The organism is Sphingobium limneticum (assembly GCF_008710165.1).
In the GTDB taxonomy this organism is placed as follows: Bacteria; Pseudomonadota; Alphaproteobacteria; order Sphingomonadales; family Sphingomonadaceae; genus Sphingobium; species Sphingobium limneticum.
The window spans coordinates 1-230686 of the sequence record NZ_VYQA01000005.1; the positions used below are offsets into that span (position 1 = coordinate 1).

Below are 230686 nucleotides of genomic sequence, written 5' to 3' on the forward strand. Positions count from 1 at the left end.
TCATCACCGTCCGTGGCACCGCTTTCGAGAAGGCGGCGAGCGAAGGCGGTTCGGGCGTGGTGGAAGCCGTGGCCTCGACCGGCGACAAGGGGCTGTCGTCCTTCGTCGGCGCCGAGATCGTCAAGCTGGAACGGCCCGAACTGACCAGCGCCAAGATCATCGTGTCGGGCGGCCGGGCGTTGAAGGATGGCGAGACGTTCGAAGCGACCATCTTTCCGCTGGCCGACAAGCTGGGCGCTGCGGTGGGTGCGAGCCGTGCGGCGGTCGATGCGGGCTATGTGCCCAACGACTATCAGGTCGGGCAGACCGGCAAGATCGTGGCGCCCGAAGTCTATATCGCGGTCGGCATTTCCGGCGCGATCCAGCATCTGGCGGGCATGAAGGACAGCAAGACCATCATCGCCATCAACAAGGATGAGGATGCGCCGATCTTCCAGGTCGCCGATATCGGCCTCGTCGGCGATCTGTTCAAGATCGTGCCTGAGCTTACCGAAAAACTGTAACGGCCAAAACCTATCCAATCCTGTGGGGCAGTAGCGTCCCACAGGTCATGGCCTATACGTGCATGGTCAAAACAGGCGCAGGACGATGATCCATGCGGGCAGGACCGCCAGCGCCAGAAAGCTGCCAAGCGGCACGCGAGCCGTGCGCTGTTTCGCGCGGCCGGTGATCAGCATGACCGCAAGCCCCAATATGGACGCGATCAGCAGGATGAACGGCAATGCCTGCCAGCCGAACCAGGCGCCAAGAGCGCCCAGCAATTTCGCATCGCCCAGCCCCAACCCGTCCCGCCCGCGCAGCGCCCGATAGCTGAGCGCGATGGCCAGCAACGCGCCATAACCGATCGCCGCGCCGATGACCCGATCGGGCAAGCTGACATCCGTCGCCCAAATTCCTACGGTTAGGCCCAGAAAGGCGAGTGGCAGGGTCAGCGCATCGGGCAACCAGAAATGACGCCAATCCAATATCGCCAGCGTCAGCAGCAACCAGCCAAGCAAGGCCCAGGTGACACCGCCCAGCTCGGGCAAGCCACCGATCGCCAGCGCGCCGATGATCGCGCAAGCCGCCTCCATTCGGCCATGCAGCGGGTCGATCCGCGCGCCACAGGTGCGACACCGGCCGCGTTGGACAACCGCGCTCAGCAATGGCACCAGATCGCGGGCACCTAAATTGCGGCCGCACCCATCACAGGCCGAACGACCACGCAGGACGCTGCGCCCCTGGGGCCAGCGCAATATGATCGTGCTCAGAAAACTGCCGGCGATCGCACCGGCCAACGCACCGATAAGGGCTGCACCGATCAGCGCCGCGACCGGCTGCATCACAATGTGCCTTCGACCTTCAGCACCTGCCCGCCGCCGATCGACGCGAACCCGGCCTGTCCCAACGTCGCCGACAGCGCAGGATCGGCGGTTTCTACCCGCATTTCCGCCGTATAGCGACCAGACCGCCAGATGCGCAGGCTGATCTTTTCCATGCCCGACTGGCTGACCAATGGCAGCAGCAGCGCATCGCCATCGCAGGTCACGACGCCCGAAAGCCCTTGGCTGAGGTTCAGGCCCGGCATCTGCCCGGCCATCCGTGCCCGCACCCGCCCTTCGGCATGGCCGCAGCGATCGCCGCTATAATAAGCGCTGACATCCTCCAGCATCAGACTGCCCACCGGCAGCGGCGCGAAGGTGCGACCCAGCGGCACCGCGCCAGTCACATCGTCCACGCCGATCCGACCGAAACCGACCGTCAGCGCACCACGGATATCGTCCGCCAGCCCCTTGGTCCGGGCAATATCGAAACGGGCACGACCCATGAGCAGCGACACCGGGGACAATCCCGCCCGCACGCTGCCCAGCGGCATGTTGCCCAACATCAGCTGGTCGATCCGCCCGCTCCACACGCTGCCGCGCACCTCGCGAGCGGCGACGCCCAGACGCTCCAACCCCGCCACGCCCAGCGCCACGCGCATCGGCAGAAACAGCAACAGGCCAAAGAGCAGCGCCAGGAGCAGGACGATGCGCATCCGCCGCGACAGGATAAGGCCCATCATTGCCCTGCCCCCCGCACCAGCACGGCCTGCACCGATATGCTGCCCGCCGTGGCGGATGGGCGCGCGCTCATCGTGTCGATCCGCACGTCCTGCGCCTCCAGCGTCGCCAGCCAGGAGAAGAGCACGACCGGCCGGACCGAGGCGATGGCGATGTCCATCCGGTCGCTACCCTGCGCCTGCGCCCGTTCCAGCGTCAGCCCCGCTTCGCCCGCGCTCTGGCCGACAAACTGGTCGATCGGCGTGGCAGGACCGGTAGTGGCGGCTTCGCGGGGAAGCGTCTTCAACTGCTTCACCGCCACTCGCACCGCCGCATTACGGTCGGTCGCCGCCAGCAAAGTCTCGCGCGCGGATCGCTGCGCCCGATCGAGCGGCATCGCCACCCCGAACCAGAGCAGCACGATAGCCAGCAGCGCGAACATCACGCCCAGCATCCATTGTTCGCGGGGCGACCGCTCCGACCAATATGTCGCTATCCGTTCCATCATGACCGCACCGTGATATCTGCCAGCGTCCGTCCGCCCGGCTCCTGCGAGGGCGTCGCCGTGATCGTGAAGCCGGACGCCTGCAACGCCAGCAGCACGACATTGATGTCGTCCGCCTTGGCCGCCGCCAGCGTGGCGCGCACCATGCCATCCGGGTCACGCGACAGGCTGGTCAACGCCACGCCCGGCGCATCCTGCATCGCGCTCAGCAAAGCGGCGACCGGCGCAGTGAAGGCCCGTCCGCCCGCCCCGCGCGCCGCCAGCTTGCCCTCCATCTCGGCCAAGGCCTGCGTCGCGTCGGTCGCGCCCGGCAACACCTGCTGCGCCTGCGCCAGACTTTCATCGTCCAGTCGATTGGCTTCCATATGCTGTTTGGCGACACCGATCAGCGCGATCATCAGGCTGGCGACCAGGATCAGTGCGCTCCACAGCATGATGCGGCCCAACGTCTGGCCATCCATCGCGCGCCGTACCCGCTTGGCAAAATCGCCCTGCCGCAAGTCGAGCGGCGGCGTATCGAGCGCCGCGATCGCCCGTCCTTCGATCAGCCCCGGCGTCCCATCGACGATGGGCGCTTCCGCGATCAGTTCAGGCATCGCCATATCGCCGGTCAACGCCATGTCGATACCGCGCAATACCGTCTCACCACCGATCAAGCCGCGCGTGAAGCCCTGCTCCGGTTCGGGCAGCAGTAGCGCGGCCGGCACGATGATGTCCGGGTCCAGCCCGTGATGCTGCGCCCAGAGCACCCAATGCAGCATGTCGGCGCGGCTCGCCACGGCAATGATATGCGGCCGGGCCGGATCTTCATTCGCGTCGGCAACGGCAAACAACTGGTCGGCCGGCAGCAGCCCGCCCGCCAGCGCCGCCAGTCGCGCCGCCGCCCGCCCCTGCCGCGCCGGCAGGTCGGGATGGGCCGTCCAATGCAGCGTCACCAGCGCAGCGGGCGGCACCAGCAGCACGCGCGCCTGATCCGGCAGCGCGGCAAGACCGCAGGCCGCCAGCCAGTTGGCGCCTTCACCTGACTGGGTCAGCACACCATCGACGACCCGCATCCAGCGCGGCGCAGCCTCTGCCGCCTCGGACAGAAAGACGATCAGCGCATCGCGACTGCTCATGCCCCAGCGCCCCAGCTGCGCCGCACCAGCCGCGCGGGGCTTTCCCGCGCGTCGATCAGCGCCCGCTCCACCACCTGCGTTCCCCCGACATCCACCGAAACGTCCACTCCGAAAAATCCAGTCGTCAATTTAACCTGCGCGCCCACCTCCGCGTCCGGCGACAAGCCAGCCAGCGAAGGCATCGCCCAGAACTGCACCGTGCTGCCGTAGCCGTCCGCCGGCCGCTGCGCCAGCAGTTGCCGCGCCTGTGCCACGCTCAATTGCCCCGGCAGCAACATGGCGAACAAGGGTGCCTGCTGCGGCAGCAGCGTATTGATGTTGATCTGCGACAGAGTCGTGACCGGCAGCGCGCAAATCCACGGTTTCGCCAGATCATAGATGGCCGGGCTGATGCCACTGACCGCCCGCAATTCGCTGGCGTCCACCATCATGCGGTTGGCGGCGCGATAGGGCCGCTCCATCGCCGCATAAGTCTCGTCTTCCGCACCGCCGGGCTGCGGCACGCTGTCCGTGTCGATCCAGTCGGCCAGGCTGGCGGCGGCGACCTGCGCCTGTCGCGCGTCCACGCCCAATGCCTCCAGCAGGCCCTGAAACTGCAAGACGCCGATCGGGCGGACCTTCAGGTTTGCCTCCGTCTCGCCGCTGACGACGCTGTTGAGGTTGAAGCAATTGCCGCCATCGGTCACCCGCGCGATCGCCACGCCACCGGGCACCGGGATGGATTGCGGCGTGCCCATCCAACCGCCCGCCAGCGTGATCTTCGCCGGATTGGATGCGGTCAGATCGGCGATGCGCAGTCGTGCCATCTCCATGCCGGCATCGGCATAGGCCCGCCCCTGATCCACCGCGCCGCCATTGCCGGTCATGCGGGTCGCCAGCGCCAGCCGCTCCAGCGCGGTCGCGGCCACCACGGCCATCACCGCCACCAGCAGCAGGACCGTCAGCAACGCCGCGCCTCGTTCGCTATCCTTGCTGGGATCAGGCACCGGCCGCCCCCTCCAGCTTCTCCGCCGGACCGGGCGCGACCAGGAAGCGCAGCATGATCGGCGGCTCGCCAGAGCGCGTCACGATCATCTCGACCGCGCGGGGCATCAGGTCCGGCTGGCTTGGGGTCCAGGCCTCCTGCCATTTGCCCTGTGCGTCACGAAAGCGCAGCACGACCGTTTCGACATTGTCGAGCAAGGCCGCCGGTTCGTCGCCCGCTGCGCCGTCCAGTTGCGCATAGGTGCGCCGTTCCAACCGCCCCTGCCGCACCCAATATTCGACTTTCTGAAGCGAAGGCCGCGGCAGATCGCCCAGATTGTCCCACCCACCCCGCACGAACTGCATGACCGGCGTGGCTTCTCCGCCATCATGTGCCCAGAATGCGGGGGCGAGCGTGCCGGCCTCCGTCCGGGTGATGCGCGGCACCGCCTGCCCCAGATCGCCGGCCAGCGCGCCGCCGGCCCGCTGCACCGCCGCCATATCGTCCAGCCGCGCCTTCACCTGCGCCTGCGCGGACACGCTGTTGCCCAGCAGCAACACGCCGGCACTGGCGAGCATCGCGAAGATCATGAGGGCCACAAGCAGCTCGATCAGCGTGAAGCCCTGTTGGGCGGAGCGCTCAAGAGATGTGAAGCCGTGTTCACCCCCATCGCCGTTCGGTTCGAGCCTGTCGAGAACGGGTGAGCGCGCAACGGTTCTCGACAAGCTCGAACCGAACGGATGTTGGGAATGCGCCATCATTCGACCACCCGCACGAAACTCAGCACAACCGGTGAAGCGCCGGGCTGGCCATCCACGGTCAGGTCGACCTGCAACAGCCGTTGATCGTTGGTCGGCTTGACGGTGCGGCTCCAGTGCCAGCGACGACCGCCATTATCGACATCGCCATCCTCGTCACCGATGGAAGGCGGCACGGGATCGCTCTGCACCTCCGCCATCAGGTTGCGCGCCACGATCTGGCCCAGCGCCTTGCTGTCGAGGTCGGCGGCGGTGCGCAGCGTCACCCCCTGCAACCGCACCAGCGCCAGCGCGGCCAGGCTGAACACCGCCAGCGCCACGAGCATTTCCAGCAGCGTGAAGCCTCGCTCCGTTTCCCGACCCTTACCCACCGACCAAGACCTTCCCCGCCATATCGACGGTCACGGATACGCGCTCGCCTTCGCGGGCGAGCGTCACGGTCAGGGGATCGGTGGGCAGGCCGGTACCGTCGAAGGCGATTTGCTGGCGCCCATCCTTGCCCACTAGCGCGCGGGTGCCGCCCTTCCAGTTGGCGGTGGCGAAGGGCTTGTCCTCCAGCGGTGTCCACTGGCCACCTTCGCGGCGCTGAAAGCCGTAGCCGGACGCCGACACCCACAGACCCATGGGGCGCGCGGTCACGACCGCTTCGTCGCGCGCGGCGGCAACGCGCGCGGCAAAGCGGTCGGCATCTTCGATCACGCGCCCGCGCGGATCGGGAATGGCCAGCACGACGGCAGCTGAAATGAAGCCGATGATCGTCAGCACGACCATCAGCTCGACCAACGTGAAGCCGTTTTCGGCGGAACGCCTCAAGGGCGTGAAGCCGCGCTCGTCGGCACGCGAGCGCGCCCCGGCGTAGGCCGGGGCCCAGTGGATCAGACGCCGCGCACGCCTCTCTGGACCCCGGCCTTCGCCGGGGAACAGTTTGTCAAAGCTCGCTGGAATAGATATCCGCATTTTCGCTCTCGCCGCCAGGCTGGCCGTCCGCGCCCAGCGAACTGATGTCGAACGCGCCCTTGCGGCCCGGCACGGTGTAGAGATAGGCGCGACCCCACGGATCGTCGGGCAGCTTCTTGATATAACCGCCGCGACGATAACGCTGCGGCTGTGCCAGCGACGCCGGCGGGTTCAGCAATGCCTGCAACCCGTCCGACCCGGCCGGATAGGTCAGATTGTCTAGCCGATATTGCTCCAGCGCCTGCTCGATCGTCGCGATGTCCGCCTTCGCCTTCTCGACCCGCGCCGTGTCGGTTGCCGGGATCACGTTGATCGCCACGATCGTCGCCAGCAGGCCTATGATGACGATCACGACCATCAGTTCGACCAGCGTAAAGCCGTTTTCGGCGGAACGCCTCAAGGGCGTAAATCCGCGCTCATCAGATGATGAGCGCGCCCCGGCGCAGGCCGGGGCCCAAGGGCCTTGACGCTGTTCTGCGTCATCTGAACCCCGGCCTTCGCCGGGGAACAGGGTGCGGATAGAAAATTGCTTCATATTCAACTCCTTCAAGCCCCGGTGAGGCTTTGCAGCTGCAAGATCGGCAGCAGGATGGACAGGATGATGACGGCGACGATGCCGCCCATCAATATGATGATGATCGGCTCCAGCATCGCCAGCGCGGCGGAGGTGAAGCTGTCGAATTCGCGTTCCAGATAGTCGGCGGCGCGCTCCAGCATCGTGTCGAGACGCCCGGCACTTTCGCCACTGGCCGCCAGATAGACCAGCAGCGGCGGAAACACGCCAGCCCGCCGCAGCGCGGCCGACAGGCTGCCACCGCCCCGGATCGCTTCGACAATCTCGTCCGACGCCTTGCGCAGCACCCGGTTGTGGACGGTGTTGGCGGTCAGCGACAGGCCCTCCATCAGCGGCAGGCGGCTGGCGATCATGGTCGACAGGGTCCGCGCCATCCGTGCCGCATGCAGATCCCGGATCAGCCGGCCCAGCAAGGGCAAGCCAAGCAGCATGGCGTCGAAGCGATAGCGAAAGCGATCCACCTTCATCGCGCGCCAGAAGCCCACGCCTCCCAGCGCCATCAGGATCAGCAGAAGCCACCAATAAGCGGCCAGGAAGGCGGAAACGCCCATCACTATGCGGGTGAGCAGCGGCAATTCCTGCCCCACCGTGTCGAACTGCTCCACCACCTTGGGCACGACGAAGATCATCAGCGCCGCGACCACGAATATGGCGAAGGTCGCCAGCACGGACGGATAGGCGATCGCCGTCAGCACCTTGGACCGCATCACCGCCTGCCGTTCCATCAGGTCGGAAAGCCGTTCCATGATGGTGGGCAGGCTGCCTGAGCTTTCGCCGGCCGAAATCATCGCGCGAAAGAGCGGCGGGAAGCTTTTGGGTTCGGCGCCCAGCGCGTCGGCCAGCCGCCGCCCTTCCAGGACGCCGCCATGCACCTTGCCCACGATCGCGCGGACATGATCCTGCTCGCTCTGCTTGCCGATGGTACGCAGCGATTCTTCGAGCGGACTGACCTGGATCAGCGTGGACAACTGGCGGGTGAAAAGCGTCAATTCCTTGGCCGACAGGCGCGGCGTGCGGAGTGACAGGCCCGCCCGCTTGCGCGCCGTTTCGACCGCACCCGGCTCGATCCGCACGATGAACAGCTTGCGCGCATCCAGTTTGGCGCGCGCGTCCTCAATCGTGGCGGCCTTCATGCTGCCGCTGCGTTCCCGACCTGCGGGGTCGATGACGCTATAGTCGAAATCAGCCATCGGCGATGGTTTCCGCCTCGACCGAATCGCGGCGCGACACGCGGATCGCTTCTTCCGCCGTAGTCTGCCCATCGCGCACCAGCGCCCGCGCGGCGGACCCCAGGTTCGGTGCATTCAGGAAGGCGTGACGCGCGATCAGCGATTCGTCGCCGCCGTCGTTGATGAGGCGGCGGATGGTATCGTCCACCCGGATCGCCTCGAACACGCCGATCCGGCCCTTATAGCCGGAGCCGTTACACGCGTCGCAGCCGCGGGCCCGATAGATGATGGTGCCCGGATCGAAGCCCAGCAGCGCGCTGGCCGACTTGTCCGCCTGCACCGGCTCACGGCAGCTCTGGCAAAGGCGCCGGACGAGGCGCTGGGCGATGACCGCGCGCAGCGTGGAGGCGAGCAGGAAGGGTTCGACCCGCATGTCGCGCATACGGGTGATCGCGCCGACCGCATCATTGGTGTGGACCGTGGACAGGACGAGATGCCCGGTCAGCGATGCCTGCACCGCTATCTCCGCCGTCTCGCGATCGCGGATTTCGCCGACCATGACGACGTCGGGATCTTGCCGCAGGATCGCGCGCAGGCCCGCCGCGAAGGTCAGTCCGACCTTGGCATTGACCTGCGTCTGGCCCACGCCCTCCATCGCATATTCGACCGGATCTTCGACGGTCAGGATATTGCGCGACCCATCGTTCAACTGGCGTAGGCCCGCATACAGCGTCGTCGTCTTTCCCGACCCGGTCGGCCCGGTGACCAGGATGATGCCATTCGGTTCGCTCAGCCCTTCGCGGAAGATGCGATCGGGGGTACCGGTCATGCCCAGCAGGTCGAGCGTGATACCGGCATTTTCCTTGTCCAATATGCGCAGCACCACCCGCTCGCCTGCCCGGCTCGGCAGGGTCGACACACGCACGTCGAGCAGTTTGCCGCCCAGCGTCAGGCCGATGCGCCCATCCTGCGGCACGCGCCGTTCGGCGATGTCCAGCCGCGCCATCACCTTGATGCGGCTGACAACCACCGGCGCGACGTGGGGCGGCATGCGCAGCGTTTCGCGCAAGACGCCATCCACGCGCATGCGCACGATCAGGCCGGTTTCATAAGGTTCGATATGAATGTCCGACACGCCCTGCCGCGCGGCTTCGGCAATGATGCCGTTGATCAGGCGGATCGCCGGCGCGTCGTCCGCGCTGTCGAGCAGATCGTCGGCGGTCGGAATGTCGGCGGCCAGAATATCCAGCTCGTCCGCGCCGACCTCCAGCGATCCGGCCATGGCTGCCGCGCTGCCTTCCATCGCATAATGGTTGGACAGATGCCGATCGAACTCGCCCGGCGCGACGAAGATGACGTCGAAGCTGCGCGCCAGATGGCGTCGTACTTCCAGCAGGATGCGCGGATCACTGCCCTCGCGCACGGCGATGGTCAGCCGATCGCCCTCCACCGGCAGCATGACCACGCCATGTTTGCGCGCGAAGACATAGGGAATGTCGATCGGCCGCGATGGCGCCGAAGGAAATTCAACAGCTTGCGACTGATCGCTCACTTCTTCTCTCCGCTTGCCGGTATCTCGACAGGTCGCACCACGCCTCTCGACTGGCGGACGCTGGGTTCGATAACCTGTGACGGCGCGGCGCCCGCATCGGGCTGAACCACGGCATCGCCCGGCTGCGCCGCGACCGGCGGGGTCGCGCCCATATAGTCGCGCACCAGTTCGTCGATGGTCGGCTCCATGTCGGGATTGCGCTGCAACTGCATGCCGCGCACATAGCCATAGCGCTGTTGCGTCAGCCGCTGCGCGTCTTCCTTGGTGCGCAGGATGGTCGGGCGGATGAAGACCATCAAATTGGTCTTGGACCGGCTGCGGCTGCGCGATTTGAATAGCTCGCCCAGCCCCGGAATGTCGGACAGCAGCGGAATGCGCTCGATCGTCTTGCGCTCATTATCGTCCAGCAAACCGCCCAGCGCGAGGATCTCGCCATCGTCCACGGTGACGGTCGTCTCGATCTCACGCTTGTTGATGATGAGGTCGCTGCTGGAATTGCTGACCGGCCCGGCAACGCTCGACACTTCCTGTTTCAGGAACAGCTTGATCGCGCCGCCGGTATTGATCTGCGGCTTCACCTCCAGCTTTATGCCGACATCCTGCCGCTGGACGGTGCGGAACTGATTGTCAAAATTCTGGCTCAGCGCCTCGCCGGTGGTGACGGGCACCTGCTGCCCGACCAGGATCGACGCCTTCTGATTGTCCAGCGTCATCACCGATGGCGTGGACAGCAGATTGCTTTCCGTGTCGGACTTCACCGCATTGATGATCGCGCCGAAGATACCGTTCTTGCCGATCTGCGTGCCAAGGCCACCGATGATCCCGGTCGCGCTTTGCAGGCTGCTAATCGCCGCTTCCTGCAAGCTGCTGGCCAGATCGCCGTTCTCGCGCGTTTCGGTGGTCGTGATCGTCCCGTCCGCCGCCACCACCGTCGTCTTGGTGGTCCCCAGCTGGTTTGCGCCATAGGCACCGGCCAGCGTTAGCAGATTGGGCGAAGCATTGCTGTAATTGGTCGCTGCAAAGCCCGTCTTCGTGCTGCCGATCAGGAATTGCACGCCCAGCTTCTTGGCCGCCGCATCGCTGATCTCCACAATGATGGCTTCGACCAGCACCTGTTCGCGGCGGGTATCGACCTGACGGATGGTTTCGCCCAGCATCCGCTGCACGTCGCTATTGGCCGCCACGATGATGGCGTTGGCGCCTTCATAGCGGGTGACGATCGCCGGGCCGCGCGTGGATATCCCGCCGCCGCTGGACGACGAAGAGGAGGACGCTGCCGCCACCGGCGCCGCCGCCTGGGACGCAGGCGCCGCGCCGCTAGCCGCCGGGGTGGAGGCCGTCACCGGCTGGCTGGTCGATTGGCCCACAAGCTGCTGCAACACCGGCAACAGCTTTTCGGCATCGGCATGTTCCAGCCAGTAGACGCGGATTTCCGTGCCGCTTGCCGCCTGCTGGTCCAACTGTCGCGCCATCGCCACCAGCCGGGCGACGGTATTGGCGTCACCCCGGATCGCGACCGCATTGCTGCTGTCGATCGGCACTACGGTGGCGGCCGAAGGCGCGGCATTCTCGCCGCCGCCGCTGGCCACCAACGCCTGCAACGACGTCGCGATTTCGCGCGCGCCGGCATTTTTCAGCATCACCATCTGCGTCGCAGCCGTATCGCGGTCGATGCGGGCGATCACCTGACGGATGCGGGCGATATTGTCGGCATAGTCGGCCACGACCACGCTGTTGCCGGCGCGGTTGGCGGTGACGGAGCCTTCCTTGCTGACCAGCGGGCGCAGCGTTTCCAGCGCGCTTGCCGCATCGATCGAACGCAGGCGGAAGACTTCGGTGACGAAGCTGTTGCGATTGGCCGCACGGCCGACGCTGCTGGGCTGGCCGGCCGCGCCATCGGCCGGCTGGATGCGATAGGCGCCGCCCGGTGCCGGCACCGCGACCAGACCATTGGCGCGCAGGGTCGACAGCACGATCTCGAAATATTCGGATCGGCTGAGCGGCCGGTCGGTCACGACCGACACTTTCCCCTGCACCTTATTGTCGATGATGAAGGTGCGGCCGGTTACCCGCGCTGCATCTTGAATGAAGGCGCGGATATCGGCATCGCGCACGTTCAGCGTCTGCTGCGCCATGACAGGTGCAGCGATCGGCGTGGCAAGGGCGAGCGCGGTGGCTGCGGAGAGGAGGAGTTTGCGGGTCATTGGCCTTGCACTATGATGTTGACCGATGCGACGGCGGCGCCGCGCTCGACGGTCAGGGAGAGGCGCGCGCCGGGCGCGATCTGGTTCTGAAGGGTCTGAAGATCGCCGGCCGATCCGATCGGCTGACCATTGATCTGGCTGACGATATCGCCAGGCTTGAAGCCCACGCCGGCAAAGCCCGGCCCCTTGGACAGCACGGCAAGGCCGGTGACGCGGCCATTCTGCAAACGCGGGGCAAAGCCGATGTCGCGCTTCAGGCTGTCGACGGTAGGGCCGGCACCGGGCGGCGCGGGCGGCGGTGGCGCGGCGCTCTGCCAACCCTCGCCGCTCGCCGGAGCAGGTTCCGCTTCGGGCGCCGGGGTCGACTGGTCGAGGAAAATCTGCTCTTCCGCCCCGCCCCGGTCGATCGTGACATGGTCGAAGGCCACGGCTTTCAAAACCACGCCCGGCATGACCTCATCCCCCACGGCGAAGCTGTTCTGCACCCCGTCGGGCGAAGCGATGATGGCCGAGCCCAGCCCTGACCCTTCATTCAGCCGTATGCCGTAAAGGGTCAGCGCCAGCGAGGTGACGACACCGCTGCCGGCCTGTTGCGGCGCACCGCTGCGAAAAAAGGGGTCGAAGCTGGCGAAGAGCGCCTGACGTGCGGCGAGAGACAGCGTCTGCGCCTGCCGCCCTTCCCACGGGCCAAAGCTGCCGACCGGCACCACCACGGCCCAGACAAGGCGCACAAGTTGCAGCGCCAGCACCACCAGCAGCAGCTTTTCGAGCAGCGCCAGCCAGTCGATCGCCGGAAGCGATACCGACCGTTCGCGCCTGAAACCGCGCATCCTATCGCCAAATGGCACACGCATGATGGTGAAGCACGCCCCCGTTTATTCCCTAGGGGCCAGCTAGGCGGGTGATCTTACTCCAGAATGACAGTTATATGACTGATATATGACATGACGTAATAGCGGTGTCCCGCGACTTGCATTTTCAACAACGGAAGATAGGCGTGGCGACGTCTTTCCATCATCTTCGCCTTTTCGGATCGCCCATGACGAACCAGATCGACGCCCCTTTGAATATCGATGCTGACCCCGCCTGGATTGCGTCCCACCCCCGCATCCAGCGCGTGCCGAGCAAGGAATTGACGCTGTTCATCCAGCGCGATTTCCTGAATGCGCAGGATTGTGCCGCGCTGGTCGAGCGGATCGACGCCAGCCGCCGCCCTTCGACCATCGCGGACGCCAATGGCGACGGCTATTTCCGCACCAGCGAAACCTGCGACCTCGACCATGCCAACCCCTTCGTCGCCGCAATCAATGCGCGGCTGGACGCCTTTGCCGGCATCGCCACGGCCCATGGCGAACCGATCCAGGGGCAGCGTTATGATGTCGGGCAGGAATTCAAGGCGCATACCGATTATTTCGACCCCAAGGGCGCGGATTATGCGCGCTATTGCTCGGTCGCTGGCAACCGCACCTGGACGCTGATGATCTATCTGAACGAACCGGCCGCCGGCGGCGCCACCCGCTTCACGAAGATCGGCAAGACGGTCCAACCCGAAACGGGCAAATTGCTGATATGGAATAATCGCCTGAGTTCAGGCGAACCCAATCCCGCCAGCATCCATCATGGCATGAAGGTGCGAACCGGCGTGAAACACGTCATCACCAAATGGTATCGGGAACGCCCCTGGGGGTAATCAAGACCAGAAAGGCTGAGCCTCCACCAACTTGCCATGCGCCTTCGCCGCAGCGCGGAGCAGTTTCGGCTTGTCCGCCATGTCCGCCTCCCTCGCCAGCCCGATCCGCGCCAGCGTGGCGGGGGCCGTCACCAGATCGTTGAGCTTGCCGAGCCTGTCCTGCATCGCTTCCAGCTTACCGATGAAGCGCTTGTACCGCCGCGCCGTCTTGGCGGGAAAAAGATCGCCAAAATATTCAGAAGCATAGCGCAGTTTCTTCGCATCCTTTCGCACGGCATGCCGCGCCTCGTCGCTCAACCGCTTCATATGCTTACCGCCTTTGGCGACGCGCTTGCGGCGTTTGCGCAGCCGATCCGCCGCAAAGGGTGCGATAGGCTGCGCGGCTTCGTCGCCCAGACCCGCGCCATCCGCCAGCCATTGAGTCAGGTCGAGCATCAACATCCGCACCCGCGCGGCGCCCAGCCATTGAAGCACGCGTGCATGCGCCTGCGTCCTCGCCGCTTCCAACACCGCATACCCGGCCGCATCATCGACCGACAGAACGTCCAGATCGCGCGCCTCGCCCAGCACATGCGCCAGCCAGCGCAACTCGCCCTGGAACCCCGCCACCTCCTCCGCTCGCAGGAGCGGCCCGAACAGGCTCAACGCCGTGCGCAACCGGCGGATCGCCACCCGCGCCTGATGCAGCGCAGCGGGCACATAGCCCTCCAGCAACAGCCCCTCGTTCAACCGATAATGGCGCAGGCACAGCGCCACGATCCGCCCAAAGGCATCGCCGGTCGTCATATCGGGATCGAGCCGCACCGGTTCCGCCTTGTGCGCCTTGGGCAAGGCCTTGGTCAGTCGATAGCCACGCTCCGACTTGCTCAGCACCCCGGTCCGCACCGGCACATCCGCGTCGATCCGCCGCGCCAGCGCGAACAAGGCCGCCGGCGCACCATTTTTCAACTCCAGTTCGATTTCGCAGATCGGCTCCTCCCGATCGCCAGCCCGCACCACGCCACGGTCCAGAACCAGTTCGATCAGCGCGCCATCCTGCGGCACCAGCCAGGTCCGCCGCTCCACGATCACTGCAAAGACCGGCACGACATCGGCCACCGCATCGCCCAGCAGCGCCGCCACCGGATTGCCGTCATCCAGCACCGGCGTATCGCCACGCACGGGCCTTTCCCACTCGTCCCGCGCGAACAGCCCCGCCCCGCCACGTCCATTCGCCTTAACCGTCTGGATGCGCCGCCGCCCCGATCGGCGAATGCGCAGGCTCACGCCCTGATGGGCCAACTGATGATCGGGCGTGTCGAAATAGGTGGCATGCAATGTCGCCGTCTCACCGTCCAACGTCAGCAAGGGCGGCCATTGCGCAAAGATTTCAGCCGCTTGCGCAGACAGTTCCAGCTTGAGTTCGATTTCCGCTTGCAAATCCAGCTTCCTCTCGACGCCCCCGCGATGAACATGCCCTTTATCATGGCCGCACCGTTCATGGAAATGCCACGAGAGTCCCTGAATTGTCACATGACAGTCCCTCCATTGTCACAGAACCAGCATCACCATGTCATCTGGCGCGCCTAACTGCCCGATCCGAGGGCGACAGGGGGCGTTGTCCGAATCGAAATTCCCCTGCGCTCCGCACTTCAACCATCCCGGCAAGACCGGAGCGGAGACGACATGGCCAAGATTAACCGTATCCAAACGATCCTGATGGCGAGCTGCGCCTGCGTGGGCCTGAGCGCCTGCGGCGCCGACGACATCGCTTCGCCCGGCGAAGGCACGATCGTCATTCCGGCTCCGACGCCGACGCCAACCCCCACGCCGACGCCCACCCCGACACCGACCCCCACGGCCGTGACGCCGGCAGCCAACTGCCCGACCATCGCAGGTTCGGTCCAGCTGACCGACGCCGGCACGATCACGGATGGCACCAACACCTGGCGCAACTGCGCCTTCCCGGCGCGCTTCACCGCATCGACGGCCATTTCGAAGCAGACCGGCGTCATCTACTCGATGCCTGGCCGCGTCGATGTCGGCACCGATCAGGGCGCGACCAGCACCGGCAACAACGTCACGCTGACGATCGATCCGGGCGTCACCATCTTCGCCGGCACCGGCAACACCTTCCTGGCCGTCAACCGCGGCAACCGCATCAACGCCGTCGGCACCGCGACCCAGCCGATCGTGTTCACCAGCCGTGAAAACGTCCTGGGCACCAGCACCGACCAGTCGTCGGGCCAGTGGGGCGGCGTCGTGCTGCTCGGCCGTGCGAAGATCACCGACTGTCTTGCCCCGGCCGCCGCACCCGGCACCACGGCGTGCGAACGCGACACCGAAGGCGCCAGCGGCGCGCTGTACGGCGGCGCTGACGACACCGACAATTCGGGTCGCATGTCCTACGTCCAGATCCGCTATTCGGGCTTCGTCCTGTCGGGTTCGAGCGAATTGCAGGGCCTGACCCCCTCGGGCGTCGGCACCGGCACCGTGCTTGACCATATCCAGGTCCACAACAGCTCGGACGACGGCATCGAAATCTTCGGTGGTTCGGTTCACCCGCGCTATCTGGTCCTGACCGGCAACGAAGACGATAACCTCGACACCGACATGGGCTATCGCGGCACCGTCCAGTTCCTGCTGAGCATCCAGCGCGCGAACAACGACATCGGCGACGGTTTCCTCGAAACCGACTCGAACGGCGGCACCAACAGCAACGCCAGCGAAGACGCCCTGCCGCGTCAGTACCTCAAGGTTGCCAACTTCACCGCCATCAACCGTGCGACCACCGGTTCGAACGGTGCGGCCATGCTGCTGCGCGGCGGCGCCGACCTGGCGCTGGTGAACGGCATCATCGTCAGCCCGACCCAGAGCTGCCTGCGCATCGACAGCACGCCGACCGTCCGCGACGCCGACACGGCGCTTCAGGACGCCGGCAAGCCGCGCTACATCTCGGTCGTGATGCAGTGCAACAGCACGCCGTACAAGGGCAGCCGCGGCGTCGATGCCGCGACCGTACAGTCGATCTTCGAAGCCGGCGCGAACAGCACCATCAGCTACACCCCGTCGCTGACCAGCCTGTTCATCAACGGCCCGACCGAAACCGCTCGTACCGCCATCGACCCCAAGACCATCGACACCAACTTCGCCACCACCAACTATATCGGTGCGGTGAAGGACAGCGCCGATACCTGGTATGCTGGCTGGACCTGCAACTCGGCGACCGCCAGCTTCGGTTCGACCAGCGGCAATTGCACCGTCATCCCGCGCTGATCGGCACCTGACCTCAACAGGGGCGGGGGAGCGTAACCTACGCTTCCCCGCCTTCTTTTGCCCGCATCCTTTTGCACCGAATTTTCCCAAGGGGGACGAATAGCATGTCGAAGCCGCTCAGCCTGGCGCGCCTGCTCCTGATTTCCACCGCGCTGGTCGCCCCGATGGCGATGGCGCAGACCAACCCGACTCAAGCTGGTGACGCCGGCATGACGACCACGCCCAGCGCCGCCGATGAGGCCGACGCGCAAGAGGGCAATGTCGACGTATCGATCCCGGGCGCCGACATCGTCGTCACCGGCCGCCGCACCGCCAATATTTCGCAGGCCGCGCCGCAGGTCGTCAACGTCCTGTCCGCCGCCGACATCAAGCGTACGGGCGAAGGCGACATCGCCGGATCGCTCCAGCGCGTAACCGGCCTGTCGGTGGTGTCGGGCGGCTATGTCTATGTCCGCGGCCTTGGCGATCGCTATTCGCTCGCCCTCTTGAACGGCTCGCCCCTGCCCAGCCCGGAACCGCTCAAGCGCGTCGTTCCGCTGGACATCTTCCCGACCAGCGTCATCGCATCGACCTTGGTGCAAAAGAGCTTCTCGGCCAATTTCCCCGGTGAATTCGGCGGCGGCGTCATCAACCTGACGACCAAGGCGATCCCGACCGAATCCTATCTGGAACTCGGCGTCGGCAGCTCGGCCAACACCGAAACCTCCGGCCAGATGGGCTATACCCATTATGGCGCCAAGTCCGACTGGACCGGCTTCGACGACAGCTCGCGCGACGTTCCGCCGCTGCTGCAGGAAGCGATCAAGAGCGGCAAGCCCTTCCCGAACATGCCGCGCGCCGACCTGCGCAACATCGCGATGCAGTTCCTGAACGCAGACACCACCCTGCTTCAGCGCACCAACAGCCTGCCCTTCAACTTCTCCGGATCGATCAATGCCGGCACGGCGGTCGATGTCGGCAGCGACGGTCGCCTGGGCATCATCGCGACCGGTTCCTACAGCAACAAGTGGCGCACGCGCGACACGTTGCAGCAGGCGTCGCTCAACCCGGCCGAAGGCGCTGGCAAGAATACGCAGCAGATCAGCACCGACAATGAAGTCACGGTCAACGCCCTGCTGGGCATCGGGCTGGAATTTGGACAGCAGAAGCTGCGCTGGACCAACCTCTACATCCGCGACACATTGAAGCGCAGCGCATTGTCGGTCGGCCAGAATGACGGCCAGATCCAGGGCGCCGATTATATGACGCAAAATACCGCCTGGTATGAGCGCCAGTTGATCGACACCCATCTGGTGGGCGAATTCAAGCTGAGCGACGCGCTCAGCCTGGACGTGCGTGGTGGCTTCTCTAACTCGCAGCGTGAAGCGCCCTATGAACGCGAATTCGTCTATGTGCGCACCAATCGCGCCCTGGCCGAAGATCCGGTCGGCAATCGCTTCATCAACGCCTTGAACCGCCAGCGCGGCGACGCCTCGGTCACTTTCAGCGATCTCAACGAAGATCTCTGGTCGGCCGGCGCGGATCTCAGCTACAAATTCTCGCCCGACTTCACCGTCACGGCGGGCTATGCCTTCACCGACACGAAGCGCACCTCGTCGCGCTACGAACTACATTATGACGCCACCAACCTGCCGCTCGCCGTGCAGCAGTTGCGCCCCGACTATCTGACGTCGGATGCCACGATCCAGCTGTACGATATCAGCCTGCTGGAATTTTCGGGCAATTATCCGGTCTATGACGCCGCCATGCGCGTCCATGCCGGCTATGCGCAGGTGCAGGCGCAGATCATTCCGGGCCTCAGCTTCAATGCGGGCGTCCGTTATGAAAAGGGCGACCAGTCGGTGACCGGCGTGGACGTCTATAATACCGGCGTCACCCCGTTCAATCAGATCAAGAAGGACTATTGGCTCCCCGCCCTGACCGTGACGGTCGAAGCGGCCAAGGGTGTGCAGTTCCGGGCCAGCGCATCCAAGACCATCGCTCGCCCGCAGTTCCGTGAGTTGATCGCTCAGCCCTATCTCGACACCGAATCCAACCGTTTCTTCCGCGGCAACCCCTTCCTGAAGGACAGCCAGCTGTGGAACGCGGACATTCGCGCCGAATGGTATATGGGGCGTGACGAACGACTGATCGCGGCGGCCTTCTACAAGAAGATCGACAATCCGATCGAAACCTTCACCACGATCAACGATACCTATGCGGTGACGACCAGCTTCGCCAATGCACCGGAAGCGTCGCTCTACGGTTTCGAACTGGAAGCGCAGAAATATGTCCCGCTCGACGGCCTGTCGGACGGCGACTTCTTCGCCAACCGTCGCGTCGCGCTGATCGGCAACTATACCTACACCCAGTCGAAGCTGAAGGTGAAGGATGGGGACACGACCATCCCCTATACCTACACCACCGGCGACCTGCCTGCCGCGTCGGACTATTTCCTGAACGGCGTGCCGCTGACGGGTCAGTCGGACCATCTGGTCAACCTGCAACTGGGCCTGGAAGATACGGAAAAGCTGTCGCAGCAGACGTTGTTGCTGACCTATGCCAGCCCGCGCGTCACCAGCCGCGGTCCGAACCTTCAGCCCGACATCAAGGAAAAGCCGGGTATCCAGCTGGACTTCGTCGCGCGTCAGGGCGTGAAGCTGCCCGGCGGGATCAACAGCGAATTCAAGCTGGAGGCCCGCAACATCCTGGGCCGCAAGTTCCAGGAGTTCCAACAGGCCGGCGACAACAAGGTCTATTATAACCGGTACAAGATCGGCACCACCATCGCCGCATCGATGACCGTGGCCTTCTGAAGCATCGTGCGGAAAAGTGGAAACCGGTTTTCCGCTCAAAACGATGCGAGAATAAAAATTCAGAGCGCGCGACCAGCGTCAATCCAACGCGGCGCGCTCTGATCGTCACCACATCGCAGACAAGCGAACGGCCGGAAACCCGGCCGTTTTGCTTTCCAGTCAAAGTGCCGTCATCCCAGCATGAGCGAAGAGACGCCCTCCTTGCCGGACGACGCCCCTGCTCCCTGCCCCTTGTTCCGGCTCGCCCAGATTAGTTCATCGCATAGCTGGGGTTGAGGCGGCTCAACGCCCGCACCGCCACATCGCGCGACGATTCTTCGTTACCGTTGGCCAGCACCAGCGTCACTTCCGGCGCGAAACGGGCGGAGCGATAGGCTTCGCGTGCCTGTGCCATCTTGCCAAGGCCGGCATAGGCATTGCCGAGGTTGATGAGGCGGGCGGGATCATTTTCGCCATAGACCGGCATCGACGCGAGCTTGCGTTGCGCATCCACGAAGCGACCGGCCTGGAGCGCAGTCGCCGCCAGCGTGCCATCCGGCGCGCCGACCACGACCATCTCCTCGGGCGCCGCCTGGGCCATGCCAGGCGTCATAGCCGCCAGCGCCAGACCCATCATGATAGCGGCCTTCTTCATGTCCCGATCTCCTCGAAAAAACTTCCTAATATAGCCAGAAGTATTTCATTTAGATGACATCGGAACAAGATAGCATGATCTATAGGGAAACAAGTTTCTTTGCTTTAAAATCAGTGCGATATGAATTTTACTTCATATTGTCATAAAAGCGTAATTGAAAAAACAGGTTAGTCGCGCCCGATTCGAATCAAACGAATCATGAGACAAGCGCCATCATCGCCCGGTCGGACGACATCGATCATGACGATGAAAGGAAGGTCCAGGGACTTCTGTTGCCCGGCGCCCTGGAAACCGCTGAATTCCCTTCTGTTGCCCGGTGGGTTCAACCGCGCTATTTTAGAGTAATGTCAGGCCGTGAGGCCCTCAATTACGCTGCAATGGCGAGTGCTTCGTTATCGTTGGCACTTGTGAGTTTTGCACAGTTTAACGGCTTACACGGGCCGGGTAAAAATATCGCCTTTGAACACACGTCGATCCTAGTTCGGCCCCATCAGACACCCCGTTCCGGCTGGGCCGTCACGGGACATGTGGTGGAACCGCCGGGTACTGCCCCCGGGTCCGCTGCGTCTATTATACGACACACTTTATCACCATAGCCGGGCGAACCCGGCCCGACCCATATGGGCGTAATCGAACGCTTTTTCAAGCCATGGACTTGGCAAGCAGGACAAAGCCTCTGCTGCGGATGACAGCGGGCAAGGCAGATAATGGCCCAACCGCTCTCTATCGCTGCCCACTTCCCCCCGCGCGCATCCCGCGCTAAGGCTCTGCGCATGATCCTCGTCATCGACAATTATGACAGCTTCACCTGGAACCTGGTCCATTATCTGATGGAGTTGGGCGCTGAGGTAGAGGTCGTCCGCAACGACGCCATTTCGGCGGGCCAGGCCCTGTCCAGCGGCGCGAAAGCGTTCCTGCTTTCGCCCGGTCCCTGCACCCCCAATGAAGCGGGCGTCAGCCTGGACCTCGTCGCGGCCTGCGCCGATGCCGGTGCGCCGCTGCTGGGCGTGTGCCTGGGCCATCAGTCCATCGGTCAGCATTTCGGTGGCAAGGTGGTGCGTGGCGGCCTGATGCACGGCAAGACATCGCCCGTCACCCATGACGGCACCGGTCTGTTCTCAGGACTTCCCTCACCCTTCACCGCAACCCGTTATCACTCGCTGATCGTGGAAGATATTCCGGCCGATCTGGTCGTCAACGCAACCAGCGCCGACGGCTCCGTCATGGGCTTCCGCCACGCGACCCTGCCCATCCATTCGGTGCAGTTCCATCCGGAAAGCATCGCCACCGAATATGGCCACGACATGCTGGCCAATTTTATGGCGATCGCCGGCCTGCCGGTGCGGGAACGCGAAGCGGCCTGATCATGGCCATGGGTGGGCGAACCGGATGTATGATCCTGTTCGCCGCCTTGGTTGCATGGGCGCCGGCCGCGCCAGCCCGATCCGAACAGCGCTGCACGACTGCGAACGCCACCGCCACCGCCACCGCCACCAGCATAGAGGCCATACAGGCCGACTATCCAACATGGGCGGGCAGATGCGTGCGCGTGCGGGGATTGGGCATCGACAGCCAACTCTATGCCGACCGGCAGGCACTGACGGACGACGACACGCCCCTTGGAGAGGATGCTCGCCGATCCATCATCATGCTGCCTGACGGCAAGGCGCCACGCCTGCCCCGCAATCGCCCGATGATGGTGGATGTGATTGGCCGCGTTGGCAGTTGCCGGGCCGCGCATGATGTGGTGGCGGAAATGTCGGCGGACCAACCCAACCGGATCATCATGGTATCGGGCTACTGCCACACCTCGCTCGCCACCTATATCGCGCCGTCCGCTATACGCCCGGTCGACCGAACACGGCCGGTCCGCCTGACGGAAGCCGAAGTCCCTGCGGAACGGCGCGGCATCGTCGAAGCCCCCGTTCATTCGAACAAGCTGCCCGCCATGCGCAGTGCGGCGCACACCCTGTTCGCAGCCCTGGCTACGCGCGACAAGGCCGCTTTCCTCCGTCTCAGCGAACCCGACGGCATCGCACCCCGTCAGCAGAAAGACGCCCGACGCAAATTCACCCGCCTGATCGCCCCGCGATCCGCTTTCGCAAAGATACCGGCAGCACATCATCCGGAGCGGATGTTCGTCGAACGGCTGGATGCAGCCGAGGCCGATCCGTCGCAAGCCATAGTCTGCCGATGCCGAACGTCCGATTGCGCCGGCAAATGGCCGGTCGTAATGCGCGATGCGGACAATCTGCCGGACCGTCCCTATGTCTGCGTTCACGCCAACGACTATCTGCTCGGCCCCGGCCGCGATACCGTGATCCAGGTCACGGCCGAACAGGCGCTTGATGGTTTCGCCGAACCTCTGTCCTATCCAGCACGAAAGGACTAAACTGCGCATAGCCGCTTTGCGAATATGTCCGGAATAGGAAACGCAATGTCAAAATCAGCGGGAAAAGTGCGAAGTTAAGGATCGACGCCCCCTCGACTCATCGCCCCCGTGCCGACTAAGGCGGATGCGATGACCAGCCTGCCCGATCCTTCTACGCCGCTGTCGGCCGATACCGCCGCTCAGGCTTTCGACCTGCTGTTCGATGCCGACCTGAGCGACGAAGCCATTGCCGATTTCCTCGTCACCATGGCCCGGCGCGGCGAGACGGCGACCGAAATCGCCGCCGCCGCCCGCGCCATGCGCGCCCGCATGATCCCGGTCAGCGCTCCCACCGGCGCGATCGACGTGTGCGGCACCGGGGGCGACGGGCATCATACGCTCAACGTCTCCACCGCTGTCTCACTCGTTGTCGCAGCCGCCGGCGTGCCGGTCGCCAAACATGGCAACCGCGCCGCCTCCTCCAAGGCCGGCGCCGCCGACACGCTGGAGGCGCTGGGCCTGAACCTGGACAAGGCCGCCACCACCGCAGAGGCCACCCTGGCCGACCTCGGCATCTGCTTCCTCTTCGCGCAAAATTACCACCCGGCGCTCAAACGGCTGGGTCCGATCCGCAAGGCGATCGGCGAACGGACCATCTTCAACCTGATGGGCCCGCTCGCCAATCCGGCCAATGTCCGCCGCCAACTGGTCGGCATCGCCCGCCCCGCCTATGTTCCGATCTATGCCGAGGCGCTGGCGGAACTGGGCGCGGACCGGGCGATGATCGTGTCGGGCGACGAAGGGCTGGACGAACTGTCCTTGGCCGGCGGCAACGATATCGCCGAAGTCACCGGCAACGGGCTGGTCGCCATGCGCCGCCTGACCGCTGCGGAACTCGGCCTGTCCACCCACCCGGTCGATGCGATCCGGGGCGGCGACGCCACCCACAATGCCGCAGCTCTCCGCGCCCTGCTGCAAGGCGAAGAGGGGCCGTATCGCGACGCGGTGCTGCTCAATGCCGCCGCAGCCCTTGTCGTCGCCGACGCCGCAACCGATCTGCGCGAAGGCGTGGAGGAAGCGGCCGAAACCATCGACCGCGGCCTTGCCAACGCCCTGCTCAATTGCTGGATTGCCTACAAATGACCAACAAGCTGATCGAAATCTGCGATTTCAAGCGCGAGGATGTCGCCCGCCGCCGGGCCGCGACCAGCATCGCTGCATTGCATGCCCGCGCCAGCGAACAAACCCCGCCACGCGGTTTCCGCAAGGCACTGGACGATGCAGCACGCGCCGGCTTCGGCCTGATCGCCGAAATCAAGAAAGCCAGTCCGTCCAAGGGCCTGATCCGCGCCGATTTCGATCCGCCCGCCCATGCGCAGGCCTATGCGGCCGGCGGCGCGGCCTGCCTGTCGGTCCTGACGGACGAGCCCTATTTTCAGGGCCATGACGATTATCTGATGGCCGCTCGGTCGGCCTGCGCCATCCCCGTATTGCGCAAGGATTTCCTGGTCGATCCCTGGCAGGTGCTGGAAAGCCGGTCGTTGGGTGCAGACGCCATCCTCATCATCGTCGCCGCGCTGGATGACGGCCAGATGCAGGAAATCGAGGACGCCGCCCTTGGCCTGGGCATGGACGCCCTGATCGAAGTACATGACGAAGCGGAACTGGAGCGCGCGCTGAAGCTGCGCTCGCGTCTGATCGGTGTCAATAATCGCGACCTGCGCGATTTCTCGGTCGACTTCGCCCGCACCTATGAGCTGGTGGGCAAGGCGCCAGAAGGCTGCACCTTCGTCGCCGAAAGCGGTCTTGGCAGCCATCCCGACCTCCTTGCCATGGCCGACCACGGCGTGCGCTGCTTCCTGGTCGGCGAAACGCTGATGCGGCAGGCCGATGTGGAGGCCGCGACCCATAATCTGCTCACCGGGGCATGACCGGCCTCACCCATCTGGACGATGATGGCGCGGCGCGCATGGTCGATGTCGGGGCAAAAGCGGTGACGGCACGCGAAGCCGTCGCCTCCGGCCGCATCGATATGAGCGCGAACGCTGCCAAGGCCATCGCCGACGGGCTGGTCAAGAAAGGCGACGTCCTTGCCGTGGCGCGGGTTGCCGGCATCATGGCGGCGAAGAAGACGGCCGACCTCATCCCGCTCTGCCACCCGATCGCGCTCAGCGCCGTGACGGTCGATTTCTTGCCTGACGATAGCGGCGTCACCGTGACCGCCACCGCCCGCACCGCCGGCCAGACCGGCGTGGAGATGGAAGCGCTGACCGCTGCCTCGGTGGCGCTGCTTACCATCTACGACATGGCCAAGGCGCTGGACAAGGCGATGGTCATCGGCGCGGTCCAGCTTGAATCCAAGACCGGCGGCAAGTCCGGCGACTGGCGCCGCGTCCCATGAGCCTGTTGCCGGTCGAAGAAGCGCAGGCTCGCCTGTTCGCGCTGGCCGACCGGCTGCCGGTGGAAACCGTTCCGATTGCGCAAGCCGTCGGCCGCTGGCTGGTGCAGGATATTGCCGCCCTGCGTGACCAGCCCTGGGCCGATCTGTCGGCGATGGATGGCTATGCGGTCCGCGCCACCGAAATGCCCGGCCCTTGGCGCGTCACCGCCGAAAGCGCGGCAGGAACTGGCTTCCAACCCACGTTGGCACCAGGGGAAGCCAGCCGCATCTTCACCGGCGCGCCGCTGCCGCCCGGTGCCGACGCGATATTGATCCAGGAAAATGCGACCCGCGACGGCGATCGCCTGACCGCCAGCGCCGACCCGCTGACGCCCGGCCGCCATGTCCGCCCGACCGCCTCCGACTTCGCACAAAATGCGATCCTGCTGGATGCCGGCAGCCGCCTCGGCCCGGCGCAGATAGCCCTCGCTGTGCTGGGTGGCCATGGCACCGTGCCCGTCACCCGCCGTCCCCGGATCGCCATCCTGTCCACCGGCAACGAACTGGTGCCGCCCGGCGCGCCGACGCCCGCTGGCCTGCTGCCCTCCTCCAACGCGCCGATGCTGGCGGCCCTGCTCGCCGCCCTGCCCTGCGACGTCATCGACTTTGGCATCGTCCCGGACGATCTCGATGCGATGGTCGCCGCGCTGGGTCGCGCCAGGAGTGCCGACATCATCGTGTCGACCGGCGGCGCGTCGGTGGGCGATCATGACCTCGTCCGCCCTGCCTTCGTCCAGGCTGGCGGCACGCTCGACTTCTGGAAGATCCGCATGCGCCCCGGCAAGCCACTGATGGCCGGGCGGCTTGGCAACGCACTGTTCCTCGGCCTGCCTGGCAATCCCGTTTCCGCTTTCGTTACGGCGACGCTCTTTCTGCTCCCGCTCGCCCGTCATATCAGCGGCGCGCGCGATCCGCTGCCATTGACGAGCGATGCCATGCTCGCCTCCGCCCTGCCGCAAACCGGCGATCGCGACGATTATCTGCGTGCCTGGCGCGCGCCCGACGGCATCGTCTCCGTCACGTCGCAGGACAGCGCCGCGACCGCCGCCATGGCCAAGGCCGACTGTCTGATCCTGCGCCCGGCCGGATCGCCCCCTGCCACGCCCGGAACACGCGTGACCATCCTGCCACTTTGATGCGCGGAACGCTTGACTAACCTTCATCTGTTTCCTATGCGTTCCTCATACGTTCCACGGAGGACCGCAATGTTGACGCCCAAGCAGCAGGAATTGCTGAGCTTCATTCAGACCCGATTGGACGAAGGCGGCGTGTCGCCATCGTTCGAGGAAATGAAGGACGCGCTGGACCTGCGATCCAAGTCCGGCATCCATCGTCTGATCAATGCGCTGGAGGAGCGCGGCTTCATCCGCCGCCTGCCCAACCGCGCCCGCGCATTGGAAGTGTTGAAGCTCCCCGACGCGATGCACCGCGCGCCCACGCCGATCGTGCCGCCCAAGCCCAAGCTGGTGACGCCGCCGCCCCTCCTGCCGATCGCGGCCAATGACGTGATCGAAATCCCGATGCACGGCCGGATCGCGGCGGGTGTTCCGATCGAGGCGATGGAGGGGCAGGCCATGCTCTCCGTCCCTGCCGCTCTGCTAGGCGCTGGCGATCATTATGCGCTGGAAGTCTCAGGCGACTCGATGATGGAAGCCGGCATTCTCGACGGCGACTTCGCGCTGATCCAGCGCACCGATGTCGCCCGCGAAGGCCAGATCGTCGTCGCCCTGATCGACGAAGCGGAAGCGACGCTCAAATATTTCCGTCGCGACGGCGGCCGCGTGCGCCTCGACCCGGCGAACAGCGCCTATGAGCCGCAAATCTACGATTCACGGCAGGTCCGCATCCAGGGCAAGCTGGCGGGGCTGTTGCGCCGCTATAATTAAGGGGCCGCGGCTCTTGGTCGCGGCCTTGGGCGACTGATCCAGGGATGGGCATCGCCCGGCCGATGGACGGTGTGAACTTCGCCCTTTTCCAGACCGATCGACAGACCGCCGGTGCGCGCCAGCAACCGGCGGTCTATCTTCATCCAGCGCGGACGACACCAGCGCGGCAGCCCGCGATCGCTGACGACGATATCCGCCGCGGCGCAATCTCGCGCGAAATCTTGGCGGGCAATCAGCACATCGCTGCGCGTGAACAGCAGCCTCCAAGTCCGCCCCTTGCCGTGCTTTAGGCGGACAGCGCAAAGATCGACGGAACAACGCGCCTCCGGCAAGTCGGCGATCGCCGCCAGTTCGCCATCATAACCAGCGCTTTCGGACAGGACGTCACGCACATAATCCCCCGCCCGATCGCGCAATATCGCCATGCCCTTTCCGGTCCGCACCGCCACATGGCGACCGTCGCCGGTCACCAGAATATCCGGTGGCGTTGCGGCAAAGGTCACTGCCACAGCGATAAGGACCGGCGGAAGCCCCAGCCAGCGCCAGCGCGTTCGCCAGAGCAGGCACCAGAGCAGGCCGATCATGGCGATACCGAACAATCCCATGCCCATGGTCGGCGCCAGCAGGCTCGCCATCGGGCTGGCCGCAACGCCATGGGCCAGCAGCAGCAACAGGTTCAATGACTGCTCGGTCAGCCACCAGGCCGGCGCCCCCAGTCCAGCGACATCCAGCAGCAGCGCCAACGCCTCCAACGGCATGACGACGAAGGTGGTGAGCGGAATGGCGATCAGATTGGCGAAGGCGCCCAGCAATCCCGCCTTGTGGAAATGAAACAGCGCGATCGGCATCAGGGTCAATTCGACCGCGATCCCCGTCGCCAGCATCACGGCCAGATTTCGCCCCAGCTTGCGCAATCGCCCTTCATCCCGCGCGGCGGCAAAGGCTCGGAAACGGGGATGCTCCGCCAACGCCACCAACGCCGTCACCGCCGCAAAGCTCATCTGGAAACTCGGCCCGGCCAACGCCTCCGGCCACAAAAGCTGCACGATCAGTGCGCCGGTCGCCACCAGCCGCAGCGTCACCGCATCCCGCCCCATCGCCAGTCCGCCCAACACCAGCAGCGCCGCGACGCAGGAGCGCACCGTCGGCACCTCTGCCCCGGTCAGCAATGTATAGCCGATCCCCGCCAGCGCGCCGCCCGCCGCCGCGATCAGCATCAATGGCCAGCCCAGCGCCGCCCGCTGGCTAAGCGCCATCACCCGCATCAGCAGGAAAATCACCGCGCCGATCAGCGCCGTGACATGTAGCCCGCTGATCGACAACAGGTGCGCCAGCCCGCTGCGCCGCATTGCTTCCGCATCCGCCTCTGGAATGGCGCCCTGATCCCCGGTGGCGAGCGCTACCGCAATCCCCTCCGCCGGCCCATCGACCCGTTCCAATATATGCCCGAACAGACGTGCCCGCAGCGGCGGGGCCGCAGTCGACGGGGTCAACACCTCAACAGGCTTCAGCGCCTTGCCCGTCGCGCCGATCCCCTGAAAATAGGCCCGCGCAGCAAAATCATAGCCTCCCGGCACGCTCGGCGGCGCAGGGGGCATCAACCGCACGCGAAAGCGAATCCGAGCGCCCTCCCCCAATCCCGCCGGCACATCGGCATCGGCGATATTGACCCGCACCACAGCCGGCAGGTCCGGCGTATCGACTGGCCGGATCATCACTCGCACCATCGCCTGCGCAGGCACCGGCCGCACCGCCGCCACATCGCCCGTCATCTGCACGAAGCGCGCCCGCGTCAGGGGCGGCTGCCCCAGCAACGTCGCCTTGCCCCACACCAGCAGGCAGCCCATGCAAGCCAATATTGCGCCGGCGACAAGCATGCGCCGCAATCGCCCGCCATCCGGCAGCATCATGCCGATGCAGGCCAGCGCCAACGCACCGCAACAAAAGGCCAGCCAGGCCATGGCATGAGGCAGGATGAACCAAGCCGCGATGCCGCTGCCCAGCGCGATCGGCACCCACAGGCCGATCTGTTCTCGCTCCTGTTCCAGCCAGCTTTCCATCGCTTCCAGCCCGCTTCGGGACAGTGCCGCCGCCCTCCGACCAAGGGAGGTTTGTCGTGGCTCAAAAGCCATGCTAGGGGGCGTCGCATCCATGGATCAGCTAAGGCGAATGTCGAAGAATATGACGGTAAGTGCAACGGGAATGAACAAGCAGGTGGTGACCCGTTTCGCCCCGTCCCCAACGGGGTTCCTCCACATTGGCGGCGCCCGCACCGCCCTCTTCAACTGGCTGTTCGCGCGCCACCATGGCGGCAAGTTCCTGCTCCGTGTCGAGGATACCGATCGCGCCCGTTCCACAGAGGAAGCCGTGGCCGCCATTTTCGACGGCCTGGAATGGCTGGGCCTGGGCGGTGACGAGCCGGCCGTGTTCCAGTTCGAACGCACCCCGCGCCATGCCGAAGTCGCCGATCAACTGCTCGCAGCCGGCCATGCCTATCGCTGCTACGCCACGCCCGAGGAACTGGCGGAACTGCGCGAACAGCAGCGCGCCGCCAAGCAGCCGATGCGCTATGACGGCCGCTGGCGCGACCGCTCGCCCGAAGAAGCGCCGGAAGGCGCACCCTTCGTCATCCGCATCAAGGCGCCCCGGACCGGCGAAACCGTGATCGAGGATGCCGTGCAGGGCCGCGTCGCCGTGCAGAATGCCGAGCTGGACGACATGATCCTGCTGCGTTCGGACGGCACGCCCACCTATATGCTGGCCGTCGTGGTCGACGATCATGACATGGGCGTCACCCATGTCATTCGCGGCGACGATCATCTCAACAACGCCTTCCGCCAGCTCAGCATCATCAAGGCGATGGGCTGGGAAGAGCCGATCTACGCCCATATCCCGCTGATTCACGGGTCGGACGGCGCGAAACTGTCGAAGCGCCACGGTGCTCTTGGCGTCGATGCCTATCGCGACGAGATGGGGATGCTGCCCGAAGCGGTGCTGAACTATCTGCTGCGCCTGGGCTGGGGCCATGGCGATGAGGAAATCATCACGATCGCCCGCGCGATCGAACTGTTCGATATCGATGGCGTCGGTCGTTCGCCCTCACGCTTCGACATCAAGAAGCTGGAAAATCTGAACGGCCATTATATCCGCGAAGCCGACGATGCGCGCCTGGCAAAACTCGTCGCGCCGCGGGTCGAACAGCGCCTTGAAATCGCTATATCGGATACCAATCTAGCGCTTCTGACCCAGGCGATGGCATCGCTGAAGCCCCGGGCCAAGAACCTTAACGAAATTGCCGAGGGAGCAGAATTCCTGTTCAAAAGTTGCCCGCTCGATTTTGACGAGAAGGCCACTGCTCTGCTAGACGACTCCGCGCGCGCGCTGCTCGACAAGACAGCCGACGCTCTCCAGCCCGTCCAGTCCTGGACGGTCGAAGCGATCGAAGACGTGATACGCCGCGTGGCAGAGGATGCCGGCCTGGGATTGGGCAAGGTGGCGCAACCGCTTCGTGCGGCGCTCACCGGCCGCACGACCTCGCCAGGCATTTTTGATGTCCTCTTCCTTCTGGGGAAAGAGGCGAGCTTGGAACGACTGGCCGCCGCAGGGCACGCAGCGGCCGGTTGATGACGTACAAGGAGAAAAATATGTCGGATAACACAGCCAACCTGACCGTTGGGGGAGACGCCAAGGACTACGCCATCATGGATGGCACCGTTGGTCCGCAGGTCATCGACGTTCGCAAGCTCTACGCCAATACCGGCATGTTCACCTACGATCCTGGTTTCACCTCGACCGCCAGCTGTGAATCGGGCCTCACCTATATCGACGGCGACCAGGGCATCCTGCTCCACCGTGGTTATCCGATCGGCCAGCTCGCCGAAGAATCCAGCTTCATGGAAGTCTGCTACCTGCTGCTGAACGGCGAATTGCCGTCTAAGGCGGAACTGGACGACTTTACCAACACCATCACGCGCCACACCATGGTGCATGAGCAGTTGAGCGCGTTCTTCCGCGGTTTCCGCCGCGATGCGCATCCGATGGCCATCATGGTCGGCGTCGTCGGCGCCCTGTCGGCCTTCTATCACGACTCGACCGAGATCAACGATCCGGAACAGCGCCGCATCGCCAGCCATCGCCTGATCGCCAAGATGCCGACGATCGCGGCCATGGCTTACAAGTACAGCGTCGGTCAGCCCTTCGTCTATCCGCGCAACGACCTGTCCTACACCGCCAACTTCCTGCGCATGACCTTCTCGGTCCCGGCGGAAGACTATGTCCCCGATCCGGTGATCGTGGACGCGATGGACAAGATCTTCATCCTCCACGCCGATCATGAGCAGAACGCATCGACTTCGACCGTGCGTCTGGCCGGTTCGTCGGGCGCCAACCCGTTCGCCTGCATCGCGGCCGGCATCGCCTGCCTCTGGGGTCCGGCACATGGCGGCGCGAACGAAGCCGCGCTCAACATGCTGCGCGAAATCGGCACCGTCGATCGCATCCCGGAATATATCGCCCGCGCCAAGAACAAGGACGATCCGTTCCGCCTGATGGGCTTTGGCCATCGCGTGTACAAGAATTACGATCCGCGCGCGACCGTGATGCAGAAGACCGCGAAGGATGTTCTGGAAAAGCTGGGCGTCAACGACCCGGTCTTCGACGTCGCTAAGGAACTGGAGCAGATCGCGCTCAACGATCCCTATTTCGTCGAGAAGAAGCTGTACCCGAACGTCGATTTCTACTCGGGCGTCATTCTGTCGGCCATCGGCTTCCCGACCGAAATGTTCACCGTGCTCTTCGCCCTCGCCCGCACCGTGGGCTGGGTCGCGCAGTGGAACGAAATGATTTCGGACCCAGCGCAGAAGATCGGCCGCCCGCGTCAGCTGTACACCGGCCCGACGCAGCGCGACTATGTATCGGTCGACAAGCGCTAAGAGCGCCAGACCATCGCAAAAAAGAACGGCGCCCCGATCGGGCGCCGTTCTTTTTATATCAATTGCCGACCGGCAGGGAGAGGATGAAGCGGGCGCCTTCGCCTGGTGCGCCGCCGATGCGGATGTCGCCCTTCATCGCGCGCGCGAGGCGACGGGAAATATAGAGGCCAAGGCCACTGCCACTGGCGTCGTCCCGGCCCAGTCGCTCGAACTTCTCGAAAATGCGTTCCCGGTCCGTCTGCGCTACGCCCGCCCCTTGGTCGATCACCGCAATTCGCGCCTGTCCGCTTTCCCATTCGGTCGCCACACGCACTTCGGTGCCTTCGGGCGAATAGCGGACGGCATTGCCGATCAAATTGACCAATATCTGCAAAATGCGCCGAAACTCTCCGATCGCAAGCAAGCTTGCGTCAGCGGGCGGCGCGACGATGGTGATCCGCCGGTCCAGCGCCTTCACCGTCAACAGGCCCGCCGCGCGACGCCCCAGATCGGCCAGGTCCACCTCTTCGGAAATCACACTGAAATCCGGTCGATCGATCGCCTGCAAATCGGCCAGATCGTCCACCAATGCCATCAGATGCCGCCCCGCCGCCGCGATATCATTGGCATAGCCGGCATAGTCCGGTCGCAATGGCCCTTCCAATTGCGCGCTGATCGTGTCCGCATTGGCGATGATCCGGCCCAAGGGCTGGCGCAGCGAACGATCAAGCCGGCGCCCGAACTCCGCCGGATAGATGGACAATGGCGCTTCGTCCGGCAACGGTGCCACCACCGCCTTTTCCAATGGGAAGGCCGTGCCGCGATACCCCGTCAACTGGCCGGCATGGTCGAACATGGGGAAGGCCGAAAGGCGAAAGCGCTGCTCGCCATCGCTGGCCAATATCGCCTGCTGGTCACGAAAAGCGCGGCGTTGGGCAAAGCCGCGCAGCATCGCCATATCGCCATCGCTATCGGCCTCCAGTTGGAAGTAGCTGGAAAAACGCGCGCCCGGCACCGGCGGGTTGGCCGGCAACGCACCACTGTCGCCGCCTCCCGCCAGCACCATCTGGAACCGCAATTGCGTGTCGATCTGCCAGGTCCAACCATCCGCCAACGCCGCGATATCCGCGTCGCGCCGGCCGTCATCGGGCAGGGTCGGCGCCGATGGCCGCTCGCGCCAGTCCACGATCGACAGGCTGACGCCCTGATCGTCCGGCTTGGCCCGCACCCACATGTCGATATCGCCGCGCTGCGCCGCCGCGACCACGGGACGCGACACCAGGACGCCAAGGCGCGCCGCCAACCGGGCGATCGCCACCAGTTGCGGCACCGCAAAGGCCTCCCCCAGATCCGCGCCCGCCTCCTGTTGCAGCGTCAGCAACAAGGCATCCGCGCTCAGCAGGCGGCCATCGGCAGACAGGGTGGCTCGGACGATCGCCGGCGACGGCATAGTCATGTGCCTGCCACCGCGCGTAGATGATCAAGCTTGGCGCGCAATATGGATGAGGTGCGCAAGGCGCCGATCGCGCCATCCGCCTGTTCCTCGCTCACACCCTGATAGCGCTCCGCCTCAGCCACGATCGCGGCGTCCGAAAGCAACGGCCGCACGGGACGCAACGCCAGCAGCAGGATACGATAGTCCGCGGCCGATCCGCCAAGCGCGCGGCACAGATTGGCCAATTGCGCCACCGGTCCCATGACCAGAATGGCGACCAATTGCCGACTGCCCATCCGCAACCGCCGTGCAGCGACCGCTGCAAACAGCAAGAATCGCCGCTGTCCCAACAGGGCACCAAGCAATGCAGGTGCATCCGCGCGTTCGCCCATGCCGCGCACCAACCTATCGGCCTGGGCAATCGGGCAAGCCGCTTCATCATGATCGCGCAGCAGCGCCCAGCCCGATCGATCGAAAGCCGCCAACGACCGATCGCCCCCGTCCACCATGGTTCGCTGCGAAACGACATGAAGGCAGGCGGCCACCGTCCAAAGCAGATCGGCAAAATGTTCGGCCGGCAGGTCCGGCTTCATCGGCGCATCCTCGCCGGCCAGAGCCAGCCAGCGCCCTTCGGCCAGAGCCAATGCCGACACCGCCCTACCCAGTTCTGGATCGTCCGTCGCGGGGATGAGGTCGCCCTGCCCCTCGTCGAACTGTTCGACATCGGCTTGTCCGAATTGGCGCAGCATCAACGTCACGCCAGCCCGCATCTGCATATGCGCCAGAAGATCGGGACCAATCAATGTGGGCTGCGCCCTTATCATCGACCAGGCGAGCGGGGCCGGCCAATGATCGAGCGCGGCGGCGATGTCCGGCGCATGGTCCAGCGACAGGCGCAGGGCCATTTCGATCGCAGCGATGCAGCCGCCCAGATGGCGCCGCGTCTCCACGATCAACGCGTCCGGTCTGGACTGCACCTCGTCAGGGAAGAAGAATGCCAGATCAATGGCATGACCGACCGGAACGGCGGATAATCCTGCCATGGCGCGCGCCATCGGCCGGTCGTTGATCATGCCGGTAGGGGACGAATGGACGCTCATGCCGGTCAGAATAATCGCACGTCGTTAAAATGCACTAAACCCTGCCGGGCAAAATCGTCATTCCGGCCGACGTAGCAACATGGCGGCGATAGAGGCGATCGCCAGCAATATGGCGGTGCGGAAACCCTGTACCATCAATCCCAGAAAGCCGGTCAGGATCAGCAGAAGCAGCGCCGTGCCGGGCGTGAAGATCATCCACGGCCGCGCCGTGCCGGTCCTGCCCCAACGATCGGCCACCATCACTATGCCCAGCAGCAACGCCAGGTCGGCCGCCATCGTCGTACCACCGGCAAAGACCATGCCCGCCAGCACGATGGCCGGCACGCAGAAAGCCAGCCAGTTCATCAATGGCGCGCGTAGGGCCAAGTCGGCCAGTCGATCGCTGATTTCGGACAGGAGCAAGGCCACCAACAGCAGAAAGAAGCCGGTCAGCGGCCAGCCCAGTTCGATCGGCACCAGCGCGACGGCGCCCAGCGCGATCGCCGCGATCCGGACCTGCATGGCCGGAACCTGCATCCGCATCAGCGATGGGCTGACGATGCGCGCCACCGGCGCCAGCAGATAATGTTCGATCCCACCCCGCGCCTGCGCCTGTACCGCTCCCACGGCCGTCACTGCCTGCGCCACCAGATCGGCCTGCGCCTGCGTTTCGACCAGCGCCACGCGCCCTTCCAGCAGGTCGTCCTGAGGCACGGTGATCCGCCGCGCGCCTTTCTGCACGGCCGTCCGCACCAGCGTCAGCGCCAGATCCCAATCGCCGATCATGTCGAGCGTGCCGAACAGCAGGTCCGGACTGATTCGTGCCAGCCCCGCCCAACGCTGTCCCGCGTCGATCCGCTCGAACGGCGTGCTGGCGCGACTGTCATCAGTCACCAGCATGACATTACCATCGGCTGCGCCCATTGCATCGAAATGCGCCTGCGACACGATCGCGCCGTCCGCGACCAGGAGCACGTCGCTATCACGGGGCGCATCGCGCACCATCGACACCATGTCGCGCACCAGCGCGACGGCGATGCCGTCCGCGCTCAGCCGATCCACAGCCTGCGACAGCGCGGGCGTGATGACGCTCACCACTATCATGATGCGATCGGCGCCGGCCTGGGCCGCCTGTCGCGCCTGATACTCCACAAGGGTCTGACCGGCAAAATAAAGGCTCGCACGCAAGCCCGGCGGCGAATCGCCTGATGCGCGGCTGGCGCTGAGAATAGCGGCGAAGCTCATATTGTTACGCTTGTGACCCGATTGTTGTGCGGCGACCTTGTCGCAAGCGCGCGCGTTTCGCGCAAGCGGTGCGATAAGCCGAAACGATCAGGCCTGATCCAGGGCCTGCAACGCCGCCCGCAACTTTCGCAAAACGCGAGGATCGCCCGGCGCCGCTGCTGCCGCTTCATCGGCCAATATGATCAGCGCGGTCAGGCCAAAGCTGGCCGCCAGCCCCTTCAAACGCCAGGCTGCCAATTCCCAATTGGCGTCGCAACGCGCCCGCCCCAGCAAATCGACCTGCCGGTTGGCGCTTTCCAGAAAGGCCACGCGCAGATCTGCGATCAACGCGCTATCATCGCCGACGGCGGCTGCCAGAGCGGTATGGAGGGCGCCAGGATCATAGGACATGGGACAAACGCTATCGGGCTTGCGTTAAGTTTTGGTAACAAGGCATTTCCGCGGCCGGAAAAGATGCTAGGATGAGGACATGACAGGGGGCAGCACCATCGTCGAGTTCTGGCGAGACGAACAAACCGCGACCGGCAACGAGTCGCAGATGGACGATATTTTGCTTTTGAAACAGGCCGTTCTCGACATAGACGAGGGCGAAGCGCCAGAAGGTGCCAACGAAACCACGGTCAAGCGGCTCCGCTGGGCCTTGCTGGTGATGGCAACTGGCTGGGTCGGCTTTGCCGGTTGGGCCATCGCCACGTCCGGCAATCTGGCCGCAGGGCCCTTCGCCTGGGCCAATGCCATCGTCACCATAGCCATTCCCCTCATTCTGCTGGCCGTCGCCTATCTGCTGATGGTCCGCAACAGCCGTACCGAATCGCGCCGCTATCTCGACACCGCCCGCGCCCTGCGGACGGAGGCCGACCTGCTGGAATTGCGGCTTGGTCGGATCAGCAGCCAGTTGGAAAATGCGCGACAAGCGATGCAGGATCAGGCCGAACTGCTCGACAGCTATGGCGCGGCTGCCAGCAGCAATATGGAAGCATCCGCCGAACTCATCGCCGGCCGCGCCCAGACGACCGCCGACAAGGCCGAAACCGCCGAGCGGGCCGCCTTGGCGCTGGTATCGCGCATGGATCAGTTGATCGGATCGATCCCCGAACTGGAAGATCGCACCGGTCGCATGACCGCGCAGATGATGGACAATGGCCATGCGCTGGCCGAACGGATCGACACGCTGGAAGCGCGACTACATGCATTGGGCGAACTGTCCGACGACGCGCGCGCCCGCACGCTGGCCGCGACCAAGAGCCTGGCGAGCCAGTTGACGCAATTGCAGGAAGCCACGCGGTCGGCCTCCGAAGAAGTGACCGGCATGGCCGATATCGCATCGAGCCGCATTGATGCCACCGCGCAAGTTGCGCGGCAGGCGATGGATCGCAGCCGCGGCGATATCGAAGCCCATGCCAGCGCACTCACCGCTCTGATCGACGCGGCGCAGACTGGGGTTGCGGACACGAGCGCGCAGGTGCGCCAGACCCTGACGCAGGATCTGGATGCGGCCGAAGCAGAGCTGCGCACCCGCTTGGACAATGCCCAGCGCACGATACAGGCGGGCCTGGCCACGACCGATGAAGCGCTGACCCGGCGCGCCCTTGCGCTCGAAACGCTGGTATCCGCTGCCGAAAAGGGCATCGGCCAAGCCAGCGAGGACGCACTGGCGGTGCTGGAGCGCGACATGGAAGCGATGGAGACGGACCTGCGTCGTCGCCTCGACGCCGCGCTGCAACGGGCGCAGGAGACGCTGGCCGTCACCGACGGCGGCCTCAGCAGCCAGGCAGCATCGCTCGACGCGCTCGTCAACCGCTCACGCGAGAGCCTGACGGCGATTGGCGACGACACCGTCGCCGGCCTCAGCGACACGATCGGGGACGTCGAAAGCCGATTGCACCAGATCAACGAGATGATCGAAGGCCAGCGCAGCCTGATGGCGAGCCTGCACAACAGCCTGAACGATACGATCGCCAGCACGGATGGCCGCTTCGCCGCACTGGAAGACAGCGCCCTGGCGCGCGGCGAACGGCTCACCGGCGCATTGACCCGCATGGCGGAGGAAACGCAGCGCATCGACAAGGCGCTGGCGGCTGGCGGCATGACGGCCGAAAAGCTGATCGGGTGCGCCGAAACCCTGCTGGTCGCCCTCGATTCGAGCGTGCGGGAACTGGACGAAACCTATCCGGCGGCGTTGGAGCGGTTCGACGCGCGCCTGCAACAGAGCCGTACCCTGCTCGGCAACACGACACCGGAAATGGAAAGGCTGGAAGCCATTTCGGAGGCGCTGGTCGGGCGCACCGAAGAAGCGGAGGAAATGTTGCGCGGCCAGGGCAGTCGCCTGACCGAATGGCTGGAGAGCACGCAGGGCGGGCTGGAGGCCAATCGCGAACTGGTCGAACGGCTGCGCACGACGCTGGACGGGGCGCATCAGGATGCGACCCGCATCACCGAAGGCGCCGGGCCGCTGCTCGTCACCGCGCTGTTGCGGGTCAAGGACACGGCCGATCAGGCCGCAGAGCGCGCGCGGCAAGCCCTGGGGCGTGCCATCCCCGACGCGGCGCAGCAGTTGGCGCAGGCCAGTGATGAAGCGTTGCAAGGCGTGATCGGCGAAAAGGTGACGGCGCAGATCGAGCAGGTCGCTCGCGTAGCGGAAGAAGCGGTCAAGGCCGCGCATCAGGCATCCGAACGCCTGACCCGCCAGTTGCTGACGATCGCCGACACCAGCGCCAGCGTGGAACAGCGGATCGAGGAAGCCGAACGCGCGTCCGAAACCCGGGACCGCGACCATTTCGCGCGGCGATCGGCGCTGCTGATCGAATCGCTCAACAGCACCGCGATCGACGTCGCCAAGCTACTGTCCAACGATGTGACCGATTCGGCCTGGGCCGCCTATCTGAAGGGCGACCGGGGCGTCTTCACCCGCCGCGCGGTCAAGCTGCTGGACGCCGGCGAATCGCGCGAAATCGCACTCCATTACGATAATGACGCGGAATTCCGCGATCATGTGAACCGCTACATCCATGATTTCGAAGCGATGCTGCGGATCATCCTGTCGGCGCGCGATGGCAATGCGCTGGGCGTCGCCGTCCTCTCGTCCGACATGGGCAAACTCTATGTCGCGCTCGCGCAGGCGATCGAGCGGTTGCGGCAATAAGACGGCGGCTCAGCCGATCATTTTGCGGAAATAGACCACCCGCTCGGTTTCGGTGAAACCGGCGGCTTGGTGAAAGCGGTGGCTGGACAGATTGGCGATGTCGGCATCGGATGCCATTTCGGTGCAGCCCTGGGATTGCCCCCATGCCGCCACCGCATCGATCAAAGCGCGCGCCAACCCGCCCCGTCGCGCATCTGCCGCCACATAAAGTCCCTCCACGAACAGAACCGGGCTGGTGTCGCAGCCATTGACATAATCATGGCGCAGGGCGGCCTCGACGAAGGCGATAGCATCGCCCTGCCCATCCAATGCGACAAAGGCGATCAGGCCCTCGTTCGCCAACATAGCGGTAATGTCATCCTGATGATCGGCGACGCTGGCATCCGGCCAGAGCGCGGCGCGCATCTGCGCCCAGGATTCCAGGTGAACGGCAGCGGCGCGAACGATCCGCTCCGCAGCCTCGATCATCGCGTGACGCGATAGCCGGGCAGCATGTCGAGCGTCACCCAGCCCTGTACATAATTGGCATAATAGAGGCCGAACAGGATCGTGGCCAATATGGTCGCGCGCAGCATCACGACGGCGGGTCGGAAATTGCTGGGCGCGCTATCCGCCTGCCCCTTCAGCAGCACTTCACCCGTTTCATTGGGGGTGCGGATGCCGAAGGGGAGCATGATGAAGGCGCTGATAACCCACATCAGGAAATAGATGGCGAAGATAGCGTACCAGTTCATCGCGCCTGTTTAAGCGCGAACGATCAGCACGTCCACTATCGGCTTCTTGCCGGTCCAGCGCGTCGCGGTACGGCGCACGGCAAGACGCAGACGTTCGCGCAAAGCCTCTTCCTCCAGCGATCCCTTGGGAATGGCGGCGGCGGCTTCCTCGGCCGCTTCCGCCAGGAAAGCCGCCTTGTCTTCCTCCACCGGCACACCCTGCGTACGCAGCATAGGATCGCCGATCAGCTTGCCCTTGCGGTCGATCGCCACGGCCACGCTGATCTGACCATGCAGGCCCAGCTTGCGCCGCTCGTTTATGGTCGATCCGTCGGCGGGCAGGATGACGTCGCCGTCCAGCACCAATCGGCCCGTTTCCTGCTGGCCGATAATCTCGGGCGCGCCGGGCGCCAGACGCAGCAGGTCGCCATTGGACTGGACCACTGCATGGCGGATGCCCGTGGCAATGCCAAGCCGCGCCTGCTCCGCCATATGGCGGCGCTCGCCATGGACCGGCAGCAATATCTCGGGCCGTATCCAACGATACATCGCTTCCAGTTCCGGTCGGCCGGGATGACCCGACACATGGACTTCGGCCTGGCGATCGGTAATCATCAGGATATTCTTCTGAGCCAGCGCATTTTGGATACGACCGATGGCGATTTCATTGCCCGGAATCTGCTTGGACGAGAAGACGACCGTGTCCCCTTCCGCCAACTTGATCGGATGGCTGTCGAACGCGATGCGCGACAGCGCCGCCCGTGCCTCACCCTGTCCGCCCGTGGCGATGATCATCACCTCGTCACGCGGCAGGCTCATGACATCGTCCCAATCGACGGTCGGCGGAAAATCCTTGAGATAGCCCGCTGCCTTCGCCGTGCCGATGATCCGGTCGAGCGATCGGCCTGCAACGCAAACCTTGCGCCCCATTGCCGTCGCAACCTCTCCCAAAGTCTGCACCCGCGCGGCGTTCGACGCAAAGGTCGTGACCAGTACGCGGCCTTTGGCACCGGCGACGGCCTGCATCAGCCCCTCGCGCACATCGCCTTCCGAGCCGCTGGCCTTGTCGTTGAAGACATTGGTGCTGTCGCATACCAGCGCCAGCACGCCTTCGTCGCCGATCGCGGTCAGTTCCGCCGGGGTCGAAGGCTGGCCAAGCAAAGGCTGGTCGTCCAGCTTCCAGTCGCCGGTGTGGAAGATGCGGCCATAAGGCGTGTCGATCAGCACCGCATTGCCCTCCGGAATGGAGTGGGCCAGCGGCACATAGCGAAAACCGAACGGACCGAGATTGAAGCTGCCTTCATTCTCGATCACATGCAGCTTCACATCCTTGCTGAGGCCTTCTTCTTCCAGCTTCATGCGGATCAGGCCCGCCGTGAAGGGCGTGGCATACAGCGGCACGCCAAGATCGGCGGCCAGATAGGGGATGGCGCCGATATGATCTTCATGCCCATGGGTCAGGACGATGCCGAGCAGGTCGTCGCGCCGATCCTCGATGAAGCTCAGGTCCGGCAGGATCAGTTCCACGCCGGGATAATTGGGATCGGCAAAGGTCAGGCCGAGGTCGACCATGACCCACTTGCCCTGGCAGCCGTATAGATTCACGTTCATGCCGATTTCGCCCGAGCCGCCAAGGGCCAGGAAAATCAGTTCATCCTTGGGTATCATTATGTTTTCAAACTCCGCTCGTGCAACAGCGCCAGCCCCAAGATGGTGAGGTCCGGTGCGATCGCATCGAAAATATCGCTATTGTCATTGAAGAGGACGGCTAGTCCTCCGGTCGAAATTACCTTGGCCGGACGGCCGATCTCTGCGCGGATACGCGCGACCAGCCCTTCCATCATCGCCACATAGCCCCAAAAGACGCCGATCTGCATAGCATCTACCGTCGTCCGCCCGATGACCGACCGGTTTTCCGGCGGCTCGATCGCGATCTTGGGCAATTTGGCCGCGGCGGCAACCAGCGCGTCCAGCGACAGATTGATGCCCGGCGCGATCACGCCACCTTTATAGGCACCGCTATAATCGACCACGTCGAAGGTCGTCGCCGTCCCGAAATCGATGACGATCAGATCGTCTTGGTAAAGATGGTGCGCGGCGATCGCATTTACAACCCGGTCCGCACCGACCGAGCCAGGCTCGGCCACATCCAGTTCGATCCCCCAATCGACCGGCGCCTGCCCCGCGACCAGCGCCGTCGTCTTGAAATATTTCTCGGCCAGCACCTGAAGGTTATGGAGTGCGCGCGGAACGACGGTAGCGACGATGACCGCATCAACATCCGCGATGGCATAGCCTTCCAGCTGCAACAGCTGGTTCAGCCAGACGACATATTCGTCGGCCGTGCGCCGGGGATCGGTGGCGATGCGCCAGCGTGTCTTGATCTCGCGCCCGTCGAGCAGCGCGAAAACGACATTGGTGTTACCCGCGTCGATCGCGAGAAGCATGGCCGGTCCCTCAGTTGAGAATGATGTCGCCGGCGTGAATGGCACGGCTGTCCCCATTCGCCAAGCGCAGGATCAGCATGCCCTGACGGTCGAGCGTGTCGAATGTCCCCTCGACCTGCCCGCCATCGGGCTGGATCACGCGCATCGGCGTGCCGGTGGGATGGGCGTTGAGCAGCCAGTGGGTGCGGATGGGGTCCAGCCCCTGCGCCCGCCAAATGGAAAGCCAATGGGCGAAAAGCTGCGCGAGCCGATCATAAAGGGCTTGGGCCGTGGCGTCGATCGCGCCCTGCGCCGCCAGGCTGGTAACGGGACGGTCTAGTCCGACCGGATGACCGGTCACATTGATGCCGATGCCCACGACGATCGCGTCGCCCGCCCGCTCCAACAATATACCGGCGATCTTGGCGCCATCGACCAATATGTCATTGGGCCATTTGATCCGCGCCTGCCCCGCGCACAACGGCGCGACCAGCGCATGGACCGCATTGGCCGCAACCAGCGCCAGCGTGTGAGGCAACGGATCGGTCGACTGCAACCGGATCAGCGTAGAACAGTAAAGATTGCCATCCGGGCTTTCCCAGGCGCGACCCATGCGCCCCTTGCCCCCGGTCTGGCGCGCGGCGCGCAGCCAGCTACCGTCAGCGCCCCCCTGCTCCGCCAACGCCAGCATATCGGCGTTGGTGGAACCGGTTTCCTCGACGAAGCGGAGCAGTGTCAGAAGAGCGACGCTGCCGCGGCAGCGCTCGCCTGATCCAGCATGGGGTTGAGCAGGTAACCCAGAACGATCACCACGGCACAGGCCGTCAGGATGATGTTCTCGACCGGGCCGCCCTTCGCCTCATAGGTGGCGACCGGCTCGTCGAAATACATCGTCTTGATGATCTTGAGATAATAGAAAGCACCGATCACCGACATGGCGATGCCGAAGGCCGCCAGCGCCGTCAGGCCGGACGCCACCGCCGCATCGAACACCAGGAACTTAGCCCAGAAGCCGAAGAGCGGCGGGATACCAGCCATGGAGAACATGAAGATGGCGAGCGCGGCCGCCAGCCCCTTGCGCGACTGCGACAGGCCGGCCAGCTTGGCGATCTCTTCGACCGGTTTGCCGTCGGCATCGCGCAATTGCAGGATGCAGGCGAAACCGCCGATGATCATGATGACGTAGATCGCCATGTAGCTCATCGTCGCGGCCGCACCGGCGGGCGTACCCGCAGCCAAGCCGATCAGCGCGAAGCCGACATTGTTGATCGACGAATAGGCCATCAGGCGCTTGATGTTCGTCTGACCGATGGCGGCAACGGCGCCGAACAGGATGGACGCGAGCGCGACGAAGATCACGATCTGCTGCCAGTCCAGACCGGCCGGACCCAGCGCCTCGATCGCCACGCGGACGGTCAGGCCGATGGCCGCGACCTTGGGCGCGCTGGCGAAGAAGGTGGTGACCGGGGTCGGCGCACCTTCATAGACGTCGGGCGTCCACATATGGAACGGCACGGCGCTGATCTTGAACGCGAGCCCTGCCAGCACGAAGACCAGACCGAACAGCTCGCCCTTCGACACGCCGTCGCCCAAGGCCACAGAGATACCATCGAATGCGGTGCTACCGGTGAAGCCGTACAGCAGCGAGATCCCGTAGAGCAGGATGCCGCTCGCCAGCGAACCGAGCACGAAATATTTCAGGCCCGCTTCGGAGGAACGCACGTCCTGGCGCATGAAGCTGGCCAGCACGTATGAGGCAAGGCTGTTCATTTCCAGGCCGACATAGAGCGTCAGCATGTCGCCCGCCGACACCATCATGCCCATACCGATGGCAGCGAACAGGATCAGTACCGGATATTCGGGGCGGGGATTGCCGCCAACCGAGAAGAAGCGCGGAGCCAGCAGGATAGCCGCCGCCGCCGCGCCGTAAATCAGCGCCTTGGCAAAGGCCGAAAAGGCGTCTGCGCGATACAGACCATCGAAGGCGTCAGGACCGTGGGCCAGAGAGCAGGACAGCGAAACGCCTGCGATCGCCAGCACGATGACCGACAGCCAGTTGACCAAGCGGGCCGAGCCGTCGCCGCCAAAGGCCGCGACCAGCATCAGTGCCAGGCCACCCACCGTCAGGATGAGTTCCGGCACGACCGCCAGAAGGGAAGCGGAGTCAATCATCAGTGCGCCTCCCCGTGCGCGGATGCTTCTTCATGGTGGCCCTCACTTTTAGGCTTGGGCGCACCCATCTTGATCTTGGAATCTCCTGCGGGAGCCGCAGGGGCGAGGCGCGCTTCAAGCGCTTGGATGTCGGACCGCATCGGGGCCAGGAAGCTTTCCGGATAGACACCCATCCACAGCACCACGGCTGCGATCGGCGCCATCAACCAGAATTCCCTGATCGACAGGTCAGGCATGGCCGCAGCATCGGCGTTCACCTGATCGCCGTAGCAGATGCGGCGATAGAGGTAGAGCATATAGGCTGCACCCAGGATGATGCCCGTGGTGCAGACCAGGGCGACCCAGCTCGATGCCTGATAAACACCCATCAGCGACAGGAATTCACCGACGAAGTTGGACGTGCCCGGCAGGCCGACCGATGCCATGGTGAAGAACAGGAACAGCACGGCATAACGCGGCATGTTGATGCTGAGGCCACCATAGCGGTTGATCTCGCGGGTATGCAGGCGATCATAGACCACACCCACGCACAGGAACAATGCGCCGGCGACCAGACCATGGCCCAGCATGACCATCATCGCACCTTCGATACCCGCCTGGTTGAAGGCGAACAGGCCGATGGTGACGATCGCCATATGCGCGACCGACGAATAAGCGATCAGCTTCTTCATGTCCGACTGAACCAGCGCGACGAGCGAGGTGTAGACCACCGCGACCATCGACAGGCCCCAGACCAGCGGCGCAAGCTGCGCCGAGGCTTCCGGGAACATCGGCAGAGAGAAGCGGATAAAGCCGTAACCACCCATCTTCAGCAGCACGCCGGCCAGAATGACCGAACCCGCCGTCGGCGCCTGAACGTGCGCGTCGGGCAGCCAGGTGTGGACCGGCCACATCGGCATCTTCACCGCGAAGCTGGCGAAGAAGGCCAGGAACAGCCAGGTCTGGACATGCGGATCGAAATTATAGGCCATTAGGACCGGAATTTCGGTCGAACCGGCTTCATGCACCATCCACATCATCGCGATCAGCATCAGAACCGAGCCGAACAGCGTGTAGAGGAAGAATTTGTACGAAGCGTAGATACGATCCGCGCCACCCCAGATACCGATGATCAGATACATCGGGATCAGGCCGGCTTCGAACATGATATAGAAGAGGTAGAGATCCTGCGCCGTGAAGACGCCGATCATCAGCACCTCCATGAACAGGAACGCCGCCATATATTCGCCGACGCGCTTGTTGATCGCGTTCCAGCTAGCCCCGATGCAGATCGGCATCAGGAACACGGTCAGCGCGATCAGCATCAGGGCGATACCGTCGATACCCAGCGCCCAGGCGAAACGGCCGAAGATCGGCGCATATTCCTGGAACTGCCATTGCAGCCCGCCCTGGTCGAAATTCATCCACAGGACGATGCCTAGGACGAAATCGACCAGCGTCGCGATCAACGCGATCCAGCGCGCATTATTGGCGCCCGCGAACAGGCAGGCGATGGCCCCGGCCATCGGCACTGCCATCATCAGGGAAAGGATGGGGAAGCCGTCCATTATCGTGTCATCGCCCAGGTTGCTGCCGCGGCGAGCCCGATGAGCATCACCAGCGCGTAGGTGTAGAGGTAGCCGGACTGAAGCCGACGGGTGATCTTGTTGCCCTGCACGACCAGAGCAGCCAGCCCGTTGGGGCCGAAGCGGTCGATGAAGCCGACGTCACCGAACTTCCAGAAGAAGCGGCCGATGGCGAAGGCGGGTTTGACGAACAGGAAGTTGTACAGCTCGTCAAAATACCACTTGTTCAGCAGGAACTGGTAGAGGCCACCGAAGGTCGCGACGAAACGGCGCGGCCAGTCGGTATTCTTGATGTAGCTCAGCCAGGCAATGACCAGACCGGTCAGCATAACCGTAAACGGCGAGAACTTGACCCAGGTCGGCACTTCATGGGCTTCGTGCATCAAGTGGCTGTCGAACGCGAGCGCGCCCTTCCAGAATTCGATGCCGCCTTCCGGACCAATGAACTGATCGTGGAAGATAAAGCCGGCGAAGACGGCGCCCAGGCTCAGCACCAGCAGCGGGATCAGCATGACCAGCGGGCTTTCATGCGGGTGATAGCCACCCGTACCGTCGCCGGCATCATGCGCATGATGATCGTCATGGCCATGGGCATCATGGGCGTGCGCCGCATGATCGTCATGCCCGTGATCGTCATGGGCATGATCGTCATGGCCGTGGCCATGGGCGTCATGCAGCGCATGCTGGATATGTTCCGACTGCGTCCAGCGCGGCTTGCCGAAGAAGGTCAGGAAGACCAGGCGCCAGCTGTAGAAGCTGGTCAGCAGCGCGGCGAACACGCCGACGATGAACGCACCGGTGCCCGCACCGCCCGCAGCATAGGCCGCCTCGAGGATGCCGTCCTTCGAATAGAAGCCGGCAAAGCCGACGCCGACGATCGGCAGGCCGACGCCGGTGATGGCGAGCGTACCCAGCGTCATCGTCCAGAAGGTGATCGGGATGCTCTTACGCAGGCCGCCATAATAACGCATGTCCTGCTCATGGTGCATCGCATGGATGACCGAGCCGGCACCCAGGAACAGCAGCGCCTTGAAGAAAGCGTGCGTGAACAGGTGGAACATCGCCGCGCCATAAGCGCCGACGCCGGCCGCAAAGAACATATAGCCCAACTGCGAACAGGTCGAATAGGCGATGACGCGCTTGATATCGGTCTGCACTGTACCAACGGTCGCGGCGAACAGACAGGTCGCGGCACCGACATAGGTGACGACGGTCAGCGCCGTTTCCGACGTTTCGAACATCGGCGACAGGCGGCAAACCATGAACACGCCGGCGGTGACCATCGTGGCCGCGTGGATCAGCGCCGACACAGGCGTCGGACCTTCCATCGCGTCCGGCAACCAGGTGTGCAGGCCAAGCTGCGCCGACTTGCCCATCGCGCCGACGAACAGCAGCAGGCAAAGGACGGTCATGGTGTCGAAACGATAGCCGAGGAAACCGATGGTCGAACCGGCCATCGACGGCGCGGCTTCCAGGATTTCCGGGATCGATATGGTGTTGAACACCAGATAAGTGCCGAAAATGCCCATCATGAAGCCAAGGTCGCCGACACGGTTGACGACGAACGCCTTGATCGCGGCCGCATTGGCGCTGGGCTTACGGAACCAGAAACCGATCAGCAGGTAGGAGGCCAGACCCACGCCTTCCCAACCGAAGAACATCTGAAGCAGATTGTTCGCGGTCACGAGCATCAGCATCGCGAAGGTGAAGAGCGAGAGATAGGCGAAGAAGCGCGGCTGATCCGGCTCTTCGTCCATATAGCCCCAGCTATAGAGGTGGACGAGGCTCGACACGCTGGTGATGACCACCAGCATGACCGCCGTCATCGTGTCGACGCGCAGCGCCCACTGGGCATCGAAGCTGCCGCTTTCGATCCAGGTGAACAGCGGCGTCACCGACGCTTGCGCCTCGCCGAGCAGGAAGGGAATGAAGGTCGCCCAGCTCAGCGCGCAAGCGATGAACAGCGCGCCGGTGGTGACGATCTTTGCAGGCAGCTTGCCAAGGGCCTTGTTGCCAAGGCCGGCGATGGCAGCAGCCAGCAACGGAAGAAGGACGATATACTGAATCATGTCAGGAGGCTCAGCCCTTCATCCGGTTGACATCGTCGACGGCGATGGTGCCGCGACCACGGAAGTAAATGACGAGGATGGCAAGGCCGATGGCCGCTTCACCCGCCGCGACGGTCAGCACGAACATCGAGAAGACCTGCCCCACCAGATCGCCCAGGAAGGCGCTGAAGGCGACGAGGTTGATGTTCACGCTGAGGAGGATCAGCTCGATCGCCATCAGGATGATGATGACATTCTTGCGATTGATGAAGATGCCCAGCACCCCCATCACGAAGAGGATGGCGCTGACCACCATATAATGTTGAAGGCCGATCACAGCTCCACCCCCTGCCCGATGGGCTGATTGATGTTACGCGTCGCATCCTGCGGACGGCGACGGTTCTGCTTGGCGACATTCTGGCCCTTCACGCCGCCGCGAGCGCGGTGGGTCAGGACGATCGCGCCGATCATGGCGACCAGCAGCACGATGCCCGCCGCTTCGAACAGGAAGATGTAGCGGGTATAAAGCAGCCCGCCGATCGCCTGAATGTTCGACAGTTCCGGGTTCGCCGGAGCGGCACGCTGCGCCAGTTCGATCGGGCCAGCGCTCCACAGGCCGATGCCCAAGATGATTTCCGCCAGCAGTACCAGAGCGATGAGCAGGCCGAAGGGCAGATAATCGACGAAGCCGGCCCGCAATTCGGCGAAGTCGATGTCGAGCATCATGACGACGAACAGGAACAGCACCGCGACCGCGCCGACATAGACGATGACAAGCAGCATCGCGATGAATTCGGCACCGAGCAGGATCATCAGACCGGCAGCGTTGAAGAAGGCCAGGATCAGCCAGAGGACCGAATGGACCGGGTTGCGCGACAATATCGTGAGCGCGCCGCTGCTCACCACCAAAATGGCGAACAGGTAGAAGGCGATAACGTGGATCACAGGATCATATTCCCCTTGATGCCGGCGGCTTAACGATAGGGTGCATCGGCGGCAAGGTTCGCGGCAATCGCCCGCTCCCACTTGTCGCCGTTTTCCAGGAGCTTGTTCTTGTCGTAGATCAGCTCCTCGCGGGTTTCGGTCGCGAATTCGAAATTCGGTCCCTCGACAATCGCATCCACCGGGCAGGCTTCCTGACAGAAACCGCAATAGATGCATTTGGTCATGTCGATGTCGTAGCGCGTGGTGCGGCGGCTGCCATCGTCACGCGGTTGCGCCTCGATGGTGATCGCCTGCGCCGGACAGATGGCCTCGCACAGCTTGCACGCGATGCAACGTTCTTCCCCATTGGGGTAGCGGCGCAGCGCATGTTCACCACGGAAACGCGGCGAAATCGGGTTCTTCTCGTACGGGTAGTTGATCGTCGCCTTGGGCTTGAAGAAATACTTCAAGGTCAGCCAGTGCGCCTTCACGAACTCCCAGAGGGTGAAGCTCTTGACGTAGTAACCGAGGCTCATTGTGCGCCTCCATAGCGCGTCAGCATGAGGAAGCCCGAAACCAGGAAGACGAACAGAAGCGAGGTCGGCAGGAAGATTTTCCAGCCCAGCCGCATCAGCTGGTCATAACGGTAGCGAGGCACCGTCGCCTTCACCCAGGAGAAGACGAAGAAGAAGAAGAGGATCTTGGCCAGGAACCAGATGATACCCGGCACCAGATAGAGCGGCGCCCAATCGAACGGCGGAAGATAGCCACCCCAGAAGAGGATCGCGTTCAGCGCGCACATCAGGATGACGTTGGCATATTCGCCGAGCCAGAACAGGGCGAAGGCCATCGACGAATATTCGGTCTGATAGCCCGCGACCAGCTCGCTTTCCGCTTCGGTCAGATCGAACGGCGCGCGCGCCGTTTCGGCCATCGCCGAAATCAGGAACATGATCGCCATCGGGAAGAGCAGCGGGTTGAAGCCGTTGCCGTTCAGGAAGCCATAATAGCCCTTCTGGCTCTCGACGATGGCCGAGATGTTGAAGCTGCCGGCCCACAGGACGACCGTGATCAGGATGAAGCCGATCGAGACTTCATAGCTGATCATCTGCGCCGAAGCGCGGATCGCCGAGTAGAAGGGATATTTGGAGTTGGACGCCCAACCGGCCAACACCACGCCGTAAACGCCCAGCGACGACACGGCGAGGATGTAGAGCAGGCCGACATTGATGTTCGACACCACCACGCCCACGCCGAACGGCACCACAGCCCAGGCGATCAACGCCACGGTGAAGGTGATGATCGGCGCGATCAGGAACAGGGATTTGTTCGCGGCCGACGGAATGATGGTTTCCTGAAGGAAGACCTTCAGACCGTCCGCAAAGGACTGGAGCAGGCCGAGCGGACCAACGACGTTGGGACCACGGCGCAGCGCCATCGCCGCCCAGATCTTGCGGTCGGCATAGATGATCATGGCAACGGCCAGCATCAGCGGCAGGGCAATGACCAAAATGCCGATGAGGGTAGAAAGCAGCCAGGCGCCTTCGAAAGGCAGGCCGAGGCCTTGGAAGAAAGCGGTCACTCTGCGGCCTCCGCATACTCAACACCATGGATCAGCTCGGCCGAGCATTGCTGCATCGTCGGGCTGGCACGGCAGATGGCGTTGGTGAGGTAGAAATCCTTGATCGGTGAACCGAACTCACCGGTCGCACCGGTCGGCAGCGACGGGACGGACCAACCATAATCGGCCAGCCCCTCGACGCCGAGCGCCGGAACCGCCTTCACCATTTCGGCGCGCAGCTGTTCGAAGCTGTCGAACGGCAGCTTGGCACCCAGCGCTTCGGAAAGCGCACGCAGGATCGACCAGTCCTCGCGGGCATCGCCCGGCGCGAACACGGCCTTTTCACCGAACTGCACGCGGCCTTCCAGATTGACGTAGGTGCCCGCCTTTTCGGCATAGCTTGCGCCCGGCAGGATCACGTCCGCCGCGTGCGCGCCCTTGTCGCCATGATGGCCGACATAGAGTTTGAAGCTGTTTTCGAACGCCCCATAATCGACTTCATCCGCACCCAGCGAGATCAGCAGCTTCGGCGCGGCCTGCGCCACCGCCTTGATGCCACCCTTGGTCGCGTAACCGAGCATCAGGCCGCCCATGCGAGCCGCCGCGAAGTGCAGGACGTTATAGCCGTTCCAGCCATCCTTCACGAGGCCCAGCGTTTCGACCAGCGCCAGCGTGTCGCCATGCGCGCCGTCCTTGGCCAGCACGCCGCCGCCGACGATCATCGCCGGACGGGCCGCGCCCTTGAAAGCTTCCAGCACCGCTTCGGGGAGCTTCGCCAGCAGCGAGGCATCGTTACCCAGCCATTCGACCTTGTAGGTCAGATCGACTTCCGGCCCGACCGCGAAAATCTTCGCGCCCTTCTTGATCGCCTTGCGGATGCGGGTGTTCACCAGCGGCGCTTCCCAGCGCAGGTTGGTGCCGACCAGCAGGATGACGTCAGCGGTTTCGAGGTCGGCGAGCGGCGTGTTGAACACCACCGAAGACAGGCTCGACACATCGTAGGACAGGCCGGTCTGGCGACCTTCGAGCAGCGAACCGCCCAGCTTTTCGACCAGCACCTTGCCAGCGAACATGGTTTCGCAGTCGAGCAGGTCGCCCGCGATCGCAGCCACGCTGCCGCCATGCTGCACAGCGGCGACGGCGGCAAAGGCTTCCGCCCAAGTCGCGGGCACCAGCTTGCCATCCTTGCGGACGTAGGGCTTGTCGAGGCGCTTGCGGACCAGACCATCGACATTGTGCCGGGTCTTGTCGCTTGCCCACTCTTCGTTCACGTCGTCATTGATGCGCGGCACGGCGCGCAGCACCTGACGACCACGGCTGTCGAGGCGGATGTTGGTGCCGAGCGCATCCATCACGTCGATCGCATGGGTCTTCTTGAGTTCCCACGGACGCGCTTCGAAGGCATAGGGCTTGGCAGTCAGCGCACCGACCGGGCAGAGATCGACCACATTGCCCGACAACTCGCTCTTGGCGGCATGTTCGAGATAGGTGGTGATCTGCATATTCTCGCCGCGATAGATGGCGCCGATTTCCGGCACGCCCGCGACTTCCTCCGCAAAGCGCACGCACCGAGTGCACTGGATGCAGCGGGTCATGACCGTCTTGACGATCGGACCCATATTCTTCTCGGTCACGGCGCGCTTGTTTTCGTCATAGCGCGACGCGCCACGGCCATAAGCGACCGACTGGTCCTGAAGATCGCATTCGCCGCCCTGATCGCAGATCGGGCAATCGAGCGGGTGGTTGATGAGCAGAAACTCCATCACCCCTTCGCGGGCCTTCTTGACCATTTCGCTGTCGGTGCGGATTTCCTGACCTTCGGTCGCCGGAAGCGCGCACGAAGCCTGCGGCTTGGGCGGTCCGGGCTTCACCTCGACCAGACACATGCGGCAATTGCCCGCGATGGAAAGGCGCTCATGATAGCAGAAACGGGGGATTTCCTTCCCCGCCTGCTCGCAAGCCTGAAGAACAGTCGCCCCGGCCGGGACTTCCAGTTCTACGCCGTCTACTTTGACCTTCGGCATGGTTACTCCGCTGCCTCCATGACGGGGGCGCTACCCTTGTTTTCGTTGATCCGGCGCTCGATTTCCGGGCGGAAATGCCGGATCAGCCCCTGGATCGGCCAAGCCGCCGCGTCGCCAAGCGCGCAGATGGTGTGGCCTTCGACCTGCTTGGTCACCTGGAACAGCATATCGATTTCGCTCTGATCAGCGTCACCGGTGCGCAGCCGTTCCATAACACGCCACATCCAGCCAGTGCCTTCACGGCACGGCGTACACTGGCCGCAACTCTCATGCTTGTAGAAGTAGGAGAGGCGCGAAATGGCGCGAACGATGTCGGTCGACTTGTCCATGACGATGACGGCGGCGGTGCCAAGGCCGGAGCCGAGCGCACGCAGCCCGTCGAAATCCATCGGCGCGTCCATGATTTCCTTCGCAGGAACCAAGGGGACCGACGACCCGCCGGGGATGACCGCCAGCAGATTGTCCCAACCGCCCCGGATGCCGCCGCAATGACGGTCGATCAGTTCGCGGAACGGGATCGACATCGATTCTTCGACGACGCAGGGCTTGTTCACATGGCCGCTGATCTGGAACAGCTTGGTGCCACGGTTATTCTCACGGCCAAAGCCGTTGAACCAGGCCGCACCGCGCCGCAGGATCGTCGGGCTGACCGCGATCGATTCCACGTTGTTCACAGTGGTCGGGCAACCATAGAGGCCCGCACCCGCCGGGAAAGGCGGCTTCAGGCGAGGCTGACCCTTCTTGCCTTCGATACTTTCGATCTGCGCGGTTTCCTCGCCGCAGATATAGGCGCCGGCGCCACGATGGACGAAAACGTCGAAATCATAACCGGATCCGCAAGCATTCTTGCCGATGAAGCCCTTTTCATAGGCCTGCTCGACGGCGGCGAAGAGAACCTTCGCTTCGTAGATGAACTCGCCACGGATGTAGATGTAGGCGGCACGCGCCCGCATCGCGAAACCGGCGATCAGCGCGCCTTCGATCAGCTTGTGCGGATCGTGGCGGATGATTTCGCGGTCCTTGCACGAACCCGGTTCGGATTCGTCGGCGTTGATGACCAGGAAGCTGGGACGGCCGTCCTTGCTTTCCTTGGGCATGAACGACCATTTCAGGCCGGTCGGGAAGCCAGCGCCGCCACGGCCGCGCAGGTTCGACGCCTTCATGATGTCGATAATACCATCCTGGCCGATTTCCATCAGCTTCTTGGTATTATCCCAATCGCCACGCTTCATCGCGGCGTCGACGCCCCAATCCTGGAAGCCGTGGACGTTGGTGAAGATGCGATCCTTGTCGGTCAGCGGGCCGACGAAGGGCGGCGGTGCCGCTGGTGCGGGTGCGTCGGTCATGCCCAATCCCCCCGATAGTCGTGATTTTCCGTGACCATCTCTTTCAGCGTGGTCGGGCCACCTTCGGGCGCGCTCGTCTGACGGTCGATTTGCGGGCCGATCTTGGGCTGGCCACCCGTGGCCAGCGTCTCCAGGATCGCGCTCATGCTGTCATAGGTCAGATCTTCGAAATTATCGTCGTTGATCTGAACCATCGGCGCGTTGGCGCAGGCGCCAAGACATTCGACTTCGGTCAGCGTGAACAGGCCGTCGGGGGTCGTACCACCCTTGACCAGCCCCTTGTTCTTGCACGCCGAAAAGACGTCGTCCGAACCGCGCAGCATGCACGGCGTCGTGCCGCATACCTGCACATGATAGCGGCCGACCGGCGCGAGGTTGTACATGGTGTAGAAGGTCGCGACTTCGTAGACGCGCATGTACGGCATATCGAGCTGACGCCCGATATATTCCATCACCGGCACGGGCAGCCAGCCATTGGTCTGCGTTTCCGCACCGACCTGACGCTGGGCCAGGTCGAGCAGCGGCATCACCGCCGACTGCTGGCGACCGGCGGGGTAGCGCGCGATGACCTTCTTGGCCTGTTCGGCATTGTCGGCGGTCCACTCGAACGCGCCCCAGCGCGCACGGGTTTCGGCCTCATCGGGGATATGAACTGCGTCAGCCATTATCGGTCACATTCTCCGAACACGATATCCATCGCGCCCAGTACAGCGGTGGTGTCGGCGAGCATGTGGCCCTTCATCATGAAGTCCATAGCTTGCAGATGCGAGAAGGCGGTCGGGCGGATCTTGCAGCGATAGGGCTTATTGCTGCCGTCGCTGACCAGATAGACGCCGAATTCGCCCTTGGGGCTTTCGGTCGCCACATAGACTTCGCCCGCCGGGACGTGGAAGCCTTCGGTATAAAGCTTGAAATGGTGGATCAACGCTTCCATCGAACGCTTCATCTCACCACGCTTGGGCGGCGACACCTTGCGGTCGAAGCTGGCGATCGGCCCTTCGGGCATTTCGTTGAGGCACTGTTTCATGATGCGCGCGGACTGGCGCACTTCCTCGACGCGGACCATGAAACGGTCATAGCAGTCGTACGCCGTGCCGACCGGAATGTCGAAGTCCATGCGGTCATAGACGTCGTAAGGCTGCGCCTTGCGAATGTCCCAGGCGATGCCCGAACCGCGCAGCATGGGACCGGAAAAGCCCCATTTAAGTGCGTCTTCCTTGCTCACGATGGCGATGTCGACATTGCGCTGCTTGAAGATGCGGTTGTCGACCACCAGGCTCATTGCGTCTTCGAACAGACGCGGCAAGCGGGTGTCGAGCCAGTCGGCAATGTCGGTCAACAGCTTCAGAGGCACATCCTGATGCACGCCGCCCGGCCGGAAATAGGCCGAATGCATGCGGGCGCCCGAAGCACGTTCGAAGAAGTTGAGGCAATCCTCGCGAATTTCGAACAGCCACAGGTTCGGCGTCATCGCGCCGACGTCCATCACATGCGAACCGAGGTTAAGCATGTGATTGCAGATGCGGGTCAGTTCCGCGAAGAACACGCGCAGATATTGCGCGCGCAGCGGCACTTCCAGGTTCAGCAGCTTTTCGACCGCCAGAACATAGCTATGCTCCATGCCGAGCGGCGAACAATAGTCCAGCCGGTCGAAATAGGGCAGCGCCTGCATATAGGTCTTATATTCGATCAGCTTTTCGGTGCCGCGATGCAGCAGACCGACATGCGGATCGCAGCGCTCGACGATTTCGCCTTCCAGTTCCATGACCAGACGCAGAACACCGTGCGCCGCGGGATGCTGCGGGCCGAAGTTGATCGTATAATTCTGGATTTCCGTGTCGCCATAGGCCGGGTCGGCCGCATCGGTGACATGGTCCAGCTTTTCCAGATAATCGGACATTATGCCTTGTCCTCCGGCTTGGCAGCGCCCTTGCCTTCATCGGTGGCGGCAGCGGGCTTGGCCGGGGCATCGCCCGACTTGTCCTCTGCCTTCTTGTTGGCAGCGTCGCCGGCACCGGTATCGGCCTTGCTCTCGGTCGCCTTGGGCGTCGGGGCAGCGGCGGGTGCAGCCGGGGCGGAAGGCGCAGCGGCCTTTTCGTCGCCGGGCAGCACGTACTGCGCGCCTTCCCACGGCGACATGAAATCGAAGCTGCGGAAGTCCTGCGCCAGCTTCACCGGCTCATAGACGACGCGCTTATCCTCTTCGGAATAGCGCAGCTCGACATAGCCGGTCAGCGGGAAGTCCTTGCGCTGCGGATGCCCCTTGAACCCATAATCGGTCAGGATGCGACGCAGGTCGGTGTTGCCGTCGAAAACGACGCCATACATATCGAACACTTCGCGTTCCAGCCAGCCGGCGACCGGCCAGAGATGCGTGACGGTCGGAACCGGCGTATCTTCGTCGGTGGACACCTTCACGCGAACGCGGTGGTTCCGCGTGACGCTCAGCAGATGATACGCAACTTCGAACCGCTCGGGACGATCCGGATAGTCGACACCGGCGATTTCCATCAGCTGCTGATAATGACCCATGTCGCGCAGCGCGACCATGGCATTGGCCAGATCGTCGCGTACGACGGTGAAGGTCAACTCGTCGGCATGATCGACGGTTTCGATCAGCATGGACCCCAGCAGCGCGCCGATTTCCTCGGCGATGCCTTCGGGGTTCACGATCTTGGGTGCGGAATGGGCCATATTAACGCTCGATCGTCCCGATGCGGCGGATCTTCCGCTGCAACTGCATCACGCCATAAAGCAGAGCCTCGGCGGTCGGCGGGCAACCCGGCACATAGATGTCGACCGGCACGATGCGGTCGCAGCCACGGACGACGGAATAGCTATAATGATAATAGCCACCACCGTTCGCGCAGCTGCCCATCGAAATCACATATTTCGGGTTGGACATCTGGTCGTAGACCTTGCGCAGCGCCGGGGCCATCTTGTTGCACAGCGTGCCAGCCACGATCATCACGTCGGACTGACGGGGAGACGCGCGCGGCGCAGCGCCGAAGCGTTCCATGTCATAACGGGGCATGTTGACGTGGATCATTTCCACAGCGCAGCAGGCGAGGCCAAAGGTCATCCACCAGAGCGAGCCGGTGCGCGCCCACTGGAACAGTTCCTCGGTCGAGGTGACCAGGAAGCCCTTGTCGTTCACTTCGCCGTTCAGCGCGTTGAAGAAATCCTGATCGGGCTGCGTGCCCTGCGGGGGCAAGGTGCCGGGCGCAGGGTTATAGAGTTCTACTCCCAATCGAGTGCTCCCTTCTTCCACGCATAGACGAGGCCAAGCACCAGCTCCGCTATGAAGATCATCATCGTTGCCCAGCCGGCCCAGCCGATCTGGTCGAGGCTTACAGCCCAGGGAAACAGGAACGCCGCTTCAAGATCGAAGATGATGAAGAGAATGGCGACCAGATAGAAACGCACGTCGAACTGACTGCGCGGCTCTTCAAATGCGGGGAAACCGCATTCATATTCCGAGAGCTTCGCCGGGTCGGGCTTGTGCGCACCGGTGAGACGGCCAACCAGCATCGGCAGAAAGACGAATGCGCTGGAAAGCAGCAAGGCAATCCCGAGAAAAATCAGGATCGGCAGATATTGGGCGAGATCGACCAATGGAATCCCCTGGGCGAAAATTGTATCTTGGGGCGCGCTTTAGGCCTGCTGCATATGCGAAGCAAGGGGCCAACGCTGTGAGAATGAATCGCAAAAAGGCCAAGCCCTTGAAGAGCTTGGCCCCATTGAACTTTAGCGCAATGCGCCAGCAACGAGCTTGTGCAATTTGCTGTGAATTGCGTCGTTACCGGCAATGACTTCCTTGCGTTCGATCGCCTGATCGCCGCCACGGAAATCGCTGGCGAAACCGCCCGCTTCACGGACCAGCAACAAGCCGGCAGCGACATCCCAGGGCTGAAGACCGCTTTCCCAATAGCCGTCATAGCGTCCGGAGGCGACATGGGCGAGATCGAGCGAGGCGGCGCCGAAACGGCGGATGCCGGCAACCGAAGGGGCCACCGCGCCGAAGACGCGAGTCCATTCGGCCATATTGCCATGGCCCATGAACGGGATACCGGTCGCGATCACGCAATCGGCTAGGTCGCGGCGGGCCGACACGCGCAGGCGCTGGTCATGGCGCCATGCCCCCCGGCTCTTTTCCGCCCAATAGCTTTCGTCAGTGACGGGCTGGTAGATGAGGCCGGTGGTGACTTCCCGCTTGCCGCCATAAAGCGGTTCTTCGACCGCGATCGAGATCGCGAAGTGCGGGATACCGTGCAGGAAGTTGGTGGTGCCGTCCAGCGGATCGATGATCCAGCGCGGCTTGCTCGGGTCGCCCTCGATCACGCCCCCCTCTTCCAGCAGGAAGCCCCAGTCGGGACGCGCCTTCTGCAATTCTTCCACCAGGGTCTTTTCCGCCTGATGGTCGGCCTTGGACACGAAGTCCGCCGGCCCCTTGCGGCTGACCTGAAGATGTTCGACTTCGCCGAAGTCGCGGCGGAGCTTGCTGCCTGCCTTGCGCGCGGCGCGCTCCATGACGGTAAGAAGACCGGAATGCGATGCCATAGTTTTTCTCCGCCGCTCCCAGCGGGAACGGCCTGGTTGGTTATTTCTTCGAGGCGGGCTTGGCGGCCGGCTTGGTCGCAGCAGCGGCGCCGGGGCGATAGCCGCAGGTGCCCGCGACAACCGCCAGCATCTGCGACGCATCCTTGCGATCGACCTTGCCGGCGTTGGCAGCGATCACCTTGTCGCTCGCGGCGCTGATCTCACCGATCGAATTGGAATAGAGGCAATCGAACAGCGCGTTCTTGACCGGCTGTTCGACCTCGTTCGACTGAAGCGCCGTCATGACGATGCGCAGCGTGAACGCCGCGCTGTCGAGTTGCGCTTTGGTCGGCGTAGCCCGCGCCGTCGCCTGCGCGGCTGCCGAAACGGGGAGCGCAACGGGCAAGGCGCCGATCGCGAGGCCCATTGCCAGACGAGCGGCCAGTGCCATGTTGCGCCCGATCCGCATCAGTCGGCCCGCTTCACATATTCGCGGGCATAGACGTCCACGACGATGCGCGTGCCGCTGACGATATGCGGCGGCACCATGACGCGCACGCCATTGTCCAGGATCGCCGGCTTGTAGCTGGCAGAGGCGGTCTGCCCCTTCACCACGGCGTCGGCTTCCACCACAGTCGCTTCGATCGTGTCGGGCAACTGCACCGAAATCGGGCGCTCCTCGTACATTTCCAGCGTCACTTCCATGCCGTCCTGCAGGAAGTCGGCGGCTTCGCCCAGCAGTTCGGACGGCAGGTTGATCTGCTCGTAATTCTCATTGTCCATGAAGACGAGCATGTCGCCTTCGGCATAGAGATACTGGAAATCCTTGGTGTCGAGGCGGATGCGCTCGACGCTTTCGGCGGAACGGAAACGCACATTATTCTTGCGGCCGTCGATCAGGTTCTTGAGTTCGACCTGCATATAGGCGCCGCCCTTGCCGGGCTGGGTGTGCTGGATCTTGACGGCGCGCCACAGGCCGCCCTCATATTCGATATTATTGCCGGGACGAATGTCCACGCCGCTGATCTTCGCCATGGGAAGAGCCTGCCTATATGTCTGAAGGTGGAAAAGAGCCGGCCTCTTTGAGGCTGGGCGCGCCTTTACAGCGGGCGGGCGCGAAGGGCAAGAGGGAGCCGGGTCGGGCCTTAACTTCGCACTTTTCGCGCAAATCGTGAAATTGCGTGTCCTACATAGGATATTTTCGGAAAGCGCTCCGCCATAATAGCGCATACAGCCCCTGTAGGACAGATCAGTGCCGTACCAGCAGCGGATAGGGGTTGATCGCGCGGCCGCCATACCAAGCCTCACCTGGGTGCATCACATTCACCGCGAAATGCAGGTGCGGCGCGGACGGATCCGCGTTTCCCGTACTGCCGACCGTGGCGACGCGCTGGCCGCGCCGTAGCACCTGCCCTTCTTGCAAGCCGGGCGCATAGCCATCCAGATGCGCATAATAATAAATCAGCCGCCCGTCGGACGATCGTTGATAGAGGGTGCGACCGCCATCCTGGCTCCAGAACAGCTTTTCGACGCGACCGTCGGCGGCAGCCAGCACCGCCCTGCCCCGTGCCGCCATGATGTCGATCGCGTCATGCGGTCGGGCGCCGCCTGCCCGCGCCTGCGTGAATGTATCGGTCAGCGCAGAGGCCGGCACGCCCTCAACCGGGATCAACAGCGGGCCCTTATCCGACCGGCGATCGACCTGGGGCGGTGGCGCGGGTGCGGACGGCACATCGGCCGGCACGATCCGCACGCAAAAATGGGCGAAGGCCGCGCAAAGCAGCGCCGCCGCTACGCCCGCTGCCCACGCGCGCCTGCTCATGCCTGAAACTTCGCCTTGACCCCGCTCTTCACCATCTGGGCGAGGCGGGCGGCATCCCAATTGGTCAGGCGGATGCAGCCGTGGCTTTCGGTGCGACCGATCGTTTGCGGCTCCGGCGTGCCATGGATGCCATAATGATCCTTCGACAGGTCGATCCACACGACGCCCACCGGACCATTGGGACCGGGCTTCAGCACCGCCTTCTGATCCTTGCTGGATGCGTCCCAGAAAAGGTTGGGATTATAGTGGAAATCCGGATTGCGGCTGACGCCCTTGATCGTCCACTCGCCCAGCGGTAGCGGATCATGCTGCGATCCGGTCGTCACCGGAAACTGCGCGATCATGCGGTTTTGCGCATTATAGACTTTCAGCAGCCCTTCGGATTTGTCGACCACGATATGGTCGGCCTGCGGTTGATCCTTGGCCACGCCCAGGCTGGCGAGCGTTTCGCCCCAGCCCCGTTCGTCGCCCTCGATCTGCGCCACCGGCTGATTGTCGATCGCGGGCACGCGGATGGTCGCGCCGGCGGCGACCTTCGTGCCCGGCGGGTTAAGCGCGACCAGCGCCTCGGGCGTGGTATGGAAACGCTCGGCCAGCTTCTCCAGCAGGTTGCGATAGGTGAGCGCAGGCAGGCTGGCCTGCTCGTTCAGCCCCTTGGGAATGTCGAAAAACGGCCCGCGCGCGAAATCATCGGGGATTTTCACCAGATAGGTGGTCGGCCGCGCTTCCCCTTCCAGCAGGGCGGCGCCGGTCTTCTGGTCGAACTGGCCGGTCACGGGCAGGTCATGCGCCGCCTGAAAGCCGCGCAACGCCGCCTTATAGCTCATGCCATCCTTGCCATCGAGGATACCGGGTGAAAAACCCCAGCGATCAAGCGCCACCTGCGCCATCAGGATGCGGCTGGGTTGCTGCGGGTTCTGCTCCTGCACAACCTCAAAATCATAGGCCGCCTTTTTCACGGCCATTTGTGCAGCGGCGCTATTGTCCGGCTGTGCGGCGTTGGGCGCGGGCTGGCTTTCGTTGGCGTCAGTGACGTTCACATTGCAGGCGCTGCACAGCAGGGCAGCAAGCAATAGATGATTTTTCAAGGCGCTACTCTCCATCGTTGTGAGGAGAGAACGCGCGAAAGGGCGTAAGGGTGCGATGCGTGTCCCCTCCCGCACACGGGAGGGGACACAGATAGACATTAGCGCGGCGGCGGGGCCTTGCTTGCCAGTACATCCTTGAATGCGGCCACGCCGGCCGTTGGGCCTTGCGGATGGTTCCACACCGCGCCGCTCACTGCCAGGAAGTCGGCGCCGGCCGCGACCAATGGCCCGGCATTGTCCGCCGTCACGCCGCCGATCGCGACACAGGGCAGTTCGAACAGCGTCGTCCACCAGCCCAGAACCGACGGTTCGGCATGATGCGTCACCTCCTTGGTCGTGGTGGGGAAGAAAGCGCCGAACGCGACATAATCGGCCCCCGCCTCACCCGCTTCCATCGCCAGATGGCGGCTGTCATGGCAGGTGACGCCGATCTGCACCTTCGGCCCCAGCAGCTTGCGCGCTTCCTTGGGGTCGCCATCGCCCTGCCCCAGATGGACGCCATCCGCGCCAAGGCGCTGCGCCAGCGCCACGCTATCATTGATGATGAAGGCGACTTCCCGCTCGGCGCAGAGCGCCTGCAACGGCCCGGCGGCGGCGGCAATCGCGTCGTCATCCAGCCCCTTCAGTCGCAACTGGAAAGCCGCGACATCACCGCCATCAAAAGCCTGCGCCAGTCGATCGACAAAATCGTCACCGATCGTCGGCGGGGAAATCAGGTAAAGCTGGCAGGCGGGGCGAAAGCCCGCTTCGAACTGGTCGGCAAAATGCGGATCGAGCGCCAGCTCTTCATCGGTAAAATCGGTCATGCGCGCCTTATAGCCATTCAGGCGCGCGCGCCAAGTGTGGCGAGAGGCCTGCGCGCTTGATAGAGAAACGGATCATTTTCCAGGGAAGCCTCCATCATGCGCCAAGTCCTCGTCGCCGTCCTGCTGCTGTCCGGCGCGCCGCTGCTGGCGAGGGAAGAGGCACGCCCTCGGGCAAGGGAGGCTGGCGTCACGGTCGGCATCCTCCAGCCGGGACCGCTTAATGCGATCACCGACGTCGCCGGCGTGAAAGTGGGCCAAGTCACCTTGCCGCGCAGTCATGACGTCAATACCGGCGTCACCGCCATCCTGCCCCATGGCGGCAACCTGTTTCAGGACAAGGTGCCGGCGGGGTTCGTCGCCTATAATGCTTTCGGCAAGTTCATGGGATCGACCCAGCTGGCCGAACTGGGCGAGGTCGAAACGCCGATCCTGCTGACCAATACGCTCAACGTGGCGGAGGCGGCGGCAGCTTCGGTCGAATGGACCCTGGCCCAGCCGGGTAATGAAGAGGTGCGATCGGTCAACGCCGTGGTGGGTGAGACGAATGACGGCACGCTCAACGATATTCGCGGTCGGCATGTGACGGTCGCCGACGCGCGCCGGGCGATCGAGACGGCGAAGGAAGGTGCGGTAGAGGAAGGCGCGGTCGGCGCGGGCAGCGGCACCATCGCCTTTGGATATAAGGCCGGGATCGGCACATCGTCGCGCAAGCTGCCCGCTTCGCTTGGCGGCTGGACCGTCGGCGTACTGGTGCAGGCCAATTATGGCGGCGTGCTGACCATCGCGGGCGTGCCGGTGGGGGTGAAGCTGGGCCAATATGATTATCGGCAGCAGGTGGAAGAAAAGAAGGCGGATGGCTCCGTCGTGATCGTGATCGCCACCGATGCCCCGCTGTCGGACCGCAATCTGCGCCGCGTGGCCGAACGCGCCTTTGGCGGGATCGCGCGGACGGGGTCCAGCTTTTCCAACCGGTCGGGCGACTATGCCGTGGCTTTTTCCACGAATGTAGCGGTGCGGCGGACGGCGGCGAAGCGCAACGCCGTGGCGGCGGTGGAGGATATGCCCAACGACCGGGTATCACCGCTGTTTCAGGCGACGATCGAAGCGACCGAGGAGGCCGTGCTGAACGCCTTGTTCAAGGCTCAGACAGTGGTGGGTCATCGCGGCACGGCGGAAGCGCTGCCGCTGGACAAGGTGATGCCGATGGTGGCGGGGAACTAAAGTTCAAATTCCGTTCGGGCTGAGCCTGTCGAAGCCCTGTTCTTCTTTTCCGCAGAAAGGCCCTTCGACAGGCTCAGGGCGAACGGCGTATAGTTAGCCAACATGTTGAAAGCCGGGCAGCCCTATAGCCGCCCGGCCCCAAATCCGATCAGGCAGCGACCGGCTGCTTGGCGACCGAAGCGCCATGGATTTCGTCGATCGCTTCGCCGAGCGAGGCGTTGAATTCCTCGTCGGTCATCTGATGGCGCAGATCGTTCAGCAGCGCGCGGCTGAAGCTGGCGATGATGCCGCGATTTTTCGACAGTTCGACGCAGGCTTCGGGACGCGCGAAACCGCCCGACAGGGCGACGACGCGCAGCACGGCGGGATGGTCGACCAGCGGGTCGAACAGGCCGGCCTTGGCGGGCAGCGACAGCTTCAACATCACCTGAACGCCTTCGTCCAAGGCATCGAGATTCTTGAGGATTTCTTCCAGCAGGATCTGGTCGGCTTCGGCGCGTTCGGGCGACTTGATGTTCACTTCCGGCTCGATGATCGGCATCAGACCGCCGGCCAATACCTGCTTGCCGACTTCGAACTGCTGCGCAACGACGGCAGCGATGCCTTCGCGGTTGGCGAGGTTTATGACCGATCGTTCTTTGGTGCCGAACACGCCCAGCCCCTTGGCGCGGGCGAGCAGCGTGTCGAGACCGGGATTGGGCTTCATCAGCTGCACGCCGTTCGCCTCATCCTCCAGCCCCTTGTCGATCTTGATGAAGGGGACGACGCCCCGTTCGATCAGCGCGGTGGGGGTCGGCTTGCCGTCGACGGTGCCGTCCATGGTGCGTTCGAACAGGATCGCGCCCAGCACCTTGTCGCCGGTGAAGGGCGGCGCGGTGATGACGCGGCTGCGCATCGCATGGATCAGGCCGAACATTTCCTCTTCGCTCGACCAGGCGCTTTCCTCGACGCCATAGCCCTTGAGCGCCTTGGGCGTGGAACCGCCACTCTGGTCCAGCGCGGCGATAAAGCCTTCGCCCGTTGCGATCTTCTGCTTCATGTCCTGATCCAGCATCTGCACATACCTTCCCTTGGGCGCCGCCATATCGCGGCCCATAATCGATTGTCGGCAGACGCTCCATCATCTGCCTACCCTGCGCGACCGTCTGACAATGATCGCCGGCATCCGGGCTGGTAGCCAGTCCCATGCCGCATCGCAAGGATGATTGCCCGGATTTCGGCGGGCAAACTGCTGCATCGCACCATGAATCGCGCCGGCACGGGTTGAAAGGTTGCGACATGGAACCCATAGGGCACGGCATGACCAGCATCGCCGCCGCCAAGCCCGCCGACCTGTCCCCCCTCGCCATCCTGCTGATGGCCGTCGGATGCGGCGTGATGGTCGCCAACCTCTATTATGCGCAGACGCTGATCGACGTGATCGGGCCGGAAATCGGCATGTCGGCCAGCGTGGCGGGACTCATCACCACGTTGACGCAGCTGGGCTATGGCGTCGGCCTGTTTCTGGTCGTGCCGCTGGCCGACCTGTTCGAAAATCGGCGGATCGTGCTGACCTCGATCGTGGCGACGATCATCGGCTGCCTCGCCATCGCCTTTTCATCCGGTCCTACCAGCTTTCTGGTCGCATCGATCCTGACTGGAGTGGGCGCAACCGGCGCGCAGGTGCTGGTCCCCCTCGCCTCCCACCTCGCCAGCCCGGAAAAGCAGGGGCGCGTGGTGGGCACGGTGATGAGTGGCTTGCTGTTCGGGATCATGCTGTCGCGCCCGGTCGCCAATTTCCTGGCCGGATCGGTCGGCTGGCGCGCGACCTTCATCGTGTCGGCGATCGTGATGGCGATGGTCGGCATCGCGCTGCTCGCCGCCTGCCCCAAACGCCAGCCCAAGGGCGGCATGCATTATGGGCAGGTGCTGGCGTCGACCTTCTCGCAACTGGTCGTGCATCGCGTCGTGCGGATGCGCGCTTTCTATCAGGCGGCGATGTTCGCGGCCTTCAACCTGTTCTGGACCGCCGCGCCGCTCGCATTGATCCACGAATTTCATCTGGGCCATGCCGGCATCGGCGCCTTTGCTCTGGCAGGGGCCGGCGGCGCGCTGGTGGCGCCGGTTGCGGGATGGATGGCGGATCGTCGCCTGACCCGTCCCGCTTCGCTGATCGGCTTGGCAGGTTTGACGGTGGGTTTCCTACTGGCCGACTGGACCGTGGCGGCGGGCAGCCTGATCGGCTTCACCATCATGGCGGTGCTGATCGACGGCGCGGTGCAGATGAGCCAGATCACCGGGCAGAAGCTGATCTTCTCGCTCGATCCCCATGCGCGCGGACGGATCAACGCGGCCTATGTGACGGTAATGTTCCTGGTGGGCGCTTTGGGATCGGTGATCGGCTCTGTCACCTATGAAGCGGGCGGCTGGAGCGCCAGCGCGCTGGCCGGTGCGGCAATCGGCGGCGTCGCCACCCTCGCCTTCCTGTTGTTCGACCGGGGCGCCAGCCTCACACGCTGACGCCCCTGCCGATTGCAATTTAGACGAACAGCGCCTTCACGCCCGGCAGTTCCTTGCCTTCCATCCATTCCAGGAAGGCACCGCCGGCGGTCGAGATGAAGCTGAAATCGCTGCCCACGCCCGCATGGTTCAGCGCCGCGACCGTATCGCCACCGCCAGCCACCGACGTCAGCTGACCTTCCTTGGTCAGCGCGGCCGCCGTCTTCGCCAGCGCGACGGTCGCCGCGTCGAACGGCGCGATCTCGAACGCGCCGAGCGGACCGTTCCACACCAAGGTCCGGCAGTTCTTGAGCGCATCGCCCAGCGCCTCGACAGCGGCCGGGCCGACGTCCAGGATCATTTCGTCTTCCGCGACTTCATGCACGTTGCAGGTGCGCAAGGACGGCGGGTTTGCGGCAAACTCCTTCGCCACGACCACGTCATAAGGCAGGTGGATGATGCAGCCGGCAGCTTCCGCCTTGTCGAAGATCGCTTCGGCGGTTTCGGCCAGATCCTTCTCGCACAGCGACTTGCCGATATCGACGCCACGGGCATAGAGGAAGGTGTTGGCCATGCCGCCACCGATGATCAGATGATCGACCTGCGTGACGAGGTTGTTGAGGACATCGAGCTTGGTCGACACCTTGGCGCCGCCCACGACGGCGGCCACCGGCTTGACCGGTTCGCCGAGCGCCGCCTGAAGCGCGTCCAGTTCCTTTTCCATCGAACGACCGGCAAAGGACGGCAGCTTGTGCGCCAGCCCCTCGGTCGAGGCATGGGCGCGGTGCGCGGCGGAAAAGGCGTCGTTGACATAGAGGTCGCCGATGGCGGCGATCGCATCGACCAATGCCGGGTCGTTCTTTTCCTCGCCGGGATGGAAACGGGTATTTTCCAGGATCGCGATGTCGCCGTTGCGCATCACGGCGATGCCGTCCGTCGCTGCTTCACCTTGGCAGTCGGGAATGAACTGCACGTCGCGGCCCAGCACCTGCGTCAACGGACGGGTGATCTTCGACAGCGAAAATTCCGGGTTCTTCTGCCCCTTAGGGCGACCGAAATGGGCGAGGATCAGCACCTTTGCGCCGCGATCGGCCAGTTCCAGCACGGTCGGCATCGCTGCGCGCAGGCGGGTATCGTCGCTGACCGAACCGTCCTGCATGGGCACGTTCAGATCTTCGCGCACCAGCACGATCTTGCCGGTGATGTCGCCCATATCGTCGAGCGTCTTGAAGGGCTTGGTCATATATCTTCCCCTAATCTGAATAGACGTCATCCCAGCGAAGGCTGGGATCTCCCTCCCCTTCCCACGTCGAGGAAGAAAGCGAGATCCCAGCATTCGCTGGGATGACGAGAAAGGGCAGACTTTCGCCTGCCCTTCAACCTTTGTCTTACAGGAACTTCGCGACGACGCCGGTGGTATCGATCATGCGGTTCGAGAAGCCCCATTCATTGTCGTACCAGCTGAGCACGCGGACCAGCTTGCCATCGACTACAGCCGTTTCCAGGCTGTCGACGGTGGAGCTGCGCGGATCGCCATTATAGTCGATCGAGACGAGCGGTTCGTCCGAATAGCCCAACACGCCCTTGAGCGGACCGGATTCCGACGCAGCCTTGAGCAGGCTGTTGACCTCCTCCTTCGTGGTCGGACGCTTGGGAATGAACTTGAGGTCCACGACCGAAACGTTCGGGGTCGGCACGCGGATCGACGATCCGTCCAGCTTGCCCTTCAATTCGGGCAGAACCTCACCCACCGCGCGGGCAGCGCCGGTCGACGTCGGGATCTGCGAGAGGGCGGCGGCGCGGGCGCGGCGCATGTCGCTGTGTAACTGGTCCAGCGTGTTCTGGTCGTTGGTGTAGCTATGGATCGTCGTCATGAAGCCGCTTTCGATGCCGATCGCATCGTTCAGCACCTTGGCGAGCGGAGCCAGGCAGTTGGTGGTGCAGCTGGCGTTCGAAATGACGATATCGTCGGCGGTCAGCGCGTCATGGTTGACGCCGAACACGACGGTGCGATCGACATTGGTGCCGGGCGCAGAAATGATCACGCGCTTGGCGCCGGCGGTCAGATGTGCGCTGGCCTTGTCCTTCGTGGTGAAGATGCCGGTGCATTCCAGGGCGATTTCGACGCCCAGATCGGCGTGCGGCAGGTTGGCGGGATCGCGCTCGGCCGTCACCTTGATCTTGCGGCCGTCGACGACCAGGAAATCGCCGTCCACGCTGACGTCGCCGGCCCAATTGCCATGGACGCTGTCACGCTTGAACAGCAGGGCGTTGGACTTCACGTCGCCCAGATCGTTGATGCTGACCAGTTCCAGATCATGGTCGGTGCGCGAAAGAATGGCGCGCGCCACCAGGCGGCCGATACGTCCAAAACCGTTAATTGCTACCTTCGTTGCCACTGCACTAGCCTCCTGGGGTGTGTTGTTCGGTTATAGGGTCTGCGTCAGCGCGCGCCACCAACCGGCGGCGCGCGCAAGCGCTTTAGAGAGCAGCCGCGATCTGCGGCGCGATCTTGGCGGCGGTCAGGCCGAAATGATCGTAAAGGTCTTCGGCCGGGGCCGACGCGCCGAAGCCGTCGATGCCGAAGCGCAGGCCGTCAAGGCCGGTATAGCGTTCCCAGCCGAAGGTCGTGCCCGCCTCGATCGAGACGCGCAGCACATCGGCAGGCAGGATGTCGGCCTTGTAGGCGGCGTCCTGCGCATCGAAATGGGCGAAGCTGGGGACGGAGACGACGTCGGTGCCGATGCCCTGATCTTCCAGAGTTTTGGCGGTGTTGACCGCGATTTCGACTTCCGAGCCGGTGGCAAGGATCACAACCTTGCGCGCGGCGGTGGCGGCGACCAGGCGATAGGCGCCCTTGGCCGACAGATTTTCGCTCTTTTCCGTGCGCAGCTGCGGCAGGTTCTGGCGGGTCAGCGCCAGCACCGACGGGCCGGTCGCATCCTTCAGCGCCAGTTCCCAGCATTCCGCCGTTTCGACGATGTCGGCCGGGCGATAGACGTCCAGGTTCGGGATCATGCGCATCGACATGACATGCTCGATCGGCTGATGGGTCGGGCCGTCTTCACCCAGACCGATCGAGTCATGGGTCAGGACGTGAATGACGCGCTGCTGCTGAAGCGCGGCGAGACGGATGCCGCCGCGCATATAGTCGGAGAAGACCAGGAAGGTGCCGCCATAGGGGATCACGCCGCCATGCAGCGCCATGCCGTTCATCGCGCAGGCCATGCCGAATTCACGGATGCCATAATAGACGTAACGACCCGAATAATCGTCCTTGGTCAGCGGACCGGTCGACTTGGTCTTGGTGTTGTTCGAACCGGTAAGATCGGCCGAGCCGCCCAGCGTTTCCGGCAACAGATCATTGATGGCACCAAGCGCCAGTTCGCTCGCCTTGCGGGTCGCGACCTTCTGCGGATTGGCGATCAGGCTGTCGATATAGGCGTCCAGCGAGAAATTAGCGGGCAGTTCGCCAGCCATCCGGCGGGTAAATTCCGCCGCCTTATCGTTGCTTGCCAGGCGACCTTCCCAGGCGGCGCGAACGTCGCGGCCCTTGGCGCCGATCGCCTTCCATGCGTCGGCAATGTCGGCGGGAATGACGAAGGGTTCGGCGGTCCAACCCAGGAACTCACGGGCAGCGGCGACTTCATCCGTGCCGAGCGCCGAGCCGTGAACACCCGACGTGCCGGCCTTGTTCGGCGCGCCATAACCGATCTTGGTCGCGCAGGCGACGATCGAGGGCCGGCTGTCGACAACCGCTTCAGCCAAGGCGCGGCGGACGTCGGCGACGTCATGGCCGTCGCACGACACGACATGCCAGCCGGTCGCGGCATAGCGGGCCAGCACATCTTCGCTGCTCGACAAGTCGACGGCGCCGTCGATGGTGATCTTGTTATCGTCCCACAGCACGATCAGGCGGCCAAGGTTCAGGTGACCGGCCAGACCGATGGCTTCATGGTTGATGCCTTCCATCAGGCAACCGTCGCCCGCGATCACCCAGGTGCGGTGATCGACCAGATCGTCGCCGAACTGCGCGTTCAGGTGACGCTCGGCAATCGCCATGCCGACAGCGGTGGCCAGGCCCGAACCCAGCGGACCGGTCGTGGCTTCCACGCCTGCCAGCTCGAAATTCTCAGGGTGGCCGGCGCACGGGCTGTGCAGCTGGCGGAAGTTGGCGATGTCCTCGATGGTCGGACGGGCATAGCCGGTCAGGTGCAGCAGCGAATAGATCAGCATCGACCCATGGCCGGCCGACAGGACGAAACGGTCGCGGTCGGCCCATTTGGGCTGGGTCGGGTCGAACTTCAGATAATCGCCGAACAACACGGTCGCCACATCGGCCATGCCCATCGGCATGCCCGGATGGCCGCTATTGGCGGCCTGTACGGCGTCCATGGACAGCGCCCGGATGGCGTTGGCGAGCGACTTTTCGGAAACGGTCATCTGGGCTGGCGTCTTTCCTGAACATGCAAAAGGACGGCGCCCGCGCGCATGCAGGCGAGTCGAGATCGCGCCCCCTTTGTCGCGTCAAGCCCCATGCGTCAACCGCACGGGTGCCAAGAGCGGGGCCAGCTGCCCGAAAGAGCGCTTTTGCAGGGCCTTTTCTTTCGCTATGGATGGGTGATGGCAAGCGACCGCATGATGCAGGCGATCGGCACGCTGGAGCGTGCTGTGAGCCGGCTTGAACAGGATGTGGCGGGTCTGATAGCCCCGGCCGGTCCCCTCCCCGCTGTGGACCAGAAAGCCGCGCGCGCCGCGCTGCGCTCGCTGGACGATCTTATCGACACGCTGAAAGGGCATGCCCATGGCTGAAACGAACTTAGTGATCGCCAGCCGCCATTATCAAATCCGCTGCCGTGATGGCGAAGAAGCGCATCTGGCGCATCTGGCCAGCCTGATCGAGGATAAGGCGCGGGTCGCCCAGCAAAGCACGCCGGGCCTGACGGAGGTGCGCACCCTGCTGTTCGCTGCGCTGTTCCTGGCCGACGAACTGAACGAATTGAAGCGGGATAATGCCGGCCGACAGGCCCGGTTGCAACTGGACGGCGACGACGAGCCAAGCGTTCAGGCGATCGAGGCTTTGGCGGGGCGCATAGAAAAGCTGCGCGAACGACTTGCCGGCCGGGCCGACAACGCCTAGATTGATCGGTGACGGGTACTGCGCGGTACGAGCTTTAGCGAACATCCCTGAGGCGATAATCACATCCAAGGGGGCTGTCCCTGGGCGGGCTCCGGCCCGTTCTACATGGTCCCCACCTGACGTTGAGGCGTCAGAGGATATTCCAGCACACGGCCGAGGCGGTCCCGTCACCCTCCCCAACCCCTCTTCCGATCCGATAAGGTCATCATGAGCGACGAGACACCCGGCGCCGACAAGAACAGTCTGCGCGCCATCGCCCGGCAACGACGCAGCAGCTTCGTCGCCACGCTGGACCCGCTGGCGCATCGACTGGCGTTCAAGGTCGTCCCCTCCCCACTGGCCCGCCGGATCGCCGATGCCGCGGTCGTGGCGCTTTATATGGGCCTGGATGACGAGGCCCCAGCGCAGCGCATGGCCGGACAGTTGCAGGCGATGGGCAAGGTCGTGGCGCTGCCGCGCGTACTCGACCGGCTGGGTAGCATGGATTTCCTGCCCTGGGAGCCGGAGGATCATCTGGTACCCGGCCTGTTCCGCACCAGCCATCCCGAACCCAAGGACGGCCCGGTCACGCCCGACGTCATCATCGCCCCGCTGGTCGGGTTCGACCGGGCGATGAACCGGCTGGGCCAGGGCGGCGGCTATTATGACCGCGCCTTCGCCCGCTTCCCCGATGCGCTGCGCGTGGGCATCGCTTGGTCCGCGCAGGAACTGGATGCCGTGCCTGCCGATCCGTGGGATCTGCCGCTGGACATCATCATGACCGAAGTCGAACTGATCGAAGGACCGGGCCTGTGAGCATCGACCCACGCCATTATCATCAGCCCAGCTGGCGCAAGCCCGTGGGCATGCTGGCGATCGTGGTGCTGATCGCCCTATGGGCCATCATGGTCGGTAGCCTGTCCGGCCTGATCGGCGCGCTGCCGATGTGGGCACAGGTGCCGGTCTATGTCGTGCTGGGGATCGTGTGGATCTGGGTCTTGCCGCTGCGGCGGCTGCTGGCCTGGATGGAAACCGGGCGCTGGCGCTAAACATATTCCCACCGCTTTATAGAAGCGGTGGCGCGAGTGACGGGGCTCGAACCCGCGACCTCCGGCGTGACAGGCCGGCACTCTAACCAACTGAGCTACACCCGCGTAGGCGCTGCATCCTTATCGGCTCAAAAGCCGCCAGATGATGCAATATCTGGGAAAATCACCTTCCGGTCAAGGAAGGTGGCGCGAGTGACGGGGCTCGAACCCGCGACCTCCGGCGTGACAGGCCGGCACTCTAACCAACTGAGCTACACCCGCGCAGGGCGACATCTTTTGCGGTTTTTCAACCACCAGACGATGCAGTCTGGAACACCATATCCACCCTCCGGTCAAGGAAAGTGGCGCGAGTGACGGGGCTCGAACCCGCGACCTCCGGCGTGACAGGCCGGCACTCTAACCAACTGAGCTACACCCGCGTTTGGTGTGGAAGCGCCGTCTATGAGCGTCCTGCGATGCTGTCAACCGTCCGCAACATCAGTTTCATCTTTCTCGTCATTTTCTTTGCGGGGCGACACGGTCAACGTGCCCTGCTCGAACAGGAAACCGGCAATATCCGGGGTGCCGGCGGCCGACACGACCGTCTGGATGATGATCAGCAACGGCACCGCCAGCAACGCGCCGGGCGTGCCCCATACCCACCCCCAAAAGGTCAGCGACAGGAGAATCAGCAACGGGTTCATCGTCAGCCGCCGGCCCAGCAGCAGCGGGGTGATGACGTTGGCCTCCACCAGATGAAAGCCGACCTGCAATCCGGCCGGCAGCAGCGCGACATAGACGTCGTCGAACACCATCAGGCCGCCCAGCCCCAGCAGCACGGCGGCCAGCATCGGCCCGAAATAGGGCACGAAGTTGAGCAGCGCCACGATGCCGCCCCACATCAGCGGCGAAGGCATGCCGATCAGCCACAGGGCGACCGCCACGGCCAGGCCCAGCGACAGGTTGATGATCGCGATAGTGATGACATAGGCCGACGTCGCATCGACCACATTCTGGATCACCCGCGCCACCGCCATCGCGCCGTCGAAACTGCCGCGACTATTGATCGTGCGCCGCCGCAGCCGGGTCCAGCCGGCGAGGAAGAAATAGATGATGAGCAGCGCGAACACCATCTGGATGATGGCCGAGGGCGCCGACGTGGCGGCAAATTGCAGCAGGGATCGTGGCGCCTCCACCGCGGCCGTCTGCGCCGCGGCAACCGGGCCGGTCGCCAGCATCTGCACGGTTTCATCCACGAAGCGCTGAAGATTGGCGTAAAAGTCTATCAGCGGCGCCAGGTTCGCCTGAATCTGCGGCAGGCGCTGCGGCAATATCACGAACCATTCGGTCGCCGGCACCACGATCAGCACCAGCGCGGTATTGGCGACCACCAGGAAGCCCACAACCGCGATCAGCGCCGCAAATCCCGAAGGCAGCCCGCGCCGCTCCATCCATTCCAGCAGCGGCACCAGCGCGATGGCGACGACCAGCGCGGCCGTCAGCGGCAGGAAAAACTCCGCCCCCGCCCGCAGCGCAAAGGGCAGCGCCAGCAAGAGGCCGATACCCGATGTCAGCGCGATCGACGCCAGCAGCCGGTCGCGACGCCGGTTGACCTCTTGCAACTCCGTCAATGGCACGCCCGATTCCCCTTTCGTTCACCCCGATGTGCGCTGCCGGGGGCGCAGCGTCAATTTACAAAGGGCGTGAGCGGGCCGCGCATAAGGAAAAGGCCGGCTTAACCAAATATTTGCGCTCGGTTGCTATGTCCGGACGCCAAGGGGACGAAGGAACGGGGAAGACTATGACGCGCAGGCTTTTGGCCAGGCTCGCCGGGGCGGCGGGCATGGCGATGGGCATCATGGGCAGCATGACGGGCGTGGCCGCAGCGCAGCCGGCGATGCGCCTCGACACGCAGATGTTCGTGGAGCGGGTATCGACCGACATTAACGGCCGCGCACGCCGCACATTGGCGAGCGCCGACCGGGTCAGTCCGGGCGATACGCTGATCGTCATCGTCCATTGGCGCAATGACGGCAGCCATGCGCTGCGCGATTCCGCCATCACCCGTCCGGTGCCGCGCGGCATCCGCCCGGACATCAGCGATCCGGCGATGATGGTGTCTGTCGATGGCGGCAGCCATTGGGGCCGCCTGGACCAGATATGGCTCCCCACGCCGCTCGGTGGCGTGCGCCGCGCCGTGGCAGAGGATGTAACCCATATACGCTGGCAATTGCCCGATATGGTGCAGCCCGGCCGCGCCGGTAGGCTCAGCTATCGCGCGGTCATGCGCTGAATGGGCAAGCGGGCGACTTCATGCCGCCCGCCCCTGCCCTGATACTCAATCCACGAACAGGAAAGCCGGCGCCTCCAGCAGCTTGCGCACCGCCTGTACGAAGCTGGCCGCGTCCCATCCATCGACGACGCGATGGTCGCAACTGATCGACAGGTTCATCAGCTTCGCCGCGACGATCTCCTTACCCTTGAATATCGGGCGTTCGATCACGCGATTGGGACCGATGATCGCGACTTCGGGCCGATTAATGACCGGCGTGGTGGCAATGCCGCCCAAAGGCCCCAGCGACGTCAGGGTCAGGGTGGATCCGGACAGTTCCTCCGACTTGGCCTTGCCGCTCCGCGCAGCGTCGGCAAGACGGCGGATTTCGGTCGCCAGCTGCCACACATTGCGATCCTGCGCATCGCGGATCACCGGCACCATCAGGCCCGCGTCGGTCTGCGTCGCCATGCCCAGATGCACCGAACCGTGCCGCGTCACCACGCCTGCCTCATCGTCATAACGGGCGTTGAGCATCGGGAAATCCGGCAGCGCCTTGCAAAGCGCCACGATCAGCAGCGGCAGCATGGTGAGCTTGGGCCGGTCACCGCGCTGGGCATTCAACTGCTCGCGCAGTTCCTCCAGCGCGGTGACGTCGATTTCCTCGACATAGGTGAAATGGGGGATGTTGCGCTTGGACGCCGCCATATTCTCCGCAATACGGCGACGCATGCCGATGACCTTGACCTGTTCGTCCGCGCGCCTGGCGGATCGGCCGGCCGGGCGATAGCCCTGCCCCTGTCCATAAAGGAGATAGGCGTCGAGGTCCGAGTGGCGGATATGATCGCCGGCAGGCTTCACCTGGGCAAGATCGACGCCCAGTTCCTTGGCACGCGCACGCACGGCGGGAGAGGCTAAAACCACTTCTTCCCCCCTCCCTTTCAGGGAGGGGTTTGGGGTGGGTACCGCCGCAGGCGGTTCAACGTCCGCAACGGCAGAAGGCTCGCGACGCTCGCCACCCACCCCCGGCCCCGCCCTGATAGGGAGGGGAGTTTCGGCGGCTTCCGCAACCACAGCATCGCCCGGCACTTCCGCCTTGATCGTTTCGACCGACGGCGGCGGCGCAGCGGCGGCTTCGCCCTCCACCTCTATCTCCACCAGCATCGCGCCGATCGAAATCTGGTCGCCCGGTTCGCCGGCCAGCCGCACGACCGTGCCCGCGACGGGGCTTTCCATCTCGACCGTCGCCTTGTCGGTCATCATGTCGGCGATCGGCTGGTCTTCCTCGACCCGGTCGCCCACCTTGACGTGCCAGCCGACGATCTCGGCCTGTGCGATGCCTTCGCCGATATCCGGCAGTTTGAATGTGAACAGTGCCATGACTGATCAGTCCTTCATGATCTTGTTGATAGCTTCGCGGATGCGCACCGGGCCGGGGAAATAGGCCCATTCCAGACTATGCGGATAGGGTGTGTCGAAGCCGGTGACGCGCTCGATCGGTGCTTCGAGATGATAGAAGCAACGTTCCTGTACCTGGGCGAGCAATTCCGCGCCAAAGCCGGACGTCCGCGTCGCCTCATGCACGATCAGGCAGCGGCCGGTCTTGCGCACCGATTGCTCGATCGTGTCGATGTCGAGCGGCACCAGGCTGCGCAGGTCGATAATCTCCGCATCGACGCCATGCGCCGCGACCACATTCTCCACCACATGGACCATCGTGCCATAACACAGGATGGTCAGCGCCTGCCCTTCCCGCGCGATCCGCGCCTTGCCCAGCGGGATGCGATAATAGCCGGCCGGCACCTGCGCGTCTGCATGGCCGGCCCAGCTCTTTGCCGGCGTATCATAATGGCCGTCGAACGGGCCGTTATAGATGCGCTTGGGTTCGAAGAAGATGGTCGGATCATTATCTTCGATCGCGGCGATCAGCAGGCCCTTGGCATCATACGGGGTGGACGGGATTACTGTCTTGATCCCCGAACAATGGGTGAAGATGCCTTCGGGCGACTGGCTATGGGTCTGGCCGCCGAAAATGCCGCCGCCAAAGGGCGACCGCACCGTCATCGGCGCGATGAACTCGCCGGCCGACCGGTAGCGCAGCCGCGCAGCTTCCGACACCAGCTGATCGAGCGCGGGATAGATATAGTCGGCAAACTGGATTTCCGGCACTGGCCGCAGGCCATAGGCCCCCATGCCCACCGCCACGCCGATGATCCCGCATTCGGTGATCGGCGTGTCGAACACGCGATTTTTGCCATGTTTCGCCTGAAGGCCGGCGGTGGCGCGGAACACGCCGCCGAAAAAGCCCACATCCTCGCCCATCACGACCACGGTGGGGTCGCGGTCCATCATCACGTCCATGGCGCTGTTGATCGCCTGGATCATGTTCATCTGCTGCACGTCGGCAGGGGTATCGATCAGAGTGTCAGTCATGGACATATCCTTCTCCTCGCCCCTTCAGGGGAGAGGGTTGCGAAGACTTGGCAGCTTGCTGCCTAGTCGAAGCTGGGAGAGGGGGAATGACGAGAAGATGGCCTTTGGATGCCGCCTCTCCAACCTTCGCCAGACGGCAAGCCGTCAGGCTTCGGTATCCTCTCCCCTGAAGGGGCGAGGAAAAAGCGGGCGCGCTCACAGCCCAGCCGCCTTCCATTCGTCCAGCATCTGCTGCTGCTGTTCCTTGAGGTGCCAGGGCATTTCCTCGAACACATCCTCGAACATCGATTCCATCGGATGATGCAGGCCATGGCCCAATATGCCGTTCTTCTCCGCCTCACGGGCAGCGTCGCGGACCAGCTCGGCCAGTTCCTTGTCCATCGCGGCGTGGCGATCCTCGTCCCAGATGCCGAGCGTGATGCAATGCGCCTTCAACCGCGCGATCGGATCGCCCAGCGGCCAGAGGCTGCTTTCCTCGGCGGAGCGATAGGCGGTCGGATCATCCGACGTGCTATGCCCCTCGACGCGATAAGTGAAATGCTCGATCAGCGTCGGCCCGCCATTGGCCCGCGCCCGGTCGGCGGCCCAGCGCGTCGCGGCATATACCGCCAGGATGTCATTGCCATCTACCCGCAGTCCAGCAATGCCATAGCCCACGGCGCGCGCGGCGAAGGTCGTGGCCTCCGCTCCGGCAAAACCTGAAAAGCTGCTGATAGCCCATTGGTTATTCACGACATTCATGATCACAGGCGCGCGATAGACGCTGGCGAAAGTGCAGGCCGAATGGAAATCGCCCTCCGCCGTCGACCCCTCGCCGCACCATGTCGCCGCGATGCGGGTGTCACCCCGCGCCGCGCTGGCCATCGCCCAACCTACCGCCTGGGGATATTGGGTGGTCAGGTTGCCGGAGATGGAGAAGAAGCCCGCTTCCCGCGCCGAATACATGATCGGCAACTGGCGGCCCTTCAGCCGATCGCCGGTATTGGAATAGATCTGGTTCATCATGTCGACCAGCGGCCAATCGCGGGCGAGCAAGATGCCCTGCTGGCGATAGCTGGGGAAACACATATCGTCCCGCGCCAGCGCCAGAGCGGCGCCGATCGACACCGCCTCCTCCCCAGTGGACTTCATGTAGAAGCTGGTCTTGCCCTGCCGCTGAGCACGGAACATGCGTGCGTCGAACGCGCGTGTCAGCGCCATATAGCGCAGCATCCGCAACAGCGTCTCAGGCGGCAGCTTGGGGTTCCAGGCCCCGACGGCGGCGCCATCCTCATCCAGCACGCGGACCAGCCCATAGGCCAGGTCGCGCATGTCGCCGGGCTGCGCCGTCTCATCGGGACGCGGCGCGGCATCGGCGGCCGGAATGTCGAAATGGGTGAAGTCGGCGCTTTCGCCGGGCCGCGCGGGCGGCTCTGGCACATGCAGGCGTAGCGGCGGAAGGTTCCGCCCGGCCTGCCCTTGCGTGACGCCTGATCCGATGGGATCGCTCATCCTGCCTCCTATGGTGCATTGCAATAATATTGCTTGCGGCAATTATTAAATTACAACACCACGAAAGGCAAGCCTTCCTTACCCATTTTTCCTGTCTTCTATGCGATCGACTGTCCAACTCGCTGTCTCGTCGGCGGCTTTCGGACAATGATCGCCGCGGAAATATGGGCCAGCGGCGCGTAATCGCTCACCTCGAAATCTTCGATGCGATAAATGAAAATACGCGAAGGCCACCGATTGATCCGCAATTTCGGTATGCCGGATGGAAGCCTGTTCATCTGCGCCTGCAGTGATGCAGATGCCGGCTGACCCCTTTTGCCCCAAAAGAAGGAGGCCCCGCCGGGGGGATGGCGGGGCCTCTATGGAGGTCGGACGGATCGAGCGGGGGGCAAAATGATGCGTCCGACAGCTTCAATAACCAGCGGCCCGCTTTGCGGTTCCCGGCAAAAAAAGCCTTAATGCCTCATCGACGCTGTTTTTTCGATCCACCGCCTGTCGTCAACTGGACCAGCGCGGCATGGATGTGGGCGCGGCGCTCGGTATCCCGAGTCACTTCCAGCATCGCCCCCAGGCTGGCTCGCGCCGCATCGACTTCGCGGTGGACGAGTTGAAGCCGGGCCAGTTCCCACCAGCCCGCGTCATGATCGGGCGCCATCACGGTCATGCGCTCGTAAAGCGCCTTGGCGCGAATCGTGTCGCCCGCCTGCTCTGCGCGGCTGGCCTGATTGAGGAGAAGGCGCACGAGCGTCATCCGGTTCGACATGGGGGCGACATGCACCTCGCTCGGCCAACCGCCAGCACCCGACACTTGTTCGAGCAAGGCGAGCAACTGCTCGGGCGTGACCAGCCGGCCGCCGTTGAACGGATCGATCAGGGCCGGCGCGCCCTCAGGCCCTATGCTCACCAGCACATGGCTGGGCGTATTGAGGGCGTCCGATCGCCAGCCCATGCGGCGCGCAGCCGCCACGTACAGGATGGAGAGGCTGACCGGCAAACCGCGGCGCCGGTCGAGAACCCGGATCATGTCGGCATTGAGCGGTGCGTCATAGCTGTCGCGATCGCCGGCAAAACCCAGAGTCTCGCCAATCACCTCTGCAAGCAACGCGCCCTGCGCTTCGCCAGACGCCAGATCTTCGTCGAGGCGCTGTTCGCACGCAGCCTCGACCGCTTCGCTGATGTGGCGCAGTTGATCCAGATAGGGCTCAATATCCCGCCCTTCATGATCGAGCGAACTGAGCGCCAGCGCGGCGCTATCCAACTCGATATCCTCGTCTTCGAGTAACCCGATATACCCGATCGTCTCGGCAAGGCTGGTCAAGCCACCCCCTCCTTCCGGGCACTGCCTGTGTCCGAAACCCGTGCGTCCATGTTTTCGCCGATCGCCATCAATTCCTCCATTTGCCCGGAGATGGGGACTGCCTTCGCTGATTGCCACAGATGACGGCCTGCTGCGATGCGTCAGTGGCGCGCAACCATTTGAGCAGCCGGCGCATTACCCCCCCATTCCCCTTCGTGCAGGAGAGCATCCTTGCCCAATAGACCTACGGGCGTCAGGCCCTTGCTGCATCCCTTGCACGGCCTGCTCCTCGCTTTTCCCGTGGCACTGTTCACGGTCGCGCTGCTGACCGACATCACCTATCTTCAGACCGCGGAAATCCAGTGGACCAATTTCTCCTCATGGCTGATCGTGGGCGCCCTGCTGGGTGGCGGCTTGGTGCTGATCTGGAGCATCATTCTGGCGATCGGCGCCCGGCGCCATGCCCATCGGCAGCCATCGCTGATCTACGCGCTGCTGATCGCCATCATGTGGATTGCGGGCCTGATAAACGCGTTTCAGCATAGTCAGGACGCCTGGAGTTCGGTCGGCGTCACCGGCCTCATCCTGTCGATCATCAGCATGGTCTTCGCCCTGTCGGCCAGTTGGGTCGCTCACCGCACCGTCAGGGAGATTGCTTGATGAGCATCGCTCGCCCGCGCAGCCTTTGCGCCGCCATCTTCGCCCTCGCGCTCGCCGGCTGCGGCGACAGCCAGCCCGGACTCGATCAGACCGGCGCCAATCCCGACCTGCCGGGGCAGCGCCAGACGCTGGTGCCGCCGATCAGGATCGCCACGCCAGAGGGCTGGGGTGGCGAAAGCCCGACCGCGCCGCAAGGTTTTACCGTGACCGCACTGGCGACCGACCTCAAAATACCACGCCAGACGCTCGTCCTGCCCAATGGCGACATCCTGGTGGCGGAAGGGTCAGGCGGCAGCGCGCCGCCCATGCGCCCCAAGGATGTGATCGCCGGCTATATCAAGAGCATGGGCAAGACGCCGGTCAAGGGCGGCAATCGCATCACGCTGCTCCGCGACGCGGATGGCGATGGCAAGGCGGAAGTGCGCACCACTTTCATCGACGGCCTCAATGCGCCTTACGGCCTCGCTTTCGTGGACGGCAGCCTGTACGTCGCCAATCAGGATGCCCTGCTGCGCTTCCCCTATCGTGACGGCATGACGCGGATCGCCACGCCCGGTCAGGAAGTCACCACGCTCCCATCCCGCCTCAACCATCATTGGACCAAGGCGCTGACCGCGAGCGCGGATGGCACGAAACTCTATGTCGGCATCGGATCCAACAGCAATGTGGGCGAGCGCGGGATGGCGGTCGAGGAAGATCGCGCCGTCATCTGGGAAATCGACCGCGCGACCGGCGCGCATCGCACTTTTGCCAGCGGCATCCGCAATCCCACTGCCCTTGCCATCAATCCGCAGACGCAGGCACTCTGGTCGGTCGTGAACGAGCGGGACGAACTCGGGCCGCAGCTTGTGCCGGATTATCTGACGTCCGTGCGTCCAGGCGGCTTCTACGGTTGGCCCTACAGCTATTGGGGCCGTCATGTCGATCCGCGCGTCCACCCCCAGAACCCCAAGATGGTCGAAAAGGCGATCCGTCCGGATTATGCTCTGGGCTCTCATGTCGCGGCCCTCGGCCTCAGTTTCGTGACCGGGGCCGGCCTTGGTCCGTCGTTCGCACAGGGTGCCTTTATCGGGCAGCATGGCAGCTGGAACCGGCAGGATCTGTCGGGCTACAAGGTCGTCTGGGTGCCGTTCGCCAATGGTCGGCCGGCAGGAAAGCCTGTCGATTTCCTGACCGGCTTCATCAAGGATGGCCATGCGCGCGGTCGCCCGGTCGGCGTGACTTATGATCCGTCGCGCGAGAGCCTCATCGTGGCCGACGACCTGTCGAACACGGTCTGGCGGGTCGCCCCCGCCCGTCCCGCGCCTGCACGATGATCGCAGCCCTGCGCTGGCGCGGGCCGGTCGAGATCAGCGCCAATCCCGAATGGCAGCAACTGGCGATCTATGCCGTCGGTGCTGCCATCATCCTCATCATCCTGTTCAACATTCCGTTCGTCGGCCGCATCTTCCGCGCTTTGTTCTCGGTCGGGATGCTCGCGCTCTGCCTCTTCTTTCTGTTTCAGCAGGCACCATTCGATCCCACGCTCTCGCGGATAAAGTCGCAACTTGGCCTCGACGATCAACGCGTGACGGGCCGGGATGTACGCATCGCCATGCGCCCTGACGGACATTTCTGGGCACGCGTGTCGATCAATGGCGTCCAACGGCGCATGTTGATCGACAGCGGCGCGACCATATCGGCGATTTCCGAAAAGACCGCGGCGGAGGCCGATGTTGACAAGGGGGCCGGCCTGATGCCCGTGATCCTTCAAACGGCCAATGGCGCCGTGCGCGCGGAAACCGGCTCGATCGACCGGCTCACCGTCGGCACGATCGAGGCGCGCAACCTGAAAACGGTCATATCCCCAGCCCTCGGCCCGATCGACATATTGGGCATGAATTTCCTGTCGCAGCTGGCGTCCTGGCGCGTCGAAGGAAGGACATTGATCATGGTCCCGCATCGCCCTGATAAGGCGGCATGACGGAGCGCAAAGCGCCGTGGCGCGTTGACCATATCTGACGTGAAAAGGGATATGATGTGCGCCGACTTCTGATTGCTGGTTCGATATTTGCCCTGTCCCTCCCTCTCGTCGCCTGCGACAATGTAACGACCCAGAACAGCACGGCCTCGGCTGGCAAGGCGCAGTGGACGGACGGCAATCTGCGCCAGTTGCGTGAAGCGATCGATCATCGTGCCCGGCATGGTCTGGACCATCTGAATTTCGATGCGAAGGATAACGGGCCAGAGGCGCAGACGGAGGTCGCGCTACGTTATGCCGCAGCCTTGGCCCATGGCGATAGTGATCCGACGAAGCTTTACGACGTCTACACCGTCGCGCGCCCCAACCCCGATCTGCGCGCAGGCCTTGCCAAGGCGATGGCCGAGAACAAGCTGTCAGACTGGCTGGAAAGCCTCGCCCCCCAAAGCGACGAATATCGGGCGCTGTCGAAAGCCTATCTCGCGCTGACTCGCCAAGCCGAGGCACCCGCCGCAGCCATTCCCGCCACGAGCAAGGCCATCGAACCGGGACAGAGCGATGGCCGCATGCCTGCCATCGCGCGGCAACTGGTCGCGTCCGACTATCTCGACAAGGGGCAGGCGGGCGGCGAGCGCTATAGAGAGCCGATGGTGCAGGCTGTCAAGCGGATGCAGCAGGACTTCGGCATCAAGCCGGACGGCTCGATCGGCACCCAGGCATTGGAAATCCTGAACCTGTCCGATGCCGACCGCGCACGGGCCATCGCCGTCGCCATGGAGCGCACGCGCTGGCTCGATCGCACTCCGCCCGCCACGCGGATCGACGTCAACCTGGCCGCCGCGCGGCTCAGCTACTGGCGCGATGGCAAGCTCGCCAATGTCCGCAAGGTCGTGGTCGGTGAGCCCGACACGGAAACGCCGCAGCTGGGATCGCCCATCTATCGCCTGGTGGCGAACCCGACCTGGACCGTCCCCCGCTCGATCGAGCGAAAGGAAATTGCCGGCAAGGGCGCGGCCTATCTACGGCGCAACAATATGGTGCGAAAGGACGGATGGATCGTCCAGCAGCCCGGACCGAAAAACTCGCTTGGCCTCGTCAAGTTCGACATGAAGAACGAGCATCAGATTTATCTGCACGATACCCCAGCGAAGCAGTTGTTTGCGCAGGTGCAGCGCCAGCGCAGCCATGGCTGCGTCCGGGTCGAAGATGCGGAGGGCTTCGCCGCGATGCTGGCGCAGGACGCCGGGATTGTGGACGAATGGAACAAGGCCCGTGCGACGGGGAAGGAAAGCTTCGTCCCCTTACCCCGCGAGATACCGGTTCGCATGCTGTACCAGACCGTCCTGTTCGACGATCAGGGCGAACCGGTGGTGCGCGCCGATCCCTATGGCTGGAACGACCGAATTTCGGTCGCGCTCGGCTTCAAGGCCGGCAGCGGTGCGCGGCTGCGCGGCGCCGGCTCCGACATCGGTCCGTGATGGCCGACTAAAGCCGAACCCTAATTGCCGTTCCAGCGGCGCACCGGCCCCGTATCGACATGGACGAACCCGTCATCGGGATAATAGCCGACGCCGCCAGCCTTCAAAGAAAGCGCCGCTTTCTGAAGGCTGGCAAGGCGGACATTACGCAGTTGGATGTCCACCGCCTTGCCTCGCATGTGCTGGCTCTTGGACGCGACGCCATGACTGCCGAGATGCAGCCGCGCGTTGGTCTTGGGTGATCGATAACCGGAAATGAGCGTAAAATAGGCTCGCTTGTCCGCCCCGGTCGCCGCATGCAACTGCACCAGCGTGTCGAACAGATCGGTGTCCATGCGGGTCACTTCGCCGGTGCGCCAATCGCGCAGGAAGTGATTGAGCTCCGCAATGCCCGAAGCACGCAGCCGTCCACCCGAATAATAGCAGACATCCACTTTCTCCCCATTGTGCGCATTGCGAAACAACAGGCGCCGCTCGGGCAGAGCGGCCCATGTGGTGGCAGGAAAAAGCTGCGATGCACCACAAGCGGCGGCGCCCAGCAGCACCGCCCGTCTATCCATCATCATGTAAGTCGTTCGTCCCGAAATCGCGTCAGGGAGATAAAGCCGCACCCGCGCGTTGCTTATCTCACTGAGATATAGGGTGCATTTACCGAATGAAAAGACGGGTTCCATGGTATTGTCTGATTTTGGCCACCGCTGGTCTTGTGTCGATCCAAGCAGTCGGGCAAGCCCCCAAACCGGCTGAAGCGACGCACGCCGCGTCCTTGCCCGCGAATATCGACGTCGCCATATTCCGCGCTCAGGTCCAGCTGGACCGGGCGGGCTTTGGTCCGGGGGTCATCGACGGGCGAAAGGGTCGCTTCTTCGCAGCAGCGTTGAAGGGATATCAGGCCGCCCAGGGACTGCCGCAATCTGGAGAACTTGACGGCGGCACGCGCGCTGCCCTGGACAAGGATGCCGCCCCCGCGCTCATGACCATGGTGCTGAAGGACGATGCGCTTACCGCTGACTTCACACCCGACATCCCTCCCAAGATCGTCGATCAGGCCGCGCTGCCCCATCTTGGATATCGCGATATCGTGGAACGACTGGCCGAGCGCTTCCATACGACGCCGCAACTTCTGCTCGCGCTCAATCCGGCATTAAGGGCGCCACAGGCCGGTATGGAATTGCGACTGCCCAGCCTGATCCCAGCCGATCGCGCCTATGACGTCAGCCTGTCACCGCAATGGCGCGACACGCTCGCCACCCTCAACATCGGCGCACGGCAACCCCAGGCGGCGAAGATCGTCGTCGACAAATCCGAAAGCCTGCTCAAAGTCTATGACAGCCAGGATCGCCTGGTTGCGCAATTTCCCGCGACCACAGGCAGCGCGCATGATCCCCTGCCGATCGGCAAATGGAGCATACACGCCATCGCCTTTCTGCCGACCTATCATTATAATCCGGATCTGTTCTGGGATGCCGCCGAAAGCGACGGGAAAGCCGTATTGCCGCCCGGCCCCAACAATCCCGTCGGCGTGGTCTGGATCGACCTCAACAAACCCCATTATGGCATTCACGGAACGCCGGAACCGGCCCGGATAGGACGCTCGCAAAGCCATGGCTGCGTCCGGTTGAGCAACTGGGATGCCGCGCGCCTCGCGCAGATGACCAGTACCGCAACGCAGGTCGTCTTTCAGGAATGACAATCTCAAGCGCAGGTGAGCGGGACGTCGCCGCCTAGCGCTTGTCTTCCGCCGCTTCGCTGTCGCCCCGCATCTGGCCATGTGCCAGCACGGCGAACAGCCCCGTGCCGCCGATAATGTTGCCGACGAGCGCGGGCAAAAGAAAGTCGCGCAGCATCTCCGTCAGGGTCATGAGACCATTCAGCCAGAGAAAGGCCGTCTGCGAAAAGCCGGTCACGACATGGCTGAAACCACCGAGCGCGATGACATATGTCAGCAGCGAAATGACCCAGAACTCGCTGCCTTTGGCATTGGGCAGAAGCCAGGCGATGGACGCCATGAGGAAGCCAGCCGGAATACCCAGCGTCAGCGTTTTGATGGCGCCCTGCGCGGGAAGTTTTTGCAGGATATCGATCGCGACGAGCCGCTGCTCATGGGTAATGATGACCTCGCCCGCCATCAGCGCGACCACGATCAGCACACCGATCAGATTTGCGGTCAATACGACGGACCATAGCCTTGCAAGCTTCGCCAATCCGGTGATGCTCGGCCGCGCCGCAACGGGCAGCACAGCGGTGACGGTGCTTTCTGTGAACAACTGAAGCCGCCCCATGATGACGATCACATAGCCGACGGGATAGCCCAGCAGATAGACGAGTTCGGCCCAGCGCTCGTCCGGCAGGCGCATGCGCAGATAGAGTTCGGCCAGAAAGGATATGGTGATGGCAAGGCCCGCGGCGAGCCCAGACAGCAGCAGAGCGACGACCGGCCGCGCCAGTTCTTCTTCGCCCTGAAGCCGCACGGCTTCATGCACGACCATATGGGAACTGGCCTGACGCCGCAGGACATCCTGTGCTTCATCGGGCGACAGGGCATCGTCAGGGACGCTGGGATCATCCGCCGAAGGCTGATCCTGATCAGACGTCATCGACCACGGCTTTGACGGATCGAAGACACGAAGTCGGGCTGGATCGTGCTTCGCCTCGTCATCCGATCAGGCGGCCAGTGCCAGCAGGCCCGACACACCCGGTCGCCCCGCTTGGCGGGTCTGGATCCTGTCGAGATAGGCAAAAATGCTGACGACCGCATCTTCCGTAACGTCGAAGTCGCTGCGCGCGATTTCCAGAACGCCGCCGTTCATCAGGGCTTCCAGCGCCGCGCGCGCCCGCGCAACCCGGCTCTTCACCGTCCCGACGGCGACACCCGTGATATCGGCCGTCTCTTCGTAGGAAATCCCGCCGGCACCGACGAGGATCAGGGCCTCGCGCTGCGGTTCGGGTAGCTGCATGAGTGCACGCATCAGGTCGCGCAACTGGATGCTGGTGTCTTGCGAAGCCGGCGCAGCCAGAACACGGTCCGCGACGAGATCATCCCACTCCCCGGTGAAGCGGAGGCGACGGGTCAGGCTGAAATAATGGTTGCGCAGGATCGTGAAGGACCAGGCGCGGAAGTTCGTGCCGGCCATATAGCGGTCCCGCGCCGCCCATGCCTTGAGCATCGTTTCCTGGACAAGGTCGTCGGCCAGATCGTGATTACCGCAAAGGCTGCGGGCAAAAGCACGCAATTGGGGGATCACACGGCTAAGCTCGCCCTTGAAGGCTGCGTCGGTCAGGCTGGCAGGTGCGTCCTGCGTCGAGATGGCGTCCGACATATGATCCCCTTCGTGAATAGTTAATGTAAGAACATTCCGGCACGGCATCGGTTCCGGTTGCGAAATGGATAGGGCATGATTGTCCGCACTTTATTGCGGTGCAGAAATGTTTGAACCTCCAGCGCTTTTGCGGGTTTGAAGGATTACAGCCGCAATCGGGGGACTTCAGCCAGACGATGGCACGCGCCTGCACTCTCATTATCGCGCTCCTATGCCTGAGCGGTTGCAACGCGCAGCAATCGACCCTGTCCGTCTTTGGTGCAGACGCACGCGATATCCGGCATATCGCCATCGTGCTGACCGTCGGGGCGGTCGTCATCCTCGCGATCACGGCCACGCTCTACATCCGCGCCGTCCGCGCGCCCGAACATAGCCTGGACCATCATCAAGGTATGCGCATGATCCTGTGGGTCGGCGCGATCGGACCCACGCTGATCCTGACGGCGCTATTGCTCTACGCCCTGCCCGCGATGCGGCCGCGCCCCGCCAGTCCTGCCGATCTCGTCATCCGGGTAGAGGGCGAACAATTTTGGTGGCGGGTCGCCTATCGACCGCCGGGCGAAGCCACGCCGCTCCTCTCCGCCAATGAGATACGCCTGCCTGTCGGTCGTACGGTGCTGTTCGAACTTGGCGCGACGGACGTGATCCACAGTTTCTGGATCCCCGGTCTTGCCGGCAAGATGGACATGATCCCCGGCCGCACCAACCGGCTGGTGGTGAAAGCCGAGAAGCCGGGACGCTATCGCGGCGTATGCGCGGAGTTTTGCGGACTCAGCCATGCGCTCATGGCGTTCGACGTGATCGCGATGGAGCCGGCAGCCTTCGACACATGGATGGCCGACGCCCGTGCCATCGTGCCTCTGCCGGCCATCGCCACGCCCGGCCGCGCCCTGTTCGATGCCCAGGGATGCGGCGCCTGCCATGGCGTCCGGGGCACGCCCCATGCCGGCACCATCGGCCCCGACCTCAGCCGTTTCGGCGAGCGGCGGACGCTGGGCGCGGGCATATTGCCTCCCACCATCGACAATATCGCCACCTTCATCCGCGCACCGCAGGTCAGCAAGCCCGGCGTGCGCATGCCCGCCTATCCGCAACTCAGCCAAGAGGAAGCCCGCGCCATCGCCCATTATCTCAAGGGCATGCGATGAGCCTGCACGATCAGGACGATCCCGCGCTCCGCGCCGCACAGGAAGAGCGGCTTCGCGCGGTATGGAAGCCACCGAGCGGCCTGTTCCTGCGCTGGACCGACTGCAACAATAATCGGGTCGGCGTCTGGTATGTGCTGACCGCCTTCGCCTTCATGCTGTTCGCCGGCGTGCTGGCGCTCATCATGCGCACGCAGCTCGCCGTGCCGGACAATGATCTGGTGAGCGCAGGCACGTTCAACCAGCTGTTCACACTGCACGGCTCGATGATGATGTTCCTGTTCGCCGTGCCGATGTTCGAGGCGGTGTCGATCATCCTGCTGCCTCAGCTTCTGGGGGCGCGCGACCTCCCCTTCCCGCGCCTCTCCGCCTTTGGCTACTGGTCCTTCCTTCTGGGCGGCGTATTCGTGGGCGGCTCCATCTTCTTCAACGCCGCGCCCGATGGCGGCTGGTTCATGTATCCCCCGCTCACCACGCGGACGGACCTGTCCGGCCTTGGCGCCGACATCTGGATGCTCGGCCTATCCTTCATCGAAGTGTCGTCGGTCGCCGCTGCGGTCGAACTGATCGTCGGCGTCCTCAAATGCCGGCCACCGGGCATGCGGCTGAACCTGATGCCGCTCTACGCCTGGTACATCCTGGTGGTGGCGGTGATGATCCTGTTCGCCTTTCCGCCACTGATCGCGGGCGACATATTGTTCGAGATGGAGCGGCTGCTGAACTGGCCCTTCTTCGACGCGAGCCGGGGCGGCGACCCGCTGCTGTGGCAGCACCTGTTCTGGATCTTCGGCCATCCGGAAGTCTATATCGTCTTCCTGCCCTCTATTGCCCTGTTCGCGATGCTGGTGCCGACCTTCTCCAACCGCCATTTGCTGGGCTATCCGTGGATCGTGCTGGCGGCGGTGGGCACCGCCTTCCTGTCCTTCGGCCTGTGGGTCCACCACATGTTCACGACCGGCCTGCCCAAGATCAGCCTCGCTTTCTTTTCTGCCGCATCGGAAGCCGTGGCCATCCCGACGGCGGTGCAGATCTTCGCCTTTATCGCGACCTTATGGGCGGGCCGCGTCACCTGGTCGACACCGCTGCTCTATGCGACGGGCAGCCTCGCCATCTTCGTCATCGGCGGCCTCACCGGCGTGATGGTCGCGGTCGCGCCATTCGACTGGCAGGCGCACGACACCTATTTCATCGTCGCGCACCTCCATTATGTGCTGATCGGCGGTACGCTGCTGCCGCTGTTTGCGGGCCTCTATTATTACTGGCCGCTGGTCACGGGAAAGAGGCTGTCCGACCGCCTCGGCCGCATCGCCTTCTGGATGCTGTTCGTCGGCGCGAACCTGACCTTCTTTCCCATGCATTTCTCTGGGTTGATGGGCATGCCGCGCCGCGTCTTCACCTATCCGGAAGAACTCGGGCTGGGCGGCCTCAACATGGCGTCCACCCTGGGAGCATGGCTGTTCGCGGCGGGCGTGGCGGTGATCTGCGTGGACCTGTGCCTCTCGCCCCGCCGGGCGAAGGCGCAGCGCAATCCCTGGGGCGCCGGAACGCTCGAATGGCTGGCGCATCCCGATGACGAGGATTGGGGCATCCGATCCATTCCACTTATCGAAAGCCGCTACCCGATCTGGGACCAGAAGGATTTCGTGCAGAAGGTCGATGAAGGCCGCTTCTTCCTGCCCGACGCGGAGGAAGGCCGGCGCGAGACGATCGTGACGACCGTGCTCGACGCCCGGCCGCTGGCGGTGATCCGCCTCGGCACACCCAGCGTCATTCCGATCCTGACCGCCCTGTCGCTTGGCGGCGTCTTCATCCTGACCACCTATCATCTCTACTGGGCGGCGCTGGTCTGCGCCGTTGCGACATTGGCCTGCGCCATATGGTGGCTGTGGACCGGCACGGCCGAAATCCCGGAAAAGCCGTGCAAGCCGATCGGCCATGGGATCGAACTGCCGCTCTACATCTCCGGCCCCGCCGCGCCGGGATGGTGGGCGATGTTCATCACCATGATGGCGGATGCGACCGCCTTTTCCGGCCTCGTCTTCGGCTATTATTTCTTCTGGACCCGACATGCCGATTTCCCACCAATGGCGATGGCGGACGGGCCGGGCATGTACTGGCCGATGGTGGCGCTGGTGCTCGGCGTGACAAGCTGGCTCGCCACCATCGCCGCGCGTGACGTCCATGCGCGGGGCAGCGTCGGGATCGCGCGCCTGTTGCTGATGCTGGGCATAGCGACCAGCCTCGCCGGGATCGCCGCAGGGCTTGCCGGGCCATGGACCCACGGCATGGACCCGGAAAACCATAGCTACCCCGCGATCGTGTGGACGCTCACCGTCTGGACGGTCGCCCATGCCGGCATCGCCGCGATCATGCAGAGTTACGCGCTGGCCCGCAGCATCGCCCGCCGCATGGACCCGCAGCATGACGCCGACATCCGAAACGTCACCGTCTACATGCACTTTTTCGCCCTCACCGCCATCGTCGCCTATGCGACCATCGGCCTGTTCCCGAGCCTGTCATGAAGGATCGCCGCCGCCATTGGTCCGAACGACTCAAGGTCACGCTGTGGACGCTGATCGTGCCGCCGACCATCTGGGCGGGGCATTTCCTCTTCTCCTATCTCTGGGCGGCCATATCATGCGCGAAGGCGGGCGCCTTTGCGACCTTCCCTACGCTGTTCGTCGTCGGCACCTTCCTTGCCCTCATCCTGATCGCTCTGTCCGGCTGGATCGCCTGGAACCAGGGCCGCATACCCGGTGCCAGCCCGCCGCATGAGGATTCGACCGATATCGACCGGCTGCGCTTCCTTGCGAAATCGACGCTGTTGCTCGCGTGCCTCAGCTTCGTGGGCGTGCTCTTCACGTCCCTGCCCGTCATCTTTCTGCGCGATTGCTTGTGAGGCGGGCGTGTCTCTTCACCGGCCTAGCGCTCCTGCCATTGGGCCTGATCGCCAGCGACATGGGCATGACGGGGCATATGGTTGCCCACATGACCGCCGTGGCTGTCGCCGCGCCGCTGATCGCCTTTGGCATGTCTGGCACGCGCGCCGACCCGGCGATGCGTTTGCCGCACGTCGTTTCTCCCATGGCGATGATGCTGGTCGAACTTGCTACCGTCTGGCTCTGGCACCTGCCCGCCCTGCGCGCCGCCGCCCATGGATCGTGGATGGTCATGGCGATCGAACAGGCCTGCTTCCTTCTAGCTGGCCTGCTGCTCTGGTCATCCGTCCTGCATGCGCCACAGCGGATCGCCGGCATCGGCGCCTTGCTGTTGACCTCCATGCACATGACCTTGCTGGGCGTCCTGATCGGCCTCGCGCCGCGCCCGCTATACGCCCATCACGGCATCTATTTCGGCCTCGATACGCTGGCCGACCAGCAATTGGGCGGCGTGGTGATGCTCGTCATCGGCGGCGCCAGCTACATGATCGGCGGCCTCGTCCTGCTCGCCGGATTGCTCAAGGCGAGGGAGGACGCGCCGGCATGACCATCCGTATCACCTGGAAACGCGTGATCCTGACGATCTCCATCCTGTTGGCAGCGGGCATGGTCTTCGCCTGGTCGGGCGCGATGCAGATATCGGCGTCCTCGGGCCACTGGAAAGTCACCGACTGGTTCCTGCACTGGGTCATGCGCAATTCGGTGCGGACCTATTCGGCGCTCCAGACCCCCGAAGGCCAGGCGCCCGATCGCGACCTGGTCAGCGCCGCCGGCCATTTCCGTCAGGCCTGCCAAGTCTGCCACGGTGCGCCGGGCGTGAAGCCATCCCCCGTCATGCAGGCGTCGACGCCCCCTGCCCCGGACCTGTCCGTCACCGCGCAGGAATGGACCGATCGCGAACTGTTCTGGATCATCCGGCACGGCGTCAAACTCACCGCCATGCCGGCCTGGCCCGCCACGGAGCGCGATGACGAGGTCTGGCGAATGGTCGGTTTCGTGCGCCGCCTGCCCGGCATGACACCGGAGCAATATCGCGCGCTGATTGAGGAACCCTTGTCCGTCGATCTGCCGGGCACACGCCCCGGCACGCTGGCCGCCTGCACCTCTTGCCATGGCAGCGACGGGCGCGGTCGTGGCCAGCCCGATATTCCCGTGCTGGGCGGCCAGAAACCGGCCTCTCTTCTTGCGGCTCTGCGCAATTATGCGTCTGGCACTCGCAAGAGCGCGCCGATGCAGGTGGCCGCTGCGACACTGACCGATGAAGAGATGGCGCGGCTGGCAGCGCATTTCGCCGCCATGCCGGGGCTTGCACAGCGGCCCATCCCGACCTTGCCCATCATAGCGAAAGGCGATCCTGCACGGCAGCTTCCCGCCTGCGGCAATTGCCATGCGCCCGGCAAGGACGCGCCTATGCTGTCCGGCCAAAAGCGCACCTATCTCGCCGCCCGTCTGCGCCAATGGCAGGGCGATCCGACCGTGGTCGACGCGCGCAAGCCCGCAGATGGCATGGCCGTCATCGCGCGCCGGATTCCGCCGGATCAGATCGATGCGATCGCCGCCGCTTTCGCTGAACCATGAGCTTGCCCGACCGGAAAGGATTGCCATTGTCGACCATCATCAACCGCAGAAAGGCAAGCGCCATGCTGGCGACCGCTGCATGGGGGATGACCATGCCGGCGCGAGCGGCGCCCCCTCGTCGCCTGCTGCTGCGTGGTGCGGATCATCTGCTGACGATGACCGACCCGCCGCGCGCGAAAACGGACATGCTGATCCACCAGGGGCGGATCGAGGCGATCGGTCCCGACCTGCCTGCGGGCGATGCGGATGTGATCGACCTGTCCGGCCATGTCCTGATGCCCGGTTTCGTCGATACCCACTGGCATATGTGGAACACGGCGGCGCGGGGGCTGTGGCGCAGCGCGAAGGGCGGCTTCATGCCGACCATGGCCGCGATATCGCCCCATTTTACGCCTGCCGACGTCGCCATCAGCGTGGATCTGGCGCTCGCCGAGGCGGTGAACAGCGGCATCACTACCGTGCACAACTGGGCGCATAATGTGCGCAGCCCCGCCCATGCGGATGCGGAAATCGCCGCCATGATCCGATCCGGCGTTCGCGGTCGCTTCGCCTATGGCTACGCCCAAGATGTCGGCAAGGACCAGCCGATGAACCTCGACCATCTGTCCACGATCGCGCGCAGGCGCCCTTCGAACCTCGTCTCCATCGGAATCTGCGCGCGTGGCCCGGATCGTTCGGCCCCGCCTGTCTGGCAGGCGGAATGGGACGTCGCGCGCCGACTTGGGCTGCCGATCTCCACACATATGGCGTCCGATCCGAAATCGGCCGCCAGTGGCGGCATCGCGGCACTGGCGGCGCGCAAAGGCCTCGGGGCCGACGTACAACTCGTCCATCTGACCGCCGCATCGCGCGCCGACATGGATCGCGTCGCACAGGCAGGATCGCCCGTGTCGATCAGCCCCTGGACCGAATTGGAGGTCGGCTATGGCGTGCCGCCCATAGCCGACATGATCGCCGCGGGTCTGCTCCTTGGCCTGTCCGTCGACAATATGGTGCTGGCGGGACAGGCAGATATGTTCTCGGTGATGCGCCTGTCGACGGATCTTGCGCGCGGGCTCTCTCGCAATCAGCTGTTGATGGAGGACATGACAGCCCTGCGCTGGGCCACGATAGATGGCGCCCGAAGCCTGGGCCTGGGGCAGCAGGTCGGTGCGCTGGCGCCGGGCATGCGCGCCGATATCATTGCGGTACGGGTGGATGCGCTGAACACCGCACCCGCCGCCGATCTGCCATCGCTGCTGACCCATGCCGCCCGCCCCGACAATGTGTCGCTCGTCCTGATCGACGGCGTTGCGCACAAGCGCGACGGCCAGTTGGTGCGGGTAGATCTGCCGGCGATCCGCGCCAAGGCAAGCGCATCCATCGCAAAAATTCGATCGGCCGCTGCCATCTAGAGCTTCTGCTGTGCATGCAATTGGCCCTTTCGTCGTTTCGCGCGTTGTTCGCTAGCAACGATCCAGAAAGAAACCATGTCTCGCTTCGATCGAAGCCCCGCGCACAAGGAAGCTGCCGAATGATGCGAGGAGCCGCCTTCGCGCTACTTTTGCTCGGCGCCTGCGACGCGTTGCCGCGCGACCCGGCTGGCACATCGACACGGATCGAGCGGAACCGCATCTTCACCGTAGCACTGGCCGATCCCGCCATTCGCTCAGCGCCGCAGGTCGGCAGACTTGTCGAAGAAATCGAGCGGCGCACCAAAGCGCGCGCGCAATGGCGCAGCGGTTCGGGAGAGCCTCTGTTCCAGCAACTGGACGAAGGCAGGATCGACCTCGTCATCGGCCGCTTCACGGCGGACAGCCCATGGGCGGCGGACGTCGCCTTCGCGCCTGCCCTTTCGACCAGCGGCACCAGAGACGCGCCGATCAAGCTCAAAGCCGCGATGCGTAATGGCGAAAATCGCTGGATCATGACGGTCGAGCGCGCCAGCCGCGCGATATCGCAGGAGGCACGCGACCAATGAGCCGGACCAGCCTGCCACAGGAATTGCGCGAGCCGATGGCCAGGGCGATCCGCCTTGAATATTGGAACATCTTCTGGACGCTCACCATCATCGTCACGATGGGGCTGGTGCTGGGTCAGAGCGAGACGATGAAGACCGCCTGGATCGAGGACACGCTGGGTCTCGTCCCGCCGGTCATGTTCCTGATCGCCGCGCATATGGAGCGCCACAGCCATCGCTCGCGCCGCTTTCCTTTCGGCTTCGAGCGGGTCAACGGGCTTGGGTTTTTCGTGGCGGCGGTCGCGCTGACGGCAGTCGGCGCGCTGTTGCTCTATAATGCGCTGATGGCGCTCGGCACGCAGGAGCATGCGACCGTCGGCTCGATCGTCATTTTGGGGCACGATCTGTGGCTCGGCTGGCTGATGCTCGCCGCGCAAATCTATTCGCTGATCCCGCCCCTGTTCATCGGGCGCAAGGAATTGCCGCTGGCAAAGCAGCTCAATGACAAGCTGCTCCATACCGACGCGCTGATGAACAAGGCCAACTGGCTGACGGGCGCGGCGGGATTGGCCGGCATCATCGGCCTCGGCCTTGGCTGGTGGTGGGCGGATTCGCTCGCGGCGGCGATCATTTCAGTCGATGTGCTCAATGACGGGATCAAGGCGCTACGCTCCTCCACCGCCGAACTGGTCGACGGCGCGCCGCGCGCTCTTTCCAGCACGGACCTGTCCCAGGACGCGCAGAAGGTACGCGATCGGTTGCAGGCAGAATTTCCCGATGCCACCGTCCGGCTGCGCGAAACCGGGCGGCTGATCCGGGCCGAAGTACATGATGCCCACCCACCGTCGGAATGCCGCCATCCCCGACATTATTGGCCCGACGATGAGGATAGAGCCTGGCGACTGGCGCAAGTCAGCTTCATCCCGCCAATGGAGGCGGACGAGAAAAGCTAGATCGGCGGCGGTTGGCGGATCGCATCGGCCTGTTTCTCTGGCCGGATATAGATGGAAGTCAGCTCCGGCACGCGTGCCTTCATCTCGCGCTCGATATCCTCGATCAGGCTTTCCGCCTCACCCATCGGCAAATCGTCGACGAAATCGGCGCTGATCGCCACGAATACGGCGTCGGGCGCGGTATGAATGGTACGGACATGGTTGACCGCGCTGATCTGCGGCCGCTTGTCGAGGGTCGCCCAGACAATAGCGACGATGGCGGGGTCCGCGCTCTCCCCGATCAACAGCCCCTTGGCCTCGCGCGCGAGCAGGACGGCGACACCGGCCAGGATCAGGCCGATCGCGATCGACGCCACACCGTCAATGCGGGGATCGGCATAATGATGGCTGGCCCAGACGCCGACACCGGCGATACCAAGCCCGATCAGGGCCGCGCTGTCCTCGAACAGAACGATGAACCCTGCCGGATCCTTGGACCGGCGAATCGACTGCCACCAGCTGCTCGCACCGCGCTTCCCGTTGAATTCGCGCACGGCGATGGCCCAGCTCGTCCCTTCCAGAAGCACGGCGACGCCCAGCACCACATAGTTGATCGTCGGATCGCGCAGCGGCTCCGGCTGGGCGATATGCACCCAGCCTTCATAGATCGAGACACCAGCCCCCACCGCGAAGATCAGGATCGCGACGACGAAGGCCCAGAAATACAGCTCGCGCCCATAGCCGAACGGGTGGCTGGCATCGGCGGGACGCTTCGCCTTGGCCTGTCCATAAAGCAGCAACAGCTGATTGCCGCTGTCCACCAGGGAATGCACGCCTTCGGTCAGCATGGAGGAGGAGCCGCTGATCGCCGCCGCCACGAATTTGGCGATGGCGATCCCGACATTGGCGAGCAGGGCGCCGTAAAGAACGATATTCTCGCGAAACCTGCCCGACAGACCCGCCATGCGGCTCAACCCGGATAGGGGCTGGATTGCAGCAGACCTGCCAGATGCGTGGCATTGCCTGCCACCATCTTGGCGGTCTTCGTCACCATTTCGGGCGTTTCCTTCAGATCCTTGAAGTCGGTCGATCCCATCGCTTCGCCGACCCAATAGCAGGCGGCGACCGCCGGAATGGTCCAGCCGACATCGTTAAGCGCCTGGAAAAGCTGGGCCGACGAGAAATGTGCGCCGTCTTCATTGCCCACGATGGCCGCGACCGCGACCTTGCCATAGCTGGGCATTCGTCCCTGGTCGTCAGTCTCGGACAGGAAAGCGTCCATGCGCTCCAGCACGCGCTTGGCGACGCTGCTGATCTGGCCCATCCAGATGGGACCGCCAAAAATCAGGATATCGTGGGCCAGGATCTTTTCCCGCAGCGCCGGCCAGGCGTCGCCATCACCTTCATCGGAGGTGACGCCGGGCTTGATATTGAGCGCGGCGATCCGAACGGTTTCGGTGACGGAAACATCCTTCTCACCGAAAGCCTTTGCCAGAACGGCGATCATGGCATCGGTCGAGCTATCCTCGCCGGTATCCGCCTTGAGGGTGCAATTGAGCGCCAGGGCCTTGAGCGGCATCGATCATGTCCTTTGGATCTTGGCGACCGCAGGATGCGACCGTCCGTTCATCGCAGGCATAACTCTTGAGCGATCGATGGGTTCTTTGCGACCAAGGCGATAATTGTCGAGCGACACGGCCGAGACGATCCATGACGATGAGTCGCCCGGGCATGCGAGCGAACTCTCGCCCAGGCCCGAACGGTCGCCGCACCAGCATGACCATGTAGCAAGGCGTTACAAGCTAGACGGCCACGTCGGCCTTGATGGCAGCGTGCGGATCATAGCCCTCGACCTCGAAATCATCGATCCTGTAGCCATCAATGCTATCAGGCCGGCGGACCAGGCGCATTTTGGGGAAATGCCGCGGCTCTCGCGTCAGTTGCTCTCGCGCCTGATCGAGGTGGTTCAGATAGAGATGGGCATCGCCGGCCATCCACACAAACTCACCGGGAAGCAGATCCGCCTGTTGCGCCAGCATCATCTGAAGAGCCGTGGCGCCCACCAGGTTGAAGGGCAGCCCCAACAGGACATCGACGGACCTCTGAAACATCAGGCAGTTCAGACGCCCGTCCGAGGTGACATGATATTGATAGACCATGTGGCAGGGGGGAAGCGCCATTTCGCCCAACTCGGCCACATTCCAGGCGTGGAACAGCATTCTGCGGCTAGATGGATTGTCCTTGAGCGTCGTGACGAGTTGAGCGATCTGATCATGCTCCTGCCCGTCAGGGCCGGCCCAACGCCGCCATTGCTTGCCATAGACAGGCCCTAATTCACCCCAGCGCGCAGCAAAATCATCGTCCTCGACGATACGACGCTCAAATGCGTCCTGATCAATGTCTTCCCCAGTCTCGCGCCGGTAGGTGGCGAGCGGCCAATCGCTCCAGATCCGTACATTGTCGCGCAGCAGATCCTGGATGTTCGTGCCCCCCTTCAGGAACCAGAGCATCTCCTTGATAGAGGTCTTCCAGTAGACCCGCTTCGTGGTGATGATCGGCGCAGTCCCGTCCGACAGGTCGAATCGCGCCGTCGCTCCAAAGACTGAGCGCGTACCCACGCCCGTCCGGTCGACACGTTCGTCGCCATTCTCCAGAATATGTCGCATCAGGTCCAGATATTGACCCTCGGGATGCCCGTTCTGCGCTACCAACTCAAATGCCTCCGCTACCAACAGCCGCCTGTATAAGGGAGAGCGCATGCAAACACGATATCAAACGCACAATCGCAGCCCGACGTTCGATTACCCGACGCCCATTGATGGCGCTTGACCATCGGGCGGCATGAATGTGGCAGGGCAGCAGCGCTTCTGGCGAAGCGTCCGCCACATTCCAGCCGGTGAAAGAGTGGCCGGCGCGATCCGGGCCTGGCGCGAATCACATCTTGGCGCTCAGGATCGACCGCGTACCGACGCCCGCACAATTGATATATGGGCATCCGGATCTGGATGGGCGGGCCATAACCCGGTATCGCCCTCACCCCGATCCTGGGCGATCGTCGATGTCCACTCCACCATAATGGATCAACTTGTGCTGGCATGCGCCCTGCCCGTTCCATCATGCTGCCGCCATGACGGATCGCGACACCTTCCTGCTGGCGTTGCTCGATGCGGACTGGCGGCCGAACGGCGTCATTCCGTTGCAATCCGATTGGCGCGGGACGTTCGGCAGGCTGTTGGCAACGGATGGCCGCTGGCTGGCTCTGATCCAGCAACGCGCCGCCGGCGCCAGTTCCCTGCCCCGCCCTGACGACATCATGCTGACCCGCCTGCTCGCCCGCCGCCTGCGCCCGCTCGACATGCAGCTTGCCGACCATGTCATTCAGGCCGGCCCCGCCCGTTTCAGCTTCCGCGCGGCGGGGCTGCTCTGATCATTTTGCGATCATTGCAAAAAAACGTCATTGCCCGCTTGCCAGCCTCCAAACCCCTCTCTATAGGCGCACTCCTGCCTTACGGGGCCGCCCACAAAGCGGCTTCGGCATCGGTCGGGGAATAGCTCAGCCTGGTAGAGCACTGTCTTCGGGAGGCAGGGGCCGGAGGTTCGAATCCTCTTTCCCCGACCAACTTTCTTCACAGGAAGAAGCGAATTATCAGCGGGATGGCATAGCCATCGCCGCCGATTTTTTGCGTCTGCCCGCCGTCCATTCCGGTGTGCTTCCGGTGCAATTTTTCGACAGATGACATGTGTCGAAACTATGCCGATGGTTCTTGTGCATCCGTAAAAGATGTTTGACCCAGCCTGTCCGCGCCGCAATGATCCGCCCCATCAAGCCGGTGCGGCGACCTGCCGCAATCCAGCGACAATCCGACCCGCAAACAGGCGGGCATATCAGGCGGGAGACATACCTTGCACAGACGCGACTTTCTGGCCTTCGGGGCCATGGGCGTGGGGGGACTCGTCCTTCCTTCGATGTTCGGCAAAGTGATTGCCGCAGAAGAATTGAACAGCGCCATCGACGTGGCGGCGAAGAAGAGCCTGGCAGATACCGCGATGAACGCGGCCAAGAGCGCGGGCGCCAGCTATGCCGACGTGCGCGTCGGCCGCTACCTGCGCCAGTTCGTCATCACGCGCGAGCGCAATGTCGAAAATATCGTCAACACAGAATCGTCGGGCGTCGGCATCCGCGTCATCGCCAATGGCGCCTGGGGCTTTGCCGCCACCAATGAAATGACCGCCGACGCCGTGGCCAAGGCCGCGCAGCAGGCCGTCGCCATCGCCAAGGCCAACGCCCCGGCGCAGACCGCCCCTGTCGAGCTGGCCCCGACCAAGGGCGTGGGCGAAGTCAGTTGGAAGACGCCGATCGTCAAGAACGCAATGGCCGTACCCATCAAGGACAAGGTCGCACTGCTGACGGACGTCAACGCCGCCGCCATGGACGCGGGCGCGGACTTCATCAATTCCATCCTTTTCCTGGTCAACGAGCAGAAATATTTCGCCAGCACCGACGGCAGCTATATCGACCAGGACGTCCACCGCATCTGGGCGCCGACCACCATCACGGCAGTCGACAAGACCACCGGCAAGTTCCGGACGCGCGAAGGCCTGTCGGCCCCGATGGGTCTGGGCTACGAATATCTGGACGGCGCCGCGTCGGGCAAGACCGTGCTGCCCAATGGCGTGGTCGTCTACGGCAACAGCTATGACATGAAGGAAGATGCGATCGCCGCCGCCAAGCAGGCGCGCGCGAAGCTGAAGGCGCCTTCGGTCAAGCCGGGCAAGTATGACCTGGTTCTCGACCCGTCGCACACCTGGCTCACCATCCATGAATCGGTCGGCCATCCGCTCGAACTGGACCGTGTGCTGGGCTATGAAGCCAATTATGCCGGCACCAGCTTCGCCACCATGGACAAGCTGGAAAGCCATTTCCAATATGGCAGCCCCAATGTGAACATCGTCGCCGACAAGACGCAGGTCGGCAGCCTGGGCGCGGTCGCCTATGACGATGAAGGCATCAAGACCAAGAAGTGGGATCTGATCCGCGACGGCAAGCTGGTCGGCTATCAGGCGATCCGCGATCAGGCCCATATCGAGGGCAAGGCGGCATCGGACGGCTGCGCCTATGCCGACAGCTGGTCCAACGTTCAGTTCCAGCGCATGGCCAATGTGTCGCTGGAGCCGGGCAAGGCCAAGAAGAGCGTCGCGGACATGATCGCAGGTGTCGAGGACGGCATCTACATCGTGGGCGACGGCAGCTTCTCGATCGACCAGCAGCGCTACAACGCCCAGTTCGGCGGCCAGCTCTTCTACGAGATCAAGAACGGCAAGATCACCCAGCAGATCGAGGATGTCGCCTATCAGATCCGCACCCCGGAATTCTGGAACGCCTGCGTGGGCGTGTGCGACGCCAGCGACTATCGCCTGGGCGGCTCCTTCTTCGATGGCAAGGGCCAGCCGGCACAAGTCTCCGCCGTGTCGCACGGGTCATCGACCGCGCGCTTCAACGGTATCAACGTCATCAACACCGCGCGTTCGCTCGGCTGACGCTTAAAGGGAGAAAAGATAATGAGCATCCTTACCGAAGCGCAGTCCAAGGCCATCCTGACCAAGGTCGTCGCCCTGTCCAAGGCCGACGAATGTAGCGCAACGCTGACCGGCAAGATTCAGGGTAATATCCGGTTCGCCCGCAACAATGTGTCCACCGCCGGGCAGACCGATGATATCGAGCTGGCCGTGCAGGTCGCCTATGGCAAGAAGGTCGGCACCGCGACCATCAACCAGTTCGACGACGCGGCGCTGGAACGCGTCGTGCGCCGGGCCGAAACGCTGGCGCAGCTGGCGCCGGACAATCCGGAATTCATGCCGGCCGTCGACAAGCAGGCCTATAAGGCCAGCCCGACCTTCGCCCAGTCCACCGCCGACATCACGCCCGCTTATCGTGCGCAGGTCGCCGCCACCTCGATCAACGCCTGCAAGTCGCAGAAGCTGATCGCGGCCGGCTATCTGGAGGACGGCCAGAGTTTCAAGGCGATCGCTAACAGCAAGGGCAATTTCGGTTACCAGCGCTCGACCGTGCTCGATTATACCTGCACCGTCCGGACCGAAGATGGCCGGGGTTCCGGCTGGGTCGGTACCGACACGCAGGACGCCACCCGCTTCAAGGCGGACGCCGACATCCAGATCGCCATGCGCAAGGCGTCGGCCTCTTCGGAAGCCAAGGCGCTGGAGCCGGGCAAATATACGGTGATTCTGGAACCGATGGCGGCTGCGGGCCTGATCGGCTTCATGTTCTACTTTTTCGGCGCGCGCGAAGCGGACGAAGGCCGCAGCTTCCTGTCGAAGAAGGGCGGCGGCAACAAGCTGGGCGAGCAGGTGTTCGGTCCGCAGGTCAATTTCTACACCGATCCCTGGGATCCGGTCGCGGCCTGCGAACCATGGGACGATGATGGCCTGGCCCGCCAGCGCATGGACATGGTCAAGGACGGCAAGATCACCAACCTCAACTATAGCCGCTACTGGGCGCAGAAGCAGGGCAAGCCCGCTGCCGGCCAGATGGGCAATATCCTGATGACGGGCGGCACCAAGTCGACCGCCGACCTCGTCCGCTCGACCGAGCGCGGCGTACTCGTCACCCGCACCTGGTATATCCGCATGGTCGACCCGCAGACCGTGCTGCTGACCGGCCTGACCCGCGATGGCACCTTCTATATCGAGAACGGGCAGATCAAATATCCGATCAAGAATTTCCGGTTCAACGAAAGCCCGGTGATCATGCTCAACAATGTCGAAGAGCTGGGCAAGCCGGTCCGCGTGCCGCCGGACGAAGTGTCGATGAACATCGTCGTGCCGCCGATGAAACTGCGCGACTTCACCTTCACCTCGCTCTCGGACGCGGTGTGACGACAGAGCCTGTCATGACCAATCTGTGCCCCGGCAAAGGCCGGGGTTCAGTTCCACGGCCCAATCTGGCCCCCGGCCTTCGCCGGGGAACGATCCATGCCGCAGGATGGAGCATGGCCGGGCCCGATCGGTTTTCATGACACGCAGCGAATTTCTTCGATTGATGGCAGGTGGTCTGGTCAGCACGTTGCTGGCCCGCCCCCTTGCCGCTGCCGGAGGGTTTGATTTCTGGTTCACGCGCCTGCGCTACGACAGTGGCGATTGGGACGTGGACCAGCGCGCGCCGTCGAACATCATCACCTCGCTGATCGATTACACGACCCTGCGCGTCGATCCGAAGGAGCATGTCATCGCTCTTTCGGACCCGAAGATGCTGACGGCCCCCTTCTGCTACATGGCGGGGCACAAGCTGGTGGAGTTTTCGCCGGCCGAGCGGCGCAATTTCGAACGCTATGTCCGCAATGGCGGCTTCGTCATGGTGGACGATTGCAACCATGACATAGACGGCCTGTTCGCCCGCTCCTTCGAGGCGCAGATGGCGAAGATTTTCGGGCCGAAGGCTTTGAAGGCTCTACCCAAAAGCCACGGCCTCTACCGCAGCTTCTTCAAGTTCGATGGCCCGCCCAATACCGGGCTGGAATTGAATGGCTGGGGCGACGATCTGGTCCACGACTATCTGAAAGGGATAGAGGTCAACGGGCGGCTGGGCCTTCTATACAGCAACAAGGATTATGGCTGCGAATGGGATTATGACTGGCGCAACAAACGTTTCCTGGCCGAGGATAATACGAAATTCGCGGTCAATATCGTGATGTACGCGCTGTCGGTGTGATGCCTTCGCCCCGCCCCACTTTCGTCATCCCCGCCTCAGCGGGAATGACGGAGCATATTTTCCCCAGCAAGGGACATGACATGACCGACCTCACCGAAGCCGACATCCAGAGCCGCCTTGGCGCGCTGACCCAATTGCGCGCTGCGATCGGGCAGGCGATCGTCGGGCAAGGCGACGTCGTGGAGCAATTGCTGATCGGCCTGCTGGCGGGCGGCCATTGCCTGCTGGAGGGCGTGCCCGGCCTTGGCAAGACGCTCCTCGTCCGCTCGCTCGGCGAAGCGTTGAAGCTCGATTTCCGCCGCGTCCAGTTCACGCCCGACCTGATGCCCAGCGACATTCTCGGCACCGAATTGCTGGAGGAGGATCATGGCACCGGCCATCGCAGCTTCCGTTTCCAGCAGGGACCGGTCTTCACCAATCTGCTGCTGGCCGACGAACTCAACCGCACCCCGCCCAAGACGCAAGCCGCGCTGCTGGAAGCGATGCAGGAAAAGACGGTCAGCTATGCCGGCGTGACCCATGTCCTGCCCAAACCCTTCTTCGTGCTGGCGACGCAGAACCCGCTGGAGCAGGCCGGCACCTATCCCCTGCCCGAGGCCCAGCTCGACCGCTTCCTCCTCCATATCCGGGTCGATTATCCGACCGAGGCGGAAGAGCGCGCGATCCTGGCCCAGACCACCGGTGCAGCGCCTGGCACGGTACCCGCCGTGATGGCGGGCGAAGAAGTGCTGGCGCTCCAAAAGCTGGTGCGCGACGTGCATCTGAGCGACGACCTGCTCGGCTGGGTGACGCGGATCGTCCGCGCCAGCCGCCCCGGCGATGGCGCGCCGGATGATATCCGCAAATATGTGAAATGGGGTGCCGGCCCGCGCGCGGGGCAGGCGTTGATCCTCACGGCCAAGGCGCGGGCCTTGCTCCACGGTCGTCTGGCCGCGACGCGCGACGATATCGCGGCACTGGCCGCGCCGGTCATGCGCCATCGCCTCCTGCTGTCCTTCGCCGCCGAAGCCGAAGGCCGCAGCGCCGACGATGTGGTCGCCGCCCTGATCCGCGCCGTCCCGCTCGCCTGATCCTTCCGCCATGGTCGATCTTCTTCCTCCAGACGTGCGCAGCCGCCTTCGCGGCCTGCGCCTCGTCACGCGCCGGGCGGTGGGGTCGCATGGGTTGGGCCTGCATCGCAGCCACAGCCGGGGCGCCGGGCTGGAATTCGCTCAGTATCGCGCCTACGAGCCGGGCGACGAACTGCGCCAGATCGACTGGAAACTCTATGCCCGGTCGGACAAATTCTTCGTGCGGGAGGCCGAGCGCGAAAGTCCGGTCGCGGTCTGGATATTGATGGACGCCAGCGCCTCCATGGGGCAAGCAGACGCGACACGCCCCGACTATAGCCGGCTCGACGCGGCCAAGAGCATCGCCGCCGCCATCGCCGAACTGGCGATGCAACAGGGCGATCGCTTCGGTGCCATGGCGCTGGGCGACGGTGGCCTGACGTTGTTGCCCCCCGCCACCGGCCTGCGCCAGCGCGACCGGCTGTTGCTCGAATTGCTGAACGTCCGCCCGGCACGGGGTTTCGCGCCTGAAAGCCAGTTGGGGCCGGTGTGGGAACGGATCGGCGCACATGATCTGGTGATCCTGCTGTCCGACTGTTTCGACGAAGGCGCGGTGGCATTGGCGGAGAAACTGGCGGCCGCCGGGCGCGAAACGCTGGTGGTCGAGATGCTGACGGTCGCGGAACGGGATTTCCCCTTCGATGGCGGCTATCGTTTCCGCGATCCCGAAACGGGCGAGGAACTGCTGGCGGACGGCGCCGCCCTGAGCGCCGAATTTCTGGCGCGCTTTGCTGAGGCGCGCGCGGCGCTGCACGGACGGCTGGAGGCGATCGGCATCCGCCACGCGGCGCATGTCCTGGACGAGCCGGTCGACCTGCCGCTGCGCCGCCTGTTCGCGGCCCATGAAGCGGCGGAATATGGATGAGCATGGCCCTGCTTTTCCCGGCGGCCCTGGCCGCGCTGACGGCGCTGATCGTCCCCCTGATCCTGCATATCGCCCGGCGCAGCGAGCAGGTGCCGACCGACTTTGCCGCGCTACGCTGGTTGCGGCAAAAGCCCCGGCCGCGATCACGGCTGCGGTTCGACGAATGGCCCTTGCTGCTGATCCGGCTGACGCTGCTGGCGCTCGCGGCATTGTGGCTGGCCCAGCCCGTGCTGTTCGGCGCGGCCGATCGCAGCCCTTATGTCGCGATCGTGCCAGGCGCCACTTTCGACCTGGCCACATACAAGGATAGCCGGCTGCACTGGCTGGCGCCGGGCTTTCCTGCAATCGACCGGCCGCAGCCTGCCCCCCAGCCTGCCGGTCCCATCCCGCTCGCCAGCCTGATCCGCCAGATCGATGCAGAACTGCCGGCCGACACGCCGCTGACGATAGTGGTGCCGGCCATTGCCGAAGGCGCCGATGCGGACCGCCTGCGCCTGTCGCGCAAGGTGACGTGGCGCGTCACCGGGGGCACGATGGCATCCGCCGCCAAGCCTCTGGCAATACCGCCGTTGTCGATCCGCTACGATGCCGATCATCGCGCGGCCCTGCGCTACATCCGTGCCGCTGCACTGGCTTCGGCGAAAAGAGACAGCGAGTTGGACAGCTTTCCGACGGACAAGCCCTTGCCCGACAAAGACCATCTGCTAGTCTGGCTGGCGGGCGGCACGCTGTTGGACAGCGCTGTCAAATGGGTTCGGAGCGGCGGGACGATGATCGTCGCCAGCGATGCCATAATCCCGACCGATCGAGCGATGGTGCCGGTCTGGCGCGATGCGCAGGGGCTGCCGCTGGCGGAAGCACGGGCATTGGGCGATGGTCGCCTGATCCGTTTCACGCGCCCGTTGATGCCGTCGCAAATGCCCGAATTGCTGGAAGGGGACTTTCCAGCGCAATTGCGTAGTCTGCTGACGCCTGCGGCAACGCCCGGTCGCGTCGCCGCTGCCGACTATGCGCCGCTGACCGGTGGCCGCGCCTATGATCAGCCGCCGCAATCGCTGCGTTTCTGGCTGGCATTGCTGATCGCCTTGCTGCTTCTGGTCGAACGCTGGATCGCCACCCGCCGCAGCCGGAGCATCGCGCCATGAGCGGCGACGCCTTGTTCACCCAATGGGTCACGCCCGCCCGCCGCCGGGGCACTGCCGACACGCTTGCGCTGGCCGCGCCGGTGCTGCTTGCCCTGACGGCCATCGGCTGGCGATTGGCCGGCCCCGCCGCCGCGCTGGTCATTGCAGCTATCTTACTCGTTGTCGCATATAGTGTCGCACGGCGGCGCGCGGCCCGTTTCGACCGGCCCTGGCTGATCCGCCGCCTGGACGATACGCGCCCCGAACTGGAGGACAGTAGCGCCCTCCTCTTCGCAGACGCGCCGCCGACCTCCCCGCTGCAAGCGCTTCAGCGCAACCGCATCGCCGCCCGGCTGGATCAGGGCGACCCGCAGGATCTGGCCCCGCTCTGGTCGCGGCGGGCCATTCTGATCCTCAGCCTGATCGCCGCCGGCCTGATCGCGGCTGCCCTGCTCTGGCCCCGCGCGGGCGAACGCCCGCCGACATTGGCGCCCGCACAGGAGGGGCTGCCGGTTCGCCCCGGCATCCCGCGCCTGATCGCCCAAAATCTGCGCGTCATTCCGCCGGCCTATACCGGCCTGCCGGTGCGCGATTCCGCCACGCTCGACACGCGCGCGCCATCGGGGTCGCGGCTGGAATGGACGCTGCGCTTCGATCCGCAGGCCAGCGCGCCGGCTCTTATTTTGCCCGGCGGCACCCCGATCCCGTTGCACCGCGAAGGCGACACATGGATCGCCAGCCGGATGCTCGACGCCTCTTTCCTGTACCGTGTCGATCCGGGCGCTGCGAACGGCGTCACGCCGCCGCTGCACCGGATCGATGCGATCACCGACAACCCGCCACAGGTGAAGGCGCTCTCCCCTGCCGCCAGCCTGACCATGGTCGGCGCCGGACAGCGCAGTTGGAGCACGTTCTTCGCCGCCACCGACGATTATGGCGTGGCCGCAACCGCCCGGTTGCGCGTGACGCTGGCCATTGGCGAGGGTGAGAATGTGACGTTCAGCGAGCGGGAAATCGCCGTCACCGGCACCGGCCCGGCGCGCGATCGTCGCTTTGCGCCCCGGCTCGATTTCTCGACCTTCGGCTTTGCGGCCGGCGGGGACATGGTGGTGCAGTTGATCGTGCGCGACAATCGATCGCCCAATCCGCAGGAGGTGCGCGGCCCCAGCCTGATCCTGCGCTGGCCCTCCCCCAAGGCACCCGAAAGCAGTGGCCTGACCGGCATGGTCAACACCACCCTGCCCGCCTATTTCCGCAGCCAGCGCCAGATCATCATCGATATCGAAAAGCTGTTGAAGGAAAAGCGTGGCTTGGCACCCGACCGGTATCTGTCCCGCTCCGCCGCGATCGGCGGCGACCAGCAGATATTGCGCGGCCGGTACAGCCAGTTTCTGGGCGGCGAGAGTGAAGGCCAACCCGAATTGCCCACCGCCGATGCGGACGGACATCAGGACGGCGACGGTCACGACCATGGCCCGCCGGTCGCCAAGTCGAATGTCTTTGGTGAAAAGGAAGATGTGCTGGCGGAATTCGGCCATCCGCATGACGAAAGCCCCGCATCCAGTCTGGACCCCGAAACCCGCGCGATATTAAAGCAGGCGGTCGATGAAATGTGGCAGTCCGAACGGGAACTCAAGACCGGCCATCCCGATGCCGCGCTCCCCTATGCCTATAAGGCGCTGCGCTTCATCAAGGAGGTGCAGCAGGCGACCCGTATTTTCCTGTCGCGGGTCGGGCCGGAATTGCCGCCGATCGACGCCAGCCGCCGCATGACCGGCAAGCGCGAGGGGCTCGAGAGCCGCGCCTTGCCGATCGCCCCCATTGTGGGCGCCGATGGCCCGGCCGCCGCCGCATGGCGGGCCTTGGGCGACGGACCGGACGCGATCCGGGGACCGATCGCGCTCGGGGCGCTGGAAGGCTGGGCACGGGCCAATGCCTCGCGGCTGCCCGATGCGCTGGCGCTGAGCGGGGCGATCGATACGGTGCGCAGCGATCCTGCTTGCCAATCCTGCCGCACCAAGCTGCGCGCGCTGTTGTGGACGGCGATGGAGCGGACCGCACGCCCGGCGCGACGGCGCCCGGCCGACGCCACCGGCGCCCGCTATCTGGACGCGATCGGGGGGACGCCATGAGCATGGAGATCGCCGTCGCGCTGATCCTGAGCCTTGCCACATTGTTGGGCTGGGTGCGGTTGGGACTATGGCATCGATCCGCGATGACGAGCGGGCAGGCTTCGATCGGCCGGACCGGGGCGCTGGCGTTGCTCCAGCCGCTTTGCGCCGGCTTGCTATATCTCGCTTTATTCCCGCCCGTGGCTGGTGGCGAGGCGGCCAGCCTGCGGATCGCGACGGCGGGCACGTCTCGCATGATCGGGGCGCAGGCGGGGGCGCCATTGATCCTGCTGCCCGAAGCCCCGGCCATCGGCGGCGGCGAAGCGGTGCCGGACTTGGCCACCGCGCTGCGCCGCCATCCCGGCGTGACGCAGATCCATGTGCTGGGCCATGGGCTGGAACCGCGCGACATGGATGTCGCGAAAGGGCTGGCGGTGCGGTTCGATCCGCCGCCAATGCGGCCGGGGATCGTGGACATCGCGCCGCCGGCAGAGGTCGCACCGGGCGCGCGCTTCATCATGGGCGGGACGCTCAATGGATTACCAGACGCGACGATAGAATTGCTCGACCCGGCCGGGCGCGTCACCGACAGCGGCGCAGCGGACAAGGACGGCCATTTCCAGCTGGCCGGCACGGCGCGCGCGGCCGGGGCGGTCGGCTTCACCGTGCGGGTGCGATCGGGTCGGCGGATCGTCGAACAGGCGGACGTGCCGGTCTGGATTGTCGAAAATGCCCGCCCCCGCCTGCTGATCCTGGCCGGCGCGCCGGGGCCGGAGGTCAAATATCTGCGCCGCTGGGCGAGCGATGCCGGATATGATGTGACCACGCAGATGAGCGCGGGCGGCGGGATCGCGCTGGGCGATGCGCCGGTCGCGCTGGATGCGGGCAGCCTGCGCCGTTTCGATGTGGCGGTGGTGGACGAACGCAGCTGGCCCGGCGCGCGCGGCGCGATGCTGGCGGCGGTGCGGGACGGCATGGGGCTGGTGCTGCGCGCGGGCGGGGCGATCGACGGCGCGACCCGATCGCAATGGCAGGCGCTGGGCTTTGGCCTGAGCGGTCCGGGCGGCATCGCGCCGCTGGCTTTGCCCAAAGTGCCCGAGCAGGCGATCGCCCGCACGCGCCATGGCATCGGCAGCGTCGACGCGCCCGTGGACATGGCGCTCCCGGAAGAACTGGCGCCCGATATAAGCCGCGTCGGCCTGGTGCCCGGTGGCAGCGATGCGGTGCCCCTGTTGCAGGATGCGGGCGGCACCAGCCTGGCGGCATGGCGCGCCATCGGCGCGGGGCGTGTCGCGCTGTTCACCGCGATCGACAGCTATGGGCTGACGCTGACGGGGCGTGGCGATCTGTATGGCGATTGGTGGAGCGATATGCTGGGTACGGTCGCCCGCCCTGCCCCGGCCAGCCGCATGACGACCGATACGGTCTGGGTCGGCGATCGAATGGCGCCGTGCGGCCTGACCGGGGATGCGCGCGTCGAAACGCCGGATGGCACACAGGCGCGTGTTCTGCCGGTCGCCGGCTGCGGTGCCTTCTGGGCGGCCACGCCGGGTTGGCATAGGCTGCGCACGCAGGGCGAAACGCGCCCCTTCTACGTGCAGCCGCGTGACGCATTGCCGGTGATGCGCGCGGCGCGCGACAGGCAGGCGATGGCGATGCTGCGCAGCGATGTGCCGTCCGTTGCGGCAGCGACCATGCCCGCTGCTGCCTGGCCAATATGGGCGACCTGGCTGGCCTGGCTGGCGGCGAGCGCGCTGCTCTGGTGGCTGGAACGGTCGCGACTGGGACGGCGAGCGCCGCTCCCCGATCAATCCGCCATGTAGAAGTCGCGCAGCGCCCGTGCGTCGTGCAGGGCGTTGTGTGGTACGCGGCTGTTGGCTGCTGCGCTGAAACCCGCCGCGTTGATGAGTTCGAGGCGCAGGCCGAAATCGACCCCCGCCATCCGCCCCGGTCCGGTGACCAGCAGCGCGCAGAAATGGGCCAGATCCTCCGGCCAGTCGGCGATGATGACCGGATCGCTATCCCCCTCCAGATAGGCGGCGACATGGTCGGCCGCTTCGACCCGGCCCAGTTGCAGGTCGATGGCGGGCGGCACATGGCGCAGATAGGGGACGACATGCTTTTCGACCCAAGGCTCGATATCGTCGGGCAGCGGCAGCGACACGTAGAATTCCTCATCCCCTTCATGTTCGGGGACCAGCGCGACGCTGATGAGCGTGCCGCCAAAGCCGTTAAATTCGGTGTCGAGAAAATAGCGCATGAAGGAAGAAACTGCCTGCCGTGATAGGATGATGCGATGCCCGGGTGCCTGTAGCATTTGCGTGACGGAAGCCAAGCTGCCATGCGCGTGCCGCGCGACAGGCTGTGCGATGAATGGAAGGATGTGACATGATCCCGCGGGAATATCTGGATTCGGCACAGGTGCCGGGCGGGCAGGAGCTGAAACTCTATCGGCGCGGCGCCGATCATATGATCGTGCTGGACCGCAACGAATTGATGAGCAGCCGGATGAGCGGATCGGAAAAGCAACTGGCGCTGATGACGATCGAGCGGCTGCGCGGGCGCAAGGCGCCGCATATTCTGATCGGCGGCTATGGCATGGGCTTTACCCTGCGGGCGGCGCTGGGCGTGCTGGATGGGGCGGCGAAAGTGACCGTGGCCGAACTGGTGCCCAAGATCATCGAATGGGCGCGCGGACCGATGGTCGACCTGATGGCCGGATGCCTGGACGATCCGCGCGTCGACCTGGTGATCGACGATGTCGTGCCGGTGATCGCGGCGGGGCATGGCACGTACGACGCGATCCTGCTGGACGTGGACAATGGGCCGGACGGGCTGACGGCGGCGGCGAACGACCGGCTCTATTCGCGGGCGGGACTGCAAACGGCCAAGGCGGCGTTGAAGCCGGGCGGCATATTGGCGGTATGGTCGGCCGGTTCGGACGATGTCTTCGCCAATCGCCTGCGCAATGCGGGCTTTCTGGTGGACGAGGTGGCGGTCAAGGCCCGCGACAATGGCAAGGGGCCGCGCCATGTGATCTGGTTCGCGTTGAAGCGATAGGGCGAGAGACGACGCGGCGCATTTCGACGCGACAGGGCGAAGTTCACACTGTTGCAGGGCAAAATCGGCGAGTTGCGACAGGCGCGCACCCGGAATGCGACAGGAAGGCGACGGGTGCGCGCCATCTGGGTCACAGGCCCGCGACGGGAACGCGCCACTTGGGTCACAGGGGCGCGACGGGACCGCGACAGCCTTGCGCCCGGATCGCAACCGATGGGGTTTGGGGGGCAAGGGCTGGCGGATGGGGTGCATCCGCAAGGATAGATCAGAGGAAATCCTACTTTGGAAGGATGTTGGAGGGACGCGACCGGATGTCCGGCATATCCCATTGACATATCCCATGCGGTTCCTAAATTGGTATGATCCGGGAGACATGTCGTGCCACAAGCCTCTATATTTCAGAGCAACCGCAGCCAGGCGGTAAGATTGCCCAAGGCGGTCGCCCTTCCCGACGATGTAAAGCGGGTCGATGTGATTGCTCTGGGCCGCACCCGTATCATCACCCCTGCTGGCGAAGCCTGGGATAGCTGGTTCGACGGCGCAGGGGTGACCGCCGATTTCATGACAGATCGCGAGCAGCCCAATCATCAGGAGCGCGAAGCCTTCTGATGCTCAAATTCATGCTCGACACCAATATCTGCATCTTCACGGTCAAGAACAGGCCGCAAGAGGTGCGCGCGGCATTCAAACGGCATCATGACCAGATGTGCATCAGTTCCGTCACCTTGATGGAGCTGATTTACGGCGCTGAAAAATCCGCCAATCCACAGCGCAATCTCATGGATGTGGAAGGCTTCGCCGCGCGGCTGGAGGTGCTTGATTACGGCCGGGAGGCTGCCGCCCATACAGGGCAGTTGCGTGCAGAACTGGCACGCGCAGGTACGCCGATCGGCCCTTATGACCAGATGATCGCTGGCCATGCCCGCTCATGCGGCATGATCCTCGTCACCAATAATCTGCGCGAATTCGACCGCGTGCCCGGCCTGCGCGTTGAGGATTGGGTCAATGAAGCTGGGTGAGTAGGAGATTTTGACAGGGAGTTGAGGCGGAGGGCGGCGCGAGTGTGGCATATTATCGCGAGGTTCTCCCTACCCCCTAAGGCAGCAAGCGACTAGAAATGGACATAATTAGCCCCTCCCTTTCAAGGGAGGGGTTGGGATGGGTGCGAGCGAATCGAGCTTCAATATCTCAGTGTAGAGCGCCGCTGACGTGGCGCTCCCCCACCACACTACCCTCAATGAAAATCCCGTGACTTCGGCAATATCCGCACGTCGCGCGGGTGCCTGCGTGGGGACGGCCGTTCCGGCTTCCCACTGTCCTGCCCTTCGTTCAGCCGGGCCAGCGTCTCGCTCGCATCCGTCACCCGGTCGACCATCAGGTGGACGACATTTTCCTTGCTGCGCTGGACTTCGCCGTCGATCAGCATCAGGCGGGCGGCCATCACGGCGCGGCGTTGCTTTTCCATGTCGCGGGTCCAGAGCAGGGCGTTGACGATGCCGCTTTCATCCTCGATCGTGATGAAGACCGCATTGCCCTTGCCCGGCCGCTGGCGGATCAACACCACGCCCGCCACCCGGACCTTCGCACCGTCCTTTGCCGCATTGACGCCGGCGCAGTCGATCGCGCCCTGGGACGCGAAATGGCGGCGCAGAAATTGCATCGGATGGCCCTTCAGCGACAGGCGATGGGTGGCGTAATCGACCGCCACTTCCTCCGACAGGGGCATGGCGGGGAGCGCCGCGTCGGCTTCGCGGCCGAGTTCCGGCAAGTCCTGCGCCGCGAACAGCGGGAGTTGGGCGGAGGGGACGCGGCGCGCTTCCCAGCCGGCTTCGCGTCGGCTCTGGCCGATCGAGCGGAGCGCGTCGCCATCGGCCAGCAGATGCAGCGCGCGGGACGGCAGGCCGACGCGGCGGGCCAGATCCTCCATGTCGCGGATCGGCGCCTGCGCCCGCGCGGCGATCAGGGCGTTCGCCCATTCCTCGCGGAAACCATCCATCCGGTCGAGGCCGAGGCGCAATATCCGCTCGCCCTCCAGACTGCTGTTCCATTCGCTGGCCTGCACGTCGATCGGCCGGACCTCCACGCCATGTTGCTGCGCGTCGCGGACCAGTTGCGCGGGGGCGTAGAAGCCCATGGGCTGGCTGTTGAGCAGGGCGCAGGTGAAGACGGCGGGATAATGGCATTTCAACCAAGAGGAGACATAAGCGAGCCAGCCGAACGCCTGCGCATGGCTTTCGGGGAAGCCATATTCGCCGAAGCCCTTGATCTGTTCGAAACAGCGTTCGGCGAAATCGAGCGGATAGCCGCGCACCGTCATGCCGGTGATGAATTTTTCCTGCCAGTTGCCGATGTCGCCGCGATTGCGGAAGGTCGCCATGGAGCGGCGCAGGCCATCCGCCTCCGCTGGCGTGAATTTGGCTGCCTTGATCGCAAGGTTCATCGCCTGTTCCTGAAACAGGGGTACGCCTTTTGTCTTCTCCAGAACCTCTTTCAGTTCGAACGGATTGTCGGGTGGGCCGGGATAGTCTTCGGCCTCCTCCCCCGCGCGCCGCCGCAGATAGGGATGAACCATGCCGCCCTGAATCGGGCCGGGTCGCACGATCGCGACCTGGATGACGAGGTCGTAAAGCACTTTGGGCTTCATCCGGGGCAGCATGGCGATCTGGGCGCGGCTTTCGACCTGGAAGGTGCCGATGCTGTCGCCTTTTTGCAGCATCTTGTAAGTGGCTTCATCCTCCACGGGCACGCGGTCCAGCGTCAGGTCGCCAAGGCCGTGCAGGCGCATCAGGTCGAAGCTCTTGCGGATCGCGGTCAGCATGCCGAGCGCCAGCACATCGACCTTCATCAGTTCGAGCGTGTCGAGATCATCCTTGTCCCATTCGATGAAGGTGCGGTCGGGCATGGCGGCATTGTGGATCGGCACCAGTTCGTCGAGCCGGCTCTGGCTCAATACGAAGCCGCCGACATGCTGCGAGAGGTGGCGGGGATATTCGAGCAGTCGGCTCGCCATGTCGCGCAATCGCGCCAGTTCGGGATTGGCGGGATCGAAGCCGGCTTCGCTGACGCGGCTTTCGGGCACATCCTCCCCGCTATGGCTGCCCCAGATGGTGCCGGACAGGCGCGCCGTCACATCCTCGGTCAGGCCCAGCGCCTTGCCGACTTCGCGCAGCGCGCTGCGGGAGCGATAGCGGATGACGGTCGCGGCGATGCCCGCCCGCTCGCGGCCGTAGCGGCGGTAGATATATTGCATCACCTCCTCGCGCCGTTCATGTTCGAAATCGACGTCGATATCGGGTGGCTCATGCCGGTTTTCGGAGAGGAAGCGGGAGAAGAGCAGTTTCTCTTTGACGGGATCGATCGGGGTGACGCCCAGCAGATAGCAGACCAGCGAATTGGCGGCGGACCCGCGCCCCTGACACAGGATCGGTGGGTTCAGGCTGCGGGCATAAGCGACGATGTCGTGGACGGTCAGGAAATAATAGGCGTATTTTCGGCTGCGGATCAGGGTGAATTCCTCATCCAGCGTTTCCCGATAGCGGGGCGGCAAGCCGTCGGGGAAGCGCGCCTGCGCCTCTTCCATCACCAGATGTTCCAGCCAGTCCTGCGGCGCCCAGCCTTCGGGCACCGGCTCGTGCGGATATTCGTAGACGAGCTGGTCGAGCGTGAAGGCGATGCAGGCGAGCAGATCCTGCGTCGCGGCGATCGCCTGCGGACAGGCGGTGAAGAGGCGCACCATTTCACCGGGGTGTTTCAGATGCCGTTCGGCATTGGGGGCAAGGCGCTTGCCGGCGGTCTGGATGGTCAGCCCTTCGCGGATGCAGGTGAGGATATCCTGCATCGGGCGGTCGTCGGCCTCTGCATAGAGCGCGTCATTGGTGGCGATCAGCGGGACGCCGGTTTCCGCGGCGAGCGCCTGCCGCCGGGCCAGCATCCGGGCGTCGCGGCCGGACCGGCCCATGGTCGCAGCGAGCCAGAGATGGGGCGTCACCGCGCGCAACTGCGCCAGCAGCGCGGCGTCGCCATCCATCGCCATCAGCGCCATGTCCTGTGCGTGGTCGATCAGGTCGGGGAGATTGAGGGTGCAATCGCCCTTGATCGCGCGCCGGTTGCCCAGCGTCAGCAGGCGGGTCAGCCGGCCCCAGCCGAACCGCGTGCGCGGATAGGCGACGATATCGGGCGTGCCATCGGCGAACACCAGCCGCGCGCCGACGATCAGGCGCATGCCGCCGGCCAGCGCGCCCAGATCCTTCATCGCCTGATGCGCGCGGACGACGCCGGCGACCGTATTGCGATCGGCGATGCCGATGGCGGTCATGCCCAGATGCGCGGCCTGCACCACCATGTCGCGGGGATGGGAGGCGCCGCGCAGGAAGCTGAAATTGGTGGCGGCGACGATTTCCGCAAAGCCGGTCATGCGAACAGGCCGTGCAGATACCAGCCTATGTCGGTTTCTTCGCCGAACAGGCCGTGGCGGAACATCCAGTAGCGGCGACCATCCTTGTCCTCGATCCGATAATAGTCGCGGGTGCGCCCTGCCCCACCCGGCTGATGCCCGTCGCGCCGGCGCCACCATTCGGCCGCGATCCGCTCCGGTCCTTCGGCCAGCCGCACTTCATGCAACTGGTCGCGCCAGCGAAAGCGCTGGGGCGGGCCGTCGGGCACGCCGGCGATCACCGCCACCGGCTGGGGCGGGTCGAACAGCAGCAGCGGCCGGGGTGCATGATCCGGGCTTGCCGGCCATGGATGCGCCTTTGCCTGCGTCGCGGGTATGAAGGCCTGCGCACCTTCGGGGATATGGCGGTCGCGGGGCTGAAGACGGCGGACCTTGTCCGGGCCAAGGCGGATGCCGAGCCGGTCGATCAGGGCGACGATGCTCTCCTCGCCTGCCCTGGCCTCTTCGCCCTCCATCGCCTGCTGGCGCTCGACCAACGGCTCGACGCGCGGGACTGCGAGCAGCACCGCGTCGAAGCCGAAACCGGGGTCGAGCGGATCGGCCATGGTATCGATCCGTTCGCGCAGCAGGCGCAGCACGGCGGCGGGATCGCGCACCGGTTGGCCCGTTTCGATCGCCAACCCCTGCCGCGCGCCGTCGCTGCGGAGCAGGCGGATGACGAAGCGCCGCCCGCCCAGTTTGCGCGCCTCCATCTGCCGCGCTGCCTGCCCCAGCAGATCCTCTATCACGTCCATCACATCCTCGGTCCGGGCGATGGGTTCGGGGAAGCGGGCTTCGGCGCGGATGGGGGCGGATGGGCGGCGCGGCGCGATCGGGCTGGGCGCTTCGCCCAATATCTGGCGCAGGCGGGTGACGGCCTGCTCGCCGAAGCGCGCGGCGATCATGCCCATGGGCCGGCGGGCGAGATCGCCGATGCTGCGCAGCCCCGCCCGGCGCAGCGCGGCCAGAGCGCCATCGTCCAGGTCGAGCGCCATGACCGGCAGGGCGTGGATATCGCCGTCCGCCCGGCCATGACGCGCCAGCGCGCGGGCGGCCATGGCGTTGGTGCCGAAGCCGGGGCGGCTGGCATAGCCGGCCATGGCCCGCGCCTGCCGCGCGAGCGCCTGCGCGCCGCCGAACAAATGGGTGCAGCCGCTGATATCCAGGATCAGGCCATCGGGCGCATCGAGCGCCACCATCGGGGTGAAATGGCGCATCGCCTCCAGCAAGCGATCCAATTCGCGCGCGTCGGCGGGGGGATCGGCCGGGTGCGTGACCAGCGTGGGGCAGCGCGCCCGCGCATCGGCCAGCGTCATGCCGGCCGCCAAGCCCTGCCGACACGCGATCCTGTCCACCGAGGCCAGCCGCAGCGCATTGCCGACCCGCGCGACAAGAGCGAAGGGTGCCGGTTCCGCGTCAGGCGACCTGTCGCTGGTTGTCGCTGCCTGCATCCGTTCGCAGGCGAGAAAAGGGAACCACAGCGCCAGGCACATACGGTCGCCCGTCCCTCTCGCCTGCGTCCCTATCCCTGAAACATCCATGTTCCGCATCCCATGACAGCAACCAGCGCCCGCCCGCAGGCCCGCTTCGGCAGCGGAGCAATTCGGCCTCGACCGCCGGCAGGCCGGGGGCATCGGCCTCCAGCGGGACCGAGGGCGCACTGCGGATCGACCAGCGGGTCTGCGCGCCGCTCGACCGCTGTTCCGCATCGCCGCGCAGCAGCAAAATGGTGACGCCGGAGGCTTCGGCCGCCAGCACCAGCCGGCGGCTGGCGGTCAGGTCATAGTCGGCAAAACGTCCCTCGCTTTCCATCAACACCATAGAAACGCCCGGACAGCGCGCCGCCTCCAGCCCCGCGCGCAGCATCTCCACTTCGCTGCCCGTTTCCACGAGGGTCAGGCGGCCGGGATCGATCCCCAGCAGAGCCAGCCCGTCGCCGGAAAAGAGCGTGGGCAAACGCTGCCGCCGCGTCGCGCGCAAAGCGAAGATCGCCCCTGCCTGCGCGCCCATGCCCTGAGACACGGCTTGGGACGCACCATGCGAAAGGGCGAAGGCCAGCGCCGCCGCCCGGTCCGGCGCGGTGCAGTGCACTTCATGCAGATGCCCCTGTTCAAGCGCCCGGAAGGACGCTTGCGTCGCTGGCGCCTGTCGTCCTGACGGACCTGTGCCATATATGGGAACCCTGACTGCCATATCTCGAATCGCTCACTATGTTCACTTTATGTTCCATAGATTGTCCCGCGTCCAGCACCGAAATCGGCACATGGTGACGGTGGGGTGTCGTGGGTATGCGATGACAGGGGTGGGGAAATCGGCTAGGACGGTGTCGATGTTTCGCGGGGCCTTCTTGTTCATGTGCATATTGCTCGCGTCGCTGACCATGGCGACGGCGATCCATGCGCGCGAACAGGCCGGGGCGTTCGACATCGAATGTTCCGGCTATGTGCATAGCGATACGGACGAGGATCGCGCACCGGGCGACAGCGATCAGGCCGTGACCCACCATCATGGCAGCTGCCATGGCGCCGCCGCTTTCCTGCCGGCCCGCAGCCTTTCCCCCAATATCTTCGCTTTCCTGAACAGCCCTGTGCGACCGCAGGACCGGTCCGCGCTGGGTCGCTGGATTTCCGGCCCCGATTTGCGGCCGCCCATCGCCTGATCCTGTCCCACCGGCCGTGACCGCAGTTGCGGATCGCGGCCTGATGCGATTCGATCAGGATAGTTTCCCATGCACAAGATCATCGCGGTCCTTTGGGCCGCCACAAGCTGCGTCGCGATGGCGCAGGCGCAGACGGATGTCGCATCGACATCCGCTCCTGCCGCCATAGCCTTCACCCTCGAACAGGCGCTGAGCGCGGCCGGCGCCAGCGCACCCGCCGCCGATGCCGCACAGGCCGGCGTGGCGGCGGCGCAGGCCGCGCGTACCGTCGCGGGCCTGCGTCCCAATCCCACCATCCAGACCGAGCTGGAAAATGTCGGCGGATCGGGCGCCTATAATGGTTTCGATCAGGCCGAAATCACGGTCGGGCTGAGCATCCCCATCGAACTGGGCGGCAAGCGGCCGGCGCGCGTGGCGGTGGCCGATGCGCAGGCACATCGTGCCCTGTTGGGCGCGGCGATCGCGCAGGCCGATGTCCGGCTTCAGGTGACATTGCTCTATATCGAGGCGGTAGCGGCGCAACGGCGCGGCACGATCGCCGCCGATCAGTTGCGCATTGCCGGCAACGCCTATGATGCCGCCGCGCTGCGGGTCCGGGCGGGGCGTGCCTCCCCGATCGAGGAGCAGCGTGCCGATGTCGCCCGCCTGAATGCGCATGCGAATGCCGACCGGACGCTGCGGCTGGCCATGGCGGCGCGCACCAATCTGGTCCGGCGGATCGGCCAGCCGGTCGATGCGCCGCTGGACGAGGGGCTGCTCGACCGGCTGCCCGTCGCGGTTCAGGGGCCGCAGCAGCTGGACAGTCGCGGTACGTTGGCGATGGCTGCGGCCGATGCCGACCTGTCCACCGCCGATGCCGGCGTCCGCCTCGCCCGGTCGCAGCGCGTGCCGGACCTGACGGTCGGGCCGGGCGTGCGGCGCCTGTCGGCCACCAACGATGTGGCGGCGGTGTTCAGCGTCTCCTTGCCCATCCCGCTGTTCAATGCCGGCCGGGCCGGCGTGGCGCAGGTACGGGCGCAGCAGCAGATGGCGCAGGCGCAGAAGCGCATGACTGCGCTGGACGTGGAGCAGGCCATCACCGACGCGCAGGCCGAAGCGGACATCACCGCCACGCTGGCCCGCAATGCGCAGGGGCCGGCGATGGCCGCCGCGCAGGAGGCCGCGCGGATCGCCCGCATCGGATACCGCGAGGGAAAGTTCGGGCAGCTCGACCTGCTCGATGCCGAGCGGACGCTGGCCGACACCCGCCTGGCCGCGATCGACGCGCTGGCCGCCCATCATAATGCCCAGGCCCGGTTGGAGCGGCTCACCGCTCCCGCGCCGCAGGAGGAATATTGACCATGAAAAAGACTATGTGCGCGGCGTTGCTGCCGGTCCCCCTCGCCCTGATGCTGGCCGCCTGTGGTGGCGGGACGGAGGCGGGCAATGCCACGGCCGCCAAGGAAGAAGAGCATGGCGAGGAAGGGCATGAAGATGAGGGCAAGATCGTCCTGAATGACGAACAGATCCGGTCGGCCGCGATCCAGATCGGACGGCCGACCATCGGCGGGTCCGGCACGCTGGAACTGCCCGCCACGATCGAAAGCGATCCGCAGGCGATGCAGGTCGTGTCCGCCGCGATCGGCGGGCGGATCGTGTCGCTGACCCGCAATCTGGGCGAGACGGTCGGGCGCGGCCAGACGCTGGCCGTGATCGAAAGCCGGGAAGCGGCGCTGATGAAGGGCGAGGTCGAGGCTTCGCGCGCGCGGCTGGCGCTGGCCAACAGCAACCTGTCCCGCGAACAAAGGCTGTTCGCGCAGCGCGTGTCGCCGCAGCAGGATCTGATCGCCGCCCGCACCGCTGCGACGGAAGCGCGCATCGCCTACAACCAAGCGACGGGCCAATTGGCCGCGACCGGCGGCGGTGGCGGCGGCCTCAACCGGATCGGCATCGTCGCGCCGGCGTCCGGGCAGGTGATTTCGCGCAGCGTGGCGCTGGGCCAGACGGTCGATGCCAATGCCGAACTCTATCGCGTCGCCAACCTGTCCACCGTGTCGCTCTCGCTCCAGTTGCAGCCGGCCGATGCCGGGCGGGTGAAGCCGGGCAACAGCGTCACGGTGACGGCGGCCGGGCGTCAGGCGAATGCACGGGTGCGCTTCGTGTCGCCGGTGCTGGATGCGCAGACGCGGCTGGTGCCGGTGATCGCCATCCTCGACAATCGCGATGGCCAGTGGCGCGCGGGCGAGCCGGTGACGGCGGCCGTGCAGCTATCGGACGAAGGCGGCGACAAGGCGATCGCCGTGCCCTCCACCGCCGTCCAGACGGTCGAGGGCAAGCCGATGGTCTTCGTGCGGACGCCCGGCGGTTTCCAGGGCGTGCCCGTCATACTGGGCCAGACCAGCGGCGCGATGGTGATCATCAAGTCGGGCCTCAAAGGCAGCGAAACGATCGCCACCACCAACAGCTTCACGCTCAAGGCCGAACTCGGCAAGGGCGAAGCCACGCATGAGGATCATTGAGCCATGATCGCCCCTATCGTCAATTGGGCGGTCCGCAAGCGCTGGCTCGTCCTGCTGCTGACCGCCATCGCCGCCGTCATCGGCGGCATCGCCCTGCACCGCCTGCCGATCGACGCGGTGCCCGACATCACCAACAATCAGGTGCAGATCAACGTCCGCGCCCCGGCCCTGTCGCCCGAACTGGTCGAAAAACAGGTCGCCTATCCGATCGAAACGGCGCTGGCGGGTATCGCCGGCCTCGACCATAGCCGGTCGATCAGCCGCAACGGCTTTGCCCAGATCACCGCCGTCTTCGATGAATCCACCGACATCTACTTCGCCCGCCAGCAGGTGGGCGAGCGGCTGAACGGTGTGGCCGAAAACCTGCCCGCCGGGGTCAGCCCGGAAATGGGACCGATCGCCACCGGCCTTGGCGAAGTCTATATGTGGACGGTGCGGCTGGAGCATCGCGGCGACGACACGCATCTGCCCGGCGAACCGGGGATGCAGCCCGACGGCAGCTATATCACGCCCGAGGGCGACCGGCTGACCACCGATATCGACAAGGCGACCTATTTGCGCACGGCGCAGGACTGGATCGTCGCGCCGTTGCTCAAAAATACCAAGGGGCTGGCCGGGATCGACGCGATCGGCGGGTACAGCAAACAATATATGGTCATTCCCGATGTTCAGCGGCTGTCCGCGCTGGGGTTGACGCTGACCGACCTTGGCACCGCATTGGAGCGCAACAACACGGCCGTAGGCGGCGGCTTCATCGACCGCAATGGCGAGGGGCTGGCGGTGCGATCCGACGCATTGATCCGCAACGCCACCGAATTGTCGCGCATCGTCGTATCGACGCGCGGGGGCGTGCCGATCACGCTGGGCCAGGTCGCGACCGTGAAGACGGGTCAGGCCGTGCGGATGGGATCGGCGTCGGAAAATGGCACCGAAGTCGTGGTCGGCACCGCCGTCATGCGGATCGGCGAGAATAGCCGGACCGTCGCGACCGCCGTGGCCGATCGGCTGAAGAGCATCAACGCATCCCTGCCGCCCGACGTGATCGTGCAGCCGGTGCTGGATCGCACCGCGCTGGTCAACGCCACGATCGGGACGGTGGCGAAGAACCTGACCGAAGGCGCGCTGCTGGTCATCGTCGTGCTGTTCGCCCTGCTCGGCAATTGGCGCGCGGCGTTGATCGCGGCGATGGTGATCCCGGTCACGATGCTGCTCACCGGCTTTGGCATGCTGAAGATCGGCGTGTCGGCCAATCTGATGAGCCTGGGCGCACTGGATTTCGGCCTGATCGTCGACGGCGCGGTCATCATCGTGGAAAATGCGCTGCGCCGCATGGCCGAAGCACAGCATCGGCAGGGCCGGCTGCTCACGAAGAATGAGCGGCTGCATATGGTGGCGCTGGCGTCGCGGGAGATGATCCGGCCGTCCGTCTATGGGCAGGCGATCATCATGCTGGTCTATGTGCCGCTGCTGACGCTGACCGGGGTGGAGGGCAAGAGCTTCGTGCCGATGGCCGCCACGGTCATCATCGCGCTCGCCTTCGCCTTCATCCTGTCGCTGACCGCCGTGCCGGCCGCGATCGCCATCTGGCTGTCGAACAGGGTCGAGGAGAAGGACGGGCGGATCATCGCCTGGCTCAAGGCGCGTTACGAGCCTGGCCTCGATCGGGCGATGCGGCGGCCGACGGTGACGATCGGCGCGGGCATCGCCGGTTGCGCGGTCGCGGTTGCGGCTTTCCTGTCGCTGGGGCAGGTGTTCCTGCCGCAACTGGATGAGGGCGACCTGCTGATCCAGGCGCTGCGCATCCCGGCGACGTCGGTGCAGCAGAGCCAGGCGATGCAGCAGCCGATCGAGCAGATGGTCGGCAAGCAGCCCGAAGTGCAGTTCGTCTTTTCCAAGACGGGCACGGCCGAACTGGCATCCGACCCGATGCCGCCCAACGCCACCGACATGTTCGTGATCCTGAAACCGCGTGAGCGATGGCCCGACCCGCGCCTGAGCAAAGCGGATCTGATTGCGCGACTGGAGGGCAAGCTGGCGCAGTTTCCGGGCAATGCCTATGAAATCACCCAGCCGATCCAGATGCGTTTCAACGAACTGATCGCGGGCGTGCGCGGCGACGTGGCGGTCAAGGTGTTCGGCGAGGATTTCGACGCCATGAACCGCACGGCCAACAAGATCGCCGCCGTGCTGCGCAAGACGCAGGGCGCCACCGACGTCAAGGTGGAGCAGACCGCCGGCCTGCCGATGCTGGACATTCGCGTCGATCGCGATGCGATGGCACGGGTCGGCGTGACGGCGCAGGATGTGCAGGATGTGGTGACCGCGACGATCGGCGGGCGGACGTCGGGCATGATCTTCGAAGGGGACCGGCGCTTTCCGGTGGTCATCCGCCTGTCCGACACGCAGCGGGCCGACCTGCCTGCCCTCGCCCAGATCCAGATGCCGGTCGCGGGCGGCGGCTTCGTACCGCTGGCCAGCGTCGCGCAGATCCGGGTGATCGACGGCCCGAACCAGATCAGCCGCGAAAATGGCAAGCGCCGCGTCGTGGTGCAGGCCAATGTCCGGGGCCGCGACATTTCCAGCGTGGTTCAGGATGCGCAGGCGGCGATTGCGAAGGACGTCCGCCTGCCGGCGGGTAGCTATCTGGAATGGGGCGGGCAGTTCGAAAATCTGGCGTCGGCGCGCGACCGCCTGATGCTGGTGGTGCCGGCCTGCTTCATATTGATCCTGTTGCTGCTGCATGCCGCGCTGGGGTCGGTGCGGGACGCCACGATCGTCTTTACCGGCGTGCCGATGGCGCTGGTCGGCGGGGTGCTGGCGCTGTTTCTGCGCGGCATGGACTTTTCCATCAGCGCGGCGGTGGGCTTCATCGCTCTGTCCGGCATCGCGGTGCTGAACGGGCTGGTCATGCTGTCGTCGATCCAGGATCTGATGCGATCAGGCATGGATAGGCTGGAGGCGGCGCGGCTGGGCGCGGTGCAGCGATTGCGGCCGGTAGTGATGACCGCGCTGGTGGCCAGCCTGGGCTTCGTGCCCATGGCGATCGGCAGTGGGGCTGGCGCGGAAGTGCAGAAGCCGCTGGCCACGGTGGTGATCGGCGGGCTGCTGTCGGCGACCCTGCTGACATTGTTCGTGCTGCCCACCCTTTATGCCCGCTATGGCGCACAGCGGCGCAAGCGAGACGGCGAGTTGGACAGTAGTTTGGCGGTAGCCACCCAACCATGAGCAAAACTCGATTGTCTCAATAATCTACCATATTAGTAGATAAATAACCGCCGGGGGAAGGACTGCTCCCCCGGCGGACCAGTTTCCGGCCAGAAAAGGGATGGCCATCAGACAGACGATCCGTTCGGCTCCGCCCTGCACCGTGTGCCCTTTTGCGGTTGATGGGCGTCGCCCTCCTACGACGACGCTTCCCCCCTTCCCTTCATTGCGACCCGGAGATCAGCCGGGAAGCGTCGTCGTCCTTTATCCGTCCCGTCCTGCGAAAGACCTGTCCATGTCGCTGTCTCATCATCGTCCGCCCGGCGCTGGAGACATTGCGCAGGTCGCCAAGCCCATCAGACAATGTGAGACATGATATGACCGATCCTGTAGACCAGCATTGGGCCGACCTGTTGTCGCCAAGCCGCCGTAACCTGCTGCGCGGCGGCGGGATCGCCGCGACAGCCGGCCTGATCGGGGGGCAGGCCTTTGCCGCCGAGCCGACGCCCAAACTCTCCCCCGCCGCCGTCGCCGCGCGGACCGGCAAAAGCCCCTGGGGTTATGAAACGGACCGGGGGCCGACCCGGCGCCCCAAATCGGTGCGTCCGGGTGAGGAAAATGGCCTGCCGGACCGGCCGCGCGCCTTTACCGACATCAAAAGCTATCACGCGCATATCTATTTCGATGAGGACAGTTACGAAAAGGCCGTGCTGATCCGCAAATGGTCGGCCGACCGGTTCGCCATCGAACTGGGCAACTGGAACCATGAACCGCGCGGCCCGCATGTCACGCCGTCCTTCTATTTCGGTTTCGGCACCGATTTGCAGCCGGTCATCCTGCCCTGGCTGCAACTCAACAGCCTGGGGCTGACGATCCTGATCCATCCCAATACGGACGATCCGCGCGCCGACCATCTTCACTATGCGCTGTGGGTGAACCGGTCGCAGCCGGTCAACGCCTATGGGATGAAGAAGCCGGATCTGGCGGCGGGCGAACCGGCAGTCGAACGCATCTATCCCAACACCCGTCCGACCATTGCGATCGAGCGCGGATGAAGGGTCCGCAATATTGGACAAAATCAGCAGCGATTGAGCAGCCCTCGTTATTCAGGGCGATGCAGTGCGCCTAGCCTGATCCTCTGACAGATATGAGGATATGAAGATGGTGGAGCAGGCAAAGCGGCAATTGCATCTGGGCGCGATATTGGAAGGCGTCGGCGCGGACCATCATAGTTGGCAGGATCCCGACCTGCCCAGCGATGCCAGCATCGACATCAACTGGTATATCGAGCATGCGCGCCTTGCCGAACAGGCCAAGTTCGACCTCGTTTTCATCGTCGATTCTCCCTACATCACGCCCGATACGGCGCCGCATTTCCTCAATCGGCTGGAGCCGCTGACCCTGTTGTCGGCGGTGGCGGCGACGACATCCCATATCGGCCTCGTCGGCACGCTGACCACCTCCTATTGGGAACCCTATAATGTGGCGCGCCAGTTCGGTTCGCTCGACCAGATCAGTCGGGGTCGCGCCGGATGGAATGTGGTGACGACGGGCCTTGAGGGCGCGGCGCGCAACTATGGGCGGGAGGAGCATTTCGACCATAAGGTCCGCTATGCCCGCGCCCGTGAGTTCGTGGACGTCGTCCAGGGCCTGTGGGACAGTTATGAGGATGACGCCTTCCCGCGCGATCGGGCGACGGGGACTTTCCTGGACAAGAGCAAGCAGCATAGGCTGGATCATAAGGGCGCGCATTTTTCGGTCGCCGGGCCGTTGGCGCTCAGCCGGTCGAAGCAGGGGCAGCCGGTCATCTTCCAGGCGGGCGACAGCAGCGAAGGCCGCAATCTGGGCGCGGCGATCGCCGAGGGTACTTTTGCCGCGTCGCAGGATTTCGAGGCTGGCCGAGCCTATTATGCGGACCTGAAGGCGCGGGCCGCCGCGCTGGGTCGCAACCCCGACCTGATCAAGGTACTACCGGGGCTGGTGCCGACCATCGCCGAAACCGACGAGGAAGCACAGGCCATCGCCGCCGCGGCGCAGGGCGCGCTGGATATCGGCAAGCTGCTGACGCAGGTGGGCCGGGCGTTCAACTATCATGACTTTTCCGTCTATGATCTGGATGCCCCCTTCCCCGACCTGTCGGGCGTGACGCTCAACAGCTATAAGGGGCAGGCCGAGCGCATCATCCGCGTCGCCGCCGAGGAAAAGCTGACGTTGCGGCAGGCGGCCTATCGGTTCGGCCAGTGGAAGTCCGATTTCGTGGGATCGCCCGAAACCATCGCGGCGGAAATCGAACGCTGGTTTGTCGGCCGCGCCGCAGATGGTTTCATCCTGCGCGTCACCCGGCCGGGCGACTTTGCGCTGTTCCGTGAGCGGGTGGTACCGATCCTGCAAGAACGCGGGCTGTTCCGCACGGATTATGAGGGCGACACGCTGCGCAGCCATCTGGGCCTGCCGGTGCCGGAAAACCGCCATAGCGAGGCGGCGCGGCAGACCCAGGCGATCGCGGCCGAATGAGCGAGCCGCACGGGCTGGACCTGACCGCCGATGTGCTGATCATCGGCGGTGGGATGGCGGCATGCTGGGCGGCGACATCGGCCGCGCGAGCCGGGGCGCGCGTCGTGCTGGCAGACAAGGGCTTTGTCGGCACCAGCGGCGTCACGGCGACGGGCGGGCCCAATCATTGGTGGGTGGCGCCGGACAAGCGGGCGCAGGCGGTGGAGGAGCGGCATGCGCGCGCCTTCGACCTGGCCGAGCGCGACTGGATGGCGCGGATCATCGAGGAGACATGGCGCGCGCTGCCCGAACTGACGCCCTATTATCCGTTCGATACCGATGGGAAGGGCGGCACTTTCTATTCGGGCGTGCGCGGGCCGGAATATATGCGGGCGCTACGCCGCTTTGCGGTCGATCGGGGCGTGACGATCCTGGACCATCATCCGGCGCTGGAATTGTTGCAGGATGGCGATGGCGCCATCGTCGGCGCGGCGGGACATGCACGGCTGGACGATCGCGACTGGCGCGTGCGCGCGCCGGCGGTGATTTTGGCGACGGGTGGCTGCGCTTTCCGGTCGGGGCTGATCGGCAGCCATGGCAATACCGGCGACGGGCTGCTGATGGCGGCGGAGGCCGGGGCCGTGCTGTCGGGCATGGAATTTTCCGCCTCCTATTCGCTGTCGCCGGCTTGGAATTCGACGCGTACCCTGCCCTATTTCGCGGCGCGCTTTTTCGATGCGGAGGGGCAGGAACTGGACGTGCCGCCGCCGATGAGCGGCGAGGCTGCGCATTTGAAGGCATTGGCGCGAGCGATGGATGCCGGGCCGGTGCTGGCGGACCTGAGCGATGCGCCGGACCTGCTGAAGCAATTATTGCGGCGGATCCAGCCGGCATCGCTGCCGCCCTTCGAGCGGCGCGGGATCGACCTGTTCGAAAATCGCTTCCCCATCCGCCTGTTTGGTGAGGGGACGGTGCGCGGGACCGGGGGCTTGCAGATTATCGACGAGGATTGCCGCACCAGCGTCGAGGGCCTGTATGCCGTGGGCGATTGCGCGACGCGTGAACTGATCGCCGGGGCGACCAGCGGCGGCGGCGCGCAAAATGCCGCCTGGGCGCTGACATCCGGCCGGGTGGCTGGCAAGGCGGCCGCGCTGGCGGCATTACGGATGGGTAAAGCCGCACCCGGCAAGGCGATTGGGCGGGCAGGATTGCGGCCGGCTGCGACCGTGCGCGCCATCGACCTGACGCCTGTGGTTCCGGCCGTGCAGGCCTTCACCATCGCCTTCGACGGGACGCTCTGGCGCAGCGCCGCCAAGCTGGAAGCGGCGCAGGAACGGCTCGATGATCTTTGGCGGGATATGGCCGACCATGGCCATGCCGGGGGTCTGGGCCGGGTCGCCTTGCGCGAGCAGGCGGCGATGCTGGCCAGCGCACGCTGGGTCGGGGCAGCCGCACTGGCGCGCGATGAAAGCCGGGGGCTGCATATGCGCGAGGACAGGCCGCTGGTCGATCCGGCGCAGGCCCGACGTCTGCTGACGGGCGGGCTGGAGCAAGTCTGGACCCGCTTCGATCACGCCACACCCCAGACCCAATTGAAGGAAGTCGCCGCATGATCGCCCATATTTTCGAGGAGCGGTGCGACGGCTGCAATAGCTGCGTTGCCGCCTGCCCCACCCATGTGCTGGACGCGCGGACGGATGGTGCCCCGGTGATCGCCCGGATCGACCAGTGCCAGACCTGCTATATGTGCGAGCTCTATTGCGAGTCCGATGCTATCTATGTCGATCCCGACCAGTTGGCCCGGCCGACCATCACGCCGCAGGGGATTTTGGACGGCGGCCAGCTGGGGCGATTGCGCCATGATTATGGATGGGATCAGGACGCTGCACCCGGCGAAGGGCATCTCAGCGATTTCTGGCGTCTGGGACCATTGCTGCGCGAAGGGGCGGAGATCGCCACGCGGCGCTATGCCGCCTTCAAGGCCGATCGGGGATAAGAAAAGGGGGCGTTTTCCGCCCCCTTTTCATCTCAAACCCTGCTGTCGATCTGGCGAAGAATGTCCGCTGCCTCTGGTCGGTCCAGCCAGTCGGGGCTGACATGCAGCCATTGGACGATCCGGCCTGGCCCCACCAGCAGCACCGTGGGTTGCGGCAATTCCCAGCTATCGGTGCCGGTCACTTCGCCGATCCAGCCGGCCGGCGGCGGCGAAGGCCGATCTTCGGGGCGGAAGGCAACGTTGAGCAGCCGCGCCAGCCCATTATCCGCATCGGTCGCGACCGGGAAAGGCAGGCCGTGGCGCTGCTTGATCTCACGCAGGCGATCGGGGATTTGCGGGCTGAGCGCCAGCAGCGGAATGTTGCGATCGGCCAAGGCCGGCGCCAGCGCCAGCGCATAATAGGGCAAGGCGATATTGTCGGCCGCGCAGGTGGCGAAGCGGAAGAGGAGCAGCAGCGCGGGCCCTTCGGCGGTCAGCGCGTCCAGCGTCAGCGTATCGCCGCCGACTTGCGTGAAGGACAAGGGCGGCAGGCTGTCGCCCGGCTGCGCCACATCGGCAGGGTCGAACCGATCGACAAGCTGGCGGCGCACGGCTGCATTGGCCTCCAGCTGTGCCGGCGCCCAGTTGCGCGCCCGATCCGCCTGCAACGCGGCGAAACGATCCTTGAGCGGTTCAATGAGAAGTGTGGCCATCATGATCTCCTGGAGTTGAGGCCATGATGGCAAGCGTAGGCGATCACCGCCAATGAGAGTTGGCGGATGAGGATCGAAGATTTTTCATAGTTTCAGGCGATTGGCTCAGGCTGCGTCGCGGCGGCGGCCCTCCCGCCGGTGCTGGCTGGGCAGGATCGGCAGGCCCAGATTGCCGCGCAGCGTGTCCGCTTCATAGTCCGTGCGGAACAGGCCGCGTTCCTGAAGGATCGGCACCACTTCCGCCACGAAACGCTTGAATTGCGCCGGATGGCCCAGATGGACGTTGAGGCCGTCGAGCGCGCGCCCTTCGAACCAGCGCTGAATCTCGTTCGCGACCGTTTCCGCCGATCCCACGAAGGGGCTGCCGCGCCCGGCCCGCGCCCGCTCGACCGCCTGCCGCAGGGTCAGTCCCTGTTCGACGGCCTGATCCGTGACCGCCTTGGCCTGCGTGTAGAAGCTGTTCTTCGCGGCTTCCAGCGCCTGTACCGGGAAGGGGGCGTCGGGATCATATTGGCGGAAATCATGCCAGCCGAACGGGCGGCCGAATTCGGCCAGCGCCTGATCGAAGCTCTGGTCCAGCTCGCGATAGCGGCGCTGGATATCCTGCGCGTCTTCATCCGTATCGCCGACATAGACGGTAAAGCCGGGCAGGATGACGATCTCATCCGGGTTGCGGCCCTGGCGTATGGCCCGGCCTTTCAGGTCGGCATAGAAGGCCTGCCCCTGCTCGATCGTGGCGGCGTGAGTGAAGATGGCGTCGGCGATGCCGGCACCCAGATCGCGGCCCTGATCGCTGTCGCCCGCCTGGAAGATGACCGGCTCGCCCTGTGGTGAACGCTGGAGATTGAGCGGGCCGACGACCTGGAAAAATTCGCCCTTGTGATCCAGCCGGTGCAGCTTGTCGGGGTCGAGAAATTGGCCGGTCGCGCGATCGCGGACCAGTGCGCCTTCTTCCCAGCTGGACCAGAGGCCCCGCGCCACATCAAGGAACTCGACCGCGCGACGATAGCGGGTGTCATAGTCGAAATGCTCTGGCTGGCTGAAATTGCCGGCCGTGCCGGCGTCTCCGCTGGTCACGACATTCCAGCCGGCGCGCCCCTTGCTGATCAGGTCGAGCGAGGCGAAGCGGCGGGCGAGACTGAACGGGTCGTTATAGGATGTGGTGAGCGTAGCGACCAGGCCGATATGCCTGGTCGCCACGGCCAGTGCCGACAGGAGGGTGAGCGGTTCCAGCCGGTTAAGATAATGGGGCGGCGAATTGGCGGTGATGAATTGGCTGTCGACGATGAAGACGAGGTCGAACTTTGCCGCCTCCGCCTGGCGCACGACATCGATATACCAGTCGATATTGACGCTGGCGTCGATCGGAATGTCCGTGTCCAGCCAGCGATTGCTGTCGCCGGGGCCGCCCACGCCGGTCGGGACGAGGCCGAGTTTCAACTGGCGTTGCGACATGCCCCTACCCTGTCCTTACGCGTCGAAGCCGGGCGAATGACGGCCCGCCTTGCGCAACGCAGCTTCCCAGACCAGGTCGTGATGCGATTTGCCGCCTTCGACCGGCTTGCGTTCGCGGCTGATCTGGCGGCGCACTTCTTCCTGCGCCGCTTCAGGCGCGATCAGCACATTGTCGCGGCCGATGGACAGGGTACGGACCTGCGCCTTGCAGGCTTCCTCCAGATGATAGATGCCGCTGAACGCTTCACCGGGCGAAGCGCCCAGCGCCAGCGTGCCGTGATTGCGCAGCAGCATCACCTTGGTATCGCCGAGGTCTGCGACGATGCGTTCCCGCTCGTCCAGGTTGAGCGCCACGCCTTCATAGTCATGGTAGGAAATGCGCGGGATGAGGGCGAGCGCGCGCTGGTTGAGCGGCAGCAGCCCTTCGGCATGGGCGGAGACGGCCATGCCGTCGGCACTGTGGAAATGGGCGATATAATGGGCATCGTCGCGCGCGGCGTGGATCGCCGAATGGATCACATAGCCGGCATAGTTGATGCCATAGTCGCTGTCCCCGATGACATTGCCGTCGAGATCGACCTTCACCAGGCTGGACGCGGTGATTTCATCGAACATCAGACCGAACGGGTTGATCAGGAAATGATGATCCGGTCCCGGCACGCGCGCCGAGATGTGGGTGTAGAGAAAATCGTCCCAGCCATAGAGGGCGGACAGGCGATAGAAAGCGGCGAGGTCCACGCGGACCTTCCATTCCGCTTCGCTGATGCCGGGTGCACGAAAACGATCGTCTTTCAGGACTGTGGCCATGGGGATGCTCCTTTATGGGCAAATGTAGGCAGGCGGCAGGGAGCCGCCCAATGAGAATGTCTGATGGATGGACGAGCGTCGCTCATGCCGGGAAGACGCTGGCGTCGACGATCCTTGCGACGTCGATATGGACGGGCAATTCGCCATCGGCATGGAAGCGATCGACCACGCGTTGCAGCGGCGTGATGACGGCAGCGTCGGGCGCGACCAGAACCGAACTTTGTCGATCCACGATCAGCTTCGCCAGCTTCGGGTCCACGCCCGTCGCCTTGGCAAAGACGCCGGCATAGGCTTCGCTATGCGATTGCGCCCATTGGCCGGCCGTGCGGAAGCGGCCGAGCATGTTCGTCAGCGCCTCCCGCTTGGCAGTGTCGTCCAGCGCCGCCTGCGACGCTGCGATCAGGAGCAGGCCGGTGTTGATCCCCTGCCCGTCGCGCAGCACCCGCGCGCCGCGCTGCTCCGCAGCCAGTTGATAGGTGCCGAAGGTCGCCCAGGCCTCGATCCGTCCGGCCGCGAAGGCGGCAGCGGCGTCATTGGGCAGCATGAAGCCGATATCGACGGCCTTGCGATCTACCTTCGCCTCCTTGAGCGCTTCGAGCAGGAGATAATGGGAGATGCTGCCCCGCGCGCTGGACACGATCACGCGGTGGCCGGCAAGGCCCGCGACATTATGGATCGGCGAACCGGGCGGCACGATGATGGCGATGTCGCGGGTGGAGGACACCGAAGCGGCGACGATCTTGAGCGGGGCGCCGGCCGCCGCCGCCAGCACCACCGGCAGGTCGCCCGCCGGCGCGGTATCGACCGCCCCGGCATTGAGCGCCTCCAGCAAGGGCGCGGCACCGACGAAATTGGCCCATTCGATATCATAAGCCAGATGCTTGAGCGTACCCGCCGCCTCCGCCTTCGACTGGAGGAGATGGACCTGATCGCCCAGGACCAGTTTCGTCCGTGCGGCCTTCCCGGTCCCACCGCAGGCGGCAAGGCCGAGCGCGGCGGCGCCGGCAAGGAACGTGCGTCGATCAGAAAGCAAGAGCGATCCGCCCATAATAATAGCCACCCGCTGGGTTGAAGGGCGATGGGCCATAATAGCCCTGCCCCGTCTGGGGATTGCCCGGCCCGTTGGTTTCGGGGCGGACGTCGAACAGGTTGGTGGCGCCGACCGAGAGGGTGGCGAAGTCCGTCACCTTCGCGCTGATGCTGGCGTCGGTGATGATCTTCGCGCCGAAATAGCGGTCATCGCCTGCGGCGGTGCGCTGCGTATATTTGCCGTAGCGGGTGTTGGTCAGGCTGAAGCCGAAAATGCCCTTGCTCCAGTTCAGCGTACTGACCAGCTTTGTGTGCGGCTGAAGCACTTCCAGCTCGCCGATCTTGTCCCCGCCGAAGAAGACCGAGCCGGCGCCCAGCAGCGACGTGCCATTGGCCGCGAACAACTGCGCCGGGGTGGCGACGATGTCCGTCACCTTGGTCTTGCTATAGTTGAAGGCGAAGGTGAGGCCTAGCTTGCCGAAATCGCCCAAGCCGGTCGAATAGTCGGCGACGAGGTCGAAGCCCTTCGTTTCCGTATCGGCGGCGTTGATGAAATATTCCGCCTGCTCCACATCGGACAGGCCGTTGGCGGCCAGGATCGCGGAAATGCCGGTGCCGAACAGGCGGCCGGTGCGCTCGATCCGATCCTTGATCTTGATATAATAGCCATCGAGCGTGATCGAGAGCGTCGGCAAGGGCGTGAAGACGATGCCAAGGCCCGCATTCCAGGTCTTTTCCGCCTTGAGCGGCTTGGCGCCGAGCAACTGGCCGACATTGCTGTCCGCCGTCACCAGCTTTGCGACGGTCGGGCGCAGTTCGGTCTGGCCGGTCGCCGCGTTGAAGAAGGAGGAGGTGCGCCCGTCCGTCTGGGCATAGCCGATCTGTGTCAGCGACGGCGCGCGGAAGCCGGTGCCCACGGTGCCGCGAATGGCGAGCGCCGGGGAGATTTCATAGCGGCTGTTGAGCTTCAGGCCGATCGGGCTGCCGGAGCCGTCGCTATAATGTTCGGCCCGCAACGCCGCGCCGATATACCAGGCGTCGGTCGGATAAAGGCCAAGGTCGATATAGCCGGCATAGACTTTGCGGCTGATGTCGGCTTCGTCGGCGGGCGACAGGACGATCGCGCCCTGCACCACCGGGGAGGCGACGCGGCCGACATTCCAGTCATATTGCTGGTCGCCCGGCTGGAACGTGTAGGTTGCCGGCTGATAGGCGAGCGGATCGCCGGCGAAGGTGCGGAAACGGTCTAGGCGATATTCGCCGCCGATCGACACCTGCAAAGGCTTGGCGAAACCGATGTCATATTCGCGATGCAGATCGACATTGTGGGTCCACTGGCGGAATTCGAAATTGGCCAGATTGGGCCAAGTGGTCGGGCTGTCCGGGCCGAGCGACGGGCGGATGGAGAGCTTGGAAAATTGCCGGCTGGCGTTGCGGCCGAAGGAGGTGGAAATATCATAGTCCCAGCCGATCAGCGTCCCTTTCAGACCGCCGACAAACTGGAAATCCGTCTCGTCGATATTGTTGAGCGGATAATAGCCATTCGGAAAAAGCGCAGTGAAATTGGCGGTGCTGTTGGGGCGGCGGAAATTGTTGCCGATCTGGGCGTCACGCTCGCCATAGGTGCCGAAACTGTAGAGGGTCGCGTTGTCCGTCACCGGGAGCTGGGCGTTATAGCCCAAGTTGAACGCCTTGATCTGCGGGTCGCCATTATGGGCGCCGTCGCGGTTCCAGGCGGCGTTGCGGGCATTGGCGTCGGCGATGTTCGCCTCCACCTGCGCGCGGGTCAGGCCGCTGGAGGCCACCACTTGGTCGATCGTGCGGCCCGATGGAAGGCCGTAAAGGTTGGCGTCAGTCGCGGCCAGATTCCACCAGGCGCCGCCCCGTTTCCGAATGTCGCCGCTAACGGTCAGGAAGCCGCCATCGTCGCCGATCTTTGTGCCGTAGCGGAACGTGCCTTTCCAGCTATCCGGCTTGCCATTGGCCGAATAGAGCGTGCCATAGGTGAAATCGCCGCTCAGCCCTTCCTTCTGCGCCAGCTGGATGTTGATGACGCCAGCAATCGCATCGGTGCCATATTGGGCGGCGGCGCTATCTTTCAGCACTTCGATCCGGTCGATGCCGCTGGTCGCGATCATATCGACATCGACCGGGTTGGCGCCCGACGTGTCGGTGGTCGAATTGTTGAGGAAGGCGCCGTTGTGCCGGCGCTTTCCGTTCACCAGCACCAGCGTATAGGCCGGCGCCAGACCCCGGTTGGTGACGGGTCGGCCGACCGAAAAGACGCCGGCATGGGTCGATCCGAAATTGAGCGAGGGCAGCAGCTTGGACAGCGCTTCGCCGAACTCCGCCGCGCCGGTCGCCTGCAGCTTGTCCGCGCTGACGACGTCGATAGGCGCCGGGCTTTCGGCGATGGTGCGCGGTGCGCCGCGAACACCGGTGACGATGATCGTCCCGGCGTCCGCAGCGGCGGCATCATCGGGCGGGCTGACGGACTGTGCCGACGCCGGTGAGACAGCGAGTGCGACAGCCGTGAGCGCCGACGAGGCGAGATAGAGAGCGGCGTTCTTCATGGACATATTCCCCCAACAATTCTTGGGGCCTCAGTATTTTCTACTTCTTTAGTTGAGAAATGAATTTGGAGCCAGATCCATGAGTATCGCTAAAGTTTAGATGATCTTTGCCCATTCAAACTTATTGTTTCAGGGCCGCTTTTCCGAAGCTGGAATCGAAGGCCTGGGCGACGTCGCGCTTGCCGTCCGTCAGCCCGGCGTTGCGGAACCGCGCGGTAATATCCTGCTCATGCGCGATGATCTTGGCATCGATCGGTTGCGACACCCGGTTGTTGCGGTCGAAGCTGGCACGGGCGATGTCGAGCGGGAGTCCGGTTTCCTTCGCCAGCACCTGCGCGAAATCGTCAGGATGCGCGCGCGCCCAGGCGACGGCCTTCGCCTCGCGTTGCAGGAAGTCGGCTAGCAGCGCGCGTTTCGGCGCTATGCTGTCGGCATGGGCGATGTCGATATAGATGGGCAGGCCATAGTCCTTCGCATCGACGATGGCGCGCGCGCCTTCCTTGATCGCGACATTGGTATAGGGCGTCCAGATCGCCCAGGCGTCGATCGATCCGCTGTCGAAGGCGGCCTTTGCGTCGCCCGGCGGCAGGAAGGTGACGCGCACCTTGTCGGCCGGGATATGGGCGCGCTCCAACGCCTGAAGCAGCAGATGATGGCCGATCGACCCACGCGTAGTCGCCACCGACTTGCCGACCAGATCCTGCGCGCTTTTGAGCGGTGATCCGTTCTTGACCAGGATGGCGAGCGCTTCGCCGGCTTGTTGCGCGGGCGCCTGCACACCGATCGCTTTTACCGGACTGCCGCTTTGATAGGCGAAGATGAAGGGGGCGTCTGCGGCCAGACCCAAGTCCGCCGCGCCACCGCCGACCGCCTCCAGCAAAGGCTGGGCCGAGGGAAATTCCGACCATTCGACCGTATAGGGCGCGCCGTTCAGCACGCCCGATGCGATCATCATGGATTTCACCTGCCCCTTTTGATTGGCGACCCGCAAGACCTTTTCATCGCTGCCCTTAAAAGTCGCGGCGGCAAGGCCGAGGCCCGCCACCGCGATAAGGGACGCCGACAGGATGACGACGTTTTTCTTAGGCATGGATCAGCCCGCCAGTGCGAGGCCGGCCGCCTCGCGCTCTGCAACCCGGCGGCGCACGACCGGCAGCAATTCCTGCCCGTAGAGGATGGAATCGCCCAGCGGATCGAAACCGCGGATCAGGAAATGGTCGATGCCGATGTCATAATAATCGAGCATGGCGTCGGCCACCTGTTCGGGCGTACCGACCAGGCCGGTGCTGTTGCCGGCCGCGCCGGTCAGCGCGGCGACGCCGGTCCACAGACGCTTGTCCTGCCGATTGGCGCTGGCGGTTTCCAGCAGGCGCAGCGCGCCGACATTGGGCGGACGATGGCCGGTGATCGGCAGGCCGGCAGCGGTGCGGTTTTCGCGCACCTGCTCCTCGATCTCCGCCGCGCGCTTCCAGGCGGCTTCCTCCGTATCGGCGATCACCGGGCGCAGCGAAAGCGAGAAGCCCGGATCGCGGCCGTAGCGGGCGGCCGATTTGCGCACGGCGCGCACCGTGTCCTGCACCGCTTCGAGCGTTTCGCCCCACAGCGCATAGACGTCGGCATGGCGGCCGGCGACGTCGATCGCCTCTTCCGACGATCCGCCGAAGAAGACCGGCAGATTGTCGGGCTTGATCGCGCTATACGCCTGACGGATGTCGTAGAACTTGCCCTGATGGTCGAAGGGTTTGGACTCCGTCCATTCCTGCCGCAGGATGTTGAGATATTCGTCGGTGCGGGCATAGCGTTCGGCCTTCACCGTCTTGGTGTCGCCATCGCGCGCCATTTCTTCATCGGCGCCGCCGGTGATGATGTGCACGGCGACGCGGCCGCCCGACAGCTGATCCAGCGTCGCCAGTTGGCGCGCGGCGACCGTCGGCTGGGTGAAGCCGGGACGATGGGCGACCAGAAAGCCGAGCTTGGTGGTGATGGCTGCGGCGTGGGCCGCGACGATCTGGCTTTCCGGGCTGTTGGAGCCGAAGGGGATGAGGACGCGGTCGAAGCCGCCCTCTTCCTGTGCCTTGGCCGCTGCGTTGACATAGTCGGTGTCGAGCGCACGGCTGCGCACCGCCGCCTGCGTTTCCGACCCGTTGTTGAAGCCTATATAGCCGATGAACTTGACGCTCATGGTTGCTCTCCTTGAAATTGATGCGAGACATTGCCCCGATCCGTTCGCTTCGAGGGTGTCGAGAAGCGGCAAGCGCAAGGCTTCCTGTTTCTCGACTTCGCTCGAAACGAACGGGCAACGGGAACTAGATCACGTAGAAGCCGTGGGTGCCGTCGCGCTCCAGCTGGGCGACGAGGCCATATTCCCAATCGAGATAGGCCTGCATGGCGGCGGCCTTGTTGTCGGTGCCTTCATAGGGACGCTTGTAGCGACCCTCCGGTCCGCGCGGGGACGGTGCGCCGTCCGGGCCGCTTTCCAGCGTCGCCGCCGACCAGTCGACATCCAGCACGGATACGTCCCAACCCAGCTGCGCCAGCCAGGAGGCCGTCATGTCCGCGCGCACGCCGGTCGGATCGGTCACGACGATCCGGGCGCCGCGCACGGAGGCATTATGGTCGGTTTCCTGTACCAGCTGGCCGCCCTGCGCATTGCGGAAGCCGGGCAGATGGCCGCTTTCATATTCGCGCGGCTGGCGCACATCGTAGAGGTAGAGGGTACGGGCCGTGTCAGCCTTATACGCTTCCACTTCCGCCCAGCCGATCCGCTTGACCCCGGCGCGATAAGCGACGTCGCGGGCATGGGTGCGGGCTTCCTGCGTCGCGACATCGTCGATTTCCGGCGCGACACGGGTCTGGCCGGTTTCCAGCTGTTGCCCGGCCAGCGTCCAGCCGATCGTGCCGTTGCGCAGCGCGAACACCTTGTTGGGCACGCCGGCATTGACCAGCGACTGTGTGCCGATGATGGAGCGGGTACGGCCGGCGCAGTTGACGATGATGGTCGTGTCCGGGTCCGGCGCGATGGTGCGGGCCCGCAGCGCCAGTTCGGCGCCGGGCACGCTGGTCCCGGTCGGGATGCTCATCGTATTATATTCGTCGTAGCGGCGGGCATCGAGGATCTTGATGTCGGCCTTTTCATCGATCAGCGCCTGCACATCTTCGGCGGCGAGGCTGGGCGTATGGCGGCGATGTTCGACCAGTTCGCCGAATGCCTTGCTATAGCTGTTCACATCCTCGAACAGTTCGTAGCCGACGTCGCGCCATGCCGACAGGCCACCATCCAGTTCGCGCACATCGGTATAGCCAAGCGCTTCGAGGCGGACGGCGGCCTTGTGCGCCAACCCTTCGCCATTGTCATAGACGATGATCGGCGTCGCCAGGCGCGGGATGCGCCAGCGGGCTTCCTCATCGATGCGGCGCAAGGGGATCTGCGCGGCGAAGAGCGGGTGGCCCTGCGCAAATTCATGTTCCTCACGCACGTCGATGACGGCGATTTCGCTGCCCACCAGCAGGGCGTGGCGGATATCCTGCGGCGTGGCGGTCTGAATCTTGTCCAGCGTGTCGGTGGTCATGACTGTTTCGATCTGTCCCAGAGGTTGGGGATCACGCTGTTGGCGTAACCCGAAATGAAGGTCTTTGGCGTGCCGTCGAGGGCATAGGTCGCGCGCTCGACCGCGCCGATATTGGCGCCATAGACATGGATGCTGATGGAGGGCCGGTCGGACAGGCCATTGGTGACGCGGTGAATGTCGCCGATGCGCGGGGAGACGGCATCCACCTCCCCTTCGTGCAGCAGTTCCTCGCCCTCATCGACCAGCGCGCCGCTGGGCAGGCGGCGGAAGCTTTCCACCTTCTCAACCCCGCGCAACATGCCGATCAGGCCCCAGACGCTATGGTCGTGGATCGGCGTGGACTGGCCCGGTCCCCAGACGAAGCTGACGACGCTGAACCGTTCCCGACTATCGCAGTGGAGCAGATATTGCTGGTAGCGGTCGGGATTGGGCTGGGCGAATTCGTCAGGCAGCCAGTCGTCGGTGGCGATAAGGCGGCTGAGCAAGGCGCGGCCGCTTTCCAGTATAGCCTGCTCGTCGCGGGTGGCGGCCAGCAGGTCGGCGAAGGCCGTGACGAAACCGCGCAGGCGGTTCGTGTTGGGTGCCGTCACCGGCCGGTCGAGGGCGGCAAGCGCGCTCATTCGGCAGCGATAGCGAAGGGAACGACGCCCTCGCCATGGTCGTCGCCGCCCAGATGGGACAGCAGCTTTTCACGCAGGCGGCCGGCAAAGCTGGCGCGCTCGCCGCGCGGGGCGGTGATGCGTTCTTCGGCGACGATCCGGCCCTTGTCGAGGACCAGCACCCGGTCGGCGAGCGCGATCGCTTCTTCGACATCATGGGTGACGATCAGCACGGCGGGCTTGTGCGCGCGCCAGAGCGAGAGGACGAGGTCGTGCATGCGGTAGCGGGTCAGCGCGTCGAGCGCGGCGAACGGCTCGTCCAGCAGCAGCAGCTTGGGTTCGCGCACCAAGGCGCGGGCCAACGCCACGCGCTGCGCTTCGCCGCCCGACAGGGTCAGCGGCCAGGCGTCCAGGCGATGGCCGAGGCCCACTTCCTTGAGCGCCGCTTCGGCGCGATCGCGGCCGTTATTGCCTTTGAGGCCCAGCGAGACATTCTTCCACACCGGTTTCCAAGGCAGCAGGCGCGCATCCTGAAACACGACGGCGCGGGAGTCGGGGACTTCCACATCCTGACCACGCACCTCGTCGAGGCCAGCCAGGGTGCGCAGCAGCGTGGTCTTGCCAGACCCGGAGCGGCCCAGCACGGCGATGAATTCACCCGGTGCGATGTCGAGGTCCAGACCGTCGATGATGGTGTTGGCGCCGAAGCGCCGCGTAAAGTCGCGCAGGCGAACGACGGGTTCGGGGTGGGACTGGTGAGCCGCAAGGTCCACCGTGGAAAAACCGAGGTGAGCGTTCATGCTTATTGCTCCACTATGCTGGGGCGCCAGATCAGGGCGCGGGCTTCGATGGCACGGACCAGCCAGTCGGCGCCGAGGCCGAGAATGGCGTAGACCATGAGGCAGACGACGATGATGTCGGTCCGCATGAAATCGCGGGCATTGTTGATGAGGTAGCCAAGGCCGGCCGAGGCATTGATCTGCTCCGCCACGACCAGCACCAGGATCGACACCGACAAGGCGTAGCGAAGGCCGACCAGCAGTTGCGGCAGGGCCGAGGGCAGGACGACGTGCCAGATCTGCTCCCAGCGGCTGAGGCCGAAGCTCTTGGCCGCATCGAGCAGGCGCAGGTCCACGCTGCGGATGCCGCTATAGAGGTTGAGATAGACCGGGAAAATGGTGCCGAAGGCGATCAGCGCGACCTTGGGCGTTTCGCCGATGCCGAACCACACGATGAAGAGCGGGGTCAGCGCCAGCGCGGGAATGGTACGCTTGATCTGCATGAGCGGATCGACCGCCAGCTCGCCCGAGCGGGACAGGCCGGCGATCAGGCCGAGCGCAAGGCCCAAACCAACGCCGATCAGCAGGCCGACCGCGACGCGGGCGAAGGACACCAGCAGGTTCGAGGGCAGTTCGCCGGAAATCACCATCTCCAGCAGGGTGCCCAGCACAGCGGACGGCGCCGCCAGTGTCCGCTCCGGGATCAGGCCGATCCGCGAGCCGGCCTCCCACAAGAGCAGCAGCAGCACCGGCGACAGCCAGCGCCCGCCGAAGCGCGACAGCGAGAAAGGCCGGCGCGTCGATGCCGACCGGCCCCGCGCCGCCTGTGATGTATCATTGATCGTCAAAACCGCCATGTCCGGCCCTTTATCTAACTGCGGACAAGCCCATCATGTATTGTCTACCGTTTCAATTAAGTTTTTCTTGGTCGACCTATCAGCATTGATCATAGGTGGCATTTCACCGCCGTTGCTGGGCGCATTGTCGCCGGAATAGGCGGTTTTCCGGGCATGGCTCGTTCTGGCCAAGTTTTTCCTCGGGCTTTTAAATCTCTACTATTTTGATTGATATATAAGCATCGGCGATAAGCCATATTCCGTTTCCGGCATCGGATCGGTTCCTCCCATTTCGAAAAATCAAGGGGTTCATCGTGCCGGTCAATTTGCCGACCAATTTGTTGCGCAGCTTCGTCGCCATCGTAGACACCGGGTCGATGCTCAACGCATCGGAACAGGTGTTCGTGACGCAATCCGCCCTCAGCCTGCAAATCAAGCGGCTAGAGGAGCTGGTGCAGCAGACGCTGTTCCTGCGCGAAGGGCGCCGGCTGAACCTGACGGCGGCGGGCACGGTACTGCTGGACTATGCGCGGCGCGTGCTGTTGTTGCATGACGAGGCGGTTGCCGCGGTCAGCGCCGGGCGCTTCGCCGGGCCGGCGCGGATCGGCATGGTGCAGGATTTCGCCGACACGCTGCTGTCCGGGCTGTTGTCGCGCTTTGCCGAACTGCACCCCGATGCGCAAATCTATGCGCGCGTGGCCGGGACAGCGGAATTGCAGGCCCTGCTGGAGCGGCGGGAGCTGGATATCGTGCTGGGCTTTGCTGCGCCCAATGATGCGCATGCGGTGACGGTCGCGCCGATGAGCTGGTATGGCGACACGCATCTGGTCGATCGGGAGGTCATTCCGCTGGCCGTGCTGGAAGAGCCGTGCCGCTTCCGCGAAGCCGCGATCCGGGCGCTGGAGGATGCAGGGCTGCAATGGCGCATCGCGGTGGAGACGCCCAATCTGGCGACGTTGAAGGCCGCCGTGGGCGCAGGATTGGGCGTGACATGCCGCACGCATCTGTTCCTGGAAGAGACGCAGGCATTGGAGCATGACCGGTTGCCACCGCTGCCGCGCGTGGCCGCGATCCTGCGGTCGGGCGACAAACTGGACAAGGCCGCGAACCGGCTGGCCGAACTGGCGCGGGAGACGGTCGAGGCGCTCTGATAGCGACAAGCCGTTATGTGAACTTGTAGCTTCACGTTCCCCGGCGCAGGCCGGGGTCCAGATCCACCGTCTGAACTGGACCCCGGCCTTCGCCGGGGACCGCTACATATCAATCAGAGGATCGCCTCCTCTACTGCCCTCAATATCCCCGTGCCGGATCGACGATGTCGCTCGGCGCCTCGCCTCGCGCGAAACGCGAAATATCGTCGCGCACCTTCTCCAGCAGGCGATGGCGCACCAGCGTATGGTTGCTGGAGACATGCGGCGTCAGGCGCACGCGCGGATGGGTGTAGAGCGGATGCCCCTCGGGCAGCGGTTCGGGATCGGTGACGTCCAGCGTCGCGAAGCCGGGTCCGCCCTCCCCGTCCAGCGCCTGGATCAGCGCGTCCTGATCGATCACCGATCCGCGCGCGACGTTGATGATATGCGCACCGGGCTTCACCTTGGCGAGCAGGTCCGCGTCGAACAGGTGCCGCGTCTGCGGCGTGGCTGGCACCGCGATGATGATATGGTCGGCGCGCGATACCAGCGTGTCGATGTCGCCGACATGCTCCACGCCGCTGATGCCCGATTGCCCACCCGTGCGGCGCAGGCCGACGACCTGCGCGTCCAGCGCCAGACCGCGTTTCGCCACAGCCTGACCGATGGCGCCCAGACCGACGATGCCGATCGTGGTGCCCGATACCCGGCCGAGCGGAACGTTGACCCATTGCGCGCGCGAACGGGCGGTGATCGCCTCCAGATTCTTGGCATGGGCGTAGATGGCGGCGATGACATAGTCGGCAATCTCGTCCGACGCGACGCCGCGGCCGCAGGTGACGAGCGGCGCGTCGAGCAGCCATTGCGGATAGAAATCGATCCCGGCCGACGCGCTATAGACCCATTTCAGCCGGCCCGGCCAGGCGGGAGGACGTTGAATGGACGGCTGCCGCCAGGATGGCGACGGACGGATCAACAGCAGATCCGCCTGGGCAGCGGCAGCCCAGGGTTCATCCTCCGCCACGTCGATCAGGGTCGGCGCGATCGGATGCTGGCTGAGCCCCTGGTTGAAATCGGCATCAAGCTGGCTGGCGATGATCAATGACATGTCAGTTCCCAAGCGCCGCACGACCGGCGGCGATCAATATGGTGTCGGTCTGCGGCGAGTGGATGCGGCTGCACAACACATCGCGATAATGGCGTTCGAGCGGGTTCTTCCGGCTGATGCCGGGATTGCCGGTGAGTTCGAGGCCGATTTCCACCGCGCGGATGGCATTGGCGGTGGCGAGATATTTGATGTTGTTCACTTCGATCGCGCTGGGCGGGTCGCCGGCTTCATGCCTGGCGGCGGCGTCGCGGATGAGCGTGCGGTTGACCTGCAACAGCGCCTCTATCTCGCCGAATTTTTCCTGCACGCGCGGCAGGGTGGCGAGCGACGCGCCCAGATTGGTCGGCACCCGATCATTGAGATAGGCGCGCAGCCAGTCGCGCGCAGCCCGCGCGACGCCGTCATAGATGGTCGAGATGGCGAGCGCGTTCCAGATGGCAAGGCCCGGATCGCCCGCCCCTGTCGCCCATTGCGCAGGCAGGCGGATATCGACCGCATGGTCGAGCGGCGTGGGCGTATCGGTAAAATGGACCGCATGGCTGACGGTCGCGCGCATGCCCAGATGATCCCAGGCGGGTTCGATATCGATACCCGCGCTGTCCGACCGGACCAGGAAATTGCCGACGCGCGGCTCTGCCTCATCCGTCTTGGCCCAGACCGAAAACCAGTCGAGGCCGGTCGAGCCGGTGGAATAGATTTTCGTGCCGGTCAGCGCCCAGCCATCGGCGGTACGCCGCGCGATGGTCGCGGGCAGGCCGCCGCGCACCGGCGTGCCCAGTTCCGGCTCCACCCGCAGACCGCCGATCAGGCCCCTGCCCGCCACGGCATCGCGCGCCAGCCGCTCGTAAATTTCCTGCGGCCAGGTGCGTGCGCGGGTCGGCGTGGCATGATAATGATAGGTCATGAAGAGGATCAGCGCCGTCGACGGGTCGCCCTTCGCCACCGCGCCCAGCACCCGGATCGCCTCGACCAGGCCAGCGCCCCGGCCGCCCAGTTCACGCGGCACGGTCAGGCCGATCAGCCCTTCGCTCGCCAGATAATCGAAACTGGCGCGGGGAAATTCGCCGCTGCGGTCGTAATGTTCCGCTTTTTCGGCGAGACGCCGGGTCAGCCGATCGAGTTGGTCCGCGCTGAGCGGGCCGGTCGGCTTGATCTGCGCATCGTCTTGCTGAATTGCCTGTGTGGCCATGATGGTTCAGCCTCTCTTGGGAATGGCATCATTGAAGCGCGCGTCCCAGAGCGGTCGCACATCGACCGCCTTGGGCAACAGCTTCTGCTGATAGAAAAGATCCGCGACCTGTTGCTGCGAGGCGATCGCCTCATCCGTGACGGGGCGCAGTTCATAGCTGGCGCTCTTGCGCTTGAACTGGTCGCGCACATAATCCAGCGGTACACCGATATCCTTGGCGATGATGGCGGCCCATTCATCCTGATGCGCCACCGCCCAGCCATAGGCTTTTTGCAGCAGCGCCAGATAATCGCCGATCAGTTTCGACTTTTCCGGATCGGCCAGGGCATCGACATGGGCGGACACCAGATAATTGCCCGACAATATGCCATAAGCGGTCTTGAGCACGCGCGCGCCCTCCGTCGCGATGGCGCGCTGGATCGGGAAGCCGTAGATAGCCCAGGCATCGAGCGCGCCCTGCGAGAAGGCGGCCGCGCCGTCCGACACGCCCATCGCAACCGGCGTGATATCGTCCCAGCTAAGGCCGACCTCCTCCAGAATCCGGATCAGGAAATATTGCGATGTGGTGGCGCGGACATAGCCGACACGCTTGCCCTTCAGGTCGGCGATGCCCTTCGCCTTCGATCCCTTGGGCACCAGAACGACCTGATTATTGACGTCGCCATGGGTGACGGCGATCTGGCGAAAGCTCTGGATCGTGGAGGCGGCCGCGAAAATGGGCGGAATTTCGCTCATCCCGCCAAAGTCGAGCGAACCGCCGTTCAGAGCCTCTACCACCAGATGGCCGGACTGAAATTCGCTATAGGCGAGGTCGAACCCTTCGGGCACGATACCCGCTGCCTTGAACAACAGCCGCGCATCGCCATCCCCCTTGCCGGTGATGGAGATACGCAATTTCGGTTTGCCATCCTTGCCCGCACTGCATCCGGCCAGGATCAGGCAGGAGGCCGCACCCGCGCCGATGAACGCGCGCCGCGACAGCCGATCAGCGACCATGCGCACCATCACGGATCGGACCGCCGGCGCGTTCGAACAGGACCACGTCCGGATCGCGCAGAAATTCCCGGCGTGCCGCTTCGCGCAGGCGCGCCCATCGCGGGGCCAGGGAACGCAACAGGGGCATGATCGTCCTTCCTTCAAATGCAGATAGGACTTTATCTATTTTAGCAGTAGAGATATGTCCCACAAGCAATGCTGGTGGAACCATTAGAAATGCTTGATCCATGCTGAAGGTCGATCATGTCGCCATCATAGGCGGCGGGTTCAGCGGCGTGTTGCTGGCGATCAACCTGCTGCGCCATGGCAATGTGCGCGTGACGCTGGTGGAGCGGCGGCCCGATCGGCTGGGGCGCGGCCTGGCCTATGGCGCGGCGCAGGCGGACCATATCCTGAACGTGCGCGCCGCGAACATGAGCGCGCTGCCCGACCAGCCTGGCCATTTCGTGGACTGGCTGGCGGCGCAGGGCCTGGGTCAGGCGGGCAGTTTCGCGACCCGGCGCGATTATGGCACCTATCTATGCGCGATGCTGGACGAAGCGCGGGCGACGGCGGGCGAGCGGTTCGCCATTCTGGCCGATGAGGCGATCGACCTGACCGTGCGGGATGATGGCGCCTTTGTCGCTCTGCGATCGGGCGACATGCTGGAAGCGGACGTCGCGGTGATCGCGCCGGGCAATCTGCCGCCGCATGACCTGCCCGCGTTCGTCGGGCTTGATCGCCCCGCTTATGTCAACGATCCCTGGGCGGCGGATATCGCCACGGGCCTCGGGCAGGACGACGTCCTGCTGCTGCTGGGCAGTGGCCTGACCGCCGTGGATTGCGCGCTGAGCCTGGATAGTGCGGGCTATGAGGGCAGGATCGTCGCCTTGTCGCGCCGTGGCCTGGCCCCCCAGGCCCATGCCCCCGCCCAGCCCTATGCCGCGCGCCAGGAACGCCCCGTCGGCCCGGCCTCCGCGCTGGTGCGCACGGTGCGCGATCGGGCGGCCGAGATCGGCTGGCGGAACGCCGTCGACGAACTGCGCCCCTTCACCCCCGACATGTGGCGCGCGGCCAGTGCGAACGAACGCAGCCGCTTCCTGCGCCATATGCGTCCTTATTGGGACGTGCATCGCCATCGCGTGGCACCCGGCGTGGCGGAGCGGCTGGACGGGTTGCGCGCACAGGGCCGGCTGGAGGTGCGGGCCGCGAAGGTAGCGACGGCTGTGCCAGATGGCGACGGGCTGTTGATCGGGCTGCGAGCGCGCGGCGCTGCGACCAGCACGACGTTGAAGGTGGCGCGCGTGGTCAATTGTACCGGGCCGTTGGGCGACCTGCGGCGCGTGACCGATCCGTTGCTGCGCAACCTGTTCGACCGGGGCGACATCCGGCCCGATCCTTTGGCGATCGGCATCGATGTGGATCGCCAGTGCCGCGCCATCGCCGCCCATGGCGACGCGCAGGCGCGATTGCATATCGTCGGCCCGATGACCCGCGGCGCCCATTGGGAAATCGTCGCCGTGCCGGACATAAGGCGGCAGGTCTGGACTTTGGCGCGGGAGCTGACCAGCGCCCATTGGGTGGAGGCGGAGGGCCTTTAGTATTTATCCAAATCATAAATGACCGACCAGTCCGCGTTGGTGCCTTGCCCGGCCGAGCCCTAATTTGCGTCTTTCAACTTCTCCTGGAAAGGACGCTCCATGGCCCAACAGCGGCATATCAAGCTCGGCTTCATCCTGCATGGCGTGGGGCGCACCTGGAATGACTGGCGCCACCCCGATCGCGACGGCAATGCCAGCACCAGCCTGGCCCAATATCAGAAGCAGGCCGCGACCGCAGAGCGCGGCAAGTTCGATTTCCTGTTCGTCGCCGACAGTCTGTCGATCAACGAGAAATCCAGCCCGCATTATCTCAACCGGTTCGAGCCGATCACGATCCTGTCCGCGCTGGCGGCCACCACATCGCGCATCGGCCTGGTTGCCACGCTGACGGTCAGCTATTCCGAACCCTTCAACGTCGCGCGCCAGTTCGCATCGCTCGATCATCTGAGCGGCGGGCGCGCGGGTTGGAATGTCGTCACCTCCTGGCTGGGCGATACCGCCGCCAATTTCAGCAAGGCCGAACATCCCGCCCATGCCGTGCGCTATCGCATCGCGGGCGAATATCTGGATGTCGTGCAGGGTCTGTGGGACAGTTGGGAGAATGGTGCCCATGTCGCCGACAAGGAAAGCGGCCAATTCGTCGATCCCGACAAGCTGCATCGGCTGGATCACAAGGGCGAATTCTTCCAGGTGCGCGGGCCGCTGAACATCAAGCGCACGCCGCAGGGGCAGCCGGTCATTTTCCAGGCGGGCGCGTCGGATGACGGCCGCGCCTTTGCCGCCAAGCGGGCGGAGGTGATCTTCACCCATGCCGCCACGCAGGAGGATGGGCAGGCCTATTATGCCGACGTCAAAGGCCGGGCCAAGGGCTTCGGCCGCGATGCCGACCAGTTGTTCATCCTGCCCGGCGTCGCGCCGATCGTGGGCGATACCGACGAGGACGCCGAGGCGCGCTATCGCGAACTGGCGGCGCTGGAGTCGATCGACACCGGCCTTGGCAATCTGTCGCGCACCTTCAACGACCATGATTTTCGCCAATATGTTCTGGACGCGCCCTTCCCGGACGTCGAGCATATCGGCCTCAACAGCCAGCAGAGCGGTACGCTGCGCATCCTGGCGCAGGTGCGGGCGGAAAATCTGACCCTGCGCCAGATAGCCGAGCGGCTGGCGACCCCGCGCGGCGATTTTGTCGGGTCGGCCGAGACGGTGGCCGACCGGTTGCAGGCCTGGTTCGAAAGCGGCGCGGCGGACGGCTTCGTGCTGTTCGAGCCGTTGCCGGGCCAGCTGGACCTGTTCGTGGACAAGGTGATCCCGATCCTGCAGGCGCGTGGCTTGTTCCGCACCGACTATGAAGGCACGACCTTCCGCGAGCATCTGGGCCTGCCGGTACCGGACAATCGCTACACCGCGGCGCAATCGGCAAAGAGCGCAGCATAAAAATAAAGGGGGCCGGCGATTGCGATCGCCGGCCCCCTTTCCTATTTCCGTGGATCAATTGGGCCTTGGGTCCAGCCCGCCCATAAGCACCTTCACCATCGCCTCCGAAATTTGCGCGGGCGTCAGCGCCCCCTTGGGATCATACCAGCGGCCCGGCCAGTTGAGCGCGCCAGCCAGGGTGAAGGCGGTCATCTTGACGTCGATCGAGCCGATCGATCCATCCTCCACCGCCTCGGTCAAGATCTGGCGCATGGCGACGTCGATCTTCTTCTTGAGCGCGCGATAGCGCGGCAGGCTTTCGCGCGAGAGCGCTTCCTCCCCGGTGCGCGACACGCAGATGCCGAAATCGTCCATATTGATTTCGACATAGCGGCGCAGGAATTTCACCAGCCTGTCCCGACCATTGCCCGGCTCCGCCCGCGCATCGTCGGCCGCTGCCAGCAATTGCTCCAGCCCGATGGTGATGCACTCCAACAGCACCTGATCCTTGTTCGCCAGATAATGGTATATGGTGCGTTTCGATATGCCGAGGCTGGCCGCCACATCGTCCAGCGAGGTCGCGAAAAACCCCCGTTCGTTGAACATCCGCACGGCCGCGCGCAGCACGGCGTCGCGCTTGGCGGCCCTGTCCGCTTCTTTCTGCGCCGCATTTCTGAAGGGTGAATTCTGCATGGCCCGACCATTGACAGGAAACCCGTAGAAGCACAATACACTCGTGAGTGCATATTGATCGAACGAGTTTCTTGATTCGACCGAAGCGAGAAGAGGATTGCCGATGGACATCAACGGAGTGGGCGCGATCGTGACCGGCGGGGCTTCCGGGCTGGGCGGCGCTACGGCGGCACGACTGGCGAAAGCCGGCGCGAAAGTAACGATCTTCGACCTGAACGCGCAGATGGGCGAGGCCCATGCCAAAGCGATCGGCGCGCGCTTCGTGCAGGTCAACGTCACCGATGAAGCGGCGATCGAACAGGCGATCGAGCAGGCCGAAGCGCTGAACGGCAAGGCCCGCATTCTTGCCAACTGCGCCGGCATCGGCCCGCCGGCCAAGGTCATCGACCGCGACGGCAAGGCGATCCCGCTGGCAGACTTCTCGAAAATCCTGACCGTCAATCTGATCGGCAGCTTCAACGTCCTGTCCAAATTCGCCGCGCGCATCATCGATGCGGACACGGTGGGCGTTGAGGAACGCGGCGTCATCATCAACACCGCCAGCGTCGCGGCTTTTGACGGGCAGATCGGTCAGGCGGCCTATAGCGCGTCCAAGGGCGGGATCGTCGGCATGACCCTGCCCATAGCGCGCGAATTTGCGCGCTACGGCATTCGCGTCATGACGATCGCGCCGGGCATCTTCCTGACACCTTTGCTCGCGACATTGCCGCAGGAAGCGCAGGATTCGCTGGGCAAGCAGGTGCCCTTCCCCACGCGCCTCGGCCAGCCGGACGAGTTCGCGCTGATGGTCGAGCAGATCGTCGCCAATCCGATGCTGAACGGCGAAGTCATCCGGCTGGACGGCGCGATCCGGATGGCACCGCGATGAGCGGCGCCCAAAATGGGGCAGGCGCGGAGCGTACCGCGGCCATCGCCGCGAAGGTCGAAGCGTTCGTCCGCGATATCGTCGCCCCCTATGAGCAGGATCCGCGCAGGGACCATCATGATTGCCCCAGCGAAGAGCTGATCGACGAGTTGAAGGAGAAGGCGCGCATCGCCGGCGTACTGACGCCCCACATTTTGAGCGACGGTAGTCACCTCAACCAGCGGGAAACCGCGATCGTGCTGGCCAAGACCGGCCTGTCGCCGCTGGGGCCGCTGGCCTGCAACACCGCGGCGCCCGACGAGGGCAACATGTATCTGCTGGGCAAGGTCGGCAGCGCGGAAATCAAGGATCGCTTCCTGAAGCCGCTGGTGGAGGGGCGCACCCGTTCGGCCTTCTTCATGACCGAGCCGGCGATGGAGGGCGGCGCCGGATCCGACCCGTCGATGATGCGGACGACCTGCGTCCAGGACGGCAATCATTGGGTGATCAACGGGCGCAAGGCGTTCATCACCGGGGCACAGGGGGCCGGGATCGGCATCGTCATGGCGAAGTCCGCAGACGGCGCCTGCATGTTCCTGGTCGACCTGCCCGACCCGGCGATCCGTATCGACCATATTCCCAACACGATCGACAGTTCGATGCCGGGCGGCCACGCCGTGCTGACCATCGACAATTTGCGCGTGCCCGCCGACCAGATGCTGGGCCATGCGGGCGAAGGCTTCCAATATGCGCAGGTGCGGCTCAGCCCGGCGCGGCTGTCGCACTGCATGCGCTGGCTGGGCGCGTGCATCCGCGCGAACGAGATTGCGAGCGATTATGCAAATCGCCGCATGGCATTCGGCAAGACGCTGATCGACCATGAAGGCGTCGGCTTCATGCTGGCGGACAATCTGATCGACCTGAAACAGGCCGAATTGATGATCGATTGGTGCGCGGGCGTGCTGGATGGCGGATCGCTCGGCACGGCGGAAAGCTCCATGGCGAAGGTTGCGGTGTCCGAGGCGCTGATGCGGGTCGCCGACCGATGCGTGCAGGTGATGGGCGGCACGGGCCTGACCAGCGACACGATCGTCGAGCAGGTGTTCCGGGAAATCCGCGCCTTCCGCATTTATGACGGCCCGACCGAAGTGCATAAATGGAGCCTGGCCAAGAAGATCAAGCGCGACTGGAAGACGGCACAGTCGGAGATGGCGGCATGAGCGCTTTGGGCGACGATGCCAATGCCGGCACCACGGCGGTGCGCGATGCCTATCGTTTCGATGAGGCCGCACTGGCGCGCTGGATGGCGGATCATGTCGAGGGTTATCGGGGGCCGCTGACCGTCGAACAGTTCAAGGGCGGACAGTCCAACCCGACCTACAAGCTGGTGACGCCGGGCCGCAATTACGTGCTGCGCCGCAAACCGCCGGGCGACACGCTGAAAGGCGCGCATGCGGTCGATCGCGAGGCGCGGGTGCTGAGCGCGCTGGGCGGCGTCGGCTTTCCGGTGGCGCATGTCTTTGGCCTTTGCACGGACGAAAGCGTCATCGGCAGCTGGTTCTATGTGATGGACATGGTCGAGGGGCGCATCTTCTGGGACGCGACATTCCCGTCTGTGTCGAACGCAGAGCGGCCGGCCTATTTCGACGCGATGAATGCGGCGATCGCGCAATTGCATGGCATTGATTATGCCGCGATCGGTCTGGGAGATTATGGCAAGCCGGGCAATTATTTCGCGCGGCAGATCGGCCGCTGGTCCCGCCAATATCTGGACGATCAGGATGCCGGGCGCGATCCGGACATGGATGCACTGATCGCCTGGCTGCCGGAGAATATTCCGGCGGGCGAGGAAAGCAGCATCGTCCATGGCGATTTCCGCTGCGACAATATGATATTCCACCCTACCGAGCCGCGCGTGCTCGCGGTGCTGGACTGGGAATTGTCGACGCTGGGCCATCCGCTGGCCGATTTCGCCTATCATGCGATGATGTACCAGATGCCGCCCGATATCGTGGCGGGGCTGGGCGGCGTGGATATCGGCGCGCTGAATATCCCGAGCGAGGCGGACTATGTCGCGGCTTATTGCGCGCGGACCGGGCGGACCGGCATCGCCCATTGGGATTTCTACATCGCCTTCAACTATTTCCGGCTGGCGGCGATCTTCCACGGCATCAAGGGGCGTGTGATCCGGGGCACGGCGGCGTCCGCCCATGCGCGCGAACGGGCCAAGGCCCTGCCCCGCCTCTCCGCGCTGGCGCGCCAATCGATGGAGAAATGCGCATGAGCGAGGCCCCAGTGACCGTCGCGATCGACGGTGCCATCGCCATGCTGACGCTGAACCGCCCGGCGGCCGGCAATACCGTCAATCAGGCGCTGGCCGATGCGCTGCTGGATGCGGCAATCCAGTGCGACAATGATCCGGCCATTCGCTGCGTTATATTGACCGGTAATGGCAAGCTGTTCTGCGGCGGCGGGGACATATCCGCCTTCGACGCGGCGGGCGATCAGGTGCCGGCTTTTCTCAGCCGGCTGGCCGGTACGCTGCATATGGCGGTGAGCCGGTTGCTGCGGATGGGCAAGCCATTGCTGGTTGCAGTGAACGGCCCGGCGGCGGGTGCGGGCCTGAGCCTCGCCATAGCGGGCGATGTCGTGATTGCCGCGCAATCGGCGCATTTCATCGCGGCCTATGGCAGCGTCGGCCTGACGCCCGATGGCGGCATGTCCTGGCTGTTGCCCCGCCATGTGGGCTTGCGCCGCGCGCAGGAGATCATCCTGACCAACCGCAAGGTCACGGCCGACGAAGCCGCCGCTATCGGCATTGTGACGCGCACCGTGGCCGACGATGATTTTGCCGCGGAGGTGGCGAAGACCGCCCGGATGCTGGCCGATGGACCGACCGGCGCGATCGCGGGCGCGCGAGCGCTGCTGCTGGAAAGCGCCAGCAGCCCGCTCGAAGCGCAGCTTGAGCGCGAGACGCGCAGCATCGCCGCGGCAGGCGGCAGCGGCGAATGTCGCGAGGGCGTCGCCGCCTTCCTTGGCCGCCGAAAGCCAGACTTTTCAGGAGACGCATGACATGACCGACGCCTATATCGTTGAAGCCGTCAGAACCGCCGGCGGACGCCGCAATGGCGCGCTGGCGGGCTGGCACCCGGCCGACATGGGCGGCGAGGTGCTGAACGCGCTGGTCGACCGCAGCGGGATCGATCCGGCCGCGATCGAGGATGTGATATTGGGCTGCGTGACGCAGGCGGGCGAGCAGGGTTTCGCCTTTGCCCGCAACGCCGTGCTGGCGTCGCGCCTGCCGCAGAGCGTGCCCGCCGTCACCATCGACCGTCAGTGCGGATCGTCGCAACAGGCGCTGCAATTTGCGGCGCAGGCGGTGATGTCCGGCACGCAGGATGTGGTCATCGCCGCTGGCGCCGAAAGCATGACGCGCGTGCCGATGTTCTCCAACATCAGCTATCATCAGCGCGAAGGCGTGGGCGTGGGGCCGTTCAGCGACCGGATCAAGCAGCGCTTCGGCGTAGAGACGTTCAGCCAGTTCGAGGGCGCAGAAATGATCGCGGCCAAATATGGCTTCGATCGCGACGCGCTGGATCGCTACGCATTGCAAAGTCACCAGCGCGCCGCCGCCGCGACGCAGGCCAAGCGCTTCGCATCGCAGATCGTGCCGCTGGAAACCGAAAACGGCCTGCATGTCACGGACGAAGGCATTCGCGCCGATGCCACGCTGGAGGGGATCGGGTCCGTCAAGCTGCTGAAGGACGGCGGCGTGGTATCGGCCGCCAATGCCAGTCAGATTTGTGACGGCGCGTCGGGCATATTGGTGGTCAACGAACGGGCGTTGAAGGCGCATAATCTGACACCGATCGCGCGGATCGTGAACATGACGGTGACGGCCGGCGACCCGATCATCATGCTGGAGGAGCCGATCTTTGCCACGCGCAAGGCGCTGGAGCGGGCGGGCCTGACGATCGGCGATATCGACCTGTATGAGGTGAACGAGGCGTTCGCGCCGGTGCCGATGGCATGGCTTCAGGCATTGGGCGCCGATCCGGAGAAGCTGAACGTCAATGGCGGGGCGATCGCGCTGGGCCATCCGCTGGGCGCGACCGGCACGAAGCTGATGGCGACGCTGGTGCATGAACTGCGCGCACGCGGCCAGCGTTACGGTCTGCAAACCGTGTGCGAGGGCGGCGGCATCGCCAATGTGACCATCGTGGAGGCGCTGTAATGGCGATCACCACGCGCATCACCGAATTGCTGGGGATCGAGCATCCGATCGTGCAGGGCGGCATGATGTGGGTCGGCCGGGCGGAACTGGCCGCTGCCGTCTCCAATGCCGGCGGGCTTGGCATATTGACGGCGCTGACCCAGCCGACGCCCGACGATCTGCGCCGGGAAATCGACCGCTGCCGGTCCATGACCGACAAGCCGTTCGGCGTGAACCTGACCATATTGCCGTCGGTGACGCCGCCGCCCTATGCGGACTATCGCAAGGCGATCATCGATAGCGGCGTGCGGATCGTCGAGACGGCGGGGCACAAGCCGCAGGAGCATGTCGAGGATTTCAAAGGCCATGGCATCACCGTGCTGCACAAATGCACCGCCGTGCGCCATGCGCTGTCGGCGGAGCGGATGGGCGTGGACATCATTTCCATCGACGGCTTCGAATGTGCCGGCCATCCGGGCGAAGATGATATTCCCGGCCTGGTCCTGATCCCCGCTGCGGCAGACAAGGTGAAGATACCGATGCTGGCGAGCGGCGGTTTCGGCGACGGGCGCGGGCTGGCAGCAGCGCTGGCGCTGGGGGCCGAGGGGATCAATATGGGCACCCGCTTCTGCGCGACGGTCGAAGCGCCGATCCATGAGGCTGTGAAGCAATTCATCGTCGCCAATGACGAGCGCGCGACCAACCTGATCTTCCGCCGGTTCCACAATACCGGTCGCGTCGCGAAGAACAGCGTGTCCGATCAGGTCGTTGCGATCAGCCAGCAGCCCGAGGCGGTGTTCGAGGATATCCGCCCCTTCGTATCCGGGGCCAAGGGGCGCGAGGCGCTGGAGACGGGCAATCTGGACGCAGGGCTGGTCTGGGCCGGGCAGGTTCAGGGGCTGATCCACGATATTCCGACCTGTCAGGATCTGCTGGCGCAGATCGTTGGGGACGCCGAGCGGATCATCGCCGGTCGCCTGGCCGGATTCCTGCAACACCAGCCCGGAAAGGTGGCGGCATGACATACCAATATGTTGAGGTGGTGCGGGAAGGCCCGCTGACGATCGTGACGATCAACCGTCCCGAAGCGCATAATGCGCTGAATGCGGCGGCGCAGCTGGAATTGCAGGATGTGTTCAACGATTATGCGGCCGATGACAGCCAGTGGGTCGCGATCATCACCGGCGCGGGAGCAAAAGCCTTCTGCGCGGGGCATGACCTGAAGCAGCAGGCGTCGGGCGGCGGCTTTGCGACACCACCCGCCGGCTTTGGTGGCCTGGCCAGCCGGTTCGACCTCAACAAGCCGGTCATCGCGGCCGTCAATGGCGTGGCGATGGGCGGCGGTTTCGAAATCGTGCTGGCGTGCGACATCGTGGTCGCGTCGCAGAACGCGCTGTTCGCGCTGCCGGAGCCGCGAGTGGGCATTGCCGCATTGGCGGGCGGGATGCAGCGATTGCCGCGCATCATCGGCTTGCAGCGCGCCATGGGCCTGTTGCTGACCGGACGGCGCGTGAGTGCGCAGGAAGGCCATGCGCTCGGCTTCGTGACGGAGGTGACGGACGGCGATGTGCTGGACGCGGCCCGTCGCTGGGCAGGCGAGATATTGGCGTGCAGCCCCATGTCGATCCGCGCGACCAAGGAAGCGACGCATCGCGGCCTGACCATATCCGTGCAGGACGGGATGGAAGCGGAATGGGACTATCCCATGATGAAGGCGCTGCTGGCTTCGGAGGATTTTGTCGAGGGGCCAAAAGCGTTCGCGGAGAAGCGTGCGCCGAACTGGTTGGGTCGGTGAATGGTGGCGCCCCGGATAACGGGGCGCCGCACCATGTCAGGTCCGGACCGTGTAGCGGATCGGCAGCCGCTTGAGGCCCGACACGAAATTCGCCTCCACCCAGGCGGGGTCGCCGGCCAGCCGGATATCGTCGATGCGGGCGAGCAGTTCGGTGAACAATATCCGTATTTCCAGCTTCGCCAGCATATTGCCCAGGCATAGATGCGGGCCATAGCCAAAGGCGATATGCTTGCGCGCGTCGGGCCGCTCCACGCGAAAGGCGAAGGGCGTGTCGAACACCGCCTCGTCGCGATTGCCCGACGGGTAGCACATCATCAGGGAATCGCCCGCGCGGATCGCCTTGCCGCCGACCTCGCAATCGCCCAGCGCGGTGCGGAAGAAATGCTTCACCGGCGTGGTCCAGCGGATGAACTCCTCCACCGCATTGCCGATCAGATCGGGATTGGCGCGTAGCCGGGCCATCTCCTCCGGGTTCTGGATCAGCGCCAGCAGACCGCCGGATATGGCCGAACTGGTCGTGTCATGGCCCGCCGCCGCGACGATCAGATAATAAGCGTTGCGCTCTTTCTCGCCGATCGGCTGGCCATCGATCGTCGCATTGGCCAGGATGGTCGCGACGTCGTTGCGCGGGTTGGTGCGGCGATCCAGGGTGATGGCATTGAAATAGCGGTTGAAGGCCTCAAACGCCTCCACCATCGACGCCATCCCGTCCCCGCCGCCGCTGTCGCTGTCCGTGCCGCCGAACACCTTCTGCGACAGCGCGAGCATCAGCGGCTCATCCTCGCGCGGTACGCCCAGCACGATCATGATCGTGCGCAGCGGATACCAGGCGGCGATTTCCTTGGCGAAGTCGCAACTGTCGCCCTTCTCGATCATGCGATCGACCGTTTCCCGCGCGAGGGCCGTGATTTCCTCTTCCAGCGCGCGCACACTCTTGGCCCCGAACCAGGCGGAGGTCAGCGCGCGATAGGCGCGATGGTCCGGATCATCCATGGCGACGAGGTTGCGGGCGAAATTACTGCTGCCTGACTGGGCGAGCAGCATGTCCTCATCCGTTTTCGTCACCAGAAACTGACGCGGATCATTGAGGAAATTCTTCGCGTTCAATTCGACTGCCATGATGTCGGCATGGCGCGTCACCGCCCAGAAGGGCCGATAGTCGCGCGGCTCCGCCCAATGGACCGGGTCATGCTGTCGCAGCGCCGCGAAGGCCCGGTGATAGCTATGTTCGTCCCCATAGGTGCGCGGATCGACGATGATGTCGTCAATATCCTCTGGCAAAGCATCCGTCACAGGCGTGTCTCCTCTCTTACCCGCAATTCTGAGAGCGGGAGGGGAGCCGGTCCAATCGGCGATGGCGGGCTATTTATCGAGGGCGTCGATCAACTTGGCCGCCTGCACCCCATTCATTGCCGGTCGCTATGGATGCGCGGGCAATCGCGATTGGACGGTGGGGATGGGCTGCCTAGCTTCAAGAGCCAAGAACCATAGCCCGGGAGAGCGGTCGATGCCCATCATTCATGCAGGCGAAGGCGCATAGATATGCACCCGTCCATCCACGCCCGCACGACGCCGGACAAGCCGGCCTATATCATGGCCGGAACCGGTGAGAGGGTCAGCTACGCGCAACTGGAGGCGCGCTCCAATCAGGGGGCGCATCTGTTTCGCGCGCTGGGGCTGCGGCGCGGCGACGGCATCGCGTTGCTGCTGGACAATGGGCCGGCCTTTTTCGAGATCGTCTGGGCGGCGCAGCGGGCCGGGCTTTATTATACCTGCCTGTCGACGCGGCTGGCGACGCCGGAAATCGCGTTCATCCTGAGCGATTCCGGTTCGCGCCTGCTGATCGCGTCGCAGCCGGTGCCGGCCGACCTGCCGACGGAGGGGCTGATCGTCTTCGCGCCGGCTGTCCGCGATTTCCTGACCGAGCGGGCAGCCATGCCGGAGACGCCGATCGCCGATGAATCGCCGGGGAACGACATGCTCTATTCGTCCGGCACGACCGGCCGGCCCAAAGGGATAAAGCCGCCCTTGCCGGAAGGGTCGCTGGACCAGAGCAACGCGCTGACCGACTATGGGCGGACCAGCTATGGCATGGATTCAAGCAGCATCTTCCTGTCCCCCGCCCCGCTTTATCATGCCGCGCCGCTGCGCTGGTGCATGTCGATCCAGAAGCTGGGCGGCACGGTGATCGTGATGGAGAAATTCGATCCCGAAGCGACCCTGGCGCTGATCGAGCGCTTTTCCGTAACCCATGCGCAGTTCGTTCCGACCCATTTCGTGCGGATATTGAAACTGCCCGAAGCGGTGCGGCGGCGATATGATCTGTGCTCGCTGGTGACGGCCTTCCATGCGGCGGCCCCCTGCCCGGTCGAGGTGAAGCAGGCGATCCTTAATTGGTGGGGGCCGATCCTGCATGAATTTTATGCCGGGACCGAAGCCAACGGCCTGACCAGCATCGGTCCTGCCGAATGGCTGACCCATCCCGGATCGGTTGGGCGCGCCATCTGGGGCAAGGTGCGGATTTGCGACGAGGATGGCGAATGGCTGCCGCCGCGCGAGATCGGCACCATCTATTTTGCCGATGGGGCGCCGTTCGAATATCATAACGACCCGGAGAAGACCGCGCAGAGCCGCAATCGCCATGGCTGGACGACGCTGGGCGATGTCGGATGGGTGGATGAGGAAGGCTTCCTCTATCTGACCGATCGGCAGAGTTTCATGATCATATCGGGCGGGGTGAACATCTATCCGCAGGAAATAGAGGATGCGCTGATCATCCATCCCAAGGTGGCCGATGTCGCGATCATCGGCGCGCCGGACCCGGAAATGGGGGAGCGTGTGGTGGCGGTGGTGGAGCCGGCACACTGGGACGAAGCCGGCCCGGCGCTGGCCGAAGAATTATTGGCGCATCTGGCCGGGCGGATCGGGCGGATCAAGCTGCCGCGCCAGATCGATTTCGATCCGAACCTGCCGCGCCATCCCAATGGCAAGCTGCTCAAGCGGATCGTGCGGGCGCGCTACTGGCCGGGCGCATGATCGTTCAGGCCATCAGCCCGCCGCCATTGGCGTGCAAGATCTGGCCTGTGATGAAGCTGGCGCGGGACGAGGCGAGGAACAGCACCGCTTCGGCGATCTCGCGCGGTTCGGCGAGGCGGCCGAGCGGCAGGGCGCCCGTCACGGCCTGAACCGCGCCGGTCGTGTCGGACGCCATCAGCGCGTCGACGGTTTCGGTGCGGGTGGGGCCGGCCGATACCGCGTTGACGCGGATATGCGGCGCCCCTTCCGCCGCCAGCGTGCGAGTGAAGGCCTCTACCCCGGCCTTGGCAGCGGCATAGGCGGCCAGGCCCGGCGTCGGAAAACGGGCGGCGGTGGACGACATGTTGACGATCGCCCCATCCCGCTCGCGCAGGACAGGGAAGGCGGCGCGGCAGAAGGTCATGGTGCCAGTGAGGTTGGCAGCGATCGTGTCGGCATAAAGCGCGTCGCTCGTCTCCTCGATCCGGGCGGTGGGGAAGATGCCCGCGATATTGGCGAGGATGTCGAGGGCGCCGCCATGGTCGATCGCCTTTGCGACGGCGCGTTCAGCCGTGTCGGCCTGCGCTATGTCGCCGGCGATCGTGGTGGCGGCTTCGCCCAGGCCTTCAGCTGCTTCAGCCAGCGCAACCCCATCCCGCCCTACCAGCACCACCCGCGCGCCGCGCTCCACCAGCAAGGTCGCGACGGTCAGACCGATGCCTCTGGAGCCGCCGGTCACGATGGCGGTCTTGCCCGCAAATTCCCCCATCATGTCCCCTCGCCTATCCGCTGATGGTGCGATGGCGCGTACCGTCGGGGTCGATCACCAGCCGCACGCTCTGTCCCCCGTTCATGCCGCACATGGCGGCATAGACGACATGCTGGCCATGCAGTCGCGACCAGCCGATATCGGCCAGCTGGGCGATATGGGTGCCATGGTCGCGATAGAGCCAGATCCCTACGCCAGCCAATTCCACCACCAGCAGCACCGCTACCGCCATCCGCACGCGCGGGCGGCGCAGGACAGCGGCGATGCGGGTGAAGATGGTGTCGGCCACCTCCCCCGCCGGCACGGGCATCAGGCCCCAGAAGACCGCCCAGCGCCGCAACATCGCCATCGCCTGCGCGACCAGAAAGGCGGCGATGAGGCAGCAGGCCATGTCAGGCCACCGGCACGATCGTCAGCGGCGTACGACCGGTGAGCGCCACTGTCAGCCGGGCTTTGCCATCCAGACCCGCAGTGAAGCGCTCGTCCGTCTCGATGATGTGATAGCTGCGCCCCGGCACCAGCCGGTCGATACCGATGTCGCTGCGCACCGCTTCTGCGCCGGGATGCAGCACCAGTTCCAGCGCTGCTCCGTCCGTCACCGCACGGCCGACGATCACATCGGGATAGACGGCATCGGCCAGGATCGGCCCCCTGGCCCAGGCGTCGGGCAAGCCCCGGTTCACCATGTCGCGGATCGTGTTGCGCCCGCCCCAGCTTTGCGAAGCGGCGACACCCTCGCCCGATCGCTGGTCGATCGCTTTCATCGTGGCCTCGATGATGCGATCGTCGCCCATTTCCTGCGCGGCCCACAGCGTCACCATCAGCGGGTTGAGTTCGGGCCAGCGGGAGAAATCGGCCGGCTTGCGGGTATCCCAGCCCAGCGGCAGCAAGCGGAAGTCGAGCGAACCGTCAGGCTTCACGCTGATGAAATCCTGCTTCATCACTTCCCAAAGCCGCTCCGCCCCGGCCGGATCATAGGGGGTCATGAAACGTACGCCCCAAGTCTCGCCGAACAGGCCGGAAAGGCTCGGCACCTCAAAGCCGAAGGGCGAGGATGTGCACACCTTGATGCGACCATCGGCCATCATCATTTCCTCTTCCATCGTCCGGTCGAACCGGTCGCCGACGCGGGCGAGCATGTCGGTGCCGTGCCGCGCATCGTGCAGTGCCAGCGAGGTGCGGCCGACCAGGTTGCACATGGAATATATCCAGCGCGGTTCGCAGGGGAACCAGCCCAGATCATAGCGTTTGAAATTCTTGACCACCTCTTCCAGCATGCTCTCATGGCTGTAGGGAAAGGCGGTCTTTTCATCCCAGCGGAAGGTGAGCGATCCGGGCGCGGTGAAGGGCGACGTGCCACTCGCCGTTTCGAACAGGCCGAGCGAGACGCCCAGAAAGCCCGAGAGCATGATATTGTCGATCGTGACCGGGTTCTTCTCGATCTTGAAATTGCCCCACAGGCTTTCCCAATACCAGTAATTCCATGTCTTGCGGTCGATATGCTTGCGGATCAGATTTTCCTGCGCGGTGTTGAGATAGCCGTGAAAGGCCGGCAGGCGCGTATATTGGCCAAGCGACAGGTTCCAGGACATGGTGCAGATCTGATAGCGCAGCGCGCCGTCCTGCCATGTGTCCTCGGTCGAAAAGCCATTCCAGCTATCGACCGGTTGCAGCGCTAGATCCAGCATGCGCCGAAATTCGGCGACCTGCGACGGCGGCATTTCCGGCTCCGCCGTGATCGGTGCATCGCGCATGACCGGCTGCGTCTTGGCAAGGATCGTGTTGAGTTGCGCGCCCCGCGCCTTGGCAGCGGCGAAGCCCTTGCGGCGACCGAGCGCGAACCAGCCATGGAGTGCCAACACGGCGGCCGGGATGGCCCATTCCATCCATGATACGCCGCTGCGCCCCTCGATCCACGCAGCCGAGAGCAAGGCCGTGCCGACCAGGACCGCCGGCGGCGCGAGGATCACGCCGCGCGCCCACCAGATGAACATGATGACGGCAAAAGCCGCCATGGAGAGCGCGGCGCCCAAGATACCGACACCGTCGCCGGCATAAAGGAAACCCGCGCCGGGGAATATCAGGCCGAAGCCGAACGCTTTCCATTGGGCACTCATGCCCAGCAGCATGGGCGCCACGCCGATCAGGAAGACGAGGCCCAGCATCGCATAGAAGCGATAGAGCCGCCGTGCCGTCAGCGGACCGTGCACCGTCTTGCGTTCCGGGATAGGCGGGATGCGATCGACCAGCGGCGCCAGCGAAGGCACGGCGTCTTGTGGAATGAAATCCGCTTCAAATGCTAGCGTTCGGGCGGTCATGGACCTCTCCTTTTTCTTCCCGATCAAGCCGGGAATCTTGCCATCATCGTAGGACGATTACGTTAGACGTGCAACCATCCATATCCCATGGCGGACGGCGCACCATAGCGCCCCGTCCGCACCTTGATCCTCTGGGCGAGGATCGCGTTACATATGCCAGCTGACCTGCACGCCATAGGTGCGCGGCATGCCGGCAAAGCGGGAGATCGACGCCAGATTGTCCTGCACGTTGGACCAGTAATAAGTATTGCCGACGTTGCGGATGTAGATGCCAGCCCGCACATTGCTGTCCGGAAATTCGAAACCGGCGCGCAGATCGACCAGCGCATAGGCCTTCATATCGAAGCGCGGATCGGCATCGACGAAGGCGGTGGTGGTGTTGGCCAGCGCCGTCGTCGTCTTGCTGTTATAGGTCAGGGATATGCCGATAAAGCCCTCCGCCGAACTGCTGATCGGGGCCTGATATTCCGCGTCCGCGACCGCCGTCAGCTTGGGGGCATAAGGGAATTTCTGACCCGAAAAATTGCGCAGGTCGTCAAAGGCATCATAGCCTTCGAACTCGGTAATCTTGGTGTTGATATAGGTGCCGCCCAGGCTGACGCGCAGGCCATCGACCGGCCGACCGACGATCGAGGCTTCCACACCCCAGATGCGGCTCTTGGGGATCTGCACCAGACCATCGAGCGTACCGAAGACCGGATCGGGCTTGCGACCGCGCAACTGCTTGTCCTTATAGTCATAATAGAAGCCGGCCAGCGCATATTCGATCCGGCGATCGGCCAGCGGCCCCTTGATACCCACTTCATAGGCAGTGACGGATTCCTGCTTCACCGGAACATAGCCCGAATAGCTGGCCACCGAAGCGGTCGGGAAACTGCCCGATTTATAGCCGCGCGCGACGCGGGTGTAGAAGAGCGTGCCGCCATCCGTTTTGTAATTGGCGCCGACGTTCCAGCTGACATTATCTTCGTTCAGATTGTCGAACGCGGCCGGATCGAAGATCTCGGGGAAGTTGGGCGTGAAGGTCAGGCAACCGCCCGGCTGGACATTGGTGCCGAAGATCGCATTCCACCAGGTCGCGGTATCGCCGCCGAAATCGTTGGTGCAGCCTTCGAAGCTGCGCTTGCTGTCGGTATAGCGGATGCCGCCGATCAGGGTGATGTTGGGCGTGACCTTATATTCCGCATTGGCGAAGGCCGCGAGATTCTTCACGTCCTGCCGCGAATAGTTGAAGGTCAATATGCCGCGCGGCGCGCCGGGGATCATCCAGAGCGGGTTGGATGAGGGGCCTTCGCTGAAATTGTAGAAGAGCCGGTCGAACGTCTTGGATTTGTTGTAATTGCCGCCGGCGATGAAGGTCAGGCTGTCAAACTCGCCGGTCAGGCGCAGCTCCTGCGCGACATCCTTGATATAGCCGGTCGTATTGGTGTCGACCGAGGCATAGGTGGTGCCGTCGAAATCCTGCACCGAGTCCGTCTTGTAATGGGAGTAGGCGGAGATGGAGGTGAAGGTCAGATTGTCGTTCAGCTCGAAATCGGCCCGCAGGCTGGCCTGCCAGAAACTGTCGTCGCGGGCCGGACGACGGCCGAAAATGCCATAGCCCCAATCGGCGGCGCGCGGCGTGCGCGGGCTGCGCGGATAATTTTTGAAATTGGTGGCGTCCGGGCTGCCGCAGGTACCCTCGACCGATCCGGCGCAATTGTCCGACACGATCTGCGCGGCCTGCGTGTCGCCCTTGTCGCGCCAGCCATTGACGTTGAGCAGGAATTTGACCTTGTCGCTGGGCTGCCAGTCGAGCAGCACGCGGCCCTGGAGCATGTCCTGCTTGCCCAGTTCGTCCGACCGGGTGAAGCTTTTCTGCCAGGGACCGGACTGGATGGTGCGTATCGCGACGCGGGCTTTGAGCGTATTGCTCATCGGACCGGACACATAGCCCTGCACGTCATAGGTGGAAAAACGGCCGAAACTGGCGGTCGCCCCCGCCTTGAAATCATCGGTCGGCTTGGCGACGATATAGTTGATCGCGCCGCCGGTGGTATTCTGGCCGAAAAGCGTGCCCTGCGGCCCTTTGAGAACTTCGACACGCTCGATATCGAAGGCCGCGCCACGCGTCGGCGCGCTGAACGGCAGCGCGACTTCGTCGGTATAGACGGCCACGGTCGGCGCGGCGGACAGGGTCGTTTCGTAGAAGCCGACGCCGCGCAGCGTATAGACCGGCGTGTTGAACGGCGAAGGCTGAACGGTCAGGCCCGGCACGATCTTGCCGAGGTCGGTCGGCGAATTGATGCCGCGCTGAAGCAGCGTGTCGCCGGTTTCCGCCGTGATGGAAATGCCGACGTCCGACAGCGATTGTTCGCGCTTGTTGGCGGTCACGATGATGTCAGCGTAAGCGTTGTTGCCGCCCCCGCCCGCCTGCGGATCGGCGGCCTGCGCGCCGGCGGTGCCGGTCCCGGCGACCAGTGCGATCAGCGATGCGCCGATGCAATATGCCATGCTGCTTGTGCGGATCATGCCCATTGTCCTTCTCCCAGATTTCGCGCCCGCTTCTTGCAGGTCGCCTTCATGATCTTGCGAAAAGGCCCGCCATGGACTTGCCATGGCGGGCCTTTTTATAGGTTCACATCTTGAAGCTGGCGGTGACGCCATAAGTGGCCGGCATGCCGGTCAACCGCCAGATCGTGTCGTAACCGACCTGCACATTGTACCAATAATATTTGTTGGTGATGTTGCGACCCCACAGCGTCGCGGACCACCGACCGTCCCGCGACCCGACCCCAACCCGCGCGCCGAACAAGGTGTAGGCATCGATCCGCAAAGACGGCGTCTGCGCCAGATCGGCATAGGTGGCACTGTTATACGTCATGTCGCCGCCGATGATCAGGTCGGTCCCGCCGCCCTGAATGGGTAGGCGATATTCGATATCGGCCGTGCTGGTCCATTTGGGCGAGAAGTTGAACGACTTGCCCGACAGGTCGGTCGGCATGTTGAACGCATCGAAACCTGCGAAATTCTTGATCTTGGAGTCCGCATAGGACAGCGCGCCGCGCAGCGTCAGCCCGTCCGACGGCTTGACGACGGCATCCAGATCGAAGCCCTTGACCGTCGATTTCGGCACGTTGGCCAGCACGGGCAGCAGGCCGAAGACCGGATCGGTCGTGTTGGTCAGCAATTGCTTGTCGCGATAATCGTAATAATAGCCGGCCAGGTTGAACTGGACCATGCGGTCGAACAGGCTCAGCTTCGTGCCGATTTCATAGGATGTCAGCTGTTCCTGCTTTACGGGCGCGAATTGCGACCGGGCCGTGGCGTTGATGACGGGATAATTGCCCGCCTTGTAACCGCGACTGACGAGCGCATAGAGCAGCGTATCGCGGCTGGGCTTGAAATTCACGCCCGCGCGCCAGCTGACATTATCCTCCTTGAAACGTTGCACCGGGAATGGCGCGGTGAAGGTCGCATTGTCCAGCGTCACGCAGCCGCCCGGCACGGTCAGAGGCCCGCCGAACAGCCCGTTGATGACATTGGAAAAGCTGCCATCGCCGGCATCCGCGCTACAGGCCTGATTGCTGTGCTTGAGCGACGTATAGCGGATACCGCCGATCAGGGTGATCTGATCGGTCACCGCATATTCGACATTGCCGAACGCCGCCCAGCTCTTGTTGGTCTGCCGGCCGCGATTTTCGTTGAAGAATATGTCGCCCACGCCATCGGGATTTTCAGGCGTCGCGCCGACATTGGTCGTGCTGGACAATATGCCGCCGAAATCCTGGAGCGAGCTTTCATAGCTGTTGTCGGTGCTGTAATTGCCGCCGACCGTCACCAGCGCGCCGCCGAACTGGCCCGCCAGACGGAATTCCTGATTGAACGCCTCCACATGGCCGCTGGTCGTGACGTAGCTGAGGCCCAGGCTGGTGCCGTCATTATCGAACACGCTATGGATCTTGGCATAGGCATAGTTGGACAGGGATGTGAGCGTGACCTTGTCCGCCACTTCATAATCGACCCGCAGGATCGCCTGCCCCATCTTGTTGTCGCGTTCGAAATCGCGGCCGGCATCCCAGTCGGCCTGACGCGCATTACGGCGCGGGCTTGGCTGGGTGAAGAGCGCGGGGCTGGCCTGCGTCGCGACGCGCGGCGAGGCGGCGAAGAATTGCGGGATCTGATTGTCGGACGTGTCGATCCAGCCGTTGAGGTTGAGCGACACCGTCAGGCGATCGCTGGGTTGCCAATCGAGCAGCAGGCGGCCGGCGACCTTGCGCTGCGCACCGATGCTGTCGCTGCGGGTATAATTTTCCTGCCAGTCGCCCGACCGGGTGCCGGCCACCGCCAGACGCGCCGACAGGGTGGAACCGATAGGACCACTGACGAAGGCTTCGCCCTGAAATGTGTTGAACCGACCGAATGTGCCGGTCGCGCCGGCAGCGAAATCCTTCGTCGGCTTGTTGGCGATATAGTTGATCGCGCCGCCGGTGCTGTTCTGCCCGAACAAGGTGCCCTGAGGCCCCTTCAGCACTTCGACCCGCTCCAGGTCGAATATCGGCCCCTGCGTCATCGGGCCATAAGGCAGCGCCGCCTGATCCAGATAGATGCTGACCGTCGGCTGCGCGCCGAGGTTGGAGGAATTGAAGCCGACGCCGCGCAATGTGTAGACCGGCGTGCCGTCCGCCGCCGCCGCCACAGTCAGGGCCGGCACCACGCGCGCCAGATCCTGCGAACTGGCCACGCCCTTGTTGACCAGCGCGTCGGCGGACAGGGCAGTGATGCTGAGGCCGACATCGTTGATATTCTGCTCACGCTTGTTGGCGGTCACGATGATATCGGCATAGTTTCCGGCGGATTGCGGCGCACCGCTGTCCTGCGCCTGCACGGGATTGGCAGCCGCCAGGGCCGTAAACGAACAGCCAAGCAGCAAGGCTGATGGGGACATCAGTCGCATGGGTCTTCCTCTCCAGAAATGTGCCTGCTGTGCAGGTCGGTGCCGGAGGCCCAATCACTCCGGATGGCTTGTGTTTTCACATCCAGCCTTGTTCGTCAATATCGTTCGACGATTTTATCGGAGAAAAACGCCGAACCATGAAGTTCGACCCTTTGCGCCACCATATGGACGCGGCGCCCGCAGGACGGTATTGCCGGATCAGAAACTTGATGGATCGACGATGACCAAAGCCGCGACGAAACAGGCACCCAGCGCCAAAGACTCCCTTCCCGTAACGGAGAATGAAAGCGCGACCGACAAGGTGGCCGAAGCCATCACCCAGGGCATCCGTACCGGCGTGTTCGTGCCGGGGCAGCATTTGCTGGAGCCGGACCTGACGCGCCGCCTGGGCATCAGCCGGGGGTCGCTGCGCGAGTCGCTCAAGCATCTGGCGGCGGCCGGCATCGTCACGCTGAACCGCTATCGCGGGGCCTATATCGGCCTGCTGGACCGCACGGCATCCTTGCAACTGCTCGATACGCTGGAGCCGCTGGCGCGGCTGGCGGCACGACTGGCGGCGGAAAATTGCACGAGCGCCGCCGCGCGCAGCCAGATCGAGACGGCGATCGCCGACCTGGATCGCGCGGCACGATCCGGCAACCGCGCCCATTATCTGGAGTCGCGGCGCCGCTTTTACGACGCGATGATCGACCTGGGCGGCAACCGCGAACTGGCGCGCGTCATCCCCCTGTCCCGCACCGACCTGTTCCGCGCACAGATCGAGACGGTCCAGTCCGACACGCAGCGTAAGCGCCATGCATCGGGCTATGGCCCGATCGCCAAGGCGATCATCGCCGGCGACCCGAAAAAAGCCGACCTGGCAGTGAAGAAACATTTCGACGGTACGCGCAAGACGATGACCGAATTGCCGGAAGATATATTCCCGACCATGGGCTAAACCGCGCAAATCCGCGCCTTGCGGGTTAGAAATAGCCCAGCCAGCGTAGATTAGCCGATGTTTTGGCTGGACGAAATCGTCGGACACATTTAGCCTTCCAGCCGACCCCGAACGAATCGGGGCATCGGTCAGGAGAGTTTCATGCTGCGCGTTTCGGCCACCTATCCGAACCTGCCGGGCAGCCATTTCGATGGCGACGACTATGTCGGCCGCCATGCCCCCTTCGCGCGCGGCCTGCTGGAACCGCTCGGTCTGCGCGCCCTGCGCATCACGATCGGCACCGCCGCGCTGGACGGCGCGCCGCCGCCCTATTGGGCGCTCAGCGAACTCATCTTCGACGACCGCGACAGTTTCGATCGCGCCATGGACATCTGTGGCGCGGCGCTGATGGGGGACGCCCCCCGCTACACCAATGTCGATCCGGTGCTGCAGATCAGCAGCCTGATCGACGCCTGACACCATAAAATCCGGGAGAATGCGATGCGGAACTTCGTGCGTCATGAAATGGACGATATCGGCCAGCTGATCGGGCTGGACGAGCTGCTCAACCACCAGATCGTCGACACCTTCTCCTCCACCGCCACGGCGGATCTGGGCTGGACCGAGAAGATCTGGACCGCGCTGGTGCGCAAGGATGGCAGCCTGTCGATCGATTTTGGCCTGGGCCGTTATCATAACCGTGGAGTTATGGATGGCTGGGCCGCCGTCGCGCGCGGCGACAGCCAGTGGACCGTGCGTGCCAATCGCGAATTGCGCGACGACCCCACCGAAACGACGGTCGGTCCGCTGATTTACGAGATTATCGAGCCGTTGCACAAGGTTCGCTACGCGCTCGAAAAGAACGACGCGCAGCCGATCGCCTTCGACATCACCTTCACGTCGGAAATGCCGCCCTTCTTCGAGGACCGGCACAAGCAGCGCGAAAAGGACGGGTTCCGCATCGGCTCCGACGTGGTGCGCTATCACCAGATCGGCGTACCGTCGGGCTGGGTCGAGATAGAGGGCGAACGGATCGAGGTGAACCCCGAGGAATGGACCGAATATCGCGACCATAGCTGGGGCCAGCGGCTGGACGTCGGCGCGCACAGCCCGGACGTGCGTCCCTCCTCCGACTTTGGCGATGCCAAATTCGGCGAGGGCGAATTCGTGCTGCTCTGGTCGCCCTTCATGCTGACCGCGCCCAATGGCGACAAGCATGCCTATCATTTCTACTTCATGGCGAAGCAGGGCCGCATCTTCTATTCGTCGGGCTATCGCAACCATCCCGATGGGCGGCAGGAAAAGGTCGCGCGGGTGCGGCCGGAACTGACGTTCAACGATGTCGGCCGGCGCCTGCTGGGCGGCAAGGTGCATTTCGACATGATGCAGGGCGGCACTCACACGGTCGAGATCGCGGTCGCCGGGCCGACAGCCGTGCATCTGGGGCCGGGTCTTTATCTGGGCTTCGACGGCAAGAAGCATGGCGCGTGGAAAGGACCGCTGGAGGTCGAGGGCGAAAAGTTCGACGACTATACCGACCTCACAACATTGAAGCGCATGCGCCAGCTGCGCGATTGCCCGATCCTGGTGCGGGAGGGTGACGCGACCGGCCATGGCATCATGGAAACGATCATCCATGGCGCCCACCCCGACATCGGCCTGACCGCCGATAATTCGATCCTGTAAGGAGGCCTGGCATATGGCGCGCGACACCGACCGTCTTGCGGAAGGGCTGCGCGCCTTTCTGCCCCGTGGCGCCGGCATTACGGGGGTAAAGACCCTGTCGGCCGGCCACAGCAACGAAACCTATCTGGTGGAGGGGCTGAACGAAATATTGCGTATGCCGCCGTCCGAGGAGGGGTTGTTGCCGCCGTACGACATGGCGCGGCAGCATGCGGTATTGTCGGCGGTGAAGGCGCATGCGCCGGCGGTGCCGCTGCCCGCGATGCTGGAACTCAGCACCGATCCATCAGTCGTCGGCGACGATTTTTTCCTGATGGAATGCGTGCCGGGCGAGGCGTTCGAATATGTGACGCCCGACTGGGTAAAGGCCGATCCGGTGGCGGTGCCCGACAGCATCTGCCGCCAATGGTTCGACGCGGTGATCGGCCTGCACACTATGCCCGTAGGCGAAATGCCACCGGGCGGGCGGACCGTGCAGCAGGAGGCGCAGCATTGGCTGGACGTCGCCCGCTCCGCCGAGGCGACCACCGACCTGATCGGCGTGCTGGAGGATCTGACCGCCCGGCCGCCAGCTACTTCAGGCGCACCGACTCCGGTGCATGGCGACCCCAAGCATGGGAATTGTTTGTGGCATCAGGGGCGGCTGACCGCCCTGCTCGACTGGGAAATGGCGCAGATTTCCGAACCCCTGCTCGACCTGGGCTATATATTGATGTTCCATGATCAGGGGGAAGCATCTCTGGCCGATGCAGGGTTCGAGCAACCCGGATGGTGGTCGCCCGAACGCATGATCGCGGAATGGGAGAAGGGCACCGGCCGCACGGCGGTGGACGTCGCGCGCTATACCGTGCTGGGTCAGGCGAAGGTCGCGGCGATCATCGCCCTGGGCGCCTATCTCTTTACCAGCGGCAAGGTGGCGGACGTGCGGTTCAAGGCGTTCGGCGCGGTGCTGCCGGCCTACACCAAATTGCTGGTGAGCCGGGCGATGGCAGCGGCCTGACAGGAATAGAGTCCGCCGCCCAACACCGTTCGACCGACAGGATCGGTCAGAACGGTGTTTGGCGGCGTGATATGTCAGCGCGCGCGGGTCACGCTGTTGCCGACGCCGGCGCTGCTGACTTTGGGCGCGGTCTTGCCGGGCGTGCGCCAACTGACCTTGTTGCTGATCCCTTCCACCTTGATCGTGGATTGGGCGGCCATCTGCGCGATGACGACGTTGCCGGAGCCTTCGACGGTCAGATGGGTGCAGGCGCCTTCGACCGTCACCTGATTATCGGTGCCCGTCACGCTCGCCTTGCCACCCGCGCAGTCGAGCGTGGAGTGTTCGCCCGATCCTTCGAGAACCGCCTGCGCATGGGCGGGCGTCATGACAGCAACGCAGGCGAAGAGCGCGGCGCCGGTCGCGGCGATCCGGAACGAGCTTTTATTGGCCATTATCATCATCCTCCTTGTTCGGGATGATGGGTGGCACAGCCCCTGTGGTTGCTCGTGACAGTTGCGACGAACGGGCGCGGGCGCACGATGACCGGCCTGGTCGGGTCGATAAGGCTGGCTTGCCGGCCCGCGCCTGCTATGGCGGCGCGATGCTCAACATGCACAATCAGGCCGGAACCGTCCTTGTCGACGGGGTCACATATGAATGGGAACTCCGGCGCGAGCCGCAATGGAGCGACGCCGACGGCTGGCGGGGCATGACGATCGCCCTGTTGCAGACCGATACGCAGCGCGAAGCGGTGCTGGAATTTCCGCCGCCCAAGCGGTTGCTCAAGGGCTTGCAGCGCGGGCGGCTCCAGATCAACGATGCGATCGTCTCACGCGGTATCCGCGCGGCGCTGGCGGCGGGATGGGAACCGACGTCGCGCGGCAAGCCGGTCGTGTTCACGGTGGATGCGGACGGGAATTGAGGGAGACGGGTAACAGTGTGCCGCCCTATTCATTCGTCACGCTGACTTGTCGTTCTGCACCATGTCCCGCCATGCCGGGCGCGACCCGGCATCCCGCTTCTTTCCGAACATAATGGGTGAAGACAGGCGGGCCCCCGGATCAAGTCCGGGGTGACGGTGAAAGTTAGACGCCTATATGATCTTAGATGGCGTCACGCCGCCAGCAAACGTACCAACGGGGCGGCATATTCGATCAGGGCGCCGGGTTCCGCCAGGACTTCGGTAACGAGGCCAGGCTGATCGGCACAAAGGTCGATCGGTTCACCCAGCAACTCGATCCGCGCCACCGCATCGCCCGCCGCCACGGCGCTGCCCACGGCCAGAGCCGACACGAAGGAGGCTATGTGCGGGGCGCTGACGAGTTGCTCCGCCTTGGCCGCCTCCACCAGTATGGCAGGTAAAGGCGCAGCCTCCACAGCGACCGGCGCGTGAAGTGGGTTGGCGCCGCCGCCGGGCGTCGCGACGAACAGCTCGTAATCGCCGGAGCGTAGATGAATGTCGGCATAGCCCGACTGGCGGAACAGGCGCAGCAGGGCGCGCGTGTCGGTGATGATATCGGTCATGCGGCTTCCCCCAGCAAGGCGAGCAGCGCGGGCAGCACCGGCTCCGTCACGATGGTTTGCACCCCCTGCGCGCGGGCGATGCGCGCGGTGTCGGGATTGGCCAGCGTCACGCCCCGCGCGGCAGACGCACCATGCAGCAGCGCGGACAGTTCGTCCGGCTCCCCTCCCGACCAGAGCGCGTCGATATCGATCACCCCGTCCAAGCCCGCAGCGTCGGCCGGGCGCAGAACGCGCACCGGGCTGCGTTCGCGCGCCCATATGATCAGCTGAGCAAGGCGGCTGTCGCCCGCCTCATCGGGCATTTCGACCGGCAATTCGCCCGCATAGACGCGGCCCGTTTCGCCATCGACGGTGACGAGGGCGCCGGGTTGCGGCCCCCTACCATCGCCGACGCCGACCACGCAGGGGCGGCCGAGCGCGCGGCTGACGACCGCCGCGTGGGAGGTAGACCCGCCCTGCTCCGTCACCACCGCCTTCGCCGCGATCATGCCGTGGATATCGTCGGGGCTGGTGGTCGCGCGGACCAGGATCACGGCCTCTCCAGCGGCGGCGCGCCGTTCGGCTTCGTCCGGGTCGGTGACGACCGTGCCGCAGGCGACGCCGGGGCAGGCCCCCTCCCCCTGCGCGACGATGGCGGCATCCTGCGCGCCGGTGCCCAAGCGCGGCAGCAGCAGCGCGCGTACCTGTTCGGGACTGACGCGGGACAGCGCCTGATCGATATCGATCAGCTCTTCGCCCACCATCTCCACCGCCGCGCGCACCGCCGCGTCGGGCGCGCGCTTGGCCGATCGGGCCTGAAGCAGATAGAGGGTGCCGCTCTGCACCGTAAATTCGATATCCTGCATGTCGCGATGCTCGCGCTCCAGCCGGGCGGTCGCGTCGAGCAGCGCGGCATGGGCGGCGGGATCGAGATCGCGCATGGCGTCGAGGGGGAGCGGCGTGAACTTGCCGGACACGACATCCTCCCCCTGCGCGCGGGGCAGATATTCGCCATAGGGCGAGGCTTCGCCGGTCAGCGGATTGCGACTGAACAAGACACCGGTGCCGCTGCGATCGTCCAGATTGCCGAACACCATCGCCTGGATGGTGACGGCGGTGCCCATGTCGTGCGGGATCCCATTATGCTCGCGATATTTCTTCGCGCGACGCGTGTTCCAGCTGTCGAATACGGCGCGAACGGCGCCGGTCAGGCATTCTCGCGGGGTGGCAGGCACATCGACCTGCGCGCGCCAGCCGGCCGGGTCGGCGTCATGGTCCAGCTCGACCGGCATCTTCAGCACGATCGAGGCGTAAAGTTCGAGGAAGCGGCGATGCGTGTCGCGCGCGAAATCCGGCAGCCCGGATTCGGTAGCGAGTGCGCTTTCGGCTGCGTCGTCGATGCCGAGGTTCAGCACCGTATCCATCATGCCAGGCATGGAAATGGCGGCACCGGACCGGACCGACAGCAGCAGCGGCTTGTCCGCGCCGCCGAAATGGCGGCCGGTCGCGTCATTAAGCCAGGCGAGGCCCGCCTCTATCTCCGCCTCCAGCCCCTCAGGGAAATCGCCCTGCGCCAGATAGGCGTTGCAGGCCGCCGTCGTGATCACGAAGGCCGGGGGCACGGGCAGGTCCATCCCGCGCATCCGCGCGATCGACCAGGCCTTGCCGCCGATCAGGCTGCGGTCGGGCAGGCTCGTGCCGTCCAGCAGGACGGTCCAGTTGGATGACATCAGCTTATTCCTCCCGGACCCGGCCCATGATGCGGAGCAGATCCTCGTGCAGTTCGAACCAGATGGTGTGGTAGCTGTCGCGTCGGATGTCGCTGACCCATTCATGCGCGCCATCTTCGGCGGCTTCGAGCGCGGCCAGCAGCTTTTGCGCGTAGAAGTTCATGCGCGGCCAGCCTTTGGACAAAGCCGCCAGGATCGGTTCGACCTGCTCCTGCACTTCGCCCAGGCGATCGATCACCGCGTCGTCATGGGCGCGGTCGCTATGGTCGTTGGCGACCTTGTTGCCGCCGATGCTGATCGTCTGCCAATCGGTGATGACCTGTTTCAGGGTCTTGTTCACCCGCTCGAAGGCGAGATAGGCGTTCTCGAACGCCTTGTCCTGCCGCAGCGGCGCGAAGTGCAGGCCATAGCGCGCCTCCAGCGCCACGCGGGTCAGCGGGGCGAGGATGAAGGCGTCACCGGTATCGACCACCCGGCCGGTCGCGACCGCGTCGGCGAGCAGGGTCGATACGCGCGGTTCGGGCAAGCCTACCAGAGCGGCGATGGCGGCGGCGCCGGCGTGGCGTTTGATGGCGACGCCGTGGAACACCAGATCGCGGTCATTTATCATGCCGTCGCCTCCTCCTGGACGAGGCGCCAGACGCGGCCGACCCGCTCGACGCCCTGCTGATAATCCTCGGTCGTCTTGGCAGCCGCCGTCGCTTCGATCGTGACCGTGTCGCCATCGGCGATGCCGGCGATCTTCGCGTTCATCAGGCAGGGGATATTATATTCGCGGGTCAGGATGCCCAGATGCGATCGCACCGTGCCACCCGCGCAGATGACGCCGGTAAATTGTTCGATGATCGGCGCGGTCAGCGTGCCGCCGCTATCGTCGATCACCGCGATGATGCCGTGCGGAACGCCGTTGGTCAGATAATCCAGCACCCGTTCATTGGTGCGGATGAAGCGGGCGATACCGGTGATATCGGCGTCATGACGTACCACATTGTCGCCCACGCCCGCGAGCGCACGGCCCGCTTCGTCCGGATCGCCCTGCGGCGCGTCGGGGTGAGAGAAACTCTCGTCCACCTGATCGCCATCGCCGCGCGATTTGTAGATGTCCGGCCGTTCCGCGACCGAAATGCCGGCCGACCAGTCGAAGCGATGACCGGTGCCAAGCAGCCGCCGTTCGACATCCGCCAGATCCGCTTTGGTCAGGGTCGCGCCGCTGACACGAAAGCCGTCCCAATCCTGTCCCGATTGCGCGAAACGGTCGCGAAGCCTTTCCTGCACAAGGCTCAGCGTCGCCTCCACCAGCGACGAAGCCGGCGGGCTCCCCTTGTGCGCGCTATCGATGGGCAACCCCATACATCTCTCCTGTTCTTGACGAGTCTGCGCTCTCCCCCTCGATGTGCCGGGTCGCAGCATTTCTGTCAAGCATCTGACAGATGAAATCGTAGGACGATATTGACGGCAAACCTCGACTCATCTAGCTTGGGCGTCAAAGAAGTCGATCCGGGAGAGAATGTGTGACCGCCAAGCCCAATCCGCGCGTGTTGATCGTGAATGACGATGGCATCGACGCGCCCGGCATCCTGTTGCTGGAAGAAGTCGTGCGCCAGTTCAGCGACGATGTGTGGGTGGTGGCGCCGGACGAGGAACGGTCGGGTGCGGGGCACAGCCTGTCGCTATCCTACCCGATCCGGGTGAAGCAGCGCGACGAGCGGCATTTCGCGGTCAAGGGCACGCCGACCGACTGCGCGCTGCTGGGCGTCTATGAATTGCTGGGCGACAAACGGCCCGACCTGCTGCTGTCTGGCATCAATCGCGGGCCGAACCTGGCGGAGGATATCACCTATTCGGGTACGGCATCGGCGGCGATCGAGGGTGCGATGCTGGGCATTCCGTCGATCGCACTCAGCCAGATATGGAGTTATCAGACGCCGGTGCATTGGGATACGGCGCGCCATTATACGGCGCAGATCTTGCCGCAGCTGCTTGGCCTGGAATGGACGCAGGGCAGTTTCGTCAACGTGAATTTCCCGCATTGTCCGCTGGATGAGGTGAGCGGCGTGCGGGTCACTCGCCAAGGCATGCGCCCGCCCGGCTCCTTCCGCCCGATCCCGCGCATCGATGAACGGCATGTGCCCTATTATTGGATCAAGATCGCCTTCCCGGACGGCGGCGCGGCACAGGGTAATGATCTGGCGGCCGCGCGCGACAATGCGGTGTCGATCACGCCGATGCAGCTGGACATGACGGCGCACGACCAGCTGGCGCATTTCCGCACGCTGTTTGAAACCGAACCGGTGGGGGCATGAACGCGCCCGCCACGATCGGCACGACCGAAAAGGTCGCCGACGCCATCCGATCCGGCATCCGCACCGGCCAGTTCGTGCCGGGCCAGCATCTGGTCGAGGCGGAACTGACGCTGCGGCTGGGGATCAGCCGATCGTCATTGCGGGAGGCTTTGCGGCATTTGTCGGGGGACGGGATCGTCGCGATCCATCGCTATCGCGGCGCGCATATCAACCGCCTGACCCGGCGGGAGGTGCGCGACCTGTTGGAGGTGCTGGAGCAGCTGGTGCGGCTGGCGGCGCGGCTGGGTGCGGCGTCGGGCCATGCCAATCGCAGCCTGATGGACGCGGCGCTGGACGCGGCGCGGCGGCATGACGAGGATGGCGACCATCGCAGCTATATCGCGGTGCGGCAGGCCTTCTACGACTGCCTGTTCGAGGTGGCCGGCAATCGGGAATTGCCGCGGGTGACGCCGCTGCGCCGCGCCGACCTGTTCCGTGCGCAGATCCGCCCCTACCAGACCCGCGCGCAGCAGGATTCGCATACGGAAGGCTATAGGGCGATCGCACAGACGGTGAATGACGGCGATGTCGACGCGGCGGAGGCGGCGGTAGCAGCACTATTTGCGCAGACCAATGCGATGGTGGACGAATTGCCGGACGTGGCGTTCGATGTGGAGTGAGGGCTTCCCGCTCACCCGTTCGCCAATAATCGTCATTCCCGCGAAAGCGGGAACCCATCTCCCAACTTTGTCCATGAGGAAAGCAGCGGAGATGGGTCCCCGCCTTCGCGGGGATGACGAATTTTTCAGGATGAAGTAAGGATCGTCACAGCGCTCAGTCCGTCCTCAACCCCATAAAAACCGCCGCTATTTTCCGCAAGCGCTATACGTGCGCCTTCCACCTGACGCTGGCCGGCCTCTCTACGCAATTGCGTCACCAGTTCGTGGATCTGGCCCAGCCCCGTGGCACCGAGCGGATGCCCCTTCGACACCAGCCCGCCCGACACATTGACCGGGATGCGTCCGCCCAGCGCCGTAACGCCAGCCTCCGCATCATGTCCCGCCTGCCCCGGCGCGCTGAGGCCAAGTGCTTCCACTTGCACGATTTCGCCCGATGAACTGGCATCATGCACTTCGGCGACATGCACGTCCTGCGGGCCGATGCCGGCCTTTTCATAGGCGCGCGCCGACACGATGCGGGTGACATGATTGGCATAGTCGTCGGGCGCGCGATCGGTGCCGCTCTGTGATTCCGTCGCCAGCACGCGGACCGCGCGCGCCTGCGGAAAGCGGCCGAGCAGGTCGCCGGCGCACAGGACCGCCGCCGCCGCGCCATCGCTGATCGGGGCGCACATCGGCACGGTCAGCGGCCAGCTGACATTGGGCGCGGCCAGCACCTCCTCGATGCTCATGGCATTGCGATATTGGGACAGCGGGTTGAACTGCGAGTGGCTATGATTCTTGGCGGAGACGGCCGCGATCTGACGTTGGGTCGTGCCATATGTGGCCATGTAAAGACGCGCCTGCGCGGCATAGGCGTCCATCATGATATTGGGACCGGGGCCGTCCAGCCCGTCGGGCGCGGGCGCCAGCATGCCCTTCGTACCGTCGATATAGCGCTGCGCCTCGATCGCATCGAGCGGCTGCTGGAACACGGCGAAACGCTTTGCGCGATCGGCGCTGTAGAGCTTTTCCACGCCCACGATCATCGCCACGTCGGTCAGGCCCGCGCGGATATAGTCCGCCGCGACATGCAGGCCGATCGTCGCGCTGGCGCAGGCGGCCTCCACATGCAGCACGCGCACACCCTGAATGCCCAGCGGCCGCAGCGCATATTCGCCGGGGATCGACATTTCGCCGGCGAAGAACCCCTGAATGACATTGCTGTATATCGCCATGCCGAGATCACTGGCCTTCGCACCAGCATCAGCCAGCGCTTCGCCGACCGCCTGCTGCGCCAGGTCGCTATGGGTGCGGTCGAGGTGCCGGCCGAAGGGCGTCATGCCGACGCCGATGATATGGACGTCGCGCATCAGATTTTCCTTCCGGCCTCTTCCCAATAGGGTTTGCGCAATTCCGCGCGCGATACCTTGCCCGCATTGGTGCGGGGTAGCTGGCGGACGATCTCGATCCGCTTGGGGGTCTTGACCGCGCCCAGCGCTTCGCGGGCGAAGGCGATCAGGGTCGCTTCCTGCGGTTTGTGGCCGGGGCGGGCCTCGACGAAGGCGATCACCGCCTCCCCCCATTTCTCGTCGGGGATGCCGACGACGGCGCAATCCTGCACGGCGTCATGGGCCAGAAGGGCCTTCTCGACCTCGGCCGGGTAGACGTTAAAACCGCCGGATATGATCATGTCCTTCTTGCGGTCCACGACATAGAACCAGCCGTCTTCATCGCGCACGCCGATGTCGCCGGTATGGTGCCAGCCATGGGTAGAGACTTCGGCCGTCGCCTGCGGGTTCTTGTAATAGCCCGCCATCACCAGCGGCCCGCGCACGACGATCTCGCCGCGCTCGCCGGGCGGCAGGATATGGCCGTCATCATCCATGATCTCCACGATGGAGAGCAGGTTGGGACGGCCGCAACTGCCGGGATGGGCGAGGTCGCCCGCCGCGTTCAGATGTTCGTGCGGCGGCATGGCGGTGACGCACATGGACGCTTCGGTCTGGCCGAAACTGGCGTTCATGACCGGACCGAAGACGGCGATCGCTTGCCTCAGCCGGTCGAGCGACATGGGGGCGCCGGCATAGCTGATATATTGTAGGCTGGAAAAATCCGCGTCTCGCACGCCGGGGTGCGAGAGCAGCATGTAGATCGCCGTGGGAGGCAGGAACATATAGGTGACGCGGTGCCGCTCGATCGCGTCGATCACCGGGCCGGGCTCGAATTTCGGCAGGATGACGACCGTGCCGCCCAGTGCCATGCTGGCCAGCGCGAGCGGGCCGGCGGCATGGGTCATGGGCGCGGCTACCATATTCACAGGCGGCATGGTCATCGGCATCGACGCGACCAGACTGGAGACGAGCGCCTGCCAGTTGCCATTGGTCAGCATCACCCCCTTCGACCGACCGGTAGTGCCGCCGGTATTGGCGAGGAAGCCCAGTTCCTCCACCGCGCCGGTGCGGCGTTGCGGGACTGGCGGCGCGTCGGCATCCAGGCGATCTTCGAGGAAGAAGTCGGCTTCGTCGAAAGCCCGGTCGAGCGCGATATAGCGGCGGATGTTCGGGCATTGCGCCCGAAACTCGACGATGCGGTCCGCCACTTCGGAATGGACGAACAACGTGTCGATATCGAGCAGGTCGAACAGATAGGCGTTCTCGCTTGTACTGGCCCGATTATTGGCCATCGCCCACACGCCATCGGCGCGAAGGATGCCCAGCACCGCCTCGAACGCAACCATGGCGTTGCCGCTCAGCACGGCGGCATGGGCGCCCGGCGCGAAGCCGTCCGCGATCAACAGCGCGGCGATGGCGTTCACGCGGGCCGCGACCTGCGCATAAGTCTTCTGCGTGTCGCCCTCGATCATGCAGGGCTTGTCATGCGCGATGCGCAGGCCGCGATCGAAATAGTCGATCATTCGCATGGGGTGGCCCCTTTCGTCGTTGCGAGCGTAGCGAAGCAATCCATCGGCGCGTCATTGGATTGCTTCGCTACGCTCGCAATGACGGAGGAATGTTCAACGCCGCAGCGTCAGGTCCAGCGCACTCGACTTGATCTGCACCAGCGGCGCGGTCGCGAGCTTCATCAGCTTCTGCACCTGCGCCAGTTCGGGCGAGGAGAGCGTGGGATAATCCCGCGCCACCGGGCCGGCCTTGCGCATCCGGTCGATGTCGGACGCGGGCACCAGCGCGCGCAGGATGAGTTCGTCGTCATCCTCCCCGGTGCCATGACGGCGGCGCAGTTCGGCAAGGTCGGGCTGTTCGGGCGGGTTGGCCAGGATTTCCTTGGCCCGCGGCTTTGACAATATCTGGTCCAGCACGTCGCCGTCGATCGGCGCGACGGGATCGCCATAGAAGCCCGCTGCGTACTGGATCACCTCGTCCGGGACGACCGAATAGCGCTTGCCGGTCACGATGTTGAGCACGGCGAGCGTGCCGACCAGCTGCGCAAAGGGCGTGGCCATGCCGGGATAGCCCAGCTCCCGCCGCACCAGCGCCACTTCGGCCAGTACGTCGGGCAACCGGTCGAGCATATTCTGCTGCACCAGCTGCGCGCGCAGCGTGCCCATCATGCCACCGGGGATCTGATGCTTGAGCGCGGTCACATCATATTCGAAATGCTGGTTGACCAGGAAGCCGGCGGCCTTCCCTACCCGCTCGAAATGGTCGGCGACGGGCTTCAGCTTGGACGTGTCGATATTATGGGTGTGGCCCATCATCTCGACATTCTTGGTCATGATCTCGATCGAGGGGATGGACGGACCGTTGGCCATCGGGCGCACAGCGGTGTGCAGCACGGTCACGCCGAACTCGATCGCGTCCATATAGGTCTTGGCCGATTGGCCCAGCATGTTGTTGGCGTGCATCTCGATCGGCTTGCCGCGCGCCTTGGCGACGATGGCGGGGACAAGCGTGGAGATACGATCGCGATCCAGCACGCCGCCCGTGTCGTAGAGCAGCAGGCTGTCGACTTCGGGCAGCGCCGATAGTTTGTCCGCCTTGTCCGCATAATAGTCGTCGGTATGGACCGGCGAAAGGGTGAACAGCATCGTGCCCGCCACCTGACAGCCATGGCCCTTGGCGATCTTCGCCAGCCGGTGCATCTTGTCGATGTTGAACAGCACATCGTAGAGCCAGAAGCTGCGGATGCCATGGACGCACAGGCGGTCCACCCAAAGGTCCATCAGCACATCGGGCGTGAAGCCGAATGTCACCGACCCATTGGAGCGGCAGCCCGCGCGCAGCGGCGTATTGGGCATGGAACCGATCAGCAGGTCGAGGCCCGCCCAGGGATCTTCCTGGCAATGGCGGGTCAGCACCTCGAACAGGGAGGAGCCGGCCAGGCTGATGATATTATAGCCGGTCTGGTCGATGATCGGCGTGACGGGCAGCGCCATGCCGGCCTGCATCCGCATGCCCCACAGGCTTTGCTGCCCGTCGCGCATGGTTTCGTCGAGGAAAGTGATATGGGCCATGCCTGTTACTCCGGGGAAGCGAGCAAGGTCTGCTCAAGCCAGCGTGTGTGGATGCGGTTTTCGATGAAGTCGGGGTGGCGCACGATGCGGCGGTGCAGATCGATGGTCGTGGGCACGCCCTCCACCTTGAAGGCGTCGAGGGCCTCCGTCAGCTTCGCCACCGCATCGGCGCGTGTCGTCCCATGGACGATCAGCTTGCCGATCATGCTGTCGTAGAAAGGCGGGATCATCGCCCCCTGCGACATGTGGCTGTCCAGGCGGACCCCCTCGCCCGTCGGCACCTGCCAGCCGGTGATGCGGCCGGGGACCGGGATGAACCCCTTCCCCACATCCTCCGCATTGATGCGACATTCGATGGCATGGCCGGTGACGCGGACGTCGTCCTGACTGACCGACAGTGGCGACCCGCCGGCAATGCGTATCTGTTCCTGTACCAAATCGAAGCCGGTGATCATTTCGGATACCGGATGCTCGACCTGGATGCGGGCGTTGACCTCGATGAAATAGACTTCCTCCCGCGCGACATCGTAGAGGAATTCGGCGGTGCCGGCATTGCGATACTGGACGCTGGCGGCGAGCGCGACGGCGGCGTCATGGAGTTGCTTGCGCACCCGGTCCGGCATGGCGGTGCAGGGCGCTTCCTCGACCAGCTTCTGGTAGCGGCGCTGGACCGAACAATCGCGTTCACCGAAATGGACAACCTTGCCGGTGCCGTCGCCCATCAGCTGGACCTCGACATGGCGGGCCTGCGGCACGAAGCGTTCCATGAACAGGCGACCGTCGTTGAAGGCGGCTTGCGCTTCGGCGCTGGCTTTATGAAAACCGGCCTCGACCTCGTCCGCATTGTTGGCGATCACCATGCCGCGTCCGCCGCCACCGGCGGAGGCCTTGAGCAGCACGGGGTAGCCGATGCGGTCGCCTTCACGGCGGGCGTCGGCGGCCGACGCGATTTCCTCGCTGCCCGGCACAAGCGGCACGCCGGCCGCCTTCGCCATGGCGCGGGCTTGCAGCTTGTCGCCCAGCGCGTCGATCATGTCGGGTTCGGGACCGACGAAGGCGATGCCATGTTCGGCACACAGGCGCGGCAATATGCTGCGCTCCGACAGGAAGCCATAGCCCGGATGCAGCGCGTCGCAACCGGCCGCCTTGGCCGCATGGACGACGAGGCGCGGGTCGAGATAGGATTTCGCCGCCGGTCCGGGGCCAAGGACCAGCGCGCGGTCCGCTAATTGGGCGGCGGCGCTGCCCCGGTCGGCGTCGGATATGCCGACCACGGTTTCCGTGTTCAGCCCTTGCGCGGCGCGCACGATGCGGAGGGCGATTTCGCCGCGATTGGCGATGAAGAGGCGATTGACGGCCATCGTCTTTACCCCGGAATGACGGCGAAGAGCGGCTGGTCGGCCTCCACCATCGCGCCGTCGGTGGCGAGGATGGCGTGAACCGTGCCGGACAGCCCTGCGCGAACGGCAGTGAACAACTTCATCACCTCGACCAGGCACATTTCGGTGTCGGCGGTGACGACCGATCCGACATCGACATAGACTGGCGAACCGGGCTTGGGCGCGCGATAGAAGGTGCCGAGATAGGGCGCGCGGACGATGACGGCATTGTCGGGCAGGCTGGACGGCGCGGCGGCTGAGGCAACGGGCGGCGCAGTGGTTGGTGCTGGCGCTGCTGCCGCCGGCGCAGCGGCAGCAATCGGCTCCACCCGCACGGCGACGGCCTGCGCACCCAATCCGGGCGCCGACGCATCGGTCGACAAATAGATTTCAAATTCCCCCGAACGCACATGCAGTTCGCGCATGCCCGATGCCTGGAAATCGGCGATCAACGCCTCGATATCCGCCAGCGCCACAGCCTCTGTTTTCGGCCCGCTCATGCCTTTTTCTCCCGCAGGGCTTCTATCTGGTCGCGTGTCAGCCCGGCGCCCCTGCCCTTCAGGAGGCGCGACTGTTCCTGTTCCAGCGCGTAGAGCGCCGCGACGTCCGCACTGTCGGGCGCGCCGCGCACGCTGCTGTCGCACAGGAAACGATAGGGTTGCTGCATCTGCGCCGGGCGGAATGCCGCCGCGCGCGCATTATAGTCGCCCAAGCTCAGCGCCCCCGCGCTCGTCACATAGCGATCGACCTTCTCGGTCAGATGGGTGACGCCGGGCGCGACATGCGCGGTGCTGGCGGGAATGTCGCCATTCAACACGCCATGGGGAATATGCGAGATGTAGCGGGCCGGGCGGCCGTTATGCATCATCATCGCATAATCGTGCAGTTGCTGGCTGGGCAGATCGACCAGCCCCACCAGTTCGCCCAGAAAATCGCGACCGAATTCGTCGTTCAGCAGCGGCCGGAAGCGATCGGCTCGCTCGTCGATCTTCATCCAGTCGTCGACGTCATAGACACCTGCGACATGGGCGAAATCCTTGATCAGACTGAAATAGACCAGCGCCCCCGCGTCCATCATCTGGTCGCGCGACCACCCGGCCATATTCTTCCACAGCTCGACCGTGGCGGCACGGAAGATGTCGGTCAGATTCTCGAAGGTATCCGCCAGCTTCTCCGGCGACTCCATGCCCACCGGCACATAATTTTCCGTCAGTGCGTCCGACGTATAAAGCCCCACCCCGGTCAGCTTTTCCGCCGTGAATTCTGGCTTGGATTCAAAACTGCCCCAATCGTCCATCAGGTAGAAATGGCAGTCGGTCGCCTCCATCGTGACGGTCAGGTTGGGATAGGGAATGGCGTCGGCCACGCCATCCAGCCAGGGATAGTCGCCCTGCGCCAGATCGGTGAAATCGCGGATCACCAGTTCGCGATTGTCCGCTAGCTTATAGGGGCCGCTATTGTTGAGCGTGCAGCGGCTCTCGCAGGACACCAGGAAACCATATTGGGAGATGGTGGCGAGGAATGTCTGCGCCGCCTTGTGCAACCGGTCGCCATTTTTGCAGGCGTGCAGGTCGGCATGGAAACGCTGGATGCGCCGTTCGGGCAGAAGCTGGACGCGCTGGCCGAACTCGCGGGCGTTGAGATGCCCGTCCTCGCGCTGCTGCGCCAGTTTGAAGCGGCGCCAGAAGTCCATGACATAGGCGACATCCTCGGCATCGTCCGCCGGCGTCTGAAGCCCCATGTTGATCAGCGTTTCGCGTCCCAGCAGGAAGAAGGTCGGCAGCGCCCAGCCAGGCAGATTGCCGAACTTGCCGCCCATCGCCCGCGCGCGGTCGCCAATCTCTTCCGCCTTCATCTTCGCTTCGATCTTCCGCAGCAAAGCGGGGTAGCGATAATAGCAGCAGAGATAGGAGAGCAGCATATAGGATGGCACGGGAAACAGCTTGGATTCCTGCACCGTACGCGTCACGCACAGCCAATAGGTATCGTCGCCGATGGTCTGGATGGCGTTGTTCGCCTCCAGCAATCGCACATAATCCAGCGTCATTTGTCCACCGGTCCCCGGCCTGTGACGACAGCCATGATGCTCTCCTCTCCATGTTCTTTTTGATTCGTACAGACTTTATAGTCGATCAATATCGTCTGACAATCTTAAAAGACAGACGGATTTCCGTCTCTTGCCCGGCGACGCTACGCAACCGGTCAGAAGTCGAGGATAATCTTGCCGAAATGCGCGCCGGAAAGCTGGTAACGGAAGGCGTCGGCCAGCTGTTCCAGCGGGAAATGCCGGTCGATGACGGGGCGGATGTCATGCGCGGTCAGGAAGGCGACGAGGTCGCGCTGCTGCGCCACGCTGCCCACGGCAATGCCATCGACACGGATATTGCGCATCACCACATCGCCCAAGGGCAGTTCCGGCGCGCCATTGGCGGTGGTGCCCACGACGACGACCTTTCCGCCCATGTGGCAGGCGCGGACGGACTGCACGAAGCTGGACTGGCCGCCAATCTCCAGCACAAGGTCCACCCCTTCCCCGCCGGTGCCGGCACGGATCGTCTCCCCCCCTGCGGCATCGGCGCGATAATTGACGATATGGTCCGCTCCCATCGCCCGCAACCGATCCGCCTTCGCATCGGACGATGTGGTCGACCAGATGGTGAGGCCCAGCGCCTTGGCGATTTGCAGCGCGAACAGGCAGAGGCCTCCCGATCCGGGCAGCAGCACGCTGTCCCCGGCCTGCACCTGCCCCTCCGCCACCAGAAAGCGCCATGCGGTGAGGCCCGCGCAGGGCAAGGTCGCCGCTTCCGCAAAGGACCAGTCATCGGGAATGGGGGTCAGCGAGGCGGCCGGCACGACGACATGGTCGGCAGCGAAACCGTCCGCCGTTTCGCCGCTGATCGCGTTGTTGTTCGTGCGGTTGGGCGGTCCATCGATCCAGCGCGGGAAGAAGGCGCCCATTACGCGGTCGCCGACCGTCCAACCGGATACGCCCGGACCCAAAGCGGCGATTTCGCCAGCGCCGTCTGACAAAGGCACGCGCCCTTCCGCAACCGGGATATGGCCTGCGACCACCAGATAATCGTGGAAGTTGAGCGATGAGCCGCGCAGGCGCAGCAGCACCTCCCCAGGGCCGGGCGTTGGGATCGCCGCGCGCGTGACGGCCAGCGTGTCGAGCGTCGGTTGCGCCGCCAGGCGGATGATCCGCATGTCTGTCATTGATCTTGCTCCATCACCGCGCCGTGTAACCGCCATCTACCGTCAGCAGCGCGCCGTTGATGAAGGCGGATCGGTCCGACAGCAGCCAGCAGGCAGCTTCCGCCACATCGTCCGGCTTGCCGAAACGGCCGATCGAGTGGCGCTCGACCATCGGCGCCATCTGCTTTTCGAACGCCGGATTGCCGATCAGCCTTTCCTCCACCATCGGCGTGAGGATCAGGCCGGGCAGCAACGCATTGACCCGCACGCCCGTATGGCGCGCCTCGCACGCCGCAGCGCGGGTCAGGCCGATGACGCCATGTTTGGCCGCGACATAATCGGCCGCATAGGGCGCGCCGATAATGCCGTCGCCCGACGAATTGTTGACGATCGCCCCGCCGCCCGGCGCCATCGCCTTCGTCGCATATTTCATGCAGGAAAAGACGCCGGTCAGGTTGATGGCCATCATCCGCCCCCATTCCTCCGCCGTCAGATCGGGCAGCAAGCGGTTCGCCATTTCGATGCCGGCATTGTTGAACGCGCCGTGCAGCGCGCCATAGCGATCGACCAGCGCGCCGATGACCCCTTCGATCGCAGCGTCATCGGTCACATCCGCGACTAGCGCCATCGCCGCCCCGCCCGTTTGCGCAATCGCCTCCACCGTTGCGGCAGCGCTGTCCGCATCGCAGTCCAGCACGCCGACGCGCGCGCCTTCCTGTGCGAAGAGGATCGCCGCCGCCCGGCCGATCCCCGACCCGGCGCCTGTCACGAACACGACCTTGTCCCGCAGCAGCATCAGCCAGCCACCGGCTGATAGACGCTTTGCGGCGTCGTAAATTCCAGCAGGCCGTCCGGGCCGTTTTCGACGCCCAGCCCCGATTGCTTATGTCCGGCAAAAGCGGCGAAGGGCGACAAGCCCTGCGCCGAATTGATCCACACCGTCCCGGTCTCCATCCGCGCAGCAACCGCCTGCGCGCGGTCCATGTCGCTCGACCAGACCGATCCGCCCAGGCCATAGTCGCAATCATTGGCGCGCGCGATCGCATCGTCCAGATCGGTGTAGCGGATCAGCGGGACGACGGGGCCGAATGCTTCCTCCTGCACGACGCGCGCGTCATTCGGCGGGTTGTCGACGATGGTGACCGGTATGAAATAGCCCTGCCCGTCAGGCACATCGCCGCCCGCCAGAAAGCGATGGCCGGCGGCCACCGAGTCCGCGATCAGCGCACACACTCGATCATATTGAGCGCGGTTCTGCACCGGTCCCAATTGCGAGCCGTCCACCGCGCCGTCCCCCACCGTCATCCGCGCGGCAATGTCGGCCAATGCCGCCGCCAGCCGATCATAGACGGCGTCATGCACATAGACGCGCTTGGCCGCGACGCACACTTGCCCGCTATTGGCGAAGCAGGCCCAGAAGAGCGGCTCGGCGATCGCGTCCACATCGGCATCGTCCAATATGATCGCCGCATCATTGCCGCCCAGTTCCAGCGTCAACCGCTTGAGATTGGCCGACGCGCTTTCCATCACCCGGCGCCCCGTCGCGGTGGAGCCGGTAAAGCTGATCTTGTCGATATCAAGATGGCGCGTCATCAACGGTCCCAGCGCATCGCCGCCGGTCACGATATTGAGCACGCCGGGCGGCAGAAGGTCGCGCAGCAACGCCCCCAGCCGCAGCGTCGCCAGCGGCGTGAAGGGCGAGGGTTTCAGGACCAGCGTGTTGCCCGTCAGCAATGCCGGGCCGATCTTCCATATCGCCAGCAGCAGCGGGAAATTCCACGGCACGATTGCCCCGACCACGCCCAGCGGCACATGCCGCGTGACGCTGCGCTGACCGGGCAGGTCTTCGCTGACATGGACGGGCAGTTCCTGCTCCGCCACTACGCCGATCCACCAGGCGGCGGCCTGTATCTCCCCCATGGCAGCCGCCAGCGGCTTGCCCTGTTCGGCGGTCAGGATCGCGGCCAGTTCATCGACATGGGCTGCCAGCGTCGCGCCGATCGTGCGCAGCGCGGCCTGCCGCTGCGCATAGGGCGTATCGCGCCAGCCGGGGAAAGCCCCCCGCGCCGCCCGCACCGCGGCATTCAGCCCGGCCTCGTCGCAGTCGGGCACTTGGGCGACGACCGCCTCGGTCGCGGGATTGACGACAGCGATCGTCTGCGACGCATCGACAGCGCAGCCATTTATCAACATGGCGAAGGCGGAATCGGCAAGGCTGGCCATCTTCATACTCCTGCGGGCTGGCGAAGGATGCCCAGAGCATCCTGGTCGATCACATGCGATACGAAGCGATCGAGCATGGTGAGGAAGAGCCGGTCGCCGCGCTCGGTGCGCTTGACCAGCATGGCGGCGCCGACCGCGACATTGATGCCGGCGAAGGTGAAATGGCGATAATCTGCGCGCAACTGGGCGAAACTATAATCGGTGATGCCGCACCGGGTGAGTTCGGCATGATAATGGCGCAGCAGGTCATCTTCGACCCCCTGCCGCTCCGCCGCGCCATAGGCGCCGCCGATCAGATAGGCGATGTCCACCGCATTCCAGCCGAGCGCCACCGACTGCCAATCCACCACCGTCAGCCGATGCGGCAAGAGCAGCATATTGTCGGGGCGATAGTCGTTATGGGTGACGCAGCGCGGGCTGGAAAGCGGCGCCGCATAGCTTTCATAGCGTTCCGCCAGCGCATCGCAGACGCGCAGGTGCCGGGGTTCGAGCTGCGCACCATAGCGATCGCGAAAGGCGGGCCAGGTCGCTCGGAAAATCTCCGGCTGGTAGAAAGGCTGGGCGATATGCCCGGCATCGAGCCAGGCGAGTGCAGGATCGGCATCCGCGTTCCAGAAGGCGGCGTGCAGTCGCGCGGCCTCCGCCACCGCCTGCCCCATCTGGTCGCGCGCCAGCCCCTTGAACTGGTCGCCGGGCGCGGCCGGGGCCAGATCCTCCAGCAACAGGATGAAGCTGCCCTCCCCGTCCATCCGCGCGCCATGATAGCGCGGCGTGGCGATGCCGGCGCGCGGCGCCAGTTCGTGATAGAAGCGCAATTCCCGCTCATAAAGCGACCAGCCGCGCGCCACCTCCCGGCTCGCCGGATCCGTCGAGGCGAACTTGCCGATCAGGCTGGCCGGCCCGGTCGCGCCCGGTGCATAGGTCAGCGCGAAGCGCGCCGTCTCGCCAATCTGGCCCGCGCCGACCGGCGTGACCGTCACGGCCGCCACTTTGCCGACTGACCCGTCGCCGGACAACAGGCTGTTGAGCCAGTCGGCATCGACCTGTTCGGGGCGGGGCAAGGGCGTGGGATGGATCAGATCGGCCGGCGCGATCGACATGGGCTCTCCTCACATGCTTTTGTTTTGACTGGGGAGGAGAGTGAAGCTGCTGCCCGAACGGGTCCAATCGGGCTTTGCGGACCAGTCATCGGCGCGCACGATGAATGAGGCGACCGATATGATTGGCCTCACCCGACCGCCGCCGACATGCTGGACGGATCAGGAAAGAGGAGCGCCGCATGCCATCCAGCCGTGAAGAGACCGCCCGCACGATATTGTCCGCTATCGCGACCGGCAGCATTCCGCTGGGCCGGTTCACCGCCGATGCGCGCTGGTGGTGGAATGGCGGCATCGATATCAGCGTGGCGGAATTCGACACGCTGCTTGGCACACTGCATGCCCAGATGGCGGACGGCATCCACGTCACCCCCGGCCTGATCATGGAAGCGGGCGAACATCTGTTCGTGGAAGCCACGTCGCACAGCCTGCTCAAAAACGGGACGCTCTACGACAATCGCTACGTCTTCCTGTTCCGCTTTGCCGGCGATCGGATCGCCCTGGTCAAGGAATATAGCGATTCCGCCCATGTGAAGGTGGTGTTCGCACTCGGCTGACGCCGATCAGGCGAACGCCATCTGCGTACTGGCGATCGGCGGGTCGGCGAAATGATCGCCCGCCACGCCGCCGGTGCCCAGCGCATCGCGCGCCGCCTGCCAGCGGACGGCGAAATCGAAGAAGCGCCGTGCCGCAGGATTGGGCGACGTCCCCAAAACCAGCGACAGGTCCATGTGGAAATTCATGCGGTCGACCGGCCGCCGCACCATGCCGGGCAGGGTCGCGAACCAGCCGATACCGATCGCGCAAATGCCGTGCCGCTGCGCATGGCGCTCCACCGCCATGGCGTTACCCTCCGCCGATACGGACGGTACCGCGCCGCATTGCAGCAGGAAATTGGCGATCGGGTTGACGAACGCCTCGCCATGTTCGGCGCTGATCATCGCGACCCGGCGCCCGATCAACTGGCTGACGGGGATGACATCATAACGGGCCAGATCGCTATCCTCCGGCACCAGCAGACCGATACGCCGCCGCCGCAGCACGACATGCTCCAGCGACGCGGGAAATTGCACTTCATTGGCGATCTCGCCGGGGTTCATGTCGGCCAGAAATTCCGCCACCGGCCTGTCGAGCGGCACGCCCAGCAACAGCGAAGCGTCCAGCTTCCCGGTCAGCAGGTCGCGCACCTGATCGGATTGCAGGCGATTGTCGATCGTCAACCGCACGTCCGATCGGGCCGCGACGAAAGCGTCGATCAATTCGACCCGGTCCAGAAAATCCATGCTGTACATGGCCGCGCCCAGCCGAAAACGGGTCTTCATCGCATGTTGCATGCCCTCCGCTTCCGTCCGCACCGCCTGCGCGCATTGGTGCAGCGACTGGACCAGCGGCAATAGCCGCTCCCCCTCCGGCGTCAGCGCGATATGGCGGGTGGTGCGATGGAACAGCGAGAAACCAAGCGCCTGCTCCAGTTCCTTGATCTGCCCCGACACGGTGGGCTGGGTCAGGTGCAACCGCTCGGCCGCACGCGTGACCGACAATTCGCAGGCGACGGCGGCGAAGCTGCGGAGCAATTTGAGATCGACATGGAACATGGTCTGTCCTCCCTTTCCCGCGCTCAGTGCAGGCGCTGCGTCATGCGGAAGACAAGGCCGGCCCGGTTGCGCACCCCCAACTTGCGATAAAGCCGGCGGAGGTAATTTTCGACCGTATTTTCCGACAGATCCATCTCGAAGGCGATCGTCTTGTTCTGCAAGCCACGGCACAGCAGGGCGGCCAGTTGCTCCTCACGCGGGGACAGTCCCGCGACGCAAGGCGCAGCGCCGCCCCCCGTCCCACCCATCGTCGTCCGCAATGCTACCCGCCCGTCCGACGAGTCGATCAGGTCCGACAGAAAATGATCGACCACCATATTGGACAGGCTGTGGAGTCGCTGCTCCAGCAAGGGTTCGGGCACATCGGCCGACCCGATCCGCCGCCCCTTGCGATGCGCGCCGATGATGAGGCAGAGGCCCGGCGCCAACCGTCGGGTGGAGGCACCGACGACATCGACGGCATAATGATCGAGGAAGCTGGTATAGGGCCGCGCCACGAACCGATCGAGCACCGCATCGCCCCAATGGACGAAATGCGCCCCGGACGCGTGGCTGCGCGCCAGCAATTGCCGAGTAAAAGGGTCCGATTTGAATACGCGGCCGTCATCATAGCGATGCTGCGCCTCTTCGCTGACGCCGACATGGTAGAGATAGGACAGCTGCCCTTCCCCGACATTGTCGTCGTAAAAGAAGATCGACGCACTGCCCAGCGCGCAATCAGTCACCATCTGGTCGGTAAAGCCGGATATGTCCTGGCTCAGCCTCATCCTCTCGCCTCCCGTGCATGGCCGCTTCGTGCGGCTCTCCGGTGGAATTGCCCTTCGGCTATAATGCCATATTATCGGACAATTTCATCCGACCATAAAGAGTCGGACCGCCAACGTCAAATATCCTGCGACCCCGAAGCCGGCATCGCTGCGAGTAGTTCCGCCATATCGAAATAGTCGCGCCAGGCGCGGATGCGGCCATCCTCTGCCACTTCAAAGATGCCGGCCGCGCGCACCTGCGTCCAGTCCGCGCCCGTGAAGCGGAACCGATCGGTCCTTTCGGTATGCACGGTCCGGCCATTGACGGCGATCGCATGCAATTGCCAGTCGATCGCCTCCGCCGCGAGGAACGGCGCCAGCAAATCCAGCGCCGCCGCCTTCCCACGCGCCGGTGGCAGCGGGATACCGATGCACATGATATCATCGTGCAACAGCGCGGCGACAGCAACGCCGTCACGCCGATTGAACGCGTCGATCAAAGCCTCCACCACGGCCTGCGGATCCTCGTCCCGCATCGCTCTCCTTTCTTCAAGTCTTTTGCCGACTCGATATTGACCGATATTTTCGTTAGACGATATTGGTCATTCTATCCATGCCAGCACATGCCGTCATGGCGGCAAAGCCCGATAATTCCGGCCTTTCCGCCATATATGGAAAATCGTCCGACTTTGTTCGGAACAGGCGATGAGTGGCGCGCGGGCAAGCATGGCACCCTGGCAAAGCCCGGAGGCCACATAACAAAAGAGGCGGCCGAATAATGAACGACGAAGGAGAGGATATATGAAGGCCATGGTGCTGAACGATGGGCGGTTCACGCTGGAATCGCTGCCCGATCCCGTGCCGGCGGCCGGGCAGTTGCTCGCCCGTCCGCTGGTGTGCGGCGTGTGCGGCAGCGACCTGCACGCCCGCGACCATGCCGATCATCTGTGCGACCTGTTGCAGCGCGCGGGCTTTCGCGGCTTCATGGATCCCGCTCAGCCAGTGGTGATGGGCCATGAATTTTGCTGCGAACTCATCGAACCGAGCGGCGGCTTTGCCGCGGGCCAACGGATCGTCGGCCTGCCCTTTCTCACCGGGCCGCAGGGGATCGAACTGATCGGCTATTCCAATCGCTATAACGGTGCCTTTGCCGAAGCGATGCTGCTAGACGCCGCGCTCTGCCTGCCCGTGCCCGATCATGTCCCGACCGACATCGCCGCGCTGGCCGAGCCGCTGTCGGTCGCCGTCCATGCGGTCGCGGAAAGCGGGGCCGACGCCGATTGCGCCTTCGCCGTGGTCGGTTGCGGGCCGGTGGGATTGTTCATCATCGCGCGACTGAAGGCGCTGGGGCTTGGCCCGATACTAGCGATCGAACCCAATGCCGCGCGCCGCGCCATGGCGGAACGGATGGGCGCGGACATCATCCTGTCGCCGGGCGATGCCGCCGGCCCGGCATGGTGGACCGACCTTGGCCTGCCCATCGGCATGTCGGACGCCATGGCCGTCACCGCCGAACAGAAACGCCGCAGCCGCGCGGTCGTCTTCGAATGTGTCGGCAAGCCTGGCATGTTGATGACGCTGGCGAAGACATGCCCGACCGGCGCGACGCTGGTTGTGGTCGGCAACTGCATGGAAACAGACCCGATCGAGCCGGCCTTCCTGTTGCAGAAGAGCCTGACGCTGCGCTTCGTCTTCGCTTACTCGCCAGTGGAATTTGGCGAGGCCTTCGCCATGATCATCGCCAATCCCGATCGCCTCGCTCCCATGGTTACGGGCACGGTCGGCCTTACCGAACTGGACAGCGCCTTTGCCGCGCTGACCGGCGGCGACGGCAGCCAGGTCAAATTGCTCGTCGCCTCCGCATAGGTGGATTTCCGTCCATCCCCCTTATCCCGGGATCGGCCTAGCCTGACCTTCTCTCCAGACCTTTTTGAGAGACGCATGAAACCGATCAGTGCAGACCTCCTCCAAACCTATCTCGGCCATAAGCTGCCCCAATGGACGCAGCTTGCGGTCGAGAATCTTTTCCGTCTGCCGCTCGGCGCATCGCGGGAAACCTTTCGCTTCGACCTGTCCTATGTGGACGAACGGGAGGAGAGCCAGCGCACCGGCATGATCCTGCGGCGCGACCCGCCCGCCAGCAATGTCGAGAGCGACCGCGCCCATGAATTTGCCGCCTATCAGGCGATCTACGGCCATGGCATCCCCGTGCCCAAGATGATCCTGCTGGAGCCGGACGCATCCCATTTCGACGGCGCGATCAGCCTGGCGGAGGATCTGCGCGGCTATCACAACAGCGAATATCAGTTTCAGGATCCGGCCTGGGCCGACCGCCTGCCCCATATCGCGCAGCAAATGTGGTCGACCATGGGCCTGCTCGCCGCCGTGCCGGTAGAAGCGCTGGACATGGGCTTCACCCGCCCCGCAACGGTGGAAAACACCGCGGCGCAGGAACTGGCCAGTTGGGTCGATGTGCTGGGCCGCCATGATGTCGGCGCCGAACCCATCACCCGCGCCGCGATCCGCGCGCTGGAGCGCTGGCAACCGACCGCGCAGAAGCTGGCGATGGTGCATGGCGATTTTCGCGCCGGCAATTTCCTCTACGATGATGCGGGCGACCTGATCGCCGTGCTGGATTGGGAAATGGCCCATCTGGGCGATCCGCTGGAGGATCTGGGCTGGAGCCTGGCGCGCGTCTTCTGCTTCGCCAAGGACGATCGTTATTGCGGCCTTGCCACCCGCGAGCAGGCGGTGGCGATCTGGGAGGAAGCCAGCGGCCTCATCGCCGATCCCCGCGCGCTCCATTGGTGGGAATTGTTCAACTGTATCAAGGGCCAGGCGATCTGGAACAGCTGCGCCCATGTCTGGCAGTCCGGCCAGAACCGCGACGTGATCCAGGCCTATGCCGCCTGGTGGCTACGCAACGCGCAGGACCGGGCCATCCTCGAACTGATGGGCAAGCTATCATGAAACCGGACATCCCTGCCGTGCTCGAAGATGTCGCGCGCAAATTGCGCGAGACGATCCTGCCCGACCTCAAGGGTTTTCAGGCGAATATGGTCGGCATGACCGCTGCGATGCTGGACATGACGGCGGAGGCCTGGAACGGCGCCGCCGACCGGCTGGTGCAGGAAAATGCCGCGCTCGCCACGCTGCTGGCGCAAGGCAGCGCCCTGACCGGCGACCCGGCCTTCCGTGACGCCGCGAAGGAGGAAGCCGAAGACCTCAAAATATCCACGCTGGAGCGGATCAACGACCAGCGGCGCCGCGCCCTCATCGCCCTGCAAGCGCAGATCGAGACGGACCAAAGCGCGCAGGCGCTGAATAGCGCCATCTGGGACGAACTGCGCGCCTCGACCGAGCGCCGCCGCGTAACCCTCGCCAATTTCTGACAGAATAGACGGAGAGAATAGATGCTTACAGCCGCCGACGATTTTCCGATCCATCAGACGCCAGAACCCATCTGCTATTCGGGCAGCGACCGGAATTTCTACGATCGCTACTGGTTCAACGGGTTCGAACCGGACGGCTCGCTCTTCTTCCTGATCGGGATGGGGGTCTATCCCCACCTCAACGTCACCGATTGCGGCATTTCCATCCAGGTCGAAGGCAAGCAATATAATCTGCGCGGATCGCGCATCCTGACCGACCGGATGGATATGAGCATCGGCCCGATGCGGCTGGAAATACCCAAACCGCTCTGGACCCTGCGTTTCGTCGTGGAGGAGCAGGACGGTATCGCCGCCGACCTCACCATCACCGGCCGCGCCTTCCCGATCGAGGAGCCACGCTTCACCCGGCGCGTGGGCAAGCGCGGCTTTCTGGACTATACCCGCCTGACCCAGAACGGCCACTGGTCCGGCTGGGTGAGCATCGATGGTCGCCGCATCGACCTGTCGCCCCACGCCATGGGTACGCGCGACCGTAGCTGGGGCATCCGCCCCATCGGCCTGTCCGATCCGCAGCCCAATGTGTCCGAAGCGCCGCAGGGCTATTTCTGGCAATGGACCCCGCTCAATTTCGCGAGCAAGAGCCTGTTCTTCCACATCGCCGCCGAACCGGACGGGCATGTCTGGAACCGGCGCTCGGTCCTCTGCCCCGATGGCGCCGGGCCGGAAGCCTTTCTGGAGACGGAGGAAGGCACGCTGGACACGGTGCTGCAACCCGGCACGCTCTGGCCGGAAAGCGGGACGCTGACGGTCGATTATGGCACCGGCCCCTATACGGTCGAGTTCACGCCCTTCCACCGGATGCAGATGAAGGGCATCGGCTATTTCCATCCCGAATGGTTCCATGGCCGTTATCATGGCGTGCCGCTGAAGGTGGAGCGCGAGGATTTCACCGTCGACGATCTCGATCCGATGGCGATGCAGAATTTCCATGTGCAGCGCCTGTCGCAACTGACCCTGACCAACCCGGACGGCAGCCAGGAAAAGTCGGTCGGCGTGTTCGAGCAGGCGATCCTCGGCGCCTATGCGCCGCTGGGCGTCACGAGCGGCATGGATATCAGCCGCTGGGACAAGGAATAGGGCGATGGCGCGGCTGGATAACAAGGCGTGCATCGTCACCGGCGGATCGGCGGGAATCGGCCTCGCCATCGTCCGCCGGCTGCTGGACGAAGGCGCGCATGTCCTGTTCTGCGGGCAGGATGACGGGCGCGGGGCCGATGCGCTGGCGGCGCTCGATACGCCCAACGCCCATTTCCTGCGCGCCGATGTGAGCGAGGAAGCGGATTGCGAAGCGCTGCTCGCGCGGGCGGTCACCCTGTTCGGGCGGCTCGACATCCTCGTCAACAATGCCGCCAAGGCCGCCGTCGCCCTGATCCCCGATCATAGTACGGAAGAATGGCGGCGCAGCACGGCAGTCAATCTCGACTCCGTCTTCTTCCTGTCGCGCGGGGCGGTGCGCCAGTTCCGCAAGCAGGGCGGCGGCGTCATCGTCAACGTCGCGTCGATTTCCGGCCTGGCGGGCGATGGCGCCTATCCCAGCTATTGCGCGCAAAAGGGCGCGGTCATCAACCTGACCCGCGCCATGGCCACCTATCATGCGCGCGAGAATATCCGCATCAACGCGCTCTGCCCCGGCTTCGTCGAAACGCCCGCGACCGATGCGTTCAAGGCGTTTCCGCAATTGCTGGAGGACTGGTTCAGATCGATCCCGGCGCAGCGCCCGGCCCAGCCTGAGGAGATGGCGTCTATCGTCGCCTTCCTGGCGTCTGACGATGCCAGCTACATGCACGGGTCGATCGTGGTCGCCGATGGCGGCGTGACGGCGGCGACCGGCCAGCCGACGCAGGTGCCGATCGGATGAACTTTGCGCGGTCCGCGCGGTCCATCGTCCGCGCCGATGAATGTGCCGCCAAACGCAATTGGACGGGAATATAAGGGAAGAGGAAGCTTCGAACACAGACGAACCGCCCAAGGCGGTCAACCCAACAAAGACAATATAGGAGGGGAATGATGAAGAACATTATGTTCCATACATCGTGCGCGCTGCTGGCGCTGACCATGGCGACCGCGCCTGCCTTCGCGCAGGAACCGCAGGCGCCGCAGCCGCAGCAGAATGTCGGGCTGGAGGACATCGTCGTCACCGCCCAGCGCCAGTCGGAATCGCTGATGAAGGTGCCGGTCGCCGTGACCGCGCTGACCCCCACCGATCTGGCGAGGCAGGGCGCCAACTCGACCTTTGCGCTGAGCGCCGCCGTCCCCTCTCTGCAAGTCACGTCGGCCTTCGGTGAAGCCCAGCCCAATTTCACCATGCGCGGCATCGGCGTCGGCAATGAATATGGCGCCAATCAGGTGTCGCCCGTCGGCGTCTATACCGACGATAATTACCTCTCCGCTCGCACCATGCACGGCCTGCAACTTTATGATCTGGAGCGCGTCGAAGCGGTGCGCGGGCCGCAGGGCACGCTCTATGGCCGCAACACCACCGGCGGCGCGATCAACTTCATCTCGGTCAAGCCCAGCCTGGAATCGGGCACGCGCGGCTATGTCGAGGGGGGCTATGGCCGCTTCAACGAAGTGAAAGGACAGGCCGCGATCGAAGGCACTTTGGTCGACGATGTGCTGGGCTTCCGCGCTTCGGTCAATTATGTCGAGGCGGACGGGTTCGTGAAGAATATCTTCCCCGGCCAGCCCGACGCCAACAGCCGGGACAGTCTGGCCGGCCGCCTCATCATCCGCGCCCGGCCGACCGAGCGGCTGGACATGATGCTGAAATTTACAGGATCGAAGGGCAAGCCGACGCAGGCCGCCGCCTATCACCTGACCAATGGCGCATCGGGCTATAATCGCGCGCAGGACAATCTCAGCTTCTTCGAGACGAACCAGCCCGATCTCGGCTTCAACGACGTCAAGAATGCGGGTGTCCAGTTCAACCTCAATTATGAGCTGACCGACGCCCTCTCGCTCCAGACGCTGACCGCCTATGACTGGTCGAAGCAGGAATTTACGCAGGAGGGGTCCGGCACGCCCGTCATCGGCCATCTTCAGACCAATTATCGCGACACCTACAAGCAGTTTAATCAGGAAGTGAAGCTGGCCTACAATAATGCCGGCACCAATGTGCAGGCCGGCGTCTATTATGGCTGGGATCACATCGACAATGTCGACAAATACCGGCTGGTGCAGGTGCTGTATTTCTACCAGCATTATCAGCAGACCCGCAAAAGCTACGCCGCCTTTGCGCAGCTGAACCAGAAGCTGGGCGACAATCTGGGCTTCACGCTCGGCCTGCGCTACACCAAGGACAGGAGCCGCCATTACGACTCCTACAGCTTCCTGACACAGTTCGCCGATCCGGCAACCTCCCCCTCCTTCGGCGGCTATGATTTCGATCCGGCCGATCCGGATGCGGCTTCCATCACCTTCACCCACGGCTCGATCTCACCCGCAGGCGTCATCACGCCCGAAGCAAGCAAGAGCCGCTCCAGCAGCCGCCTGACCGGCAAGATCGGCGTGGACTATACGTTCGACAGCGGCGCCATGGTCTATGCCAATTACAGCCGCGGCTATCGGGCCGGCTCCTTCTCCAGCCAATTTTACGCCGGCAACCCGATCGATTTCGTGCCGCCCGAAAAGGTGGAAGCCTATGAAGTCGGCACCAAGGCGCGCCTGTTCGACAATCGCGCCAACCTGACCGCCGCCGCCTTCCTCACCAAGTACAAGAACCAGCAGCTCAATGAGGTGATCGGCACGACGGGCTTCATCCGCTCGGCGCCCGGCTCCACGATCAAGGGGTTCGAGCTGGAATTCAACACCCGCTTCATCTCCAGCCTGAAGACCAATTTCTCCTTCACCTGGCTGGACGCGACCTATGACAAGCTGACCCTGTCGGGCACGGTGCTGGACGGCAACAGCCTGCCCAACGCGCCCAAGATCACGATCAATGCCGGCGCGGACTGGACGCTGGGGCAGTTGGGCAGCGGGAACATCATCTTCTCGCCGAACCTCATCTACACCAGCAAACAATATTTCTCGCCCTTCAACAACGAAGCCGGGAACATCAACCTGCATGCGCCCGGCAATGTCCGGGTCAATGCGACGCTGGGCTGGGAAAGCGAGCAGCTGGCGATCCGCCTGTGGACCACGAACCTCTTCAACAAGAAGATGTTCATGTATGGCCTCAACCTGCGCGATGCCTTTGGCTATGATTATATGCTCCACGCCCCGCCGCGCGCCTATGGCATCACCGCACGCTATAATTTCTGAACGGGCGCTAGAAACGGGCCACTTTCTGAAAAGGAAGCGGCCCGTTTCTCGATGCGGTCCCCCGGGCCAAATATATCCGTTCGCTCGAAAAGAACGGAAAGTTCAGGGGATCAGCACGGCCTTCACGCAATCGCCTCGCGCCTGTGCCTCCACCGCCTCGTTGATCTGCGCCAGCGGGAAGGTCTGGATCAGGCGATCGAACGGGAAACGCCCCGCCCGATACAGCTCCACCAGTTCCGGGATGAAGCCATCAAGATCGCTGTCGCCTTCGATGATGCCATGGATGCGATGGCCATAGGTGATGAGCGCGGCGAGATTAATCGTCAGGCTACTGTCCGGCTTTGGCGGTACGCCCACCAGCCCCAGCAGGCCATGGCTGCCCAGCGAACCCAGCGCCGCCTCCACCACCGCTTCCCGCCCGCTCGTCTCGAACGCGAATTCCACCCCGTCCGCCACGATCGCGCGGATCGCGTCCGGCAGCACCGCTTCTGCCGCCGGGTCGATCAAATGGGTCGCGCCCAGCGACAGTGCCAGGTCGCGACGGCTGGCCACGGGTTCGACCACGATGATCGTCGCGCACTCCTGGATCACCGCGCCCATCACCGCCGCCAGCCCCACCGGCCCCGCGCCGAAAATGGCGATGGTCGATCCGGCCGGACAAGCGAGCGATCGCATCACCCCGCCCGCCCCAGTCTGGAATCCGCAGGCCAGCGGCCCCAGCAGTTCCAGCGGCACGTCCGTCGCCTCGATCTTCACGACATTGCGCTCCTGCGCCAACGCATGCCCGGCGAAGGAGGACTGACCGAAGAAATGGCCGGACAGCGCCGCGTCGCCCTGCCGCAGGCCCGAACTGCCGTCCGCGCGCGTGCCCGCATAGTTGAGCATCGGAAATTCACGGCAATAGGAAGGCAGATGCTCGTCACAGCGCGCGCAATGGCCGCAACTGGCAAAGCCGATGACCACCCGATCGCCCGGCGCAACCTTGGTCACGCCTTCTCCCACCGCTTCGACGATGCCGGCCCCTTCATGGCCCAGCACGGCGGGCAGCGGGATCGGGATGAACTGGTCCCGCGCGACCAGATCGGTATGGCACAGCCCGACCCCGGCGATCCGCACCAGCACCTCGCCCGGCCGGGGCGGATCGATGACGATCGGCTCGACCGTGAAGGGGTGATGCGGCGCGCGGGCGATAGCGGCGATACTGTCCATGATATGTCCTTCAGGCTGCGGTATAGCCACCATCGGCAACGAATTCCGCGCCGGTGATGAAAGCGGCATCGTCGCCGGCCAGGAAGGCGACGATCGGGGCGATATCCTGCGCGATGCCCAGCCGGCCCATCGGGATCAGTTGCGCCCAGGCGGCCAGTGCGACCTCCGGCGGCATCGGCGCGCCCGTCTCGTCGCGGGGCGGCTCCCAGTCGGCGCCCAAATTGGTCTGCACCGGCCCCGGCAGCACGCAATTCACGCGAATGCCGGTCTTCGCCAGTTCATAGGCGACCGCGCGGCTCAGCGATCGGACCGCGCCCTTGGTGGCGCTGTAGGCGGCGAACTGCGCACCCGCGACCATGCCATAGACCGAAGCGATGTTGATGATCGACGCGCCCTTCGCCCCATCGGCAATCGTGCGGCGCATCAGCGGCAATGCCACCTGCATGCCGATATAGACGCTCTCCACATTGATGCGATTTTGCCGGCGCAGTATCTCGACCGGCGCGCCCTCGAACGGCTGGGCCATCATGATGCCGGCATTGTTGACCAATATGTCGAGCCGGCCAAAGCGGGCGTCGATCGCCGCCGCCCCATCCGCCCATGCCGCTTCACTGGTGACGTCCTGCGTCAGCGACAGGGTCGCCGCATCGCCGCACAGCCCGGCCGTTTCCTCCAGCCCCGCCGGATTGATATCGCCCAGCACCACGCTCGCCCCCGCCTGCGCCAGCGCGATCGCCGTAGCCCGGCCGATGCCCGATCCCGCGCCCGTGACCCAGGCGGTCTTGCCATCCAGATTGTTCATCTCATTCTCCGATATTGGACCGCGCGAAACGCTGGTCGGTAATGGGGGGCATCCAGTTCAGGGCACTGTCGCAATAGGCCTCCAGTACCGGGGGCCACTGGTCGGGCGTGTCGAGCGTACCCGCCTTGACGATCGTCAGCCCCGGCAGCACCGCCGCCATCGACCGGATCGGCGACCCGCATGTGGCGCAGAAATGGCGATAGACCGCCGCGCCGCTTTCGCCGCGATCCTCATAAATGCGGGTTTCGCCCCGTTCGCTATAGGCCTCGTCCGCCACCGCACAGATCAGAGACAAGGGCGCGCCGCCCTGCTTGCGGCAATGGGTGCAATGGCACAGCGCCACCAGCAGCGGATCGCCAGTAAAGCTGTAACGCACCTGTCCGCACAGGCAGCCGCCTTCGTGCACGCTTGCGTCACTCATAATGCCACCACCACCGTCTTGGGTTCCAGATAGGCGTCCAGCACCTCGCTGCCATTTTCGCGGCCGATGCCGGACATTTTCATGCCGCCGAAGGGGAAGGCCGGGTCGGCCAGCATCACGCAATTGATAAAGGCCGTGCCAGCCTCCAGCCGCGCCGCCGTGCGATGCGCGGTCGCCAGGTCGCGGGTGAAGACATGGGCAGCCAGGCCGTATGGGCTGTCATTGGCCAGGTCGATCGCCTCGTCCAGATCGTCGAAGGCGGCCGTGGCGAGCACAGGGCCGAATATCTCCTCGCGCGCTGCCTCCGCATCGCGGGGCACGTTGCGCAGCAATGTCGGCGCGAAATAATAGCCTTCGCCAGGCAGCGCGACATCCGTCGCCATCGGCTCCATCCCCGCCGCCCGCGCGCGATCGACATAGCCTGTCACCCGCTCATGCTGTCGCGCGCTGATCAACGGGCCTAGCGCGGTGGTGCGATCGGCGCTGCGCCCCAATGTCAATCCGGCAGCGAAGGCGGCGATCCCCTCGACCACCTCATCATAAACCGACCGATGCACATAGAGGCGCGTGCCGGCATAGCAGACCTGCCCGCTGTTGAAGAAACAGCCCATCGCCGCCTGCGGAATAGCGACCGACAGGTCCGCGTCGGCGCAGATGATGGACGGCGACTTGCCGCCCAGTTCCAGCGTTACCCGCTTGAGATCAGGCACGGACGCCCGCAATATCCCCTGCCCCGTCGCGGTCGATCCGGTGAAGGCGACCTTCGCGATCAGCCGATGCTCGACCAGCGCCGCGCCGGTCGCCCCATCACCGGTCACGACGCTCAGCACCCCGTCCGGCAAGCCCGCCTGCCGCGCCAGTTCCACCAGCCGCAGCGCCGACAGCGGCGTTTCCGGCGCAGGCTTCAAAACGACGGTGCAACCGGCCGCCAGCGCCGGCGCGATCTTCCACATCGCCAGCACTAGCGGGAAATTCCACGGCGTGATGGCCGCCACCACGCCGATCGGCTCGCGCCGCGAATAGACATGCCATTGGCCCGGCGTTGCGGACAATGTGCCCGCCCGGCCCGCCAGCTTGGTCGGCCAGCCGGCATAGGTGCGCAGCCAGCCGATCGCGGCCGGAATATCGACCGTCTCCGTCACGCCGATCGGCTTGCCCGCGTCCAGCGCTTCCAGCGCCGCCAGCCGGGGCAGGTCCGCCTCGATCGCATCGGCAAAGCGATGCAGCAACCGCTCGCGCGCCAGCGGCGTCAGGTCGCGCCAGGCCGGATCATGGAACGCCCGGTGTGCCGCCTGCACGATCGCATCGACCTGGCTCCCATCGGCCACCGGCACTTGCGCAAAGGCCTGCGCCGTGCAGGGATCGATATCGGCGATCGTCGCCCCGGTGGCCAGCCGATCGCCGCCCGCCCGCAACGCCAGATCCGGCAGGACCAGTCCTTCAAAACCCTGAATAGCACTCACTGAAGCGTCTCCTGACGGCGCCTGCGAAAATCGCTCGGCGTTTCGCCGGCAAATTGGCGGAAGGCGCGGGTGAAATGGCTTTGGCTGGTAAAGCCCAGCGCGTCGGCAATGGTCGCCATCGACGTGTCGGACTGTTCCAGCATCTGCTGCGCCCGGTCGAGCCGCGCGCGCATGACATATTGATGCGGCGACACGCCCGTCGCCTTCTTGAACACGCGGCAGAAATGGGTCGGCGTGATGCCCGCCTGCGCCGCCAGTTCCTCCAGATGATGGCTGGCTTCCGGCCGTTCCAATATGGCGTTCATGATCGCGTGGATGCGATAGGAGGAGAAAGCGGCGGTCGGGATGTCCGCGCTGCTGGCGCTCACTGGCCCGCGCATCATATGGGCTTTCAGCGCATCGACCAGCGCGCCGACATAGACGTCCCGCTCCTTCGTCTGCGGCGCATAAAGTTCGCCCAGCACCTGCCGCGTCAGCGCCACGCCCAGCGGATCGGAAAAGGCAAAGCGCATCCGCCGGAACTGGTCGAGCGCGGGCGCGCGTTGCAGGTCGGTCGACGCGACGCTCAGCGTCACGACGTCCAGCTCGCCATCGACCAGCCATCCGGTCGGATGCCCTGACGGCACGATGGTGGCGCATCCGGGCAACGAACTCGTCTCGCTCCACCCGTCCCGTTCCCATGTCCGCACATTGGGCTTGCCCGCAATATGCACGACGAACATCGGATCGGGCAGCGCCGGCAGGGTATAGCTGCCCACGAACTGGCGCCATCGGCACAGGCGCCAGCGGCCATGATCGGCGCCCAGCTGGATATCGGGCGCGCGGCCCAGCGCGTCCGAAATGATTTCCTCGTCGGTCGATCCCCGGACCAGGTCCATCATCCTCTCCTCATGCAGCGACCATCTGCACGTCCAGATTCTTCAGCCCGTTGATGAAGTTGGACCTGAATCGGCGTGGTGCCGCCATCATCTTGAACCGGCCGACACGCTCCGCCAATAGACTGAAAGCCACCCTCAGCTGCATTTCGGCAAGGCGCGATCCGACGCACACATGCTGACCGGTGCCAAAGCCCAGATGCTGGATATTCCCCCGCCTGATGTCGAACCGGTCGGGGTCGGGAAAGACGCTCTCGTCGCGATTGGCGGCGATATACCACAGCACGATCTTATCGCCTTTACGGATCGCCTGCCCGCCGATTTCGGTATCCGCCGTCGCCGTCCGCCGCATGTGCATGACCGGGCTGGCATAGCGCACCATTTCGCGCACGCCGTTTTTCAGCAGCGTCGGATCGGCACGGACCAGATCCCACTGGTCGGGATTGGCGGCAAAGGCCGCGACGCTGTGGCTCAGCGAATTGCGCGTCGTCTCGTTCGCGCCGACCAGCGCCAGAATGAGGTTGCCGACAAATTCCTGGAACGTCACCGGCTGGCCATTGACCTCCATGGTCGCCAGCAACGTCGCCAGATCCTGCCCCGGCGTCGCCCGCCTTTCCTCGTACAGCTGTTGGGAAAAGGCCATGAATTCGCCCAATATCGCCGCCATCGCTTGCGGAGACTGGCGAAAATCGGGATCATCCTCGCCAACGAAGGCATTGGTCCAATCGTACAGCTTCACCCACATACCGGTCGGCAGGTCGAGCAGCTCGCACAGCGTCAGCAGCGGCAGCGGCGCCGACAGCAACGGCACCAGATCGACCGTCTCACCCAGCGGAATCCTGTCGATCAGGCTGAGGCACCGGGCATGGATGCGCTCCTCTATCCCCGCCAGCCGCGCGGGCGACAGAGCGGGCATGATGAACTTGCGATATTGGGTATGGACCGGCGGATCGACCGAGATGAAGGGGATGCCGATCGCGGCCTCCCCCGCCCCGGTCAGGCCGACTTCATTCTCGTTGAAGATGCGATGGCCGCCATTTTCGTAAGCGGACGAGAAGAGGCCCGGATTGCGCGACACCGCGACGATGTCGGCATAGCGGGTGAGCGCCCAGAACCCCGCCCCGTCGCTTTCCGGGTTCCAATAGACGGGCCGTTCGGTCCGCAGCTGCGCGAACAGATCGTGCGGCGCCCGGTCGAAATAGAGGTCGGGATCTTTCAGGTCCGGGGCGGTTATGGTCGCGGTCATGGGGCGCTCTCCCGGCGTCAGAAGCTGAACCGGCCGGTCACGCCGAACGTACGCGGCATGGCCGGAACCAGGAAGTTGTAGGGGAAGCCCGCCCCGCGCAGGTCCAGACCATAGCTGTAGGTCTTGCGGTTGAAGGCGTTGTTGATCCACCCGCGCAGCTGGAACGGCCCATGGGCCCAGGCCAGCGTGGCGTTGACCTTGGCATAGCCCTTCTGCTGCAATTCCGCATTATTCTGCGCCGTGCCGACCGCGTCGGTGCCGTTGAAGGGCGAGAAATACTGCCGGCTGAAATAATTGACCGTGGGGGAGAAGGTCAGGCTGTCGCTGCCGGTATCGAAGATCGTCCAGTCGAACCCGGCCGTTCCCGTCCAGCGCGGCGCGAAAGGCAGGTCGTTGCCCGACAGGTCCGTGTTCTGCAACGTCAGATCCTTGTAGGTGGCATGGAGGTAGCCGCCCGACAGGTTGATGACCAGGCCGTCGATCGGCCGCAGGCTGGCTTCCACTTCGCCGCCATAGACTTGCGACTTGGGCGCATTGACCAGGAAGGATACCGGGCCGGGTCGCGTATCCTGCACCTGCTGGTTGCTATAGTCATAATAGAAGCCGGCAGCCGACAGCGTCAGCTTATTGTCCAGGAAGCGGCCCTTGACGCCCATTTCATAGGCATTGACCCGCTCCGGATCGATATAGGTGATGCCGACCGAGGAGGTATAGCCGCCGCCATTGAACGCCCCGGACCGATAGCCCCGACTATAGCTGGCATAAACCAGAGTGCCGCCATCGAAGGTGTAGCTAAGCGCCGCACGGCCGGTCAGCGCCTTGTTGCTGCCGTCGATCGCATAGCGTGCCGCAGGATCATAGGCGCAGGTACCCGCCACCCCTGCGCAGGGCACGGTGCTGGCCAACGGCGTCCCCGCACTGCCGAAGGGACCGGCGAACAGATAGGCATAGGCGTCGCCATATTTCGCCTTGTCCCAGGTGTAGCGCGCGCCCAAAGTCAGCACCAACTTGTCGGTCAGGTCGTAATCGCCCTGAAGAAAGGCCGCATAGGATCTCCGCGTCTGGCGATAATGCTGGAAGAAGCCGCCATCGACACCGGGCGCCAGAGCGCTGCCGATATTGAAGCGATTGTCGGTGATCGTGCGGTCCCAGCCGTAAAAGCCGCCGCCCACCAGCTTCAGCCGCTCGCCCTCATAATTCAGGCGCGCCTCCTCGCTGAACTGGCGGAAATTGGAGCGCCAGTTGATGTTGAGCACGTTAAGCGGCGAACCGTCCGCGGCCTGCTGCAAATTCTGCTTGCCGCCATCATAGGATGTGATCGACGTCAGCGTGACCGTGGGGCTCAGCTCCAGCGCGACATTGGCCGCCACGCCCCAGGCGTCGGTGCGATTTTCGCCGACGTCATTTTCGTTGATATCGAAAAAGCCTTGCCCCGGCGTATTGGGACCGGTCAGGCCATGGATGGCCGCCTGCGCCCCGCGATCGCGCCCGGCATAGGCGCGAATCTTGATATCCAGCGGACCATTGCCCGGCTTCATGCGCAAATAGACGCGGCCCTGAGCCGTATCGACGCTGTTGGAATCCCGACCGCCCGGCGCGACATTGCGCAGCATGCCGTCGCCCTTTTCATAATTGCCGGCGACGCGGATGCCCAACTCATCTTCGACCATCGTGGTTTCGATCGCCGCCTGCGCCTTGAACGTGTTGAAATTGCCATAGCCGACCTCGGCATAGCCGTTGGTGCCCGACAATTTGGGCGCGCGGGTGATGAAGTTGATCGCGCCGCCGGTCGTGTTGCGACCGAACAAAGTGCCCTGCGGCCCGCGCAGCACTTCCACGCGATCCAGGTCGAACAGGCCCATGCCATGGCTGGTCCGCGCAGCGATATAGACGTCGTCGATATAGACGCCCACGGGCGAAGCCTGGTTGCTGTTATATTCGTTGGCAACGCTGATGCCGCGCAGCGAGAAATTGGGCTGGGTGCTGCCATAGGGGCTGCTGACCTGCAAATTGGGCACCGCCGTCGCCAGCGCGGCGGAATTGGAAATCCCCTTATTCTGGAGCGTTTCCCCGCCCAGCGCGGAAATGGCCAGCGGCACGGACAGCATGGATTGCGACCGGCGCTGCGCGGTGACGATGATGTCTCCATTATCCGCTGTCGACTGGGGCGCGCTTGCCGCCTCCTGCGCCAACGCGACCTGCGATACGCCGCTGCACAGCAGAATCGCCAAAGCCTTGGTCGTGATGAACCTCATTTACCCTCTCCTCCATCTTCCCCCTTTTTGGCGGGGGATGCGGTTATGATGAAGCAGACCTAGCCCAGCCGAACCGGGAAGGCTTTACCCAGAGTTGACGCCAGATTTGGCATTTCTTGCGCTCGCCTTGAACTGGCGCACAAACCGGGCCTCTGTAGCCACCAAGCGCAAGACGCGAGCGATAGCGGCCCCGGCCGACCATGCGCCGCGCATCATGGCGCATGATTTTTGGAGAGGCTCACCCATGCACCCCAGACCATTTGCCATCAGCGATCCGGATCGACCGGCGATCATCCTGCCGGCGACCGACCAGACCGTCACTTACGGCCAGTTGGAGGCCGCCGCCAATCGCGGCGCCCACCTGCTGCGCGCGCTCGGCTGCGTGCGCGGCGACGGGATCGCACTGCTGATGGACAATGAAGCCGCGATCTTCGAGCTCAGCTGGGCGGCACAACGCATCGGCCTCTACCTCACCAGCATATCGACCAAGCTGTCCGCCGCCGACATCGCCTATATCCTGCGGGATTCGGGCGCGCGTATCCTGGTAGCGTCCGACCGGCTCGCTTCGTTGGCGCAGGCTGCGTTGGCAGAGGCGGACGGCGTACAGGGCTATCTGGTCGACGCAGAAGTCGGTCCGCTCAAAAACTGGTCCGCCAGCGTCGCCCGCTATCCGGACACACCCGTCCCGAACGAAAGCGCCGGCACCGACATGCTCTATTCCTCCGGCACCACCGGCCGGCCCAAGGGCGTGAAGCCCCCGCTACCCGAAGGCCCCCTGGACGCGCAGACCGCGCTGGAGGGGATGGGCACCGCCCTCTACGGCATGGGGCAGGACTGCATCTATCTCTCCACCTCGCCCCTCTATCATGCCGCGCCCTTGCGCTGGGCGATGACCATTCATCGGCTCGGTGGCACCGTGGTGGTGATGGACAGGTTCGACGCAGAAGACTCGCTGGCGCTGATCGAGCGCTACCGCATCACCCATGCGACCTGGGTGCCGACCCATTTCGTGCGGTTGCTCAAATTGCCGGAGGATGTCCGCGCCCGCTACGATCATGGATCGCTCAAAGCCGTCATCCACGCCGCCGCCCCCTGCCCCGTTCCGGTCAAGCAGGCGATGATCGACTGGTGGGGGCCGATCGTCCATGAATATTATTCCGGCACCGAATGTTGCGGCATCACCGCCTTGTCCTCGCCCGAATGGCTGTCCCGACCCGGATCGGTCGGCCGCGCGGTGCTGGGAAGGGTCCGTATCGTGGGTGAAAATGGGCAGGAAGTCGCGCCGGGCGACACGGGCGACGTCTTCTTCTCGGACGGCCCGACCTTCACCTATCATAATGATCCGGACAAGACCGCCGCTGCCCATAATGACCGGGGCTGGGCCACGCTCGGCGATGTCGGCCATCTCGACGCGGACGGCTATCTGTTCCTTACCGACCGGCGCAGCTTCATGATCATCTCGGGCGGGGTGAACATCTATCCGCAGGAAATCGAAAACTGCCTGATCACCCATCCGCAGGTCGCAGACGTGGCCGTCATCGGCGTGCCGGACGAGGAAATGGGCGAAAATATCCTGGCCATCGTGCAACCGGCCGAAAGCGTTGACGGCGACGCCGCCCTGACGGAAGAATTGACCCGCTTCGTCCGTACGGCCCTGGGGGGCGTGAAGACGCCGCGCGCATTCGTCTTCCGCGCCGACCTCCCCCGCGAACCGACCGGCAAGCTGATGAAACGCAGGCTGATCGACGAATATCGCGCACCGGCCGCCACGATGAGAGGGTGATATCGCGCCATGGACCGGCTGATCTTCGATAGCGAACATATCCTGTTCCGCGACACCGTCCGTCATTTCATGCTGACCAATGTGGCGCCCCATGCGGAACGGTGGCGCCGAGACGGCATGGTCGACCGGGCCGTCTATCGCCAGGCTGGCGAGGCCGGACTGCTATGCCTGTGGGCACAGGCCGATGTGGGCGGCGCGGGCATAGCCGACCTGCGCTTCGACCAGATCATCATAGAGGAAAATATCCGCCACGGCGAAACCGGCTTCTACATCCACCTGCACAGCAACCTCGTCGCGCCCTATATCGACCGTCTCGGGTCGCCCACATTGCGCGCGCGGCTGATGCCCGGCATCGTGGCGGGCGACACCATCTTGGCCATCGCCATGACCGAACCGGGCGGCGGCAGCGATTTGCGCGCGGTCCAGACCCGCGCGATCAGGGATGGCGACGGCTGGCGCCTGTCGGGCACGAAAACCTATATCTCCAACGGCATATTGAGCGACGCGATCGTCGTCGTCGCGCGATGCCGTGACCTGCCGGGCGAACCGATCGGCCTCTTTCTGGTCGAACGGGACATGGCCGGCCTGTCGCGTGGAAAGCCGCTCAAGAAAATGGGATTGGCATCGCAGGACACCGCCGAAATCATGCTGGACGACGTCCATGTGCCGGCCGACAATCTGCTGGGCGATCCCACCGCCGGTTTCGGCACCCTCATGCGATTTCTCGGCACCGAACGGCTGATCGCCGCGATCGCCAGCATCGCCGCCGCGCAGGTCGCGCTCGATCTCACGCTCGACTTCGTCCGGCATCGCCGCGCCTTCGGTCAGGCGATCGGGCAGTTTCAGCATAACCGATTTCGCCTCGCGGCCCTCCGCGCGCAGATCGACGCGGTGCAGGCTATGGTCGATCAACTGGTCCTGCGCGCGAATGCCGGATCGCTGGAGGGCGGCGATGCAGCCTCGGCCAAACTGTTGGCCAGCGAGGTGGAAAGCCAGATGGTCGACCTTGGCGTCCAACTGCACGGCGGCGCGGGCTATATGGACGAATATCGCATCAGCCGCCTCTACACCGACGCCCGGATCAGCCGCATCTTCGCCGGCAGCAACGAAATCATGCTGGAAATCATCGCGCGGGGCATGGATCTGGACACCCGAAGCTGATCGCACCCAATAAGCGCAAGAAATGCAAAATCTGATGCGCTTTTTCAGCAAAGCCTTGGACCGGCCATTCTTGTATGAGAAGATGATGCAATGACCGCATAATGGCGGCACGGAGAGGTAATATGGTCAGCTCGCTCATGGTCGCAGGCATCAGTCAGGGGAACGCCCCCGCGTCCGGCTGCATCGCATGAACAGCCTTGCCCCTGCGCCCGCCAGCAACGGCAAATGGCATGCCGAAGCGATCATCGCCGATACGCTGAAGCGCGCCCCCGAAGTGAAGCTGGAATCCTCCGACGGCCGCTGGCGCTTCAGCCGCTGGCGTCAGTTCGTGGGCAGCTACGCCCTGCCCGCCCTGCCCGATCCCCTCTTCGTGGTACAACTGGCCGGCAAGACCAATGTGCGCACCTGGGACCGCGACGGGTGGAGCGAAACCAGTTCCTTCCCCGGCGCCGCGACGATCGTGCCGGCAACCATGAGCACGCGCTGGCTGGTCGATGGCGAACTGGACGTCGTGACGCTCAGCGTCGATGCCGACGATCTGCGTTCGGCCTCGGTCCTGGACCAGTTTTCCCGCATGCGCTTCGCCTTCAACGATCCGCTCGGCGCCGCGCTCGCCCGGCAGATATTGGCCGAACTCTACACGCCCTCGACCGGCCCCCGCGACCTATATGTCTCGGCGCTCGTCGACGCGCTCAAGGCGCATATGCTGCGCGGCCCGGTCAAGGCGGCGGCGCAGGAATTCCCGACATCCGCCTTTTCCGCCTATCGCATCCACCATATCATGAACGCGATCCGCGAACGGCCGGAGGCGGACCATGGGCTGGAGGAAATGGCGGCGCAGATCGGCATCACCCCCTCGCACCTCTGTCGCGTGTTCAAAAAGGCGACCGGCGTCAGCCCGCACCAATATGTGCTGAAAACCCGGTTGGAGCGGGCGCAGGAGATGCTCGGCCAGTCCGACGCGTCGATGAACTATATCGCCGAATTTCTGGGCTTCGCCAGCCAGAGCAGCTTCAACCGCGCCTTCCGCAACATGACCGGTGAAACCCCGTCCACCTACCGCAAGCGCCGGCTGAACGGGTAACAGCTTGGCGCATCCGCACCGGCCCGCGCGCCCACCCGGACATGGTACCCTGATGGGCGGTCGGGTGGGGGCGCGGGCCGGGGCCGCATGGACAATGCGCTCTTTCGCGCATTTTCCCAACAGTCTCTCACACGACCAGCACGATCTTCCCGAAATGCTCGCCCGCATCCATGCGGGCATGGGCCTTGGCCGCATCCGCCAGCGCGAACCTCTGGTCCATTGCCGGCCGCAGCTTTCCCTCACCGACAAAGCCCCAGACCGTCCGCATCAGCTCGTCCGCGACCAGGCTCTTGAAGCCCACCGACCGCGCCCGCAGCGTCGATCCGGTCAGCGTCAGCCGCTTCTGCATGATCGCCGGGATGAAGATGTCCGCCTTCGCCCCACCCAGCACCGCGATCGACACATGCCGGCCATCCTCGGCCAGGCAGGACAGGTTGCGCGGCACATAATCGCCGCCGACCATGTCCAGCACCGCCTGCACCCCCTGCCCGTCGGTGATGCGCTTCACTTCCTCGACATAGTCCTGCGTCTTGTAATTGATCGCATGATCCGCGCCCCAATCCTTCGCCTGACCGCATTTCTCGTCCGACCCGCAGGTCGCGATGATCGTCACGTCGAACAGGTTGCAGAGGCGTATCGCCATCGTCCCGATTCCGCTGGTCCCGCCATGGACCAGCACCGTGTCGCCCGCCACGACATAGGCGCGCTCGAACAAATTGGTCCACACGGTGAACAACGTCTCGGGCAGCGCTGACGCTTCGGCCAAGTCATAATCGTCCGGCACCGGCAGGCATTGGCCCGCAGGCGCCACCGCATATTCGGCATAGCCACCGCCCGCCAGCAATGCGCACACCTTCTGCCCGATCAGCGCGTCCGCACCGCTGCCTGCCGCCACGATCGTGCCGGACACTTCGAGTCCCGGAATGTCGGATGCACCCGGCGGCGGCGGATATTTGCCCTGCCGCTGCAACACGTCCGGCCGGTTCACGCCCGCGGCGGCAACCTTGATCAGCACTTCGCCTTCGCCCGGCACAGGCACCGGCCGCCGCTCGGGCACCAAGGCATCCGGCCCGCCCGGCGTGGGAATCGCGATCGCCGTCATCTCGCCCGGCACTGCGTCCAAATCCGCCATATTGCTGCCCCCAGCCGTTAACCATGTTGCACCGCATCAAAAATTACCGTGCGGAACCTATGCCCTTATTGACAGAGTGGCCAACTGGGTCAACATTGGCGTCATGGACCTGGATGACGATCTGCCGAACAAGGGCGACGATCCGCTGACCCGCCTGCTGAAACAGGATCTGGGGCCATTGTCCGTATCCGAACTGGATGCCCGCATCGCCGCCCTCGAAACGGAAATCGCGCGCACCCGGCGGACGAAAGACAACGCCGTTAACCATAAGGCAAGTGCCGAGGCGTTATTCAGACGATGAACCATTGCCACGCCCCCTGCGCCTTGAAAGGCTCCATTGGGCTACGGCAGTCAGGCAATTCCGTTGGTCGGGGCCATGGCCTTGATCCTGCGTCGAGCAATGCCGACATAGGGTTCAACACTACCCCTCTTTGGGGCCAGGAGTAGAACAGACATGCCTTCATTCGCACCCGCTCTTGAAACAACCCTGCACAACGCGCTGACGCACGCGTCCGAGCGTAAGCATGAATATGCCACGCTGGAGCATCTCCTCCTGGCATTGATTGATGACGAACATGCGTCAAAGGTCATGCAGGCGTGCGGCGTGGAACTGGGCGAGCTGGGCGACGCGGTCACCCATTATCTCGACACCGAACTCGACAGCCTGAAGGTCGAAGGGGCGTCCGACCCCTCCCCCACCAGCGGTTTTCAGCGTGTGGTCCAGCGCGCCATCCTCCATGTCCAGTCGTCCGGCAAGGATGAAGTGACGGGCGCCAACGTCCTCGTCGCGCTCTTTTCCGAACGCGAATCCTATGCCGTCTATTTCCTGCAACAGCAGGATATGAGCCGCCTCGATGCCGTGAGCTTCATCAGCCATGGCGTCGGCAAGGGCACGCCCGCGCCCGAGCGTCAGGAGACGAAGGGCGCCGCCGAGGAGGAAAAGAAGGTGCAGGACGGTAAGGCCAAGAAAGACAGCGCCCTCGAACAGTTCACCGTCAACCTCAATGAGAAGGCCGGCCGGGGCAAGGTCGATCCGCTGATCGGCCGCACCGCCGAAGTGGATCGCACGATCCAGATCCTGTGCCGCCGGTCCAAGAACAACCCGCTTTATGTGGGCGATCCGGGCGTCGGCAAGACCGCGATCGCGGAAGGCTTGGCGCGCAAGATCGTCGAGGGCGAAGTGCCCGACGTCCTCAAGGAAGCCGTCATCTACTCGCTCGACATGGGCGCGCTGCTGGCCGGCACCCGCTATCGCGGCGATTTCGAGGAGCGCCTGAAGGCGGTCGTCACCGAACTGGAAAAGATGCCGCACGCGGTGCTTTTCATTGATGAGATCCACACGGTGATCGGCGCTGGCGCGACCAGCGGCGGCGCGATGGATGCGTCCAATCTGCTCAAGCCCGCTCTGTCGGGCGGCACGATCCGCTGCATCGGTTCGACCACCTACAAGGAATTCCGCAATCACTTCGAAAAGGACCGCGCCCTGCTGCGCCGGTTCCAGAAGATCGACGTCAACGAACCCACGATCGAGGATACGATCAAGATCCTCGCCGGGCTTCGCACCGCGTTCGAGGAGCATCATCACGTCAAATATACGCCCGACGCGATCAAGGCGGCGGTGGAGCTTTCGGCCCGCTACATCAACGACCGCAAGCTGCCGGACAAGGCGATCGACGTGATCGACGAAGTCGGCGCGATGCAGATGCTGGTGGTTCCCTCCAAGCGTAAGAAGACCATCACGCCCAAGGAGATCGAGCAGGTCATCGCGACCATGGCCCGCATCCCGCCCAAGACCGTGTCGTCCGACGACAAGACCGTGCTCAGTTCGCTTACCACGGACCTCAAGCGCGTCGTCTTCGGTCAGGACAAGGCGATCGAAGTGCTGTCCTCCGCGATCAAGCTGTCGCGCGCGGGCCTGCGCGATCCGGACAAGCCGATCGGCAACTATCTCTTCTCCGGCCCAACCGGCGTCGGCAAGACGGAGGTCGCGCGCCAACTCGCATCGATCATGGGCATCCCGCTCCAGCGGTTCGACATGTCGGAATATATGGAACGTCATTCGGTCAGCCGGCTGATCGGTGCCCCTCCGGGCTATGTCGGCTATGATCAGGGCGGCCTGCTGACCGACGCGGTCGATCAGAATCCGCACAGCGTGCTGCTGCTCGACGAAATCGAAAAGGCGCATCCGGACCTGTTCAACATCCTGTTGCAGGTGATGGACAATGGCCGCCTGACCGACCACCACGGCAAGACCGTCGATTTCCGCAACACCATCCTCATCATGACCACCAATGCCGGTGCGTCGGACATGGCGAAGGAAAGCATCGGTTTTGGCGAATTCACCCGTGAAGATGTGCAGGAAGACGCGGTGAAGAAGCTCTTCACCCCCGAATTCCGCAACCGCCTCGATGCGATCGTGCCGTTCGACTATCTGCCGACCGAAGTGGTGGCCCGCGTCATCGACAAGTTCGTGCTGCAACTCGAACTGCAACTGGCCGACCGCGACGTCCACATCACCCTGGACGACGATGCCAAGAGCTGGCTCACGAAAAAGGGCTATGACAAGCTCTACGGCGCCCGCCCGATGGGCCGCCTGATGCAGGAAAAGATCAAGCAGCCGCTGGCCGAGGAACTGCTCTTCGGCAAGCTGGTCCATGGCGGCGAAGTCCATGTCCACATGAAGGACGAGGCGCTCGCCTTCCAGATCACCCCCGCCGCCCCCAAAAAGGGCAAGAAGGGCGGCAAGGCCAAGGCATCGGAAGGCACGAAATAAGCGCCTTCACACGCAAAACGAAAAGGGCGGCCCGCAACGGCCGCCCTTTCCATATGCCCCCCTTCTCCCCACGGGGGAGAAGGATACGCAGCCTTACGCGCACAGCGCGTTAGGCGAAGTTGGATGAGGGGGGCGCACGACGCTGTAAAATCAACATTGCCTGCCGTCGTTCCAGTAACCTTGCCTTCTCGTAAGCCCGCGCTAGTTTCGCACCACATGGGCCTCAAGCACCGTCTCCACAATCTGCGCCGCCGCGTCTTCGGCTCCTGGTCGATAGACGATCCCCGTCCGATTCAGGCGGACGCGCCCTACACCTATTTCCTGCCCTCAGCCGAGCGGATCGCTGCCTTGCTGCCCGGCGATCTGGTAAAGCTTGTCATCCGTAGCCATCCTCCCGGTCCGGAATGGGATGCGGAGCGGATGTGGGCGGAGGTAAAGAACATCGCGCCAGAAGGCTGGACCGGCGCATTGGCGAACACGCCATGCGACATGCCGCAATTGCGCGAGGGCAGTCGCCTTACATTCCAGCCGTTCCACATCATCGACCTCATCTACGAAGGCGACAGAGAAGCCCCGCCCGGACTGCCTCGACGCGAATATTGGGATCGCTGCATGGTCGATAGTTGCGTGCTCGATGAGGGTGTACCGGTCTATTATATCTATCGCGACGAGCCAGACATGGGCGACGAAGACGACAAATATCCCGACAGCGGATGGCGCATCAGAGGCGACTATCGCGACCTGAACGACGAGCAACTTCATGCCCGCAAGCACGACTATATCGCCATTGGGAAAGTTTTGAACGCTGATGACAGCTGGCTACACCTGATCGACAGCCCGGTCGGTTCGGCATGGCTGCGCAATTTCGAGACGGGAGGCTATGAGCCGCTCGGCGACGAAGATAATCATGGCGACAACTGACGCCGTCATCCTCCTCCACGGTTTCGGCGGCCTCCCCATCCAGACCGCGCTCCTCGCCCGCCGCCTGCGCACATCCGGCTACACCGTCGCCAATATCGGCTACCCCAGCTGGCGCTGGCCCATCGACCGCGTGCTGGATCACCTCCACCAGCGCATCACCGCTGCCCCGGCCTCCGCCGCACGGCACATCCATTTCGTCGGCCACTCCATGGGCGGCCTGCTGCTACGCGCCTATCTCGCGCGCCATCGCCCCGCCCAACTCGGCCGCGTCGTCATGCTCGGCACGCCTAATGGCGGCAGCGAACTGGCCGACCTGCTCTACCGCCTGCGTCTCGACCGCCCGATCCTGAACCAGGCCGGCCTCCTCCTGCGTACCCGGCGCGAGGCCGCCACGCAGGCACTGTTCGGCACGATCGACTATCCCCTCGGCATCATCGCCGGCGACCGCCCGATGATCGGCGCCCTGCCCCACCTCGTCTTCCGCGCGCCCAATGACGGCAAGGTCAGCGTCGCCGCCACCCATGTCGATGGCCAGGCCGACCATCTCGTCATGCCCGTCGCCCACACCGCGATGATCTACACCCGCTCGGTCGCCGATCAGGTCGCCTACTTCCTCCACGAAGGCCGCTTCAAGCGCCCCTGAATCTCTGCTAAGATCCCGCATCCCAGAAAAAAGGTCGCATCTTTTCCGTTCACCATAAGGAATAGATGTTGTGCGCAAAATTCTGACCTCGCGCCCCGCTCGCGGTGCGCTGCTTCTCGCATCCTTCACGCTCCTCGCCGCCCCCGGCTCCAGTCAGCAGGCGTCCGGCCCCATCGCCCGCTACACGATCGACGCCGGCACCATGTCCGGCATGGCGGCCCTGAGCGGGAATGGGGCGGGGAGCGGCGGCGGCATGGGCGCGGCCATGAGCATGATGATGGGCGGCGGTAACAAGCCGATGCACGAACTCGTCCTGCGCCTCGGCTCCACGCGCGCGCCCACCGGCGGCGCGCCTGCAGCCGAGCATTTCATGCCCGCAGGCGCATTCCTTGGCGCCTCCGTCCCGCTCGTCACCCCGCGCATCCCGCCCAGCGAGGATCAGCCCATCCCCGGCGAACGTCCCAAGGGCCGCCTGCTCATCTATTGGGGCTGCGGCGCCACCGTGGGCGCGGGCCAGCCCGTCGTCATCGACTTTGCCAAGGTCGCCAGGGGCCAGATCCCGCCCGGCCTCTACATAAGCGGCGCGTCGATTCCGCAGGAATGGCAAGTCCGCGTCACCAACAGCAAGACCTATGGCGACTGGCCCAATGCGCAGACGCGCAAGACCGTCTCCGCCAGCAGCTCCCTGCTCGGCGACCATCGCATCGCCGGCAATTACAGCCCGGATATCGCCTTCAACCTGAAACAGGATTTCATGCCCGCCATTACCGGCACCGCGCGAAAGATCGCCGGCGGCGCCACGATCCTCAGCTGGAATGGCCTGCCGCAGGCGACCGGCTACTACGCCTGGACCTTCGGCGCGCAGGACAATGGCGACATGGTCTGGTGGGCCTCTTCCGCGACCCAGGCGTTCGGCGGCCCGGTCTGGGACTGGATGTCGCCCGCCGCCGTGCAAAAAATGATCGCCCAGAAAATCGTCATGCCGCCCAGCCAGACCAGTTGCACCGTCCCCGCCGCCGTCACCCAGGCGGGCGGAGAGATGCTGATGGGCAGCCTCTACGCCTATGGGCCGGAGGCGAACTTCGCCTATCCCCCGCGCCCCGCCGACCCGAAGATCGCTTGGAAGCCCGAATGGATCGCCCGCGTCCGCTATCGCGCCAACACCATGTGGATGCTGAACGGCCCGGACATGGGCAACATGATGAGCGACTCCGGCAGCGATGAGGGCGAAAACACCCCCGCCCGGCAGCAACAGCAGAAGAGAAAGAAGAAATGCGGCGGCGGCCTCGGCGGCATGCTCGGCAGCGCCATGGGCGTGGGCTGTTAGAAAGCCTCTCCCGTTCGTCCTGAGTAGCCGCTGAGCGAAGTCGAAGCGGCGTATCGAAGGGTCAGGTGCCCTCGATTTCATGCAGTCGCTACGCATGACGAACGGAGGAAGCATATTCTGGTCGAGAAACAGGCTGGCGCGCGCCCTTCGCATGCGCCACCTTCCCCGCCTCGATTCAGGAGAGAGAAGCCATGCCCTCTGACCTCATTTTCTACACCAACCCCATGTCGCGCGGCCAGATCGCCCGCTGGATGCTGGAGGAAGTCGGCGCCGCTTACGACACGGTGATCCTGGCCTATGGCGACGACGGTATGAAGGCCGCCGATTATCGCGCCATCAACCCGATGGGCAAGGTGCCCGCGATCGTCCACAACGGCCGCACCGTCACCGAATGCGCCGCCATCTGCGCCTATCTGGCCGACGCCTTCCCTGACGCCAATCTCGCCCCACCGCCTGCCGACCGCCATTCTTATTATCGCTGGCTCTTCTTCGCCGCCGGCCCGGTCGAGGCCGCCGTCACCAACAAGGCGATGGGCTTCGTGGTCCCCGAAGGGCGCGAACGCGCCGCCGGCTACGGCAGCTTCGAAGACACCATCGCCGCACTGGAAACCGCGGTCGCGGGCGATGCCTGGATCTGCGGCGACCAATTCACCGCCGCCGACGTCTATGTCGGCTCACAGATCGACTGGGGCCTAAGCTTCAAGACCATCCCTTCCAGCCCCGCGCTCGAAGCCTACGCCACCCGCCTGCGGGAACGCTCCGCCTATAAGCGGCAGAAGGACATAGACGGCGCCCTCATTGCGCAAATGCAGAAGCAGGGCTGACCTCACTTCCCCCCTCCCTCCCAAGGAGGGGGCAGGGGGTGGGTAGCGAGCGAGCCTCCAAAAAAAAGGCCCGGCGGATCGCTCCACCGGGCCTTCCTCATATTACATCCGCTATGCGATCAGCGACGATCGCCGAACAGGCGCAGCAGGAACAGGAACATATTGATGAAGTCGAGATAGAGGTTCAGCGCCCCCATCACTACCGACTTGCCCATCATGTCCGTGCCCGCGACATGGGCATAGATGCTCTTGATCTTCTGCGTGTCATAGGCGGTCAGACCCGCGAACAGCAGCACGCCGACGCCGCTGATGACCAGGCTCATCGCGTTCGACTTCATGAAGATGTTGATCAGGCTCGCCACGAACAGGCCGACCACGCCCATGATCAGGAAGGTGCCGAAACCCGACAGATCCTTCTTGGTGGTGTAACCCCACAGGCTCAGGCCCGCGAAGGCGGCGGCCGTCGCGAAGAAGGTCTGCGCGATCGACGTGCCGGTATAGGCCAGGAAGATGTAGGAGAGCGACACGCCCATCACCGCCGCATAGGCCCAATAAAGCGCCTGCGCCGCGCCGGTCGACAGGCGATTGATGCCGAAGCTCAGCACCATGACGAATGCCAGCGGGGCGAACATCACGATATATTTCAGGATGCCGGGGCCGGCGAACACGCTGTAGGCCATGCCGCTATTGGCGAACAACAGCGCCACGATGCCGGTCAGCAGCACGCCGCTCGCCATATAATTATAGACCGACAGCATATATTTGCGCAGCCCGGCGTCATACGCCGCACCACGCGCCGCCGTCGCGCCGCCAAAGCCCGCCATGCCGGCAGGGCTGTCGGAACGGGGATCGGACCAGTTGGCCATGAAAATATTCTCCTTTGCCGGCATCGGTGCCGGTACCCACCCATTATCGGCCCATCGCCCCCCAACTTCAAGCCAAACCCGCACGGATGGACGCTTCGTCATGATCCGGACAGCAAATGTCACGGGCTGGGGAGCGGCAGGGCGACGCGGGCTGTCGGCTATCGGGATTTCCTCCCGTTCCCCTCCCGCTTGCGGGAGGGGCAGCGAGACTTGCGCGCGCAGCGCGTTAGTCGCAGCGGGGTGGGCTGGCCACTTCGCGCCATTCCCTCTTCCGTCATGCCGGGCTCGACCCGGCATCCCGCTTTCTCCGCAAAGGCTGGCGATCGAAAACGCCCCCGGATCAAGCCTGTCGAAAGATCCGGGGCAACAGAGCTGATCACCACCTTCCCCTCCGAAAACCCCACAAGCAATTGTCACAAACGCCCTTATATAGATCCCCATGCACCGCCTGTTCGTCGCCATCCGCCCGCCCGCTGATCAGCGCACCCACCTCCTCTCGCTGATGATGGGGGTAGACAATGCCCGCTGGCAGGATGACGCCCAGCTTCACCTCACCCTGCGTTTCATCGGCGAAGTCGATCGGCACCAGGCGAACGATATCGCCGACGCCCTCGCCGCCATCCGCTTCACCCCGTTCGACATCCAATTGTCCGGCGTCGGCAGTTTCGATCGCAAGGGCGTGGTCGATACGCTCTGGGCCGGCGTCCAGCCCCGCGACGCGCTCGAACGGCTGCATAAAAAAGCCGACCGCGCCTGCGTCTCGACCGGCATGCCGCCCGAAAGCCGCGCCTATCTCCCCCATATCACCCTCGCCCGCTTCGGCCGCACCGGCGCCTTCGTCGCGCCCTTCCTCGCCCGCCACGCCGCACTCACCGGTCCGCTCTTCCGCGTGGACGGCTTTACCCTCTATGAAAGCCGCGTCGGCCATGGCGGCGCCAGCTATCATCCGGTGGAGGATTATCCGGCCAGCGGCAGGACGCTGGGCGGCATCGACTGACAACCCAGCTATTCTGCCGGAACGAAACGCAAAGTCCCGGCCAGTCTCGCCGGCGCGTTCGTGTCCTTGGGATGATTCACCCCATCGACCACCGGCACCTGCGCGAAATCGAACGGACTGACCCCATCCAGGCACGCGACATTGACGCCATATTGATTGGGATTCGATCGTCGCTGATGATGGGTGTAGATGCCGCACCGGGCGCAGAAGAAATGCTGCGCCACCCCGCTATTGAACCGGTAGCTGGTCAGCGCATCCTCACCCTGTAGAAAGCGGATGCCGCCCAATTCCGCCGAAACCGCCACTGCGCCAAGCATCCGGCAATAGGAACAGGTGCAGCGCCGGGCGCTGTTCAACCCATCGCTCAGCGTCACTTCGAACCGCACCGTCCCGCAATGGCATTGCCCTGCTCGGATATCCGCATCATCGGCCATCGCCACCTCCTGTCATGCGCAAGACTATCCGCTTTTCAGCCGATGCCAAGGACGTCCCGAACAGCAGCGCGGATAATGCAGGAACGCCCCACCCGTCTGAACGACAGCCATCATGAAACGGACGGACCATAGCGCCCGTCGTCACCCAAGCTTCAAGCGCGCATCTGGTCCGCGCAACGACGGCGGCAATATGTCTAACGGCCCAAAGTTCTTAACCCGGCAAGCCATGCCACGAACCTGCCCGCAACGCGACCAACCCCATCGCACCTTCCCAAAGCCCCGGCCAAACGACAGGACGCCCGAACCACCTCCCTGTCGGGAAGCGATCCGGGCGACCTCGATCACCTATACCGCGCCGGGGCGCAGCGCAGGCCTTATCCCTTGGTCAGCACGCCGCATGCCACGCGGCCGCCGGCATTGCCGGTCGGGTCGGTGGCATAATCGTCCGCCTGCGCATGGATCACGATCGCCGCGCCATCGGTGTCCAGCAACGGCGACGCGCCTTCGCTGATCGTGCCGCCGGCCACGACATATTCGATCGCGCCCGTGCCGTCCGATCCGACCGTCATGTTGGGCATGTCGCCCATATGCGGGCCGGCGGGATTATCCTTGCCATGCTTGTGCGCGGTCGGGTTCCAATGACCACCGGCGCTGGTGAAATCGGGGCCGGCGCACTGGCCGGTCGTGTGGATATGGACCGCATGGATGCCCGGCGTCACGCCGGTGGCCTTGACCAGCACATGCAGGCCGTCGGCCGCCTGCGTCACGCTCGCCGTGCCGCGCGCGGCGCCATCGCCGGCAGCCAGCTTGGCCGCAGCGGTCGGTGCGGCAGGCGTGTCGGCTGCGGTCGCACAGGCCGATGTGGCAAGGGCGAAAGGCAAAGCGGCAGCAAGGGCAAGAAATTTCATGGCAGGCTCCTAGGGAGAAAAGCACGGATATGTACGCGAACGCGACAACGGCCTTTTTGTTGCCCATTCGAACCGAATTGTCACGGCAAGACTCATCCAGTCACATGATTTTGCGTCGCAATAATGAAAAGAGCGCGTGACGTCCGCCCCGTCGTCAGCAATCCGGTCTGAAAGGCGCAATCAATCGCCGCAATTTTCAAGAGGCATGCGCCAGGCCGCGCGCTCGTCCCCTCACATCGACGGCGCAGAGACTAGGATCCTTCGCCCGGATCGACTCACAGCAACCAAGCACGCAAACCGCTGGCCTGCGAGAAGATGCCCTCCCCGTCCTTGGCGCCCCACGCATCGTCGGAAAAAGCGGAGCCCGCCATGAGCGACACCGACATCCGCTCCGCGCTTAAAATGGATGCGACGACAGAAACCCGGAGGCTTGCCCCAACCAAAAGGATTCATCTGCTGGTCGAGATCATCCGGCACATCAAAAGCACGGGGCAGCCCTTCCACATGCAATCGGATCGGACTCCGCTCCAGATCGCGCGACCCGCACCGGATTGGACCCAGCGCGCGCTGATCGACGCCATGCTGTTGCGCTATGCCAAATCTATCATGCCATTCTTGGCGTCATGCAAAGATAGCATGCTCCATCAGGCCGGCAGAAACCGGCCATCCGCTGCAATCATCCCTCAGCACATATTTCACCGATACACTTCCCTGATGCATTTCTCTGATGCATTTTTCCGGCGCACCGCGCCTTGCGCCATCATATCGGCGCCCTGCTCCGTGTGCCCGGAACAAGAAAAAGGGGCCGATCCTGCGACCGGCCCCCAATTCTGTATTCCATTCCGAGGAATGGAGATCGGCTTACTGGCCCGAACCCGGACCGTAGCTGATTTCCACGCGACGGTTCTGGACTTCGCGAACGCCGTCGGCAGTGTCGACGCGGGGCTTCGATTCACCGAAGGCCTGCGTGGTGATGACACCGTCAGGGATACCCTTCGAGGCCAGATAGGCCTTGGTCGAGTCAGCGCGACGCTGCGAGAGGCCGACGTTGTACGAGGCCGAACCCGAACGGTCAGCGTGACCGGCCAGCATGACCTGGGCGCTGCCGCAGCTGCTGTAGGCCGAAACCGCGTTGTCCAGAATGGTGGCGGCGTCAGGCGTGATGTCCGACTTGTCCCATTCGAAGAACACGATGTACGGGCCAGGGTTGCACTCTGCAACCGGCGGCGGCGGCGGAGGCGGGGGCGGCGGGGGCGGCGGGGGCGGGGGCGGGGGCGGCGGCGGTGCAGCCGGTTCGCCACCGAAGTTGTAGGTCAGGCCGAGCAGCAGGCTGTGCGTACGCAGCTTGGTGTCTGCGGTCGAACCAGCCGGGCCACCGATGGTGGTGTATGCCGGGATCAGCTTGATATCGTCCTGGTTGAAGAAGCGATACTTCAGCGAAACGTCGACATGGTCGGTCACAGGGTAACGAACGCCTGCGATCGCCTGCCAGGCGAAGCCGGTGTCGCTGTCGTTGACCAGGCTGTTGGCCAGCTTGCCGCGCGAAACGCCGACACCGCCGCCGACGAAGCCCTGAAGGCCGTCATCGGGACCGAAGTCGAGCAAGCCGTTCAGCATGAACGAGAGAGCCGAGGCAGAACCGCCGAAGCCGCTCTCGTCGAGGTCGACCTTGGCGCGCTTGTAGCCGGCTTCGGCTTCAAGGCGGAAACCGCCGAAGTCGTAGCCGATGTTGGCGTCGAAGTCATAACCCTTGTGATAGTCAACACCCGAGATGGTGTTGCTGGCAGCGGCACCGTTGCCGGGCGTGAAGGTGATGTCCTGGTCTTCGACCAGCAGGACGCCGGCGTCGACGCCAACATACCAGCTGTTGTCACGCGCCATGGCCGGGGTGGCCAGGGCAGTGGTCGCAAGCGCAGCCGCGAGGGCAAGCTTCCGCATTTGAATTCCCCTTTCAAGAGTGTCACGAAGGACTGCTGAAACCCTGTAATCGGGAGAAGGTTTCATGGCAAGTCCACAATTAGTGAAACCGTTGCAAAAATAACGCACTAACCCGACAGAGACAGGCTTGTCCGGCCAATACCAAGAAATCCTAGGCTATTGACGCACACCCGCAACAAGAAAAACATATTGGCGTAATATTAGGCGGCGATCAGCCCATGACCGCGCAAGGCAGCCAGAATGTCTGCGACGACGGATCGCGCCTCCACGTCAATCACGCCGCCACCGACCGGTCCTGCGATTGCCGCCATTCTCGCGCCCACCACTTTATCTTCGTTCAGGTAGACGCCGTCTTGGCGGATCGTCCCGGCCCGCCATTCTGTCCCCTCGTGAAAAACACGGTGATCGCGGTCGGCGACGGCGACGCAAAGGCCCGCACGCGGCGGAACAAAGCGCCATCCGCCTTCGGTCCACAGCGCGATCGCCCCCATCTTTCCGGCCCAGTCGCCTGTTGCCCCATCCGCCACGATCCAGCATTGCCCCACCAGCGGCGTGCCCGGCGGACTGGCCAGATCGGCGCTTTCCACCCGTGCGTGCAATAGCGCATCGATCAGCACCAATGCCTCATTATGCGTGATTTCCTTCTGCGCCTGCCCTGCAAACAGCAGCGGCAGCGCCCATCGCGCCGTTCCGTCCATGACCTATTCTCCTCTTGGTTCCGTTCAGGCGACGAAGTCGCCCTCGCCTCAGGCGACAAAGCCGATCGCCGCCACCCGCCCCGGTGCCAGCGTCCCCATCTGCCGCACCTCCACGACCAGCGATCGCCCGGCGGTGCCATCGGCCGCCACCATCGCCGCGTCATAGGTCCATTGCGGCACCCCGCTTTCGGCGCTGCGCACCACGGCCCCACCGTCCAGCAGCCGGATGGCATAGCGCTCCACCTCCTCGCCCAGCGGGACGTCGCCGCCGCTATTCCATCGCCATCCCGCCCGGCTGCGCCTGATCCAGCCGATGCGCCATCCGCCACCTTCGCCCCGCACCGTCAGATGCACCGGCGATGGCGGCATCAGCGCCGCGCCTTCGATGGTCATCGCCGCCTCCACCGGCGCGACATCGCCCAGGCCCAGCGCCGCTACGCGCAACGACGCGCCCGGCTCTCCCACGCCACCTGCCACCGCCAGCGGCTCGATCAGCCGCTCTTCCTCGATCAGCAGGAACGGCTCCCCCACTTGATGCCCCGCCATCGCCCATTCGGTTCCGCGCAGCCCCCGGCGCAGCCCGCTCAGCCGATAGCGATCCGCCCCGATCCGCTCGGCATGCTCGAACTGGATCAACTCGCCCCCCACCAGACACAGGTTGCGCCCCTGCCCCAACGCCGCCTCGTCCGCGCCACCCAGCATCATATCGTCGGCCAGCAACGTGACGCGCAACGAATGACGCCGATCCACCAGCGTCGCGCTCCCTTGCGGCAATATATCGTCCGCCACCCCCATCACCGCCCGCAACGCGCTGCACCCGATCGGCATCGCTTCGCCGCTTTCGCTCATCACGAACAGCGCCGCACTGCGCCAGCCTGCGCCGCCGCTTGCCGCCGCGACCAGCAAAGGCGCACTCGCCACCCCGTCGCGGATCGGCGGCAGGTCCGCCAGCATCAGGCGCGTCACCCCATGGGGCGCATCCACCTGCCGCACGATCGCGCCCGACGAAGCCCCCACCGGCAAAGTTCCACCAGCCCCCGGCACCCGCCGCAGCGCCAGCCGCACCGCCATCGCCTCCCATTCCCGTTCCTCGATCCGCCACAGCCCCGGCACCTGCGCCACCTCCACCACCGCACCGGGCGCCAGCGCCAGGGCCCGCCAGTCGCAACGCAGCGTCATCGTCGCCCGCCCGGTCCATCCATCCGCCAGCCGCGCCGCAGCCAGCGCGCGCGCATCGTCCGCCGCCATCACCACGGGCAGGTCCATGCCCACTTCCTGCCGCCCAACTCCCGGTCGCGTCACCCGCTGCACCCCGGCCTGATAGTCGCGCGCCGCATCATGATGTCGCAGGCTCAGCGCCACCGGCACGGCATCGGCCGCCGCGCCCGATCGCTCGGCCGGATCGACATCCCGTCCGTTCACCCGCCGCGCCAGCCCATCCGCGTCGATCGCGCCCTCCGCCCCGTCACCAACTGCCGCCAGCCGCAATCCCGCGCCATCCGACCGCAGCGCCAGCCCATAGGCCTCGACCAGCGGCGCGATCGCCGCCCGCACATCGCCCCCGCTCGCGGCAAAGCCAGCCACTTGCGCCAGCCCCTCACCACCCAGCCGCCCGTCGCTCAACGCCCCGGCCACCGCACCGATCGCCACCGGCCCGTGATCGGCCGCCACTTCAAAGGTCAGCGACGGAATCCGATTGCCATAATCGGCCAGCGCCAGATCCTCGAACACGACATAGGCGATCCCCCGGTGCGCCGGGGTCACCCCAATGCCTTGCGCCGCCGCGATCAGCGGATCGACCGCCTGATCCTCTCCACCGCCATGCACGCGAAAGGCGGACAACTCCGTCTTGAAATCCCCCGCCGCCCCGCGCAGCAGATTGCCGTCCGCCCAGATGCGCCTGATTTGGCCGATCGTCCGCGCCGACAGCGCCACCGCAAAACTGGCGGAGTAACTATAACTGGTCACGCTCCCCCGCCCCTTGCCACCGCCGCTCCGGCTCTGCACTTCCTTCAGGTCCGTGGCCCAGATCACCGTGCCCGCCACCCGCATCGTCCCGAACAGCTTGGGCACCTGCGTGCCGTAACTGGACGTCTGCACCTGCAAGTCGGCCAGCCGTGCGCCTTCTCGTCCCTTGGGCTTGAACAGGATCTGATGGTCGATGACGTTGCCGATCAATCCCCCGATCGCCGCCCCGACCGGCCCGCCCAGCGCCGTCCCCACCGCCGTCAGCACCACCGTCGCCATATGTCCCTCCCCGAAACGTCCCCAAAACCTCCGTTCGCTTCGAGCGTGTCGAGAAGCGGCAAGCGCTGCGCTTCATGTTTCTCGACTTAGTTTACCCTGAGCGCCTGCCTTGGCAGGCAGTCGAAGGGCTCGAAACGAACGGACCTTTGATCTATTCCGCTCTCCACCATCCGATTACCGGCCACGGCGACACCCCCGGCATCTCCACCACCCGCCCCAGCCCCGCATGGGCGTGGACAAAGCCCGCCTCGGTCCCGATCATCAGATGCAGTTGCAAAGGCCCCGGCCGCACCAGCGCCAGATCGCCCGGCCGCGCGACGTCCACCAACCGCAACCCCGCCGCGCGCAGCCAGCCCTCGGCCCGCGGCACATCCCCGCTGCGCAGCCCATAGGCGCAGGGCGCCTCCCGCCCCAGCGCCACCGCCGCCAGCCCCACGCAATCCAGCCCCGCCTCGCTCCGCCCATGCAGCCGGAACGGCACGCCGATCATCGCCCGCGCCCGCTCGACCACGCTATTCATGCGCCCGGATAGCGGGTCAGCAAATCCATCCCCGGCAGATAGGGCTCGCCGCGAAAATTCACCGCATTGCCAAAGCGCCCCGCGCAGGTCGCCAATTGCCGGTCGCATCCCTCGCTCAGCAGTGCCAACGTCCCCGCCGCCACCGCAAAGGCCGGCGGATCGCTCAACGTCACGCCGTTCACGCCATTATCCACCACCCCCTGCACCAGCCCGGCATTGGCCCCGCCCAGCCATCGCAAAGTCCCGAACGCATAAGCCCCCGCCGTCAACCCGCTCACGGCGACATCCGCCTCCTCGACACTCCCGACCACCACGATCCGCCGCCGCCCCGCCATATCGACCCGGCAGGCCGTATCGCCCAGCCGCGCCCGGCAATCGGGCGAGGTGGACGGCGCCACCGGCCCGCCCAGCACCGCCGCCGCGCCCAGCAGCTCCGCCGTAAATGCCCCGCCCTTGCGCGCCACCGCGCCCATCTCGCCCCGCGCCAGCAACAGCCACAGCGCGCCCGGCGCTTCCCACTGCGTCAGCCGCACCTCCAGCGCCGCGCCGTCCCATCGCCCGGCCATCAGGTCCGCCTCGCTGATGGCATCGCTCGACAGCGCGCCCGCCACATCGCTATCCTCGCCCTCCAGCCCGATGCCGCTCCGCACCGCCGACGGCGTCATCCCCGGCGCCGCGCGATAGCTCAGCCCGCCGATCGCCATATCCCGATCATGGCTCGTCAAACCGATCGTCACCCCATCCCGCCGCTCGATCCGCCAGCAGAACGCCAGCGTATTGACCGGCTCGCTCAGCCGCTCCCCATCACTCATTATAATGCCGCTCATTCGCGTATCTCCACCAGCATCACCGAAGGCGCCTCACCCGCGGCAAAGGTCGCGCGGTTGATGTCCAGCCGATCCTCGGCAAAGCGCACCGGTACATCGAACCGGTATCCCGCGGTCAGCACCACGCCCGCGCCCGGCGCCGTGTCGAACGCGATCACGCCCAACCCCGCATGGCTCCATCCCTCGATCCGTTCCACGCCATCGGCCGCCACGCGGATGCTGCCCGGCACCGGCCGGGTGATGATCCGCCCCTGCGCCTCATCGCCCGCGCCATAATGGCGCATCAGCTGAAAGGCGGTCGTCACCCCATCGCCCACGCCCAGCCGCTGGTCGATCGGCCCCGGCGCCACGCCCGGCGCGCCGCTGCGATCGTCATAGGGATCGGTGAAGCGAAACCCGCGCGCCGCCCCCCGACGCGCCCGAAAGAAAGCGATCAGCGCAGCAATGTCCGTCTCCGACCGCACCCCTGGTCCCGCATCGAAGGACAATCGCGCATCCGCCCAATCGGCGCTGCGCCGCTCATGCCCCGAAGGGCTTTCGACGATCTGCGTCGAAAAGGCCGGCGACACGCTCGCCTGGCTGCCCATCGCGATCGGAAAGACTATATCGTCAAAGGCTTCCACATCATCCTCCCCATCCTGTCTGAAGCAGGTAAAGCCATCACGGCACACTTGCGGCAGCGCCCAGATGAAGGTCTGCGCCGTCCCCCGCGCCATCGCCGCCTGCGCCGCCTTGGCGATCAGCCCCCATTGCGCGGCCTGCTCCGGCAGCAGCACGAACCCCGCCAGATAATGCTGCTCCGCAATCGGATAGCCCAGCCGTGCCGTCGCCGCTGCCACGCCCTTCGCCGTCAGGCCGGGCCGCCCCTCCGTCACCCAGTCATAATCTTCCAATTGCAGTATATCGAAGGCCGGCGCTGCCCAGCCCACCGGCATGTTCGCCCGCTTGGCCTCCGGCGCGCGCGGGTCCAATATGGTCGGCAGATAGGCCAGCAAATGCGTCACCGCCCCCGGCGCCACCGCCTTCACGGATGCACAGAGCGCTGCCGTCGACGCCGTCAGCAAAGCCCCCGCCGCATCCAGCAGCGCGCATTGCCCGGCATCCAGATCGCCCCAGACACTGGGGATCGACACCACGGCCCCACCCAACGCCGCCCGCGCCGCATCGTCATAGAGGCATATCCGTCCATCCCCCGGCATCACCCACCACCAGGGTTCACCGACCTGAAACAGGATCGGCAACCCCGCCTCCAACCCCATGGAAACAAAGGCGTCCGCCACCTGCTGCAAATAGGCCATCGCGCCAGCATGCGCCGGCGACAGCAAAGTGGACGGCGGCACCCATCCGGTCAGCGCCGGCGCGCCATCCTCCGCGCGCTGCTTCCAGTCGTTCCAGCAATGCGCATCGAACAATTCATAGGACAGCGACCAGATGACATCGAAGCCCAGCGCCTTGGCCCGCACCGCAAAGTCCCGATGCCACGCCGCGCAGGCCGCATTCAGCACCCCGCCGCTCAGGCTGACGTAAAGCCCGTCTCCCAGCCGTTCGAGCCGGAAATAATGGCTCATCCCCACATAATGGTTGATCGCCCCGCGATACCCCAGCGCATGGATCGCCCCGACCACCCGTTCGGGCGTCTGGTTGAAACAATCATCATAACCGGTCGCCATGGACAGCCCATGTTCGGGCAGCATCACGTCGCCGATCGCCAGCACCGACCCCGCGCCCTCGCACGCAATCTCGCTCAGCTCCGCCCACCCCTCGACCGCAGCGGCAAAGGGCGTATCCCCCTCATCATAGCCGGGCGGCACCAGCGATATGAACATCCGGTCCACATCCCCCGCCCACACCGGGTCGTCATCCTCGGGCAGGTCGAAACCACCCGTCAGCGCCGCAAAATCCAGCCTGATGACAGCATCTTCCGGCCCACCGCTCGCATAGTTCCACAAGCGCACATACCAGGCGCGCGGGGCACCGTCCGCATCCCGCCCCTCGATCGTCAGCGTCGGCCCATGCGTCTCGTCCAGCCTGCGCACGCCCCCGCTGCGCCAACGAAAAGACAGGGTGCAATCCCGAAAGTCCCGCCGCGTTTCATAAGCGAGCAGAGGATGACTCCACCCATCCACCGCGTCCCAGATCAGCCCCGCCAGATCGCCCGACCCGTAAAAGACCGCATCCACCCGCACCGCGTCCGGCGCGGTCGTCACGACGCTCGCCATCATCGGTCGCGGAAAATTGACGGTCCAGTGCGTCGCGGCAAAGCGCTTGATCCAGCGCGCCTCCTGCCCCCGCCGCTTGTCCGCCAGCCAATATCCTGTCCCGCTCATCAGCCCAGCGCCCCCTTCACCGCCCGCGCCACCTGCCGCGCACTGCGCGCCAGCAAGCGCGGCTCGCTCTCGCCACCCCGGCCATTGACCGCGATGCTCACCCGCACGTCCCGCCCGCCGCCGCCCTGCGCGACGACCTGCCCGCTCGACGTCGGCACGAACATTTCCGGTCCCCGCTCGCCG

Annotated in this window: 211 protein-coding genes, 4 tRNA genes, 2 other RNA genes and 1 pseudogene (1 of these 218 cut by a window edge); 91 read left to right on the forward strand and 127 right to left on the reverse strand. The window is 64.5% G+C overall.

Annotated features, from left to right (window positions below):
* On the forward strand, window positions 1-503 hold a 503-nt coding region (locus tag F4U95_RS07965), incomplete at its 5' end, for an electron transfer flavoprotein subunit alpha/FixB family protein (protein ID WP_211363958.1).
* Between the two features lie 66 nt (window positions 504-569).
* Here F4U95_RS07965 and F4U95_RS07970 read toward each other — a convergent pair.
* The 13 genes from F4U95_RS07970 to F4U95_RS08030 all read right to left on the reverse strand — a co-directional run bounded on the left by F4U95_RS07970 (window position 570) and on the right by F4U95_RS08030 (window position 12676).
* Window positions 570-1322, reverse strand: coding sequence for a prepilin peptidase (locus tag F4U95_RS07970; RefSeq protein WP_150425273.1), 753 nt, complete (start codon window positions 1320-1322; stop codon window positions 570-572).
* A complete protein-coding gene (gene gspN / locus F4U95_RS07975) occupies window positions 1322-2044 on the reverse strand; it encodes a type II secretion system protein N (protein WP_150425274.1) in 723 nt (240 codons plus the stop codon). The genes F4U95_RS07970 and gspN overlap by 1 nt, the downstream gene beginning before the upstream one ends.
* Entirely contained in the window at window positions 2041-2529 is a 489-nt protein-coding gene (gene gspM, locus F4U95_RS07980; protein WP_150425275.1) for a type II secretion system protein GspM, read from the reverse strand. Before gspM ends, gspN begins: the two co-directional genes overlap by 4 nt.
* A complete protein-coding gene (gspL, locus tag F4U95_RS07985) occupies window positions 2526-3644 on the reverse strand; it encodes a type II secretion system protein GspL (RefSeq protein WP_150425276.1) in 1119 nt (372 codons plus the stop codon). The genes gspM and gspL overlap by 4 nt, the downstream gene beginning before the upstream one ends.
* Window positions 3641-4630 carry a type II secretion system minor pseudopilin GspK gene (gspK, locus tag F4U95_RS07990; RefSeq protein WP_150425277.1) on the reverse strand — a complete coding sequence of 330 codons (990 nt, stop codon included), beginning with the start codon at window positions 4628-4630 and terminating at the stop codon, window positions 3641-3643. The genes gspL and gspK overlap by 4 nt, the downstream gene beginning before the upstream one ends.
* Complete coding sequence (gene gspJ / locus F4U95_RS07995; protein ID WP_425505048.1) at window positions 4623-5333, reverse strand: type II secretion system minor pseudopilin GspJ; 711 nt, start codon at window positions 5331-5333, stop codon at window positions 4623-4625. Before gspJ ends, gspK begins: the two co-directional genes overlap by 8 nt.
* Window positions 5334-5365: 32 nt before the next feature.
* On the reverse strand, window positions 5366-5737 hold the full coding sequence (gspI, locus tag F4U95_RS08000) for a type II secretion system minor pseudopilin GspI (protein ID WP_281347230.1): 372 nt from the start codon (window positions 5735-5737) through the stop codon (window positions 5366-5368).
* A complete protein-coding gene (locus F4U95_RS08005) occupies window positions 5730-6179 on the reverse strand; it encodes a GspH/FimT family pseudopilin (RefSeq protein WP_281347231.1) in 450 nt (149 codons plus the stop codon). The genes gspI and F4U95_RS08005 overlap by 8 nt, the downstream gene beginning before the upstream one ends.
* A gap of 115 nt (window positions 6180-6294) precedes the next feature.
* Window positions 6295-6858 carry a type II secretion system major pseudopilin GspG gene (gene gspG / locus F4U95_RS08010; protein ID WP_425505049.1) on the reverse strand — a complete coding sequence of 188 codons (564 nt, stop codon included), beginning with the start codon at window positions 6856-6858 and terminating at the stop codon, window positions 6295-6297.
* An 11-nt stretch (window positions 6859-6869) separates the two neighbouring features.
* Entirely contained in the window at window positions 6870-8087 is a 1218-nt protein-coding gene (gspF, locus tag F4U95_RS08015) for a type II secretion system inner membrane protein GspF (RefSeq protein WP_150425279.1), read from the reverse strand.
* Complete coding sequence (gspE, locus tag F4U95_RS08020; RefSeq protein WP_172598765.1) at window positions 8080-9618, reverse strand: type II secretion system ATPase GspE; 1539 nt, start codon at window positions 9616-9618, stop codon at window positions 8080-8082. The genes gspF and gspE overlap by 8 nt, the downstream gene beginning before the upstream one ends.
* Window positions 9615-11822 carry a type II secretion system secretin GspD gene (gene gspD, locus F4U95_RS08025; RefSeq protein WP_150425280.1) on the reverse strand — a complete coding sequence of 736 codons (2208 nt, stop codon included), beginning with the start codon at window positions 11820-11822 and terminating at the stop codon, window positions 9615-9617. The genes gspE and gspD overlap by 4 nt, the downstream gene beginning before the upstream one ends.
* A complete protein-coding gene (locus F4U95_RS08030) occupies window positions 11819-12676 on the reverse strand; it encodes a type II secretion system protein N (RefSeq protein WP_150425281.1) in 858 nt (285 codons plus the stop codon). The genes gspD and F4U95_RS08030 overlap by 4 nt, the downstream gene beginning before the upstream one ends.
* Before the next feature lie 185 nt (window positions 12677-12861).
* Between F4U95_RS08030 and F4U95_RS08035 the strand changes: the two genes are divergently transcribed.
* The gene (locus F4U95_RS08035; RefSeq protein ID WP_150425282.1) at window positions 12862-13512 is read left to right on the forward strand and encodes a prolyl hydroxylase family protein; all 651 of its coding nucleotides are present in this window, start codon (window positions 12862-12864) and stop codon (window positions 13510-13512) included.
* Here the strand turns inward: F4U95_RS08035 and F4U95_RS08040 are convergent, their stop codons facing one another.
* A complete protein-coding gene (locus F4U95_RS08040; protein ID WP_150425283.1) occupies window positions 13513-14931 on the reverse strand; it encodes a CYTH and CHAD domain-containing protein in 1419 nt (472 codons plus the stop codon).
* Window positions 14932-15177: 246 nt separating this feature from the next.
* Here F4U95_RS08040 and F4U95_RS08045 point away from each other — a divergent pair, with 246 nt between their 5' ends.
* The gene (locus tag F4U95_RS08045; RefSeq protein WP_150425284.1) at window positions 15178-16767 is read left to right on the forward strand and encodes a hypothetical protein; all 1590 of its coding nucleotides are present in this window, start codon (window positions 15178-15180) and stop codon (window positions 16765-16767) included.
* Between the two features lie 104 nt (window positions 16768-16871).
* Window positions 16872-19562 carry a TonB-dependent receptor domain-containing protein gene (locus F4U95_RS08050; protein ID WP_150425285.1) on the forward strand — a complete coding sequence of 897 codons (2691 nt, stop codon included), beginning with the start codon at window positions 16872-16874 and terminating at the stop codon, window positions 19560-19562.
* Between the two features lie 250 nt (window positions 19563-19812).
* Here the strand turns inward: F4U95_RS08050 and F4U95_RS08055 are convergent, their stop codons facing one another.
* Window positions 19813-20196, reverse strand: a complete 384-nt coding sequence (locus tag F4U95_RS08055) for a tetratricopeptide repeat protein (RefSeq protein WP_120250195.1) — start codon at window positions 20194-20196, stop codon at window positions 19813-19815.
* Window positions 20197-20491: 295 nt separating this feature from the next.
* Window positions 20492-20846, reverse strand: a transfer-messenger RNA (tmRNA) gene (gene ssrA / locus F4U95_RS08060).
* Between the two features lie 123 nt (window positions 20847-20969).
* Here ssrA and F4U95_RS08065 point away from each other — a divergent pair.
* The 7 genes from F4U95_RS08065 to lexA all read left to right on the forward strand — a co-directional run bounded on the left by F4U95_RS08065 (window position 20970) and on the right by lexA (window position 26893).
* Window positions 20970-21560 carry an anthranilate synthase component II gene (locus tag F4U95_RS08065; RefSeq protein WP_120250196.1) on the forward strand — a complete coding sequence of 197 codons (591 nt, stop codon included), beginning with the start codon at window positions 20970-20972 and terminating at the stop codon, window positions 21558-21560.
* Window positions 21561-21589: 29 nt separating this feature from the next.
* Window positions 21590-22588 (forward strand): hypothetical protein, encoded by a 999-nt coding sequence (locus F4U95_RS08070; protein WP_150425286.1) that lies wholly within the window; start codon window positions 21590-21592, stop codon window positions 22586-22588.
* A gap of 129 nt (window positions 22589-22717) precedes the next feature.
* Window positions 22718-23710 (forward strand): anthranilate phosphoribosyltransferase, encoded by a 993-nt coding sequence (trpD, locus tag F4U95_RS08075; protein ID WP_150425287.1) that lies wholly within the window; start codon window positions 22718-22720, stop codon window positions 23708-23710.
* Window positions 23707-24498 (forward strand): indole-3-glycerol phosphate synthase TrpC, encoded by a 792-nt coding sequence (gene trpC, locus F4U95_RS08080; RefSeq protein WP_150425288.1) that lies wholly within the window; start codon window positions 23707-23709, stop codon window positions 24496-24498. Before trpD ends, trpC begins: the two co-directional genes overlap by 4 nt.
* The gene (gene moaC / locus F4U95_RS08085) at window positions 24495-24968 is read left to right on the forward strand and encodes a cyclic pyranopterin monophosphate synthase MoaC (RefSeq protein WP_120250200.1); all 474 of its coding nucleotides are present in this window, start codon (window positions 24495-24497) and stop codon (window positions 24966-24968) included. Before trpC ends, moaC begins: the two co-directional genes overlap by 4 nt.
* Complete coding sequence (locus F4U95_RS08090) at window positions 24965-26143, forward strand: molybdopterin molybdotransferase MoeA (RefSeq protein ID WP_150425289.1); 1179 nt, start codon at window positions 24965-24967, stop codon at window positions 26141-26143. The genes moaC and F4U95_RS08090 overlap by 4 nt, the downstream gene beginning before the upstream one ends.
* A 69-nt stretch (window positions 26144-26212) precedes the next feature.
* Window positions 26213-26893 carry a transcriptional repressor LexA gene (gene lexA, locus F4U95_RS08095; protein WP_120250202.1) on the forward strand — a complete coding sequence of 227 codons (681 nt, stop codon included), beginning with the start codon at window positions 26213-26215 and terminating at the stop codon, window positions 26891-26893.
* Here the strand turns inward: lexA and F4U95_RS08100 are convergent.
* Window positions 26890-28953: a ComEC/Rec2 family competence protein gene (locus F4U95_RS08100; RefSeq protein ID WP_246171531.1), complete on the reverse strand. Its 2064-nt coding sequence runs from the start codon at window positions 28951-28953 to the stop codon at window positions 26890-26892. The genes lexA and F4U95_RS08100 overlap by 4 nt on opposite strands.
* 109 nt (window positions 28954-29062) lie before the next feature.
* Here F4U95_RS08100 and gltX point away from each other — a divergent pair, with 109 nt between their 5' ends.
* Both gltX and gltA read left to right on the forward strand, forming a co-directional pair.
* The gene (gene gltX, locus F4U95_RS08105; protein WP_246171532.1) at window positions 29063-30517 is read left to right on the forward strand and encodes a glutamate--tRNA ligase; all 1455 of its coding nucleotides are present in this window, start codon (window positions 29063-29065) and stop codon (window positions 30515-30517) included.
* 20 nt (window positions 30518-30537) lie between these two features.
* A complete protein-coding gene (gene gltA, locus F4U95_RS08110) occupies window positions 30538-31824 on the forward strand; it encodes a citrate synthase (RefSeq protein WP_150425291.1) in 1287 nt (428 codons plus the stop codon).
* A gap of 58 nt (window positions 31825-31882) precedes the next feature.
* On the opposite strand, the gene F4U95_RS08115 is transcribed toward gltA, so the two are convergent.
* From F4U95_RS08115 to F4U95_RS08130, 4 genes are all read right to left on the reverse strand, one after another.
* Window positions 31883-33259, reverse strand: a complete 1377-nt coding sequence (locus tag F4U95_RS08115; protein ID WP_150425292.1) for a sensor histidine kinase — start codon at window positions 33257-33259, stop codon at window positions 31883-31885.
* Entirely contained in the window at window positions 33256-34338 is a 1083-nt protein-coding gene (locus tag F4U95_RS08120; RefSeq protein ID WP_150425293.1) for a DUF2336 domain-containing protein, read from the reverse strand. The genes F4U95_RS08115 and F4U95_RS08120 overlap by 4 nt, the downstream gene beginning before the upstream one ends.
* 57 nt (window positions 34339-34395) lie before the next feature.
* Entirely contained in the window at window positions 34396-35562 is a 1167-nt protein-coding gene (locus F4U95_RS08125) for a hypothetical protein (protein ID WP_150425294.1), read from the reverse strand.
* Between the two features lie 87 nt (window positions 35563-35649).
* A complete protein-coding gene (locus F4U95_RS08130) occupies window positions 35650-35952 on the reverse strand; it encodes an Hpt domain-containing protein (RefSeq protein ID WP_150425295.1) in 303 nt (100 codons plus the stop codon).
* A gap of 79 nt (window positions 35953-36031) precedes the next feature.
* Here F4U95_RS08130 and F4U95_RS08135 point away from each other — a divergent pair, with 79 nt between their 5' ends.
* Window positions 36032-38704 carry a coiled-coil domain-containing protein gene (locus tag F4U95_RS08135; protein ID WP_150425296.1) on the forward strand — a complete coding sequence of 891 codons (2673 nt, stop codon included), beginning with the start codon at window positions 36032-36034 and terminating at the stop codon, window positions 38702-38704.
* Between the two features lie 9 nt (window positions 38705-38713).
* Here the strand turns inward: F4U95_RS08135 and aac(6') are convergent, their stop codons facing one another.
* The 25 genes from aac(6') to thiE form a co-directional block, all read right to left on the reverse strand.
* Window positions 38714-39172, reverse strand: a complete 459-nt coding sequence (aac(6'), locus tag F4U95_RS08140; protein ID WP_150425297.1) for an aminoglycoside 6'-N-acetyltransferase — start codon at window positions 39170-39172, stop codon at window positions 38714-38716.
* Window positions 39169-39438, reverse strand: coding sequence for a DUF1467 family protein (locus tag F4U95_RS08145; protein WP_120250210.1), 270 nt, complete (start codon window positions 39436-39438; stop codon window positions 39169-39171). The genes aac(6') and F4U95_RS08145 overlap by 4 nt, the downstream gene beginning before the upstream one ends.
* Window positions 39439-39447: 9 nt before the next feature.
* The gene (locus tag F4U95_RS08150; protein WP_150425298.1) at window positions 39448-41085 is read right to left on the reverse strand and encodes a ribonuclease J; all 1638 of its coding nucleotides are present in this window, start codon (window positions 41083-41085) and stop codon (window positions 39448-39450) included.
* On the reverse strand, window positions 41085-41864 hold the full coding sequence (locus F4U95_RS08155) for a type III pantothenate kinase (protein WP_150425299.1): 780 nt from the start codon (window positions 41862-41864) through the stop codon (window positions 41085-41087). The genes F4U95_RS08150 and F4U95_RS08155 overlap by 1 nt, the downstream gene beginning before the upstream one ends.
* 10 nt (window positions 41865-41874) lie before the next feature.
* Complete coding sequence (locus tag F4U95_RS08160) at window positions 41875-42576, reverse strand: biotin--[acetyl-CoA-carboxylase] ligase (protein WP_150425300.1); 702 nt, start codon at window positions 42574-42576, stop codon at window positions 41875-41877.
* Window positions 42577-42578: 2 nt separating this feature from the next.
* On the reverse strand, window positions 42579-44015 hold the full coding sequence (gene nuoN, locus F4U95_RS08165; protein ID WP_150425301.1) for an NADH-quinone oxidoreductase subunit NuoN: 1437 nt from the start codon (window positions 44013-44015) through the stop codon (window positions 42579-42581).
* Complete coding sequence (locus tag F4U95_RS08170; protein WP_120250215.1) at window positions 44015-45562, reverse strand: NADH-quinone oxidoreductase subunit M; 1548 nt, start codon at window positions 45560-45562, stop codon at window positions 44015-44017. Before F4U95_RS08170 ends, nuoN begins: the two co-directional genes overlap by 1 nt.
* Window positions 45562-47649: an NADH-quinone oxidoreductase subunit L gene (nuoL, locus tag F4U95_RS08175; protein WP_150425302.1), complete on the reverse strand. Its 2088-nt coding sequence runs from the start codon at window positions 47647-47649 to the stop codon at window positions 45562-45564. Before nuoL ends, F4U95_RS08170 begins: the two co-directional genes overlap by 1 nt.
* Window positions 47650-47659: 10 nt before the next feature.
* Window positions 47660-47965 carry an NADH-quinone oxidoreductase subunit NuoK gene (gene nuoK / locus F4U95_RS08180; RefSeq protein ID WP_004211745.1) on the reverse strand — a complete coding sequence of 102 codons (306 nt, stop codon included), beginning with the start codon at window positions 47963-47965 and terminating at the stop codon, window positions 47660-47662.
* On the reverse strand, window positions 47962-48573 hold the full coding sequence (locus tag F4U95_RS08185; protein ID WP_150425303.1) for an NADH-quinone oxidoreductase subunit J: 612 nt from the start codon (window positions 48571-48573) through the stop codon (window positions 47962-47964). The genes nuoK and F4U95_RS08185 overlap by 4 nt, the downstream gene beginning before the upstream one ends.
* Window positions 48574-48602: 29 nt before the next feature.
* Window positions 48603-49088, reverse strand: coding sequence for an NADH-quinone oxidoreductase subunit NuoI (gene nuoI, locus F4U95_RS08190; protein ID WP_150425304.1), 486 nt, complete (start codon window positions 49086-49088; stop codon window positions 48603-48605).
* Entirely contained in the window at window positions 49085-50134 is a 1050-nt protein-coding gene (gene nuoH, locus F4U95_RS08195) for an NADH-quinone oxidoreductase subunit NuoH (RefSeq protein ID WP_150425305.1), read from the reverse strand. The genes nuoI and nuoH overlap by 4 nt, the downstream gene beginning before the upstream one ends.
* Window positions 50131-52137 carry an NADH-quinone oxidoreductase subunit NuoG gene (gene nuoG, locus F4U95_RS08200; protein ID WP_150425306.1) on the reverse strand — a complete coding sequence of 669 codons (2007 nt, stop codon included), beginning with the start codon at window positions 52135-52137 and terminating at the stop codon, window positions 50131-50133. Before nuoG ends, nuoH begins: the two co-directional genes overlap by 4 nt.
* A gap of 2 nt (window positions 52138-52139) precedes the next feature.
* Window positions 52140-53483 (reverse strand): NADH-quinone oxidoreductase subunit NuoF, encoded by a 1344-nt coding sequence (nuoF, locus tag F4U95_RS08205; RefSeq protein ID WP_093011999.1) that lies wholly within the window; start codon window positions 53481-53483, stop codon window positions 52140-52142.
* Window positions 53480-54148, reverse strand: a complete 669-nt coding sequence (locus F4U95_RS08210) for a complex I 24 kDa subunit family protein (RefSeq protein WP_150425307.1) — start codon at window positions 54146-54148, stop codon at window positions 53480-53482. The genes nuoF and F4U95_RS08210 overlap by 4 nt, the downstream gene beginning before the upstream one ends.
* The gene (locus F4U95_RS08215) at window positions 54148-55383 is read right to left on the reverse strand and encodes an NADH-quinone oxidoreductase subunit D (protein WP_150425308.1); all 1236 of its coding nucleotides are present in this window, start codon (window positions 55381-55383) and stop codon (window positions 54148-54150) included. The genes F4U95_RS08210 and F4U95_RS08215 overlap by 1 nt, the downstream gene beginning before the upstream one ends.
* Window positions 55383-56177, reverse strand: coding sequence for an NADH-quinone oxidoreductase subunit C (locus F4U95_RS08220; protein ID WP_150425309.1), 795 nt, complete (start codon window positions 56175-56177; stop codon window positions 55383-55385). The genes F4U95_RS08215 and F4U95_RS08220 overlap by 1 nt, the downstream gene beginning before the upstream one ends.
* Window position 56178: 1 nt before the next feature.
* A complete protein-coding gene (locus F4U95_RS08225) occupies window positions 56179-56733 on the reverse strand; it encodes a NuoB/complex I 20 kDa subunit family protein (RefSeq protein WP_120250226.1) in 555 nt (184 codons plus the stop codon).
* Window positions 56724-57098 (reverse strand): NADH-quinone oxidoreductase subunit A, encoded by a 375-nt coding sequence (locus tag F4U95_RS08230; RefSeq protein WP_062117306.1) that lies wholly within the window; start codon window positions 57096-57098, stop codon window positions 56724-56726. Before F4U95_RS08230 ends, F4U95_RS08225 begins: the two co-directional genes overlap by 10 nt.
* 132 nt (window positions 57099-57230) lie before the next feature.
* Window positions 57231-58043, reverse strand: a complete 813-nt coding sequence (locus tag F4U95_RS08235; RefSeq protein WP_120250227.1) for an inositol monophosphatase family protein — start codon at window positions 58041-58043, stop codon at window positions 57231-57233.
* 40 nt (window positions 58044-58083) lie between these two features.
* Window positions 58084-58491 (reverse strand): hypothetical protein, encoded by a 408-nt coding sequence (locus F4U95_RS08240; protein ID WP_150425310.1) that lies wholly within the window; start codon window positions 58489-58491, stop codon window positions 58084-58086.
* Window positions 58491-59057 carry an elongation factor P gene (gene efp, locus F4U95_RS08245; RefSeq protein WP_120250229.1) on the reverse strand — a complete coding sequence of 189 codons (567 nt, stop codon included), beginning with the start codon at window positions 59055-59057 and terminating at the stop codon, window positions 58491-58493. Before efp ends, F4U95_RS08240 begins: the two co-directional genes overlap by 1 nt.
* Before the next feature lie 214 nt (window positions 59058-59271).
* Window positions 59272-59844, reverse strand: coding sequence for a M23 family metallopeptidase (locus F4U95_RS08250; RefSeq protein ID WP_150425311.1), 573 nt, complete (start codon window positions 59842-59844; stop codon window positions 59272-59274).
* Entirely contained in the window at window positions 59841-60947 is a 1107-nt protein-coding gene (locus F4U95_RS08255) for a L,D-transpeptidase family protein (protein ID WP_150425312.1), read from the reverse strand. Before F4U95_RS08255 ends, F4U95_RS08250 begins: the two co-directional genes overlap by 4 nt.
* 83 nt (window positions 60948-61030) lie before the next feature.
* Window positions 61031-61738, reverse strand: a complete 708-nt coding sequence (gene thiE, locus F4U95_RS08260; protein WP_150425313.1) for a thiamine phosphate synthase — start codon at window positions 61736-61738, stop codon at window positions 61031-61033.
* 96 nt (window positions 61739-61834) lie between these two features.
* Between thiE and F4U95_RS08265 the strand changes: the two genes are divergently transcribed.
* Window positions 61835-62959, forward strand: a complete 1125-nt coding sequence (locus F4U95_RS08265) for a DmpA family aminopeptidase (RefSeq protein WP_150425314.1) — start codon at window positions 61835-61837, stop codon at window positions 62957-62959.
* 148 nt (window positions 62960-63107) lie between these two features.
* On the opposite strand, the gene F4U95_RS08270 is transcribed toward F4U95_RS08265, so the two are convergent.
* Window positions 63108-64013 carry a fructose bisphosphate aldolase gene (locus F4U95_RS08270; protein WP_150425494.1) on the reverse strand — a complete coding sequence of 302 codons (906 nt, stop codon included), beginning with the start codon at window positions 64011-64013 and terminating at the stop codon, window positions 63108-63110.
* A 245-nt stretch (window positions 64014-64258) separates the two neighbouring features.
* Between F4U95_RS08270 and F4U95_RS08275 the strand changes: the two genes are divergently transcribed.
* Window positions 64259-65458 carry an MFS transporter gene (locus F4U95_RS08275; RefSeq protein ID WP_150425315.1) on the forward strand — a complete coding sequence of 400 codons (1200 nt, stop codon included), beginning with the start codon at window positions 64259-64261 and terminating at the stop codon, window positions 65456-65458.
* 19 nt (window positions 65459-65477) lie between these two features.
* Here F4U95_RS08275 and F4U95_RS08280 read toward each other — a convergent pair whose 3' ends face one another.
* The 3 genes from F4U95_RS08280 to tkt form a co-directional block, all read right to left on the reverse strand.
* Complete coding sequence (locus F4U95_RS08280; protein WP_120250234.1) at window positions 65478-66680, reverse strand: phosphoglycerate kinase; 1203 nt, start codon at window positions 66678-66680, stop codon at window positions 65478-65480.
* A 145-nt stretch (window positions 66681-66825) separates the two neighbouring features.
* Window positions 66826-67836, reverse strand: a complete 1011-nt coding sequence (gap, locus tag F4U95_RS08285; protein ID WP_150425316.1) for a type I glyceraldehyde-3-phosphate dehydrogenase — start codon at window positions 67834-67836, stop codon at window positions 66826-66828.
* A gap of 82 nt (window positions 67837-67918) precedes the next feature.
* Entirely contained in the window at window positions 67919-69880 is a 1962-nt protein-coding gene (tkt, locus tag F4U95_RS08290; protein ID WP_150425317.1) for a transketolase, read from the reverse strand.
* 180 nt (window positions 69881-70060) lie between these two features.
* On the opposite strand from tkt, the gene F4U95_RS08295 reads away from it, so the two are divergent.
* From F4U95_RS08295 to F4U95_RS08310, 5 genes are all read left to right on the forward strand, one after another.
* On the forward strand, window positions 70061-70249 hold the full coding sequence (locus tag F4U95_RS08295) for a hypothetical protein (RefSeq protein ID WP_150425318.1): 189 nt from the start codon (window positions 70061-70063) through the stop codon (window positions 70247-70249).
* On the forward strand, window positions 70242-70577 hold the full coding sequence (locus F4U95_RS08300) for a cell division protein ZapA (protein WP_120250238.1): 336 nt from the start codon (window positions 70242-70244) through the stop codon (window positions 70575-70577). Before F4U95_RS08295 ends, F4U95_RS08300 begins: the two co-directional genes overlap by 8 nt.
* Window positions 70578-70589: 12 nt before the next feature.
* Window positions 70590-70746: non-coding RNA, 6S RNA (gene ssrS / locus F4U95_RS25530), on the forward strand.
* Between the two features lie 38 nt (window positions 70747-70784).
* The gene (locus F4U95_RS08305) at window positions 70785-71372 is read left to right on the forward strand and encodes a 5-formyltetrahydrofolate cyclo-ligase (RefSeq protein ID WP_150425319.1); all 588 of its coding nucleotides are present in this window, start codon (window positions 70785-70787) and stop codon (window positions 71370-71372) included.
* The gene (locus F4U95_RS08310; protein ID WP_150425320.1) at window positions 71369-71605 is read left to right on the forward strand and encodes a DUF2842 domain-containing protein; all 237 of its coding nucleotides are present in this window, start codon (window positions 71369-71371) and stop codon (window positions 71603-71605) included. The genes F4U95_RS08305 and F4U95_RS08310 overlap by 4 nt, the downstream gene beginning before the upstream one ends.
* A 28-nt stretch (window positions 71606-71633) precedes the next feature.
* Here the strand turns inward: F4U95_RS08310 and F4U95_RS08315 are convergent.
* The 4 genes from F4U95_RS08315 to F4U95_RS08330 all read right to left on the reverse strand — a co-directional run bounded on the left by F4U95_RS08315 (window position 71634) and on the right by F4U95_RS08330 (window position 73221).
* Window positions 71634-71710 (reverse strand) — tRNA-Asp (locus F4U95_RS08315).
* A 79-nt stretch (window positions 71711-71789) separates the two neighbouring features.
* A tRNA-Asp gene (locus F4U95_RS08320) sits at window positions 71790-71866 on the reverse strand.
* A gap of 81 nt (window positions 71867-71947) precedes the next feature.
* Window positions 71948-72024, reverse strand: a tRNA-Asp gene (locus F4U95_RS08325).
* A 42-nt stretch (window positions 72025-72066) separates the two neighbouring features.
* Complete coding sequence (locus tag F4U95_RS08330; RefSeq protein WP_120250241.1) at window positions 72067-73221, reverse strand: AI-2E family transporter; 1155 nt, start codon at window positions 73219-73221, stop codon at window positions 72067-72069.
* Between the two features lie 206 nt (window positions 73222-73427).
* Between F4U95_RS08330 and F4U95_RS08335 the strand changes: the two genes are divergently transcribed.
* Window positions 73428-73877 carry a hypothetical protein gene (locus tag F4U95_RS08335; protein WP_150425495.1) on the forward strand — a complete coding sequence of 150 codons (450 nt, stop codon included), beginning with the start codon at window positions 73428-73430 and terminating at the stop codon, window positions 73875-73877.
* 45 nt (window positions 73878-73922) lie between these two features.
* Here F4U95_RS08335 and F4U95_RS08340 read toward each other — a convergent pair whose 3' ends face one another.
* The 5 genes and pseudogenes from F4U95_RS08340 to F4U95_RS08360 all read right to left on the reverse strand — a co-directional run bounded on the left by F4U95_RS08340 (window position 73923) and on the right by F4U95_RS08360 (window position 79098).
* Window positions 73923-75236 (reverse strand): dihydrolipoamide acetyltransferase family protein, encoded by a 1314-nt coding sequence (locus F4U95_RS08340; RefSeq protein ID WP_150425321.1) that lies wholly within the window; start codon window positions 75234-75236, stop codon window positions 73923-73925.
* A 6-nt stretch (window positions 75237-75242) separates the two neighbouring features.
* Window positions 75243-76247: an alpha-ketoacid dehydrogenase subunit beta gene (locus tag F4U95_RS08345; protein WP_150425496.1), complete on the reverse strand. Its 1005-nt coding sequence runs from the start codon at window positions 76245-76247 to the stop codon at window positions 75243-75245.
* Between the two features lie 237 nt (window positions 76248-76484).
* Window positions 76485-77780 (reverse strand): 3-methyl-2-oxobutanoate dehydrogenase (2-methylpropanoyl-transferring) subunit alpha, encoded by a 1296-nt coding sequence (locus F4U95_RS08350; protein ID WP_150425322.1) that lies wholly within the window; start codon window positions 77778-77780, stop codon window positions 76485-76487.
* A 98-nt stretch (window positions 77781-77878) separates the two neighbouring features.
* Window positions 77879-78061, reverse strand: a pseudogene (locus F4U95_RS08355) (thymidylate synthase); the annotation flags it as partial.
* Window positions 78062-78243: 182 nt separating this feature from the next.
* On the reverse strand, window positions 78244-79098 hold the full coding sequence (locus tag F4U95_RS08360) for a SirB1 family protein (protein WP_150425324.1): 855 nt from the start codon (window positions 79096-79098) through the stop codon (window positions 78244-78246).
* Window positions 79099-79308: 210 nt separating this feature from the next.
* On the opposite strand from F4U95_RS08360, the gene F4U95_RS08365 reads away from it, so the two are divergent.
* The 4 genes from F4U95_RS08365 to F4U95_RS08380 are packed head-to-tail and all read left to right on the forward strand — an operon-like array spanning window position 79309 to window position 83175.
* Entirely contained in the window at window positions 79309-79737 is a 429-nt protein-coding gene (locus F4U95_RS08365; protein WP_150425325.1) for a DUF2231 domain-containing protein, read from the forward strand.
* Window positions 79737-81053 carry a PQQ-dependent sugar dehydrogenase gene (locus tag F4U95_RS08370; protein ID WP_150425326.1) on the forward strand — a complete coding sequence of 439 codons (1317 nt, stop codon included), beginning with the start codon at window positions 79737-79739 and terminating at the stop codon, window positions 81051-81053. The genes F4U95_RS08365 and F4U95_RS08370 overlap by 1 nt, the downstream gene beginning before the upstream one ends.
* The gene (locus tag F4U95_RS08375) at window positions 81050-81700 is read left to right on the forward strand and encodes a retropepsin-like aspartic protease family protein (RefSeq protein ID WP_150425327.1); all 651 of its coding nucleotides are present in this window, start codon (window positions 81050-81052) and stop codon (window positions 81698-81700) included. Before F4U95_RS08370 ends, F4U95_RS08375 begins: the two co-directional genes overlap by 4 nt.
* 56 nt (window positions 81701-81756) lie before the next feature.
* Window positions 81757-83175 carry a L,D-transpeptidase family protein gene (locus F4U95_RS08380; protein WP_150425328.1) on the forward strand — a complete coding sequence of 473 codons (1419 nt, stop codon included), beginning with the start codon at window positions 81757-81759 and terminating at the stop codon, window positions 83173-83175.
* Window positions 83176-83195: 20 nt separating this feature from the next.
* On the opposite strand, the gene mepK is transcribed toward F4U95_RS08380, so the two are convergent.
* Window positions 83196-83741, reverse strand: a complete 546-nt coding sequence (gene mepK, locus F4U95_RS08385) for a peptidoglycan L,D-endopeptidase MepK (RefSeq protein WP_150425329.1) — start codon at window positions 83739-83741, stop codon at window positions 83196-83198.
* A 140-nt stretch (window positions 83742-83881) separates the two neighbouring features.
* Between mepK and F4U95_RS08390 the strand changes: the two genes are divergently transcribed.
* The gene (locus F4U95_RS08390; protein ID WP_246171537.1) at window positions 83882-84865 is read left to right on the forward strand and encodes a L,D-transpeptidase family protein; all 984 of its coding nucleotides are present in this window, start codon (window positions 83882-83884) and stop codon (window positions 84863-84865) included.
* A gap of 34 nt (window positions 84866-84899) precedes the next feature.
* Here F4U95_RS08390 and F4U95_RS08395 read toward each other — a convergent pair whose 3' ends face one another.
* Entirely contained in the window at window positions 84900-85772 is an 873-nt protein-coding gene (locus tag F4U95_RS08395) for a formate/nitrite transporter family protein (protein WP_150425331.1), read from the reverse strand.
* A 66-nt stretch (window positions 85773-85838) separates the two neighbouring features.
* The gene (locus F4U95_RS08400; protein WP_150425332.1) at window positions 85839-86495 is read right to left on the reverse strand and encodes a sigma-70 family RNA polymerase sigma factor; all 657 of its coding nucleotides are present in this window, start codon (window positions 86493-86495) and stop codon (window positions 85839-85841) included.
* A gap of 176 nt (window positions 86496-86671) precedes the next feature.
* Between F4U95_RS08400 and coxB the strand changes: the two genes are divergently transcribed.
* The 8 genes from coxB (at window position 86672) to F4U95_RS08440 (ending at window position 95049) form a co-directional block, all read left to right on the forward strand.
* Window positions 86672-87643: a cytochrome c oxidase subunit II gene (gene coxB, locus F4U95_RS08405; protein WP_150425333.1), complete on the forward strand. Its 972-nt coding sequence runs from the start codon at window positions 86672-86674 to the stop codon at window positions 87641-87643.
* Entirely contained in the window at window positions 87640-90162 is a 2523-nt protein-coding gene (gene ctaD, locus F4U95_RS08410) for a cytochrome c oxidase subunit I (RefSeq protein WP_150425334.1), read from the forward strand. Before coxB ends, ctaD begins: the two co-directional genes overlap by 4 nt.
* Entirely contained in the window at window positions 90159-90539 is a 381-nt protein-coding gene (locus F4U95_RS08415; protein ID WP_150425335.1) for a hypothetical protein, read from the forward strand. Before ctaD ends, F4U95_RS08415 begins: the two co-directional genes overlap by 4 nt.
* Window positions 90536-91126 carry a cytochrome c oxidase assembly protein gene (locus tag F4U95_RS08420; protein WP_150425336.1) on the forward strand — a complete coding sequence of 197 codons (591 nt, stop codon included), beginning with the start codon at window positions 90536-90538 and terminating at the stop codon, window positions 91124-91126. Before F4U95_RS08415 ends, F4U95_RS08420 begins: the two co-directional genes overlap by 4 nt.
* Window positions 91123-92157 carry a c-type cytochrome gene (locus F4U95_RS08425; RefSeq protein ID WP_150425337.1) on the forward strand — a complete coding sequence of 345 codons (1035 nt, stop codon included), beginning with the start codon at window positions 91123-91125 and terminating at the stop codon, window positions 92155-92157. Before F4U95_RS08420 ends, F4U95_RS08425 begins: the two co-directional genes overlap by 4 nt.
* Window positions 92154-93551, forward strand: coding sequence for an amidohydrolase family protein (locus tag F4U95_RS08430; protein ID WP_150425338.1), 1398 nt, complete (start codon window positions 92154-92156; stop codon window positions 93549-93551). Before F4U95_RS08425 ends, F4U95_RS08430 begins: the two co-directional genes overlap by 4 nt.
* A 119-nt stretch (window positions 93552-93670) precedes the next feature.
* Entirely contained in the window at window positions 93671-94117 is a 447-nt protein-coding gene (locus F4U95_RS08435; RefSeq protein ID WP_150425339.1) for a type 2 periplasmic-binding domain-containing protein, read from the forward strand.
* Complete coding sequence (locus F4U95_RS08440) at window positions 94114-95049, forward strand: cation efflux transmembrane domain-containing protein (RefSeq protein WP_150425340.1); 936 nt, start codon at window positions 94114-94116, stop codon at window positions 95047-95049. Before F4U95_RS08435 ends, F4U95_RS08440 begins: the two co-directional genes overlap by 4 nt.
* Here the strand turns inward: F4U95_RS08440 and F4U95_RS08445 are convergent.
* From F4U95_RS08445 to F4U95_RS08455, 3 genes are all read right to left on the reverse strand, one after another.
* A complete protein-coding gene (locus F4U95_RS08445) occupies window positions 95046-95993 on the reverse strand; it encodes a cation diffusion facilitator family transporter (RefSeq protein WP_150425341.1) in 948 nt (315 codons plus the stop codon). The two genes, F4U95_RS08440 and F4U95_RS08445, sit on opposite strands and share 4 nt — an antisense overlap.
* 5 nt (window positions 95994-95998) lie before the next feature.
* Window positions 95999-96607: a flavodoxin family protein gene (locus F4U95_RS08450; protein ID WP_150425342.1), complete on the reverse strand. Its 609-nt coding sequence runs from the start codon at window positions 96605-96607 to the stop codon at window positions 95999-96001.
* Between the two features lie 223 nt (window positions 96608-96830).
* The gene (locus tag F4U95_RS08455; RefSeq protein ID WP_150425343.1) at window positions 96831-97787 is read right to left on the reverse strand and encodes a thymidylate synthase; all 957 of its coding nucleotides are present in this window, start codon (window positions 97785-97787) and stop codon (window positions 96831-96833) included.
* A 368-nt stretch (window positions 97788-98155) separates the two neighbouring features.
* On the opposite strand from F4U95_RS08455, the gene F4U95_RS08460 reads away from it, so the two are divergent.
* The 10 genes from F4U95_RS08460 (at window position 98156) to F4U95_RS08505 (ending at window position 109786) form a co-directional block, all read left to right on the forward strand.
* Window positions 98156-98455: a hypothetical protein gene (locus F4U95_RS08460; protein ID WP_120250265.1), complete on the forward strand. Its 300-nt coding sequence runs from the start codon at window positions 98156-98158 to the stop codon at window positions 98453-98455.
* Window positions 98456-98570: 115 nt separating this feature from the next.
* Window positions 98571-98647, forward strand: a tRNA-Pro gene (locus tag F4U95_RS08465).
* Window positions 98648-98931: 284 nt separating this feature from the next.
* The gene (locus F4U95_RS08470; protein WP_150425344.1) at window positions 98932-100566 is read left to right on the forward strand and encodes a TldD/PmbA family protein; all 1635 of its coding nucleotides are present in this window, start codon (window positions 98932-98934) and stop codon (window positions 100564-100566) included.
* Window positions 100567-100587: 21 nt separating this feature from the next.
* Window positions 100588-101922 (forward strand): TldD/PmbA family protein, encoded by a 1335-nt coding sequence (locus tag F4U95_RS08475; protein WP_150425345.1) that lies wholly within the window; start codon window positions 100588-100590, stop codon window positions 101920-101922.
* 136 nt (window positions 101923-102058) lie between these two features.
* A complete protein-coding gene (locus F4U95_RS08480) occupies window positions 102059-102754 on the forward strand; it encodes a DUF4159 domain-containing protein (protein ID WP_150425346.1) in 696 nt (231 codons plus the stop codon).
* Window positions 102755-102834: 80 nt separating this feature from the next.
* On the forward strand, window positions 102835-103824 hold the full coding sequence (locus F4U95_RS08485; protein WP_120252072.1) for an AAA family ATPase: 990 nt from the start codon (window positions 102835-102837) through the stop codon (window positions 103822-103824).
* A gap of 10 nt (window positions 103825-103834) precedes the next feature.
* Complete coding sequence (locus F4U95_RS08490) at window positions 103835-104728, forward strand: DUF58 domain-containing protein (RefSeq protein WP_150425347.1); 894 nt, start codon at window positions 103835-103837, stop codon at window positions 104726-104728.
* A 2-nt stretch (window positions 104729-104730) separates the two neighbouring features.
* The gene (locus tag F4U95_RS08495) at window positions 104731-105873 is read left to right on the forward strand and encodes a BatA domain-containing protein (protein WP_246171538.1); all 1143 of its coding nucleotides are present in this window, start codon (window positions 104731-104733) and stop codon (window positions 105871-105873) included.
* Window positions 105870-107984, forward strand: coding sequence for a DUF4175 family protein (locus F4U95_RS08500; RefSeq protein ID WP_150425349.1), 2115 nt, complete (start codon window positions 105870-105872; stop codon window positions 107982-107984). The genes F4U95_RS08495 and F4U95_RS08500 overlap by 4 nt, the downstream gene beginning before the upstream one ends.
* Window positions 107981-109786, forward strand: a complete 1806-nt coding sequence (locus F4U95_RS08505; RefSeq protein WP_150425350.1) for a carboxypeptidase regulatory-like domain-containing protein — start codon at window positions 107981-107983, stop codon at window positions 109784-109786. The genes F4U95_RS08500 and F4U95_RS08505 overlap by 4 nt, the downstream gene beginning before the upstream one ends.
* Here the strand turns inward: F4U95_RS08505 and F4U95_RS08510 are convergent.
* Window positions 109771-110223, reverse strand: a complete 453-nt coding sequence (locus tag F4U95_RS08510) for a hypothetical protein (protein ID WP_056689729.1) — start codon at window positions 110221-110223, stop codon at window positions 109771-109773. The genes F4U95_RS08505 and F4U95_RS08510 overlap by 16 nt on opposite strands.
* A gap of 128 nt (window positions 110224-110351) precedes the next feature.
* Between F4U95_RS08510 and F4U95_RS08515 the strand changes: the two genes are divergently transcribed.
* The 3 genes from F4U95_RS08515 (at window position 110352) to vapC (ending at window position 112042) form a co-directional block, all read left to right on the forward strand.
* Window positions 110352-111023 (forward strand): spermidine synthase, encoded by a 672-nt coding sequence (locus F4U95_RS08515; RefSeq protein WP_120252073.1) that lies wholly within the window; start codon window positions 110352-110354, stop codon window positions 111021-111023.
* A 378-nt stretch (window positions 111024-111401) separates the two neighbouring features.
* Window positions 111402-111632, forward strand: coding sequence for a type II toxin-antitoxin system VapB family antitoxin (gene vapB, locus F4U95_RS08520; RefSeq protein ID WP_150425351.1), 231 nt, complete (start codon window positions 111402-111404; stop codon window positions 111630-111632).
* Window positions 111633-111643: 11 nt separating this feature from the next.
* Complete coding sequence (gene vapC / locus F4U95_RS08525) at window positions 111644-112042, forward strand: type II toxin-antitoxin system tRNA(fMet)-specific endonuclease VapC (RefSeq protein WP_281347232.1); 399 nt, start codon at window positions 111644-111646, stop codon at window positions 112040-112042.
* A gap of 215 nt (window positions 112043-112257) precedes the next feature.
* Here vapC and F4U95_RS08530 read toward each other — a convergent pair whose 3' ends face one another.
* The 3 genes from F4U95_RS08530 to F4U95_RS08540 are packed head-to-tail and all read right to left on the reverse strand — an operon-like array spanning window position 112258 to window position 117648.
* Window positions 112258-115437 carry an error-prone DNA polymerase gene (locus F4U95_RS08530; RefSeq protein ID WP_150425353.1) on the reverse strand — a complete coding sequence of 1060 codons (3180 nt, stop codon included), beginning with the start codon at window positions 115435-115437 and terminating at the stop codon, window positions 112258-112260.
* Complete coding sequence (locus F4U95_RS08535; protein ID WP_246171539.1) at window positions 115434-116906, reverse strand: Y-family DNA polymerase; 1473 nt, start codon at window positions 116904-116906, stop codon at window positions 115434-115436. Before F4U95_RS08535 ends, F4U95_RS08530 begins: the two co-directional genes overlap by 4 nt.
* Window positions 116872-117648: an ImuA family protein gene (locus tag F4U95_RS08540; protein WP_211363960.1), complete on the reverse strand. Its 777-nt coding sequence runs from the start codon at window positions 117646-117648 to the stop codon at window positions 116872-116874. Before F4U95_RS08540 ends, F4U95_RS08535 begins: the two co-directional genes overlap by 35 nt.
* A 160-nt stretch (window positions 117649-117808) precedes the next feature.
* Between F4U95_RS08540 and F4U95_RS08545 the strand changes: the two genes are divergently transcribed.
* The 8 genes from F4U95_RS08545 (at window position 117809) to F4U95_RS08580 (ending at window position 128305) form a co-directional block, all read left to right on the forward strand.
* On the forward strand, window positions 117809-118114 hold the full coding sequence (locus F4U95_RS08545; protein WP_211364652.1) for a hypothetical protein: 306 nt from the start codon (window positions 117809-117811) through the stop codon (window positions 118112-118114).
* A 69-nt stretch (window positions 118115-118183) separates the two neighbouring features.
* Window positions 118184-119452, forward strand: a complete 1269-nt coding sequence (locus F4U95_RS08550; protein ID WP_150425357.1) for a TolC family protein — start codon at window positions 118184-118186, stop codon at window positions 119450-119452.
* 2 nt (window positions 119453-119454) lie between these two features.
* Entirely contained in the window at window positions 119455-120612 is a 1158-nt protein-coding gene (locus F4U95_RS08555; RefSeq protein WP_150425358.1) for an efflux RND transporter periplasmic adaptor subunit, read from the forward strand.
* Window positions 120613-120615: 3 nt separating this feature from the next.
* Window positions 120616-123837 (forward strand): efflux RND transporter permease subunit, encoded by a 3222-nt coding sequence (locus tag F4U95_RS08560; RefSeq protein WP_150425359.1) that lies wholly within the window; start codon window positions 120616-120618, stop codon window positions 123835-123837.
* A gap of 356 nt (window positions 123838-124193) precedes the next feature.
* Complete coding sequence (locus F4U95_RS08565; RefSeq protein ID WP_150425360.1) at window positions 124194-124871, forward strand: DOPA 4,5-dioxygenase family protein; 678 nt, start codon at window positions 124194-124196, stop codon at window positions 124869-124871.
* A 106-nt stretch (window positions 124872-124977) separates the two neighbouring features.
* Complete coding sequence (locus tag F4U95_RS08570; protein WP_120252074.1) at window positions 124978-126330, forward strand: LLM class flavin-dependent oxidoreductase; 1353 nt, start codon at window positions 124978-124980, stop codon at window positions 126328-126330.
* Window positions 126327-127922 (forward strand): FAD-dependent oxidoreductase, encoded by a 1596-nt coding sequence (locus tag F4U95_RS08575; RefSeq protein WP_150425361.1) that lies wholly within the window; start codon window positions 126327-126329, stop codon window positions 127920-127922. The genes F4U95_RS08570 and F4U95_RS08575 overlap by 4 nt, the downstream gene beginning before the upstream one ends.
* Window positions 127919-128305: a 4Fe-4S dicluster domain-containing protein gene (locus F4U95_RS08580; protein WP_150425362.1), complete on the forward strand. Its 387-nt coding sequence runs from the start codon at window positions 127919-127921 to the stop codon at window positions 128303-128305. The genes F4U95_RS08575 and F4U95_RS08580 overlap by 4 nt, the downstream gene beginning before the upstream one ends.
* A 32-nt stretch (window positions 128306-128337) precedes the next feature.
* Here the strand turns inward: F4U95_RS08580 and F4U95_RS08585 are convergent, their stop codons facing one another.
* The 11 genes from F4U95_RS08585 to F4U95_RS08635 all read right to left on the reverse strand — a co-directional run bounded on the left by F4U95_RS08585 (window position 128338) and on the right by F4U95_RS08635 (window position 140557).
* Window positions 128338-129000, reverse strand: coding sequence for a redoxin domain-containing protein (locus tag F4U95_RS08585; RefSeq protein WP_246171540.1), 663 nt, complete (start codon window positions 128998-129000; stop codon window positions 128338-128340).
* 102 nt (window positions 129001-129102) lie between these two features.
* On the reverse strand, window positions 129103-130452 hold the full coding sequence (locus F4U95_RS08590; protein WP_150425363.1) for an LLM class flavin-dependent oxidoreductase: 1350 nt from the start codon (window positions 130450-130452) through the stop codon (window positions 129103-129105).
* 15 nt (window positions 130453-130467) lie between these two features.
* The gene (locus tag F4U95_RS08595; RefSeq protein WP_120250283.1) at window positions 130468-131259 is read right to left on the reverse strand and encodes a class II aldolase/adducin family protein; all 792 of its coding nucleotides are present in this window, start codon (window positions 131257-131259) and stop codon (window positions 130468-130470) included.
* Window positions 131260-131341: 82 nt separating this feature from the next.
* Window positions 131342-132319 (reverse strand): ABC transporter substrate-binding protein, encoded by a 978-nt coding sequence (locus F4U95_RS08600; RefSeq protein WP_211364653.1) that lies wholly within the window; start codon window positions 132317-132319, stop codon window positions 131342-131344.
* Window positions 132282-134861, reverse strand: a complete 2580-nt coding sequence (locus tag F4U95_RS08605; protein ID WP_150425365.1) for a TonB-dependent receptor plug domain-containing protein — start codon at window positions 134859-134861, stop codon at window positions 132282-132284. The genes F4U95_RS08600 and F4U95_RS08605 overlap by 38 nt, the downstream gene beginning before the upstream one ends.
* Before the next feature lie 121 nt (window positions 134862-134982).
* On the reverse strand, window positions 134983-135951 hold the full coding sequence (locus F4U95_RS08610) for an ABC transporter substrate-binding protein (protein WP_150425366.1): 969 nt from the start codon (window positions 135949-135951) through the stop codon (window positions 134983-134985).
* A 3-nt stretch (window positions 135952-135954) separates the two neighbouring features.
* Complete coding sequence (locus F4U95_RS08615) at window positions 135955-137043, reverse strand: LLM class flavin-dependent oxidoreductase (RefSeq protein ID WP_150425367.1); 1089 nt, start codon at window positions 137041-137043, stop codon at window positions 135955-135957.
* A gap of 124 nt (window positions 137044-137167) precedes the next feature.
* Window positions 137168-138430, reverse strand: coding sequence for a rhodanese-like domain-containing protein (locus F4U95_RS08620; protein ID WP_150425368.1), 1263 nt, complete (start codon window positions 138428-138430; stop codon window positions 137168-137170).
* Complete coding sequence (locus tag F4U95_RS08625) at window positions 138427-139050, reverse strand: cysteine dioxygenase family protein (protein WP_150425369.1); 624 nt, start codon at window positions 139048-139050, stop codon at window positions 138427-138429. The genes F4U95_RS08620 and F4U95_RS08625 overlap by 4 nt, the downstream gene beginning before the upstream one ends.
* Window positions 139047-139829 carry an ABC transporter ATP-binding protein gene (locus F4U95_RS08630; protein ID WP_150425370.1) on the reverse strand — a complete coding sequence of 261 codons (783 nt, stop codon included), beginning with the start codon at window positions 139827-139829 and terminating at the stop codon, window positions 139047-139049. The genes F4U95_RS08625 and F4U95_RS08630 overlap by 4 nt, the downstream gene beginning before the upstream one ends.
* 2 nt (window positions 139830-139831) lie before the next feature.
* Window positions 139832-140557 carry an ABC transporter permease gene (locus F4U95_RS08635; protein ID WP_197716448.1) on the reverse strand — a complete coding sequence of 242 codons (726 nt, stop codon included), beginning with the start codon at window positions 140555-140557 and terminating at the stop codon, window positions 139832-139834.
* A gap of 401 nt (window positions 140558-140958) precedes the next feature.
* Between F4U95_RS08635 and F4U95_RS08640 the strand changes: the two genes are divergently transcribed.
* Window positions 140959-141795 carry a LysR substrate-binding domain-containing protein gene (locus tag F4U95_RS08640; protein ID WP_120250292.1) on the forward strand — a complete coding sequence of 279 codons (837 nt, stop codon included), beginning with the start codon at window positions 140959-140961 and terminating at the stop codon, window positions 141793-141795.
* 139 nt (window positions 141796-141934) lie between these two features.
* Here the strand turns inward: F4U95_RS08640 and F4U95_RS08645 are convergent, their stop codons facing one another.
* The 4 genes from F4U95_RS08645 to F4U95_RS24770 are packed head-to-tail and all read right to left on the reverse strand — an operon-like array spanning window position 141935 to window position 145194.
* The gene (locus F4U95_RS08645; RefSeq protein WP_150425371.1) at window positions 141935-142882 is read right to left on the reverse strand and encodes a D-isomer specific 2-hydroxyacid dehydrogenase family protein; all 948 of its coding nucleotides are present in this window, start codon (window positions 142880-142882) and stop codon (window positions 141935-141937) included.
* A 1-nt stretch (window position 142883) separates the two neighbouring features.
* Window positions 142884-144071 (reverse strand): acyl-CoA dehydrogenase family protein, encoded by a 1188-nt coding sequence (locus tag F4U95_RS08650; RefSeq protein ID WP_150425372.1) that lies wholly within the window; start codon window positions 144069-144071, stop codon window positions 142884-142886.
* 6 nt (window positions 144072-144077) lie between these two features.
* Window positions 144078-145067, reverse strand: a complete 990-nt coding sequence (locus F4U95_RS08655) for an ABC transporter substrate-binding protein (protein ID WP_150425373.1) — start codon at window positions 145065-145067, stop codon at window positions 144078-144080.
* On the reverse strand, window positions 145057-145194 hold the full coding sequence (locus F4U95_RS24770; RefSeq protein WP_170267481.1) for a hypothetical protein: 138 nt from the start codon (window positions 145192-145194) through the stop codon (window positions 145057-145059). The genes F4U95_RS08655 and F4U95_RS24770 overlap by 11 nt, the downstream gene beginning before the upstream one ends.
* Before the next feature lie 100 nt (window positions 145195-145294).
* Between F4U95_RS24770 and F4U95_RS08660 the strand changes: the two genes are divergently transcribed.
* Window positions 145295-146647: an FAD/NAD(P)-binding protein gene (locus F4U95_RS08660; protein ID WP_150425374.1), complete on the forward strand. Its 1353-nt coding sequence runs from the start codon at window positions 145295-145297 to the stop codon at window positions 146645-146647.
* Between the two features lie 99 nt (window positions 146648-146746).
* Window positions 146747-148084 carry an LLM class flavin-dependent oxidoreductase gene (locus F4U95_RS08665; protein WP_150425375.1) on the forward strand — a complete coding sequence of 446 codons (1338 nt, stop codon included), beginning with the start codon at window positions 146747-146749 and terminating at the stop codon, window positions 148082-148084.
* Between the two features lie 54 nt (window positions 148085-148138).
* On the opposite strand, the gene F4U95_RS08670 is transcribed toward F4U95_RS08665, so the two are convergent.
* Window positions 148139-148756 carry a TetR/AcrR family transcriptional regulator gene (locus tag F4U95_RS08670; RefSeq protein ID WP_150425376.1) on the reverse strand — a complete coding sequence of 206 codons (618 nt, stop codon included), beginning with the start codon at window positions 148754-148756 and terminating at the stop codon, window positions 148139-148141.
* Between the two features lie 103 nt (window positions 148757-148859).
* Here F4U95_RS08670 and F4U95_RS08675 point away from each other — a divergent pair, with 103 nt between their 5' ends.
* Genes F4U95_RS08675 through F4U95_RS08705 form a run of 7 tightly spaced genes read left to right on the forward strand, consistent with a single transcriptional unit; the run spans window position 148860 to window position 155608 of the window.
* Window positions 148860-149624, forward strand: a complete 765-nt coding sequence (locus F4U95_RS08675) for an SDR family NAD(P)-dependent oxidoreductase (RefSeq protein ID WP_150425377.1) — start codon at window positions 148860-148862, stop codon at window positions 149622-149624.
* Window positions 149621-150820, forward strand: a complete 1200-nt coding sequence (locus F4U95_RS08680) for an acyl-CoA dehydrogenase family protein (RefSeq protein WP_150425378.1) — start codon at window positions 149621-149623, stop codon at window positions 150818-150820. The genes F4U95_RS08675 and F4U95_RS08680 overlap by 4 nt, the downstream gene beginning before the upstream one ends.
* A complete protein-coding gene (locus F4U95_RS08685) occupies window positions 150817-151884 on the forward strand; it encodes a phosphotransferase (RefSeq protein ID WP_150425379.1) in 1068 nt (355 codons plus the stop codon). Before F4U95_RS08680 ends, F4U95_RS08685 begins: the two co-directional genes overlap by 4 nt.
* Window positions 151875-152672, forward strand: coding sequence for an enoyl-CoA hydratase/isomerase family protein (locus F4U95_RS08690; protein ID WP_150425380.1), 798 nt, complete (start codon window positions 151875-151877; stop codon window positions 152670-152672). Before F4U95_RS08685 ends, F4U95_RS08690 begins: the two co-directional genes overlap by 10 nt.
* Window position 152673: 1 nt before the next feature.
* Window positions 152674-153834 (forward strand): acetyl-CoA C-acetyltransferase, encoded by a 1161-nt coding sequence (locus F4U95_RS08695; RefSeq protein WP_120250301.1) that lies wholly within the window; start codon window positions 152674-152676, stop codon window positions 153832-153834.
* On the forward strand, window positions 153834-154835 hold the full coding sequence (locus F4U95_RS08700; protein WP_150425381.1) for an NAD(P)H-dependent flavin oxidoreductase: 1002 nt from the start codon (window positions 153834-153836) through the stop codon (window positions 154833-154835). Before F4U95_RS08695 ends, F4U95_RS08700 begins: the two co-directional genes overlap by 1 nt.
* Window positions 154832-155608: an enoyl-CoA hydratase-related protein gene (locus F4U95_RS08705; RefSeq protein WP_150425382.1), complete on the forward strand. Its 777-nt coding sequence runs from the start codon at window positions 154832-154834 to the stop codon at window positions 155606-155608. Before F4U95_RS08700 ends, F4U95_RS08705 begins: the two co-directional genes overlap by 4 nt.
* 36 nt (window positions 155609-155644) lie before the next feature.
* On the opposite strand, the gene F4U95_RS08710 is transcribed toward F4U95_RS08705, so the two are convergent.
* A complete protein-coding gene (locus F4U95_RS08710) occupies window positions 155645-156901 on the reverse strand; it encodes a cytochrome P450 (protein ID WP_150425383.1) in 1257 nt (418 codons plus the stop codon).
* Window positions 156902-157150: 249 nt separating this feature from the next.
* Here F4U95_RS08710 and F4U95_RS08715 point away from each other — a divergent pair, with 249 nt between their 5' ends.
* Window positions 157151-158644 (forward strand): acyl-CoA synthetase, encoded by a 1494-nt coding sequence (locus tag F4U95_RS08715; protein ID WP_150425384.1) that lies wholly within the window; start codon window positions 157151-157153, stop codon window positions 158642-158644.
* 4 nt (window positions 158645-158648) lie between these two features.
* On the opposite strand, the gene F4U95_RS08720 is transcribed toward F4U95_RS08715, so the two are convergent.
* From F4U95_RS08720 to F4U95_RS08740, 5 genes are all read right to left on the reverse strand, one after another.
* Window positions 158649-159395, reverse strand: coding sequence for an SDR family NAD(P)-dependent oxidoreductase (locus tag F4U95_RS08720; RefSeq protein WP_150425385.1), 747 nt, complete (start codon window positions 159393-159395; stop codon window positions 158649-158651).
* Between the two features lie 10 nt (window positions 159396-159405).
* Entirely contained in the window at window positions 159406-159783 is a 378-nt protein-coding gene (locus F4U95_RS08725; protein ID WP_150425386.1) for a hypothetical protein, read from the reverse strand.
* 1 nt (window position 159784) lies between these two features.
* The gene (locus F4U95_RS08730) at window positions 159785-161710 is read right to left on the reverse strand and encodes a linalool dehydratase/isomerase domain-containing protein (RefSeq protein ID WP_150425387.1); all 1926 of its coding nucleotides are present in this window, start codon (window positions 161708-161710) and stop codon (window positions 159785-159787) included.
* A 147-nt stretch (window positions 161711-161857) separates the two neighbouring features.
* Window positions 161858-164221 (reverse strand): TonB-dependent receptor, encoded by a 2364-nt coding sequence (locus F4U95_RS08735; RefSeq protein ID WP_246171541.1) that lies wholly within the window; start codon window positions 164219-164221, stop codon window positions 161858-161860.
* A gap of 106 nt (window positions 164222-164327) precedes the next feature.
* The gene (locus tag F4U95_RS08740; RefSeq protein ID WP_150425388.1) at window positions 164328-166646 is read right to left on the reverse strand and encodes a TonB-dependent receptor; all 2319 of its coding nucleotides are present in this window, start codon (window positions 166644-166646) and stop codon (window positions 164328-164330) included.
* A gap of 220 nt (window positions 166647-166866) precedes the next feature.
* Between F4U95_RS08740 and F4U95_RS08745 the strand changes: the two genes are divergently transcribed.
* The 4 genes from F4U95_RS08745 (at window position 166867) to F4U95_RS08760 (ending at window position 170245) form a co-directional block, all read left to right on the forward strand.
* Window positions 166867-167583, forward strand: coding sequence for a GntR family transcriptional regulator (locus tag F4U95_RS08745; RefSeq protein WP_161600383.1), 717 nt, complete (start codon window positions 166867-166869; stop codon window positions 167581-167583).
* Window positions 167584-167724: 141 nt separating this feature from the next.
* Window positions 167725-168039 carry an EthD family reductase gene (locus F4U95_RS08750; protein ID WP_150425390.1) on the forward strand — a complete coding sequence of 105 codons (315 nt, stop codon included), beginning with the start codon at window positions 167725-167727 and terminating at the stop codon, window positions 168037-168039.
* A 24-nt stretch (window positions 168040-168063) separates the two neighbouring features.
* Complete coding sequence (locus F4U95_RS08755) at window positions 168064-169248, forward strand: Rv3169 family protein (RefSeq protein ID WP_211363963.1); 1185 nt, start codon at window positions 168064-168066, stop codon at window positions 169246-169248.
* 13 nt (window positions 169249-169261) lie between these two features.
* The gene (locus F4U95_RS08760; RefSeq protein ID WP_150425391.1) at window positions 169262-170245 is read left to right on the forward strand and encodes a phosphotransferase family protein; all 984 of its coding nucleotides are present in this window, start codon (window positions 169262-169264) and stop codon (window positions 170243-170245) included.
* 74 nt (window positions 170246-170319) lie between these two features.
* Here F4U95_RS08760 and F4U95_RS08765 read toward each other — a convergent pair whose 3' ends face one another.
* Window positions 170320-170679 (reverse strand): DUF3060 domain-containing protein, encoded by a 360-nt coding sequence (locus F4U95_RS08765; protein ID WP_161600384.1) that lies wholly within the window; start codon window positions 170677-170679, stop codon window positions 170320-170322.
* A 149-nt stretch (window positions 170680-170828) separates the two neighbouring features.
* On the opposite strand from F4U95_RS08765, the gene F4U95_RS08770 reads away from it, so the two are divergent.
* Complete coding sequence (locus tag F4U95_RS08770; RefSeq protein WP_150425500.1) at window positions 170829-171149, forward strand: hypothetical protein; 321 nt, start codon at window positions 170829-170831, stop codon at window positions 171147-171149.
* Window positions 171150-171340: 191 nt separating this feature from the next.
* Here F4U95_RS08770 and F4U95_RS08775 read toward each other — a convergent pair whose 3' ends face one another.
* Genes F4U95_RS08775 through F4U95_RS08790 form a run of 4 tightly spaced genes read right to left on the reverse strand, consistent with a single transcriptional unit; the run spans window position 171341 to window position 174810 of the window.
* Window positions 171341-171751, reverse strand: a complete 411-nt coding sequence (locus F4U95_RS08775) for an acetyl-CoA carboxylase biotin carboxyl carrier protein (RefSeq protein ID WP_150425393.1) — start codon at window positions 171749-171751, stop codon at window positions 171341-171343.
* Window positions 171748-173460 carry a pyruvate, phosphate dikinase gene (locus tag F4U95_RS08780; protein ID WP_150425394.1) on the reverse strand — a complete coding sequence of 571 codons (1713 nt, stop codon included), beginning with the start codon at window positions 173458-173460 and terminating at the stop codon, window positions 171748-171750. Before F4U95_RS08780 ends, F4U95_RS08775 begins: the two co-directional genes overlap by 4 nt.
* A 4-nt stretch (window positions 173461-173464) precedes the next feature.
* A complete protein-coding gene (locus F4U95_RS08785) occupies window positions 173465-174070 on the reverse strand; it encodes a hypothetical protein (RefSeq protein ID WP_150425395.1) in 606 nt (201 codons plus the stop codon).
* Window positions 174067-174810, reverse strand: a complete 744-nt coding sequence (locus F4U95_RS08790) for a PEP-utilizing enzyme (RefSeq protein ID WP_150425396.1) — start codon at window positions 174808-174810, stop codon at window positions 174067-174069. Before F4U95_RS08790 ends, F4U95_RS08785 begins: the two co-directional genes overlap by 4 nt.
* A 161-nt stretch (window positions 174811-174971) precedes the next feature.
* Here F4U95_RS08790 and surE point away from each other — a divergent pair, with 161 nt between their 5' ends.
* Together surE and F4U95_RS08800 are read left to right on the forward strand one after the other, a co-directional pair.
* Window positions 174972-175763: a 5'/3'-nucleotidase SurE gene (gene surE, locus F4U95_RS08795; protein WP_150425397.1), complete on the forward strand. Its 792-nt coding sequence runs from the start codon at window positions 174972-174974 to the stop codon at window positions 175761-175763.
* Window positions 175760-176422 (forward strand): GntR family transcriptional regulator, encoded by a 663-nt coding sequence (locus F4U95_RS08800; protein ID WP_150425398.1) that lies wholly within the window; start codon window positions 175760-175762, stop codon window positions 176420-176422. Before surE ends, F4U95_RS08800 begins: the two co-directional genes overlap by 4 nt.
* A gap of 125 nt (window positions 176423-176547) precedes the next feature.
* On the opposite strand, the gene F4U95_RS08805 is transcribed toward F4U95_RS08800, so the two are convergent.
* From F4U95_RS08805 to F4U95_RS08850, 10 genes are all read right to left on the reverse strand, one after another.
* Window positions 176548-177774: a thiolase family protein gene (locus tag F4U95_RS08805; RefSeq protein WP_150425399.1), complete on the reverse strand. Its 1227-nt coding sequence runs from the start codon at window positions 177772-177774 to the stop codon at window positions 176548-176550.
* Window positions 177774-179324 carry a class I adenylate-forming enzyme family protein gene (locus F4U95_RS08810; protein ID WP_150425400.1) on the reverse strand — a complete coding sequence of 517 codons (1551 nt, stop codon included), beginning with the start codon at window positions 179322-179324 and terminating at the stop codon, window positions 177774-177776. The genes F4U95_RS08805 and F4U95_RS08810 overlap by 1 nt, the downstream gene beginning before the upstream one ends.
* A 93-nt stretch (window positions 179325-179417) precedes the next feature.
* The gene (locus F4U95_RS08815) at window positions 179418-180875 is read right to left on the reverse strand and encodes a pyruvate carboxylase (protein ID WP_150425401.1); all 1458 of its coding nucleotides are present in this window, start codon (window positions 180873-180875) and stop codon (window positions 179418-179420) included.
* A gap of 5 nt (window positions 180876-180880) precedes the next feature.
* Entirely contained in the window at window positions 180881-182236 is a 1356-nt protein-coding gene (locus tag F4U95_RS08820; RefSeq protein WP_150425402.1) for an acetyl-CoA carboxylase biotin carboxylase subunit, read from the reverse strand.
* A 5-nt stretch (window positions 182237-182241) separates the two neighbouring features.
* Window positions 182242-182754: an acetyl-CoA carboxylase biotin carboxyl carrier protein gene (locus F4U95_RS08825; RefSeq protein WP_150425403.1), complete on the reverse strand. Its 513-nt coding sequence runs from the start codon at window positions 182752-182754 to the stop codon at window positions 182242-182244.
* Window positions 182751-184301, reverse strand: coding sequence for a hypothetical protein (locus F4U95_RS08830; protein WP_150425404.1), 1551 nt, complete (start codon window positions 184299-184301; stop codon window positions 182751-182753). The genes F4U95_RS08825 and F4U95_RS08830 overlap by 4 nt, the downstream gene beginning before the upstream one ends.
* A gap of 155 nt (window positions 184302-184456) precedes the next feature.
* The gene (locus tag F4U95_RS08835) at window positions 184457-185470 is read right to left on the reverse strand and encodes a zinc-dependent alcohol dehydrogenase family protein (RefSeq protein WP_246171542.1); all 1014 of its coding nucleotides are present in this window, start codon (window positions 185468-185470) and stop codon (window positions 184457-184459) included.
* 13 nt (window positions 185471-185483) lie between these two features.
* Window positions 185484-186245 (reverse strand): SDR family NAD(P)-dependent oxidoreductase, encoded by a 762-nt coding sequence (locus F4U95_RS08840; protein WP_211363964.1) that lies wholly within the window; start codon window positions 186243-186245, stop codon window positions 185484-185486.
* Complete coding sequence (locus F4U95_RS08845; protein ID WP_150425406.1) at window positions 186245-187672, reverse strand: aldehyde dehydrogenase family protein; 1428 nt, start codon at window positions 187670-187672, stop codon at window positions 186245-186247. The genes F4U95_RS08840 and F4U95_RS08845 overlap by 1 nt, the downstream gene beginning before the upstream one ends.
* A 2-nt stretch (window positions 187673-187674) precedes the next feature.
* On the reverse strand, window positions 187675-188772 hold the full coding sequence (locus tag F4U95_RS08850; protein ID WP_150425407.1) for a phosphotransferase: 1098 nt from the start codon (window positions 188770-188772) through the stop codon (window positions 187675-187677).
* Window positions 188773-188951: 179 nt separating this feature from the next.
* On the opposite strand from F4U95_RS08850, the gene F4U95_RS08855 reads away from it, so the two are divergent.
* Window positions 188952-189326 (forward strand): nuclear transport factor 2 family protein, encoded by a 375-nt coding sequence (locus tag F4U95_RS08855; RefSeq protein WP_150425408.1) that lies wholly within the window; start codon window positions 188952-188954, stop codon window positions 189324-189326.
* Between the two features lie 6 nt (window positions 189327-189332).
* Here the strand turns inward: F4U95_RS08855 and F4U95_RS08860 are convergent, their stop codons facing one another.
* From F4U95_RS08860 to F4U95_RS08870, 3 genes are all read right to left on the reverse strand, one after another.
* Window positions 189333-190364 (reverse strand): LysR family transcriptional regulator, encoded by a 1032-nt coding sequence (locus tag F4U95_RS08860; RefSeq protein WP_150425409.1) that lies wholly within the window; start codon window positions 190362-190364, stop codon window positions 189333-189335.
* 23 nt (window positions 190365-190387) lie between these two features.
* A complete protein-coding gene (locus F4U95_RS08865; RefSeq protein WP_150425410.1) occupies window positions 190388-191131 on the reverse strand; it encodes a helix-turn-helix transcriptional regulator in 744 nt (247 codons plus the stop codon).
* 116 nt (window positions 191132-191247) lie between these two features.
* The gene (locus F4U95_RS08870; RefSeq protein ID WP_150425411.1) at window positions 191248-191646 is read right to left on the reverse strand and encodes a limonene-1,2-epoxide hydrolase family protein; all 399 of its coding nucleotides are present in this window, start codon (window positions 191644-191646) and stop codon (window positions 191248-191250) included.
* Window positions 191647-191911: 265 nt separating this feature from the next.
* Here F4U95_RS08870 and F4U95_RS08875 point away from each other — a divergent pair, with 265 nt between their 5' ends.
* The 6 genes from F4U95_RS08875 (at window position 191912) to F4U95_RS08900 (ending at window position 198822) form a co-directional block, all read left to right on the forward strand.
* Window positions 191912-192976, forward strand: a complete 1065-nt coding sequence (locus F4U95_RS08875) for a zinc-binding dehydrogenase (RefSeq protein WP_150425412.1) — start codon at window positions 191912-191914, stop codon at window positions 192974-192976.
* A 75-nt stretch (window positions 192977-193051) separates the two neighbouring features.
* Window positions 193052-194080 (forward strand): phosphotransferase family protein, encoded by a 1029-nt coding sequence (locus tag F4U95_RS08880; protein WP_150425413.1) that lies wholly within the window; start codon window positions 193052-193054, stop codon window positions 194078-194080.
* Window positions 194077-194502: a hypothetical protein gene (locus F4U95_RS08885; protein ID WP_150425414.1), complete on the forward strand. Its 426-nt coding sequence runs from the start codon at window positions 194077-194079 to the stop codon at window positions 194500-194502. Before F4U95_RS08880 ends, F4U95_RS08885 begins: the two co-directional genes overlap by 4 nt.
* A 21-nt stretch (window positions 194503-194523) precedes the next feature.
* The gene (locus F4U95_RS08890) at window positions 194524-195639 is read left to right on the forward strand and encodes an Rv3169 family protein (RefSeq protein ID WP_150425415.1); all 1116 of its coding nucleotides are present in this window, start codon (window positions 194524-194526) and stop codon (window positions 195637-195639) included.
* A gap of 4 nt (window positions 195640-195643) precedes the next feature.
* Window positions 195644-196420: an SDR family NAD(P)-dependent oxidoreductase gene (locus tag F4U95_RS08895; protein ID WP_150425416.1), complete on the forward strand. Its 777-nt coding sequence runs from the start codon at window positions 195644-195646 to the stop codon at window positions 196418-196420.
* Between the two features lie 146 nt (window positions 196421-196566).
* Complete coding sequence (locus F4U95_RS08900) at window positions 196567-198822, forward strand: TonB-dependent receptor (RefSeq protein ID WP_150425417.1); 2256 nt, start codon at window positions 196567-196569, stop codon at window positions 198820-198822.
* Window positions 198823-198924: 102 nt separating this feature from the next.
* On the opposite strand, the gene F4U95_RS08905 is transcribed toward F4U95_RS08900, so the two are convergent.
* Genes F4U95_RS08905 through F4U95_RS08935 form a run of 7 tightly spaced genes read right to left on the reverse strand, consistent with a single transcriptional unit; the run spans window position 198925 to window position 207093 of the window.
* On the reverse strand, window positions 198925-200031 hold the full coding sequence (locus F4U95_RS08905) for an NAD(P)-dependent alcohol dehydrogenase (protein WP_150425418.1): 1107 nt from the start codon (window positions 200029-200031) through the stop codon (window positions 198925-198927).
* A gap of 10 nt (window positions 200032-200041) precedes the next feature.
* Entirely contained in the window at window positions 200042-200833 is a 792-nt protein-coding gene (locus tag F4U95_RS08910) for an SDR family NAD(P)-dependent oxidoreductase (protein ID WP_150425419.1), read from the reverse strand.
* A 1-nt stretch (window position 200834) separates the two neighbouring features.
* Window positions 200835-201254 carry a GFA family protein gene (locus tag F4U95_RS08915; RefSeq protein ID WP_150425420.1) on the reverse strand — a complete coding sequence of 140 codons (420 nt, stop codon included), beginning with the start codon at window positions 201252-201254 and terminating at the stop codon, window positions 200835-200837.
* On the reverse strand, window positions 201251-202717 hold the full coding sequence (locus F4U95_RS08920; protein ID WP_170267482.1) for an aldehyde dehydrogenase family protein: 1467 nt from the start codon (window positions 202715-202717) through the stop codon (window positions 201251-201253). The genes F4U95_RS08915 and F4U95_RS08920 overlap by 4 nt, the downstream gene beginning before the upstream one ends.
* The gene (locus F4U95_RS08925; RefSeq protein ID WP_211363965.1) at window positions 202714-203598 is read right to left on the reverse strand and encodes a helix-turn-helix domain-containing protein; all 885 of its coding nucleotides are present in this window, start codon (window positions 203596-203598) and stop codon (window positions 202714-202716) included. The genes F4U95_RS08920 and F4U95_RS08925 overlap by 4 nt, the downstream gene beginning before the upstream one ends.
* Window positions 203599-203605: 7 nt before the next feature.
* Entirely contained in the window at window positions 203606-204838 is a 1233-nt protein-coding gene (locus F4U95_RS08930) for a cytochrome P450 (protein ID WP_150425421.1), read from the reverse strand.
* Window positions 204839-204855: 17 nt separating this feature from the next.
* Window positions 204856-207093 (reverse strand): TonB-dependent receptor, encoded by a 2238-nt coding sequence (locus tag F4U95_RS08935; protein WP_150425422.1) that lies wholly within the window; start codon window positions 207091-207093, stop codon window positions 204856-204858.
* 244 nt (window positions 207094-207337) lie between these two features.
* On the opposite strand from F4U95_RS08935, the gene F4U95_RS08940 reads away from it, so the two are divergent.
* The 3 genes from F4U95_RS08940 (at window position 207338) to F4U95_RS08950 (ending at window position 211121) form a co-directional block, all read left to right on the forward strand.
* Window positions 207338-208876, forward strand: a complete 1539-nt coding sequence (locus F4U95_RS08940) for an acyl-CoA synthetase (RefSeq protein ID WP_150425423.1) — start codon at window positions 207338-207340, stop codon at window positions 208874-208876.
* A 9-nt stretch (window positions 208877-208885) separates the two neighbouring features.
* On the forward strand, window positions 208886-210037 hold the full coding sequence (locus F4U95_RS08945; protein WP_150425424.1) for an acyl-CoA dehydrogenase family protein: 1152 nt from the start codon (window positions 208886-208888) through the stop codon (window positions 210035-210037).
* Between the two features lie 187 nt (window positions 210038-210224).
* Window positions 210225-211121: a helix-turn-helix domain-containing protein gene (locus F4U95_RS08950; protein ID WP_150425425.1), complete on the forward strand. Its 897-nt coding sequence runs from the start codon at window positions 210225-210227 to the stop codon at window positions 211119-211121.
* A gap of 127 nt (window positions 211122-211248) precedes the next feature.
* On the opposite strand, the gene F4U95_RS08955 is transcribed toward F4U95_RS08950, so the two are convergent.
* Window positions 211249-212253: an NAD(P)H-quinone oxidoreductase gene (locus F4U95_RS08955; protein ID WP_150425426.1), complete on the reverse strand. Its 1005-nt coding sequence runs from the start codon at window positions 212251-212253 to the stop codon at window positions 211249-211251.
* 103 nt (window positions 212254-212356) lie between these two features.
* On the opposite strand from F4U95_RS08955, the gene F4U95_RS08960 reads away from it, so the two are divergent.
* From F4U95_RS08960 to F4U95_RS08985, 6 genes are all read left to right on the forward strand, one after another.
* Window positions 212357-212554 (forward strand): DUF1192 domain-containing protein, encoded by a 198-nt coding sequence (locus F4U95_RS08960; protein ID WP_120252083.1) that lies wholly within the window; start codon window positions 212357-212359, stop codon window positions 212552-212554.
* A gap of 153 nt (window positions 212555-212707) precedes the next feature.
* Window positions 212708-215026, forward strand: a complete 2319-nt coding sequence (gene clpA, locus F4U95_RS08965) for an ATP-dependent Clp protease ATP-binding subunit ClpA (RefSeq protein ID WP_150425427.1) — start codon at window positions 212708-212710, stop codon at window positions 215024-215026.
* Window positions 215027-215242: 216 nt separating this feature from the next.
* Window positions 215243-215947 carry an immunity protein Imm33 domain-containing protein gene (locus F4U95_RS08970; RefSeq protein WP_150425428.1) on the forward strand — a complete coding sequence of 235 codons (705 nt, stop codon included), beginning with the start codon at window positions 215243-215245 and terminating at the stop codon, window positions 215945-215947.
* On the forward strand, window positions 215934-216590 hold the full coding sequence (locus F4U95_RS08975) for an esterase/lipase family protein (protein ID WP_150425429.1): 657 nt from the start codon (window positions 215934-215936) through the stop codon (window positions 216588-216590). Before F4U95_RS08970 ends, F4U95_RS08975 begins: the two co-directional genes overlap by 14 nt.
* A gap of 70 nt (window positions 216591-216660) precedes the next feature.
* Entirely contained in the window at window positions 216661-217917 is a 1257-nt protein-coding gene (locus tag F4U95_RS08980; RefSeq protein ID WP_150425430.1) for a hypothetical protein, read from the forward strand.
* Window positions 217918-218108: 191 nt separating this feature from the next.
* Window positions 218109-218741: a glutathione S-transferase family protein gene (locus tag F4U95_RS08985; protein WP_150425431.1), complete on the forward strand. Its 633-nt coding sequence runs from the start codon at window positions 218109-218111 to the stop codon at window positions 218739-218741.
* Window positions 218742-218860: 119 nt separating this feature from the next.
* Here the strand turns inward: F4U95_RS08985 and F4U95_RS08990 are convergent, their stop codons facing one another.
* A complete protein-coding gene (locus tag F4U95_RS08990; RefSeq protein WP_120252084.1) occupies window positions 218861-219607 on the reverse strand; it encodes a Bax inhibitor-1/YccA family protein in 747 nt (248 codons plus the stop codon).
* Between the two features lie 439 nt (window positions 219608-220046).
* On the opposite strand from F4U95_RS08990, the gene thpR reads away from it, so the two are divergent.
* The gene (thpR, locus tag F4U95_RS08995; RefSeq protein ID WP_150425432.1) at window positions 220047-220604 is read left to right on the forward strand and encodes an RNA 2',3'-cyclic phosphodiesterase; all 558 of its coding nucleotides are present in this window, start codon (window positions 220047-220049) and stop codon (window positions 220602-220604) included.
* Window positions 220605-220612: 8 nt separating this feature from the next.
* Here thpR and F4U95_RS09000 read toward each other — a convergent pair whose 3' ends face one another.
* From F4U95_RS09000 to F4U95_RS09040, 9 genes are all read right to left on the reverse strand, one after another.
* Entirely contained in the window at window positions 220613-221038 is a 426-nt protein-coding gene (locus F4U95_RS09000; RefSeq protein WP_150425433.1) for a GFA family protein, read from the reverse strand.
* A gap of 374 nt (window positions 221039-221412) precedes the next feature.
* Complete coding sequence (locus F4U95_RS09005; protein WP_150425434.1) at window positions 221413-221946, reverse strand: superoxide dismutase family protein; 534 nt, start codon at window positions 221944-221946, stop codon at window positions 221413-221415.
* 861 nt (window positions 221947-222807) lie between these two features.
* Window positions 222808-223884 carry an OmpA family protein gene (locus F4U95_RS09010; protein ID WP_150425435.1) on the reverse strand — a complete coding sequence of 359 codons (1077 nt, stop codon included), beginning with the start codon at window positions 223882-223884 and terminating at the stop codon, window positions 222808-222810.
* 200 nt (window positions 223885-224084) lie between these two features.
* On the reverse strand, window positions 224085-224582 hold the full coding sequence (locus tag F4U95_RS09015) for a DUF2793 domain-containing protein (RefSeq protein WP_150425436.1): 498 nt from the start codon (window positions 224580-224582) through the stop codon (window positions 224085-224087).
* A gap of 48 nt (window positions 224583-224630) precedes the next feature.
* Entirely contained in the window at window positions 224631-226829 is a 2199-nt protein-coding gene (locus tag F4U95_RS09020) for a phage tail protein (protein ID WP_150425437.1), read from the reverse strand.
* Window positions 226830-226980: 151 nt separating this feature from the next.
* Entirely contained in the window at window positions 226981-227349 is a 369-nt protein-coding gene (locus F4U95_RS09025; protein ID WP_150425438.1) for an NlpC/P60 family protein, read from the reverse strand.
* On the reverse strand, window positions 227346-228161 hold the full coding sequence (locus F4U95_RS09030; RefSeq protein WP_150425504.1) for a DUF2163 domain-containing protein: 816 nt from the start codon (window positions 228159-228161) through the stop codon (window positions 227346-227348). Before F4U95_RS09030 ends, F4U95_RS09025 begins: the two co-directional genes overlap by 4 nt.
* A gap of 11 nt (window positions 228162-228172) precedes the next feature.
* A complete protein-coding gene (locus tag F4U95_RS09035) occupies window positions 228173-230503 on the reverse strand; it encodes a DUF2460 domain-containing protein (protein WP_150425439.1) in 2331 nt (776 codons plus the stop codon).
* Window positions 230503-230686: the final stretch of a tail tape measure protein gene (locus F4U95_RS09040; protein ID WP_150425440.1), read on the reverse strand. The gene runs 371 nt beyond the window's last position; the window shows 184 of its 555 coding nt (coding positions 372-555); its start codon lies beyond the right edge, outside the window — the gene reads right to left on this strand; its stop codon occupies window positions 230503-230505. Before F4U95_RS09040 ends, F4U95_RS09035 begins: the two co-directional genes overlap by 1 nt.

Bases quoted from the DNA above. Each gene is read 5' to 3' on its own strand.
- F4U95_RS08830 (WP_150425404.1), bottom strand. From the start codon at position 184,301: ATGACGCTGGATTATGTGCGATTGCTGGAGGCGAACAACGCCATCCAG.
- F4U95_RS08655 (WP_150425373.1), bottom strand. From the start codon at position 145,067: ATGGTCGCTGATCGGCTGTCGCGGCGCGCGTTCATCGGCGCGGGTGCG.
- F4U95_RS08730 (WP_150425387.1), bottom strand. From the start codon at position 161,710: ATGACCGCCCGAACGCTAGCATTTGAAGCGGATTTCATTCCACAAGAC.
- F4U95_RS08295 (WP_150425318.1), top strand. From the start codon at position 70,061: ATGGCAAGCGACCGCATGATGCAGGCGATCGGCACGCTGGAGCGTGCT.
- F4U95_RS08300 (WP_120250238.1), top strand. From the start codon at position 70,242: ATGGCTGAAACGAACTTAGTGATCGCCAGCCGCCATTATCAAATCCGC.
- vapC (WP_281347232.1), top strand. From the start codon at position 111,644: ATGCTCGACACCAATATCTGCATCTTCACGGTCAAGAACAGGCCGCAA.
- F4U95_RS08115 (WP_150425292.1), bottom strand. From the start codon at position 33,259: ATGACTATGCCGTCGCCGGCGATCGTCCGAGCCACCCTGTCTGCCGAT.
- F4U95_RS08430 (WP_150425338.1), top strand. From the start codon at position 92,154: ATGAGCTTGCCCGACCGGAAAGGATTGCCATTGTCGACCATCATCAAC.
- F4U95_RS09025 (WP_150425438.1), bottom strand. From the start codon at position 227,349: ATGAATAGCGTGGTCGAGCGGGCGCGGGCGATGATCGGCGTGCCGTTC.
- F4U95_RS08660 (WP_150425374.1), top strand. From the start codon at position 145,295: ATGCTGAAGGTCGATCATGTCGCCATCATAGGCGGCGGGTTCAGCGGC.
- F4U95_RS07970 (WP_150425273.1), bottom strand. From the start codon at position 1,322: ATGCAGCCGGTCGCGGCGCTGATCGGTGCAGCCCTTATCGGTGCGTTG.
- F4U95_RS08530 (WP_150425353.1), bottom strand. From the start codon at position 115,437: ATGACCGGCTTTGCGGAAATCGTCGCCGCCACCAATTTCAGCTTCCTG.
- gltA (WP_150425291.1), top strand. From the start codon at position 30,538: ATGTCGGATAACACAGCCAACCTGACCGTTGGGGGAGACGCCAAGGAC.
- gspN (WP_150425274.1), bottom strand. From the start codon at position 2,044: ATGATGGGCCTTATCCTGTCGCGGCGGATGCGCATCGTCCTGCTCCTG.
- F4U95_RS08685 (WP_150425379.1), top strand. From the start codon at position 150,817: ATGAGCGCTTTGGGCGACGATGCCAATGCCGGCACCACGGCGGTGCGC.
- F4U95_RS08045 (WP_150425284.1), top strand. From the start codon at position 15,178: ATGGCCAAGATTAACCGTATCCAAACGATCCTGATGGCGAGCTGCGCC.
- F4U95_RS08785 (WP_150425395.1), bottom strand. From the start codon at position 174,070: ATGATAAATGACCGCGATCTGGTGTTCCACGGCGTCGCCATCAAACGC.
- F4U95_RS08055 (WP_120250195.1), bottom strand. From the start codon at position 20,196: ATGAAGAAGGCCGCTATCATGATGGGTCTGGCGCTGGCGGCTATGACG.
- F4U95_RS08345 (WP_150425496.1), bottom strand. From the start codon at position 76,247: ATGAACATGATCCAGGCGATCAACAGCGCCATGGACGTGATGATGGAC.
- F4U95_RS08030 (WP_150425281.1), bottom strand. From the start codon at position 12,676: ATGCGTGTGCCATTTGGCGATAGGATGCGCGGTTTCAGGCGCGAACGG.
- F4U95_RS08620 (WP_150425368.1), bottom strand. From the start codon at position 138,430: ATGACCACCGACACGCTGGACAAGATTCAGACCGCCACGCCGCAGGAT.
- F4U95_RS08650 (WP_150425372.1), bottom strand. From the start codon at position 144,071: ATGGCCACACAGGCAATTCAGCAAGACGATGCGCAGATCAAGCCGACC.
- F4U95_RS08775 (WP_150425393.1), bottom strand. From the start codon at position 171,751: ATGACCGATATCATCACCGACACGCGCGCCCTGCTGCGCCTGTTCCGC.
- F4U95_RS08940 (WP_150425423.1), top strand. From the start codon at position 207,338: ATGCACCCCAGACCATTTGCCATCAGCGATCCGGATCGACCGGCGATC.
- F4U95_RS08865 (WP_150425410.1), bottom strand. From the start codon at position 191,131: ATGAGGCTGAGCCAGGACATATCCGGCTTTACCGACCAGATGGTGACT.
- F4U95_RS08630 (WP_150425370.1), bottom strand. From the start codon at position 139,829: ATGAACGCTCACCTCGGTTTTTCCACGGTGGACCTTGCGGCTCACCAG.
- F4U95_RS08855 (WP_150425408.1), top strand. From the start codon at position 188,952: ATGCCATCCAGCCGTGAAGAGACCGCCCGCACGATATTGTCCGCTATC.
- F4U95_RS08255 (WP_150425312.1), bottom strand. From the start codon at position 60,947: ATGGAGAGTAGCGCCTTGAAAAATCATCTATTGCTTGCTGCCCTGCTG.
- F4U95_RS08590 (WP_150425363.1), bottom strand. From the start codon at position 130,452: ATGTCGCAACGCCAGTTGAAACTCGGCCTCGTCCCGACCGGCGTGGGC.
- F4U95_RS08615 (WP_150425367.1), bottom strand. From the start codon at position 137,043: ATGAGCGTCAAGTTCATCGGCTATATAGGCTTCAACAACGGGTCGGAA.
- F4U95_RS08870 (WP_150425411.1), bottom strand. From the start codon at position 191,646: ATGCGGGACGAGGATCCGCAGGCCGTGGTGGAGGCTTTGATCGACGCG.
- F4U95_RS08155 (WP_150425299.1), bottom strand. From the start codon at position 41,864: ATGCTTCTCGCGATCGACGCGGGTAACACCAATGTCGTTTTCGCGCTG.
- F4U95_RS08550 (WP_150425357.1), top strand. From the start codon at position 118,184: ATGCACAAGATCATCGCGGTCCTTTGGGCCGCCACAAGCTGCGTCGCG.
- F4U95_RS08275 (WP_150425315.1), top strand. From the start codon at position 64,259: ATGACCAGCATCGCCGCCGCCAAGCCCGCCGACCTGTCCCCCCTCGCC.
- F4U95_RS08125 (WP_150425294.1), bottom strand. From the start codon at position 35,562: ATGAGCTTCGCCGCTATTCTCAGCGCCAGCCGCGCATCAGGCGATTCG.
- F4U95_RS08540 (WP_211363960.1), bottom strand. From the start codon at position 117,648: ATGGCAGTCAGGGTTCCCATATATGGCACAGGTCCGTCAGGACGACAG.
- F4U95_RS08445 (WP_150425341.1), bottom strand. From the start codon at position 95,993: ATGGCGGGTCTGTCGGGCAGGTTTCGCGAGAATATCGTTCTTTACGGC.
- F4U95_RS08560 (WP_150425359.1), top strand. From the start codon at position 120,616: ATGATCGCCCCTATCGTCAATTGGGCGGTCCGCAAGCGCTGGCTCGTC.
- F4U95_RS08070 (WP_150425286.1), top strand. From the start codon at position 21,590: ATGATCCTGTTCGCCGCCTTGGTTGCATGGGCGCCGGCCGCGCCAGCC.
- F4U95_RS08810 (WP_150425400.1), bottom strand. From the start codon at position 179,324: ATGCGAATGATCGACTATTTCGATCGCGGCCTGCGCATCGCGCATGAC.
- F4U95_RS08135 (WP_150425296.1), top strand. From the start codon at position 36,032: ATGACAGGGGGCAGCACCATCGTCGAGTTCTGGCGAGACGAACAAACC.
- F4U95_RS08805 (WP_150425399.1), bottom strand. From the start codon at position 177,774: ATGCGCGACGTCCATATCATCGGCGTCGGCATGACGCCCTTCGGCCGG.
- F4U95_RS08860 (WP_150425409.1), bottom strand. From the start codon at position 190,364: ATGTTCCATGTCGATCTCAAATTGCTCCGCAGCTTCGCCGCCGTCGCC.
- F4U95_RS08895 (WP_150425416.1), top strand. From the start codon at position 195,644: ATGGCGCGGCTGGATAACAAGGCGTGCATCGTCACCGGCGGATCGGCG.
- nuoN (WP_150425301.1), bottom strand. From the start codon at position 44,015: ATGATTGACTCCGCTTCCCTTCTGGCGGTCGTGCCGGAACTCATCCTG.
- trpD (WP_150425287.1), top strand. From the start codon at position 22,718: ATGACCAGCCTGCCCGATCCTTCTACGCCGCTGTCGGCCGATACCGCC.
- F4U95_RS08950 (WP_150425425.1), top strand. From the start codon at position 210,225: ATGAACAGCCTTGCCCCTGCGCCCGCCAGCAACGGCAAATGGCATGCC.
- efp (WP_120250229.1), bottom strand. From the start codon at position 59,057: ATGGCGAAGATCAGCGGCGTGGACATTCGTCCCGGCAATAATATCGAA.
- nuoF (WP_093011999.1), bottom strand. From the start codon at position 53,483: ATGACCGACGCACCCGCACCAGCGGCACCGCCGCCCTTCGTCGGCCCG.
- F4U95_RS08720 (WP_150425385.1), bottom strand. From the start codon at position 159,395: ATGATGGGGGAATTTGCGGGCAAGACCGCCATCGTGACCGGCGGCTCC.
- F4U95_RS08065 (WP_120250196.1), top strand. From the start codon at position 20,970: ATGATCCTCGTCATCGACAATTATGACAGCTTCACCTGGAACCTGGTC.
- F4U95_RS09010 (WP_150425435.1), bottom strand. From the start codon at position 223,884: ATGCGGAAGCTTGCCCTCGCGGCTGCGCTTGCGACCACTGCCCTGGCC.
- F4U95_RS08510 (WP_056689729.1), bottom strand. From the start codon at position 110,223: ATGCGCTATTTTCTCGACACCGAATTTAACGGCTTTGGCGGCACGCTC.
- F4U95_RS08625 (WP_150425369.1), bottom strand. From the start codon at position 139,050: ATGAGCGCGCTTGCCGCCCTCGACCGGCCGGTGACGGCACCCAACACG.
- nuoI (WP_150425304.1), bottom strand. From the start codon at position 49,088: ATGAGCCTCGGTTACTACGTCAAGAGCTTCACCCTCTGGGAGTTCGTG.
- F4U95_RS08845 (WP_150425406.1), bottom strand. From the start codon at position 187,672: ATGGCCAGCCTTGCCGATTCCGCCTTCGCCATGTTGATAAATGGCTGC.
- F4U95_RS08475 (WP_150425345.1), top strand. From the start codon at position 100,588: ATGAGCATCCTTACCGAAGCGCAGTCCAAGGCCATCCTGACCAAGGTC.
- F4U95_RS08490 (WP_150425347.1), top strand. From the start codon at position 103,835: ATGGTCGATCTTCTTCCTCCAGACGTGCGCAGCCGCCTTCGCGGCCTG.
- F4U95_RS08120 (WP_150425293.1), bottom strand. From the start codon at position 34,338: ATGAGCGTCCATTCGTCCCCTACCGGCATGATCAACGACCGGCCGATG.
- mepK (WP_150425329.1), bottom strand. From the start codon at position 83,741: ATGATGATGGATAGACGGGCGGTGCTGCTGGGCGCCGCCGCTTGTGGT.
- ctaD (WP_150425334.1), top strand. From the start codon at position 87,640: ATGAGCCTGCACGATCAGGACGATCCCGCGCTCCGCGCCGCACAGGAA.
- F4U95_RS08270 (WP_150425494.1), bottom strand. From the start codon at position 64,013: ATGCTGGATCAGGACATGAAGCAGAAGATCGCAACGGGCGAAGGCTTT.
- F4U95_RS08440 (WP_150425340.1), top strand. From the start codon at position 94,114: ATGAGCCGGACCAGCCTGCCACAGGAATTGCGCGAGCCGATGGCCAGG.
- F4U95_RS08745 (WP_161600383.1), top strand. From the start codon at position 166,867: ATGACCAAAGCCGCGACGAAACAGGCACCCAGCGCCAAAGACTCCCTT.
- F4U95_RS08350 (WP_150425322.1), bottom strand. From the start codon at position 77,780: ATGAGCGATCCCATCGGATCAGGCGTCACGCAAGGGCAGGCCGGGCGG.
- F4U95_RS08515 (WP_120252073.1), top strand. From the start codon at position 110,352: ATGATCCCGCGGGAATATCTGGATTCGGCACAGGTGCCGGGCGGGCAG.
- F4U95_RS08930 (WP_150425421.1), bottom strand. From the start codon at position 204,838: ATGACCGCGACCATAACCGCCCCGGACCTGAAAGATCCCGACCTCTAT.
- F4U95_RS08890 (WP_150425415.1), top strand. From the start codon at position 194,524: ATGCTTACAGCCGCCGACGATTTTCCGATCCATCAGACGCCAGAACCC.
- F4U95_RS08900 (WP_150425417.1), top strand. From the start codon at position 196,567: ATGATGAAGAACATTATGTTCCATACATCGTGCGCGCTGCTGGCGCTG.
- F4U95_RS08435 (WP_150425339.1), top strand. From the start codon at position 93,671: ATGATGCGAGGAGCCGCCTTCGCGCTACTTTTGCTCGGCGCCTGCGAC.
- F4U95_RS08545 (WP_211364652.1), top strand. From the start codon at position 117,809: ATGTGCATATTGCTCGCGTCGCTGACCATGGCGACGGCGATCCATGCG.
- F4U95_RS08305 (WP_150425319.1), top strand. From the start codon at position 70,785: ATGAGCGACGAGACACCCGGCGCCGACAAGAACAGTCTGCGCGCCATC.
- trpC (WP_150425288.1), top strand. From the start codon at position 23,707: ATGACCAACAAGCTGATCGAAATCTGCGATTTCAAGCGCGAGGATGTC.
- F4U95_RS08035 (WP_150425282.1), top strand. From the start codon at position 12,862: ATGACGAACCAGATCGACGCCCCTTTGAATATCGATGCTGACCCCGCC.
- F4U95_RS08570 (WP_120252074.1), top strand. From the start codon at position 124,978: ATGGTGGAGCAGGCAAAGCGGCAATTGCATCTGGGCGCGATATTGGAA.
- F4U95_RS09020 (WP_150425437.1), bottom strand. From the start codon at position 226,829: ATGGCGACGGTGGTGCTGACGGCGGTGGGGACGGCGCTGGGCGGGCCG.
- thpR (WP_150425432.1), top strand. From the start codon at position 220,047: ATGCACCGCCTGTTCGTCGCCATCCGCCCGCCCGCTGATCAGCGCACC.
- F4U95_RS08780 (WP_150425394.1), bottom strand. From the start codon at position 173,460: ATGTCATCCAACTGGACCGTCCTGCTGGACGGCACGAGCCTGCCCGAC.
- F4U95_RS09005 (WP_150425434.1), bottom strand. From the start codon at position 221,946: ATGAAATTTCTTGCCCTTGCTGCCGCTTTGCCTTTCGCCCTTGCCACA.
- gspF (WP_150425279.1), bottom strand. From the start codon at position 8,087: ATGGCTGATTTCGACTATAGCGTCATCGACCCCGCAGGTCGGGAACGC.
- F4U95_RS08235 (WP_120250227.1), bottom strand. From the start codon at position 58,043: ATGGCATCGCATTCCGGTCTTCTTACCGTCATGGAGCGCGCCGCGCGC.
- F4U95_RS08690 (WP_150425380.1), top strand. From the start codon at position 151,875: ATGCGCATGAGCGAGGCCCCAGTGACCGTCGCGATCGACGGTGCCATC.
- F4U95_RS08575 (WP_150425361.1), top strand. From the start codon at position 126,327: ATGAGCGAGCCGCACGGGCTGGACCTGACCGCCGATGTGCTGATCATC.
- F4U95_RS08415 (WP_150425335.1), top strand. From the start codon at position 90,159: ATGAAGGATCGCCGCCGCCATTGGTCCGAACGACTCAAGGTCACGCTG.
- F4U95_RS08240 (WP_150425310.1), bottom strand. From the start codon at position 58,491: ATGCGGATCGGGCGCAACATGGCACTGGCCGCTCGTCTGGCAATGGGC.
- F4U95_RS08800 (WP_150425398.1), top strand. From the start codon at position 175,760: ATGAACGCGCCCGCCACGATCGGCACGACCGAAAAGGTCGCCGACGCC.
- F4U95_RS08925 (WP_211363965.1), bottom strand. From the start codon at position 203,598: ATGATGGACCTGGTCCGGGGATCGACCGACGAGGAAATCATTTCGGAC.
- moaC (WP_120250200.1), top strand. From the start codon at position 24,495: ATGACCGGCCTCACCCATCTGGACGATGATGGCGCGGCGCGCATGGTC.
- F4U95_RS08505 (WP_150425350.1), top strand. From the start codon at position 107,981: ATGAGCATGGAGATCGCCGTCGCGCTGATCCTGAGCCTTGCCACATTG.
- F4U95_RS08820 (WP_150425402.1), bottom strand. From the start codon at position 182,236: ATGGCCGTCAATCGCCTCTTCATCGCCAATCGCGGCGAAATCGCCCTC.
- F4U95_RS08220 (WP_150425309.1), bottom strand. From the start codon at position 56,177: ATGGCCCATTCCGCACCCAAGATCGTGAACCCCGAAGGCATCGCCGAG.
- F4U95_RS08670 (WP_150425376.1), bottom strand. From the start codon at position 148,756: ATGCAGAATTCACCCTTCAGAAATGCGGCGCAGAAAGAAGCGGACAGG.
- F4U95_RS08990 (WP_120252084.1), bottom strand. From the start codon at position 219,607: ATGGCCAACTGGTCCGATCCCCGTTCCGACAGCCCTGCCGGCATGGCG.
- F4U95_RS08250 (WP_150425311.1), bottom strand. From the start codon at position 59,844: ATGAGCAGGCGCGCGTGGGCAGCGGGCGTAGCGGCGGCGCTGCTTTGC.
- F4U95_RS08150 (WP_150425298.1), bottom strand. From the start codon at position 41,085: ATGATACCCAAGGATGAACTGATTTTCCTGGCCCTTGGCGGCTCGGGC.
- F4U95_RS08580 (WP_150425362.1), top strand. From the start codon at position 127,919: ATGATCGCCCATATTTTCGAGGAGCGGTGCGACGGCTGCAATAGCTGC.
- F4U95_RS08935 (WP_150425422.1), bottom strand. From the start codon at position 207,093: ATGAGGTTCATCACGACCAAGGCTTTGGCGATTCTGCTGTGCAGCGGC.
- F4U95_RS08970 (WP_150425428.1), top strand. From the start codon at position 215,243: ATGGGCCTCAAGCACCGTCTCCACAATCTGCGCCGCCGCGTCTTCGGC.
- F4U95_RS08815 (WP_150425401.1), bottom strand. From the start codon at position 180,875: ATGGCCCATATCACTTTCCTCGACGAAACCATGCGCGACGGGCAGCAA.
- coxB (WP_150425333.1), top strand. From the start codon at position 86,672: ATGGCACGCGCCTGCACTCTCATTATCGCGCTCCTATGCCTGAGCGGT.
- F4U95_RS08680 (WP_150425378.1), top strand. From the start codon at position 149,621: ATGAGCGGCGCCCAAAATGGGGCAGGCGCGGAGCGTACCGCGGCCATC.
- F4U95_RS08485 (WP_120252072.1), top strand. From the start codon at position 102,835: ATGACCGACCTCACCGAAGCCGACATCCAGAGCCGCCTTGGCGCGCTG.
- gspM (WP_150425275.1), bottom strand. From the start codon at position 2,529: ATGATGGAACGGATAGCGACATATTGGTCGGAGCGGTCGCCCCGCGAA.
- gspG (WP_425505049.1), bottom strand. From the start codon at position 6,858: ATGAAGCAATTTTCTATCCGCACCCTGTTCCCCGGCGAAGGCCGGGGT.
- F4U95_RS24770 (WP_170267481.1), bottom strand. From the start codon at position 145,194: ATGCCCCTGTTGCGTTCCCTGGCCCCGCGATGGGCGCGCCTGCGCGAA.
- F4U95_RS08495 (WP_246171538.1), top strand. From the start codon at position 104,731: ATGGCCCTGCTTTTCCCGGCGGCCCTGGCCGCGCTGACGGCGCTGATC.
- F4U95_RS08705 (WP_150425382.1), top strand. From the start codon at position 154,832: ATGACATACCAATATGTTGAGGTGGTGCGGGAAGGCCCGCTGACGATC.
- F4U95_RS08885 (WP_150425414.1), top strand. From the start codon at position 194,077: ATGAAACCGGACATCCCTGCCGTGCTCGAAGATGTCGCGCGCAAATTG.
- F4U95_RS08215 (WP_150425308.1), bottom strand. From the start codon at position 55,383: ATGTCCGATTATCTGGAAAAGCTGGACCATGTCACCGATGCGGCCGAC.
- F4U95_RS08605 (WP_150425365.1), bottom strand. From the start codon at position 134,861: ATGAAGAACGCCGCTCTCTATCTCGCCTCGTCGGCGCTCACGGCTGTC.
- F4U95_RS08210 (WP_150425307.1), bottom strand. From the start codon at position 54,148: ATGGCTGACGCAGTTCATATCCCCGATGAGGCCGAAACCCGTGCGCGC.
- F4U95_RS08370 (WP_150425326.1), top strand. From the start codon at position 79,737: ATGAGCATCGCTCGCCCGCGCAGCCTTTGCGCCGCCATCTTCGCCCTC.
- F4U95_RS08985 (WP_150425431.1), top strand. From the start codon at position 218,109: ATGCCCTCTGACCTCATTTTCTACACCAACCCCATGTCGCGCGGCCAG.
- F4U95_RS08755 (WP_211363963.1), top strand. From the start codon at position 168,064: ATGCGGAACTTCGTGCGTCATGAAATGGACGATATCGGCCAGCTGATC.
- F4U95_RS08450 (WP_150425342.1), bottom strand. From the start codon at position 96,607: ATGCCGCTCAAGGCCCTGGCGCTCAATTGCACCCTCAAGGCGGATACC.
- F4U95_RS08825 (WP_150425403.1), bottom strand. From the start codon at position 182,754: ATGAGCGGGCCGAAAACAGAGGCTGTGGCGCTGGCGGATATCGAGGCG.
- F4U95_RS08725 (WP_150425386.1), bottom strand. From the start codon at position 159,783: ATGGCCTGCTGCCTCATCGCCGCCTTTCTGGTCGCGCAGGCGATGGCG.
- F4U95_RS08695 (WP_120250301.1), top strand. From the start codon at position 152,674: ATGACCGACGCCTATATCGTTGAAGCCGTCAGAACCGCCGGCGGACGC.
- F4U95_RS08945 (WP_150425424.1), top strand. From the start codon at position 208,886: ATGGACCGGCTGATCTTCGATAGCGAACATATCCTGTTCCGCGACACC.
- gspL (WP_150425276.1), bottom strand. From the start codon at position 3,644: ATGAGCAGTCGCGATGCGCTGATCGTCTTTCTGTCCGAGGCGGCAGAG.
- F4U95_RS08460 (WP_120250265.1), top strand. From the start codon at position 98,156: ATGACGGATCGCGACACCTTCCTGCTGGCGTTGCTCGATGCGGACTGG.
- F4U95_RS08280 (WP_120250234.1), bottom strand. From the start codon at position 66,680: ATGACCAAGCCCTTCAAGACGCTCGACGATATGGGCGACATCACCGGC.
- F4U95_RS08750 (WP_150425390.1), top strand. From the start codon at position 167,725: ATGCTGCGCGTTTCGGCCACCTATCCGAACCTGCCGGGCAGCCATTTC.
- nuoG (WP_150425306.1), bottom strand. From the start codon at position 52,137: ATGCCGAAGGTCAAAGTAGACGGCGTAGAACTGGAAGTCCCGGCCGGG.
- F4U95_RS08400 (WP_150425332.1), bottom strand. From the start codon at position 86,495: ATGTCGGACGCCATCTCGACGCAGGACGCACCTGCCAGCCTGACCGAC.
- F4U95_RS08585 (WP_246171540.1), bottom strand. From the start codon at position 129,000: ATGATGGCCACACTTCTCATTGAACCGCTCAAGGATCGTTTCGCCGCG.
- F4U95_RS08425 (WP_150425337.1), top strand. From the start codon at position 91,123: ATGACCATCCGTATCACCTGGAAACGCGTGATCCTGACGATCTCCATC.
- F4U95_RS08880 (WP_150425413.1), top strand. From the start codon at position 193,052: ATGAAACCGATCAGTGCAGACCTCCTCCAAACCTATCTCGGCCATAAG.
- F4U95_RS08740 (WP_150425388.1), bottom strand. From the start codon at position 166,646: ATGCGACTGATGTCCCCATCAGCCTTGCTGCTTGGCTGTTCGTTTACG.
- lexA (WP_120250202.1), top strand. From the start codon at position 26,213: ATGTTGACGCCCAAGCAGCAGGAATTGCTGAGCTTCATTCAGACCCGA.
- F4U95_RS08765 (WP_161600384.1), bottom strand. From the start codon at position 170,679: ATGGCCAATAAAAGCTCGTTCCGGATCGCCGCGACCGGCGCCGCGCTC.
- F4U95_RS08700 (WP_150425381.1), top strand. From the start codon at position 153,834: ATGGCGATCACCACGCGCATCACCGAATTGCTGGGGATCGAGCATCCG.
- F4U95_RS08455 (WP_150425343.1), bottom strand. From the start codon at position 97,787: ATGCGCTCTCCCTTATACAGGCGGCTGTTGGTAGCGGAGGCATTTGAG.
- F4U95_RS08875 (WP_150425412.1), top strand. From the start codon at position 191,912: ATGAAGGCCATGGTGCTGAACGATGGGCGGTTCACGCTGGAATCGCTG.
- nuoL (WP_150425302.1), bottom strand. From the start codon at position 47,649: ATGATTCAGTATATCGTCCTTCTTCCGTTGCTGGCTGCTGCCATCGCC.
- F4U95_RS08905 (WP_150425418.1), bottom strand. From the start codon at position 200,031: ATGGACAGTATCGCCGCTATCGCCCGCGCGCCGCATCACCCCTTCACG.
- F4U95_RS08610 (WP_150425366.1), bottom strand. From the start codon at position 135,951: ATGCCTAAGAAAAACGTCGTCATCCTGTCGGCGTCCCTTATCGCGGTG.
- F4U95_RS08675 (WP_150425377.1), top strand. From the start codon at position 148,860: ATGGACATCAACGGAGTGGGCGCGATCGTGACCGGCGGGGCTTCCGGG.
- F4U95_RS09030 (WP_150425504.1), bottom strand. From the start codon at position 228,161: ATGAGTGATGGGGAGCGGCTGAGCGAGCCGGTCAATACGCTGGCGTTC.
- F4U95_RS08790 (WP_150425396.1), bottom strand. From the start codon at position 174,810: ATGGGGTTGCCCATCGATAGCGCGCACAAGGGGAGCCCGCCGGCTTCG.
- F4U95_RS08100 (WP_246171531.1), bottom strand. From the start codon at position 28,953: ATGGAAAGCTGGCTGGAACAGGAGCGAGAACAGATCGGCCTGTGGGTG.
- F4U95_RS08565 (WP_150425360.1), top strand. From the start codon at position 124,194: ATGACCGATCCTGTAGACCAGCATTGGGCCGACCTGTTGTCGCCAAGC.
- F4U95_RS08335 (WP_150425495.1), top strand. From the start codon at position 73,428: ATGGCGATGGGCATCATGGGCAGCATGACGGGCGTGGCCGCAGCGCAG.
- F4U95_RS08375 (WP_150425327.1), top strand. From the start codon at position 81,050: ATGATCGCAGCCCTGCGCTGGCGCGGGCCGGTCGAGATCAGCGCCAAT.
- F4U95_RS08975 (WP_150425429.1), top strand. From the start codon at position 215,934: ATGGCGACAACTGACGCCGTCATCCTCCTCCACGGTTTCGGCGGCCTC.
- F4U95_RS08090 (WP_150425289.1), top strand. From the start codon at position 24,965: ATGAGCCTGTTGCCGGTCGAAGAAGCGCAGGCTCGCCTGTTCGCGCTG.
- F4U95_RS08480 (WP_150425346.1), top strand. From the start codon at position 102,059: ATGACACGCAGCGAATTTCTTCGATTGATGGCAGGTGGTCTGGTCAGC.
- F4U95_RS08960 (WP_120252083.1), top strand. From the start codon at position 212,357: ATGGACCTGGATGACGATCTGCCGAACAAGGGCGACGATCCGCTGACC.
- F4U95_RS08645 (WP_150425371.1), bottom strand. From the start codon at position 142,882: ATGTCATTGATCATCGCCAGCCAGCTTGATGCCGATTTCAACCAGGGG.
- F4U95_RS08910 (WP_150425419.1), bottom strand. From the start codon at position 200,833: ATGAACAATCTGGATGGCAAGACCGCCTGGGTCACGGGCGCGGGATCG.
- tkt (WP_150425317.1), bottom strand. From the start codon at position 69,880: ATGACCGTTTCCGAAAAGTCGCTCGCCAACGCCATCCGGGCGCTGTCC.
- F4U95_RS08555 (WP_150425358.1), top strand. From the start codon at position 119,455: ATGAAAAAGACTATGTGCGCGGCGTTGCTGCCGGTCCCCCTCGCCCTG.
- F4U95_RS08595 (WP_120250283.1), bottom strand. From the start codon at position 131,259: ATGGCCACAGTCCTGAAAGACGATCGTTTTCGTGCACCCGGCATCAGC.
- F4U95_RS09000 (WP_150425433.1), bottom strand. From the start codon at position 221,038: ATGGCCGATGATGCGGATATCCGAGCAGGGCAATGCCATTGCGGGACG.
- F4U95_RS08955 (WP_150425426.1), bottom strand. From the start codon at position 212,253: ATGGCGGATTTGGACGCAGTGCCGGGCGAGATGACGGCGATCGCGATT.
- thiE (WP_150425313.1), bottom strand. From the start codon at position 61,738: ATGACCGATTTTACCGATGAAGAGCTGGCGCTCGATCCGCATTTTGCC.
- F4U95_RS09035 (WP_150425439.1), bottom strand. From the start codon at position 230,503: ATGAGCGGGACAGGATATTGGCTGGCGGACAAGCGGCGGGGGCAGGAG.
- F4U95_RS08915 (WP_150425420.1), bottom strand. From the start codon at position 201,254: ATGAGTGACGCAAGCGTGCACGAAGGCGGCTGCCTGTGCGGACAGGTG.
- F4U95_RS08395 (WP_150425331.1), bottom strand. From the start codon at position 85,772: ATGACGTCTGATCAGGATCAGCCTTCGGCGGATGATCCCAGCGTCCCT.
- F4U95_RS08050 (WP_150425285.1), top strand. From the start codon at position 16,872: ATGTCGAAGCCGCTCAGCCTGGCGCGCCTGCTCCTGATTTCCACCGCG.
- F4U95_RS08735 (WP_246171541.1), bottom strand. From the start codon at position 164,221: ATGATCCGCACAAGCAGCATGGCATATTGCATCGGCGCATCGCTGATC.
- F4U95_RS08265 (WP_150425314.1), top strand. From the start codon at position 61,835: ATGCGCCAAGTCCTCGTCGCCGTCCTGCTGCTGTCCGGCGCGCCGCTG.
- F4U95_RS08130 (WP_150425295.1), bottom strand. From the start codon at position 35,952: ATGTCCTATGATCCTGGCGCCCTCCATACCGCTCTGGCAGCCGCCGTC.
- clpA (WP_150425427.1), top strand. From the start codon at position 212,708: ATGCCTTCATTCGCACCCGCTCTTGAAACAACCCTGCACAACGCGCTG.
- F4U95_RS08500 (WP_150425349.1), top strand. From the start codon at position 105,870: ATGAGCGGCGACGCCTTGTTCACCCAATGGGTCACGCCCGCCCGCCGC.
- F4U95_RS08840 (WP_211363964.1), bottom strand. From the start codon at position 186,245: ATGCTGCTGCGGGACAAGGTCGTGTTCGTGACAGGCGCCGGGTCGGGG.
- F4U95_RS08170 (WP_120250215.1), bottom strand. From the start codon at position 45,562: ATGGACGGCTTCCCCATCCTTTCCCTGATGATGGCAGTGCCGATGGCC.
- F4U95_RS08665 (WP_150425375.1), top strand. From the start codon at position 146,747: ATGGCCCAACAGCGGCATATCAAGCTCGGCTTCATCCTGCATGGCGTG.
- F4U95_RS08715 (WP_150425384.1), top strand. From the start codon at position 157,151: ATGCACCCGTCCATCCACGCCCGCACGACGCCGGACAAGCCGGCCTAT.
- F4U95_RS08535 (WP_246171539.1), bottom strand. From the start codon at position 116,906: ATGCAGGCAGCGACAACCAGCGACAGGTCGCCTGACGCGGAACCGGCA.
- F4U95_RS08340 (WP_150425321.1), bottom strand. From the start codon at position 75,236: ATGGCACTGTTCACATTCAAACTGCCGGATATCGGCGAAGGCATCGCA.
- F4U95_RS08850 (WP_150425407.1), bottom strand. From the start codon at position 188,772: ATGTCGATCGCGCCGGCCGATCTGATCCATCCCACGCCCTTGCCCCGC.
- F4U95_RS08770 (WP_150425500.1), top strand. From the start codon at position 170,829: ATGCTCAACATGCACAATCAGGCCGGAACCGTCCTTGTCGACGGGGTC.
- gltX (WP_246171532.1), top strand. From the start codon at position 29,063: ATGTCGAAGAATATGACGGTAAGTGCAACGGGAATGAACAAGCAGGTG.
- F4U95_RS09015 (WP_150425436.1), bottom strand. From the start codon at position 224,582: ATGGACGGAACGGCGCGATGGGCGCTGCCGCTGCTGTTTGCAGGGCAG.
- F4U95_RS08760 (WP_150425391.1), top strand. From the start codon at position 169,262: ATGGCGCGCGACACCGACCGTCTTGCGGAAGGGCTGCGCGCCTTTCTG.
- gspD (WP_150425280.1), bottom strand. From the start codon at position 11,822: ATGACCCGCAAACTCCTCCTCTCCGCAGCCACCGCGCTCGCCCTTGCC.
- F4U95_RS08835 (WP_246171542.1), bottom strand. From the start codon at position 185,470: ATGACAGACATGCGGATCATCCGCCTGGCGGCGCAACCGACGCTCGAC.
- F4U95_RS08145 (WP_120250210.1), bottom strand. From the start codon at position 39,438: ATGAACTGGTACGCTATCTTCGCCATCTATTTCCTGATGTGGGTTATC.